Annotated in this window: 204 protein-coding genes, 2 tRNA genes, 6 pseudogenes and 1 other annotated feature (2 of these 213 only partly in view); of the genes and pseudogenes, 136 read left to right on the top strand and 76 right to left on the bottom strand. The window is 54.5% G+C overall.

Annotated features, from left to right (window positions below; all coding sequences use genetic code 11):
• From tssH (O1721_RS16775) to O1721_RS16730, 10 genes are all read left to right on the top strand, one after another.
• On the top strand, positions 1 to 1,310 hold the 3' portion of the coding sequence (tssH, locus tag O1721_RS16775; RefSeq protein ID WP_032648551.1) for a type VI secretion system ATPase TssH. Its footprint begins 1,306 nt before the window's first position; the window shows 1,310 of its 2,616 coding nt (coding positions 1,307-2,616); the start codon falls outside the window, past its left edge; its stop codon occupies positions 1,308 to 1,310.
• 24 nt (positions 1,311 to 1,334) lie between these two features.
• The gene (locus O1721_RS16770; RefSeq protein WP_032648549.1) at positions 1,335 to 2,768 is read left to right on the top strand and encodes a serine/threonine protein kinase; all 1,434 of its coding nucleotides are present in this window, start codon (positions 1,335 to 1,337) and stop codon (positions 2,766 to 2,768) included.
• 20 nt (positions 2,769 to 2,788) lie between these two features.
• The gene (locus O1721_RS16765; protein WP_045324994.1) at positions 2,789 to 3,592 is read left to right on the top strand and encodes a DUF8093 domain-containing protein; all 804 of its coding nucleotides are present in this window, start codon (positions 2,789 to 2,791) and stop codon (positions 3,590 to 3,592) included.
• Positions 3,576 to 4,028 (top strand): hypothetical protein, encoded by a 453-nt coding sequence (locus tag O1721_RS16760; RefSeq protein WP_032648547.1) that lies wholly within the window; start codon positions 3,576 to 3,578, stop codon positions 4,026 to 4,028. Before O1721_RS16765 ends, O1721_RS16760 begins: the two co-directional genes overlap by 17 nt.
• 71 nt (positions 4,029 to 4,099) lie before the next feature.
• Complete coding sequence (tssI, locus tag O1721_RS16755) at positions 4,100 to 6,661, top strand: type VI secretion system tip protein TssI/VgrG (protein ID WP_032648545.1); 2,562 nt, start codon at positions 4,100 to 4,102, stop codon at positions 6,659 to 6,661.
• The gene (locus tag O1721_RS16750; protein ID WP_032648543.1) at positions 6,661 to 7,359 is read left to right on the top strand and encodes a hypothetical protein; all 699 of its coding nucleotides are present in this window, start codon (positions 6,661 to 6,663) and stop codon (positions 7,357 to 7,359) included. The genes tssI and O1721_RS16750 overlap by 1 nt, the downstream gene beginning before the upstream one ends.
• 81 nt (positions 7,360 to 7,440) lie before the next feature.
• Positions 7,441 to 7,881, top strand: a complete 441-nt coding sequence (locus O1721_RS16745) for a DcrB-related protein (RefSeq protein WP_032648541.1) — start codon at positions 7,441 to 7,443, stop codon at positions 7,879 to 7,881.
• A gap of 3 nt (positions 7,882 to 7,884) precedes the next feature.
• Positions 7,885 to 12,309 carry an RHS repeat-associated core domain-containing protein gene (locus O1721_RS16740; RefSeq protein WP_479953228.1) on the top strand — a complete coding sequence of 1,475 codons (4,425 nt, stop codon included), beginning with the start codon at positions 7,885 to 7,887 and terminating at the stop codon, positions 12,307 to 12,309.
• 8 nt (positions 12,310 to 12,317) lie between these two features.
• Positions 12,318 to 12,881, top strand: a complete 564-nt coding sequence (locus tag O1721_RS16735; RefSeq protein ID WP_017384278.1) for a hypothetical protein — start codon at positions 12,318 to 12,320, stop codon at positions 12,879 to 12,881.
• Between the two features lie 949 nt (positions 12,882 to 13,830).
• Positions 13,831 to 14,349, top strand: a complete 519-nt coding sequence (locus O1721_RS16730) for a hypothetical protein (RefSeq protein ID WP_023296769.1) — start codon at positions 13,831 to 13,833, stop codon at positions 14,347 to 14,349.
• Between the two features lie 651 nt (positions 14,350 to 15,000).
• Here O1721_RS16730 and O1721_RS16725 read toward each other — a convergent pair.
• Positions 15,001 to 15,177: pseudogene (locus tag O1721_RS16725) on the bottom strand (hypothetical protein); the annotation flags it as partial.
• On the opposite strand from O1721_RS16725, the pseudogene O1721_RS16720 reads away from it, so the two are divergent.
• From O1721_RS16720 to O1721_RS16710, 3 genes and pseudogenes are all read left to right on the top strand, one after another.
• Positions 15,136 to 16,362 (top strand): annotated as a pseudogene (locus O1721_RS16720) (RHS repeat-associated core domain-containing protein); the annotation flags it as partial. The pseudogenes O1721_RS16725 and O1721_RS16720 overlap by 42 nt on opposite strands.
• A 10-nt stretch (positions 16,363 to 16,372) precedes the next feature.
• Positions 16,373 to 16,855: an SMI1/KNR4 family protein gene (locus O1721_RS16715; protein WP_017384273.1), complete on the top strand. Its 483-nt coding sequence runs from the start codon at positions 16,373 to 16,375 to the stop codon at positions 16,853 to 16,855.
• A gap of 172 nt (positions 16,856 to 17,027) precedes the next feature.
• Positions 17,028 to 17,501, top strand: a complete 474-nt coding sequence (locus O1721_RS16710) for a hypothetical protein (RefSeq protein ID WP_017384271.1) — start codon at positions 17,028 to 17,030, stop codon at positions 17,499 to 17,501.
• A 57-nt stretch (positions 17,502 to 17,558) separates the two neighbouring features.
• Here the strand turns inward: O1721_RS16710 and ychF are convergent, their stop codons facing one another.
• Both ychF and pth read right to left on the bottom strand, forming a co-directional pair.
• The gene (gene ychF, locus O1721_RS16705) at positions 17,559 to 18,653 is read right to left on the bottom strand and encodes a redox-regulated ATPase YchF (protein ID WP_003856650.1); all 1,095 of its coding nucleotides are present in this window, start codon (positions 18,651 to 18,653) and stop codon (positions 17,559 to 17,561) included.
• A 126-nt stretch (positions 18,654 to 18,779) separates the two neighbouring features.
• Complete coding sequence (gene pth, locus O1721_RS16700; RefSeq protein ID WP_032648534.1) at positions 18,780 to 19,364, bottom strand: aminoacyl-tRNA hydrolase; 585 nt, start codon at positions 19,362 to 19,364, stop codon at positions 18,780 to 18,782.
• 274 nt (positions 19,365 to 19,638) lie between these two features.
• Here pth and ychH point away from each other — a divergent pair, with 274 nt between their 5' ends.
• Both ychH and O1721_RS16690 read left to right on the top strand, forming a co-directional pair.
• Positions 19,639 to 19,914: a stress-induced protein YchH gene (gene ychH, locus O1721_RS16695; protein WP_003856655.1), complete on the top strand. Its 276-nt coding sequence runs from the start codon at positions 19,639 to 19,641 to the stop codon at positions 19,912 to 19,914.
• A 120-nt stretch (positions 19,915 to 20,034) separates the two neighbouring features.
• A complete protein-coding gene (locus O1721_RS16690) occupies positions 20,035 to 21,093 on the top strand; it encodes a MerR family transcriptional regulator (RefSeq protein ID WP_017384262.1) in 1,059 nt (352 codons plus the stop codon).
• Here O1721_RS16690 and dauA read toward each other — a convergent pair.
• The 4 genes from dauA to lolB all read right to left on the bottom strand — a co-directional run bounded on the left by dauA (position 21,079) and on the right by lolB (position 25,433).
• Entirely contained in the window at positions 21,079 to 22,758 is a 1,680-nt protein-coding gene (dauA, locus tag O1721_RS16685; protein WP_032648531.1) for a C4-dicarboxylic acid transporter DauA, read from the bottom strand. The two genes, O1721_RS16690 and dauA, sit on opposite strands and share 15 nt — an antisense overlap.
• 124 nt (positions 22,759 to 22,882) lie before the next feature.
• A complete protein-coding gene (prs, locus tag O1721_RS16680) occupies positions 22,883 to 23,830 on the bottom strand; it encodes a ribose-phosphate diphosphokinase (protein WP_003856663.1) in 948 nt (315 codons plus the stop codon).
• A gap of 125 nt (positions 23,831 to 23,955) precedes the next feature.
• On the bottom strand, positions 23,956 to 24,825 hold the full coding sequence (gene ispE / locus O1721_RS16675; RefSeq protein ID WP_017693293.1) for a 4-(cytidine 5'-diphospho)-2-C-methyl-D-erythritol kinase: 870 nt from the start codon (positions 24,823 to 24,825) through the stop codon (positions 23,956 to 23,958).
• Positions 24,822 to 25,433, bottom strand: a complete 612-nt coding sequence (gene lolB, locus O1721_RS16670) for a lipoprotein insertase outer membrane protein LolB (RefSeq protein ID WP_003856665.1) — start codon at positions 25,431 to 25,433, stop codon at positions 24,822 to 24,824. The genes ispE and lolB overlap by 4 nt, the downstream gene beginning before the upstream one ends.
• A 201-nt stretch (positions 25,434 to 25,634) precedes the next feature.
• On the opposite strand from lolB, the gene hemA reads away from it, so the two are divergent.
• From hemA to kdsA, 6 genes are read left to right on the top strand one after another with little or no spacing between them, the layout of a single operon-like run.
• Positions 25,635 to 26,891, top strand: coding sequence for a glutamyl-tRNA reductase (gene hemA, locus O1721_RS16665; RefSeq protein WP_003856666.1), 1,257 nt, complete (start codon positions 25,635 to 25,637; stop codon positions 26,889 to 26,891).
• A 41-nt stretch (positions 26,892 to 26,932) separates the two neighbouring features.
• A complete protein-coding gene (gene prfA / locus O1721_RS16660; RefSeq protein WP_023296764.1) occupies positions 26,933 to 28,015 on the top strand; it encodes a peptide chain release factor 1 in 1,083 nt (360 codons plus the stop codon).
• Positions 28,015 to 28,845, top strand: coding sequence for a peptide chain release factor N(5)-glutamine methyltransferase (gene prmC / locus O1721_RS16655; RefSeq protein WP_032648528.1), 831 nt, complete (start codon positions 28,015 to 28,017; stop codon positions 28,843 to 28,845). Before prfA ends, prmC begins: the two co-directional genes overlap by 1 nt.
• Positions 28,842 to 29,234 (top strand): invasion regulator SirB2, encoded by a 393-nt coding sequence (gene sirB2 / locus O1721_RS16650; RefSeq protein ID WP_023296762.1) that lies wholly within the window; start codon positions 28,842 to 28,844, stop codon positions 29,232 to 29,234. Before prmC ends, sirB2 begins: the two co-directional genes overlap by 4 nt.
• A 3-nt stretch (positions 29,235 to 29,237) precedes the next feature.
• Positions 29,238 to 30,047, top strand: coding sequence for an invasion regulator SirB1 (gene sirB1 / locus O1721_RS16645; protein ID WP_006810913.1), 810 nt, complete (start codon positions 29,238 to 29,240; stop codon positions 30,045 to 30,047).
• Between the two features lie 36 nt (positions 30,048 to 30,083).
• Entirely contained in the window at positions 30,084 to 30,938 is an 855-nt protein-coding gene (gene kdsA / locus O1721_RS16640; protein WP_003856671.1) for a 3-deoxy-8-phosphooctulonate synthase, read from the top strand.
• A 106-nt stretch (positions 30,939 to 31,044) separates the two neighbouring features.
• Here kdsA and chaA read toward each other — a convergent pair whose 3' ends face one another.
• Positions 31,045 to 32,145: a sodium-potassium/proton antiporter ChaA gene (gene chaA, locus O1721_RS16635; RefSeq protein WP_003856672.1), complete on the bottom strand. Its 1,101-nt coding sequence runs from the start codon at positions 32,143 to 32,145 to the stop codon at positions 31,045 to 31,047.
• A gap of 267 nt (positions 32,146 to 32,412) precedes the next feature.
• Here chaA and chaB point away from each other — a divergent pair, with 267 nt between their 5' ends.
• Both chaB and O1721_RS16625 read left to right on the top strand, forming a co-directional pair.
• Positions 32,413 to 32,643: a putative cation transport regulator ChaB gene (gene chaB, locus O1721_RS16630; RefSeq protein ID WP_003856674.1), complete on the top strand. Its 231-nt coding sequence runs from the start codon at positions 32,413 to 32,415 to the stop codon at positions 32,641 to 32,643.
• A gap of 177 nt (positions 32,644 to 32,820) precedes the next feature.
• The gene (locus O1721_RS16625; RefSeq protein WP_017384255.1) at positions 32,821 to 33,516 is read left to right on the top strand and encodes a gamma-glutamylcyclotransferase; all 696 of its coding nucleotides are present in this window, start codon (positions 32,821 to 32,823) and stop codon (positions 33,514 to 33,516) included.
• A gap of 30 nt (positions 33,517 to 33,546) precedes the next feature.
• Here the strand turns inward: O1721_RS16625 and O1721_RS16620 are convergent, their stop codons facing one another.
• The 3 genes from O1721_RS16620 to O1721_RS16610 form a co-directional block, all read right to left on the bottom strand.
• Positions 33,547 to 33,786, bottom strand: a complete 240-nt coding sequence (locus O1721_RS16620; protein WP_015570352.1) for a hypothetical protein — start codon at positions 33,784 to 33,786, stop codon at positions 33,547 to 33,549.
• A 194-nt stretch (positions 33,787 to 33,980) separates the two neighbouring features.
• Positions 33,981 to 35,765 carry a methyl-accepting chemotaxis protein gene (locus O1721_RS16615; RefSeq protein ID WP_032648526.1) on the bottom strand — a complete coding sequence of 595 codons (1,785 nt, stop codon included), beginning with the start codon at positions 35,763 to 35,765 and terminating at the stop codon, positions 33,981 to 33,983.
• A gap of 106 nt (positions 35,766 to 35,871) precedes the next feature.
• Entirely contained in the window at positions 35,872 to 36,225 is a 354-nt protein-coding gene (locus O1721_RS16610; RefSeq protein WP_015570354.1) for a DsrE/DsrF/TusD sulfur relay family protein, read from the bottom strand.
• 73 nt (positions 36,226 to 36,298) lie between these two features.
• Here O1721_RS16610 and nasR point away from each other — a divergent pair, with 73 nt between their 5' ends.
• From nasR to O1721_RS16575, 7 genes are all read left to right on the top strand, one after another.
• Positions 36,299 to 37,471 carry a nitrate regulatory protein NasR gene (gene nasR, locus O1721_RS16605; protein ID WP_032648524.1) on the top strand — a complete coding sequence of 391 codons (1,173 nt, stop codon included), beginning with the start codon at positions 36,299 to 36,301 and terminating at the stop codon, positions 37,469 to 37,471.
• 227 nt (positions 37,472 to 37,698) lie between these two features.
• A complete protein-coding gene (locus O1721_RS16600; RefSeq protein ID WP_032648522.1) occupies positions 37,699 to 38,946 on the top strand; it encodes a CmpA/NrtA family ABC transporter substrate-binding protein in 1,248 nt (415 codons plus the stop codon).
• Between the two features lie 2 nt (positions 38,947 to 38,948).
• Entirely contained in the window at positions 38,949 to 39,827 is an 879-nt protein-coding gene (gene ntrB / locus O1721_RS16595; RefSeq protein WP_032648518.1) for a nitrate ABC transporter permease, read from the top strand.
• A 9-nt stretch (positions 39,828 to 39,836) separates the two neighbouring features.
• Positions 39,837 to 40,625 carry an ABC transporter ATP-binding protein gene (locus O1721_RS16590; protein WP_032648515.1) on the top strand — a complete coding sequence of 263 codons (789 nt, stop codon included), beginning with the start codon at positions 39,837 to 39,839 and terminating at the stop codon, positions 40,623 to 40,625.
• Between the two features lie 12 nt (positions 40,626 to 40,637).
• Entirely contained in the window at positions 40,638 to 44,624 is a 3,987-nt protein-coding gene (gene nirB / locus O1721_RS16585) for a nitrite reductase large subunit NirB (RefSeq protein ID WP_072258086.1), read from the top strand.
• Positions 44,621 to 47,098 (top strand): nitrate reductase, encoded by a 2,478-nt coding sequence (locus O1721_RS16580; RefSeq protein WP_032648514.1) that lies wholly within the window; start codon positions 44,621 to 44,623, stop codon positions 47,096 to 47,098. Before nirB ends, O1721_RS16580 begins: the two co-directional genes overlap by 4 nt.
• Positions 47,099 to 47,272: 174 nt before the next feature.
• Positions 47,273 to 48,691 (top strand): YchO/YchP family invasin, encoded by a 1,419-nt coding sequence (locus O1721_RS16575; RefSeq protein ID WP_032668829.1) that lies wholly within the window; start codon positions 47,273 to 47,275, stop codon positions 48,689 to 48,691.
• A 1-nt stretch (position 48,692) separates the two neighbouring features.
• Here the strand turns inward: O1721_RS16575 and narL are convergent, their stop codons facing one another.
• Both narL and narX read right to left on the bottom strand, forming a co-directional pair.
• Positions 48,693 to 49,343, bottom strand: a complete 651-nt coding sequence (narL, locus tag O1721_RS16570) for a two-component system response regulator NarL (protein WP_003856701.1) — start codon at positions 49,341 to 49,343, stop codon at positions 48,693 to 48,695.
• Entirely contained in the window at positions 49,336 to 51,132 is a 1,797-nt protein-coding gene (gene narX / locus O1721_RS16565) for a nitrate/nitrite two-component system sensor histidine kinase NarX (RefSeq protein ID WP_017384246.1), read from the bottom strand. Before narX ends, narL begins: the two co-directional genes overlap by 8 nt.
• Before the next feature lie 309 nt (positions 51,133 to 51,441).
• Between narX and O1721_RS16560 the strand changes: the two genes are divergently transcribed.
• The 5 genes from O1721_RS16560 to narI all read left to right on the top strand — a co-directional run bounded on the left by O1721_RS16560 (position 51,442) and on the right by narI (position 59,880).
• Entirely contained in the window at positions 51,442 to 52,839 is a 1,398-nt protein-coding gene (locus O1721_RS16560; RefSeq protein ID WP_017693303.1) for a NarK family nitrate/nitrite MFS transporter, read from the top strand.
• 381 nt (positions 52,840 to 53,220) lie between these two features.
• A complete protein-coding gene (locus O1721_RS16555; RefSeq protein ID WP_017384244.1) occupies positions 53,221 to 56,964 on the top strand; it encodes a nitrate reductase subunit alpha in 3,744 nt (1,247 codons plus the stop codon).
• Positions 56,961 to 58,496: a nitrate reductase subunit beta gene (gene narH / locus O1721_RS16550; RefSeq protein WP_017384243.1), complete on the top strand. Its 1,536-nt coding sequence runs from the start codon at positions 56,961 to 56,963 to the stop codon at positions 58,494 to 58,496. Before O1721_RS16555 ends, narH begins: the two co-directional genes overlap by 4 nt.
• Entirely contained in the window at positions 58,493 to 59,203 is a 711-nt protein-coding gene (narJ, locus tag O1721_RS16545; RefSeq protein WP_017384242.1) for a nitrate reductase molybdenum cofactor assembly chaperone, read from the top strand. Before narH ends, narJ begins: the two co-directional genes overlap by 4 nt.
• Positions 59,203 to 59,880 (top strand): respiratory nitrate reductase subunit gamma, encoded by a 678-nt coding sequence (gene narI / locus O1721_RS16540; RefSeq protein ID WP_032648512.1) that lies wholly within the window; start codon positions 59,203 to 59,205, stop codon positions 59,878 to 59,880. Before narJ ends, narI begins: the two co-directional genes overlap by 1 nt.
• 225 nt (positions 59,881 to 60,105) lie before the next feature.
• Here narI and O1721_RS16535 read toward each other — a convergent pair.
• From O1721_RS16535 to O1721_RS16520, 4 genes are all read right to left on the bottom strand, one after another.
• Positions 60,106 to 60,190, bottom strand: a tRNA-Tyr gene (locus O1721_RS16535).
• A gap of 34 nt (positions 60,191 to 60,224) precedes the next feature.
• A tRNA-Tyr gene (locus O1721_RS16530) sits at positions 60,225 to 60,309 on the bottom strand.
• A 157-nt stretch (positions 60,310 to 60,466) separates the two neighbouring features.
• Entirely contained in the window at positions 60,467 to 61,309 is an 843-nt protein-coding gene (gene purU / locus O1721_RS16525) for a formyltetrahydrofolate deformylase (RefSeq protein ID WP_015570366.1), read from the bottom strand.
• A gap of 41 nt (positions 61,310 to 61,350) precedes the next feature.
• Positions 61,351 to 61,815 carry a YchJ family protein gene (locus O1721_RS16520; RefSeq protein ID WP_032648510.1) on the bottom strand — a complete coding sequence of 155 codons (465 nt, stop codon included), beginning with the start codon at positions 61,813 to 61,815 and terminating at the stop codon, positions 61,351 to 61,353.
• A 113-nt stretch (positions 61,816 to 61,928) separates the two neighbouring features.
• Between O1721_RS16520 and rssA the strand changes: the two genes are divergently transcribed.
• From rssA to galU, 3 genes are all read left to right on the top strand, one after another.
• Positions 61,929 to 62,831 (top strand): patatin-like phospholipase RssA, encoded by a 903-nt coding sequence (rssA, locus tag O1721_RS16515; protein WP_017384239.1) that lies wholly within the window; start codon positions 61,929 to 61,931, stop codon positions 62,829 to 62,831.
• An 89-nt stretch (positions 62,832 to 62,920) separates the two neighbouring features.
• Complete coding sequence (gene rssB / locus O1721_RS16510) at positions 62,921 to 63,934, top strand: two-component system response regulator RssB (RefSeq protein WP_003856721.1); 1,014 nt, start codon at positions 62,921 to 62,923, stop codon at positions 63,932 to 63,934.
• A 199-nt stretch (positions 63,935 to 64,133) separates the two neighbouring features.
• Complete coding sequence (galU, locus tag O1721_RS16505; RefSeq protein ID WP_003856723.1) at positions 64,134 to 65,039, top strand: UTP--glucose-1-phosphate uridylyltransferase GalU; 906 nt, start codon at positions 64,134 to 64,136, stop codon at positions 65,037 to 65,039.
• A 202-nt stretch (positions 65,040 to 65,241) separates the two neighbouring features.
• Here the strand turns inward: galU and hns are convergent, their stop codons facing one another.
• Positions 65,242 to 65,655, bottom strand: coding sequence for a histone-like nucleoid-structuring protein H-NS (gene hns, locus O1721_RS16500; RefSeq protein ID WP_003856724.1), 414 nt, complete (start codon positions 65,653 to 65,655; stop codon positions 65,242 to 65,244).
• Positions 65,656 to 65,975: 320 nt separating this feature from the next.
• Here hns and O1721_RS16495 point away from each other — a divergent pair, with 320 nt between their 5' ends.
• Both O1721_RS16495 and tdk read left to right on the top strand, forming a co-directional pair.
• Positions 65,976 to 66,164 (top strand): hypothetical protein, encoded by a 189-nt coding sequence (locus O1721_RS16495; RefSeq protein ID WP_123912598.1) that lies wholly within the window; start codon positions 65,976 to 65,978, stop codon positions 66,162 to 66,164.
• A 41-nt stretch (positions 66,165 to 66,205) separates the two neighbouring features.
• Positions 66,206 to 66,820, top strand: a complete 615-nt coding sequence (gene tdk, locus O1721_RS16490) for a thymidine kinase (protein ID WP_003856726.1) — start codon at positions 66,206 to 66,208, stop codon at positions 66,818 to 66,820.
• A 70-nt stretch (positions 66,821 to 66,890) separates the two neighbouring features.
• On the opposite strand, the gene adhE is transcribed toward tdk, so the two are convergent.
• Positions 66,891 to 69,572 carry a bifunctional acetaldehyde-CoA/alcohol dehydrogenase gene (adhE, locus tag O1721_RS16485; protein ID WP_032103375.1) on the bottom strand — a complete coding sequence of 894 codons (2,682 nt, stop codon included), beginning with the start codon at positions 69,570 to 69,572 and terminating at the stop codon, positions 66,891 to 66,893.
• Positions 69,573 to 70,052: 480 nt separating this feature from the next.
• Between adhE and O1721_RS16480 the strand changes: the two genes are divergently transcribed.
• The 7 genes and pseudogenes from O1721_RS16480 (at position 70,053) to O1721_RS16450 (ending at position 77,934) form a co-directional block, all read left to right on the top strand.
• Positions 70,053 to 70,700: a YchE family NAAT transporter gene (locus tag O1721_RS16480; RefSeq protein ID WP_017384236.1), complete on the top strand. Its 648-nt coding sequence runs from the start codon at positions 70,053 to 70,055 to the stop codon at positions 70,698 to 70,700.
• A gap of 770 nt (positions 70,701 to 71,470) precedes the next feature.
• Positions 71,471 to 73,102: an oligopeptide ABC transporter substrate-binding protein OppA gene (gene oppA, locus O1721_RS16475; protein ID WP_003856736.1), complete on the top strand. Its 1,632-nt coding sequence runs from the start codon at positions 71,471 to 71,473 to the stop codon at positions 73,100 to 73,102.
• 82 nt (positions 73,103 to 73,184) lie between these two features.
• The gene (gene oppB / locus O1721_RS16470) at positions 73,185 to 74,105 is read left to right on the top strand and encodes an oligopeptide ABC transporter permease OppB (protein WP_003856738.1); all 921 of its coding nucleotides are present in this window, start codon (positions 73,185 to 73,187) and stop codon (positions 74,103 to 74,105) included.
• A 12-nt stretch (positions 74,106 to 74,117) separates the two neighbouring features.
• Positions 74,118 to 75,026 (top strand): oligopeptide ABC transporter permease OppC, encoded by a 909-nt coding sequence (oppC, locus tag O1721_RS16465; RefSeq protein WP_015570372.1) that lies wholly within the window; start codon positions 74,118 to 74,120, stop codon positions 75,024 to 75,026.
• An 11-nt stretch (positions 75,027 to 75,037) separates the two neighbouring features.
• A complete protein-coding gene (oppD, locus tag O1721_RS16460) occupies positions 75,038 to 76,051 on the top strand; it encodes an ABC transporter ATP-binding protein (RefSeq protein ID WP_015570373.1) in 1,014 nt (337 codons plus the stop codon).
• Entirely contained in the window at positions 76,048 to 77,052 is a 1,005-nt protein-coding gene (gene oppF, locus O1721_RS16455) for a murein tripeptide/oligopeptide ABC transporter ATP-binding protein OppF (RefSeq protein WP_017384233.1), read from the top strand. The genes oppD and oppF overlap by 4 nt, the downstream gene beginning before the upstream one ends.
• A gap of 14 nt (positions 77,053 to 77,066) precedes the next feature.
• A pseudogene (locus O1721_RS16450) lies at positions 77,067 to 77,934 on the top strand (ion transporter).
• A 30-nt stretch (positions 77,935 to 77,964) separates the two neighbouring features.
• Here the strand turns inward: O1721_RS16450 and O1721_RS16445 are convergent.
• Complete coding sequence (locus O1721_RS16445) at positions 77,965 to 78,294, bottom strand: HI1450 family dsDNA-mimic protein (RefSeq protein WP_003856748.1); 330 nt, start codon at positions 78,292 to 78,294, stop codon at positions 77,965 to 77,967.
• Positions 78,295 to 78,327: 33 nt separating this feature from the next.
• Positions 78,328 to 79,788, bottom strand: a complete 1,461-nt coding sequence (gene cls, locus O1721_RS16440; RefSeq protein WP_003856750.1) for a cardiolipin synthase — start codon at positions 79,786 to 79,788, stop codon at positions 78,328 to 78,330.
• 143 nt (positions 79,789 to 79,931) lie between these two features.
• On the opposite strand from cls, the gene O1721_RS16435 reads away from it, so the two are divergent.
• From O1721_RS16435 to leuE, 3 genes are all read left to right on the top strand, one after another.
• A complete protein-coding gene (locus O1721_RS16435; protein ID WP_017384232.1) occupies positions 79,932 to 80,105 on the top strand; it encodes a YciY family protein in 174 nt (57 codons plus the stop codon).
• A gap of 254 nt (positions 80,106 to 80,359) precedes the next feature.
• Positions 80,360 to 80,770, top strand: a complete 411-nt coding sequence (locus tag O1721_RS16430) for an Exc2 family lipoprotein (protein WP_015570374.1) — start codon at positions 80,360 to 80,362, stop codon at positions 80,768 to 80,770.
• Between the two features lie 67 nt (positions 80,771 to 80,837).
• On the top strand, positions 80,838 to 81,473 hold the full coding sequence (gene leuE / locus O1721_RS16425; protein WP_006810877.1) for a leucine efflux protein LeuE: 636 nt from the start codon (positions 80,838 to 80,840) through the stop codon (positions 81,471 to 81,473).
• A gap of 33 nt (positions 81,474 to 81,506) precedes the next feature.
• Here the strand turns inward: leuE and O1721_RS16420 are convergent, their stop codons facing one another.
• Positions 81,507 to 81,803: a YciI family protein gene (locus O1721_RS16420; protein WP_003856755.1), complete on the bottom strand. Its 297-nt coding sequence runs from the start codon at positions 81,801 to 81,803 to the stop codon at positions 81,507 to 81,509.
• Positions 81,804 to 82,024: 221 nt separating this feature from the next.
• Here O1721_RS16420 and tonB point away from each other — a divergent pair, with 221 nt between their 5' ends.
• Positions 82,025 to 82,753 (top strand): TonB system transport protein TonB, encoded by a 729-nt coding sequence (gene tonB, locus O1721_RS16415; RefSeq protein ID WP_017384230.1) that lies wholly within the window; start codon positions 82,025 to 82,027, stop codon positions 82,751 to 82,753.
• Positions 82,754 to 82,791: 38 nt separating this feature from the next.
• Here tonB and yciA read toward each other — a convergent pair whose 3' ends face one another.
• From yciA to O1721_RS16390, 5 genes are all read right to left on the bottom strand, one after another.
• On the bottom strand, positions 82,792 to 83,187 hold the full coding sequence (gene yciA, locus O1721_RS16410; protein WP_032648507.1) for an acyl-CoA thioester hydrolase YciA: 396 nt from the start codon (positions 83,185 to 83,187) through the stop codon (positions 82,792 to 82,794).
• 98 nt (positions 83,188 to 83,285) lie between these two features.
• Positions 83,286 to 85,472 (bottom strand): TonB-dependent siderophore receptor, encoded by a 2,187-nt coding sequence (locus tag O1721_RS16405; protein WP_032648506.1) that lies wholly within the window; start codon positions 85,470 to 85,472, stop codon positions 83,286 to 83,288.
• 180 nt (positions 85,473 to 85,652) lie between these two features.
• On the bottom strand, positions 85,653 to 86,192 hold the full coding sequence (locus O1721_RS16400; RefSeq protein WP_003856762.1) for a septation protein A: 540 nt from the start codon (positions 86,190 to 86,192) through the stop codon (positions 85,653 to 85,655).
• Between the two features lie 13 nt (positions 86,193 to 86,205).
• Positions 86,206 to 86,949 (bottom strand): YciC family protein, encoded by a 744-nt coding sequence (locus O1721_RS16395; protein WP_015570376.1) that lies wholly within the window; start codon positions 86,947 to 86,949, stop codon positions 86,206 to 86,208.
• Between the two features lie 25 nt (positions 86,950 to 86,974).
• Positions 86,975 to 87,379, bottom strand: coding sequence for a YkgJ family cysteine cluster protein (locus tag O1721_RS16390; protein ID WP_017384228.1), 405 nt, complete (start codon positions 87,377 to 87,379; stop codon positions 86,975 to 86,977).
• A gap of 282 nt (positions 87,380 to 87,661) precedes the next feature.
• Between O1721_RS16390 and ompW the strand changes: the two genes are divergently transcribed.
• The gene (gene ompW, locus O1721_RS16385; protein WP_023303840.1) at positions 87,662 to 88,294 is read left to right on the top strand and encodes an outer membrane protein OmpW; all 633 of its coding nucleotides are present in this window, start codon (positions 87,662 to 87,664) and stop codon (positions 88,292 to 88,294) included.
• Positions 88,295 to 88,323: 29 nt separating this feature from the next.
• Positions 88,324 to 88,545 (top strand): cold shock small protein YmcF, encoded by a 222-nt coding sequence (gene ymcF / locus O1721_RS16380; RefSeq protein ID WP_463682615.1) that lies wholly within the window; start codon positions 88,324 to 88,326, stop codon positions 88,543 to 88,545.
• Between the two features lie 35 nt (positions 88,546 to 88,580).
• On the opposite strand, the gene yedF is transcribed toward ymcF (O1721_RS16380), so the two are convergent.
• From yedF to trpL, 8 genes are all read right to left on the bottom strand, one after another.
• A complete protein-coding gene (yedF, locus tag O1721_RS16375; protein ID WP_003856774.1) occupies positions 88,581 to 88,814 on the bottom strand; it encodes a sulfurtransferase-like selenium metabolism protein YedF in 234 nt (77 codons plus the stop codon).
• Positions 88,811 to 90,022 carry a selenium metabolism membrane protein YedE/FdhT gene (gene yedE, locus O1721_RS16370; RefSeq protein ID WP_023303839.1) on the bottom strand — a complete coding sequence of 404 codons (1,212 nt, stop codon included), beginning with the start codon at positions 90,020 to 90,022 and terminating at the stop codon, positions 88,811 to 88,813. The genes yedF and yedE overlap by 4 nt, the downstream gene beginning before the upstream one ends.
• Before the next feature lie 174 nt (positions 90,023 to 90,196).
• The gene (trpA, locus tag O1721_RS16365) at positions 90,197 to 91,006 is read right to left on the bottom strand and encodes a tryptophan synthase subunit alpha (protein WP_015570379.1); all 810 of its coding nucleotides are present in this window, start codon (positions 91,004 to 91,006) and stop codon (positions 90,197 to 90,199) included.
• A complete protein-coding gene (trpB, locus tag O1721_RS16360; RefSeq protein WP_003856780.1) occupies positions 91,006 to 92,199 on the bottom strand; it encodes a tryptophan synthase subunit beta in 1,194 nt (397 codons plus the stop codon). Before trpB ends, trpA begins: the two co-directional genes overlap by 1 nt.
• A 10-nt stretch (positions 92,200 to 92,209) precedes the next feature.
• On the bottom strand, positions 92,210 to 93,568 hold the full coding sequence (gene trpCF / locus O1721_RS16355; RefSeq protein WP_023303838.1) for a bifunctional indole-3-glycerol-phosphate synthase TrpC/phosphoribosylanthranilate isomerase TrpF: 1,359 nt from the start codon (positions 93,566 to 93,568) through the stop codon (positions 92,210 to 92,212).
• Positions 93,569 to 93,571: 3 nt separating this feature from the next.
• Positions 93,572 to 95,167: a bifunctional anthranilate synthase glutamate amidotransferase component TrpG/anthranilate phosphoribosyltransferase TrpD gene (gene trpD / locus O1721_RS16350; RefSeq protein WP_017384223.1), complete on the bottom strand. Its 1,596-nt coding sequence runs from the start codon at positions 95,165 to 95,167 to the stop codon at positions 93,572 to 93,574.
• The gene (locus O1721_RS16345) at positions 95,167 to 96,729 is read right to left on the bottom strand and encodes an anthranilate synthase component 1 (RefSeq protein ID WP_032648504.1); all 1,563 of its coding nucleotides are present in this window, start codon (positions 96,727 to 96,729) and stop codon (positions 95,167 to 95,169) included. Before O1721_RS16345 ends, trpD begins: the two co-directional genes overlap by 1 nt.
• Before the next feature lie 23 nt (positions 96,730 to 96,752).
• Positions 96,753 to 96,847 (bottom strand) — a sequence feature (Trp leader region).
• Complete coding sequence (gene trpL / locus O1721_RS16340) at positions 96,824 to 96,868, bottom strand: trp operon leader peptide (RefSeq protein WP_071524153.1); 45 nt, start codon at positions 96,866 to 96,868, stop codon at positions 96,824 to 96,826. It overlaps the preceding feature by 24 nt.
• Positions 96,869 to 96,995: 127 nt before the next feature.
• Between trpL and rnm the strand changes: the two genes are divergently transcribed.
• The 3 genes from rnm (at position 96,996) to rluB (ending at position 99,479) form a co-directional block, all read left to right on the top strand.
• Positions 96,996 to 97,889 carry an RNase RNM gene (gene rnm / locus O1721_RS16335; RefSeq protein ID WP_032668833.1) on the top strand — a complete coding sequence of 298 codons (894 nt, stop codon included), beginning with the start codon at positions 96,996 to 96,998 and terminating at the stop codon, positions 97,887 to 97,889.
• A complete protein-coding gene (locus O1721_RS16330) occupies positions 97,886 to 98,506 on the top strand; it encodes an L-threonylcarbamoyladenylate synthase (protein ID WP_003856793.1) in 621 nt (206 codons plus the stop codon). Before rnm ends, O1721_RS16330 begins: the two co-directional genes overlap by 4 nt.
• A 97-nt stretch (positions 98,507 to 98,603) precedes the next feature.
• A complete protein-coding gene (gene rluB, locus O1721_RS16325) occupies positions 98,604 to 99,479 on the top strand; it encodes a 23S rRNA pseudouridine(2605) synthase RluB (RefSeq protein WP_003856794.1) in 876 nt (291 codons plus the stop codon).
• 34 nt (positions 99,480 to 99,513) lie between these two features.
• Here the strand turns inward: rluB and cobO are convergent, their stop codons facing one another.
• The gene (gene cobO, locus O1721_RS16320) at positions 99,514 to 100,104 is read right to left on the bottom strand and encodes a cob(I)yrinic acid a,c-diamide adenosyltransferase (protein WP_015570385.1); all 591 of its coding nucleotides are present in this window, start codon (positions 100,102 to 100,104) and stop codon (positions 99,514 to 99,516) included.
• Positions 100,101 to 100,862 (bottom strand): YciK family oxidoreductase, encoded by a 762-nt coding sequence (locus tag O1721_RS16315; protein ID WP_017384219.1) that lies wholly within the window; start codon positions 100,860 to 100,862, stop codon positions 100,101 to 100,103. Before O1721_RS16315 ends, cobO begins: the two co-directional genes overlap by 4 nt.
• Before the next feature lie 252 nt (positions 100,863 to 101,114).
• Here O1721_RS16315 and sohB point away from each other — a divergent pair, with 252 nt between their 5' ends.
• On the top strand, positions 101,115 to 102,161 hold the full coding sequence (gene sohB, locus O1721_RS16310; protein WP_023296716.1) for a protease SohB: 1,047 nt from the start codon (positions 101,115 to 101,117) through the stop codon (positions 102,159 to 102,161).
• A gap of 35 nt (positions 102,162 to 102,196) precedes the next feature.
• Here the strand turns inward: sohB and O1721_RS16305 are convergent, their stop codons facing one another.
• Complete coding sequence (locus O1721_RS16305; RefSeq protein ID WP_003856804.1) at positions 102,197 to 102,448, bottom strand: YciN family protein; 252 nt, start codon at positions 102,446 to 102,448, stop codon at positions 102,197 to 102,199.
• 398 nt (positions 102,449 to 102,846) lie between these two features.
• On the opposite strand from O1721_RS16305, the gene topA reads away from it, so the two are divergent.
• From topA to acnA, 6 genes are all read left to right on the top strand, one after another.
• Positions 102,847 to 105,444 carry a type I DNA topoisomerase gene (topA, locus tag O1721_RS16300; protein ID WP_017384217.1) on the top strand — a complete coding sequence of 866 codons (2,598 nt, stop codon included), beginning with the start codon at positions 102,847 to 102,849 and terminating at the stop codon, positions 105,442 to 105,444.
• Between the two features lie 186 nt (positions 105,445 to 105,630).
• A complete protein-coding gene (cysB, locus tag O1721_RS16295; protein WP_006810844.1) occupies positions 105,631 to 106,605 on the top strand; it encodes an HTH-type transcriptional regulator CysB in 975 nt (324 codons plus the stop codon).
• 336 nt (positions 106,606 to 106,941) lie between these two features.
• Positions 106,942 to 107,082 carry a YmiA family putative membrane protein gene (locus O1721_RS16290; protein ID WP_213083754.1) on the top strand — a complete coding sequence of 47 codons (141 nt, stop codon included), beginning with the start codon at positions 106,942 to 106,944 and terminating at the stop codon, positions 107,080 to 107,082.
• Between the two features lie 2 nt (positions 107,083 to 107,084).
• Positions 107,085 to 107,255 carry a hypothetical protein gene (locus tag O1721_RS16285; RefSeq protein WP_006810843.1) on the top strand — a complete coding sequence of 57 codons (171 nt, stop codon included), beginning with the start codon at positions 107,085 to 107,087 and terminating at the stop codon, positions 107,253 to 107,255.
• A gap of 137 nt (positions 107,256 to 107,392) precedes the next feature.
• Positions 107,393 to 107,491, top strand: coding sequence for a small membrane protein YmiC (ymiC, locus tag O1721_RS16280; protein ID WP_032103392.1), 99 nt, complete (start codon positions 107,393 to 107,395; stop codon positions 107,489 to 107,491).
• A gap of 165 nt (positions 107,492 to 107,656) precedes the next feature.
• Entirely contained in the window at positions 107,657 to 110,332 is a 2,676-nt protein-coding gene (gene acnA / locus O1721_RS16275) for an aconitate hydratase AcnA (RefSeq protein WP_017693321.1), read from the top strand.
• A 37-nt stretch (positions 110,333 to 110,369) separates the two neighbouring features.
• Here acnA and ribA read toward each other — a convergent pair whose 3' ends face one another.
• Positions 110,370 to 110,960 (bottom strand): GTP cyclohydrolase II, encoded by a 591-nt coding sequence (gene ribA / locus O1721_RS16270; RefSeq protein ID WP_032648499.1) that lies wholly within the window; start codon positions 110,958 to 110,960, stop codon positions 110,370 to 110,372.
• 197 nt (positions 110,961 to 111,157) lie between these two features.
• Between ribA and pgpB the strand changes: the two genes are divergently transcribed.
• The 5 genes from pgpB (at position 111,158) to yciH (ending at position 114,806) form a co-directional block, all read left to right on the top strand.
• A complete protein-coding gene (gene pgpB / locus O1721_RS16265) occupies positions 111,158 to 111,925 on the top strand; it encodes a phosphatidylglycerophosphatase B (protein ID WP_003856815.1) in 768 nt (255 codons plus the stop codon).
• A 148-nt stretch (positions 111,926 to 112,073) separates the two neighbouring features.
• Complete coding sequence (locus O1721_RS16260; RefSeq protein WP_003856817.1) at positions 112,074 to 112,382, top strand: LapA family protein; 309 nt, start codon at positions 112,074 to 112,076, stop codon at positions 112,380 to 112,382.
• Positions 112,383 to 112,388: 6 nt separating this feature from the next.
• Positions 112,389 to 113,558: a lipopolysaccharide assembly protein LapB gene (lapB, locus tag O1721_RS16255; protein WP_003856819.1), complete on the top strand. Its 1,170-nt coding sequence runs from the start codon at positions 112,389 to 112,391 to the stop codon at positions 113,556 to 113,558.
• A gap of 184 nt (positions 113,559 to 113,742) precedes the next feature.
• Positions 113,743 to 114,480: an orotidine-5'-phosphate decarboxylase gene (gene pyrF / locus O1721_RS16250; RefSeq protein ID WP_032648497.1), complete on the top strand. Its 738-nt coding sequence runs from the start codon at positions 113,743 to 113,745 to the stop codon at positions 114,478 to 114,480.
• A complete protein-coding gene (yciH, locus tag O1721_RS16245) occupies positions 114,480 to 114,806 on the top strand; it encodes a stress response translation initiation inhibitor YciH (protein WP_015570389.1) in 327 nt (108 codons plus the stop codon). The genes pyrF and yciH overlap by 1 nt, the downstream gene beginning before the upstream one ends.
• Positions 114,807 to 114,910: 104 nt before the next feature.
• Here yciH and osmB read toward each other — a convergent pair whose 3' ends face one another.
• The 3 genes from osmB to O1721_RS16230 all read right to left on the bottom strand — a co-directional run bounded on the left by osmB (position 114,911) and on the right by O1721_RS16230 (position 116,364).
• Entirely contained in the window at positions 114,911 to 115,129 is a 219-nt protein-coding gene (osmB, locus tag O1721_RS16240; RefSeq protein ID WP_017384212.1) for an osmotically-inducible lipoprotein OsmB, read from the bottom strand.
• A 262-nt stretch (positions 115,130 to 115,391) separates the two neighbouring features.
• On the bottom strand, positions 115,392 to 116,144 hold the full coding sequence (yciT, locus tag O1721_RS16235; protein ID WP_017384211.1) for a DNA-binding transcriptional regulator YciT: 753 nt from the start codon (positions 116,142 to 116,144) through the stop codon (positions 115,392 to 115,394).
• Positions 116,145 to 116,181: 37 nt separating this feature from the next.
• Positions 116,182 to 116,364 (bottom strand): YciZ family protein, encoded by a 183-nt coding sequence (locus O1721_RS16230; RefSeq protein ID WP_003856825.1) that lies wholly within the window; start codon positions 116,362 to 116,364, stop codon positions 116,182 to 116,184.
• Positions 116,365 to 116,555: 191 nt separating this feature from the next.
• Between O1721_RS16230 and O1721_RS16225 the strand changes: the two genes are divergently transcribed.
• Positions 116,556 to 117,425 carry a crotonase/enoyl-CoA hydratase family protein gene (locus O1721_RS16225; RefSeq protein ID WP_017384209.1) on the top strand — a complete coding sequence of 290 codons (870 nt, stop codon included), beginning with the start codon at positions 116,556 to 116,558 and terminating at the stop codon, positions 117,423 to 117,425.
• Here the strand turns inward: O1721_RS16225 and pdeR are convergent.
• The 4 genes from pdeR to fabI all read right to left on the bottom strand — a co-directional run bounded on the left by pdeR (position 117,422) and on the right by fabI (position 123,568).
• A complete protein-coding gene (gene pdeR / locus O1721_RS16220; protein WP_032103394.1) occupies positions 117,422 to 119,413 on the bottom strand; it encodes a cyclic di-GMP phosphodiesterase in 1,992 nt (663 codons plus the stop codon). The two genes, O1721_RS16225 and pdeR, sit on opposite strands and share 4 nt — an antisense overlap.
• Before the next feature lie 204 nt (positions 119,414 to 119,617).
• The gene (locus tag O1721_RS16215) at positions 119,618 to 121,552 is read right to left on the bottom strand and encodes an exoribonuclease II (protein WP_032648494.1); all 1,935 of its coding nucleotides are present in this window, start codon (positions 121,550 to 121,552) and stop codon (positions 119,618 to 119,620) included.
• An 88-nt stretch (positions 121,553 to 121,640) separates the two neighbouring features.
• The gene (locus O1721_RS16210; RefSeq protein WP_032648492.1) at positions 121,641 to 122,627 is read right to left on the bottom strand and encodes a CMD domain-containing protein; all 987 of its coding nucleotides are present in this window, start codon (positions 122,625 to 122,627) and stop codon (positions 121,641 to 121,643) included.
• A 152-nt stretch (positions 122,628 to 122,779) separates the two neighbouring features.
• The gene (gene fabI, locus O1721_RS16205) at positions 122,780 to 123,568 is read right to left on the bottom strand and encodes an enoyl-ACP reductase FabI (protein WP_003856831.1); all 789 of its coding nucleotides are present in this window, start codon (positions 123,566 to 123,568) and stop codon (positions 122,780 to 122,782) included.
• 510 nt (positions 123,569 to 124,078) lie between these two features.
• On the opposite strand from fabI, the gene O1721_RS16200 reads away from it, so the two are divergent.
• Entirely contained in the window at positions 124,079 to 125,308 is a 1,230-nt protein-coding gene (locus O1721_RS16200; RefSeq protein WP_225990898.1) for a sensor domain-containing diguanylate cyclase, read from the top strand.
• A 2-nt stretch (positions 125,309 to 125,310) separates the two neighbouring features.
• Here the strand turns inward: O1721_RS16200 and O1721_RS16195 are convergent, their stop codons facing one another.
• Together O1721_RS16195 and O1721_RS16190 are read right to left on the bottom strand one after the other, a co-directional pair.
• A complete protein-coding gene (locus O1721_RS16195) occupies positions 125,311 to 126,132 on the bottom strand; it encodes a helix-turn-helix transcriptional regulator (RefSeq protein WP_032648490.1) in 822 nt (273 codons plus the stop codon).
• A gap of 29 nt (positions 126,133 to 126,161) precedes the next feature.
• Positions 126,162 to 126,581, bottom strand: a complete 420-nt coding sequence (locus O1721_RS16190; RefSeq protein WP_017693330.1) for a RidA family protein — start codon at positions 126,579 to 126,581, stop codon at positions 126,162 to 126,164.
• Positions 126,582 to 126,713: 132 nt separating this feature from the next.
• Here O1721_RS16190 and O1721_RS16185 point away from each other — a divergent pair, with 132 nt between their 5' ends.
• Positions 126,714 to 127,304 carry a TetR/AcrR family transcriptional regulator gene (locus tag O1721_RS16185; RefSeq protein ID WP_023296707.1) on the top strand — a complete coding sequence of 197 codons (591 nt, stop codon included), beginning with the start codon at positions 126,714 to 126,716 and terminating at the stop codon, positions 127,302 to 127,304.
• Here O1721_RS16185 and sapF read toward each other — a convergent pair.
• The 6 genes from sapF to pspF all read right to left on the bottom strand — a co-directional run bounded on the left by sapF (position 127,301) and on the right by pspF (position 133,661).
• Positions 127,301 to 128,107 (bottom strand): putrescine export ABC transporter ATP-binding protein SapF, encoded by an 807-nt coding sequence (gene sapF / locus O1721_RS16180; protein ID WP_003856838.1) that lies wholly within the window; start codon positions 128,105 to 128,107, stop codon positions 127,301 to 127,303. The genes O1721_RS16185 and sapF overlap by 4 nt on opposite strands.
• A 1-nt stretch (position 128,108) precedes the next feature.
• On the bottom strand, positions 128,109 to 129,101 hold the full coding sequence (gene sapD / locus O1721_RS16175; protein WP_003856840.1) for a putrescine export ABC transporter ATP-binding protein SapD: 993 nt from the start codon (positions 129,099 to 129,101) through the stop codon (positions 128,109 to 128,111).
• Positions 129,101 to 129,991 carry a putrescine export ABC transporter permease SapC gene (sapC, locus tag O1721_RS16170; RefSeq protein WP_003856843.1) on the bottom strand — a complete coding sequence of 297 codons (891 nt, stop codon included), beginning with the start codon at positions 129,989 to 129,991 and terminating at the stop codon, positions 129,101 to 129,103. Before sapC ends, sapD begins: the two co-directional genes overlap by 1 nt.
• On the bottom strand, positions 129,978 to 130,943 hold the full coding sequence (gene sapB / locus O1721_RS16165) for a putrescine export ABC transporter permease SapB (RefSeq protein WP_032648486.1): 966 nt from the start codon (positions 130,941 to 130,943) through the stop codon (positions 129,978 to 129,980). Before sapB ends, sapC begins: the two co-directional genes overlap by 14 nt.
• Positions 130,940 to 132,580, bottom strand: a complete 1,641-nt coding sequence (gene sapA / locus O1721_RS16160; protein ID WP_017383082.1) for an ABC transporter substrate-binding protein SapA — start codon at positions 132,578 to 132,580, stop codon at positions 130,940 to 130,942. The genes sapB and sapA overlap by 4 nt, the downstream gene beginning before the upstream one ends.
• A gap of 88 nt (positions 132,581 to 132,668) precedes the next feature.
• Positions 132,669 to 133,661 carry a phage shock protein operon transcriptional activator gene (gene pspF / locus O1721_RS16155; protein WP_161799647.1) on the bottom strand — a complete coding sequence of 331 codons (993 nt, stop codon included), beginning with the start codon at positions 133,659 to 133,661 and terminating at the stop codon, positions 132,669 to 132,671.
• 151 nt (positions 133,662 to 133,812) lie between these two features.
• Here pspF and pspA point away from each other — a divergent pair, with 151 nt between their 5' ends.
• The 13 genes from pspA to O1721_RS16090 all read left to right on the top strand — a co-directional run bounded on the left by pspA (position 133,813) and on the right by O1721_RS16090 (position 146,712).
• On the top strand, positions 133,813 to 134,481 hold the full coding sequence (pspA, locus tag O1721_RS16150) for a phage shock protein PspA (RefSeq protein WP_015570399.1): 669 nt from the start codon (positions 133,813 to 133,815) through the stop codon (positions 134,479 to 134,481).
• A 49-nt stretch (positions 134,482 to 134,530) separates the two neighbouring features.
• Entirely contained in the window at positions 134,531 to 134,755 is a 225-nt protein-coding gene (gene pspB / locus O1721_RS16145; protein WP_003856853.1) for an envelope stress response membrane protein PspB, read from the top strand.
• Positions 134,755 to 135,114, top strand: a complete 360-nt coding sequence (pspC, locus tag O1721_RS16140) for an envelope stress response membrane protein PspC (RefSeq protein WP_006810819.1) — start codon at positions 134,755 to 134,757, stop codon at positions 135,112 to 135,114. The genes pspB and pspC overlap by 1 nt, the downstream gene beginning before the upstream one ends.
• 12 nt (positions 135,115 to 135,126) lie before the next feature.
• Positions 135,127 to 135,351, top strand: coding sequence for a phage shock protein PspD (gene pspD / locus O1721_RS16135; RefSeq protein WP_003856857.1), 225 nt, complete (start codon positions 135,127 to 135,129; stop codon positions 135,349 to 135,351).
• Between the two features lie 195 nt (positions 135,352 to 135,546).
• Entirely contained in the window at positions 135,547 to 137,244 is a 1,698-nt protein-coding gene (locus tag O1721_RS16130) for a sugar phosphorylase (protein WP_032648484.1), read from the top strand.
• Positions 137,245 to 137,257: 13 nt separating this feature from the next.
• Positions 137,258 to 138,550 carry an ABC transporter substrate-binding protein gene (locus O1721_RS16125; RefSeq protein WP_032668838.1) on the top strand — a complete coding sequence of 431 codons (1,293 nt, stop codon included), beginning with the start codon at positions 137,258 to 137,260 and terminating at the stop codon, positions 138,548 to 138,550.
• A 21-nt stretch (positions 138,551 to 138,571) separates the two neighbouring features.
• Complete coding sequence (locus O1721_RS16120) at positions 138,572 to 139,453, top strand: carbohydrate ABC transporter permease (protein WP_003856862.1); 882 nt, start codon at positions 138,572 to 138,574, stop codon at positions 139,451 to 139,453.
• Positions 139,440 to 140,282 carry a carbohydrate ABC transporter permease gene (locus O1721_RS16115; RefSeq protein WP_015570402.1) on the top strand — a complete coding sequence of 281 codons (843 nt, stop codon included), beginning with the start codon at positions 139,440 to 139,442 and terminating at the stop codon, positions 140,280 to 140,282. Before O1721_RS16120 ends, O1721_RS16115 begins: the two co-directional genes overlap by 14 nt.
• 28 nt (positions 140,283 to 140,310) lie before the next feature.
• A complete protein-coding gene (gene ycjQ, locus O1721_RS16110) occupies positions 140,311 to 141,363 on the top strand; it encodes a D-guloside 3-dehydrogenase (RefSeq protein ID WP_032648479.1) in 1,053 nt (350 codons plus the stop codon).
• Positions 141,364 to 141,380: 17 nt separating this feature from the next.
• A complete protein-coding gene (locus tag O1721_RS16105; protein ID WP_045325007.1) occupies positions 141,381 to 143,981 on the top strand; it encodes a TIM barrel protein in 2,601 nt (866 codons plus the stop codon).
• Positions 143,971 to 144,636, top strand: a complete 666-nt coding sequence (pgmB, locus tag O1721_RS16100; protein WP_026080595.1) for a beta-phosphoglucomutase — start codon at positions 143,971 to 143,973, stop codon at positions 144,634 to 144,636. Before O1721_RS16105 ends, pgmB begins: the two co-directional genes overlap by 11 nt.
• A 13-nt stretch (positions 144,637 to 144,649) precedes the next feature.
• Positions 144,650 to 145,732: an ABC transporter ATP-binding protein gene (locus O1721_RS16095; RefSeq protein ID WP_032648477.1), complete on the top strand. Its 1,083-nt coding sequence runs from the start codon at positions 144,650 to 144,652 to the stop codon at positions 145,730 to 145,732.
• Between the two features lie 65 nt (positions 145,733 to 145,797).
• Positions 145,798 to 146,712, top strand: coding sequence for an OmpG family monomeric porin (locus O1721_RS16090; protein WP_023303821.1), 915 nt, complete (start codon positions 145,798 to 145,800; stop codon positions 146,710 to 146,712).
• A 33-nt stretch (positions 146,713 to 146,745) separates the two neighbouring features.
• On the opposite strand, the gene O1721_RS16085 is transcribed toward O1721_RS16090, so the two are convergent.
• The gene (locus O1721_RS16085) at positions 146,746 to 147,756 is read right to left on the bottom strand and encodes a LacI family DNA-binding transcriptional regulator (protein ID WP_023296696.1); all 1,011 of its coding nucleotides are present in this window, start codon (positions 147,754 to 147,756) and stop codon (positions 146,746 to 146,748) included.
• Positions 147,757 to 147,911: 155 nt separating this feature from the next.
• Here O1721_RS16085 and O1721_RS16080 point away from each other — a divergent pair, with 155 nt between their 5' ends.
• The 3 genes from O1721_RS16080 to tyrR all read left to right on the top strand — a co-directional run bounded on the left by O1721_RS16080 (position 147,912) and on the right by tyrR (position 152,011).
• The gene (locus O1721_RS16080) at positions 147,912 to 149,309 is read left to right on the top strand and encodes a YcjX family GTP-binding protein (protein WP_032648475.1); all 1,398 of its coding nucleotides are present in this window, start codon (positions 147,912 to 147,914) and stop codon (positions 149,307 to 149,309) included.
• On the top strand, positions 149,306 to 150,358 hold the full coding sequence (locus O1721_RS16075) for a YcjF family protein (RefSeq protein ID WP_032648473.1): 1,053 nt from the start codon (positions 149,306 to 149,308) through the stop codon (positions 150,356 to 150,358). Before O1721_RS16080 ends, O1721_RS16075 begins: the two co-directional genes overlap by 4 nt.
• A gap of 111 nt (positions 150,359 to 150,469) precedes the next feature.
• Positions 150,470 to 152,011, top strand: coding sequence for a transcriptional regulator TyrR (gene tyrR, locus O1721_RS16070; RefSeq protein ID WP_032648471.1), 1,542 nt, complete (start codon positions 150,470 to 150,472; stop codon positions 152,009 to 152,011).
• Between the two features lie 34 nt (positions 152,012 to 152,045).
• Here the strand turns inward: tyrR and tpx are convergent, their stop codons facing one another.
• Positions 152,046 to 152,552 (bottom strand): thiol peroxidase, encoded by a 507-nt coding sequence (gene tpx, locus O1721_RS16065; RefSeq protein ID WP_003856889.1) that lies wholly within the window; start codon positions 152,550 to 152,552, stop codon positions 152,046 to 152,048.
• A 106-nt stretch (positions 152,553 to 152,658) separates the two neighbouring features.
• On the opposite strand from tpx, the gene ycjG reads away from it, so the two are divergent.
• On the top strand, positions 152,659 to 153,624 hold the full coding sequence (gene ycjG, locus O1721_RS16060; RefSeq protein ID WP_032619607.1) for an L-Ala-D/L-Glu epimerase: 966 nt from the start codon (positions 152,659 to 152,661) through the stop codon (positions 153,622 to 153,624).
• Here the strand turns inward: ycjG and mpaA are convergent.
• The gene (mpaA, locus tag O1721_RS16055; RefSeq protein WP_032648470.1) at positions 153,621 to 154,328 is read right to left on the bottom strand and encodes a murein tripeptide amidase MpaA; all 708 of its coding nucleotides are present in this window, start codon (positions 154,326 to 154,328) and stop codon (positions 153,621 to 153,623) included. The genes ycjG and mpaA overlap by 4 nt on opposite strands.
• Positions 154,329 to 154,511: 183 nt before the next feature.
• On the opposite strand from mpaA, the gene O1721_RS16050 reads away from it, so the two are divergent.
• The 28 genes and pseudogenes from O1721_RS16050 (at position 154,512) to dbpA (ending at position 191,188) form a co-directional block, all read left to right on the top strand.
• Positions 154,512 to 156,128 carry a peptide ABC transporter substrate-binding protein gene (locus O1721_RS16050; protein WP_032648467.1) on the top strand — a complete coding sequence of 539 codons (1,617 nt, stop codon included), beginning with the start codon at positions 154,512 to 154,514 and terminating at the stop codon, positions 156,126 to 156,128.
• Between the two features lie 613 nt (positions 156,129 to 156,741).
• Positions 156,742 to 157,233 (top strand): type VI secretion system contractile sheath small subunit, encoded by a 492-nt coding sequence (gene tssB / locus O1721_RS16045; protein WP_003856899.1) that lies wholly within the window; start codon positions 156,742 to 156,744, stop codon positions 157,231 to 157,233.
• 40 nt (positions 157,234 to 157,273) lie between these two features.
• Entirely contained in the window at positions 157,274 to 158,809 is a 1,536-nt protein-coding gene (tssC, locus tag O1721_RS16040; RefSeq protein WP_023324775.1) for a type VI secretion system contractile sheath large subunit, read from the top strand.
• A gap of 15 nt (positions 158,810 to 158,824) precedes the next feature.
• Positions 158,825 to 160,165 (top strand): type VI secretion system baseplate subunit TssK, encoded by a 1,341-nt coding sequence (gene tssK, locus O1721_RS16035; protein ID WP_017693345.1) that lies wholly within the window; start codon positions 158,825 to 158,827, stop codon positions 160,163 to 160,165.
• Complete coding sequence (gene tssL, locus O1721_RS16030) at positions 160,162 to 160,851, top strand: type VI secretion system protein TssL, short form (protein WP_032648460.1); 690 nt, start codon at positions 160,162 to 160,164, stop codon at positions 160,849 to 160,851. The genes tssK and tssL overlap by 4 nt, the downstream gene beginning before the upstream one ends.
• The gene (locus tag O1721_RS16025; protein ID WP_479953193.1) at positions 160,848 to 162,554 is read left to right on the top strand and encodes an OmpA family protein; all 1,707 of its coding nucleotides are present in this window, start codon (positions 160,848 to 160,850) and stop codon (positions 162,552 to 162,554) included. The genes tssL and O1721_RS16025 overlap by 4 nt, the downstream gene beginning before the upstream one ends.
• Positions 162,555 to 162,559: 5 nt before the next feature.
• A complete protein-coding gene (hcp, locus tag O1721_RS16020) occupies positions 162,560 to 163,051 on the top strand; it encodes a type VI secretion system effector Hcp (protein ID WP_009653685.1) in 492 nt (163 codons plus the stop codon).
• Positions 163,052 to 163,224: 173 nt separating this feature from the next.
• Positions 163,225 to 165,870 carry a type VI secretion system ATPase TssH gene (gene tssH, locus O1721_RS16015; protein WP_032648457.1) on the top strand — a complete coding sequence of 882 codons (2,646 nt, stop codon included), beginning with the start codon at positions 163,225 to 163,227 and terminating at the stop codon, positions 165,868 to 165,870.
• Positions 165,867 to 168,359 (top strand): type VI secretion system Vgr family protein, encoded by a 2,493-nt coding sequence (locus O1721_RS16010; RefSeq protein WP_032648455.1) that lies wholly within the window; start codon positions 165,867 to 165,869, stop codon positions 168,357 to 168,359. Before tssH (O1721_RS16015) ends, O1721_RS16010 begins: the two co-directional genes overlap by 4 nt.
• A gap of 253 nt (positions 168,360 to 168,612) precedes the next feature.
• Entirely contained in the window at positions 168,613 to 170,544 is a 1,932-nt protein-coding gene (locus O1721_RS16005; protein ID WP_032648453.1) for a T6SS effector phospholipase Tle3 domain-containing protein, read from the top strand.
• On the top strand, positions 170,545 to 170,805 hold the full coding sequence (locus O1721_RS16000) for a PAAR domain-containing protein (protein WP_072026010.1): 261 nt from the start codon (positions 170,545 to 170,547) through the stop codon (positions 170,803 to 170,805).
• A pseudogene (locus O1721_RS15995) lies at positions 170,771 to 171,367 on the top strand (DUF2345 domain-containing protein); the annotation flags it as partial. The gene O1721_RS16000 and the pseudogene O1721_RS15995, both read left to right, overlap by 35 nt.
• 1 nt (position 171,368) lies before the next feature.
• Positions 171,369 to 172,418 (top strand): T6SS immunity protein Tli3 family protein, encoded by a 1,050-nt coding sequence (locus O1721_RS15990; protein WP_032648451.1) that lies wholly within the window; start codon positions 171,369 to 171,371, stop codon positions 172,416 to 172,418.
• Positions 172,408 to 174,342 carry a T6SS effector phospholipase Tle3 domain-containing protein gene (locus O1721_RS15985; RefSeq protein ID WP_032648449.1) on the top strand — a complete coding sequence of 645 codons (1,935 nt, stop codon included), beginning with the start codon at positions 172,408 to 172,410 and terminating at the stop codon, positions 174,340 to 174,342. The genes O1721_RS15990 and O1721_RS15985 overlap by 11 nt, the downstream gene beginning before the upstream one ends.
• A gap of 88 nt (positions 174,343 to 174,430) precedes the next feature.
• Complete coding sequence (locus O1721_RS15980; RefSeq protein ID WP_032648447.1) at positions 174,431 to 174,694, top strand: PAAR domain-containing protein; 264 nt, start codon at positions 174,431 to 174,433, stop codon at positions 174,692 to 174,694.
• Positions 174,694 to 176,124 (top strand): hypothetical protein, encoded by a 1,431-nt coding sequence (locus O1721_RS15975; RefSeq protein ID WP_032648445.1) that lies wholly within the window; start codon positions 174,694 to 174,696, stop codon positions 176,122 to 176,124. The genes O1721_RS15980 and O1721_RS15975 overlap by 1 nt, the downstream gene beginning before the upstream one ends.
• Positions 176,125 to 176,129: 5 nt before the next feature.
• Positions 176,130 to 179,528: an ImcF-related family protein gene (locus O1721_RS15970; protein WP_032648443.1), complete on the top strand. Its 3,399-nt coding sequence runs from the start codon at positions 176,130 to 176,132 to the stop codon at positions 179,526 to 179,528.
• The gene (tssA, locus tag O1721_RS15965) at positions 179,528 to 181,129 is read left to right on the top strand and encodes a type VI secretion system protein TssA (protein WP_032668852.1); all 1,602 of its coding nucleotides are present in this window, start codon (positions 179,528 to 179,530) and stop codon (positions 181,127 to 181,129) included. The genes O1721_RS15970 and tssA overlap by 1 nt, the downstream gene beginning before the upstream one ends.
• A 41-nt stretch (positions 181,130 to 181,170) precedes the next feature.
• A complete protein-coding gene (gene tssF / locus O1721_RS15960; RefSeq protein WP_032648439.1) occupies positions 181,171 to 182,925 on the top strand; it encodes a type VI secretion system baseplate subunit TssF in 1,755 nt (584 codons plus the stop codon).
• Positions 182,889 to 183,974: a type VI secretion system baseplate subunit TssG gene (gene tssG / locus O1721_RS15955; RefSeq protein ID WP_032648437.1), complete on the top strand. Its 1,086-nt coding sequence runs from the start codon at positions 182,889 to 182,891 to the stop codon at positions 183,972 to 183,974. Before tssF ends, tssG begins: the two co-directional genes overlap by 37 nt.
• Positions 183,952 to 184,497 (top strand): type VI secretion system lipoprotein TssJ, encoded by a 546-nt coding sequence (tssJ, locus tag O1721_RS15950; protein WP_032648436.1) that lies wholly within the window; start codon positions 183,952 to 183,954, stop codon positions 184,495 to 184,497. The genes tssG and tssJ overlap by 23 nt, the downstream gene beginning before the upstream one ends.
• Complete coding sequence (gene tssE, locus O1721_RS15945; protein WP_015570427.1) at positions 184,497 to 184,952, top strand: type VI secretion system baseplate subunit TssE; 456 nt, start codon at positions 184,497 to 184,499, stop codon at positions 184,950 to 184,952. Before tssJ ends, tssE begins: the two co-directional genes overlap by 1 nt.
• 23 nt (positions 184,953 to 184,975) lie before the next feature.
• A complete protein-coding gene (locus tag O1721_RS15940) occupies positions 184,976 to 186,292 on the top strand; it encodes a VasL domain-containing protein (protein ID WP_032648433.1) in 1,317 nt (438 codons plus the stop codon).
• 28 nt (positions 186,293 to 186,320) lie between these two features.
• Entirely contained in the window at positions 186,321 to 186,809 is a 489-nt protein-coding gene (locus tag O1721_RS15935; RefSeq protein ID WP_032648431.1) for a hypothetical protein, read from the top strand.
• A gap of 316 nt (positions 186,810 to 187,125) precedes the next feature.
• Positions 187,126 to 188,256, top strand: coding sequence for a methyl-accepting chemotaxis protein (locus tag O1721_RS15930; protein WP_080344888.1), 1,131 nt, complete (start codon positions 187,126 to 187,128; stop codon positions 188,254 to 188,256).
• Positions 188,257 to 188,346: 90 nt separating this feature from the next.
• A complete protein-coding gene (gene zntB, locus O1721_RS15925) occupies positions 188,347 to 189,330 on the top strand; it encodes a zinc transporter ZntB (protein WP_006810774.1) in 984 nt (327 codons plus the stop codon).
• A 274-nt stretch (positions 189,331 to 189,604) separates the two neighbouring features.
• Positions 189,605 to 189,757 carry a proline-rich small protein YnaL gene (ynaL, locus tag O1721_RS15920; protein WP_154815992.1) on the top strand — a complete coding sequence of 51 codons (153 nt, stop codon included), beginning with the start codon at positions 189,605 to 189,607 and terminating at the stop codon, positions 189,755 to 189,757.
• Between the two features lie 57 nt (positions 189,758 to 189,814).
• Positions 189,815 to 191,188, top strand: a complete 1,374-nt coding sequence (dbpA, locus tag O1721_RS15915; RefSeq protein WP_032648427.1) for an ATP-dependent RNA helicase DbpA — start codon at positions 189,815 to 189,817, stop codon at positions 191,186 to 191,188.
• A gap of 43 nt (positions 191,189 to 191,231) precedes the next feature.
• Here dbpA and ttcA read toward each other — a convergent pair whose 3' ends face one another.
• Both ttcA and O1721_RS15905 read right to left on the bottom strand, forming a co-directional pair.
• A complete protein-coding gene (gene ttcA, locus O1721_RS15910) occupies positions 191,232 to 192,167 on the bottom strand; it encodes a tRNA 2-thiocytidine(32) synthetase TtcA (RefSeq protein WP_001186974.1) in 936 nt (311 codons plus the stop codon).
• A gap of 49 nt (positions 192,168 to 192,216) precedes the next feature.
• A pseudogene (locus tag O1721_RS15905) lies at positions 192,217 to 192,414 on the bottom strand (tyrosine-type recombinase/integrase); the annotation flags it as partial.
• A gap of 10 nt (positions 192,415 to 192,424) precedes the next feature.
• On the opposite strand from O1721_RS15905, the gene O1721_RS15900 reads away from it, so the two are divergent.
• From O1721_RS15900 to O1721_RS15890, 3 genes are all read left to right on the top strand, one after another.
• On the top strand, positions 192,425 to 192,616 hold the full coding sequence (locus tag O1721_RS15900) for a hypothetical protein (protein WP_479953184.1): 192 nt from the start codon (positions 192,425 to 192,427) through the stop codon (positions 192,614 to 192,616).
• A 220-nt stretch (positions 192,617 to 192,836) separates the two neighbouring features.
• Positions 192,837 to 193,034 (top strand): hypothetical protein, encoded by a 198-nt coding sequence (locus O1721_RS15895; RefSeq protein WP_003856931.1) that lies wholly within the window; start codon positions 192,837 to 192,839, stop codon positions 193,032 to 193,034.
• A 3-nt stretch (positions 193,035 to 193,037) separates the two neighbouring features.
• Complete coding sequence (locus O1721_RS15890) at positions 193,038 to 193,460, top strand: GFA family protein (RefSeq protein ID WP_032648425.1); 423 nt, start codon at positions 193,038 to 193,040, stop codon at positions 193,458 to 193,460.
• A gap of 34 nt (positions 193,461 to 193,494) precedes the next feature.
• Here the strand turns inward: O1721_RS15890 and ompC are convergent, their stop codons facing one another.
• Both ompC and nifJ read right to left on the bottom strand, forming a co-directional pair.
• Complete coding sequence (gene ompC, locus O1721_RS15885; protein ID WP_032648423.1) at positions 193,495 to 194,613, bottom strand: porin OmpC; 1,119 nt, start codon at positions 194,611 to 194,613, stop codon at positions 193,495 to 193,497.
• Between the two features lie 387 nt (positions 194,614 to 195,000).
• Positions 195,001 to 198,525, bottom strand: a complete 3,525-nt coding sequence (nifJ, locus tag O1721_RS15880; protein WP_045325011.1) for a pyruvate:ferredoxin (flavodoxin) oxidoreductase — start codon at positions 198,523 to 198,525, stop codon at positions 195,001 to 195,003.
• A gap of 270 nt (positions 198,526 to 198,795) precedes the next feature.
• On the opposite strand from nifJ, the gene O1721_RS15875 reads away from it, so the two are divergent.
• The gene (locus O1721_RS15875; RefSeq protein WP_003856935.1) at positions 198,796 to 199,062 is read left to right on the top strand and encodes a putative hemolysin; all 267 of its coding nucleotides are present in this window, start codon (positions 198,796 to 198,798) and stop codon (positions 199,060 to 199,062) included.
• 1 nt (position 199,063) lies between these two features.
• On the opposite strand, the gene hslJ is transcribed toward O1721_RS15875, so the two are convergent.
• The 4 genes from hslJ to O1721_RS15855 form a co-directional block, all read right to left on the bottom strand.
• Positions 199,064 to 199,501, bottom strand: coding sequence for a heat shock protein HslJ (gene hslJ / locus O1721_RS15870; protein WP_015570436.1), 438 nt, complete (start codon positions 199,499 to 199,501; stop codon positions 199,064 to 199,066).
• 123 nt (positions 199,502 to 199,624) lie between these two features.
• The gene (locus O1721_RS15865) at positions 199,625 to 199,753 is read right to left on the bottom strand and encodes a DUF2474 domain-containing protein (RefSeq protein WP_017693358.1); all 129 of its coding nucleotides are present in this window, start codon (positions 199,751 to 199,753) and stop codon (positions 199,625 to 199,627) included.
• Positions 199,753 to 200,763, bottom strand: a complete 1,011-nt coding sequence (gene cydB, locus O1721_RS15860; RefSeq protein WP_015570437.1) for a cytochrome d ubiquinol oxidase subunit II — start codon at positions 200,761 to 200,763, stop codon at positions 199,753 to 199,755. The genes O1721_RS15865 and cydB overlap by 1 nt, the downstream gene beginning before the upstream one ends.
• Before the next feature lie 5 nt (positions 200,764 to 200,768).
• Positions 200,769 to 202,163 (bottom strand): cytochrome ubiquinol oxidase subunit I, encoded by a 1,395-nt coding sequence (locus tag O1721_RS15855; protein ID WP_015570438.1) that lies wholly within the window; start codon positions 202,161 to 202,163, stop codon positions 200,769 to 200,771.
• 393 nt (positions 202,164 to 202,556) lie between these two features.
• Here O1721_RS15855 and ymcF (O1721_RS15850) point away from each other — a divergent pair, with 393 nt between their 5' ends.
• The 3 genes from ymcF (O1721_RS15850) to patD all read left to right on the top strand — a co-directional run bounded on the left by ymcF (O1721_RS15850) (position 202,557) and on the right by patD (position 205,816).
• A complete protein-coding gene (ymcF, locus tag O1721_RS15850; RefSeq protein WP_017693360.1) occupies positions 202,557 to 202,745 on the top strand; it encodes a cold shock small protein YmcF in 189 nt (62 codons plus the stop codon).
• Between the two features lie 82 nt (positions 202,746 to 202,827).
• Positions 202,828 to 204,252, top strand: coding sequence for an aminotransferase-like domain-containing protein (locus O1721_RS15845; protein WP_015570440.1), 1,425 nt, complete (start codon positions 202,828 to 202,830; stop codon positions 204,250 to 204,252).
• Positions 204,253 to 204,391: 139 nt separating this feature from the next.
• Positions 204,392 to 205,816: an aminobutyraldehyde dehydrogenase gene (patD, locus tag O1721_RS15840; RefSeq protein WP_032668860.1), complete on the top strand. Its 1,425-nt coding sequence runs from the start codon at positions 204,392 to 204,394 to the stop codon at positions 205,814 to 205,816.
• Positions 205,817 to 205,851: 35 nt separating this feature from the next.
• On the opposite strand, the gene O1721_RS15835 is transcribed toward patD, so the two are convergent.
• Genes O1721_RS15835 through O1721_RS15825 form a run of 3 tightly spaced genes read right to left on the bottom strand, consistent with a single transcriptional unit; the run spans position 205,852 to position 206,745 of the window.
• The gene (locus O1721_RS15835) at positions 205,852 to 206,034 is read right to left on the bottom strand and encodes a DUF1869 domain-containing protein (RefSeq protein ID WP_003856955.1); all 183 of its coding nucleotides are present in this window, start codon (positions 206,032 to 206,034) and stop codon (positions 205,852 to 205,854) included.
• Positions 206,035 to 206,037: 3 nt separating this feature from the next.
• Positions 206,038 to 206,391: a TehB family protein gene (locus O1721_RS15830; protein ID WP_003856958.1), complete on the bottom strand. Its 354-nt coding sequence runs from the start codon at positions 206,389 to 206,391 to the stop codon at positions 206,038 to 206,040.
• 27 nt (positions 206,392 to 206,418) lie between these two features.
• The gene (locus tag O1721_RS15825) at positions 206,419 to 206,745 is read right to left on the bottom strand and encodes a TehB family protein (protein WP_015570441.1); all 327 of its coding nucleotides are present in this window, start codon (positions 206,743 to 206,745) and stop codon (positions 206,419 to 206,421) included.
• Between the two features lie 243 nt (positions 206,746 to 206,988).
• Between O1721_RS15825 and O1721_RS15820 the strand changes: the two genes are divergently transcribed.
• Together O1721_RS15820 and O1721_RS15815 are read left to right on the top strand one after the other, a co-directional pair.
• Positions 206,989 to 207,162 (top strand): GhoT/OrtT family toxin, encoded by a 174-nt coding sequence (locus O1721_RS15820; RefSeq protein WP_003856960.1) that lies wholly within the window; start codon positions 206,989 to 206,991, stop codon positions 207,160 to 207,162.
• An 86-nt stretch (positions 207,163 to 207,248) separates the two neighbouring features.
• Positions 207,249 to 208,007: an alpha/beta fold hydrolase gene (locus tag O1721_RS15815; RefSeq protein WP_032648420.1), complete on the top strand. Its 759-nt coding sequence runs from the start codon at positions 207,249 to 207,251 to the stop codon at positions 208,005 to 208,007.
• Between the two features lie 33 nt (positions 208,008 to 208,040).
• On the opposite strand, the gene O1721_RS15810 is transcribed toward O1721_RS15815, so the two are convergent.
• From O1721_RS15810 to O1721_RS15800, 3 genes are read right to left on the bottom strand one after another with little or no spacing between them, the layout of a single operon-like run.
• Positions 208,041 to 210,215, bottom strand: coding sequence for a virulence factor SrfC family protein (locus tag O1721_RS15810; RefSeq protein WP_032648418.1), 2,175 nt, complete (start codon positions 210,213 to 210,215; stop codon positions 208,041 to 208,043).
• Positions 210,212 to 213,193 (bottom strand): virulence factor SrfB, encoded by a 2,982-nt coding sequence (locus O1721_RS15805; protein WP_032619621.1) that lies wholly within the window; start codon positions 213,191 to 213,193, stop codon positions 210,212 to 210,214. The genes O1721_RS15810 and O1721_RS15805 overlap by 4 nt, the downstream gene beginning before the upstream one ends.
• Before the next feature lie 4 nt (positions 213,194 to 213,197).
• Positions 213,198 to 214,535, bottom strand: coding sequence for an SrfA family protein (locus O1721_RS15800; protein ID WP_032648417.1), 1,338 nt, complete (start codon positions 214,533 to 214,535; stop codon positions 213,198 to 213,200).
• A gap of 282 nt (positions 214,536 to 214,817) precedes the next feature.
• Between O1721_RS15800 and O1721_RS15795 the strand changes: the two genes are divergently transcribed.
• On the top strand, positions 214,818 to 216,416 hold the full coding sequence (locus tag O1721_RS15795) for an ABC transporter substrate-binding protein (protein ID WP_017382274.1): 1,599 nt from the start codon (positions 214,818 to 214,820) through the stop codon (positions 216,414 to 216,416).
• Positions 216,417 to 216,517: 101 nt separating this feature from the next.
• Positions 216,518 to 216,751, top strand: coding sequence for a YdcY family protein (locus O1721_RS15790; RefSeq protein WP_017382275.1), 234 nt, complete (start codon positions 216,518 to 216,520; stop codon positions 216,749 to 216,751).
• Positions 216,752 to 216,754: 3 nt separating this feature from the next.
• Here the strand turns inward: O1721_RS15790 and O1721_RS15785 are convergent, their stop codons facing one another.
• Positions 216,755 to 217,204 carry a DMT family transporter gene (locus O1721_RS15785; protein ID WP_032103594.1) on the bottom strand — a complete coding sequence of 150 codons (450 nt, stop codon included), beginning with the start codon at positions 217,202 to 217,204 and terminating at the stop codon, positions 216,755 to 216,757.
• A complete protein-coding gene (locus O1721_RS15780) occupies positions 217,201 to 217,719 on the bottom strand; it encodes a GNAT family N-acetyltransferase (RefSeq protein WP_015570449.1) in 519 nt (172 codons plus the stop codon). Before O1721_RS15780 ends, O1721_RS15785 begins: the two co-directional genes overlap by 4 nt.
• A 148-nt stretch (positions 217,720 to 217,867) precedes the next feature.
• Between O1721_RS15780 and O1721_RS15775 the strand changes: the two genes are divergently transcribed.
• From O1721_RS15775 to O1721_RS15765, 3 genes are all read left to right on the top strand, one after another.
• Positions 217,868 to 218,443, top strand: a complete 576-nt coding sequence (locus O1721_RS15775; protein ID WP_017382277.1) for a helix-turn-helix domain-containing protein — start codon at positions 217,868 to 217,870, stop codon at positions 218,441 to 218,443.
• Positions 218,444 to 218,509: 66 nt separating this feature from the next.
• A complete protein-coding gene (locus O1721_RS15770) occupies positions 218,510 to 219,544 on the top strand; it encodes an NADP-dependent oxidoreductase (RefSeq protein ID WP_032103593.1) in 1,035 nt (344 codons plus the stop codon).
• A 259-nt stretch (positions 219,545 to 219,803) separates the two neighbouring features.
• Entirely contained in the window at positions 219,804 to 220,472 is a 669-nt protein-coding gene (locus O1721_RS15765; RefSeq protein WP_003856981.1) for a GntR family transcriptional regulator, read from the top strand.
• Positions 220,473 to 220,594: 122 nt separating this feature from the next.
• Here the strand turns inward: O1721_RS15765 and pqqU are convergent, their stop codons facing one another.
• Positions 220,595 to 222,712 (bottom strand): TonB-dependent receptor PqqU, encoded by a 2,118-nt coding sequence (pqqU, locus tag O1721_RS15760; protein ID WP_032648413.1) that lies wholly within the window; start codon positions 222,710 to 222,712, stop codon positions 220,595 to 220,597.
• 246 nt (positions 222,713 to 222,958) lie between these two features.
• On the opposite strand from pqqU, the gene yncE reads away from it, so the two are divergent.
• Positions 222,959 to 224,020: a 7-bladed beta-propeller protein YncE gene (gene yncE / locus O1721_RS15755; RefSeq protein WP_023303790.1), complete on the top strand. Its 1,062-nt coding sequence runs from the start codon at positions 222,959 to 222,961 to the stop codon at positions 224,018 to 224,020.
• A 92-nt stretch (positions 224,021 to 224,112) separates the two neighbouring features.
• Here the strand turns inward: yncE and ansP are convergent, their stop codons facing one another.
• Positions 224,113 to 225,609, bottom strand: a complete 1,497-nt coding sequence (ansP, locus tag O1721_RS15750) for an L-asparagine permease (RefSeq protein ID WP_015570454.1) — start codon at positions 225,607 to 225,609, stop codon at positions 224,113 to 224,115.
• Between the two features lie 327 nt (positions 225,610 to 225,936).
• Positions 225,937 to 226,827 carry a LysR family transcriptional regulator gene (locus tag O1721_RS15745; RefSeq protein WP_032648411.1) on the bottom strand — a complete coding sequence of 297 codons (891 nt, stop codon included), beginning with the start codon at positions 226,825 to 226,827 and terminating at the stop codon, positions 225,937 to 225,939.
• A 112-nt stretch (positions 226,828 to 226,939) separates the two neighbouring features.
• Here O1721_RS15745 and O1721_RS15740 point away from each other — a divergent pair, with 112 nt between their 5' ends.
• From O1721_RS15740 to O1721_RS15720, 5 genes and pseudogenes are all read left to right on the top strand, one after another.
• Entirely contained in the window at positions 226,940 to 227,338 is a 399-nt protein-coding gene (locus O1721_RS15740) for a (R)-mandelonitrile lyase (protein ID WP_032648409.1), read from the top strand.
• Positions 227,339 to 227,409: 71 nt separating this feature from the next.
• The gene (locus O1721_RS15735; RefSeq protein ID WP_017693371.1) at positions 227,410 to 227,949 is read left to right on the top strand and encodes a shikimate kinase; all 540 of its coding nucleotides are present in this window, start codon (positions 227,410 to 227,412) and stop codon (positions 227,947 to 227,949) included.
• 109 nt (positions 227,950 to 228,058) lie between these two features.
• Positions 228,059 to 229,060 (top strand): LLM class flavin-dependent oxidoreductase, encoded by a 1,002-nt coding sequence (locus O1721_RS15730; protein WP_032648407.1) that lies wholly within the window; start codon positions 228,059 to 228,061, stop codon positions 229,058 to 229,060.
• The gene (locus O1721_RS15725) at positions 229,057 to 230,178 is read left to right on the top strand and encodes an amidohydrolase (RefSeq protein ID WP_015570457.1); all 1,122 of its coding nucleotides are present in this window, start codon (positions 229,057 to 229,059) and stop codon (positions 230,176 to 230,178) included. The genes O1721_RS15730 and O1721_RS15725 overlap by 4 nt, the downstream gene beginning before the upstream one ends.
• A 16-nt stretch (positions 230,179 to 230,194) precedes the next feature.
• Positions 230,195 to 230,686, top strand: a pseudogene (locus O1721_RS15720) (NtaA/DmoA family FMN-dependent monooxygenase) (it continues 1,772 nt past the right edge of the window).

Below are 230,686 nucleotides of genomic sequence, written 5' to 3'. Positions count from 1 at the left end.
TGCGTCACCTGGCGGCCCTGGACGTGGAGCTGGAGATTGCTGAACGCGAAGCGCGCGTGGGGGCGGGCGATCCGGCGCGTGTGGCGGCCTTAACCGCCGAACGTGACGCGTTCGAAACCCAGCGCGAAGCCCTGGCTCGTCGCTGGGAAGAAGAGCGCACGCGGGTGCAGGAGATTATCCGTCTGCGTGCCGCGCTGTTTGCGGCGGGTGATGAGGATACGGCTGAACTGCGCGGCCAGCTGGCAGAACAGCAGCAGGCGCTGAAGACCTTACAGGGTGACGAACCGCTGCTGTTTGCCGCGGTGGATGAGAACGTGGTGGCTGCGGTGGTCTCAGACTGGACCGGGATCCCGCTGGGCCGGATGGTGAAAAATGAGATCGACGCGGTGCTGAATCTGGCCGACACGCTGAACCAGCGGGTTATTGGTCAGCGTCACGGTCTGGATCTGATTGCCCGTCGGGTAAAAACCTCGCGGGCGAAGCTTGACGATCCGAACAAACCGGTCGGCGTATTCATGCTCTGCGGGCCATCCGGCGTGGGTAAAACCGAAACCGCGCTGGCGCTGGCGGAGTCGCTTTACGGCGGCGAGCAGAACGTCATTACCATCAACATGAGTGAATTCCAGGAAGCGCACACCGTTTCGACGTTAAAAGGTGCGCCTCCGGGCTATGTGGGCTATGGTGAAGGCGGCGTCTTAACCGAGGCCGTGCGCCGCCGTCCCTACAGCGTGGTGCTGCTGGACGAAATTGAAAAAGCGCACCCGGACGTGCACGAGATCTTCTTCCAGGTCTTCGACAAGGGCTGGATGGAGGACGGCGAAGGGCGCCACATTGATTTCCGTAACACCATTATTATTCTGACCTCAAATGTCGGCACCGACCTGATCGCAGCCATGTGCGCCGACCCGGAACTGATGCCGGAGCCTGACGCGTTAAGCGGCGCCCTGCGTCAGCCGCTGCTGGAGGTGTTCCCGCCAGCGCTGCTGGGCCGCCTGCTGGTGGTGCCGTATTACCCGCTGAGCGACGAGATGCTGGGGCAGATTGTGCGTCTTCAGCTCAGGCGCATTCAGCGTCGTCTGGAAGAGAATCACAACATTATTTCTGAATTTGACGACAGCGTGGTCGAACAGATTGTTCAGCGCTGTACCGAGGTTGAGTCGGGCGGGCGTATGGTGGATGCGATTCTGACCAATACGTTGCTGCCTCAGATGAGCCAGATTTTACTTACCGCCAGCCGCAGCGACGAGCAGTACCGACGTCTGCATGTCACCTGCGAGCAGGGCGAGTTCCACTGTCAGTTTGCCGCGTAATAATCATCAAGAGAACTGTAAAAGATGACGGATAATGATAACAATCGGACTGTCCCAAACGCGCTCCCGGTCGGGTACCGTTTCAATGAGTTTGAGATAAAAGAGGTGATTGGCGGCGGCGGATTCGGCATCGTCTATCGCGCCTGGGATCACCAGCTCGAACGCACTATCGCTATCAAAGAATTTATGCCTTCCTCCCTCGCCGTGCGCGGCGAGGATATGACGCTGGTGCTGCGCAGCGAGCGCTTCGGCAAAGCGTTTTCTGCCGGTCTGAACAGCTTCATCCAGGAAGCCCGCCTGCTGGCGCGCTTTAACCACCCGAACCTGCTGCACGTACTGCGTTTCTGGGTGCAAAACGACACGGCCTATATGGGGACGCTGTTTTACAGCGGTACCACGCTGTCGCGTCTGCGCGAAGAGAAACCGGAGCTGATTAACGAGGCGTGGATCCGCCGCATGCTGCCAATGCTCTTCGGCGCCATCAAAACGATCCACGACGAGGGTTATCTGCACCGCGACATCTCGCTGGATAACATTCAGATTCAGGATAACGGCCTGCCGGTGCTGCTCGATTTCGGATCGGCGCGCCGCACCATCGGTAATCTCTCGGATGAGACGGAAACCATGCTGCGTCCGGGCTTCGCGCCTATCGAGCAGTATACCGACGACAATGAAAGCGAGCAGGGGCCGTGGACGGATATCTACGCGCTCGGCGCCGTATTGCGTACCCTCATCGTAGGCTCTCCGCCACCGGTCAGCGTGGTACGCTCGATTCAGGACACCTGCAAACCGCTGGTGGAGCTGATGCCGCAGGGCTATTCCATCCCGCTGCTACAGGCCATCGACAAGGCGCTGGCGCTGCATATGGAAGACCGTCCGCAATCCATTGAGGAGTTCGCGGCGCTGATCGAGATGCCCGTCGCCGGTATCGACGAGGTGCTTACCGCGAAGAAGACCGGCACGATGCTGGTGCCGGTGGAAGAGGAGACATCTGCTTCCGCGCTGGACTGGCGACGTTACAAGCTTCCGGGGCTGGTGGCCGCGGGCGTGCTGGTTGGGGTGGTTGCCGGGGCGATGCTGTTCGGCGGCGACAGTCAGGAAACGCCAGAGCAGACGGCGCAAACGCCTGCCGTGAGCCCTCCGGCTGAGACCTCCGCCCCGGCGGAAACCAGACCGGCAACGGCAGACGTGAGCGAGCCGGTTGCGCCACCTGCTACGGCGCAGCAGAGTGCGCCGCCTGTCGACGCCAGCCCGGTCGCGCTGGTCTATATCCGCATGCTTGATGGCGAGACGCTGAAGGTGAACGGCGAGTCTAAAGCGCTGCGTCCGGGCAATAACGGTTACGCATCGCTGAAATTGCCTGCGGGCGAGACCCGCATTGAACTGGAAGGCAATGGAAGAACGCGTACCCAGACGCTGGATATTGCGAAGCCAGGCACCTGGCTGGTGAATCCGTAGGAGTTTAAACAGGAGATACTATGGAAGTGTACGATCTTCGAAGCCAAAGGCTTCGTCCAAAGGAATTCGAAAAGATTGTCTCTCCTGTCTATGCACGGAGCGACGTAGGGCGTGAGTTTGTTGTGGTGCGAGGCGTTTCAAATCCATTTCACAGCATTGATGGTTTAACGTTACGACATCGTTTCGAATTTAATCCTAATGCCGTTTTTGATCCCCTCTATGCGCAAAATCTTAATAAAATAGAGCGGTTAATTGACTCAGGGGAGGTGGTCTTAATAGATCACCGTCAACGGACAAAAGCCCTATATCCCTTTTTCATCTCTGAGTCAGGGGAGTTGTTTTGTGTTGATGAGACGATCTACAACTCAGCTTTTGTGAATTACGTCCTCGAACGTTACCGAAATAATGTCGCTCTATTTGGAAAACCAGCCCCAACGCGTGATTCATTCGTTCCCTCTACCAATAATTACGGACCGGGTTACTGGAAAACTGTTGAAGATGATTATCATGGCACAAAAAATGTTGTGATTATGGCGATTAATCGACTGACGAGCATGGGGGATGAGGGACGAGTATTTGGGTCGGACGGTAAAGATTACATGAATACGTCGCGCGATAAAATTCAGCGCTGGACAGCGCTACCCGGAGATCTGGACGGTGAATCGCGCGTGTTTATATCTGCGAAATCGGTCATCAGACGATACGGAGAACAACGATCCATTTATCAGAAATACCTTGAGAGCGATGATGCCTGGGCAGTAAGTGGTAAATCATGGCAATGGATACCTGGAGTCAGAGAAGAGGATTATGAATTTAAAAAGTAAATTATGGTATTTCTGGGGAAGCATGGATGTACTGGCTCTTTTGCTTTATTCTGTAAACTCACTTCGCCAGGACAGGATCCCCTTCATTTCAGATTTAATCGCGTTCACAGGAACCTCAGATGTAGTTTCAGGAGGCGGTTACTACTTTATCGTAACACTCTTTTTTATATTTGATTTGCTCTTATTACTTTCACTTTTTATTTCAGCTTGGTTGTTTTTTAAGAAAAAAGACGTTGCGATTAAATTTGCCCTTATTCAGGAAGTTTTCCGTCTAATTTCGTTCAGATGTTCGGTTTCTTTTTTCCCACTTCTGGTAAGTGTGTTTGGTATTTCAAGTGTCTGGGTAAATTTAGGATTGTTCGTTATCTCGGAACTGCTAAAAGTATATTCTCTTGTTTACTTAATGGGCAAAAGAAAAAGAACTCATTCACTTTAATATATAAATGACGCTGATGCGTAGATGCGAACCTCTTTTCTGAATCGCATAAGCTAGATGGAATAAAGATTATGCTCAACCGAATTACCGTTCAGCTCCCGGTTGAGGGGCTGCTCTTCTGGAAACTCTCCGGCCGCGAGGCGATGTCCGAGTCGTTCGCGCTGACGCTGACTCTGCTCGGCACGGATGCGCGCATCGACCGCAGCAGGCTGCTGGGCCAGCCGGTCACGGTGACCATCCCCACGCAGAGCCTGCTCACTCCCCGCTACATCAACGGCAAGATTACCCGCGTGGCGGTGAGCGCCGTGGAGCTGACGGGCACCCGCTACGCGGTGTACCAGCTGACGGTGGAGCCGGACCTGTGGCCGATGAAGCGCGACCGTAACCTGCGTATCTTCCAGGGCCAGACGGTACCGCAGATTGTCAAAACCCTGCTGGGTGAGCATCAGGTTAACCTCGAAGACAAACTCACCGGCAGTTACCGGGTGTGGGACTACTGCGTGCAGTATCAGGAATCGAGCCTGGACTTCATCAGCCGCCTGATGGAGCTGGAGGGGATTGCGTACTACTTCAGCCACGAGGCGGACAAGCATACCCTGGTACTGACCGACGCCGCGACACAGCACCAGCCGTTCAGCGGCTATGAGGTCATTCCTTACCATCAGACGCCGTCCGGCGGCAGTACGGATGAAGAGGGCATCAGCCAGTGGGCGCTGGAGGACAGCGTCACGCCGGGAATTTACAGCCTCGACGACTATGACTTCCGCAAGCCGAATGCGTGGCTGTTCCAGGCGCAGCAGAACCCGGCGTCACCGAAACCGGGCAGCATCGACGTGTACGACTGGCCGGGTCGCTTTGTGGAGACAGGCCATGCGGAGTTCTACGCCCGCATCCGTCAGGAGCGCTGGCAGGTTGAGCATCAGCAGATTCAGGCCACCGCCACGGCGGCGGGCATTGCGCCGGGCCACATCTTCACCCTGACCAACGCGCCGTTCTTCAGCGACAACGGCGAGTATCTGGTGACGGCGGCGGGCTACCACTTCGAGGAGAACCGCTACGCGAGCGGCGAGGGGGAAACCATTCACCGCACCGATTTCACCGTTATCCCGGCGTCGGTGTCGTACCGTCCGGCGCAGAGCACGGCGTGGCCGCGCACCTACGGCCCGCAGACCGCGAAAGTCGTGGGACCGCAGGGGGAAAGTATCTGGACGGATAAATATGGCCGCGTGAAGGTGAAGTTCCACTGGGACCGTCTGGCGAAGGGCGATGACACCAGCTCTTGCTGGGTGCGCGTGTCAAGCGCCTGGGCGGGCCAGGGCTACGGCGGGGTGCAGATCCCGCGCGTCGGCGATGAGGTGGTGGTGGACTTTATCAACGGCGACCCGGACCGTCCGATTATCACTGGTCGTGTCTATAACGAAGCAAGCATGCCGCCGTGGGCGCTGCCGGCTGCCGCGACGCAGATGGGCTTTATGAGCCGGACGAAGGACGGCTCCGTGGACAACGCCAACGCCCTGCGCTTTGAGGACAAGGCGGGCGCAGAGCAGGTGTGGATCCAGGCCGAACGCAACATGGACACCAGCGTTAAAAATGATGAAACGCACACCGTCGGCGGCGCGCGCAGTCATTACGTGAAGAAAAATGAGCTGCATCGTGTTGAAGCGAACCAGATCCAGGCGGTGAAAGGTGGGACCGAAATCCTGACGGGCAAAGGCAAGCTGGATGCGGCGGTGGAGCAGTATGTCATTGCTTCCGGGACGAAGCTGAGGCTGGTCTCAGGTGAGAGTGCTATTGAGCTTAACGCTAACGGCAAGATTAACCTGATCGGCAAAGAGTTTAACTTCTTCGTTGAGGGCGATGGGTATATCACCACGGGCGGTAAGCTGCATCTGAATACCTCTGGCACTAAACCTGGCACAACGGCACCGGGGTCGGGACATAAAGGGGATATTGATGCAGCTGTGCAGGAGAAGTTTTCGCCTGAACAAAGAAAGAAAGGGGCAGGAGCGTCTCCTGTGCCATCAGAGTCTGCAACGAAACCAGCACCTCAAGCTACAGCAAGTAATGCCACTTCAGCACCACCGACTCAAGGTGAGGACAAGTTTTCAAAGATCTCACCTATTATTTTCCAGAATGAAGGCGGATACGTTAATGACCCTAACGACTCCGGGGGAGCTACCAATAAAGGAATTGCGTGGAAAACATGGCAGAAATATGCCAAGGAAGATCTTGGCGTTGAACCCACATTGGATAACCTAAAAAATTTAACCAATGAACAAGCTGAGACAATTTACCGTAAACGTTACTGGGAGCCGTCTGGATTTAACAATCTTAATGATCCTAAACTCGCACTAATGTCTTATGATTGGACCATAACCTCCGGCGGAGCCGGTAAACAAATCCAAAAATTGCTGAACAATGAGTTTGGCCAGCAGTTGATTGCAGATGGGAAAATAGGGCCTAAGACAATAGAAGCAATGAACAGCGTAAGCGACTCAGCGAAACTTACGTCCAGAATAGCGGACATCCGTAAAGAGTATTATGAAAATCTTGTGGTAAATAATTCCAAAAATGCTAAGTTTTTGACAGGTTGGTTAAATCGAGTTGATCGGTGTGCACAGGTGGCTTTGTAATGAATATAAAATTAGTAATGTTATTGATGGTTGCAGGTTTTAATAGTGGTCATGCAATAGCTAAAGATATTTTTTCTGGTCAGTGGAGCGGAGAACAAAAAAATGAGTCAACACTCACTTTACGATTAACTCAAGCTGGTCAAAATGTGAATGGTAGTTATTGTTATGTTACGCAAAACGGTAACCGCATTGACTGTCCCCCAGATGATGAGAGTGATCTAAAGGGTGTTATTGCTGAAAATACAGCAAATGTGGAATTTAACTCTTCATTTGGTGGTGAAAAGGGACGTGCGAAACTGGAAGTGGTTGGTGATAAAATGATTTGGACTTTAATTACACCGCCACAGAAAGGTGAATATTCTGCTCCGCGGAATTATGAGCTAACAAGAGAGTTAAAGTCATCGGCGTCCGAAAAAAGAATTTTTGATACCGATAAATTCAATATTACTCTAGTAAATAAATGTGGTTCGTTTGAAAACGACTGCAATGATATGTTTTATCTTGGAATTAGAAAAAGTGATAATAGTACAATATCTTTAGATGGTAAGACTTTAAACGATGCGACAGGAAAAGTAATTGGTTCTTTATTTAAGAATGGCGAAATTACCTATACAGTTACCTATAACCCATTAAAATTGGTAGTCAGCAAAGGTGGTCATATTTTAGTTGATCAGCCAGGTCAATGGGTTAATAAGTAGAATCTATTACTAAAGGTCAGTATTCTCTGACCTTTATTTTTGCCTTAACTTTCCTTGATATTAATCATCCCGAGTTCACTTATGAAATACACCCTCCAGGAAGGTTCCTTTACCCTTTTTCCTGCCGCCTGGCAGGACAACAGCATGAACATCATTCGTGATGACGAGAGCGGATTATCCGTGGTAGTCAGCCGCGGCGTGATTCCCGATGGCAGCGACTACGAACAAGAGTTTCACCGCCAGTGGGACGTGCTGCGTCCTCAGATGGGTGAGATCGCCCAGAGCGAATTTCAGCACGTAAAAGCCGGGCCTGACGGAAAAATTAACGGGCTGGAAGTTGAGACCACCTTTGACCGTAACGGCCAGCGCCTGTGGCAAAAACAGCTGGCCGTGCAGACGCCAGGCAAACCGGTACTGATGATTTTTACCCTCTCGGCCTTAAAAGCCTTTACGGAAGAGGACGAGGCGCGCTGGAGCGCACTGAAGCAGAGTCTGACGCTAAACGACAACCGGAATGTGTAAGGCATGAGCGATAACAACGCGGCCCGTAAGGGCGACGAGATTATTCACTCCAGCATTTTTGCTGATATTACCAGCATTGTGGCGGAAGGCGCTGCCTATGCGGTGATTGGCGCGGCGGTGGGCGCGGCAGCGACCGTTGCGGCCCCACTGCTGGGAGCCGGGGCAGCAGCAGCAGGCGTGGCGGCAATTGGCTCCAGCTGTCTGTTGAGCGGCATTATTGGTGGGGTTCTGGCGAACGTCGCCGGGATCACCGACGATATCAGCAACGCCGCTGAAGGGCTGGGTAACGCGCTTTTCCCGCCGTCGCCCGCAGGCAAAATCACCACCGGTTCGAGCAATGTTCTGACAAATAAACTTCCCGCTGCGCGCGCCGCCGGGACGTTAACGCCTGCCGATACCCCGTCCCCTGAGCCGCAGTCGCCGGGCAGCTTTGCCGACTATGCGGGCATGCTGCTCTCCGCTGCCGGACAGTTCGGCAGCGAGATGTGGCAGCCCAGCGTCGCCTCTGCCGCCGCGGGGACCTCGCCGCTGGAAGAAGACAAGGTGGCGTGTGATAAACACTCCGGGCCGCAGTATCTGGCGGAAGGCTCGAAAAGCGTCTTCATCAACGGACAGCCTGCGGTGCGCGCAAAAGATCGCACCACCTGCGAGGGCACCGTTTCCGACGACGTCTCCCCGAACGTGATCATCGGCGGCGACACGCTCACGGTCCGCGATATCAAAAGCGGTAAAACGCCGGGTCTGGCGCTGGGGATGATTGCGCTCTCCCTGCTGCGCGGGCGGCCAGGCAAGATCCTGAAAAACATGCCCTGCGCGCTGGCTGCTGCCGGTGGCGGGATGCTGGCTGATATGGCCGTCAACGCCGTGTTCGGCTCCTCGCACCCGGTTCATGCCGCTACCGGCGTGAAGGTGCTGAATGACGACGACGAACTCGATTTCTCGCTGCCGGGGCGCTTTCCACTGCGCTGGCAGCGCAGCTACAACAGCCTGACCACCCGCGAAGGGCTGTTTGGTCTGGGCTGGGCTACCACCTTTGACAGCTATCTGACGCTGGAAGAAAACAACGCCACCTGGTTCGATGAAACCGGGCGCGAGCTGAGCTTCGAGCTGCCGCCGGTCGAACGCGCGTTTTACAGCATCAGCGAAGGCATTATCATCCGCCGCAATGAGAGCGGCGACGTGGCGATAGCCGACGATGACGGCGCGGTGTGGCGTCTGTATAAACCGACCCGCGCTAACCCCTCCATCCTGCGCCTGGTCTCCCTCAGCGACGAATACGGCAACGCGCTGCTGACTGAATGGGATGAGCACGGGCGGCTGGTCGGACTGCACGATGAGCCGCGGGCGATCGATGTCACCCTGCGCTATGACGATGAACGTTTCCCGCAGCGCGTTACCGCTGCCAGCCATTTTGACGGCAACCAGACATGGCCGCTGATGCAGTGGGGGTATGACGCGCGCGGCCAGCTGGCCAGCGCAACGGATGCCTCCGGCGTGGTTACCCGTGAATACCGTTATAACGATGATGGCCTGATGGTCTGGCACCGTCTGCCGGGCGGGCTGGAGAGCGAATACCGCTGGCAAAAATTCGACCACTGGCGCGTGGTGGAAAACCGCACCAGCACCGGCGACGGCTGTCGCTTTAGCTACGATTTAGCCGCCGGGCTGACGACCGTCGATCACTACGACGGTCAGACGCGAAAGCATTACTGGAACGCGCAAAACCTGATTGTTCGCTACGTTGACGAGCGCGGTGAGAACTGGCGCTACGAGTGGGATGACAACGAACTCCTCACGCGTCGCATCGATCCGCTGGGTAATGCCGTTACCTTCGTCTATGACGAGATGGGCAACCGGGTGCAGGAGATCGACGCCGACGGCAATACCCGCACCACCACCTGGCTGGAGCACCGTGCGCTTCCGGCGTCCATCATCGAAGCCGACGGTAGCGCCACCCGGTTCCGGTATGACGAACATCACGGGCTGAAACGCGTGGTGGATCCGATGGGGCAGACCTCGCTGCTGCGTCGGGACGAGTTTGGTCAGGTTGTGGAAGAAGTCGATGCCGCCGGGAACAGCCGTTACCAGGAGTACAACGAGGCCGGGCAGATGGTGCGTGCGACGGACTGTTCGGGCCGTGTGACACAATACCGTTATCATCCGCTGGGCTGGCTGGTGGCTGAGATAAGCGCCGACGGCGAAGAGACGCGTTACCGCTACGACGCCGCGGGGCGTCCGGTGCAGCTCGACCGACCAGAAGGCTGGACCGAGTCGCTCAAATGGAACGAACGTGGCCTGCCGGTGAAGCATGCGGGCGCCGACGGGAAAGAGAGCGAGTTCAGATACGACGAGGCAGGGCGCTTAACCGCCACCCGCAATACGCAGGGTGAAGAGGTGCGCCGCCGCTGGGACAGCCGCGGACGGCTGGTCGCCATGGAAAACGAAAACGGCGAAGCGTATCAGTTCCGCTGGGGCGCAGACTCGCTGCTGCTGGAAGAGGTGGGACTCGATGGCGTGGCCTCGCAGTATCGCTACGATGCCTGCGGGCGTACGATAGCGCGCACCTTTGCCGCCGGACATCCGGAGGCCATTACCCATGCCTTCGCCTGGAGCGCGAGCGGCCAGCTGGTCGCCCGCACCACGCCGGAAGGGCAGACCCGCTACCACTACACCCCGTCCGGACTTGTGAGCCGGATTGGGCTGCATCCCGCGCTTTCAGCCGATGCCTGGAGCGCCGAGGCCGAGCAGGAGCTTGTGTTTGAGTATGACGCGCTCGGGCGCGTCACGCGCGAAACGGACGAGCACGGGGAGCTGGCGTGGGAGTATGACGCGCTGGGTAACCGCACCTCCGTCACGCTGCCCGATGGCCGGGAGCTGAAACAGTTCTACTACGGCAGCGGACATCTGCTCAGCATCGCGCTTGATAAGCTCTCGGTCTCCGACTTTACCCGCGACGAACTTCACCGTGAAACCAGCCGTACGCAGGGGCTGCTAATCACACGCAGCGAATACGACCGCCTTGGCCGACTGCATCGCCGGGACGTCTTTACCGGCAATGCCCAGCGCCCGTCGCCGCGCCGCTGGTCCCGCCGCTGGGATTACGACTATCGCAATAACCTGGTGCGGGAAGAGCGGGACGATAACCCGTTCAGCTGGTACCGCTGGCAGTACGACAGCGCCGGACGTCTGCTGGTTCAGGACGGCACGCTGCCCGGCCAGGAGCAGTGGCGCTGGGATGCTGCCGGTAACCCGCGCGAAGGCTCTGCTGAGAAGGTCACGCACAACCGTCTGACGCACCTCAACGGCATTCGCTGGCGCTATGACATCCATGGCCGCACCGTGGAGAAGGATAACGGCCAGACCCGCTGGCACTACCGCTATGACGGCGAGCACCGCCTGACGGAGGTCATCAGCCAGCCGCGGGACCGCAACAGGCCGCAGACGCAGGTCAGCTTCCGCTACGATCCGCTCGGGCGACGCATCAGCAAAACGCGACGCCAGATGCTGTTTGGGCAGCCAACCGGTAAGCCAGTCACCACCCGGTTTGTCTGGGAAGGGTTCCGGCTGTTGCAGGAGGTGCACGGGGATGTGCCGCTCACCTACGTCTACAGCGATCAGGACAGCTACGATCCGCTGGCGCGTATTGACGGCGTTGATGCCCCGGAGATCTTCTGGTTCCACTGCCAGCCCAACGGCACGCCGGAGCGGATGACGGATATCGAAGGGCAGGTACGCTGGGAAGGGGTGAGCAGCGCCTGGGGCAAGCTGCTGCGGGAAAGCGAGACGCAGGTATCAGGATATTCCCAGAACCTGCGTATGCAGGGGCAATACCTGGACCGTGAGACAGGGCTGCACTACAATCTGTTCCGGTATTATGACCCGGACTGCGGACGATTTACGCAGCAGGACCCGATAGGGCTGGCGGGAGGGATTAACCTTTACCAGTATGCGCCGAATGCGCTGGGGTGGGCAGATCCGTGGGGGTTGACTCCTGACGATCTCATTCGTTACCGGCCACATGATTCTCTTTCTGCTCAAGGTGGAGCTAGAAGCTCTGCTATTTCTAGGGCATGGGTGCAAGAAAAAGCCTTATTGCAGGATGGTGGGGCTGGCACAAGAAATTGGACAGCGCAAGAGAGGGATTTAATTTTGAAGACTCCCAACAAGAGCCTAACCTCTGTGATGTCCCGGGCAGGCTATACCGGGCATCATATCAATTCGGTAGAAGGCAATGGTACACTTGGTTCCAAATGGCAAGGTGATCCGAGGAACATTGTATTCTTGAAAAATCATAACCATCCCGACAAGTTCAATGAGCATGTCCATGGTGATCAAGGACATAGAGGGAATACTAAGAACTCGACGCGTGGGCGCTTAATCGATAGAGAAAGAACATTAAAATCTAGACAACGATGTAAGCAATTATAGGTGGAAAGATGAACATAAAAAATGCAGTCCAAGATCTTGTGAACAAATTTAAAATGAATGAATTGAATATGGGAGAGATAGACTATACAGACGATGAAAATGAGACTTCTTTTCCCGTGAATTTAAATGGGGAGGTTGATTTTTTTTATCGTCATTTGATTTTAAATGACAGTCCAACATTTGATGGTACTTTTTATTTACAGATTATTGAACCTCAAGATCTCAACGAAATATTATCCGGTTGGCGAGTTCAAAATGATACGGCTTGGCGCGATGAATATATAATCTTTGCTGAAAGAAATGGTGACGTTCTTTTTTGTGACACCCAAAATCTAACATCTCCTGTTTATGGTAGCATTCAAAAACGAAACTTTATAATTTCTGGTTCCTTAGCTGACTTTTTGAATGCTTTTTGTTCTGCTATTGAGATGGAACAAAATAATTATGATGGTGATGCTACAGATGATGAATTTAATTTAAGAGAAGATTTTCTGGAAGATATCGATGTGATGCTTAAAACTAAACTAAAAGATGTTGAGGTTGAAGGGTTTAAGAAATTCTTTTTTGGTTAGTTTTTAAGTTTTTTAATAATAAAGATTTACTGTCTTAGATACCTCCTTGCTTCTAAAAGCATTTATTTCTTATTCCCCTTTTTATAGGTGAGGAGGTTTATTTGCTATTGCTAATGAATAAACACATGAATAATACTTACATCTCTTGTAGAAAAAGGAAACGAATTTCATGATAAAAAAATAAGCCGAGGCTTTAGAGCAATAACAAAATGTCCGGCAGGCTCTTCCTGAGCCGCAGATCGAATGGAAAATTGCCAACTGCAACTCTGCGTACATGTACAGTGCTTGCTTTGCTCTCAAGGAGAACGATGAGGCGAAAAAATGGGGGGAGAGGATACTTAGTACACGTGGATCGGATATAGAGACAGCGCCGTTAATCGACCTCGGCATGGTTTTTTATGAGTTGAATCAATTTGATGAAGCGTACAAATATTTTAATGATTCTTATAACTACGTCAAAGAACGAACGTTTCAAGACAGAGCTGAAAAATACCTTGAGTTCTATTTTCCTAAGAGTGCGCAAGTTCGTTTTTTTCATAAAAAACAAATCAAACTTTAAACAAGAAGTTCATCCCATCGCCATTTTTAACGATTTGATTTTTTGCTTTCTGCACGCAACTTCCCTTTTTCTTTACGTCATGCTCATTCTTTTAAGTGTAAAGTCTTTAGATATTAGACTCTGAGCCTTTAAAAGTCTTTTACCAGCTGTACGCAATAATGAAATTATGACAACTGCGATCGTCTGCTGGTAATCCACCTCGAACGACTTGCTGGAAAGGACACGCACAACCCCCTGACGCATGCTTAATCCGTTAAATCAAGGGGGATTGGCTCCTAAGCACGTTGATCCAACAACGCCAGGTAGATCGTATGTATTACCATCAGTATGGGCAGAATGGCTTGAAGAAGTAGCGATTCCAGGCTCCGGTAATGTAAAATAGGTTACTATATGAATATTAATAAAGATGATGATCTCCTTGTGATAGTAAAGAAAGAAGGAATATATTATTGGTTCGTGGCGTTCAAAGAAATGTGGATTTTAGATAGAATTAAATGGATAGAGGGTTTTGTGAAAAGTGGGGTGGAAATAAATCTACAGGATGTCCATAAGGAAAGATATGACATACCCGTAGTAAATGAAGAAAACGCGCAGATATTTATTGATGGGTTAATTAAAGATGGCTATTCATTCGATAAGGATGACATAGCTGATGAGTTTTTTAGTAGGCTTTCGCAAAAAACAACTTGGTGGGATATATATGATCTTATGCCGGATTTGCTTATAGATTTTGATAATAAAAGACTATATTCGGAGTATGTTGAAAGTATGCATTATCAAAAATATGTTCCTGATGGTTGGCAAGGTGAGCTTGTTGATTTCTGCGGTAATGGAACGTTACCTCAAGATGAAATGTTCTGGATAAAGAATGGAACAAATCATAGAAACGTTATCATTGCTGAAGGGTAAAAAAAATTTTCAGCATACCATTTTAGATTATGCAATTGTCTTACAACACGCGAGTTAGTTTTTGTGTTAACCGATAAAAAGCCATTATTAACCGTTGTAACCCTATTTGATGCTTAGGGCAAAAGCTTCTTTGCCTGCACTGCCACGAGGCACATTTTTCTATTACTTAAAAATCATCTGAACGAAGAAGGGGTTGTTGTCTTTAGCTATGTGGAAAACCAAAATGGCTGGCATGATTGGTTTTATTTAAATGGTATGAAGCGTAACGCGTTGTCTCGATCAGGCCCTGCTTATTATGATAAAATGCGATTCAAAACTTTTAACGATTCCCGCTCGCAAAAAAAAAGGATTTAGAAGATATATTATTGTCGACCGGCAGACCTCTCCTAAGAAACGGTGGTGTCAGCCTCGCTAAGTATTAGAGTCTGGCCTTACTTGTTGAGTGATTAATCGAGGTGCCTTTTCAGACGTTAAAGCTTGCGACTACACAAATCATTTCTTTGGAGGTGAGCAAGAAGTCAGATCTCTAAGATATTTTTTTGACTCCCTAATAAAAAATGTACGTGAAAGCGTGGATTTTTCCCGTTCATAAAAATTAAACGTAAACAAGAAGTTCATCACATCGCCATCTTCAACAATGTAGTCTTTTCCTTATGCACGCATCTTGCCTCCTTCTTTCGCGCCTGGCCCTTCCTGACCCAGCTCTTCCATAAACTCTTCACGGTCGGCATCGTCCAGTTCAGTATTATCGGATTCAACCGTGGCGCAAACTACTAACACTAACGAACCCGCAGCGAATATGACCGTCTTGGCCGCCTGCATCGCCGGGATATAGTTACCGGTAATTTTCAGTGCTTTTGGTTGCACCGCTGGGATACTACCGGTAACCCGCTCGAAGGATCTGCTGAGAAGGTCACGCACAACCGCCTGACGCAGCTGAACGGCATTCGCTGGCGCTATGACATCCATGGTCGCACCGTGGAGAAGGATAACGGCCAGACCCGCTGGCACTACCGCTACGACGGCGAGCACCGCCTGACGGAGGTCATCAGCCAGCCGCGGGACCGCAACAGGCCGCAGACGCAGGTCAGCTTCCGCTATGACCCACTCGGACGACGCATCAGCAAAACGCGTCGCCAGATGGTGGGCGGACAGCCAACCGGTAACCCAGTCACCACCCGGTTTGTCTGGGAAGGGTTCCGGCTGTTGCAGGAGGTGCACGGGGATGTGCCGCTGACCTACGTCTACAGCGATCAGGACAGCTACGATCCGCTGGCACGTATTGACGGCGTTGATGCCCCGGAAATCTTCTGGTTCCACTGTCAGCCCAACGGCACGCCGGAGCGGATGACGGATAGCGAAGGGCAGGTGCGCTGGGAAGGGGTGAACAGCGCCTGGGGCAAACTGCTGCGGGAAAGCGAGACGCAGGTATCAGGATATTCCCAGAACCTGCGCATGCAGGGACAATACCTGGACCGTGAGACAGGGCTGCACTACAATCTGTTCCGGTATTACGACCCGGACTGCGGGCGGTTTACGCAGCAGGACCCGATAGGGCTGGCGGGGGGGATAAACCTTTACCAGTATGCGCCGAGTGCGCTGGGTTGGGTGGATCCGTGGGGGTTGGCATTAAAGGGAGTCGACTTTACAGGAAGCCCAGATCTTTTCCCAATCAATGGAACAAAACAGAATATTGTATCTATTACAATGCAAGGAACTCGAGATAGAGATTTCACCGAGGCTTTCAAGGCAGCCGGTATTTCTAAAAGCGATGCAACTGGATATACATGGCATCATGTCGATGATTTTGACCCAGCCACAGGAAGGACAACAATGCAATTAGTAAAAACTTCTGCGCATGAAGCTACTTTCCCACATAAAGGCTCAGTCTCACAATTCGAGAAATATTTTGGTGTAAAATATGGTTCCCAAGAAGCCATTGCTGTTTCTCATTCTAAAGGCTGGTTGAAGGGGCGTGTCCCGAAAAAATTGCGTGCAAACTGTCATCAGTGAGGTATAACCTATGAACCATTTCAGTAACTGTGAAAAAAAGATTGGACGTGCAGATATTACTAAAACGGAAGAGAAATTATCTATTACTCTTCCGGATGATTTCGTTTCACATTATCTGCAATTTAATGGTGGCACTCCTGAGAAAAGTTGGTGGGACGGTGATGAAGATTTTGAGCCAGTAGAGGTGGCAGGGTTTAAACCGTTTGTTTATAATAGTCAGACAAATAATGACCCTAGATCTTTAATCGACGGTTGTTATATCAGCATGTTGGATAGGGAAGTGATTCCTAAAAACCTGCTTCCTTTCGCAAATGATTGGGGAGGGAATTTCTTCTGTCTAGATTTAGACAATTACTCAATAGTATATTTTGCTACAGATTCTTTTGATGAGGATTTGACTATGCAAGAGAATCACATAAAACTTCAAAGATATCTGACAAATTCATTTGCCAATTTTGTTAATGGATTAGTAGCAGAAGAAGATCTTTCTTAAAGAATATTTAAAAATTTAATCGATTTATTTACTTCGATTGCTGTTGTTTTGATATTCATATTTTTAATAAAGCTCTGTGACACAAACCATAGGGTTTTATTATAAAACAGCATGACAGGCTTGGTGGTATGAAAGCAGCTAGAATCCCATGTAGAATAAATCAGGTTAAAAAATGAAGATATCCCAGTTAGCAATACATAGGTTAAATAATATTAATTGGTTTGTTAATCTTGGTGTAGCAACGACACTCCCTGGTGTTATCCAGGCTCAGTCCCTTAGCTTATTTATAAAAGGCTTGAATAGCGATGAATGGGAAAGTGCCACCTTGGAGGCTGGTTATGAAATAACGGGCTATCTCGCAAAAAAACACACTAACAAATATCAATATTGGAACTCTTTGGTCAAAGAAGCTAAGAAAGTTGTGGAGAATGATATTATCCCAAAAATAATCTTCCCAGAGTCTGAGAAAGGATCAATGACTGAGAACTTAAAATGGGACCTTGTGAATTACTTGCTTGAAGATGCGTATAGTTCTTTACTACATGAGCCATTCGCTTTTGAAGGCTTAATTAATGTTTATGAAGCTGGGCATATGCCCTGTGGATGGTCAGGTACTTGGCCAGCGGGCAAACTAGTTATCTATTGATAGGACACGCGAAAAAAAATCCACGCCAAAGCGTGGATTTTTTTCATTCAAAACAAATCAAACGTTAAACAAAAAGTTCATCACGTCGCCATCTTTAACGATGTAATCTTTCCCTTCCGCACGCATCTTGCCTGCTTCTTTCGCGCCTTGCTCACCCTTGTAGGTGATGAAGTCTTCAAACGCGATAGTCTGCGCACGAATGAAGCCTTTCTCGAAGTCGGTGTGGATCTTACCAGCCGCCTGAGGCGCGGTCGCTCCCACAGGGATGGTCCACGCACGCACTTCTTTCACGCCAGCGGTGAAGTAGGTTTGCAGATTCAGCAGCTCATAGCCCGCGCGGATCACGCGGTTCAGGCCCGGCTCTTCCAGACCCAGCTCGGCCATGAACTCTTCACGGTCGGCGTCGTCCAGCTCAGCGATGTCGGATTCAACGGCAGCGCAAACCGCCACAACTACAGAACCTTCAGCCGCAGCGATTTCACGCACTTTGTCGAGGTACGGGTTGTTCTCGAAACCGTCTTCGTTGACGTTGGCGATGTACATGGTTGGCTTCAGGGTCAGGAAGCTCAGGTATTTGATCGCCGCTTTGTCTTCGTCAGTCAGGTTTTTCAGCGCGCGCAGCATGCCCGCGTTTTCCAGCTGTGGCAGACATTTTTCCAGCGCAGCCAGTTCCGCTTTCGCATCCTTGTCGCCGCCTTTGGCTTTCTTCTGCACGCGGTGAATGGCGCGCTCGCAGGTGTCAAGGTCAGAGAGGGCCAGCTCGGTGTTGATGACGTCGATGTCGTCAGCCGGATCCACTTTGTTGTTAACGTGGATAATGTTGTCGTTCTCGAAGCAGCGCACAACGTGGCCGATCGCTTCGGTTTCACGGATGTTGGTCAGGAACTGGTTGCCCAGGCCTTCACCTTTGGATGCGCCTTTTACCAGACCCGCGATGTCCACGAACTCCATGGTGGTTGGCAGAATGCGCTGTGGCTTCACGATTTCCGCGAGCTGGTCCAGACGCGGATCGGGCATAGGAACAACACCGGTGTTCGGCTCGATGGTACAGAACGGGAAGTTCGCCGCTTCAATACCTGCTTTGGTGAGCGCGTTGAACAGGGTGGATTTGCCAACGTTTGGCAGACCGACGATACCGCATTTGAATCCCATTTCTAAATCACCTTAATATCTTGATAATCAATCCGTTAACGATAACCGATTGAAGAAAAGTAAATAACTACGCCTATTATACACGTAACCCGCGCGACGCGCGGTAAAAAAGCCCCAGGGCGCCGTTTATTGCGCTTTGAAAGCGTGCAGTCGATTGGTGGCTTTCGTCAGGCCGTCCTGAAGCCAAATCTCGGTGCAGCGAGCCGCTTCGTCCACCGCTTCGTCAATCAACTTCTGCTCAGAAACCGGGGGTTTACCCAATACGAAACCAACAACTTTGTTTTTATCGCCCGGATGGCCGATTCCCACGCGCAAACGGTGGAAATTAGGGTTATTACCCAGTTTGCTGATGATGTCTTTCAGACCATTATGGCCGCCATGACCGCCGCCCAGTTTGAACTTCGCCACACCTGGCGGCAGGTCCATTTCGTCGTGGGCCACCAGGATCTCATCCGGATTGATGCGATAAAACGTTGCCATGGCCGCCACGGCTTTGCCGCTCAGGTTCATAAAGGTGGTTGGCACCAGCAACCGCACGTCAGCACCCGCAAGATTGATGCGTGAGGTATACCCGTAAAACTTGGGTTCTTCACGCAGGGGAGCGCGCAAACGCTCCGCCAGCAGATCAACATACCAGGCACCGGCGTTATGGCGGGTAGCGGCATACTCTGCGCCCGGATTGGCGAGGCCGACAATCAGTTTAATCGTCACGATTTACTTCCTAATGGGTTCCAGATCTGGCGCGTAGTTTACTGTCTGGCGCGCCGCTTGACAAAGTTCTGCCTGCGGTACACCGAAATGCGAATAATTTCCTCTTTGAACAATTAGAATTTCAAGCTGTTCAATGTCTTATTTGTAAATTTTTGTCCGGGAGTGATCTGTAAATGTGATCATTCACGCAACTCATATAAGAGGCGTTGTCTATACTTTACACACAAGGAGAAGGGGCTTTTCCCCTGACAACCCAAAGTTCCGGAGGTGACATATGAAACGCAAAAACGCTTCAATGCTCGGTAACGTGCTAATGGGGTTGGGACTGTTCGTGATGGTCGCCGGTGTCGGTTATTCAATCTTAAACCAATTACCGCAGCTTGACCTCCCACAATACTTTGCGCATGGCGCGGTGCTGAGTATCTTCCTAGGTGCGGTATTGTGGCTCGCCGGGGCGCGCGTGAGCGGACATGAGGAAGTCTGCGATAAATACTGGTGGGTGCGCCATTACGATAAACGATGCCGCCGCGACCAGCGCAAGCATAGCTAGTGCCCCATAAAGAACACCGAAACGACTTCATCTGAAGTCGTTTTTTTTTGCATGACGCATTGACCCTCACGTAACGTAAGGCTCCAGAGTAACGACACTGGCAGAACAAAAGGAGCCGTTATGTTGATACAGGTGGGTGAACTGGCGAAACGTGCCGGGATCACCGTGCGGACTTTGCATCACTACGAGCAAACAGGGCTGTTGTTACCTTCTGCCAGAAGCGCGGCAGGCTACCGGCTTTATAACCTGGCGGATGTGCAGCGTCTGCATATGATCCAGACGCTGGCAAAAGCCGGGCTGGAGCTTGCCGAAATCAGGGATTTTCTGGAACAGCGTTCGCTGTCATTAGCCGAATTACTCGACGGGCAAATCACTCTGCTGGACAAGCAACTGCGTAGTATCCATACGCTGCGCAACCGGCTGGTGGAGTTGCGTACCGGGCTGACCGACGATGCGACGCCGGATCTGGAATCCTGGCTACAGACTCTGGAGTTAATGAATATGTACGATCGCTGGTTTAGCAAAGAAGAGTTGCAGCAACTGCCGTTTGCGGTAGAGAAAGAGGCGCTGGCGGATATCTGGTCGGGGCTGGTGACGGAGGTTAAACACTTGCTGGAACAGAACGTCAGCGTCACGGACGCGCGGGCGACCGATTTGGCTTCACGGTGGATGGAACGCCTGGAGCAGGATACCGCAGGCAAACCGGAATTTTTGACCCGTCTGAACGAGATGCACAGCGTGGAGCCGCAGATGCAGGAGCAAACCGGCATTACGCCGGAGATAACTGATTACATCACGCGGGCGTTTGCCGAATCAAAGCTCAGCATCTGGGAGAAATATCTCACTGCCGAAGAGATGGCCTTTACCCGGTCGCACTACTTTGACCGGATGATGGAGTGGCCGCCGTTGGTGGCGAAGTTGCATCAGGCGCAGCGGGATAATCTCAGTCCCGCTTCTGACGATGCGCAAAAGCTGGCAGAAAACTGGCTGGTTTTATTCCAGTCCTATGCGGGAACAAACCCGCAGACCCAGCAAAAATTTCGTCTCGCCATGCAGCAGGAGCCGCATCTGATGAAGGGCACGTGGATGACGCCTGCCGTGCTTGAATGGCTCCAGCAGGCGATCGGGGTGATGATGCAAAGACGCGTCTCTGCATCAGATGACTCACAGATCCGCTAACGCAGCTTCACGGTTAGGGTAGAAGGACAATCGGCCAGGGATTGGCTGCACGCCCGCGCGCGCCATGGTGCGCAGGGGCTGGAATTCAAGGTTACTCACCCGCAGTTCACAGCCTTCCGGCAGACGCACAACAAAGCGCTGGAAGGCATCCAGACCGCCGGCATCCAGCACCGGGACGGCATCCCACTTCAGCACCACAATCCGTTTGCCCGCGATGCGGGATTCCAGATCGCTGAACAGACCTTCCGCCGCGGCGAAAAACAGCGGACCAATCACGCGCAGCACCAGCACATCGTCAGGCACCTCAACGTTAACCGGGGAGAGACGCGTCATCTGCGCGATGCGGCGCATAAACAGCAGCGAGGCCAGCACAATGCCGACGCTGATGGCGATAACCATATCGAACAGTACGGTCAACGACATGCAGATCAGCATCACGATAATGTCGTCTTTCGGCGCACGGCGCAGCAGGTTAACCACCTTATGCGCCTCACTCATGTTCCAGGCCACCATCAGCAGCAGCGCAGCCATGGCCGAGAGCGGAAGCCATGAAAGCAGCGGGGCAAGGATAAGCAGCGCCATGATCACCAGCAGGGAGTGAATGACCGCCGAAACCGGTGATGTCGCGCCCGCACGTACGTTCGCGGCGGAACGGGCAATCGCAGCCGTAGCGGTAATACCGCCGAAGAACGGTGCAACGATGTTCCCTAAGCCCTGGCCGACCAGCTCGCTGTTGGCTTTGTGCTTAGTGCCGGTCATGCCGTCGAGCACGACGGCGCAGAGCAGGGATTCAATCGCGCCCAGCATTGCCATGGAGAACGCGGCAGGCAGCAGAGCGCGAAGGGAATCCCAGCTTAGGGTGAAGCTTGAGCCCGGCATGTCCCACGGCAGAACCAGCTGCGGCAGCAGCTGCGGAATGCCGCTGCCCTGTGAGCCGTCCGCCAGAACATAGTGGAACTGGGAGCCAATGGTGGCGACCTGTCCACCGAGCAGGTTGACAACGCCCATCACCGCGCAGCCCAGCAGCAGAGCGGGCAGATGCCCCGGGAGACGAATGCCTAAGCGAGGCCAGACGATAAGTGTGCCGAGGGTAACGATGCCAATGGCTGCATCGCCCAGGTTGGCCGTCGGCAACGCCATAAACAGCGCGCCCACTTTCTGTAAATAGTGCTCCGGAACATGGGCCATTTGCAGGCCGAGGAAATCCTTAATCTGCATGGTCCCGATGGTAATCCCAATCCCCGAGGTGAACCCCAGCGTTACGGAAAGGGGAATATATTCAATCAGGCGACCAAAGCGGGCCAGACCAAACAGAATTAAAAAGATGCCGGACATCAGGGTGGCAACCAGCAGGCCTGCCAGACCAAACTGTTGGGAAACCGGGTAGAGGATCACCACAAAGGCGGCAGTCGGGCCGGAGACGCTGAAGCGGGACCCGCCCGTCAGCGCAATCACAATCCCCGCAACGGCCGAGGTGTACAGCCCGTACTGCGGCGCGACGCCGCTACCAATCGCCAGCGCCATCGCCAGCGGGATGGCAATAATCCCGACGGTGATCCCGGCTATCAGGTCACGAACAAAGCGTGACGATGTGTATTTCTCTTTCCAGCAGGCGTCGATGAGGGCGCGAAAGGGCAGAACATGTGAGGAGGTTACGTTTTTCACAATTATCTATCATCCGTGTGCGCATCATCTGTCATGTGAATGGCAGGTGAAGGAGGCATAAGTCATACAAATAAATACTATAAACAAAAAAACCCGCCGTAGCGGGTTTTTTGGCCGTGTTCGATCAGTGTTCGAACATTGCAGAGATGGATTCTTCGTTGCTGATACGACGAATCGCTTCGGCCAGCATCCCGGACAGAGTCAACGTACGCACGTTTGGCAGCGCTTTGATCTCGTCGCTCAGTGGAATGGTATCGCAGACCACAACTTCGTCAATGACGGAGTTACGGAGGTTGTTTACCGCATTGCCGGAGAAGATCGGGTGAGTGGCGTAAGCGAATACGCGTTTCGCACCACGCTCTTTCAGCGCTTCAGCGGCTTTACACAGCGTACCGCCGGTATCGATCATGTCGTCCACCAATACGCAGTCGCGGCCAGCCACGTCACCGATGATGTGCATCACCTGAGAAACGTTAGCGCGCGGACGGCGTTTGTCGATGATCGCCATGTCGGTATCGTTCAACAGCTTCGCGATAGCACGCGCACGTACCACGCCGCCGATGTCCGGAGAAACCACAATCGGGTTGTCCAGATTCAGTTGCAGCATGTCTTCCAGCAGGATTGGGCTGCCGAATACGTTATCAACCGGCACGTCGAAGAAGCCCTGGATCTGCTCTGCGTGCAGGTCAACCGTTAGTACGCGGTCAACGCCGACGCTGGACAGGAAGTCAGCGACAACTTTAGCGGTGATTGGCACACGCGCGGAACGGACGCGACGGTCCTGACGTGCATAGCCAAAGTAAGGAATAACAGCAGTGATACGGCCAGCAGAAGCACGACGCAGCGCGTCGACCATAACAACCAATTCCATCAGGTTGTCATTCGTTGGAGCACAGGTGGACTGGATGATGAAAATATCACCACCGCGTACATTTTCGTTAATTTGTACGCTGACTTCGCCGTCGCTAAAGCGACCTACAGCGGCGTCGCCGAGGGAAGTGTACAGGCGGTTGGCAATACGTTGTGCTAGTTCCGGGGTGGCGTTACCAGCAAAAAGCTTCATATCAGGCACGAGAAGAACCTCAGGCATGCGTCCAGTGGTGGATAGCGTTCGCCGCAAACTGCGGGGCCTAAGCAAACGCTATCCAGGCGGTGTATTAAAGAGCGCGATGCAACGTCTGGAACAGGGTGACGTTGTCACCGAAACTCAGTCTGCGCCAGAATGGCCTGCTGTAGGGGGGAGGTGTTCATCCCGCGTGCTACAAAACCATGCAGCCAAACCGGCGCTTGCTCAAGCACCTGACGGGCGGCGGTTTCGGTGTCAAATTCAGCAAAGACACAGGCCCCTGTACCGGTCAGGCGCGACGGCGCGTATTCTAACAGCCAGGAAAGCACCGCATCAACCTCGCGAAAACGTTTTCTTGCGATATCCTCGCAATCGTTGCTGAATTCACAATTTAATAACGTTTTTATTGACCGTGCCGGGGTATTTCTTTTCAGGTCAGGATCTTTAAAGATGACCGGGGTAGGAATGCTCACGCCGGGGTGAACGATCAGATACCATTTTTCCGGCGGATCGACCGGCGTGAGGATTTCACCGACACCTTCAGCGAACGCCGCGTGGCCGCGCACAAACACCGGTACATCGGCGCCCAGCGTCAACCCTAACGCTGCCAGTTCGTCCGTCGTCAGACCGCAGCCCCAGAGGTGGTTAAGCGCCACCAGTACAGTCGCGGCGTTTGATGAGCCGCCGCCAAGTCCGCCGCCCATCGGCAGGCGTTTGTCGATACGGATATCCGCACCGCTTCCCGCCGGCAGACGACCCGACGTCGACGCCGTTTTCATCAGCAGGCGGGCAGCGCGCACGATCAGGTTATCGTCATGCGCCACGCCGTCGACCGGCGTCAGCAGGCAAATCTGCCCGTCCTGACGCGGTTCGATGGAGATGGTGTCGCCGTAATCGACAAACTGAAACAGCGTTTGCAGGGTGTGATAGCCGTCAGCGCGCTGCCCGGTAATGTAGAGAAACAGGTTCAGTTTTGCGGGAGAGGGCCAGTGGGTCATCATTTAACGATCCAGTTGTCCATTTTCAGCTTGATACGCTGGCTACCCTGCGTCAGCTCCATATTGGACGGCAGCGACGGTTGCGTCTTGCTGTCATACGCGCTGTACACCACTTTCCAGGTTTTACCGCCCTGGGTGTAGTTCACCTGGCTCAGACGGTATTGATCGTCGAGCGTATAGTCGGTTGCGTCACCCGGCAGGCCGAGGATCCACTGGCGCAGACTATTGAGCGGAATCGGCATTCCGGTCAGCTTGCCAATCATCTCTTCGGCGTCGGTTGCCGTGTAGTGCTGGCCTTTGTTATCGGTGATCTGCGCTTCGCCAGGCTTCGCGTTAAGCTCCAGCTCGGTGCTGCCCAGCGGGTTCAGCAGCAGCAGGCGATAGTTGTCCTGACCCGTTTGCTGCCAGAAGAAGCGAGCGTAAACTTTTTGTTCGTCAGAGAGATAAGCAAATGCACCGCGGGTCTGGTACTGGCTTAATTTCAGCACGTCCTGCTGGTGCTGACGCCACTGCGGTGAGTCAGGGCTTTTGCCCGGGCCTTTCGGCTGATGAACGGAACAGGCGGTCAGAACCAGGGCCGCCAGAGGCAGCAGGCGAATCATTCGGGTCATAATGATGACAAATCCTTGAGATACGTTGCAGTTATAACTGTTAATGCTAGCGTTGAAGGGTGCCACCGTCTACGTTCAAATTATCTCAAAGCGTGGCGTAAGCTATTACTCCGAAAGGGGGCAGTCTCTTTTATTGATCTCGCGCATCCTGTATGATGCGTCCTGCTAACCTTATTAACGCTGGTACTACTCCCGCTCAACATGACCCTATTAGCACTCGGTATTAACCACAAAACGGCCCCGGTTTCACTGCGAGAACGCGTTACGTTTTCGCCGGATACGCTCGACCTGGCGCTGGACAGCCTGCTTGCACAGCCGATGGTGCAGGGTGGCGTGGTGCTGTCGACGTGCAACCGTACCGAGTTGTATTTGAGCGTAGAAGAGCAGGACAACCTGCACGAGGCGCTGATCCGCTGGCTGTGTGACTACCACAACCTCAACGAAGAAGAGCTGCGCAACAGCCTGTACTGGCATCAGGATAACGATGCGGTCAGCCATCTGATGCGCGTGGCCAGCGGTCTGGATTCGCTGGTGCTGGGCGAGCCGCAGATCCTCGGCCAGGTGAAAAAAGCTTTCGCGGATTCCCAGAAAGGACATCTGAAAGCCAGCGAACTGGAGCGAATGTTCCAGAAGTCATTCTCCGTGGCGAAGCGTGTGCGAACCGAAACCGACATTGGCGCCAGTGCGGTTTCGGTTGCTTTCGCGGCCTGTACCCTTGCCCGTCAAATTTTTGAATCCCTGTCGACCGTCACCGTACTGCTGGTGGGAGCGGGCGAAACCATCGAGCTGGTGGCGCGCCATCTTCGCGAACACAAGGTGAAGAAGATGATCATCGCCAACCGCACCCGCGAACGTGCGCAGGTGCTGGCAGATGAAGTGGGCGCTGAGGTGATTGCGCTGAGCGACATCGATGAACGTCTGAAAGAGGCGGACATTATTATCAGTTCTACCGCCAGCCCGCTGCCGATTATCGGGAAAGGGATGGTCGAGCGTGCGCTGAAATCCCGCCGCAATCAGCCGATGCTGCTGGTGGATATCGCCGTTCCGCGTGATGTCGAACCGGAAGTGGGCAAACTGGCGAACGCCTACCTGTACAGCGTGGATGACCTGCAAAGCATCATTTCGCACAACCTTGCCCAGCGTAAGGCGGCGGCTGTGCAGGCGGAAACCATCGTTGAACAGGAAACCAGCGAATTTATGGCCTGGCTGCGCGCGCAAAGCGTCAGCGAGACCATCCGCGAATACCGCGGTCAGGCGGAGCAGGTGCGTGATGACCTTACGGCCAAAGCGTTAGCGGCCCTTGAACAGGGCGGCGACGCGCAGGCGATTATGCAGGATTTAGCCTGGAAACTGACCAACCGCCTGATCCATGCCCCAACCAAATCTCTTCAGCAGGCTGCCCGTGACGGGGACGATGAACGCCTGACTATTCTGCGCAACAGCCTCGGGCTGGAATAGCGCCCTATACCCATTTTCTAAGACAAGGTGCATTTACGCCTATGAAGCCTTCTATCGTCGCTAAACTGGAAGCTCTGCACGAGCGCCATGAAGAAGTCCAGGCGCTGCTCGGTGATGCCGGGATCATTGCCGACCAGGAACGTTTTCGCGCGCTGTCGCGTGAATACGCGCAGTTAAGTGATGTTTCAAAATGCTTTACCGACTGGCGACAGGTCCAGGAAGATATCGAAACCGCGCAGATGATGCTCGACGATCCTGAGATGCGCGAGATGGCGCAGGAAGAGTTGCAGGACGCAAAAGCGCGTTCAGAAGAGATGGAGCAGCAGCTTCAGGTGCTTCTGCTGCCGAAAGATCCGGACGATGAGCGTAACGCCTTTGTGGAAGTCCGCGCCGGGACCGGCGGCGACGAAGCGGCGCTGTTCGCCGGGGATCTGTTCCGTATGTACAGCCGGTATGCCGAATCCCGTCGCTGGCGCGTGGAGATCATGAGCGCCAACGAAGGCGAGCATGGCGGCTACAAAGAGGTTATCGCCAAAATCAGCGGTGACGGCGTGTACGGTCGACTCAAGTTTGAATCCGGCGGTCACCGCGTGCAGCGCGTGCCTGCGACAGAATCTCAGGGACGCATTCATACGTCAGCCTGTACGGTGGCGGTGATGCCGGAGCTGCCGGAAGCGGAACTGCCGGATATCAACCCGGCGGATCTGCGCATCGACACCTTCCGCTCTTCAGGGGCAGGTGGTCAGCACGTTAACACCACCGACTCCGCTATCCGTATTACTCACCTGCCCACCGGGATTGTGGTTGAGTGTCAGGATGAACGTTCCCAGCACAAGAACAAAGCTAAAGCGTTATCCGTGCTGGGCGCCCGTATCCACGCGGCGGAAATGGCGAAACGCCAGCAGGCGGAAGCCTCTACCCGCCGTAACCTGCTGGGCAGCGGCGATCGTAGCGACCGTAACCGTACCTATAACTTCCCGCAGGGTCGCGTAACCGACCATCGCATCAACCTGACGCTCTACCGTCTGGATGAGGCGATGGAAGGCAAGCTCGATATGCTGATTGAGCCTATCGTGCAGGAATACCAGGCCGACCAGCTGGCGGCACTGTCCGAGCAGGATTAATGGATTTTCAGCGATGGTTACGCCATGCCGCCAGTGAGCTTTCTGCAAGTGAAAGCCCGAAGCGCGACGCCGAAATTCTGCTTGAGCATGTGACGGGTAAAGCCCGCACATATCTGCTGGCCTTCGGCGAAACCGCGCTGACCGCTGAACAGCAATCGCAGCTGGAGGCGCTGCTTGCCCGCCGTAAAACCGGCGAGCCGGTGGCGCATCTGGTTGGCGAGCGCGAGTTCTGGTCACTTCTGCTGTACGTTTCAGCGGCCACGCTGATCCCGCGCCCGGACACCGAGTGTCTGGTGGAGCAGGCGCTGGCGCGGTTACCGGCGCAGCCGTGTCTGATCCTAGATCTCGGTACTGGCACCGGCGCGATTGCGCTGGCGCTTGCCAGCGAGCGACCGGACTGCACCGTGACGGCGGTAGACGTGATGCCTGATGCGGTCGCCCTCGCGCGGCGCAACGTTGAACGGCTGGGGCTGAACAATGTTTCCGTTCTGCAAAGCAGCTGGTTTGCCGCGCTTGAAAGCCGTGTGTTCGAAATGATTGTCAGCAATCCGCCCTACATCGACGAAGACGATCCGCATCTCGCGCAGGGCGACGTGCGTTTTGAACCGTTGACCGCGCTGGTCGCTGCGAATCAGGGACTTGCGGATCTCGATCACATTGTGACAACGTCACGACAACATTTGCTTCCCGGTGGCTGGCTGCTGGTGGAACATGGCTGGACGCAGGGAGAGGCGGTGCGAGCGCTGTTTACGCGTGCCGGATACGCTGCCGTGGAAACCTGCCGGGATTACGGCGGCAATGAACGTCTGACGCTGGGGCAGTGGTCATGAGCCTGTTTACGCTGCTGATCTCCGTTCACCTGATTTCCGTTGCCCTGACCATCGGCTTTTTCATTGCCCGCTACTGGTGGCGCTACAGCAACAATCCGCTAATTAACGCCCGCTGGGTACGCATCGCCCCGCACTGTATCGACACGGTGCTGTTCCTTTCCGGAGCCGGGTTAATGTGGAAAACCGGCTATCTGCCATTTACTGATAAAGGCGCATGGCTGACTGAAAAGCTGTTTGGCGTTATCATCTACATCGTTTTGGGTTTTATCGCGCTTGGGCGTCATCGTCCGCGCAGCCAGCAGACAGGGTTTATCGCCTTTTTGCTGGGTCTGGTGGTGCTGTACATCATCATTAAACTCGCCACCACAAGAATACCGTTACTGGGGTAAGTCATGAGGTCCTTAGCCGATTTCGAATTTAACAAAGTGCCGCTCTGCGATGGTATGATCCTGATTTCAGAGATGATCCGCGACGATTTTACGTCACAGTACGTTTACGCTGAACTGGAGAATCTGGTCAGCCTGGCGCGCGAAGAGATCAATCAGGCACGTCCGCAGGACTGGCAATTAGAGAAGCTGATTGAGCTTTTCTACGGCGAATGGGGTTTCTGCGACACGCGAGGCGTGTACCGCCTGTCTGACGCACTGTGGCTGGACCAGGTGTTGAAAAATCGTCAGGGCAGCGCCGTCGCGCTGGGCGCCATTTTACTGTGGGTTGCGCACGAGCTGGATATTCCACTGGTGCCGGTCATTTTCCCGACGCAGATGATTTTGCGGGCGGAGTGGCTGGACGGTGAGATGTGGTTAATCAATCCGTTTAACGGCGACACGCTGGATGAGCATACGCTGGACGTCTGGCTGAAAGGCAACATCAGCCCGATAGCTGAGCTGTTCAATGAAGATCTCGATGAAGCCGATAACGCCGAAGTGATCCGCAAGCTCCTGGATACGCTGAAGTCTGCGCTGATGGAAGAGCGTCAGATGGAGCTGGCTCTGCGCGCAAGCGAAGTGCTGTTGCAGTTCAATCCGGAAGATCCGTACGAAATCCGCGACCGCGGCCTGATTTATGCGCAGCTCGACTGCGAGCACGTGGCGCTGAATGATTTGAATTATTTCGTCGAGCAATGTCCGGAAGACCCGATCAGCGAGATGATCCGCGCGCAGATTAACGCGATCGCGCATAAACACATTACACTGCATTAATCTTAATTCCGATTCACACCCGAATAAGGCGATCCTATGAAACAAAAAGTGGTTAGCATTGGTGATATCAACGTGGCAAACGATCTGCCGTTCGTGCTGTTTGGCGGTATGAACGTTCTGGAATCCCGCGATCTCGCTATGCGCATCTGCGAACACTACGTGACCGTGACCCAAAAGCTGGGCATCCCGTACGTGTTTAAAGCCTCTTTTGACAAAGCCAACCGCTCCTCCATTCACTCCTACCGTGGCCCGGGCCTGGAAGAGGGGATGAAGATTTTCCAGGAGCTGAAACAGACGTTTGGCGTGAAAGTGATCACCGACGTGCACGAAGCGTCTCAGGCACAGCCCGTGGCTGATGTGGTAGACGTGATTCAGCTTCCGGCGTTCCTTGCTCGCCAGACTGACCTGGTAGAAGCGATGGCGAAAACCGGTGCCGTGATTAACGTGAAAAAACCGCAGTTCGTGAGCCCTGGCCAGATGGGTAACATCGTCGACAAGTTTATCGAAGGCGGTAACGACCAGGTGATCCTCTGCGACCGTGGTTCAAACTTCGGTTATGACAACCTGGTTGTGGATATGCTGGGCTTCAGCGTGATGAAGAACGTCTCTAACCAGTCCCCGGTGATTTTCGACGTGACCCACTCCCTGCAATGCCGCGACCCGTTTGGCGCCGCGTCTGGCGGGCGTCGTGCGCAGGTGACCGAACTGGCGCGCGCCGGTATGGCAACCGGCCTGGCGGGTCTGTTCATTGAAGCGCACCCGGATCCGGCTAACGCGAAATGCGACGGTCCATCCGCGCTGCCGCTGGATAAGCTGGAGCCGTTCCTGAAACAGATCAAAGCGATTGACGATCTGGTGAAGAGCTTCGACGAGCTGGATACCAGCAACTAATAAAAAAACCCGCTTCGGCGGGTTTTTCTTTGCCCGGCGGCGCTACGCTTGCGCGGGCCTATGGGTTTTGTAGGCCGGGTAAGCGCAGCGCCACCCGGCAAAAAAATTACGCAAATATCGTCATCAGATACGCAATAAACAGCGCCATATGCGCCGCGCCGTTCAGCACATTGGTGCGGCCGGTGGAGAAGGATATCTGGCACAGCAGCAAGGATGCCACCATCACAATCATCTCTGGCGCACCCAGCGCAAACTGCAATTCATTTCCCGTCATAAAGGCAATCAACGTCACCACCGGAACGGTAAGGGAGATGGTCGCCAGAACGGAGCCGAAGAACAGATTCATCGCACGCTGTACCTGATTATTGAGCACCGCTTTCAGCGCTCCCAGGCCTTCTGGCGACAGGATCAACAGGGCCACCAGGAAACCGGTAAAGGCGACCGGCGCGTTCAGTTCAGTTAACAGCGCCTCCAGCGGGTTCGCATTCATCTTGGTGACAGCAATAACGGCAATCAGATGCACGATCAGCCAAACCGTATGCCACGCGCTGCTGTGCGCCGACGGCTTACCGTGATGCGGGTCATCGTCGTCTCCGTCGTCTTCATGCTCGTAAACAAACAGGCTCTGGTGCGTTTTGGTCTGGATCAGCAGGAACACGCCGTACATTGCCGCGGAAATCAGCGCCACCAGCAGCGCCTGGCCGGTGGTGAAATTTGCACCCGGCAGCGCCATCGGGAACACCAGCACAATAATCGCCAGCGGGAACAGGGCGATCAGGTACTGTTTAATGCCAAAGAGGTTCATGTACTGGGTGGCAAATTTGCGACCACCTAATAAAAGTGAAAAACCGACCAGGCCGCCGGTAACAATCATAATGATGGAGTAGAGCGTATCGCGCATTAGCGTTGGCGCGGCGTCGCCGGTGGCCATTAATGCGGAAATTAAACTGACTTCAAGAATCACAACCGAAAGGCTTAAAATTAATGACCCATACGGCTCTCCAAGACGGTGGGCTAACACATCCGCATGGCGTACCACGCTAAATGCACTGGTTAAAATACCCACCAGAGCCAGAATATTGATCCCCACAACCACTGGCAATGACTGACTGCTTCCCCAGAAGAGCAGCACAGCCAGTGCCAGAACCGGGAAAATGAGAGAGGTCTCCTTGTGGCGGGTTTTTACCGCCTCGTGTGTTGCTGTCATGTGTTTCTCCAACAATGCAGGTGCTTGTAATTATAGATAGATTTTAAAGGTATTAAATTAACAGAAATCTGTTAAATACCCTGTATTTTTTACTTAATTTTACCCTTTATTATAATTTTTATGTCTGAGGCTTATAATGCCTTATCTCTGTTAAATATTAGTTTAATAACAATGAATTGCATTTTTATATTGTTCATTTCTTTCTGTCGGGTGGCACCCTCGCGTTTCGTCGTCCACACTTATCTTTTAGCAAAAGAGAGGTTAACGATGCCATACAAATCGAAAAGCGAATTACCGGATAACGTGCAAAATGTATTGCCTGCCCACGCGCAGGATATCTACAAAGAAGCCTTTAACAGCGCCTGGGATCAGTACAAAGATAAAGAAGATCGCCGGGACGATGCCAGCCGTGAAGAGACGGCCCATAAGGTGGCTTGGGCCGCCGTGAAAAATGACTATGAGAAAGGGGACGATGATAAATGGCACAAAAAGAAATAGCCGCCAAATAACACGCTGCCTCCATTTTGACATTTCAGGCGGTTGATCTGCCGCTGTATTGCATCTGGCCCGCGAATTGCTTATCGTTGCTCAACTGCTGTTAAAATGAACAGCACAGAATGCCGGGAAGGCGAATTACAGATGTCGCAAGGAAGCATGCAGTGGCGGAGGTGGAATGTGTTAACGCGTGATTTCTTGATGAAGGCAGATTGTAAGACGGCATTTGGTGCTATTGAGGAATCGCTTCTGTGGTCGGCTGAACAACGTGCGGCGTCGCTTGCGGCAACGCTGGCCTGCCGCCCGGATGATGGCCCGGTCTGGATCTTTGGTTACGGCTCGCTGATGTGGAACCCGGCGCTCGAATTTGTTGAATCAGCAACCGGAACGCTGCCTGGGTGGCACCGCGCCTTTTGTTTGCGCCTGACCGCCGGACGCGGCAGCGCGTGCCAGCCAGGACGCATGCTTGCACTAAAAGAGGGCGGGCGCACCACGGGCGTGGCATACCGGCTGCCGGATACCACGCTGGAAGATGAGCTGACGCTGCTGTGGAAGCGCGAGATGATCACCGGCTGCTATATGCCCAGCTGGTGCAAGCTGGAACTGGATGACGGGCGCACCGTCAACGCGCTGGTGTTCATTATGGATCCGCGCCACCCGCTGTATGAAGCCGATACCCGAACCCAGGTGATTGCCCCGCTGATTGCCGCCGCCAGCGGACCGCTGGGCACTAACGCCCAGTACCTTTTCTCGCTCGATCAGGAGCTGACGCGTCTCGGCATGCAGGACGACTGTCTGAGTGAGCTGGTGGTGAAGGTAAAAGCGCTGCTGGAAGGGAACCCGCTCAGCAATACGCTGCGGCCGGGTTTTGCCTGATAATACGCCCGGCTGACCGGGCGTTTACGGTTATGCCGCCACGTAACTTACGGAATGTTCGAGCGACTGGCTGTGGCTGTCGATCAGCACATCCCAGGTGCCGGTGTAAGGCACCGTCAGCCAGGCCTTATCGTCCTGGACGGTAAGGATATCTGCCTGCGATTGCTTCTGTCCTTTTGTACTCATCAGATGGATGCGGCAACGCTCTGAGCAACGTACCACTACCGTATCCCCGCCAAACAGTTTCAGACTCGTTTTAACTCGTGCCATTTTATACCCCGTCGTTTTTGCCCATCCCGAGCGTGATGTTGTTCACAATTTACTCATTGCATAACACCAAAGGGGCAGGGGGGGGATGCTGATTTCGATCAAAAAATGGCGCAACGATTAAACAAAAATGACAAAATCCCTGAAACCTTTCAGCGGACGCGCGTTTACCCTGCTTAACGCGCGCCCGGGAAAAATTATATGCGGAAATGGCCAGCGGTCTCAGCAAGGTCGCCCGCCTGACTTTGCAGCGCGCTGGCCGCCGCAGCAGACTGTACAACAAGTTCGGCGTTCTGCTGCACCATGCGATCCAGGTGAGTCACCGCGTGGTTAATCTCATGGATCCCTTTCATCTGCTCGCGGGTGGCAATGGATATTTCACGCATAATGCCTGACACGCTCCCGACGCTGGCGCGGATCTCATCCATGCTGTCGCCCGCAAGGTGCACAAACCGGGAGCCGGTTGCAACGCTTTCGGTGGTGGAATCAATAAGGGATTTGATCTCCTTCGCCGCCTGAGCGCTGCGGCTGGCCAGGTTACGTACTTCCCCCGCAACGACCGCGAACCCACGGCCTTGCTCCCCGGCACGCGCCGCTTCCACCGAGGCGTTAAGCGCCAGAATATTGGTCTGGAAGGCGATGCCGTCAATGACGCTGGTGATATCGCCGATTTTCGCGGAAGCCAGTTCGATGGACTGCATGGTGCTGATGGCCTGAGCGACGACGTCGCCGCCGCGGGATGCGGCGGCAGAGGCCTTGATCGCCTGTTCGTTCGCTTCTGCTGCCGACTCGTTTGACTGCGTAACGGAGGCCGTGATCTCTTCCACGGCGCTGGCGGTTTCGCGAAGGCTTGATGCCGCCTGCTCGGTACGCCCGGAAAGATCCTGATTACCTGCCGCAATCTCACGCGCTGCGTTTTTCACTGAGGCGCTGGCATCACGCAGCTGGACCATCACCACAGAAAGCTTATCGCTGAAGGAGTTAAACGCCTGCGCGATTTGCGCCACTTCATCGCCCCCCTTATCCGGCAGACGCTGCGACAGATCGTTAGTACCGTTGGCAATGCTGTTCATCGCGTCACGGATACCGGACAGCCGCTTAAGCAGGCGAGCAATCAGGAGGTGCATGAGGGCTCCGCTCAGCAGGGCGAGGATCGCCAGAGACAGTGCAGATGCTTTTAGCAATGACCGCATCCCGGCGGTGGCATCGCCGTTATCGAGCGCCACAACCAGCAGCCAGTGCGTCCCCGGTACGGCGGTGGCCAGGAACGTTTTTTCGCGTCCGTTAAACGTTCCGTCAACCAGGTTGCCGCTTTTCAGGGTGGCAAAATCGGTCCCTTTGATCGTCTCCGTAAAAGGCTTAAGCGTCAGCGCAGGATCGCTGCCGGCAATAACGGTGCCGTTGCTGTCCAGAAGCAGTCCGCTGCTGGCCGGAGTCGGGTGAATACCGCGCACGTTAGCCACCACGCTGTCCATCGCCACATCGCCCGCCACCACTGCTTTCAGGGCGCCTTGCTCTTTAACCGGTACCGCGAACGTCACCACCAGTTTCCCGGTGCCCGCGTCTACATAAGGTGCAGTCACTACCGGACCATCAGCGCTGACGGCCTGCTGATACCACGGGCGAAGGGTGGGATCGTAATCAGCGGGTACCCCGGTTGGGTCAGAAAATTTAGCCGTTTTGCTGGCATAACCCACGTAGACGTTGGTGAATCCACCCGCCAGCGCAAGCTGTTTAAACACCGGAACCGGATCGTCGCTGAGCGCGACTGGTTGCGCCGAGGTGATGACGGTCATTTTGCTGTTCACCCAGTCGGCAATCGCCATGTTGTGGCTGGCGCTGGTGCTGGTCAGAATATCGCGCTGCGACTGCTGATTATCCTGGCGCGTGACCTGAAAGTTAATAATGGTATTAAGAAGAAGGGCGACGACCAGACAGCCTGTCGTCGCGGCAATGATGCGGGCGCGAATGGATCTGAACATAAGTGTAATACCTGCTGTGTTGTTTCCATGCCTATCGGCAACGGTGCAGGTAAACTTGATGCTGAAACCGCGTCCATAAGAAAATAATATTTTTTGCGGGTTATTATTAAAAAGTTAATACTTTATCGGCGGAAAGCGTCCATTCAGCCAGCTCCACCAGCGTGCCAATTTCCACGCCATCAATCAGCGGTAGCCCGGTAATGCCGCGCCCGTCGGTACAGGTTTTGCACAGTTTGACCGGAACGTTTTGCGCGGTCAGGATCTCCAGCATTTGTTGAATGTTGTAGCCCTCTGCGGGTTTCTGCCCCTTCAGCCCGGCCGTGACGGCATCGGACATCAAAAAGAGGCGCAGCTCCAGCTCACTCTCCTTATCGCGCAGCGCGATTGCCAGGCGCAGGCTGTTAAAAAGGGATTCACTGCCGTAGGCCGCACCGTTGGCGACGATCACAATCTTCTGCATGTTGACTCCTGTTCTTTGAAAAGGCACGAATATTGCTTCTCGTACCGAAGAATACGTATCGGGGAGAGAAACGATGACGATAGTGGCTGGCAGTTCCCCTGGCGCAACCGAATGGTTCCAGCGTGCGAGAATGTTGCGCGAGGAACAGCTCGGCAGACTGGCGCAGCTGGGCGCACTAGTGAACGGCATCAGTCGACTGGTGCATATGCTACAGTGCGAGCGCGGTGCGTCAAATGTCTGGCTCTGCTCGCAGGGCAAATTGTACGCGCCTGAATGCAAGGCCAGCAGGGCCCTGGTGGATGAAAACCTCGCCGCATTGCACCTTCAGTTTAACGAACCGCTGCCGGGCAGCGCCCTGTGCGAACGTATTGCCAGCGCACTGCACGGCCTTGAGACGCTAACGGCGCTGCGTGATGGCGTTACAGGTCAATGCGTCACCGCGCCGCAGGCGATGGAACATTACAGCCGCATACTGCGTCATTTGCTCAGTATCGTACCTCAACTCAGCGACAGCATTGACGATCCGCACATCGCGGGCCGATTTGTGGCCCTTTACAGCCTGATGCAGGGCAAAGAACTTGTGGGACAAGAGCGGGCGCTGGGGGCTATTGGTTTCACCCAGGGATTCTTTGACGATGAAACCCGCCAGCGGCTGGTGGATCGCATTGATGGCCAGCAGGCCTGCTTTGAGGTTTTTATCTCCCATTGCACTCCAGACGTGCAGGAGACGTTTATCCTCAACTGCCAGCCGGGTCTGGAGACTGAAAAACTCAGGCGTGAAGCGTGCACCCGCCAGCCTCCGGCAGATAACGGCGATACCGCCCTCAAATGGTTTGCCCTGCAAACCGCGCGCCTTGAGCACCTGCGCACGCTGGAGGAGGTGGCAATTGCCGATCTGATGACGGCAGTTGAGGAGCGTCGCTGTAGCGAAAACCTGCACGCAGACGATGAGCACGACGATATCCTGGCGCGATTTCCTGACAGACCGCTGCTGCCGCTGGTGCGCCAGCAGGCGCGTGAAATTGAGCAACTCTCCCGTCAGCTTGCTTCCCTGCGCGACACGCTGGAGGAGCGTAAGACCATCGACAAAGCCAAAAGCGTGCTGATGACGCACCAGAACATGAGCGAGGAGCAGGCGTGGACCGCCCTGCGCAAAATGGCGATGGATAAAAACCAACGCATGGTAGATATCGCCCGTGCGCTGCTTACGGTGAAAAATCTGTGGAAGATACCCCCTGGGGAGTAGTTGCACAGTCAGTGGGCATTTTATGCCTGATTGAGGTGCGTAAAACAGCGCTCTTCTTGCAGAAACCCCGTAACGCCGGGGATGAAAAGCTGGCATTACCTTTGCATTAACAGATTAACCATTTTCGACGATGCGCCAACGGCGGTGCATGCGTCTTCAGGATAAAGGCGTCCAGCGGTGCTTCAGCACCGTCGGGCGCTTTTTTTTGCCTTTTTTCAGGAGCAATTATGGCGGATTTGTCGAGACGGCGGTTATTGCAGGCCAGCATGCTGGCGAGTGGTGCGATGCTGTTGCCGGGTGTCATGCAGGCCGCATGGGCGGCGGGGTCAGATAAGCCGGAGCAGGATACCGTGCGTATCGGGTTTATACCTCTGACCGATTGCGCGCCCGTGGTTATCGCGGCCCTGAAGGGGTTCGATAAAAAGCATGGCATTACTATTGTGCCGACCAAAGAGGCGAGCTGGGCGGCGGTGCGCGACAAGCTGGTGGCGGGCGAACTGGACGCCGCACACATTCTTTACGGCCTGCTGTACGGTCTGGAGCTGGGGATCGCGGGCAAGCCACAGCAGATGGCGAACCTGATGACCCTCAATCAGAACGGACAGGCCATTACGCTCTCCAGCGATCTGGCGGAGAAGGGCGTTCGTGACCTCGACGGGCTGAAAAAGCTGATTGCGCAGCAGGCGCCGGGAACCTACACCTTCGCGCATACCTTCCCGACGGGAACGCACGCCATGTGGCTCTACTACTGGCTGGCCAGCGCGGGGATTAACCCATTTGACGACGTGCGCACCGTGGTGGTGCCGCCGCCGCAGATGGTGATGAACATGCGCATTGGCAACATGGTCGGGTTTTGCGTTGGCGAGCCTTGGAACGCGCGGGCGATTAACGACCGCATCGGATTTACCGCCGCCACGTCGCAGTCCATCTGGGCCGATCACCCGGAAAAGATCCTCGGCACCCGACGCGACTGGGTGGCGAAAAATCCGCACACCGCACGGGCGCTGGTGAGCGCCGTGATGGAAGCCACGCGCTGGATCGAGGCGTCAGCGGAAAACAAACGCGAAACCGCGCAGATCCTCTCGCGCCGCGCCTGGCTCAACTGCAAGGAACAGTATCTCACCGGACGTATGCTTGGCGAGTACGACAACGGGGTCGGTCAGCGCTGGCAGGATGCGCACCCGATCCGTTTCTTCAACGAGGGTGCCGTGAGCTACCCGTATCTCTCAGACGGGATGTGGTTCTTAACCCAGTTCCGCCGCTGGGGCTTGCTCAACGCCGCGCCGGATTACGCGGGCATTGCACAGCGCATTAACCAGACCGCGGTCTGGCAGGATGCAGCGACCGCCGTGGGCGGCATGTCCACTCCGTCATCACCGTATCGCAGCAGCACCCTGATGGACGGCACCGTCTGGAACGGCACCGATCCGGAAGGGTACGCCAACCGCTTCGCCATTCACCGTAAAGGGGCCTGAGTATGCAGCATCTGCAAAATACAAAACCACAAGAGACGTCAGAGAGCGGGGAAGTGATTGTCCTGCCTCCGCTACAGGTTCGCCGTCGTACGCCAGTGTTTACGCGTCGGATGAATGATTTTTTACAGAGCGTCATCCCGGCGCTGCTCGGTCTCGGCCTGCTGGTGGTGCTCTGGCAGCTGGCAGCGATAAACAGTAAAGGCTTTCCGACGCCGCTCAGCACGCTCGATTCGGCCATGACCCTGTTTGCCGATCCGTTTTATCGCGACGGGCCAAACGATATGGGCATTGGCTGGAACGTGCTGGCGTCGTTGCAGCGCGTCGCCATCGGCTTCGGTCTGGCAGCGATGGCGGGCATTCCGCTGGGCTTTTTGATTGGCCGCTTCACCTTTTTCTCGCGCATGTTCAACCCGCTGATCGCGCTCCTGCGTCCGGTCAGCCCGCTGGCCTGGCTGCCTATCGGCCTGCTGCTGTTCCAGAAAGCGGAGCCTGCATCGAGCTGGACCATTTTTATCTGCTCCATCTGGCCGATGGTGATCAACACCGCTGAAGGGGTACGCCGTATTCCGCAGGACTACCTCAACGTGGCCCGGGTGTTGCAACTCTCAGAGTGGACCATCATGCGCCGCATTCTTTTCCCCGCCGTGCTGCCTGCGGTGCTGACCGGGGTACGTCTTTCCATTGGCATTGCCTGGCTGGTGATTGTCGCCGCCGAGATGCTCACCGGAGGTTTAGGCATTGGATTCTGGATCTGGAATGAGTGGAACAACCTCAACGTCGAAAACATTCTCATCGCCATCGTCATCATTGGCGTGGTCGGGTTGCTGCTGGAGCAGGGGCTGATGCTGATCGCCCGTCGCTTTAGCTGGCAGGAAAAATAAGGAGTGAAGATGAAACCGTTAATTCAGGTCCAGGCCGTGAGCCAGCGTTTTTCCACCGCCAGCGGCGAGTTTCTGGCGCTGCACAACGTCTCTTTTGATATCCACGAGGGCGAAACCGTCAGTCTGATTGGTCACTCCGGCTGCGGCAAGTCGACGCTGTTAAACCTGATCGCCGGGATCACGCTGCCGACGGAAGGCGGGCTGATTTGCGACAACCGCGAAATCGCCGGGCCGGGGCCCGAGCGCGCGGTGGTGTTCCAGAACCATTCGCTGCTGCCGTGGCTGACCTGCTTCGACAACGTGGCGCTTGCGGTGGATCAGGTCTTCCGTCACACCATGAGTAAGGCCGAGCGCAAAGCGTGGATTGAGCACAACCTCGACCGCGTGCAGATGGGCCACGCGCTGCATAAGCGCCCCGGGGAGATCTCCGGCGGTATGAAGCAGCGCGTCGGGATTGCCCGGGCGCTGGCAATGAAGCCGAAAGTGCTGCTGATGGATGAGCCGTTTGGCGCGCTCGATGCGCTGACGCGTGCCCATCTTCAGGACTCGGTGATGCAGATCCAGCAGGCGCTGAACACCACCATCGTGCTCATCACCCACGATGTGGACGAGGCGGTACTGCTCTCTGACCGCGTACTGATGATGACCAACGGCCCGGCGGCCACCGTGGGTGAGATCCTGCGCGTCGATCTGCCGCGCCCGCGCAACAGGGTGCAGCTGGCGGATGACAGCCGCTATCACCACATGCGCCAGCAGATCCTCCATTTCCTCTACGAAAAACAGCCGAAAGCGGCGTAATGAGGGGGCACGATGCGACTGGTCATTATCGGTAATGGTATGGCGGCAACCCGGCTGATTGCGTCGCTCACCGGGCGTGTTCCCGGTCGTTTCGCTATCACCGTCATCGGTGACGAGCCTGAGCAGGCGTACAACCGCATCCAGCTTTCACCGGTGCTGGGTGGCGAAAAGCAGGCGGAGCACATCTGTCTGCACGATGAAGACTGGTACACGGCACGAGGCGTGACGGTGCTGCGAGGAGAAAAGGCGCTCGCAGTAGACGTCAACGCGCGTGAAGTGCATACCTCTGCTCGCACGCTGGGCTGGGATGCGCTGGTGTTTGCCACCGGGTCTACCCCTGTAGTGCCGCCGATCCCCGGCGGCGATGCACCGCATGTGTTCACCTTTCGCACCCTGGCAGAGACCCGCGCCATCCAGAATATCTCCGGACCGGCGGTAGTGCTGGGCGGCGGCGTACTCGGCGTGGAGGCCGCGGCAGCGCTGGCGCGCAACGGTGACAACGTCACGCTCGTGCATCGCGGTCCGTGGCTGATGGAACAGCAGCTGGATCAGCAGGCGGGACTGCTGCTTGACGAGGCGCTGGCGGCGCGGGGCGTACGCTGTGAACTCGCCTCCGGCATCACCGCCATCGCTGACGATGCCGTGACGTTGACCGACGGACGCCGCATCGCCGCCACGCGCGTGGTGCTGGCCACGGGCGTGCAGCCCAACGTCGCGCTGGCAAAAGCCAGCGGCATTCGCTGCGCGCGCGGCATCGTGGTGGATCCGCAGATGCAAACCTCCGTGCCGGATATCTACGCCATCGGCGAGTGCTGCGAAATTGACGGCCAGACGTTTGGCCTGGTCGCCCCCTGTCTGGCGCAGGCGGATATTCTTGCCGCGCGGCTGGCCGGGGAGGTCACCGCGCCGTTTACCCTGACCGACAACGGCGTGCGCCTTAAGGTGACCGGCGTGGCGCTGTTCAGCCTCGGACGCGCGACGGCGCAGGCGGACGATGTGGTCTGGAGTTCATGGGATCCGCTGACCCGTCACTATCGACGTTTACTGATCCATCAGGGGGCGCTGGCTGGCGTGCTGCTGATGGGTGACTGCCGCAGCGCGGCAACCTTTACCGATTTACTGGCAACGGCTGCGCCCGCCCACGCGGACTGGCTGTTCGATCGTTTCACAACGCAACCGCAGGTTGCAGGACAGAACGCTATGACAAAACCTACTCTGGTGGTGGTTGGGCACGGTATGGTCGGCCATCATTTCCTCGAAGACTGCGTTAACCGCAATTTGCATCAGCAGTATCAGATTATTGTTTTTGGCGAAGAGCGCTATGCCGCCTATGACCGCGTGCATCTGTCGGAATATTTTGGCGGACGCAGCGCGGACTCGCTCTCGCTGGTGGCGGGGGAGTTCTTTGCCGATAACGGCATTGAGCTGCGCCTCTCGCAGCAGATCGTCACTATCGATCGTGATGCACACGTAGTGCGTACCGCCAGTGGCCATGAGACTCACTGGGACAAGCTGGTGCTGGCGACCGGCTCGTACCCGTTCGTACCACCCGTTCCGGGCAACGATCTGCCGGGTTGTTTTGTCTACCGCACCCTCGACGATCTGGACAACATTGCGGCCCATGCGGCAGGCTCTCGCCGCGGTGTGGTGATTGGCGGCGGCCTGCTGGGGCTGGAGGCGGCGAATGCGCTTAAGCAGCTCGGGCTGGAAACTCACGTGGTGGAGTTTGCGCCGAACCTGATGGCGGTGCAGCTCGACAGCGACGGCGCGGCAATGCTGCGCAAGAAAATTGAGGCGCTGGGCGTAGGGGTGCACACCAGTAAATCGACGACGGAGATTGCCTCCGCAGACGACGGGCTGGTGCTGCGCTTTGCCGATGGCGAGCAGCTGGAAACGGACATGGTGGTCTTCTCTGCCGGTATTCGGCCGCAGGACGCGCTGGCGCGCAGCAGCGGGCTGGCTGTCGGCGAGCGCGGCGGGATCTGCATTGACGACGTCTGCCGGACTTCCGATCAGGACGTGCTTGCCATCGGGGAATGCGCGCTGTGGGAGGGGAAAATCTTTGGCCTGGTGGCCCCGGGCTACCAGATGGCGCGCGTGGCCGCCGCTGTGCTGGCGGGTGAGGAGAAGCGCTTCACCGGCGCGGATATGAGTACCAAACTCAAGTTGCTGGGGGTGGATGTGGCGTCGTTTGGCGATGCCCACGGGCGCACGCCGGGCGCGCTGAGCTACCAGTGGACGCACGGGCCGCAGCAAATCTACAAAAAAATTGTGGTCAGCCACGACAGCAAAACGCTGCTGGGCGGCGTGCTGGTGGGCGATGCCAGCGAATACGCCACGCTGGTGCAGATGATGCTCAACGGCATCAGCCTGCCAAAAGAGCCGGAAACGCTGATCTTACCCGCGTCGTCAGGCAGCGCGCCGAAAGCGCTGGGCGTGGCGGCGCTGCCGGAAAGCGCGCAGATCTGTTCGTGTCATAACGTCAGCAAAGGGGATATCTGCCAGGCGGTAAGCGCGGGTGCGACGGATATCGGCGCCATTAAGCAGTGCACCAAAGCCGCGACCGGCTGCGGAGGCTGTAGCGCGCTGGTGAAGCAGGTGATGGAGTTCCAGCTTGCGGAGCAGGGCGTGGAGGTGAAGAAAGATATCTGCGAACACTTCCCGTACTCGCGTCAGGAGATTTACCACCTGGTGCGCGTCAACCATATCCGCACCTTCGACCAGCTTATCAGCCGCTACGGTCAGGGGCACGGGTGCGAGATCTGTAAGCCGCTGGTGGGATCGGTATTGGCTTCCTGCTGGAACGAGTATCTGCTGAAACCGGCGCATCTGCCATTGCAGGACACCAACGACCGCTATTTCGCCAATATTCAGAAGGACGGAACCTACTCCATCGTCCCGCGGATGCCGGCGGGTGAAGTGACCGCCGACGGGCTGATCGCCATCGGCCAGATCGCGAAACGCTATAGCCTTTACAGCAAAATTACCGGCGGGCAGCGTATTGACCTGTTTGGCGCCACGCTCGAGCAGTTGCCGGAAATCTGGCAGGCGCTGGTGGAGGCCGGGTTTGAGACCGGACATGCTTACGGGAAATCCCTGCGCACGGTGAAATCCTGCGTCGGGTCGACCTGGTGTCGCTACGGCGTGCAGGATTCCACCGGCCTCGCGGTCAGGCTGGAGCACCGCTACAAGGGCCTGCGCGCGCCGCACAAAATCAAAATGGCGGTCTCCGGCTGTACCCGTGAGTGCGCAGAGGCGCAGAGCAAAGACGTGGGGGTGATTGCCACGGACAAAGGCTGGAACCTCTATCTGTGCGGCAACGGCGGGATGAAGCCGCGCCACGCGGATCTCTTCGCCAGCGATCTGGACGACGAAACGCTGATCCGCACCGTTGACCGTTTCCTGATGTTCTACATTCGCACGGCAGATCGTCTGCAACGCACCAGTACCTGGATGGATAACCTGGAAGGCGGCCTCGACTATCTGCGCGAGGTGATCCTCAACGACAGCCTGGGGATCGCCCACGAGCTGGAGCAGGAGATGGCCCGGGTGGTGGAGACCTACCAGTGCGAATGGCAAACCACCCTTAACGATCCTGACCGCCTGGCGCTGTTCCGCACCGCGGTGAACGTCCCCGCCGCGGAGGAGAACAAGCGCTGGCAGGAAATTTGTAATATCGACGAGATCCCGGAGCAGGCGGGCATTGGCGCGCATCTTGGGCGCAAACCGATTGCGCTGTTCCGCTTTGGCAAAACCGTTTATGCCCTCGACGATCGGGAGCCGGGCAGCCGCGCGAACGTGCTGTCACGCGGCATCCTCGGCGATGCGGCGGGGGAACCGGTGGTGATCTCGCCGCTCTACAAGCAACGTATTCGTCTGCGCGACGGGTGTCAGGCTGAGAGCGGGGCGCCTGCGGTGCGTGCCTGGCCGGTAAAAATTGAAAACGGCAAGGTGTGGGTTGGAAATGAAGAGCTGGTGATGCGCGCGGAGGCCTCATGACGGAAACCCGGACAACGTGCCCTTACTGCGGGGTGGGCTGCGGCGTGGTCGCCAGCGCAGACGGTGAAAAGGTGAGCATTCGGGGGGATGAAACTCATCCGGCGAATTTCGGTCGTCTGTGCGTAAAAGGATCTGCCCTTGGGGAAACCACGGGGCTACAGGGACGCCTGCTGCGCCCGGTTGTCGATGGCCGGGAGGTGGCATGGCCGCAGGCGCTGGGCGAAGCGGGCGAGCGGCTGCGGAACATCATCAACGAATGGGGGCCGCAGGCGGTGGCGTTTTATGCCTCCGGCCAGCTGTTGACCGAGGATTACTATGCCGCCAACAAGCTGATGAAAGGCTTTATCGGGGCGGCGAACATTGATACCAACTCGCGGCTGTGCATGTCATCGGCGGTGGTGGGCTACAAACGCGCCTTCGGTGAGGACGTGGTGCCGTGCAGCTATGAGGACGTGGAAAACAGCGATCTGGTGGTACTCGTTGGCTCGAACGCGGCCTGGACGCATCCGGTGCTGTATCAGCGGCTGGTGCTGGCAAAACACAACAATCCGCAGATGAAAGTGGTCGTGATCGATCCGCGTAAAACCGCCACCTGCGATATCGCCGATCTCCACCTCGCGCTCAGACCCGGCAGCGATGCCGGGCTCTTTGTGGGGTTGCTCAATCTGATTCAGGGGCGCGGCGAGTGGCCGATCCCTCGCGTGGCGGCGTTTTGCGATCTGCCTTCAGACGAGATTGGCACCTTCTACGACTGGTTTGTCACCGCGCCACGCGCGATCACGCTCTACACCATGGGGATCAACCAGTCCTCCAGCGGCAGCGACAAGTGCAACGCCATCATTAACGTGCATCTTGCCAGCGGAAAGTTCAACCGCCCTGGCTGCGGCCCGTTTTCGCTGACCGGACAGCCAAATGCCATGGGCGGGCGGGAAGTGGGGGGACTGGCGAACCAGCTGGCGGCGCACATGAACTTCGAGCCGGACGATCTCTCGCGCGTGGCGCGTTTCTGGGGAACGGAACGGCTGGCGCAGACCCCGGGCCTGATGGCGGTGGAACTGTTTGACGCCATTGCCCGCGGCGAGGTGAAGGCGGTGTGGATCATGGGCACCAACCCTGCCGTGTCACTTCCCGACAGCCACGCGGTGTGCCAGGCGCTGGCGGCCTGCCCGCTGGTCATGGTATCTGAGGTGATGCAGGAGACGGACACCAGCCGGTTTGCCCATATCCGTTTTCCCGCCCTGGGCTGGGGCGAGAAAAACGGCACGGTGACCAATTCAGAACGCCGTATCTCCCGCCAGCGCGCCTTTCTGCCTGCGCCGGGCGAGGCCAGACCGGACTGGTGGATCATCGCCCGGGTCGCAGACCAGCTCGGTTATGGCGATGCCTTCGCCTGGGAACACCCTCAGGAGATATTTTGTGAACATGCGGCACTGACGGCGTTTGAAAATAACGGCGAACGGGCGCTAAACCTGCGCGAACTGGCGTCGCTGTCGCGAGAGGCGTGGGACGAGCTGGCGCCGTATCAGTGGCATGCCGGTGATTTCCCGCAAAGAACGCTTGTTCCGGTTGACCCCTCCCCGCATGGGGCAGGCGTCGACGAATTGTACCCCTTGATACTGAATACCGGGCGGATCCGCGATCAGTGGCACACCATGACGCGCACGGGGTATGTTCCGCGTCTGATGCAGCATATCGATGAGCCTTTTGTTGAGATGAACGCAACCGATGCGGCGCGCGCCGGGCTGACTGACGGCCAGCTGGCGCGGGTAAGCTCCCCGCGCGGAGTGATGGTTGCCAGAGTACGTATCTCCACCGCGCAGCGTGCAGGCGAGCTGTTTGCGCCGATGCACTGGAACGCACAATTCGCCCGGCAGGGTAAGGTCAATGCGCTGGTGGAAGGGCGGGTTGATGCCGGGTCCGGCCAGCCGGAGAGTAAACAAACCGCGGTGAGGATCATGCCCTGGCTACCCGCCTGGCAGGGTGAACTGTATGCCCGCGAGCTGCCAGCGCTGCCGCCGTCGGTCTGCTGGTGGCGTAAAGCCTCACGTCTGACGGTGGCGGGGGAGCAGCCGTTGCTGTCGTGGATCATGGCGTACGCCAGCGGTCGGGGCTGGCAGTTACAGGTGGCACAGACGGGAGAACGCAGCAGCGTGCTCGCCTGGCATCACGGTAAGCTGATGCTGGGCTACTGGGAGGGCCATACGCTGCCGGCGCTGGCGCATGCGTTTATTGAAGAAGCCTTTGCTGCTGCGCCCGTCCAACTTGCTGAACGCCATGCGCTGCTGCACGGGCAACGGCCGGACGAAGATGCCGATCCCGGGCGAATTATCTGTAGCTGCTTCAGCGTGGGTGAAAATACGATACGTAAGGCAATAGCCGGAGGCTGTGATTCTGCCCCAGCGCTGGGCGTGAAGCTGCGCTGCGGCACGAACTGTGGTTCCTGCGTGCCGGAGCTGAAAGCGCTGTTGGGATAATAGTGTAAGGGCGTCGGGTGACGGCTTCGCACCGGTACGAATTTGTAGGTCGGGTAAGGCGAAGACGCCACCCGACAAATCTTTTCAGGATATTCCTGAAATTTCTGTTAAGACTGGTTTTCAGGGCTTATGGCGTTAACATAATAAGTGTTTGTTCATAAACACAGGTTCTGATTGACGACGTTGAAGGCTGTATCGTCCCGCATCCGTTTTTTGCTGTTACTCCCCCTTTTTACGGCTGGAGCCGTTCATGGTGCGCCGAAATCCTTCGTGCAGCAGGCGCAAAATCCGTTTGATAACAACGGCGATAGTCTGCCGGATCTCGGCATGGCGCAACCGACCAGCGAAGGCGAAAAGCATCTGGCTGAAATGGCTAAGGCATTCGGTGAAGCCAGTATGACCGATAACGGCCTGACGTCCGGGCAGCAGGCGCGACAGTTCGCGTTTGGCAAGGTGCGGGATGCCGTGAGCGGGGAAGTCAACGAGCAGATTGAATCCTGGCTTTCACCCTGGGGAAACGCCAACGTCAATGTGCTGGTGGATGACGACGGCAACTTTAACGGCAGCAGCGGAAGCTGGTTTATCCCCTGGAACGACAACACCCGCTATCTGAGCTGGAGCCAGCTTGGGCTGACGCAGCAGACAGACGGGCTGGTGAGTAACGTCGGGGCAGGTCAGCGCTGGGTTGCCGGAAACTGGCTGCTGGGCTACAACACTTTTTACGACAACCTGCTGGAAGACAACCTGCAACGTGCCGGGCTGGGCGCAGAGGCGTGGGGTGAAAACCTGCGCCTGTCGGCCAATTACTACCAGCCGTTCGCTGGCTGGCAGCCGCGTTCCGACATCCGCGAGCAGCGCATGGCGCGCGGATACGACGTAACGGCCAAAGCCTGGCTTCCCTGGTTTCACCACCTGAACACCAGCGTCAGCTTTGAACAGTATTTTGGCGATAACGTCGATCTGTTTAACAGCGGTACGGGGTATCACAACCCGGTTGCGGTCAACCTGGGGCTGAACTATACCCCCGTACCGCTGGTCACCCTGACGGCTGCCCATAAGCAGGGGGAGAGCGGCGTTAGCCAGAATAACCTCGGGCTGAAGCTCAACTATCGTTTTGGCGTGCCGCTGGCGAAACAGCTTTCCGCCGGGGAAGTGGCGGCGACGCGATCGCTGCGGGGGAGCCGCTATGATTCACCCGATCGCGATAATCTGCCCGTGATGGAATTCCGTCAGCGCAAAACCCTCTCGGTATATCTGGCCACGCCGCCGTGGGATCTTAAGCCAGGCGAAACGGTGATGCTGAAGCTGCAAATTCGCAGCACGCACGGTATCCGGCAGATCCACTGGCTGGGTGATACCCAGGCGCTCAGCCTGACCTCACCGGCAAACGGCAACAGCAGCGATGGCTGGAGTGTGATCATGCCTGCATGGGATGATTCGGAAGGGGCGAAAAATACATGGCGGCTTACGGCCGTGGTGGAAGATAAGGATGGGCAGCGTGTCTCCTCCAATGAGATCACGCTTTCCGTGGTGCAACCGCTCGTCGCAATGCCTGCCGACGATCCACGGTGGAAGTTGCTGCCGGATGAGTAAGTTAAAAAATGCGCTCCTGATGCACCCAGACGGCGGCTTCGACGCGGGATTTTAACTTCATTTTTTTCAGCATGTGTTTGACATGCACTTTGACCGTGCTCTCGGTGATGTCCAGACGGCGGGCGATCATTTTGTTCGGCAGCCCCTGGGCAATCAGCTTCAGAATGTCACGCTCGCGCGGGGTCAACTGGCTGACGTCACGATCAGACGTGGCGCGGTTCGCACGCAGGCTGGCGGCCAGTACCGGCGTTAACGCTTCACTCAGCACCATCTCGCCTGCGGCAGCCTGTTGCAGCGCCTTAAGCAGATCTTCCGGCTCCATATCTTTCAGCAGATAGCCGTCTGCCCCTCGCTTGAGGGCGGTGACCACGTCTTCTTCATGGTTTGAGACGCTGAAGACCACCACCCGGCCAGAGAGGGATTTCTCCCGCAGCTTGTCGAGGGTTTCCAGGCCATTCATGCCCGGCATGTTGAGATCGAGCAAGATCAAATCAGGATCGAGCGATTCGGCAAGTTCAATACCCTGTTCGCCGTTACTGGCTTCCCCGACGACGGTGATATCTGGCGCCATGCTGACAAGCTGTTTAACGCCAGTGCGCAGCATCGGATGATCGTCAATCAACAGGATAGATGCCGGTTCCTGATTAGTCATGGTTTTCTCCTTGAGCAGTTATGAGGGGCTTTTCGGGTATAAAGGTGACCACAACTTCGGTGCCACCTGACTCTCCCCGGCGAACCTGGCAATCACCGCGCAGGCTTTGCGCGCGGTCTCGCATGATAATTAAACCATAGTGGTTCGTTCGTTCGGCATTTTCCGGCACGCCGCGGCCGTTATCCTGAACCCTGAGCTTCACCTGATTATCCTGGCAGCTGACGGTGACCGTGGCGGCCGTCGCCTCGGCATGCTTGAGCACGTTGCTCAGGGCTTCGCGGGCAATTTGCAGCAAGTGGATCGCCTGGTGAGAGGGGACAAAACGCGGTGGCAGCTGGTAATCCAGCTTCACCGGGAAGCCCAGCCGGGCGCTAAACTCCTGACAGCTGGATTCCAGCGCAGGGCGCAGCCCCGGCTCGGTGAGCTGCAAACGGAAGGTGGTCAGCAGCTCGCGAAGCTGAATCCACGAGGTGTTAAGCTCGTTGCGGATCTGGCTGAGCAGCTGTTTGCTGCTCTCGGGCATGCCTTCATCCTGCATTTGCAGGCAGCTCACCTGCATCTTCATGCAGGAGAGGGACTGGGCGATGGAGTCGTGAAGCTCGCGGGCGATGGTGGCACGCTCCTCCATCACGATCAGCTGCTGCTGTTTCTCCTGGTGGCGGTCGAGCGCCAGCGTGGCCGTGAGCTGCTCAACAAGCGTATCGACCAGCTGCTGCTGGTCGTGGCTCAGGTGACGTCCGGCGGGCAGGGTGGCCAGCAAAATACCGTACTGGGTATGGCTGTCCATCAGCCGCCACTTGAGGGTCGTGCCGCTGGTGGTAAGTGGCGGCAAGCCGCGCGGGCACAGATGACACCCTTTATCGTCGCAGGAGATGTCCGACTGACAGGTAAATTCCTGATGGTTTTCCTCATCTTCAACGTCGTAAACCCGAAGCTCAAGATCGCGGAGCAGAGTCAGATTTTGCAGGCCGTTCAGTACCGGCGAGAGACGTTCGCAAAGCGGGACCTGCATATGCAGGCGACGGTTCGCCTGCCAGAGGAAAGAGAGGATCTCGTTTTTCTGCTCAAGCCCGGCGGTTTTCTCCTGGACGCGTTGTTCCAGTACCGCGTAGCTTTCTGATAGCTCTGCCGACATGGTGTTGAGCGCCTCGCCGAGCATCGCCATTTCGTTGCGCCCGCTGATGTGCGTGCGCTGGGTAAAATCGCGCTGTGTGACGGCGCGGGCCATCGCCAGGAGCTGTTTCCAGGGGTTAAGCAACCGCGCGCGCAGCCAGATAACCGTGAAAATTAGCAGCAAACCCATAAACAGCGCCATTGCGCGGTGAACCATCACCACACGGTCAATGCGTAACTCTGTGGTGCGATCGAATGAGGAGACAAGATGATCGATGCGTGACACAAACCCGGCGACATCCCGGGCGACCGTTTCCCGGTCTTCCGCCCGCTTTAACCCAGGCTCCAGCTGGGTATGCCAGTAGCCCTGAAGCGCCTTAAGCTGAGATTGCTGACCGTCACGGATGGCGGCTCTTTCCAGTTCAGGGCTGAATGCGGTACGCTCCATTTCGTCGATAAGCGGTTGGTCAGCCTGCGTCAGCGGCACCGACGCCAGCAGCCGGTAACTCTGCATACGTAGCGAGCCTGCCTCGTTGATGGCATGCGCGTTACCCTGTACACCCTGTACCAGCCAGCCAGAAATAGCCATGCCGGTCACGCCGATAGCGGTGGACAGCAGAACAATAAGCGCCAGCTGGTTAACCAGCGTCAGCGGAGATAAACATCTTTTTAACATAGAGTTGCCGGGCTCCTGACGTGACCTGATTGCAGGAATGGCGCTATTCTGGTGCATACCCTGGAGTATACCCATACCAATAAAGGATTACCTCTAAATTGCCAGAGGGGTAACGGTTAGTGGGTGGACGAAGCAGGGATGCGTCAGCACCGTGAAAAACCACACCTTTTTTACGTTTTGCATCTACTCATTAAGAGTGATGGCTTTTTTTTCGCCGCAAAACCTCCCACTTTTCCTTTGATTTATATCAACTTACCGCCGCTCTAAAGCCCTAATGTTTGCAGCATCATTCGAGAATCAGAGGTGTCTATGAGTCACTCTTCCGCTCCCGAAAGGGAAACTGGTGCCGTTATTACAGACTGGCGTCCAGAGGATCCGGCGTTCTGGCAACAGCGCGGCCACCGTGTAGCAAGTCGTAATCTGTGGATTTCCGTTCCATGTCTGTTACTGGCGTTTTGCGTCTGGATGTTGTTTAGTGCGGTTGCGGTTAACCTGCCAAAAGTGGGCTTTACCTTTACCACCGATCAGCTGTTTATGTTGACCGCGTTGCCGTCGCTTTCAGGCGCACTGCTGCGCGTTCCTTACGCGTTTATGGTGCCGGTCTTTGGCGGTCGTCGCTGGACGGCTTTCAGTACCGGGATCATGATCGTGCCGTGCGTGTGGCTCGGTTTTGCGGTGCAGGATACCTCCACACCGTTTAGCGTATTCGTGATTATCTCTCTGCTGTGCGGTTTTGCGGGGGCGAACTTTGCGTCCAGTATGGCAAACATCAGCTTCTTCTTCCCGAAAGCGAAGCAGGGTGGTGCGCTGGGCATTAACGGCGGCCTCGGTAATATGGGCGTGAGCGTGATGCAGCTGATTGCCCCGCTGGCGATCTCTGTCTCCATCTTTGCGGCCTTTGGCGGCGGCGGTGTGACGCAGCCCGACGGTTCCGTGCTGTTCCTGCAAAACGCCTCCTGGATTTGGGTACCGTTCCTGGTGGTCTTTACCCTGGCGGCGTGGTTCTTCATGAACGATCTGTCCGCGTCCAAAGCGTCACTGAGCGAGCAGCTGCCGGTGCTGAAGCGTGGCCACCTGTGGGTGATGGCGCTGCTGTATCTGGCGACCTTCGGCTCGTTCATCGGTTTCTCAGCAGGCTTTGCCATGCTGTCTAAAACCCAGTTCCCGGACGTGCAGATCCTTCAGTTTGCCTTCTTCGGTCCGTTTATCGGCGCGCTGGCACGTTCGCTGGGCGGGATGATCTCCGACCGTCTGGGGGGAACGCGCGTTACGCTGGTGAACTTTGTTGTGATGGCCATCTTCTGTGCGCTGCTGTTCCTGACGCTGCCTGCGGGTGGTGAGGGAGGTAACTTCTTTGCCTTCTTCGGCGTATTCATGGTGCTGTTCCTGACCGCCGGGCTGGGCAGTGCGTCTACTTTCCAGATGATCTCTGTCATCTTCCGCAAACTGACCATGGACCGCGTCAAAGCGCAGGGTGGGAGCGACGAGCAGGCAATGCGTGAAGCCGCCACCGATACCGCTGCGGCGCTTGGGTTTATCTCTGCGATTGGCGCGATTGGCGGCTTCTTTATTCCAAAAGCGTTCGGCATCTCACTGGATCTGACCGGCTCTCCGGCGGGTGCGATGAAAATATTCCTCGTCTTCTATATCGCCTGCGTGGTCATCACCTGGCTGGTATATGGCCGTAATACCAAGAAAAACAAGTAAGCTTGATTATCCGTTTGCGCGGCCTGAGTGCCGCGCTTTTTTTAAACACTGAATAGTTACAACATACTATCGACGTTACCCGTGATCACCCGCAGGTAACGCTGTGATCGCCATCGCTTTACAGGTGTGTCTACCCCTTAATACCTAAGATGTTAAATTTTGCCTCGACTATTGTACGATAAATAAAATATATCTATATAAATCATAAAGTTAAAAAATATTAACGGCTACCGCTTTGGTGGTATTTGATCTAATACCCCCCTTCAGAGACCCCCTTCGTCTTGATCGTTATCAATTCTCACCATCTTTCATAGCGTTACCTTCGCTGCAAATCAGCAATGTCGATTTAGAGAGCCACAGGCTCCACACAGGAGATACCCGATGAGCAAATTTTTGGACCGGTTTCGCTACTTCAAACAGAAGGGTGAAACTTTTGCCGATGGGCACGGCCAGGTTCTGGATACCAACCGGGACTGGGAAGATGGTTACCGTCAACGCTGGCAGCATGACAAAGTTGTCCGTTCTACCCACGGCGTAAACTGCACTGGCTCATGTAGCTGGAAGATTTTCGTTAAAAACGGTCTGGTGACCTGGGAAATGCAGCAGACCGATTATCCGCGTACCCGTCCGGATATGCCGAACCACGAGCCGCGCGGCTGCCCGCGTGGGGCCAGCTACTCCTGGTATCTCTACAGCGCCAACCGTCTGAAATACCCGCTGATGCGTAAACGCCTGATGAAAATGTGGCGTGAAGCGAAAGTGCAGCACAGCGATCCGGTTGATGCCTGGGCCTCCATTATTGAAGATGCCGACAAAGCGAAAAGCTTCAAACAGGCGCGTGGTCGCGGTGGTTTCGTTCGTTCTTCCTGGAAAGAGGTGAACGAGCTGATTGCGGCTTCTAACGTCTACACCGTGAAAACCTACGGTCCTGACCGTGTGGCAGGCTTCTCGCCAATCCCGGCGATGTCGATGGTCTCTTACGCCTCCGGCGCGCGCTACCTGTCACTCATCGGCGGTACCTGCCTGAGCTTCTACGACTGGTACTGCGACCTGCCGCCAGCGTCGCCTCAGACCTGGGGCGAGCAGACCGACGTGCCGGAGTCCGCTGACTGGTACAACTCCAGCTATATCATCGCCTGGGGCTCTAACGTTCCGCAGACCCGTACCCCGGATGCGCACTTCTTTACCGAAGTACGTTACAAAGGGACCAAAACCGTCGCCGTGACCCCGGACTACGCCGAAATCGCCAAACTGTGCGACCTGTGGCTGGCGCCGAAACAGGGTACCGATGCCGCAATGGCGCTGGCGATGGGCCACGTCATGCTGCGTGAATTCCACCTCGACAAGCCAAGCCAGTATTTCACCGATTACGTGCGTCGCTATACCGACATGCCAATGCTGGTGATGCTCGAAGAGCGTGACGGCTATTACGCCGCAGGCCGTATGCTGCGTGCCGCGGATCTGGTGGATGCGCTGGGTCAGGAAAACAACCCGGAGTGGAAAACGGTCGCCTGCAACAGCAACGGCGAGCTGGTGGCGCCAAACGGTTCTATCGGCTTCCGCTGGGGCGAAAAAGGCAAATGGAACCTGGAGCAGCGTAACGGCACCACGGGTGAAGAGACGGAGCTGCGTCTCAGCATGCTGGGCAGCCAGGATGAGATCGCCGATGTCGGCTTCCCGTACTTTGGTGGTGAAGGTTCCGAGCACTTCAACAAGGTTGAGTTGCAAAACGTTCTGATGCACAAGCTGCCGGTGAAGCGCCTGCAACTGGCGGACGGTTCTACTGCTCTGGTCACTACCGTCTACGATCTGACCATGGCGAACTACGGCCTGGAGCGCGGCCTGAACGACGAAAACTGCGCGACCAGCTATGATGACGTGAAGGCTTATACCCCAGCCTGGGCGGAGCAGATCACCGGTGTGCCACGCGCCCAGATCACCCGTATCGCCCGCGAATTTGCGGAAAACGCCGACAAAACCCACGGTCGCTCCATGATCATCGTCGGTGCCGGTCTGAACCACTGGTATCACCTCGATATGAACTATCGCGGCCTGATCAACATGCTGATCTTCTGCGGCTGCGTCGGGCAGAGCGGCGGCGGCTGGGCGCACTACGTGGGCCAGGAAAAACTGCGTCCGCAGACCGGCTGGCAACCGCTGGCGTTTGCCCTTGACTGGCAGCGTCCGGCTCGTCACATGAACAGCACCTCCTACTTCTATAACCACTCCAGCCAGTGGCGCTACGAGACGGTTACCGCCCAGGAACTGCTGTCGCCGATGGCGGATAAATCCCGCTACAGCGGCCACCTGATTGACTTCAACGTGCGCGCTGAGCGTATGGGCTGGCTGCCGTCTGCGCCGCAGCTGGGTACGAACCCGCTGCGTATTGCGGAAGCGGCGAAGAAAGCGGACATGTCACCGGTGGACTACACCGTTAAATCCCTCAAAGACGGCTCAATCCGCTTCGCGGCAGAACAGCCGGAGAACGGTAAAAACCATCCGCGTAACCTGTTCATCTGGCGCTCTAACCTGCTGGGTTCTTCCGGTAAAGGCCACGAGTACATGCTGAAATACCTGCTCGGTACCGAAAACGGTATTCAGGGTAAAGATCTCGGCAAGCAGGGCGGCGTAAAGCCGGAAGAGGTGGAGTGGAAAGACAACGGTCTCGACGGCAAGTTGGATCTGGTGGTGACGCTGGACTTCCGTCTGTCCAGTACCTGCCTGTACTCCGACATCGTGCTGCCTACTGCCACCTGGTACGAAAAAGACGATATGAATACGTCGGATATGCATCCGTTTATTCATCCGCTGTCTGCGGCCGTTGACCCGGCATGGGAATCAAAAAGCGACTGGGAAATCTACAAAGACATCGCGAAGAAATTCTCTGAAGTCTGTGTAGGGCACCTGGGCAAAGAGACCGACGTGGTGACGCTGCCAATCCAGCACGACTCCGCTGCCGAACTGGCGCAGCCGCTGGACGTGAAGGACTGGAAAAAAGGCGAGTGCGACCTGATCCCGGGCGTGACCGCGCCGCACATTATTCCGGTTGAACGCGATTACCCGGCAACCTACGAGCGCTTTACCTCTATCGGCCCGCTGATGGAGAAGATCGGTAACGGCGGTAAAGGCATCGCCTGGAACACCCAGAGCGAAATGGACCTGCTGCGCAAGCTCAATTACACCAAAGCAGACGGCCCGGCGAAAGGCCAGCCGATGCTGAACACGGCAATTGATGCGGCAGAGATGATCCTGACCCTGGCCCCGGAAACCAACGGCCACGTGGCGGTGAAAGCGTGGGCGGCCCTGAGCGAGTTTACCGGTCGTGACCACACGCACCTGGCGAAGAATAAAGAGGAAGAGAAAATCCGCTTCCGCGATATTCAGGCCCAGCCGCGCAAGATTATCTCCAGCCCGACCTGGTCTGGCCTCGAAGATGAACATGTGTCCTATAACGCCGGATACACCAACGTTCACGAGCTGATCCCATGGCGCACGCTTTCTGGCCGTCAGTCTCTGTATCAGGATCACCAGTGGATGCGTGACTTCGGTGAAAGCCTGCTGGTTTACCGTCCGCCAATCGACACCCGCTCCGTGAAAGCGGTGATGGGCGCGAAATCGAACGGTAACCCTGAGAAGGCGCTGAACTTCCTGACGCCGCACCAGAAGTGGGGTATCCACTCCACCTACAGCGACAACCTGCTGATGCTGACGCTGTCGCGCGGGGGGCCAATCGTCTGGATGAGCGAAGCGGACGCCAAAGATCTGGGTATCGAAGATAACGACTGGATCGAAGTGTTCAACAGCAACGGCGCCCTGACGGCACGTGCGGTGGTGAGCCAGCGTGTACCGGCCGGGATGACCATGATGTACCACGCGCAGGAACGTATCGTTAACCTGCCGGGGTCTGAGATCACCGAGCAGCGCGGCGGTATTCACAACTCCGTGACCCGTATTACGCCGAAGCCGACCCACATGATCGGTGGTTATGCCCAGCTGGCCTACGGCTTTAACTACTACGGCACCGTAGGATCGAACCGCGATGAGTTCGTGGTGGTACGTAAGATGAAGAATATTAACTGGTTAGATGGCGAAGGTAATGACCAGGTACAGGAGAGCGTAAAATGAAAATTCGTTCACAAGTCGGCATGGTGCTGAATCTGGATAAATGCATCGGCTGTCATACCTGCTCAGTCACCTGTAAAAACGTCTGGACCAGCCGTGAAGGTATGGAGTACGCCTGGTTCAACAACGTGGAAAGTAAGCCGGGCACCGGCTTCCCGACCGACTGGGAAAACCAGGAGAAGTGGAAGGGCGGCTGGATCCGTAAAATCAACGGCAAACTGCAACCGCGCATGGGTAACCGTGCCATGCTGCTGGGTAAAATCTTCGCTAACCCGCATCTGCCGGGCATTGATGATTACTACGAGCCGTTTGATTACGACTACCAGAACCTGCACAACGCGCCGGAAAGCAAACACCAGCCGATCGCCCGTCCTCGCTCGCTGATCACCGGCCAGCGCATGGACAAAATTACCAGCGGTCCAAACTGGGAAGAGATTCTGGGCGGCGAGTTCGAAAAACGCGCCAAAGACCAGAACTTCGAGAACATGCAGAAGGCGATGTACGGCCAGTTCGAAAACACCTTCATGATGTACCTGCCGCGCCTGTGCGAACACTGCCTTAACCCGGCGTGCGTGGCGACCTGCCCAAGCGGCGCCATCTACAAGCGTGAAGAAGATGGCATTGTGCTGATCGACCAGGACAAGTGCCGCGGCTGGCGTATGTGCATCACCGGCTGCCCGTACAAAAAAATCTACTTCAACTGGAAGAGCGGTAAGTCTGAGAAGTGCATCTTCTGCTACCCGCGTATCGAAGCCGGTATGCCGACCGTCTGCTCAGAGAGCTGCGTAGGTCGTATCCGCTACCTCGGCGTGCTGCTGTACGACGCGGACGCGATTGAAAATGCCGCAAGCACCGAGAACGAGAAAGATCTGTATCAGCGTCAGCTGGACGTCTTCCTCGATCCAAACGATCCGAAGGTTATTGAGCAGGCGCTGAAAGACGGTATTCCGCAGAGCGTGATTGACGCCGCACAGCAGTCTCCGGTGTACAAAATGGCGATGGACTGGAAGCTGGCCCTGCCGCTGCACCCGGAATACCGCACGCTGCCGATGGTCTGGTACGTGCCGCCGCTGTCTCCGATTCAGTCTGCGGCGGACGCGGGTGAACTGGGTAGCAACGGCATTCTGCCGGACGTGGAAAGCCTGCGTATTCCGGTTCAGTATCTGGCCAACCTGCTCACCGCAGGGGATACCCAGCCGGTACTGCTGGCGCTGAAACGTATGCTGGCGATGCGTCACTTCAAACGTGCGGAAACCGTTGACGGCGTTAACGATACCCGCGCGCTGGAGGAGGTCGGCCTGACCGAGGCGCAGGCGCAGGAGATGTACCGCTATCTGGCAATCGCTAACTACGAAGATCGTTTCGTGGTGCCGAGCAGCCACCGTGAACTGGCTCGCGAGGCCTTCCCGGAGAAAAGTGGGTGTGGCTTTACCTTTGGCGACGGTTGCCACGGGTCAGACAGCAAATTCAACCTGTTCAACAGCCGCCGCATTGACGCGATGGATGTGACCAGCAAAACGGAGCCGCACCAATGATTGAACTCGTCATTGTTTCGCGTCTGCTCGAGTACCCTGATGCTGCGCTTGTGCAGCATCAACAGGAACTCTTTGATGCACTCGCGTCATCTGAAAACCTGGATAAAGAGGATGCCCAGAAGCTGGGCGTTTTCCTCCGCGATCTGCTGGCACGCGATCTTCTTGATGCGCAGGCGGACTACAGCCAGCTGTTTGACCGGGGCCGTGCCACGTCTCTGCTGCTGTTCGAACACGTTCACGGTGAATCCCGCGACCGTGGTCAGGCGATGGTGGATCTGATGGGCCAGTACGAGCAGCACGGTTTGCAACTCGACAGCCGCGAGCTGCCGGATCACCTGCCGCTGTATCTGGAATATCTGGCGCAGTTGCCGAAAGAGGAAGCGCTGGGCGGGTTGCAGGACATTGCTCCCATTCTGGCGTTGCTCGGCGCGCGTCTCCAGCAACGTGAGAGCAGCTATGCAGTCCTGTTCGATCTGCTGGTGAAACTGGCTAACGCCTCGGTTGACAGTCAAAAAGTGGCGGAAAAAATTGCGGATGAAGCCCGTGACGATACCCCACAAGCACTGGATGCCGTCTGGGAAGAAGAGCAGGTGAAATTCTTTGCTGACCAGAGCTGTGGCGAATCTGAAATCTCCGCGCATCAGCGTCGTTTTGCCGGAGCGGTGGCTCCGCAATATTTGAATATCTCTAACGGGGGACAGCACTAATGCACTTCCTGAATATGTTCTTCTTTGACATTTACCCGTATATCGCGGGCACCGTGTTCCTGGTGGGAAGCTGGCTGCGTTATGACTATGGCCAGTACACCTGGCGTGCTGCCTCCAGCCAGATGCTGGATCGTAAAGGGATGAACCTGGCGTCAAACCTGTTCCACATCGGGATTTTGGGAATTTTCGCCGGCCACTTCCTGGGGATGCTGACCCCGCACTGGATGTACGAAGCGTGGCTGCCGATTGAAGTGAAGCAGAAGATGGCGATGATTGCCGGCGGCGCCTGTGGCGTGATGACCCTGGTGGGTGGTCTGTTGCTGCTGAAACGACGTCTGTTCAGCCCACGCGTGCGGGCTACCACGACCGGAGCGGACATCCTGATCCTCTCCCTGCTGATGGTGCAGTGTGCGCTTGGTCTGCTGACCATTCTATTCTCTGCGCAGCATATGGACGGCAGCGAGATGATGAAGCTGGTTGGATGGGCGCAGTCTGTCGTGACCTTCCGCGGGGGCGCTTCTGAGCATCTGGACGGCGTGGCGTTTATCTTCCGCGTTCACCTGGTGCTGGGTATGACCCTGTTTGTGCTGTTCCCGTTCTCTCGCCTGGTGCACATCTGGAGTGCGCCGGTGGAGTACCTGACGCGCAAATATCAGGTTGTGCGTGCTCGTCGCTGATTCGCTGTATTAATACAACCCCGCATTTGCGGGGTTTTTTTTGTCCCCGATCCAGGGGGGCGTGCGGATGCCGGGTGGCGGCTGCGCCTTACCCGGCCTACAGACCCTATTCGTAGCCCCGGTAAGCGAAGCGCCACCGGGGAAAACAGGCAGGGAAGGATTACTCCCGGCATCGAGAAATATGGAGCATTGTGCTTGAGTGAGTGCTTAAGAATCTGGAAGTGATGGTGGTGGGGGAAGGATTCGAACCTTCGAAGTCGATGACGGCAGATTTACAGTCTGCTCCCTTTGGCCGCTCGGGAACCCCACCAGGGGTAATTCATATTTTGAGGTAAAGCTGGAGATGGTGGTGGGGGAAGGATTCGAACCTTCGAAGTCGATGACGGCAGATTTACAGTCTGCTCCCTTTGGCCGCTCGGGAACCCCACCACGGGGTAATACTTTTAACTGGCCTGCTTCCTGTTGGAAGCGGGGCGCATCATATCAAATGAGACGCCCCTGTAAAGCATTCCTTTAGGAAAATGAAGCTGTTTGCCTGCTTTTTATCCGTAAAGGCGTAAAGCTAATCAATTCATTTTCCGAGGGATTAAAGAATAATCGTTCTGTTGCCGTACACAAAGACGCGCTGAGCAAGTACCTGATACAGCGCACGGCTCAGTACGTTCTTCTCAACGTCACGGCCAGCACGCATCATATCTTCTGCCGTATAGGTGTGATCCACGTGGATCACGTCCTGCATGATGATTGGACCTTCGTCCAGATTGTCATTCACGTAGTGCGCGGTTGCGCCAATGATCTTCACCCCACGCTCGTATGCCTGGTGATACGGACGCGCGCCAATAAAGGCTGGCAGGAAGGAGTGGTGGATGTTGATAATTTTGTTCGGGAAGCGCGCCACGAAGGATGGCGTCAGCACGCGCATATATTTCGCCAGCACCACGTAGTCCGGGTTATGCGCTTCAATCGCAGCTGCCATCAGGTTGTCGTGCTCTTCACGGGTATAGCCTTCGTGACTGACCAGCTCAAACGGAATGTCAAAACGTTCAACCAGCGTACGCAGCGTCTCATGGTTGCCAATGACGGCGGCAATTTCGACGTCCAGGCCACCGTAGTTGGCTTTCATCAGCAGATCGCCCAGGCAGTGCGCCTCTTTGGTGACCAGAATGACAATGCGGCGACGGCCCGCCGGGTTAAGCTCGCGCACCGAGCCTTCCGGCAGGGCGCTGTCCAGATCGGCAAGCAGGGTTGTGTCGTTGAAAATGCCTTCCAGTTCGGTACGCATAAAGAAGCGACCGGTACGGTGGTCAACGAACTCGTTGTTCTGCACGATATTCAGTTCATGCTTGTAGCAAATGTTGGTAATTCGTGCGATCAGCCCTTTTTGATCGGGACAGATAGTGCGCAGAACTTTACGTTGTAATGATTGCATCGCCGGGAAATCCTGTTTATGTATTTGCGAAGTCTGAGTTGTCAGGCATTACTGCCGCAACACTTTTTAAATTTTTTTCCTGAACCACAGGGGCAGGGATCGTTACGACCGAATTGCGGACGTGTGCCGTCAATATAATACCATTGCCCGCTGTCCTTTAAGAACCGTGAGCGCTCAATGATGGCGCCGGGTTTGTTTTGTTCGCTAAAGCGGGCGACAAAACTGACATAGCCCTCGTTGGCATCGCGGCCGGGAGCGGCTTCAAAGACGGTGAGGCCCAGCCAGACGGTGTTGGCAAATCCGGCTTCAATCTCTTGGCGAAAATCGGCAGCATGGCAGGACGGATGCCAGGTTCTAATCAGGTAGTCTGCGTTTTTGATCACAAAAGCAGTATACCGCGAGCGCATAAGGTGTGACGGCACTGGTGCAACCTGCTCGCCAGAAAGATATCGCTGGCAACATAGGCTATACTCCAGAGCGCTACCACAGGGGCAGAGTTGAGACACGATTCTCTTCCTGGAACAAAAAATAAGGCGTTAAACGCTTAAGGTAGCAATATGTTAACTGAGCAGGTGCGTTGACGCTATGTCGGGAATCCAGGGGAAGTAAAACAGGGCTAATGAGAAAGGTAAAAATTGGACTGGCGTTGGGCTCAGGTGCAGCCCGGGGTTGGTCACATATTGGCGTTATCAATACCTTAAACCAGATGGGGATTGACGTTGATATTGTCGCAGGATGTTCTATCGGGTCGCTGGTCGGATCCGCGTACGCCTGCGGTAAGCTCCCGGAGCTTGAAAGCTGGGTGCGCTCCTTCAGTTACTGGGATGTGCTGCGCCTGATGGATCTCTCCTGGCAGCGTGGCGGCCTGCTGCGCGGCGAACGCGTGTTCAATCAGTTTCGTAAGATAATGCCCCTCGCTGACTTCAGCCACTGCCAAATGCCTTTCGGTGCCGTTGCAACCAACCTCAGTACGGGCAGGGAGTTATGGCTCACTGAAGGGGATATTCATCTTGCCGTTCGCGCATCCTGTAGCATGCCGGGGTTAATGGCGCCTGTGCCTCACAACGGCTACTGGCTCGTTGATGGGGGCGTAGTGAATCCTGTACCCATCTCTCTGACCCGCGCCATGGGGGCGGATATCGTTATTGCCGTGGATTTACAGCACGACGCACACCTTATGCAGCAAGATTTGATGCCGGTTAATCTTCAGAGCGATGATGCGGAAGAAGAGAAACTTGCCTGGCATGCGCGATTACGCGGCAGAATAGGGCGCCTGACCGCCCGTCGCGCGGTGACCGCGCCGAACGCCATTGAAATCATGACGACCTCTATTCAAATCCTTGAGAATCGCCTGAAGCGAAACCGTATGGCTGGCGATCCTCCGGATATTCTTATTCAACCCTATTGTCCACAAATCTCTACCCTTGATTTCCACCGGGCTGAGGCCGCCATAGCAGCGGGCTCGTTAGCCGTCGAAAAGAAAATAGATGAACTGTTGCCTTTTGTGCGTACAGCACGTTGAGCACTTTTTTGATTACTTCAGCAAAATCTGACAGGCGATAGTACCAATAGCATGCCACTATTGAGTAACTGTCAGCCAGGGGAGGAACCATGACACAGCCATTGGCCGGAAAACATATTTTGATAGTAGAAGACGAGCCCGTTTTCCGATCGCTACTGGATTCGTGGTTATCCTCACTGGGTGCAACCACGTCCCTTGCCGAAGATGGCGTCGAGGCACTGGAAAAAATGGCCAGCATGGCGCCTGATCTGATGATCTGCGACCTTGAGATGCCGCGCATGGACGGATTAATGCTGGTGGAAAACCTGCGTAATGAAGGTTATCAGACACCGATACTGGTGATCTCGGCAACCGAAAATATGGCGGATATTGCTAAGGCGTTGCGTTTAGGTGTGCAGGATATTCTGCTCAAACCGGTTAAAGATTTGAACCGTCTGCGTGAAACGGTGTTGGCCTGCCTGTATCCCAATATGTTTAATTCCCGGGTGGAAGAAGAAGAACGTCTTTTCCAGGACTGGGATGCTTTAGTCAGTAATCCGCTCGCGGCCGCGAAGCTGCTTCAGGAACTTCAGCCGCCGGTGCAGCAAAATATCTCTCATTGCAGAGTAAATTATCGCCAGCTGGTAGCGGCTGACCAGCCTGGACTGGTGCTGGATATTGCGCCGCTATCAGATTCTGACCTCGCTTTTTATTGCCTGGATGTTACCCGGGCGGGAGATAACGGCGTTCTGGCGGCCTTATTACTCCGTGCGCTGTTTAATGGATTGCTACAGGAACAATTATCCCATCAGGGGCAACGACTTCCTGAGTTAGGCAGTTTACTAAAACAGGTCAACCAACTTTTTCGCCAGGCCAATTTGCCGGGGCAGTTCCCGCTTCTGGTTGGCTATTATCACAGCGGGTTGAATAACCTTATTCTGGTCTCTGCGGGTTTAAATGCCACGCTGAATACTGGCGAACACCATATTCAGGTGAGCAACGGCGTGCCGTTGGGTACGCTGGGAAATACTTACCTTAATCAAATTAGCCATCGCTGCACCTCCTGGCAGTGCCAAATTTGGGGTGCCGGAGGGCGGTTACGCTTAATGTTGTCCACGGAGTAAGCAGTCAGATTTTATTTTTCAGATTGCTTTACCTGTGTTTTTGCTGGCAGTGCTACTATCGCTGCAAGTTTCATGCGTATTTGTCTTAATTGATCGGCAACGCGTTCTTTTCAGACCCGTATTAGTGGCTGAGACGGTATACTCAACGCGTTATTCAATGCATAAAAGTTCAAAACTTGAACAGTTCAGGAGAATTTCAATGGCTGCCCTTAATTCGAAAGTCAGAAAGGCCGTTATCCCGGTGGCGGGATTGGGTACCAGGATGTTGCCAGCGACGAAGGCAATCCCAAAAGAGATGCTGCCTCTGGTTGATAAGCCATTAATCCAGTATGTCGTGAATGAATGTATTGCAGCAGGTATCACCGAAATTGTGCTGGTGACGCATTCATCTAAAAACTCTATCGAAAACCATTTCGATACCAGTTTCGAACTCGAAGCAATGCTGGAAAAACGCGTTAAGCGCCAGTTGCTGGAGGAAGTGCAGTCTATTTGCCCTCCACACGTTACCATTATGCAGGTTCGTCAGGGCCTGGCGAAAGGCCTGGGGCACGCAGTATTGTGTGCACACCCGGTAGTGGGTGATGAGCCGGTCGCGGTTATTCTGCCTGACGTGATTCTTGATGAGTACGAGTCCGATCTTTCCCAGGAAAACCTGGCGGAAATGATTAAACGCTTCGACGAAACCGGCAGCAGCCAGATTATGGTTGAGCCAGTCGACGACGTGACCGCTTACGGCGTGGTTGACTGCAAAGGCGTTGACCTGCAACCTGGCGAAAGCGTACCGATGGTTGGCGTTGTTGAAAAACCTAAAGCGGACGTCGCGCCGTCTAACCTTGCTGTCGTTGGTCGTTACGTACTGAGTGCTGAAATTTGGGCTCTGTTGGCGAAAACGCCTCCGGGTGCGGGCGATGAAATCCAGCTGACGGATGCTATCGATATGCTGATCGAGAAAGAGACCGTGGAAGCCTACCATATGAAAGGTAAGAGCCATGACTGCGGGAATAAGCTCGGTTATATGCAGGCATTCGTCGAATATGGTATTCGCCATAACAGCCTGGGTGAAGAATTTAAAGCCTGGCTCAAAGGTAGCGTGGGTATTAAGTAATAAACTCACAGCCCAGTGAACAAGACCGGTGGAGCGATGCCCACCGGTTTTTTTATGCCTGTCGCTCCGTAATTGGCGGGGGATTGTCAAGGACGTTAAATAGGGAGCCTCACAATATGACAGAATGTAAGGAGATGTTCGGGCGAATATTACAGGCATAAAAAATCCCGCATTAAGCGGGATTTTTCAGAATCTTTCCAGATTAATCCTTGATCAGGAAGTCATCCAGTTGTTTACCTTGTTCGTCCATTGCTTTCTTGATTACAGCAGGAGTACGGCCCTGGCCGGTCCAGGTTTTCTCTTCGCCGTTCTCATCGATGTAGCTATATTTAGCAGGACGTGCCGCGCGTTTTGCTTTGGTACCGGTTTTAGCCGCAGCCATGCTGTTCAGCAATTCGTTTGGATCGATACCATCGGCAATCAGCATTTCACGATACTGTTGCAGTTTACGTGTACGTTCTTCGATTTCAGCCGCAGCAGCGCTTTCTTCTTCACGACGTTCGTTAACTACAACTTCTAATTTTTCGAGCATTTCTTCAAGCGTCTCAAGGGTACATTCTCTTGCCTGCGCACGAAGAGTACGGATGTTGTTCAGAATTTTAAGTGCTTCGCTCATTGTAGTAATCTCAAACTTATAATGGGGGTGGGTTTGTTGTCCTAATAATAGAGCCTTAATTTCACTTGTGCAATAGGTGGGAATGTAAGGAATTCAAAAAATACAAAATAAACGACGCTATTATTAATTACGCTAACTTAAATTTCATTGTTTGTTGGGTCTGTGAGATATCGTTTCAAACGGCAAAAGCGCGTCATTTGCGTGTATGTTTTGTGACTTTTACCTCAGGAATTATAGTTGCGATTGATAAATATCAGCCTTTTGTATTACCCCGAGTAAGCGCAGCGAAGACAAGAATAGTTAATAAATAGTGAATTTTAATGAACGAAGAAGACACTATAAAAAGAAGTGTTATCTCTGGTTGCGGACTCACCTTATTGTCAGTGTTTAATGCCTTTACTGCCTGTTTTAACGCATTATTTTGCGCCATTCGCGAAGGATTTACTGATGCATGGCAGGCTGGAGAGCGCAGCCCGCCGCTGATGACGGTACAAAATATGGTACAATGATCCATCGGGAATATTACACATTGATTAGGGTTCTTCGGCCAATGGCACAACTTTATTTCTACTATTCGGCAATGAATGCAGGGAAATCGACGGCGTTACTGCAATCCTCATACAATTATCAGGAGCGGGGGATGCGTACCGTTGTTTATACCGCCGAAATCGACGATCGCTTTGGGGCAGGGAAGGTGAGCTCAAGAATAGGGCTCTCGTCGCCTGCAAGGCTGTTTAACCCTGAAACGGACCTGCTGGAGGACATTCGTGCCGAGCATGCCTCTAAGCCTGTCCATTGCGTGCTGGTAGATGAAAGCCAGTTCCTGACCCGAGAGCAGGTCCATGCGCTTTCAGAGGTCGTTGATGAGCTGGATATTCCCGTTCTTTGCTATGGATTACGTACCGATTTTCGTGGGGAGTTATTTGCCGGCAGTCAGTATCTGCTCGCCTGGTCGGATAAGCTGGTTGAGCTGAAAACAATCTGCTTTTGTGGCCGCAAGGCAAGTATGGTTCTTCGCCTGGACCAGTCGGGTAAACCCTATGCTGATGGCGAGCAGGTGGTGATAGGAGGCAATGAACGTTATGTCTCGGTCTGCCGCAAGCATTATAAAGAGGCGCTGGCTGTAGGCTCGCTGACGGCGTTACAGGGCGACAATCGAAAATAATAAGAATGTTTTACGGATCCTCAGATATAAAAAAACCCGCCAGCGGCGGGTTTTTTTATCATACTGTCAATCAAGCATTTTTCTTCGCTTTCTTGTCAGCCTTTACAACTGCGGGGATTTCAACTTTTACGGCAGCGACATCGCTTTCAGTGAAGTTACGACCGTAATAAGTATCCAGCAGGATCTGTTTCAGTTCGGAAATCAGTGGGTAGCGCGGGTTAGCACCAGTACACTGGTCATCGAATGCATCTTCAGACAGCTTATCTACGTGAGCGAGGAAGTCAGCTTCCTGAACGCCTGCTTCGCGGATAGATTTAGGAATACCCAGTTCAGCCTTCAGGCTCTCCAGCCATGCCAGCAGTTTCTCGATCTTCGCGGCAGTACGGTCGCCCGGTGCGCTCAGACCGAGGTGATCTGCGATTTCAGCATAACGACGGCGCGCCTGTGGGCGGTCGTACTGGCTGAATGCAGTCTGCTTGGTTGGGTTGTCGTTGGCGTTATAGCGGATAACGTTGCTGATCAACAGGGCGTTCGCCAGACCGTGAGGAATGTGGAACTGTGAACCCAGCTTGTGCGCCATGGAGTGACAGACACCCAGGAAGGCGTTAGCAAACGCAATGCCCGCGATGGTTGCCGCACTGTGTACACGTTCACGCGCAACAGGGTTTTTCGAACCTTCGTTGTAAGAAGCTGGCAGGTTTTCTTTCAGCAGTTTCAGCGCCTGCAAAGCCTGACCGTCAGAGAACTCAGAAGCCAGTACGGAAACGTAAGCTTCCAGAGCGTGAGTTACCGCATCCAGACCACCGAACGCACACAGTGATTTCGGCATTTCCATGACCAGGTTGGCGTCAACGATAGCCATATCTGGCGTCAGTGCGTAGTCAGCCAGCGGGTATTTCTGACCAGTTGCGTCATCAGTCACAACGGCAAATGGCGTCACTTCTGAACCAGTACCGGAAGTGGTGGTGACGGCGATCATTTTCGCTTTCACGCCCATTTTCGGGAACTTGTAGATACGTTTACGGATATCCATAAAGCGCAGCGCCAGTTCTTCGAAGTGAGTTTCCGGATGTTCGTACATCACCCACATAATTTTCGCGGCGTCCATTGGGGAACCGCCACCCAGCGCGATGATCACATCAGGTTTGAAGGAGTTCGCCAGTTCAGCGCCTTTACGTACAACGCTCAGGGTTGGGTCAGCTTCAACTTCAAAGAAGACTTCAGTTTCGACGCCAGCCGCTTTCAGAACAGAGGTGATCTGGTCTGCATAGCCATTGTTGAACAGGAAACGGTCGGTCACGATGAGCGCACGTTTGTGGCCATCAGTAATCACTTCATCCAGCGCGATTGGCAGAGAGCCGCGGCGGAAGTAGATAGATTTCGGAAGTTTGTGCCACAACATGTTTTCAGCTCGCTTAGCAACGGTTTTCTTGTTGATCAGGTGTTTTGGACCAACGTTTTCAGAGATGGAGTTACCACCCCAGGAACCACAACCCAGAGTCAGGGAAGGTGCGAGTTTGAAGTTGTACAGGTCACCGATACCACCCTGAGAAGCAGGGGTGTTGATCAGGATACGTGCCGTCTTCATCTTCTGACCGAAGTAAGCAACACGCTCAGGCTGGTTATCCTGGTCGGTGTACAGGCAAGAGGTGTGGCCGATACCGCCCATCGCCACCAGCTTCTCTGCTTTATCTACCGCGTCATCGAAATCTTTCGCACGGTACATTGCCAGCGTCGGGGAGAGTTTCTCGTGAGCAAACGGCTCACTTTCATCAACGACTTTCACTTCACCAATCAGAATCTTGGTGGTAGCAGGGACGCTAAAGCCAGCGAGCTCAGCGATTTTATACGCAGGCTGACCTACGATAGCCGCGTTCAGCGCACCATTTTTCAGAATCACGTCCTGAACGGCTTTCAGTTCTTTACCTTGCAACAGGTAGCCGCCGTGGCTGGCGAAACGTTCACGAACGGCGTCGTATACCGAATCAACCACGACAACAGACTGTTCAGATGCACAGATAACGCCGTTATCGAAGGTTTTAGACATCAGCACAGAGGCAACAGCACGCTTGATATCAGCCGTTTCGTCGATCACCACAGGGGTATTACCTGCGCCTACGCCGATGGCTGGTTTACCGGAGCTGTACGCTGCTTTAACCATACCAGGACCACCGGTCGCCAGAATCAGGTTAATGTCAGGGTGATGCATCAGGGCGTTGGACAGTTCAACAGAAGGTTGGTCGATCCAGCCGATGAGATCTTTTGGTGCACCCGCCGCAATGGCAGCCTGAAGCACGATATCTGCTGCTTTGTTGGTGGCGTCCTTCGCACGTGGATGCGGGGAGAAAATGATTGCGTTACGTGTCTTCAGACTGATGAGAGATTTGAAGATGGCGGTAGAGGTTGGGTTAGTGGTTGGAACGATACCGCAAATGATGCCGATCGGTTCTGCGATGGTGATGGTGCCGAAAGTATCGTCTTCTGACAGCACACCGCAGGTTTTCTCATCTTTATAGGCGTTGTAGATATACTCTGAAGCAAAGTGGTTTTTGATCACTTTATCTTCAACGATACCCATGCCGGATTCGGCAACGGCCATTTTAGCGAGAGGGATTCGAGCATCAGCAGCAGCCAGAGCGGCCGCGCGGAAGATTTTATCAACCTGTTCTTGGGTGAAATTGGCATATTCACGCTGGGCTTTTTTTACGCGCTCGACGAGGGCGTTCAGTTCAGCGATATTGGTAACAGCCATAATGCTCTCCTGATAATGTTTAAACTCTTTTAGTAAACCAGCGCTCGATACGTCTGACAGTATAGTCAGAGCCGATCCCACTTGCGTAACACACAGTAAAACAAAGGATTACTCACTGCTCCAGCTCACTAATTTACTAAAAGAGCCTTACCTTAGCATCATACCTTTTTGATAGGTGATCTCCCTGGCGGCGTAACCAAGATTACTCACTTCTGAGTACGAAAATTATGATCGAGATCAATTTTGTCCTAAGCTGATACCTTTCAGCAGGGTTATTTTGTGCTAATTATTCTACTGTTAAATAATTAAGTAACTATTGGAAGCAGCGATATCATTGATTACACAAATGTTTAACATCATGAATTGATAACGTTTAAGAACAGATTTCTGGTGAAGTATGCGGCTAAAAAGCGTATCTTCAGCGCGGATTTATCATGACACGCAGTTTCTCCCTGGCCATGCTCAATTGCGGAGCTTAATGTGATTCAAACGCTCTTTGATTTCCCTACATATTTCAAGTTTTTTATCGGCTTGTTTGCTCTGGTTAACCCGGTAGGGATCATCCCTGTCTTCATTAGTATGACCAGCTATCAGACGGCTGCGGCACGAAATAAAACCAACCTGACGGCAAACCTGTCGGTGGCGATCATCCTACTTACCTCTCTTTATCTCGGAGACGCCATTCTTCAGGTCTTCGGCATCTCAATTGATTCGTTCCGTATAGCAGGCGGGATCCTGGTGGTGACGATTGCCATGTCGATGATCAGCGGCAAGCTGGGGGAGGATAAACAGAACAAGCAGGAAAAATCAGAGACAGCTATCCGCGAGAGCATCGGGGTTGTGCCACTGGCGCTGCCGCTGATGGCGGGCCCGGGGGCGATCAGTTCCACTATTGTCTGGGGAACGCGCTACCACAGCCTGATGCACCTGATTGGCTTTTCTGTTGCCATTGCGCTGTTCGCGCTGTGCTGCTGGGGCGTATTTCGTATGGCGCCATGGCTGGTTCGCTTGCTGGGACAAACGGGCATCAACGTGATTACCCGTATCATGGGTCTGTTGTTAATGGCGTTGGGCATCGAATTTATCGTTACCGGTATAAAAAGTATATTCCCCGGGTTAGTACACTGACTTTCATTTGAAAGAGCGGAGCCAGCGGCTCCGTTTTTTTTACGTGATTATCTGCAAATCATATAAATAAAGTTGAAATAGGCGCCAGTCATAATAAGTTCTACTAATAATCCTCTTTTGTTGTTTTTCAAGGGGTTGTTTATTTTCATTTCCCCTTGCCGCGCATAAATCCCTCAAACCCTCTGTTATTTTACTCACATGATACTCTGGGGCTTGCTGACAGATAACCGAAATGATATTAGTAATTTCGACGCTGGCTCAGACGAATGTGCTAAATAATAATCAATTGTTAAATTATCGTGAAAAATCGTTCAGCCAAGCTTTGTCGTCGCGTTTGTAGCAACAAAATTTCTTATCTGTATGAATTACTTCTCTTTTTGTTGATTTCGGCGTAAGCCAGGGTTGGCACCACAGTTATGCCAGCCATCGTAAAAGAGAAATGCTTAACAAATTTGCAAAATGTATTGGCGAGAGTTGGCACCATTTGGTACTTTCCGGCCTTATATTTTGCAGCATTAAACAAGTTGATGAGAACTATTTTCATATAGCCCTCACATAAGATATCCAACGCATCTCTCTGACAGGGGAGAGGTGTAAAGAATCGACGCAAGACCGCCGTACGAGCGGTCAGTAATAATGAAGTCGGTGATAGCAAGAAGTAAAAAAAGAACCTGACAGTAGCAAAAAAAACTCCTGCGCTGTACAGGCCCCAACAGGGGATTACACAACTGGCGAAGGCCGGTCATTATAATGAGTGGAGTATCAACACAATGTCCATCATCACAAAAAAAAGTCTGGTAGCGGCGGGGATTTTAACTGCGCTAATCGCGGGCAACGCTGCAATGGCTGCGGACGTTCCTGCTGGTGTTCAGCTGGCTGAGAAGCAAACGCTGGTACGTAATAACGGTGCGGAAGTGCAGTCTCTTGATCCGCACAAAATTGAAGGTGTTCCAGAGTCTAACGTTAACCGCGATCTGTTTGAAGGTCTGCTGGTGACTGACGTAGACGGCCACCCGGCTCCGGGCGTGGCGGAAAAATGGGACAACAAAGATTTTAAAGTCTGGACCTTCCATCTGCGTAAAGATGCGAAATGGTCCGACGGTACGCCGGTTACCGCCGAAGATTTCGTCTATAGCTGGCAGCGTCTGGCGGATCCGAATACCGCCTCCCCGTATGCGAGTTACCTCCAGTATGGCCATATTGCCAATATCGATGACATCATCACGGGTAAAAAGCCAGTAACCGACCTGGGCGTAAAAGCCATCGATGCCAACACCTTTGAAGTGACGTTGAGCGAACCTGTTCCGTACTTCTATAAGCTGCTGGTTCACCCGTCCGTCTCCCCGGTACCAAAATCCGCAGTAGAAAAATTTGGTGAAAAATGGACGCAGCCTGCGAATATTGTGACCAACGGTGCATATAAGCTGAAGGACTGGGTCGTTAACGAACGTATGGTGCTGGAGCGCAACCCGCAGTATTGGGATAATGCGAAGACCGTTATCAATCAGGTCACCTACCTGCCAATCTCTTCTGAAGTGACGGACGTAAACCGCTACCGCAGCGGTGAAATCGACATGACCTATAACAATATGCCGATTGAACTGTTCCAGAAGCTGAAAAAAGAGATCCCTAAAGAAGTTCACGTCGATCCGTATCTGTGCACCTACTATTACGAAATTAACAACCAGAAAGCACCGTTCACCGACGTACGTGTTCGTACCGCACTGAAGCTGGCTCTGGATCGCGACATTATCGTGAATAAAGTGAAGAATCAGGGCGACCTGCCGGCTTACAGCTACACCCCGCCTTACACCGACGGTATGAAGCTGGTTGAACCTGAATGGTTCAAATGGTCCCAGGAAAAACGTAACGAAGAAGCGAAAAAACTGCTGGCTGAAGCTGGCTATACCGCCGACAAGCCGCTGACCTTTAGCCTGCTGTACAACACCTCCGATCTGCATAAAAAACTGGCTATTGCCGTCGCGTCAATCTGGAAGAAAAACCTCGGCGTGAACGTGAAGCTGGAAAACCAGGAATGGAAAACCTTCCTCGATACGCGCCACCAGGGAACCTTTGACGTGGCACGTGCAGGATGGTGTGCGGACTATAACGAACCGACCTCATTCCTGAACACCATGCTGAGCGACAGTTCGAACAATACCGCACACTATAAGAGCCCGGCGTTTGATAAGCTGATTGGCGAAACCCTGAAGGTGGCAGATGACGCCCAGCGCGCCGATCTGTACGCGAAATCAGAACAACAGCTCGATAAAGACTCTGCGATCGTTCCGGTTTACTACTACGTTAACGCCCGCCTGGTGAAACCATGGGTAGGGGGTTATACCGGTAAAGACCCGTTGGATAATATTTCCGTTAAGAATCTTTATATTATCAAGCATTAATGGCAATACGTGGGGCGAGCGAGCTTGCCCCACTGTGTCTATTTTGTAACATTCATCAGGCACACGCCAGAAGGTACGGGCAATGTTGAAATTTATCCTGCGTCGCTGTCTTGAAGCGATTCCAACGTTATTTATTCTAATTACAATTTCCTTCTTCATGATGCGTCTTGCACCGGGCAGTCCTTTTACCGGTGAACGCACGCTTCCGCCAGAAGTTATGGCCAACATCGAAGCGAAATACCATTTAAACGATCCTATCACCACGCAGTACTTCAACTATCTGAAGCAGCTTGCACACGGTGATTTTGGTCCGTCATTTAAATATAAAGACTATTCCGTTAACGACCTGGTGGCGTCAAGCTTCCCGGTATCGGCTAAATTAGGGGCTGCTGCATTTATCCTGGCCGTTGTTCTCGGTGTCACTGCGGGCGTTATCGCTGCGCTAAAACAAAATACCCGATGGGATTACGCCGTAATGGGGGTCGCAATGACCGGGGTGGTTATCCCCAGCTTCGTTGTCGCGCCGTTGCTGGTCATGATATTCGCCATAACCCTGAAATGGCTTCCCGGGGGCGGCTGGAACGGCGGGGCGCTGAAGTTCATGATATTGCCGATGGTGGCATTATCTCTGGCCTACATCGCCAGCATCGCCCGTATTACCCGCGGTTCAATGATTGAAGTCCTGCACTCGAACTTCATCCGTACCGCCCGTGCGAAAGGGCTGCCGATGCGCCGGATTATTTTCCGTCATGCCCTCAAGCCTGCACTGTTACCGGTACTCTCCTATATGGGTCCGGCTTTTGTCGGCATTATCACGGGTTCAATGGTGATTGAAACCATTTATGGCCTGCCGGGCATCGGGCAGCTGTTTGTTAACGGGGCGCTTAACCGTGACTATTCGCTGGTGCTGAGCCTGACGATCCTCGTGGGCGCGCTGACCATTCTGTTTAATGCCGTTGTCGATGTGCTGTATGCCGTTATCGACCCGAAAATCCGTTACTAACTGGAGCACGCCATGATGTTGAGTAAGAAAAACAGCGAGGCGCTGGAAAACTTCAGTGAAAAGCTGGAGGTCGAAGGTCGTAGCCTTTGGCAGGACGCCCGCCGTCGTTTTATGCATAACCGTGCCGCCGTTGCCAGCCTGGTCGTGCTGGTGCTTATCGCGCTGTTCGTAACCCTGGCACCAATGCTCTCTCAGTTCACCTATTTCGATACGGATTGGGGCATGATGTCCAGCGCGCCGGATATGGAATCCGGGCACTATTTCGGCACCGACTCCTCCGGGCGTGATTTGCTGGTGCGTGTGGCGATTGGCGGCCGTATCTCCCTGATGGTTGGCATCGCGGCGGCGCTGGTGGCGGTGATTGTCGGCACGCTTTACGGCTCGCTTTCCGGTTACCTCGGCGGGAAAGTGGACTCCGTGATGATGCGTATGCTTGAAATTCTGAACTCCTTCCCGTTCATGTTCTTCGTCATTCTGCTGGTGACCTTCTTTGGTCAAAATATCCTGCTGATCTTCGTGGCGATCGGGATGGTGTCCTGGCTGGATATGGCGCGTATTGTGCGCGGCCAGACGCTGAGCCTCAAACGTAAGGAGTTTATCGAAGCCGCACAGGTTGGCGGCGTTTCTACCGCCAATATTGTGGTGCGTCATATCGTTCCTAACGTGCTGGGCGTGGTGGTGGTGTACGCCTCCCTGCTGGTGCCAAGTATGATCCTGTTTGAATCTTTCCTGAGCTTCCTGGGATTAGGTACGCAAGAGCCGTTGAGTAGCTGGGGCGCTCTGTTAAGTGATGGCGCAAACTCCATGGAAGTGTCACCGTGGTTACTGCTGTATCCGGCGGGCTTCCTGGTCGTCACCCTGTTCTGTTTCAACTTTATCGGCGATGGCCTGCGTGATGCCCTCGACCCGAAAGACCGTTAAGGAGCGCCGTCATGACCATTATTGAAACGGCAACCGCGCCACAGGCGCAACAGTGGACCAGCGCACTGCTGGACGTTAAAGACCTCCGCGTGACGTTTAAAACCCCTGACGGTGATGTTACTGCCGTTAACGATCTCAACTTCGACCTGCGTGCCGGTGAAACGCTGGGCATTGTGGGCGAATCCGGTTCCGGTAAATCCCAGACCGCATTCGCGCTGATGGGCCTGCTGGCGTCAAACGGCGTGATCGGCGGTTCGGCGACGTTTAACGGGAAAGAGATCCTGAATTTGCCGGAACATGAGCTGAACAAGCTGCGCGCCGAGCAGATTTCAATGATTTTCCAGGATCCGATGACGTCCCTGAACCCCTATATGCGGGTGGGTGAACAGCTGATGGAAGTGCTGATGCTCCACAAGGGGCTGGGCAAAGCCGAAGCGTTTGAAGAGTCCGTCAAAATGCTGGATGCGGTGAAAATGCCTGAAGCACGCAAGCGCATGCGCATGTATCCGCACGAGTTTTCCGGCGGTATGCGTCAGCGCGTTATGATCGCGATGGCATTGCTTTGCCGGCCAAAACTGCTGATCGCTGATGAACCGACCACCGCCCTGGACGTGACCGTTCAGGCGCAGATCATGACGTTGCTGAATGAGCTGAAGCGCGAGTTCAACACCGCCATCATCATGATTACCCACGATTTAGGCGTCGTTGCCGGGATCTGCGACAAAGTGTTAGTCATGTATGCAGGCCGCACGATGGAATACGGTAATGCTCGCGATGTGTTCTACCAGCCAGCCCATCCGTACTCTATCGGGCTGTTGAATGCCGTTCCGCGTCTTGATGCGGAAGGGGAGTCGCTGCTGACTATCCCGGGTAACCCGCCAAACCTGCTGCGTCTGCCAAAAGGCTGCCCGTTCCAGCCGCGTTGTCCGCATGCGATGGAAATCTGTAACAGCGCACCGCCGCTGGAAGCGTTTGCCCCAGGCCGTCTGCGCGCCTGCTTTAAGCCGCTGGAGGAGCTGGTATGAACGCGATCGACGAAAAAAGAAATGTGCTGCTCGAAATCGCTGACCTGAAGGTCCATTTCGATATCAAAGACGGTAAACAGTGGTTCTGGCAGCCTGCCAAAACCCTGAAAGCGGTGGATGGCGTCACGCTACGCCTGTACGAAGGCGAGACCCTGGGCGTGGTAGGCGAATCCGGCTGCGGCAAATCGACGTTTGCGCGTGCGATCATCGGCCTGGTGAAGGCCACCGACGGGAAAGTGGCCTGGCTTGGCAAAGATCTGCTGGGGATGAAGCCGGATGAATGGCGCGACGTGCGCAGCGACATCCAGATGATTTTCCAGGATCCACTTGCGTCCCTGAACCCGCGTATGACCATTGGCGAAATCATTGCCGAGCCGCTGCGCACCTATCATCCGAAGATGCCGCGCCAGGAAATTCGCGATCGGGTGAAAGCGATGATGCTCAAGGTGGGTCTGCTGCCTAACCTCATCAACCGCTACCCACACGAGTTTTCCGGCGGTCAGTGCCAGCGTATCGGTATCGCACGCGCGTTGATCCTTGAACCAAAACTGATTATCTGTGATGAGCCGGTTTCGGCGCTGGACGTTTCCATCCAGGCCCAGGTGGTTAACCTGCTACAGAAACTGCAACGGGAAATGGGGCTGTCGCTGATCTTCATCGCCCACGATCTGGCGGTGGTAAAACACATTTCGGACCGTGTGTTGGTCATGTATCTGGGCCACGCCGTGGAGCTGGGCACGTATGATGAGGTGTACCACAATCCTCTGCACCCTTATACCAAAGCGCTGATGTCTGCGGTTCCCGTTCCGGACCCCGATCTGGAAAAAAATAAAACCATTCAGCTTCTGGAAGGTGAACTGCCTTCGCCAATCAACCCGCCTTCAGGCTGCGTATTCCGTACGCGATGCCCAATAGCCGGGCCGGAATGTGCAAAAACACGGCCGGTTCTGGAGGGCAGTTTCCGACATGCGGTTTCCTGCCTGAAAGTAGACCCGTTATAATCGCAAGGGCTGACATGATGTCAGCCCTTATTTTTCGAGGTTAATGTGTCGCGATTATTCACGTCGGCCCGTCAGCGGCTGTATCACCTTTTATTTGATCCTGAAACGGTTTCCGGTCGCCGCTTCGAAGGTCTGTGTGGTTTATTTGCGCTGATTAGCGTCATTATTATCTTTATCGAATCCGGCGCCGGAACGCAGTACCACATGACGTATGAGGAGTGGCACGTTTTCGTCTGGCTGGAATTGATTGTCACGCTGGTGTTTACTGCGGAATATGTGCTGAGGGTCATTAGCTGGCCAAATCCGGCGAAATACGTTTTCAGCTTCTGGGGATTTATTGATTTAGCCACCATCCTGCCGCTGTATGTCATGTGGCTGTGGCCTGAGATCAGCTTGAATTATGTGTTTGCCTGGCGTGCAATGCGGGCGATTCGTGTGTTACGGATTCTCAAACTGCTGCGCTTTATGCCGTCGCTGCGGGTTTTTTGGGTTGCCATTGTCAGCGCCCGCCACCAGCTGATTCTCTTCTATTCGTTTATTGCTATCGTGATGATCGTTTTTGGCTCCCTGATGTATTTAATCGAAGGGCCGAAATACGGGTTTACCACGCTTAATGCGTCTGTTTACTGGGCTATCGTCACGGTGACCACCGTGGGCTATGGCGATATTACCCCGCATACGCCGCTCGGACGTATTGTGGCATCGGTTCTTATCCTGATCGGCTATTCGGTGATAGCGATTCCGACGGGGTTAATTACCACCCATATGAGCAGCGCCTTCCAGAACAGCAAGCAGCAACGCAAATGTCCGAATTGTCAGCAGGGGAATCATGAACCCGGCGCGCGGTTTTGTCACCGCTGTGGAAATGCCTTACCGGATTAAATAAAAAGGCTGCGCGGGCAGCCTTTTTTATTATTCGCGCCAGAGGATATGGCACAGTTTGTGATCTTTCTCGCGGCACAGCAGGACGCGGGCAAAGATGTCGTTAATTTCTCCGCCGTCTTCATCTGCAAGGCCAATCACCACCTCGGCGAAGAAGTCCGGGTTGAGATCAAAATCGACATGTTCGGCCCAGTCTTCAGCCGGATCGAACAGCTCAGCACCGCCACGCTCTTCGAATTGCAGGTTGAAAAGAATGACGTCAGCAGGGTCGAGATTATCGACCGCCAGCTCGAGAAAAATATCGTAGGCCTGTTCGAGCGTTTCGTCTTCGGTCAGGCGATTGTTCAGATCCATTTCCATGATGACTACCTGTTAAACATCGTTGGGCACGTTTTACAGCAACGGACTAAAGAAGTAAAACAGTCGTTCGGCAATTCGCTGCCACAGCGGACGTTTCGCCCACAGTCTGGCGTCCAGCAGGCGTGAGCGGGAGATATAATCGTCCTGAACCGCTGCCAGATCGCCACCGAACCCGGCGTCATCAATGACCAGCGTAATTTCAAAATTCAGCCACAGACTGCGCATATCGAGGTTGACGGTACCCACCAGGCTCAGCTCTCCGTCCACCAGCACGCTCTTGGTGTGTAACAGGCCGCCTTCGAACTGATAAATTTTAACGCCTGCGGCCAGCAGCTCACTAAAGAACGCGCGGCTTGCCCATCCCACCAGCAGCGAATCGTTCTTGCGCGGCATAATAATGCTCACATCCACTCCGCGCTGTGCCGCTGTACAGATGGCATGCAGAAGGTCGTCGCTGGGAACGAAATAGGGCGTGGTCATGATCAGATATTCCCGCGCGGAGTACGCGGCGGTCAGCAGTGCCTGATGGATCAGATCTTCCGGGAAGCCAGGACCGGAGGCGATAGTGTGGATAGTGTGCCCGCTGGCTTCCTCAAACGGCATGATATTGCCATCCGGCGGCGGGGGAAGAATGCGTTTACCGGTTTCAATTTCCCAGTCGCAGGAGTAGACGATGCCCATTGAGGTCGCGATCGGTCCCTCCATCCGCGCCATCAGATCGATCCATTGCCCCACGCCGGAATCCTGCTTGAAGAAGCGGGGGTCAACCATGTTCATGCTGCCGGTGTAGGCGATGTAGTTATCGATCAGAACCATTTTCCGGTGCTGGCGGAGATCCATGCGGCGCAGAAAGACGCGGAAAAGATTCACTTTTAGCGCCTCGACCACCTCGATACCGGCGTTGCGCATCATACCTGCCCACGGGCTACGGAAAAAGGCCACGCTGCCGGCGGAGTCCAGCATCAGGCGGCAGTGGATACCGCGACGTGCAGCGGCCATTAGCGATTCGGCGACCTGGTCCGCCATGCCGCCCGGCTGCCAGATATAAAACACCATCTCGATATTATGCCGGGCGAGCTGGATATCACGGATCAGCGCCTGCATCACATCATCAGAAGAGGTCATCAGTTGCAGCTGATTGCCTTTTACCCCAGCAATCCCCTGGCGGCGTTCGCACAGCTTGAACAGAGATGCGGCCACGCTACTGTTCTCTTCAGCGAAGATATGCTTGCAGGCTTTAAGGTCGGCAAGCCATTTCGCCGTGGAGGGCCACATGGCGCGGGCGCGTTCGGCGCGGCGTTTACCCAGATGAAGTTCACCGAAAGAGAGATAGGCGATGATGCCCACCAGCGGCAGAATGTAGATAATCAGAAGCCAGGCCATGGCGGAAGGTACCGCTCTGCGTTTCATCAGAATGCGCAACGTCACCCCGGCAATTAACAGCCAGTATCCTAAAATGACCAGCCAACTCACCACGGTGTAGAAGGTTGTCATAAATAAAAAATCCTTTTGAAAGCGTATTGTTATGAGTTTACGCATCAGGATTCATCTGGCAAATAAAAACGGCAGATAAAAGCGCTGGTTTGCCGCCTGCTTAGGCATATAATGGCATCTCTGTTAGAGAAAGAGTTGTAGACATGAAGCGCAGTAGAACTGAAGTTGGGCGCTGGCGCATGTTGCGACAGGTGAGTCGTCGTAAGGCTCGTTGGCTGGAAGCACAATCCCGCCGCAATATGCGTATCCACGCCATCAGAAAATGTGGCCTGAACAGACACCGTAACGCGCTGTTGTTCGCGGTCCAGGACATCTGAAAAGCATGAAGGGCACCGTAAAGGTGCCCATTAAACATCCAGGCTATCAATTTTTGCAGTCTCTTCCCATCTGCTTCCGCGATATACTAACTTCCCATAACGTCATGATATTAAAAGATGAATCCTTATCTCTGGATTTTTATTGTACTTTTGGCGCTGGATGCGCTCAGGGAAGATTTAGGACTTTCGTCATTTTCCTCATTGGCAGATTATGTTTTCGCATGGGGAATACATTTTTATTAAAGGAAAAAAGGATGAACGGAAAAGTAATGGCAGCACTCTTTGGGATTGCGATATTAAGCGGTTGTGCCAGCAGCAAAACCTCACCCGAACGGCACGCGTTTTATTTCGTGTCGCATCAGTCCAGCTTTACTGGCGGCAATTACACCTCCAGCGTGCAGAAAAATTATCAGCTGAACGTGGCGCAGTTCCGCGAGCTTTATGCCCGGGGCAAAGCTGACCGCGCGGAAGGGCGGACTGAGGCTGAAGCCAGTGAATACGCGCAAAGCATTCGCGATCAGCTAAAAGAAAATGCGAAGTCGCAGGAATTGTTCGCAGGCAACGCGAAGGATAAATGGTCTTCGGACATGGACAGTAAAGACGCCCTATTATTTGGTAACGAACTGGCCGCGACTTATCTTGATGGCTATAACGGCGTACAATAGCGCAACTGATTCAGGGGATACCGTAATTACCGGTATCCCCGCTGTTTTTGAGCGAAAGGAGTGAGACGTGTTTGCGGAGTTTGGTGTACTGAATTTCTGGACCTATGTTGTCGGCGCATTTTTTATCGTGCTGGTTCCAGGACCGAACACCTTGTTTGTGCTGAAAACAGGGATTGGCCACGGCGTTAAGAAAGGCTATCTGGCAGCCACCGGTGTGTTTATTGGTGATGCCGTGCTGATGTTTCTGGCCTGGGCGGGCGTCGCCGCGTTGATCCAGACCACTCCGGTTTTATTTAATATTGTCCGCTATCTGGGCGCGTTTTATCTGCTGTGGCTGGGCGGAAAAATGCTCTGGTCCGTTATGACGCGTCAAAAAAATGCGCACGAAAGTAGCGCCGAACCGGCAAGCGCAATCCTTAAGCGTTCGCTGGTGCTGAGCCTGACGAACCCGAAAGCGATTCTCTTTTACGTGTCGTTCTTCGTGCAGTTCATTGATGTCAATGCGAAGAATACCGGCACGTCGTTCCTGATCCTCGCCACAACGCTTGAGCTGATCAGCTTCATGTACATGAGCTTCCTGATTTTCTCAGGCGCGTTTGTCACGCGTTACCTCAAAACCAAAAAGAAACTGGCGAAGCTGGGGAACGGGCTGATAGGTCTGCTGTTTGTCGGATTTGCGGCGAGGCTGGCGTCGCTGCACTGAATGAAGAAAAGGCTCCCGAGGGAGCCTTTCGTTTCAGAATACTTTTTTATACGGACGAACCGTGACTTTCTCGTACACGCCGGCTGCGACGTACGGGTCTGCTTCTGCCCAGGCCTGCGCGGCTTCCAGAGATTCAAACTCGGCAATCACCGTGGAGCCGGTAAAACCCGCCGCGCCCGGATCGTTGCTGTCAACGGCAGGCATCGGGCCTGCGGTCAGCAACCGACCTTCATCCTGTAGCAACTGTAAACGCGCCAGATGAGCAGGGCGAACGGAAAGACGTTTTTCCAGAGAATCAGGTACATCTTCAGCGTAAATCACGTAAAGCACGGCAAAGCTCCTTAACCGGTAAAAGTGACAATTACGTTATGTGAAAGCACAAATGACTGCAATGTAAAGATAATAACAATGTTAAAACCCTGATCTGGATGCCCCTTTTTTGCCCTCATGTACGCTTAAATTGCGCCAGGACAAAGTGTCTTATTGAATATGATTGCTATTTGCATTTAAAATCGAGGTTCGGTTTTTTAACGTTGATGATTATGACTTCGATGACCCTTGATTTACCTCGCCGCTTTCCATGGCCGACGCTGCTTTCCGTCGTTATTCACGGTGCTGTCGTGGCGGGTCTGCTCTATACCTCGGTTCATCAGGTTATTGAAATGCCGGCGCCAGCGCAGCCAATTTCTGTGACCATGGTATCGCCTGCGGATCTTGAGCCGCCGCAGGTTGCGCCGCCGCCGCCACAGCCCGTTGTTGAACCCGAGCCGGAGCCAGAGCCCGAGCCGGTTCCTGAACCGCCGAAAGAAGCGCCGGTAGTGATCCATAAGCCGGAGCCGAAACCTAAGCCGAAGCCAAAACCCAAGCCGGTCAAAAAGGTGGAAGAGCGTCCGAAACGCGAAGTGCGTCCGGTTGAGCCACGCGCCACGCAGCCGGTTGAAAATGCCGCCCCGTCACGTCCGCTGATGAATAACACCACGACCGCGACAAAACCGACGGTAACGGCGCCCGCGGGCCCGCGCGCGCTGAGCCGTAACCAGCCGCAGTACCCGGCACGTGCCCAGGCGTTACGTATTGAAGGGCGTGTACGGGTGAAATTCGACGTTACGGCCGATGGACGTGTCGATAACGTGGAAATCCTGTCCGCACAGCCGGCGAATATGTTTGAACGCGAAGTTAAATCGGCCATGCGCAGGTGGCGCTATGAAGCCGGTAAACCCGGCAATGGGTTGATTGTGAACATTGTCTTCCGCCTGAACGGCGGGGCACAGATGGAATAAAAGAAGCCTCCGCAAGGAGGCTTTTTTTTACCTGAGGATCAGCTCCGTGGGAGCTGGCGGGGCTTACCGTCGCTATCCACCGCCACATAGATGAATAATGCCTCCGTCGCCTTATAGCGCTGACCAATCGGTTCAGAAGAGACTTTTTTCACCCATACTTCAATGTTGATGGAGACAGACGTATTGCCGCGTTTTACGCAGCGTGCGTAACAGCACACCACGTCCCCCACCGCGACAGGGCGCAGGAAGGTCATGCCATCGACCCGGATTGTCACCACGCGCCCGTGTGCAATCTCTTTTGCCAGGATTGCACCGCCCATATCCATCTGCGACATCAACCAGCCGCCAAAAATATCGCCATTGGCATTCGTATCCGCAGGCATTGCCAGTGTGCGTAAAACCAGTTCGCCCTGTGGGGCGTCATTTGTTGTCATTGTTTTTAAACTCGTAACTGAAGACTTCAGGCGGGATGCTACTATGATTTCTGGCTGGAGAGAATAGGGTTAGCGCCCGCAGAGCAGGCGCCTTAGGGTCAGAAGGACAGTGTCACGCCGGCGTAATACGCACGGCCTGGTTCGTTATAGGTCGATGCACCGTCATTTTCTCGGTAAATCTGCTTATCAAAGAGGTTGCTGATCCCGGCATTCAGGCGGAGATCTTTTGTCAGTTGATAGTTACTACCGATCCCAACGATGGAATAGGCGCCAATCTCTTTATCTGACATCGCATTCTGCTCTTTGCGGATTTCAGCATTTTCTCTTGGCTTCTGGCGACCATACATCGTCCAGCCAATGTTCGCTGAAAGTTTGCTGTTAACCTGCCAGTCGAGCATCGTGTTGACGGTATATTTTGGGATAATCGACAGAGGGTTGCCGGTGTCCTTACTTTCAGACTGAATCATATACGTCGCATTGGTGCGCCAGGTTAGCGTGTCGCGGATAACCGGGACGGTGAGGTTGCCTTCCAGCCCCTCAACAACAGCCTTTCCTCCGTTCTGCCACTGAAGGATATTTGCGCCGCTGCTTGTCTGGCCCAGCACGTCCGTTCCCGAAACAATCTTGTTTTTGTAATCGTTGCGGAACCAGGTTATGCCAGCCTCGTAGCCTTCCAGCGCAAAGGCCAGGCCAATCTCTTTGTTCACGCTGATTTCAGGATCCAGATCCGGGTTACCTAACAGGTAACAGCTTCCTTCGGAAACGTTATTCGGGCAGCCATTGCCGCGGGTGGAAAGCAGATAGCCTTCGCTGGATTGATACAGGTTTGGCGCTTTAAATACCCGAGCGATACCCGCTTTAACCTTGAACATGTCACCCAAATCCTGAGAGAGGTTCAGGCTAGGACTCCAGTTGCTGCCAAACTGATTGTGATAATCAAAGCGGAGCCCTGGGATCAGGTTGGTGCCCTGGCGCGCTTCAATATTGTCCTCAAGATAGATGCCAGTGAGGTCAGCGCTGTTTTTGCTGTTGCGCTCAGAAGCCGTACCGGGAACGCCGTTAATCACTTCTCCCGACACATTTGTCGCCTGCATTGAGGCCGGATCGTTCAGTTCATCACGGTTCCATTCTGCACCGACGGTTAGCGTCTGTTCGACCAGCCAGAAGAAAGGCATGTTCAGTTCACCCGTTGAACGGTATGACTCCAGCCGGCTGGTATCGTATTTATCGCTATTGATCATCCCCTCAACTTTGCCCGTAGAGCCTTCTTCCAGGCGGGTGTTGTTGGTCTTTTCATAATAAACACCGAACTTTGACTGACCCCAGTCCCAGATGCCGTTGTGCGTAATGCCATAAGACTGGCGGTACATTCGGTTCGTTTCGTGTCCATACAGGGACGACACCAGACCTTCAGGGCTGACGTTGCTGTTGCTGTATTGAGTATCACCCGCGTAGATATTGCCCTGGCGGCTGTAGCTGTAGTCGAAATCGATAATCTGCTGTGGCGTGAGTTTCCAGGAGAACAGGGCATTAATGTCCTTGTTGCGCACGCCTTCACGTCCGGCGGCGTAAGAACCGTTTTGCGCGGTGTTGATGTCCTGAGCATCTGCGTCAGTTTTGTTGATATTCCCGTACAGGCGCATCGTTAACGCATCGCCCGCAAGGGGGCCGCTCAGATCAAAATTAGCGCGTTTCGTCGCTCCCTCTTTATCATTTTCAGGCTGGTTAGTGTACAGGGAGAGCGAGCCGTGCCAGTCGTTGGTCGGGCGTTTGGTAATGATGTTGACGACGCCGCCGGCCGCCCCCGAACCATAGCGGGCGGCAGCAGGTCCCCGGAGCACTTCAATGCGCTCAACCATCTCTGGCGGAACCCAGTTGGTATCCCCGCGGGTGTCGCGCTCCCCGCGCCAGCTGTAGCGCACCGAGTTACGTGACGTCACCGGCACACCGTCAATCAGAATCAGCGTGTTCTCCGGCCCCATACCGCGGATGTCGATCTGGCGGTTGTTACCGCGGCTGCCTGTCGCGCTGTTTCCGGTGAGGTTAACCCCGGGCATTTTGCGAATAATTTCTGAAAGATCGTTAACCGGTGGATCCTTTTCTATGTCCTTTGCCGTGATGATGGAAACCCCCGGCTGTTGCTTCAGCGCCTCTTCAGCGGTGGCCTGAACAACCATTGTTTCACCATCGGCGAGAGGATCTTCCGCTGCGTGTGCGCTCTGATAAAGCGTTGAAAGAATGGCGAGCGTAAATGTAGCCGGGGCAAATCTTATTATGTTATTCATCAACTCATTTCCATTTGTTAAAAATGCGATGACGAATATTAATGATAGTCATTCTCATTACAATAAAGTGACAGCAATCTCCATAAAATCTTCATGATTCAGACATTTTCGCAGGGAGGATGTAGAGAAAAGAGAAGGCGGGAAAAGAGGCCAGACCGCGCGGCGATCTGGCCAGAAGGATCAGTGCTTGTCATCCTGCGGCATGTGGCGATAAATATAAACGCCGCTGAGCAGGGTGAAGATAAGAGTCAGCGCCGTCAGACCAAACACCTTGAAGTTGACCCAGATATTCTGCGGCAACCAGAATGCGATATAGATATTCGCCAGACCACACAGAATAAAAAATAGCGCCCAGGCGATATTCAGACGCCCCCACACAGCCTGCGGCAGGGTCAGTTCTTTCCCCAGCATGCGCTGGATCAGCGGCTTCTTCATCACCCACTGGCTGATGAGGAGTGCGCCCGCAAACAGGCCGTAAATCACCGTGACCTTCCATTTGATAAATTCATCATTGTGGAAGAACAACGTCAGACCTCCAAACACCGCCACCATCAGGAAGGTGATGAGCGCCATCTTTTCAACTTTGCGATAGCGAACCCAGCTGTAAATCAGCACCACAGCCGTTGCCACAATCAGCGCCAGCGTACCGGCATAAATGTCGTACAGCTTATAAAAAGCGAAAAATACGATCAGCGGTAAAAAATCAAGAAACTGCTTCATTCTGCGATCCCAGTTACTGACGAATTAACATGTACAGGCGGAACAAATAGACCAGCAGCACGGCTGAAATCAGATTGCTCAGCGTATTGGCGACAACCGCTCCGACGTTTGGCGTTAACACCGCAAAATTCGGCGCAAACAGCAACAGCAGAGTTTTGGCCAGCAGCCAGCTGATAACGGCCGGGGCGACCAGTCGCATATTGGCCCATGCGAGCCTGATGCTGCTGCGCATGGCGGTGAAAATGCCCATTTTGTCCTGCACAACCATTACTGGCGCGAATGAAAGCACGATAGCCAGCAGCACGCCCGGAACGACAACCAACATTATCCCCATCTGGACCAGCAGCGTGGTAAGGAAGATGAGGATAAACAGTTTTGGCAGCACCGGAGCGCTGGCCCCGATTGCACGTAACGCGCTGACGCGTTGGCCGGCAGACACCAGTTGGATCATCAGCAACACGCCACCCGCCAGAATGGCGTTGCCAATCAGGCCCGAGAAGGTAGATGCCGCAGATGCGCGCAGCAAGATTTGCTGTTGCTCTGGCGTCATATTCTGCACAAGGTCAAACAACCCTGCGCTGCCTGCAAGATTTTCCCCCTGGCTCAGCGTGGCAATCTGTTCATCACTGGGTGAGAACGCATGACCCAGCACCACCGTAATAAAGGCGCACAACAACGCGATCAGTAAAAAGGTAATGAACTGATTGCGGAAAAAATTTCCCGTGTCACGGTAGACAGACTTCGCCGTGATAGACATGCACTCTCCTTGAGTATTGCAGGTGTTAATTAGCCGGCAATTGTACACCGGATAACACGCTGGTGGCAGCATCAAGGCTTGTATGGAAAAGCATATCTTTGTAAAGCGGCGGTAATCCATAGCGGGCGCGGGCGCGATTGCATGCCTCATTGACCTGCCCATCCTCTCCCGACATCGCGAAAGTGCGACACGGGCTGGGGCGATCCGCGTAAATGGAACAGCGGGTGGATACCCCAGGCTCACCTTGCAGTGCCACACAGCGGCTCTGTTTTTGGTTGGTGCCGCGCATACAGCGCAGAAAAGGGGTTAAGGGTTCAGTGAGATCAACCGGAACGGTGCCGCCGCCATCGCTGGCTTCAGCCCAGTAGAAAGAGACTCGGAAATACGCACAACAGGCTCCGCACGTCATGCACGGGTTATGATCACTCATGGCACACCTGCAAAAGTAGAACGCATCAAATCACATTGTGAGAGCGATAAATTATCCAGCCGCTACAGGAAGCGCAAGAGAGGGAAAACAGAAAATTTTGTAACCATGAGATGCCAAAAATTGACGCGGTAACAACTTATTGCTTTATGAGGCGTCACCAAAAATTAACCTAGATCAATGAATGTTAACTTACTGGTTTTAATGTGATCTGTGTTAGATCACTTATTACTCATTTGTGAGTATATTCTCCTCCGCAATTAAAACCACAACGATGGAGCGGATATGAAAAAATTAGCGGTGGCAGCCCTTATCTTAAGCAGTCTCTCTGGCGGCGCGTACGCGCATGAAGCAGGCGAATTCTTTATTCGTGCCGGTTCGGCAACGGTACGTCCAACGGAAGGGTCCGATAATGTACTGGGTATGGGCGGGTTTAACGTCAGCAATAACACCCAGTTAGGCCTGACGTTTACGTATATGGCAACGGATAACGTTGGCGTCGAGCTTTTAGCCGCCACGCCATTCCGTCACCGCGTCGGTTTAGGACCGACCGGGGACATTGCCACGGTTCACCATTTGCCACCAACGCTGATGGCGCAGTGGTACTTCGGCGATTCCAGCAGCAAGGTGCGCCCTTATATTGGTGCAGGGGTTAACTACACCACCTTCTTTGATGAGAAATTTAACGATACCGGTAAAAAGGCCGGGCTCTCCGATCTCAGCCTGAAAGACTCGTGGGGTATGGCGGGGCAGGTTGGTCTGGATTATCTGATTAACCGTGACTGGCTGATCAACGCCTCGGTCTGGTATATGGACATTGATACGGACGTGCGCTTTAAAGCTGGCGGGCAGCAGCAAAGTATCAATACCCGACTGGATCCGTGGGTATTTATGTTCTCAGCAGGCTATCGTTTCTGACAGAAGATATATCCCCTGTCAGCCGGTGATTGCTGTATGGTGGTTGTTCCATACACCTGGCTGGAGGGGATATCCCCAACATCAAATTTGAGTGTCCGGTTTGTGCAGGTAAACAGTTTCAGTTCACGACGTTCAGCCCAGCACATAGCCTACCTCACGGTGCTATCTGTTCCGTTTGCGGAACACGTCTCACCATTCATTCATGCCTGCCGAAGCTCAGACGACGACGGTGGCCAAAGCCAGTAAACTAGAAAAGGCCTCTGAGAGGCCTTTTTAGATCGTGAAGTCACTTCTGAATTAAATAACGAATGGTTGGTCCGTCCTGCTGGATATCCAGCACGGTATAGCCGTGATTTTTGGCATCAAGAGGAATGTTATTGATCGACTGGGGGCAATCGCTCACCACTTCCAGAATTTCACCTTTCTTTAGCTGCGGTAGCGCTTCAAGCGTGGCGACGGCCGGGTAAGGGCAAGGTTCACCCACCATATCGAGACGATAATCAGGCACGATCTCTTTCATGCGGCATTCTCCTGAGTTTCAGTTTTGGCGGTGGCGCGTCGGAAGAAGCGCTTCTCTTGTGCAACAACCAGTAAGAAGGCGATAAGCAGCAGGGCGTAGGTCACCAGGAGTCCTCCGAGTGGACCAAAGGTTTTCAGCAGGTTGACCTTGTCCCAGTTTGTTGCCAGTACCGGAGAGACGTCATCCCAGTAGTAGGCCAGAATGGTAGCGCCAATCACGTTACCCAGACCCACCCACCAGTAATGCACCTGGCCTTCCACAGCGCGATACATCCAGCCGGTTTCACACCCGCCCGCCAGCACGATGCCAAAACCAAACAGCAGCCCGCCAATGACGGCATTTGGGCCCGCCCACATGATTTTCGGTTCCACGCCGAGCTGAACGTAGCTGAAGATGCCGATCGCGCTCACGGCCATACCGGCAATGATCGCCTTCGCCATCATGGTGCGTCCGGTGATCCACATATCGCGAAACGCGGAGGTAAAGCAGATCTGCGCGCGTTCAATCAGCAGACCAAAACCGACGCCGAACAGCATGGCCAGGCCAAGTTTTGGCTGATTCATCGCCGTGCAAATCGCCCAGGCAACCATGGCAAAAAAGACCAGCATACCGAGGCGGAAGCGACGACGCGCCTGATCGGGTTTTTGCGTTAACGGAGAGGCAGCGCTAACTTTCGTCATTTTCACCGGAATGCGGAACAGCGGCAGCAGGGTGAATTTAGCACCGAAGTAGGAGCCGATGGCGGTGGCGACGGCAAAGAACCAGGCATGCAGCGAGAACTGCGGAATACCGGTAAAGAACGCGGCCAGATTACAGCCCATCGCCAGGCGGGCGCCAAACCCGGCAATGATGCCGCCGACCACGGCCTGCATAATGCGGATGCGGCTTTTCGGCATGCGCAACTTAACGTTGTTGGCCCACAGCGCGGCCGCAAAACAGCCGCCGAACATGCCAATGATCATCATCCCGTCGATGCGGGTCAGCGGTGTGCCATCAAGATGGATCAGTTTGAAGTAGCCCCACTCTTCGGCATGGACACCTGCCAGCTGTAATAGCTGCCCACCCCAGCGGGTAAACTCGCCCGTAACAGCCCAGAAGGTGCCGGTAATACCGAAATAATAAGTAGAGAGAATGCCTGCCGCGATAACGGCCGGAACAGGTGACCAGAACTTAACCAGGTAAGTCTGTTTGAAGGAATGCCATGACATGAATAACCTCTGAACTCAGAAGGGTAACGCTAAAAAGAGCCCAGATCATACGCTTACGCGAAAGTTTGGAAAGTCATTCACACCGAAAATATCGACAGGATCAATTTTGACCTGCTTCTTTCAGGAAGAGAGAAGGGAAAACCGCCTGACGCCGGGGCCAGACGGTGTTAACGGTTACGCCTTGCGCGTGGCCGCTTTCATGGATGTGACGAATGCGTGTAACTCAGCCAGCATCTGCTCTGGCTTATCCACGTTCTTCTCGATGATTTTCACGATAGCCGAACCGGAAATGGCTCCGGCGGCTTTCGCGTCAATTGCCGCAGTAACCTGATCCGGTGAGGAAATGCCAAAGCCCTGAAGCGGCGGTGCAGCATGGTATTCTGCCAGCTTCTCCACCAGATGATGCAGCGGCAGCGCGGCTTTGTTTTCCGCACCGGTGACGCCCGCACGGGAGAGCAGGTAGGTGTAACCTCGTCCGTAAGAGGCAATCTGGCGCAACAGATCGTCATCGGCATTCGGTGGACAGATGAAAATCGGCGCGACGTTGTGGCGCATTGCCGCCTGACGGAATGGCGCAGACTCTTCAACGGGCACGTCAGCCACCAGCACGGAGTCAACGCCCACGCGGGCGCACTCTGCGTAAAACGCATCAATACCGCGGCTGAACACCAGATTGGCGTACATCAGCAGGCCGATCGGAATGGTCGGGTGCTTCTGACGGATCGCCGCCAGCATTTCAAAGCACTGGCTCGGCGTCACGCCCGCGGCAAACGCGCGTAGCGTTGCGTTCTGAATGGTCGGGCCATCCGCCAGCGGATCGGAGAACGGAATACCGAGCTCCAGCGCGTCGGCACCGGCATCAATCAGGGTGTCGATAATCTTCAGCGACTGCTCCGGGCCGGGGTCGCCCAGCGTCACGAAGGGAACGAAGGCGCCTTCCTGGCGAGCTTTCAGTTGTGCAAATGCGTTGTCGTAGCGTTCCATCAGATTTCCCCTCGTGCTTTCAGAATATCGTGAACGGTGAAGATATCTTTGTCACCGCGACCGGAAAGGTTTACCACCAGCAGCTGCTCTTTTTCCGGGTTTTCCTTCATCATTTTCAGCGCGTGCGCCAGCGCGTGGGAAGACTCCAGCGCCGGGATGATCCCTTCATTGCGGCACAGCGTTTTGAAGGCCTCCAGCGCTTCGTCATCGGTGATGGAGACATAATCCGCGCGGCCGGTGCTGTTCAGGAACGCGTGCTGCGGCCCTACGGACGGGAAATCCAGCCCGGCAGAGATCGAGTAAGACTCCTCAATCTGCCCTTCATCGGTCTGCATCATCGGGGCCTTCATGCCGAAGTAGATCCCCACGCGGCCATGCTTCAGCGGCGCACCATGCTCGCCCGTTTCAATACCGTGGCCGGCAGGCTCAACGCCAATCAGCCCAACGCTGGTTTCGTCGATAAAATCGGCAAACATGCCGATGGCGTTAGATCCGCCGCCAACGCAGGCGATCACCGCATCCGGCAGGCGACCCTCTTTTTCGAGGATCTGCGCTTTAGTCTCTTCGCCGATCATGCGCTGGAATTCACGCACGATGGTCGGGAACGGGTGCGGGCCCGCGGCGGTACCGAGCATGTAGTGGGCGGTTTCGTAGCTGCCAGACCAGTCGCGAAGCGCTTCATTACAGGCATCTTTCAGCGTGGCAGAACCGCTGTGCACCGGGATCACTTCCGCCCCCATAAGACGCATACGGAACACGTTTGGCGACTGGCGCTCAACGTCCTTCGCCCCCATGTAAATGCGGCATTTCAGACCGAGCAGGGCGCTGGCGAGCGCTGAGGCCACACCGTGCTGTCCCGCGCCGGTTTCGGCGATGATTTCGGTTTTACCCATCCGCTTCGCGAGCAGCGCCTGGCCAAGCACCTGGTTAGTTTTATGCGCGCCACCGTGCAGCAGATCTTCACGCTTAAGATACAGCGTAGTTTTAGTGCCTTCGGTCAGGTTGCGGCACTTTGTCAGCGCCGTCGGACGACCGGCGTAGTTTTTCAGCAGGTCGGTAAACTCCGCCTGAAACGCCGGATCTTTCTGTGCGCTCACGAACGCTTCTTCCAGCTGGCGCAGCGCGGGCATCAGGATTTGTGGGACATACATCCCACCGAACTCACCAAAATACGGGTTAAGTAATGTCGTCATCTTCTCTTCCTTAATATGCACGCAGAGTTTTAAATACCGATGCCAGCTTGCTGGCGTCTTTAATGCCCGGTTGGGACTCTACGCCTGAATTGAAATCGAGGCCTGCGCAGCCGGTTTTGGCCGCTTCCACACAGTTATCGGGGCTTAATCCCCCCGCCAGCAGGACATTGTCCAGCACTTCGCCACGCAGCAGTGACCAGTCAAAACGCTGCCCCGTGCCGCCCTGGCCGTTGTCGAGCACGTATTTATCAACATGCTTCAGGTTACGCGCGGGCAGGGTGGCGCCAACGCTTTGCGCTTTCCAGATCTGAACCTGAGGCGCCAGAACATGTCGCAGAGCATCGATGTACGCCTGATCTTCATCGCCGTGCAGCTGGATCGCGCTCAGGGATAACGCGTCCGCTTTTGCCGCAACTTCGTTAATATCCGCATTGCGGAACACGCCCACGTAGCTCAGTGGCGCAGCCGCCATCACCTTGCGCGCCTGTTCTTCATTTGCTGCGCGAGGAGAGGACTCAACAAAGATCAGACCACCATAGATTGCGCCCGCTTCATATGCGGCCTGCGCATCCTGTTCACGGGTCAGGCCGCAGACTTTGTTCTCACCCAACAGCACGCGGCGCACGGCCGCATTAAGGTCTTCGTGTTCCATCATTGCGGAACCTATCAGGAAACCGTTGGCAAAGTGGCTGAGTTCGCGCACCTGAGCGTAGCTGTTAATCCCGGATTCGCTGATCACCGTGACGCCCGCGCCCAGACGCGGCGCAAGCTGGCGCGTACGGTTGAGGTCAATCGACAGGTCGCGCAGGTCGCGGTTGTTAATGCCGACCACTTTGGCTTCCAGCGCGATGGCGCGCTCCAGCTCCTCTTCGTTGCTCACTTCGGTCAGTACGCCCATATTCAGGCTGTGCGCGACGGCGGAGAGCTGGCGATACTGCTCGTCATCCAGAACGGAGAGCATCAGCAGGCAGGCATCTGCCTGGTAAAAGCGCGCCAGCCAGATCTGATACGGGTCGATAATAAAGTCTTTGCACAGAATCGGCTGCGGCGCGATGCCGCTGACAACGGGCAGAAAATCGAAGCTGCCCTGGAAATATTTCTCATCCGTCAGCACAGAAATGGCAGACGCATGATGCTTGTAGATACCGGCAATACGCGCCGGGTCGAAATCGTCGCGGATCACGCCTTTGGACGGAGACGCTTTTTTACACTCCAGAATAAACGCGGTACGCGCGCCCTGGAGCGCATCATAAAAACGACGGCTGCTCGGAACGACGTCATTCTGAAAACTGGCGAGCGGCTGCTGTTGCTTACGGGCTTCCACCCAGATGGCCTTATCGGCGACGATTTTCGCTAAAACGGTCTGCATTATTTACCCTCTTGCCGCAAGTGCGGTAACGCGATCGTAAGCTGCACCGGAGCGCAGTACGTCCAGAACTTTTTGGGCGTTGGCTTTCAGATCTTCCTCGCCATGTAAACGCATCAGCATGGCTACGTTGGCCGCCACGGCGGCCTCATGGGCGGCCTCACCTTTACCTTGTAATAAGCGCGTGAGAATGTCACGGTTTTCTTCCGGCGTGCCGCCCGCCAGGGCGTCCTGATGGTACGGGGTCAACCCGAAGTCAGCGGCCTCAAGCTGATAGTTCAGCACTTCGCCGTTATTCAGTTCCGCCACCAGCGTGGGCGCATGCAGGGAAACTTCATCCATCCCGCCGCTGTGTACCACGGCGGCGCGTTGGTAACCGAGGACGCGCAGCGTCTCCGCAATCGGCAGGACCAGTTCCGGGCTGTAAACGCCAATCAGCGCCAGCGGCGGGTGCGCCGGGTTAATGAGTGGACCGAGCACGTTAAACAGCGTACGGGTTTTGAGCTGCTGGCGAACCGGCATCGCGTGGCGGAAACCGGTGTGATACTTCGGCGCGAACAGGAAACAGACGCCCAGGTCATCCAGCGCTTCACGGGAACGCTCGGCGTTCATGTCCAGGTTGATACCGAAAGCCGCCAGCAGGTCGGACGATCCTGAACGGCTGGACACGCTGCGGTTGCCGTGTTTCGCCACCTTCAGACCGCATGCCGCGGCCACAAAGGCGCTGGCGGTGGAAATATTGATACTGTTACTGCCGTCGCCACCGGTCCCGACAATATCGGCAAACGGATAGTCCGGGCGCGGGAACGGGGCGGCATTTTCCAGCAGCGCGGTTGCCGCGCCGGCGATCTCCTGCGGGCTTTCGCCACGTACCTTCATGCTCACCAGCGCAGCGGCCAGCTGCTCAGGCTTCAGCTCGCCGCGCACGACGGCGGAGAACAGCTGATGGCTCTCCTGCTGGCTCAGGGTCTGAGCCTGATACAGTTTTTCCAGAATCGGTTGCAGGGTGTTGGTCTGCTCCAGCTTTTGTAGCGCCCAGTCGAGCGTTTGCTCCAGCAGACGCGCGCCGTTGGACGTCAGGATAGATTCCGGGTGGAACTGCATCCCGCAGACGCGATCCGCATCGTGACGCACCGCCATCACCATCCCTTCAAACGAGGCGTTAATGGTCAGCCCGGCCGGAATGTTGCTGCCGACCAGCGAGTGGTAACGCGCTACCGGAAGCGGGTTCGGCAGACCGGCAAACATCGCCTGACCGTCATGTTCAATACTTGACGCTTTACCATGGAGGATCTCCCCCGCCTGACCCACGTAACCGCCGTAGGCTTCGACAATCGCCTGGTGGCCGAGGCAGATGCCGATAATCGGCAGCTTGCCGCGCATACGGGTCAACAGCTCAGGCATACAGCCTGCTTCGCTCGGTGCGCCTGGGCCCGGGGAGAGCATCAGCACCGGGTTTTGCATGGTCGCCAGACGGTCAATTAGCGTCTGGGCCGGAACGTGGTTGCGATAGATAACGACATTGTGACCATTCGCACGCAGCTGATCTGCCAGGTTGTAGGTAAAGGAGTCGATATTATCGAGCAGCAGAATGTCAGCCATCAGAAAATCTCCTGTGCATGGTGTGCGGTAGCAATGGCGCGCAGTACCGCGCGCGCTTTACTGCGGGTTTCGTCGGCTTCCGACTGCGGAACAGAATCCAGCACAATTCCGGCCCCGGCCTGGACGGTGGCAATGCCGTCCTCAACGTAGGCGGAGCGGATCACGATGCAGGTATCAAGGTCACCGTGAGCGGTGAAATAGCCCACGGCACCACCGTAGCTGCCGCGACGGCGTCCTTCCGCTTCGGCGATCAGCTGCATGGCGCGGACTTTCGGCGCGCCGCTCAGGGTGCCCATGTTCATGCAGGCGCGGTAGGCATGCAGAACGTCGAGGTCGTGGCGCAGTTCACCCACCACGCGGGATACCAGGTGCATGACGAAGGAGTAGCGGTCGACTTTGGTCAGGTCCGCCACGTAGCGGCTGCCTGAGGTGCAAATACGTGCCAGATCGTTACGCGCCAGGTCAACCAGCATCAGGTGTTCGGAGAGCTCTTTATGGTCGGTACGCATTTCCAGTTCGATGCGGCTGTCGAGATCGCGGTCCAGGGAGCCATCGGCACGACGGCCGCGTGGACGGGTTCCCGCTATCGGGTAGATCTCAATCTGGCGGCTGGTGGCGTCGTACTTGAGGGAGCTTTCCGGCGACGCGCCAAACAGGGTGAAATCATTGTCCTGCATAAAGAACATGTACGGGCTTGGGTTGCTCTTTTTCAGCACATCGTAAGCCGCCAGCGGCGACGGGCAGGGCAGTGTGAAGCGACGGGACGGCACTACCTGGAAAATCTCCCCGGCACGAATCGCTTTTTGCATCTGACGTACCACCGCGCCGTACTGATCGTCGGTCTGACTCACCTCGCAGGTCATCTTTTCAACACGCTGCACCGGGAGCGCGGGCGGTGCTTCTGACATCTGCTGTTGCAGTTGGGCGATGCGCTGCGCGAGGCGATTTTTCTCAGACTCAGACGGAGTGAAGAGGCTGGCCTGGATGCGAGTATATTTTTTCTGATGGTCGATCACCAGCAGGGTTTCGGCCAGGTAGAAACAGTAGTCCGGGCAGCGGTTTCCCTGCTCGGTTTCCGGTAAATCTTCAAAGCCAGCAACCAGGTCGTAAGCAAACAGCCCGCCAAAAAACATTGCTTCGCGCTCAACTTCCGGCACGGCCACCAGATTTTGCAGCAGGCGAAAGGCGTCAAAAACGGAGAGCGAGCAGAGGCGGGCATCCTCATCCAGCAGCTGGCTCACCGGCGGGAAATGCAGAATACGCAGGTCCGGGTGGCGTTCATTTTCAATGCCTGAAGGCAGCGCCGCATCCAGCAGCGGCAGGAGCGACGCGCCATTGTCAGACAACGCCCTGATAGTGACGGTGTCACCTAACGCGGTAATGCGCAGCGCGCTGTCAACCAGCAGCAGGCTTTTGAGGTCGTCCTTACTGTCGATATCAGCTGACTCCAGCAGCAGCGTCGCGGGACGTGCGCCGCACACCTGATGAAACAGCGCGGTAGGGTTATGGCGATAGGCCGCCTCGCAGGTCAGCAGTTCGAGGTGGGGTTTGGCTGTTTGCATGTTGTTGTTCTCATATTCTGTTCAAAAAAAAGCCCGCTTGGGAGCGGGCCGGGTATCTGTTTGCTTATCGCAGACGTGTGACACTGCCCGAAGATCAGGAAGTACGCCACCAACCGTGCAGAGCGAAATGTGCTGTCATTTTCAGATACCTTTCTCGTGTGAACTTGCGTACTAGTTAACTAGTTCGTTGGCGTGTTGTCAACCCCTGATTTCAGTATTTCACGGTTAGTCGGTATCATAGGGGCTTCGGATGTCTCCAACCTGTTATGGGAAGTGCTTTGAGCGATACCACCTACGCCGTAATTTATGATTTACATAGCCATACGCAGGCTTCAGATGGCCTGCTGACACCCGAAGCTCTGGTCCATCGCGCCGTTGAAATGCGTGTCGGCACGCTGGCAATAACCGATCACGATACCACTGACGGCATTCCCGCCGCGCGCGCCGAGATTGCCCGCAGCGGACTGGCGCTGGATCTGGTGGCCGGGGTTGAGATCTCGACGGTCTGGGAAAACCACGAAATTCATATCGTTGGCCTGAATATCGATACAGAACATCCGGCCATGCGTGCTTTTTTGCAAGAACAAAAAACACGCCGCAATCAACGCGCGGAGATGATTGGCGAACGTCTGCAAAAAGCGCATATTCCCGGTGCGCTGGAAGGCGCGCGAACGCTGGCGAACGGTGGGGCGGTGACGCGTGGCCATTTCGCCCGTTTTCTTGTGGATGCCGGTAAGGCGACGACCATGGCAAATGTCTTTAAAAAGTATCTGGCGCGCGGGAAAACCGGATACGTTCCCCCACAGTGGTGTACAATAAAACAAGCTATTGATGTGATTCATCATTCTGGCGGTAAGGCCGTGCTGGCCCATCCGGGGCGGTATAATCTTTCTGCTAAATGGCTGAAAAGACTGCTGGCACACTTTGCCGAATGCGGCGGTGAGGCGATGGAAGTTGCCCAGTGTCAGCAGGCACCCAATGAGCGTTCGCAGCTCGCGACCTACGCCCGTCAGTTTGGTCTGCTTGGGTCACAGGGTTCAGATTTCCATCAGCCCTGCGCGTGGATTGAATTGGGGCGCAAGCTCTGGTTACCCGCGGGCGTTGAGCCTGTCTGGCAGCTCTGGGAACAGCCACAGCAAATTGAAGAGAGGGAAGTATGAGTCAGTTTTTCTATATCCATCCGGATAACCCCCAGCCACGTCTGATTAATCAGGCCGTGGAGATCGTCCGCAAAGGCGGCGTTATTGTCTACCCAACCGATTCTGGCTACGCGCTGGGCTGTAAAATTGAGGATAAAGGGGCGATGGAGCGCATCTGTCGCATCCGCCAGCTGCCGGATGGCCACAACTTCACCCTGATGTGTCGCGATCTCTCTGAGCTGTCGACCTATGCTTATGTTGATAACGTGGCCTTTCGTCTGATTAAAAACAACACGCCGGGTAACTACACCTTCATTCTGAAGGGGACAAAAGAGGTGCCGCGTCGTCTGTTGCAGGAAAAACGTAAAACCATCGGCATGCGCGTGCCGTCGAACCCGATTGCCCAGGCGCTACTGGAAACCCTCGGCGAGCCGATGCTCTCCACATCGCTGATGCTGCCGGGCAGTGAGTTTACCGAGTCCGACCCGGAAGAGATCAAAGATCGTCTGGAGAAGGTGGTGGAGCTGATTATTCATGGCGGCTATCTTGGCCAGCAGCCGACCACCGTGGTGGATCTCACCGAAGACGCGCCAGAAGTGATTCGTGAAGGCGTGGGCGATGTTAAGCCTTTCTTGTAAGGGTGTAAGCAGATATACTACGCGGCCATCAAAGCAGGGCGCCGCCCTGTTTTTGACCTGATTCGACGCCTGTGAAGGCGACACCTGAGGAAGCTCAATGAGCGAGAAGTTACAGAAAGTGCTGGCGCGCGCCGGCCACGGTTCGCGCCGTGAAATCGAAGCCATTATTGAAGCAGGCCGCGTGAGTGTGGACGGTAAAATCGCCACGCTCGGTGACCGCGTTGAAATCGTACCGGGGCTGAAGATCCGCATTGACGGCCATCTTATCTCCGTGAAAGAGTCTGCTGAACAGATCTGCCGCGTACTGGCTTACTACAAGCCGGAAGGCGAACTGTGTACCCGCAACGACCCGGAAGGTCGCCCGACGGTGTTTGACCGTCTGCCAAAATTGCGTGGCGCCCGCTGGATTGCCGTAGGGCGTCTGGATGTGAACACCTGCGGCCTGCTGCTGTTCACCACCGATGGTGAACTGGCAAACCGTCTGATGCACCCGAGTCGTGAAGTGGAACGTGAATACGCCGTTCGTGTTTTCGGCCAGGTTGATGAGAACAAACTGCGCGATCTGTCGCGTGGTGTTCAGCTGGAGGACGGCCCTGCGGCGTTCAAAACCATCAAGTTTACCGGTGGTGAAGGCATTAACCAGTGGTACAACGTTACCCTGACAGAGGGACGTAACCGCGAGGTGCGTCGACTGTGGGAAGCGGTCGGTGTCCAGGTGAGTCGCTTGATTCGCGTCCGCTATGGCGACATTCTGCTGCCGAAAGGCCTGCCACGTGGCGGCTATACCGAACTGGATCTGACGCAAACCAACTACCTGCGCGATCTGGTTGGCCTGACGCCAGAAACCACGTCGAAAGTGGCGGTAGAGAAAGATCGTCGTCGCATGAAGGCGAATCAAATCCGCCGTGCGGTGAAACGTCATAGCCAGGTCAGCAGCAATCGCCGCTCTGGCAGCCGTAATAACAACGGTTAATTGAAAAGCCCGGTGAATATACCGGGCTTTTTTTTCAGTAATCAATCCCAATTTGCGCTTTGATACCCGCATCGAACGCATGCTTAACCGGACGCAGCTCGCTGACGGTATCGGCTAGCTCCAGAATGTCCCGATGACACCCGCGCCCCGTGACGATCGCCGTCTGGTGTGCAGGGCGGTTCCTGAGGGCCTCCAGCACGGCTTCCAGCGGCAGGTAGTCATACGCCACCATATAGGTGATCTCATCCAGCAACACCATGTTCAGCGACGGGTCTGAAAGCATTCTTTTGGCATGCTCCCAGACGGCGAGGCAGGCTGCGGTATCGGTTTCCCGGTTCTGGGTATCCCAGGTAAAACCGGTTGCCATTACCTGAAACTCAACGCCATGCGGCTCGAGCAGATTACGCTCGCCGTTGGGCCATTCACCCTTGATAAACTGGATCACGCCCACTTTCTGCCCATGCCCGACTGCGCGGGTGGCGGTCCCAAATGCGGCGGTGGTTTTACCTTTGCCGTTGCCGGTGAACACGATTAGGATACCGCGCTCGTCCTGAGCGGCCGCCACGCGTGCATCAACCTGTTCTTTCAGACGCTGCTGGCGCTGCTGATGACGATCATCACTCATTGCGATATCCCCGGTTTGCGGCCTGGCTGGGCATCGAAGGTCATTCCGGTTTTGCGACGGCTGTCGTCACCCATCAGCCACAGGTAAAGGGGCATGATATCGGCCGGGGTTTTAAGCTTCTGCGGATCTTCTGTCGGGAAGGCGCTGGCGCGCATTTTGGTGCGCGTACCGCCTGGATTAATACAGTTAACCCGCAGGTGGCGGCTTTGGTACTCTTCGGCCAGCACCTGCATCATTCCTTCGGTGGCAAATTTTGAGACGGCGTAAGCCCCCCAGTTCGCACGCCCCTGACGCCCCACGCTGGAGGAGGTAAATACCAGCGAGCCGGAATCGGAGTTGAGTAATAAAGGAAGCAAGGCCTGGGTCAGGAAAAACGTCCCGTTGACGTTAACCTGCATCACCTGCTGCCAAATTTCCGGATCCTGTTCATCCATCGGGCGCACTTCGCCCAGTAACCCCGCGTTGTGCAGTACGCCGTCCAGACGCGGATAATGTGTGCTGATCCGCTGGGCAAGGGCCTGACATGACGCTGGCGTGCAGGTCAGCAGATCGAGCGTATACCAGGGCGTGGGGGTACCGCCGGCGTTTTCGATTTCACGGGCGACGGCCTTGAGCTTTTCTTCATTACGTCCCAGCAGAATAAGGCTCGCACCGTATTCAGAATAGGTCAGCGCCGCTTCGCGACCAATCCCGTCGCTGGCACCGGTAACCAGAATGATGCGGTTCTGTAGAAGGTTTTTTTGTGGCTGATAATGCACGGTGGCTCCTCAGGCGCATTGGGCGTGACTTGCACCTTTATTTATGACTTTTCGGCTTTATGCCCGAAACAGCGTCAGAATTCAATCAGTCTACAGGACAGAACGCTGGGAAATTAACAATTTGCAAAGATTTAAACCAGAAGCGGGGGATTCCTGAAGCCGCCTCGCAGAGGTAATGTCCAGAGCGAGACGCCTGCGCAGGGCTGTTGTACACTGGCGTGAAAGATTCGTGGTTAAATCAAGGTGGAACGCGTGGAATTACTTTCTCAGTATGGGTTGTTTTTGGCCAAAATCGCGACGGTGGTTATTGCTGTCGCGGTGATTGCCGTCCTGATTGTCAACCTGACGCAGCGTAAGCGTCAGCGTGGTGAGTTACGCATTACCCGCCTGAGCGAGCAGTATAAAGAGATGCAGGAGGAGATGTCTCTGGCGCTGCTTGACGATCATCAACAGAAGCTGTGGCTAAAAGCCCAGAAGAAAAAACATAAGCAGGACGCCAAAGCCGCGAAGGCGAAAGCTAAGCTCGCCACGCCACAGGCTGACGCAAAACCGCGCGTCTATGTGCTCGATTTTAAAGGTAGCATGGATGCGCATGAAGTCTCCTCTCTGCGTGAAGAAGTGACGGCGGTGCTGGCCGTGGCGACAGCCCAGGATCAGGTGGTGGTACGCCTTGAAAGCCCGGGCGGCGTAGTGCATGGGTATGGACTGGCGGCTTCGCAGTTACAACGTCTGCGGGATAAACAGATCCCACTCACCGTTGCGGTAGATAAGGTCGCGGCGAGTGGCGGCTATATGATGGCGTGCGTGGCGGATAAAATCGTCGCGGCACCGTTCTCCATTATCGGCTCGATTGGGGTGGTCGCGCAGATCCCTAACTTCAATCGTTTCCTGAAAAATAAAGAGATCGACATCGAACTGCATACGGCGGGTCAGTACAAACGTACGCTGACGCTGCTCGGCGAAAATACCGAAGAGGGACGGCAGAAATTCCGGGAAGATCTGAACGAAACCCACCATCTGTTCAAAGATTTCGTGCACCGCATGCGCCCAACGCTGGACATTGAGCAGGTGGCTACGGGCGAACACTGGTACGGCACGCAGGCGCAGGAGAAAGGGCTGGTGGATGAAGTGGGTACCAGCGATGACCTCCTGCTCAACCTGATGGAAGGCCGTGAGCTGGTGGGGGTGCGCTTCACCCGACGCAAGCGCCTGCTCGACCGTTTTACCAATAGCGCGGCAGAAAGCGCGGATCGCCTGCTGCTACGCTGGTTGCAGCGCGGACAAAAGCCGCTGCTGTAAAGAAAAACGCGAGGCAGATGCCTCGCGTTTTCGTTTTAATCGACCAGGTGGTACTTCTCTGAGAGGGTATGCGCCAGGTATTTAAACATGTTAAACACGGCGGTGCTTTTCGGGGTGGGTAGCCCTTGTTCATCAAGGAAGTATTCACCGCTGAACACCAGCACGCCATTACGTTGTTCCACGCCAGTCGCTTCAATTCCCGCCAGGGTGTCTTCATGGTCGCGAATGAGTTTGTTTGCTTCGATAAGCAATGAAGCTCGGTCAATGGGTTGGGTCGTATTCTGCATATTCCACTCCTTAAACAGTGACAATAGTCTACGCCTGGGTCGCTTCGGGGGCAAATTTTCCCTGTTATCCGAGGGGATAAGAAACAGGGGCTGGCTGGCGGGATTTGCTTTTGCATGCTAATAAAGTTGCGTAACGAATTTTATCAGGTACAGTGTGCGCTTTCGTCATTCTGGCAACAGAATTGCTTGACATTCGACCGGGAATTCGTCACGAATGAACTTTGATGTGAGAAAAATACCCGAAAACTCAATGACCTGGATGTCGCCATTCTGACGTTCGGTAACACATAGGGGTTGATATCCCCTGACGATGTCGCAATATCAATGGCTCGTCGTCAGCGGAAGGGAAATCAACGTGCGGCGTATTCCTGGAAGAATTAAATTAGGTAAAGGTGAATATGGGTAAAGCTCTCGTCATCGTTGAGTCCCCGGCAAAAGCCAAAACGATCAATAAATATCTGGGCAATGACTACGTGGTTAAGTCCAGCGTTGGTCACATTCGCGATTTGCCGACCAGTGGCTCAGCCAGCAAAAAGAGCGCAGACTCTACCTCCACCAAAGGGGCTAAAAAGCCTAAAAAGGATGAACGTAGCGCGCTTGTCAACCGCATGGGTGTTAACCCATGGCACAACTGGGATGCACATTACGAAGTGCTGCCAGGCAAAGAAAAAGTCGTTAACGAGCTGAAACAGCTTGCTGAAAAAGCAGACCACATTTATCTCGCAACCGACCTTGACCGCGAAGGGGAGGCCATCGCATGGCACCTGCGGGAAGTGATCGGGGGTGATGACAAACGCTACAGCCGTGTAGTGTTCAACGAAATTACAAAGAATGCGATTCGTCAGGCGTTTGAAAAGCCGGGTGAACTGAATATCGACCGTGTTAACGCTCAGCAGGCGCGTCGCTTTATGGACCGCGTTGTAGGCTACATGGTCTCGCCGTTGCTGTGGAAAAAGGTCGCTCGCGGCCTGTCTGCGGGGCGTGTGCAGTCTGTGGCTGTTCGTCTTGTTGTTGAGCGTGAACGCGAGATCAAAGCGTTCGTCCCGGAAGAGTTCTGGGAAGTGGATGCGAATGTCACCACGCCGGGCGGCGATGCGCTGCCGTTGCAGGTGAGCCATCACAACGACAAACCGTTCCGTCCTGAAAATCGCGATCAGACCATGGCCGCCGTGGCGCTGCTGGAAAAAGCGCGTTATCAGGTTCTGGATCGTGAAGATAAACCAACCAGCAGCAAGCCTGGCGCACCGTTTATCACGTCAACTCTCCAGCAGGCGGCAAGTACCCGTCTGGGTTACGGCGTGAAGAAAACCATGATGATGGCCCAGCGCTTGTATGAAGCGGGTTACATCACCTACATGCGTACTGACTCCACCAACCTGAGCCAGGACGCTGTCAACATGGTGCGTGGCTATATCGAGGACAACTTCGGTAAGAAATACCTGCCGGACGGGCCTAATCAGTACGCCAGCAAAGAGAATTCTCAGGAAGCGCACGAAGCGATTCGTCCTTCTGACGTTTCTGTTCTGGCTGAATCGCTGAAAGATATGGAAGCGGACGCCCAGAAGCTGTATCAGCTGATCTGGCGCCAGTTCGTAGCTTGCCAGATGACGCCAGCGAAATACGACTCCACCACGCTGACGGTCGGCGCGGGTGATTTCCGCCTGAAAGCGCGCGGCCGCATTCTGCGCTTCGACGGCTGGACAAAAGTGATGCCAGCGCTGCGTAAAGGCGATGAAGACAGAACGCTGCCTTCAGTCAACAAAGGTGACGAGCTGTCGCTGGTTGATCTGGTCCCGGCTCAGCACTTCACCAAGCCACCTGCGCGCTTCAGCGAAGCATCGCTGGTGAAAGAGCTGGAAAAACGCGGCATCGGTCGCCCGTCCACCTATGCGTCAATCATTTCGACCATTCAGGATCGTGGATACGTTCGCGTCGAGAACCGTCGTTTCTATGCTGAAAAAATGGGTGAGATTGTCACCGACCGTCTGGAAGCGAACTTCCGCGAGTTGATGAACTATGACTTCACCGCGCAGATGGAAGACAGCCTCGATGAGGTTGCCAGCCATAAGGCAGAGTGGAAGAAAGTTCTCGACAGCTTCTTCAGCGATTTTACCAATCAGCTTGAGAAAGCCGAGAAAGATCCTGAAGAGGGCGGCATGCTGCCTAACCAGATGGTACTGACGAGCATCGACTGCCCAACCTGCGGCCGTAAAATGGGGATCCGTACCGCGACCACGGGCGTGTTCCTCGGTTGCTCTGGCTATGCGCTGTCGCCGAAAGAGCGTTGCAAAACCACCATCAACCTCGTGCCGGAGAACGAAGTTCTCAACGTGCTGGAAGGTGACGATGCGGAGACCAACGCACTGCGCGCCAAACGCCGCTGTAAGAAATGCGGCACGGCGATGGACAGCTACCTGATCGATCCCAAACGCAAATTGCACGTTTGTGGCAATAACCCGACCTGCGATGGTTATGAGATCGAAGAAGGTGAGTTCCGCATTAAGGGCTATGACGGTCCAATCGTTGAGTGTGAGAAATGTGGTTCCGAAATGCACCTGAAAATGGGACGCTTCGGTAAGTACATGGCATGCACCAACGACGACTGTAAAAACACGCGTAAGATCCTGCGTAACGGTGAAGTTGCGCCGCCAAAGGAAGATCCGGTTCCGCTTCCTGAGCTGCCGTGCGAGAAGTCAGACGCGTATTTCGTGCTGCGTGACGGCGCTGCCGGGGTATTCCTGGCGGCCAACACCTTCCCGAAATCGCGCGAAACCCGTGCGCCGCTGGTAGAAGAACTGTACCGCTTCCGCGACCGTCTGCCGGAGAAACTGCGTTACCTGGCCGATGCGCCACAGCAGGATCCGGAAGGCAACAAAACCGTGGTGCGCTTCAGCCGTAAAACGAAGCAGCAGTACGTGGCGGCAGAGAAAGAGGGCAAAGCGACCGGATGGTCAGCCTTCTTTGTCGACGGGAAATGGGTTGAAGGCAAGAAATAATCTTCCCTTACCGTAACTTACCTGTAAAAGGGCCGGACTTCCGGCCCTTTTTTATTACGTAGTTATTATTTTTTGTTCCGTACTATACAGCCTGGCTATAAATGATATAGTGGTTATAGTTAACCCGTTTCTTATTATCAAATCGTCTTAAGCGATTGACGCATGCGCTAAATCGGATGGTCTGGCATGAAATTACAGCAGCTTCGCTATATCGTTGAGGTCGTCAATCATAACCTCAATGTCTCTTCCACCGCAGAAGGTCTTTATACCTCTCAGCCCGGCATCAGTAAGCAGGTGCGTATGCTGGAGGATGAGTTAGGTATACAGATATTTGCCCGCAGCGGTAAGCACCTGACTCAGGTCACCCCGGCAGGACAGGAAATCATACGCATCGCACGGGAAGTGCTCTCCAAAGTCGACGCCATTAAATCCGTCGCCGGGGAACATACCTGGCCGGATAAAGGCTCTCTGTATATTGCCACCACGCATACACAGGCGCGTTATGCGCTTCCCGGGGTGATCAAAGGCTTCATAGAACGCTATCCCCGCGTTTCCCTGCATATGCATCAGGGCTCACCGACGCAAATCGCAGAGGCCGTGTCTAAAGGCAATGCAGACTTCGCTATCGCGACGGAAGCGCTCCATCTGTACGATGATTTGGTCATGCTCCCGTGCTACCACTGGAACCGCTCTATTGTCGTGACCCCGGATCACCCGCTGGCGGGGAAGGGCGAAGTGACAATCGAAGAACTGGCGCAATACCCGCTGGTGACCTATACGTTCGGCTTTACGGGCCGGTCTGAACTGGACACCGCGTTTAACCGCGCCGGATTAACGCCACGGATTGTCTTTACGGCGACGGATGCGGACGTCATAAAAACGTATGTGCGTCTGGGCCTGGGCGTTGGGGTTATTGCCAGCATGGCGGTGGATCCTGTCTCAGACCCGGATCTGGTGCGTCTGGATGCGCATGATATTTTCAGTCACAGCACCACCAAGATAGGTTTTCGTCGCAGCACGTTCCTGCGCAGCTATATGTATGATTTTATTCAACGCTTTGCGCCACATTTAACGCGCGATGTGGTGGATACAGCTGTGGCGTTACGCTCCAATGAAGACATCGAAGAGATGTTTAAAGACATTAAACTTCCCGCCAAATAATCACTCCCGGTATCTTTCTCTTGCGGAAAGATACCGTCATTCCGCTTTAAACCTGAATTAGAATTATCATCATCTACGCCCACTGTCATATATCGTCATAACCCATTTGATGACTATGGTTTTACTGTCGCAAATTTGCGACAAAAGTAGAAACTAATTTACAGCTGTGCAAATTATTCTTTTCAATTATTTATTTCGGGTCAAAAGATTGAATTTTCCCGGGCTCGGATACGTAAATTCACTGGCTTTTCGGCTAAAGTTTCTTTAGGATTTATCTCATCAGATGATTACTTGTGCCAATTGTTTGGTCTCTAAATGATAAGCGATATCGATTGTATGAGGTTAGCAATGCCGTCAGGAAGTGAAGAACCGCAAAGGGATCCCGCGCTTAAGCGTAAAGCCTGGCTGGCGGTCTTTCTTGGCTCTGCCCTGTTCTGGGTGGTGGTTGCTCTTCTTGTCTGGAATTACTGGGGTTGATTATGGTCATGACGGTGCGTACAGAAGCGAGAAAAGAGATGTGTCAGCTTCGTGACAATGCTCACAAAGCCCGTAAGGCGCCAGCAACCAGCGTGCCAGCTTCCTGGAAACTGACGCCGCAGCAGCAGGCCTTTATTGATGTGTTCGCGGAAGACGAACCCAAAAAACAATAATTTTGATTTTTGCGTAATGATGCAAATAGTCTGAATATAGACCGTGCACTTTTGTACTCCTTAATAAATACACATCAGCAATATAGAACGAGGGCAGACCTCGCAACCTTAAATAATTAAAGTCTGGTGTCCCTATGATGAATAACATGACAACCGTAAAATACTGGTCATGGCTCGGCGTATTCTCAGCGTCGATCCTCTTCTGGTGTCAGCTCCTCTGGCTGGCCTTGCACTAAATCGTAAAACCTCGCCACGGCGGGGTTTTTTGTTTTATCCCTCGCGTTAGACCATTCCTAAATTTATCAATTTGGGTTGTTATCAAAACGTTACGACATCTTTGTGTTATCTTTAATTACAGCCCTGATGATTGTCAGGACATCCCTGTTTTTAAGGAGGAGCTTATGTCGTTAACCCTACGCGAAGCCAGTAAGGACACATTACAGGCGGAAAATAAAACCTGGCGCTACTACAGCTTACCGCTGGCTGCCAGAACGCTTGGGGACATTTCGCGGTTACCCAAGTCGTTGAAAGTCTTACTGGAAAACCTCTTGCGCTGGCAGGATGGCGACTCGGTTACCGAGGAGGATATCCAGGCTCTGGCAGGGTGGCTGAAAAATGCTCATGCAGACAGAGAAATTGCCTATCGCCCGGCCAGAGTGCTGATGCAGGATTTCACCGGCGTGCCAGCGGTGGTGGATTTAGCTGCCATGCGTGAAGCCGTTAAGCGTCTTGGGGGCGATACTGCTAAGGTTAACCCCTTGTCCCCGGTAGACCTCGTCATTGACCACTCCGTCACCGTCGATCACTTTGGTGACGACGATGCTTTCGGCGAAAACGTCCGTCTGGAGATGGAACGTAACCATGAACGCTACGTTTTTCTGAAATGGGGTCAGCAGGCGTTCAGCCGCTTCAGCGTTGTTCCACCGGGCACCGGCATTTGTCACCAGGTCAACCTGGAATATCTCGGCAAAGCCGTCTGGAGTGAATTGCAGGATAAAGAGTGGGTGGCTTACCCTGATACGCTGGTGGGCACAGATTCACACACCACCATGATTAACGGCCTTGGCGTTCTGGGCTGGGGCGTCGGTGGTATTGAAGCGGAAGCGGCCATGCTCGGCCAGCCGGTATCAATGCTCATTCCCGATGTGGTGGGCTTTAAGCTGACCGGTAAGTTATCCGAAGGCATTACCGCCACGGATCTGGTTCTGACGGTCACCCAGATGCTGCGTAAGCATGGCGTGGTGGGTAAATTCGTTGAATTTTATGGCGATGGTCTGGATTCACTGCCGCTGGCGGACCGGGCCACCATCGCCAACATGGCGCCGGAATATGGCGCGACCTGCGGCTTTTTCCCGATTGATAGCGTTACGCTGGAGTATATGCGCCTCAGTGGTCGCAGCGAGGAGCAGGTGGCTCTCGTTGAGGCCTACACCAAAGCGCAGGGCATGTGGCGTAACCCGGGTGACGAGCCGGTATTTACCAGTACGCTGGAGCTGGATATGGGCACCGTTGAGGCAAGCCTCGCAGGGCCAAAACGTCCGCAGGACCGCGTCGCCCTGAGCAACGTTCCGAAAGCCTTTGCTGCCAGCAATGAGCTGGAAGTTAACGCCGCACAAAAAGATCACCGTCCGGTGGACTATGTTCTGAACGGGCATCAGTATCAGCTCCCTGACGGCGCCGTGGTGATCGCCGCTATCACTTCCTGTACCAACACGTCCAACCCGAGTGTGTTAATGGCTGCCGGGCTGCTGGCAAAAAAAGCGGTAGAGCTGGGGCTCAAGCCACAGCCTTGGGTTAAAGCCTCCCTGGCGCCTGGTTCGAAAGTGGTATCCGATTACCTGGCACAGGCCAGACTCACGCCTTACCTCGACGAGCTGGGCTTTAACCTGGTGGGCTACGGCTGTACGACCTGCATCGGTAACTCTGGTCCACTGCCTGAACCTATTGAAATGGCGATCAAGCAGGGGGATTTGACCGTTGGCGCGGTACTTTCCGGTAACCGAAACTTTGAAGGGCGTATTCATCCGCTGGTGAAAACCAACTGGCTGGCCTCGCCGCCGCTGGTTGTAGCCTATGCGCTGGCCGGAAACATGAACATTAACCTGGCGACCGATCCGATTGGTCACGATCGCAAAAATGAACCGGTCTATCTGAAAGACATCTGGCCATCATCGCGCGAAATTGCGCGCGCGGTAGAGAAAGTTTCCACCGAGATGTTCCGCAAAGAGTATGCGGAAGTGTTCGAAGGCACAGCGGAGTGGAAAGCGATCGACGTAGTGGGTTCCGATACCTATGACTGGCAGGATGATTCCACCTATATTCGCCTGTCGCCATTCTTCGACGAAATGCTGGCGGAGCCTGCACCGCTGAAAGATATTCACGGCGCGCGCATTCTGGCGATGCTGGGCGATTCCGTCACCACCGACCATATCTCCCCTGCGGGTAGCATCAAGGCGGACAGTCCGGCAGGTCGGTATCTGCAAAGTCGTGGCGTGGAACGTCGCGATTTCAACTCCTACGGTTCGCGCCGCGGTAACCACGAAGTGATGATGCGCGGGACCTTTGCCAACATCCGCATTCGCAATGAAATGGTCCCAGGCGTGGAAGGGGGTATGACGCGCCACCTGCCGGATACAGAGGTCATTTCAATTTATGACGCAGCCATGAAGTATCAGCAGCAGGGTACGCCGCTGGCCGTTATTGCCGGTAAAGAGTACGGCTCCGGTTCCAGTCGCGACTGGGCGGCAAAAGGTCCGCGTCTGCTCGGGGTTCGCGTGGTGATTGCCGAATCCTTTGAACGTATCCACCGCTCAAACCTGATCGGGATGGGGATCCTGCCGCTGGAGTTCCCGCAGGGCGTAACGCGTAAAACGCTGGGTTTGACCGGGGAAGAGCAGATTGATATCAGCGGTCTGCAAAATCTGCAACCGGGTAAAACCGTTCCGGTGAAGTTAACGCGCGCAGATGGAACGACAGAAGTGCTGGATTGCCGGTGTCGTATTGATACGGCAACAGAGCTGACCTATTACCAGAACGACGGCATTTTACATTATGTGATTCGTAAGATGCTGGACTGATCAAACTCGCCCGGCACATGTGCCGGGCGTTTTGCATTTACTCGCTCAGCAGATGCCCCATTTTGGAAGCTTTGGTATCGAGGTAGTGCGCGTTTTTCGGGTTGCGGCCGACAATCAGCGGTACGCGTTCCACAATATTGATGCCCGCTTCAGTGAGGATTTCCACTTTTTTCGGGTTATTGGTCAACAGACGCACTTCGTCCACGCCCAGCAGCTTGAACATATCCGCGCACAGGGTGAAATCTCGCTCGTCAGCAGCAAAGCCGAGCTGATGGTTCGCTTCGACGGTATCGTAGCCCTGATCCTGCAACGCGTAGGCGCGGATTTTATTCAGCAGGCCGATATTGCGTCCTTCCTGACGGTGATACAGCAGAACGCCACGTCCTTCCTCTGCGATATGAGAAAGGGCGGCTTCAAGCTGAAAACCGCAGTCGCACCGCAGACTGAACAGCGCGTCACCGGTCAGACACTCTGAATGAACGCGGGACAGCACCGGCGTTTGCCCCGAAATGTCGCCGAATACCAGGGCGACGTGATCTTGCCCGGTTGCCAGTTCTTCAAAACCCACCATCAGGAAATCGCCCCATGGGGTTGGCAGTTTGGCTTCTGCCACACGTTTAAGCTGCATGTGATTCTCCAGACCAGGCTGACACGTTTCGTGCCTTTGCCCCATTATGCTTTCTGTATTGGACTATTTTGCCACAAGCCCGGCAACTTCACCTAATCACCACCACGCTTTACAAACGTTAAACGCACAATCCGACATATCCACCTGAATGATGAAATTCAGTTATGATTGTGGTGCTTAGTGAAAAAGGAGAGGACATGCTTTCAATTGCCAGACGAACGGCCGCAGGCGCCGCCGTATTGCTCGTTATCCCCCTGGTCGTTTGGTTCTCCGGCTGGATGTGGCAGCCCGGACAAAACGAGACGTGGCTGAAAGCCTTATACTGGATAACCGAGACGGTCACCCAGCCGTGGGGGATTATTACGCACGTGCTGCTCTGTGGCTGGTTCCTGTGGTGCCTGCGCTTTCGCCTTCGCGCGGCGCTGGTACTGTTTGCCATTCTCGGCGGGGCCATACTTATCGGGCAGGGGGTGAAGTCGTGGGTGAAAGATCGCGTGCAGGAACCCCGTCCTTTCGTCGTCTGGCTGGAAAAAACGCACCATGTTCCGGTGGATGAGTTCTACAATTTAAAGCGTAAAGATCGCGGTGCGCTGGTAAAGGAGCAGCTTGCGGAACAGCAGGATATCCCGACCTTTTTACGCAAACACTGGCAAAAAGAGACCGGCTTTGCGTTTCCTTCCGGGCATACGATGTTTGCTGCCAGCTGGGCGCTACTTGGCGTGGGACTGCTGTGGCCGCGTCGGCGTACCCTCACGATTGCGATTTTGCTGGTCTGGGCGACAGGCGTAATGGGCAGCCGGATGCTGCTGGGGATGCACTGGCCGCGTGATTTGGTGGTGGCAACGCTGATCTCGTGGGTACTGGTGACGCTGGCGACCTGGCTTGCACAACGTTTTTGTGGACCATTGACGCCGCCGCCGGAAGAGAAGGAAGAAATAGCCGAAAGGGAGTCTGGCGGAACCTGAAGGTTGATATTCCGCATTTTGACCATAAATCCATGTAGGGCGCGTTACTTTTTCCATTTCGCGCCCGCCACTAAAATGGTAGCTTATAAGGCTGATTGCAGTGAGTTGAACACGCTTTATACGCTCGAACCACATAACGGGAAGTCATGTGAAATATTTACTCATTTTCTTACTGGTGTTGGCGATTTTTGTCATTTCAGTCACATTGGGCGCGCAAAACGATCAACAGGTAAGTTTTAACTATCTGCTGGCGCAGGGCGAGTACCGGGTGTCGAGCCTGCTGGCGGTGTTATTCGCGGCGGGTTTTGTCATCGGCTGGCTTGTATGCGGCCTGTTCTGGCTTAAGGTTCGTGTTTCTCTTGTTCGCGCTGAACGTAAAATTAAACGACTTGAACATCAACTTACGCCTGCGTCTGACATTCCGGCGAGCTCTGGTGTGCCGGTAGTCAAGGAATAATCGAATATGCTGGAGTTGTTGTTTCTGCTTTTGCCTGTCGCCGCAGCCTATGGCTGGTATATGGGCCGCAGAAGCGCGCAACAAACAAAACAGGATGAAGCAAACCGACTCTCCCGTGACTACGTTGCGGGGGTGAACTTCCTGCTGAGCAATCAGCAGGATAAAGCGGTGGATCTGTTCCTCGACATGCTTAAAGAGGATACCGGCACCGTAGAGGCGCATCTCACCCTGGGAAACCTGTTCCGCTCGCGCGGAGAGGTTGACCGTGCCATTCGTATCCACCAGACCCTGATGGAAAGCGCTTCGTTGACCTATGAGCAACGGTTGCTGGCCGTGCAGCAGCTTGGGCGGGATTACATGGCCGCGGGGCTTTACGATCGCGCCGAGGATATGTTCTCTCAGCTGGTGGATGAGACGGACTTCCGTATCGGTGCGCTTCAGCAGCTTCTGCAAATCTATCAGGCCACCAGCGACTGGCAAAAAGCGATTGATACCGCTGAACGGCTGGTCAAACTCGGCAAAGACAAACAGCGCGTCGAAATTGCCCACTTCTATTGCGAGCTGGCTCTCCAGCAGATGGGTAGCGATGACATGGATAAAGCCATGGCATTGTTAAAGAAAGGCGCTGCGGCCGATCGCAACAGCGCGCGCATCTCGATCATGATGGGGCGGGTCTTTATGGCTAACGGTGATTATGCCAAAGCCGTGGAGAGCCTGCTTCGCGTTATCGATCAGGACAAAGAGCTGGTCAGCGAAACGCTGGAAATGCTGCAAACCTGCTATCAGCAGTTAGGTAAGCAGGACGAGTGGGTTGCGTTTCTGCGTCGCTGCGTTGAAGAAAACACCGGTGCCACAGCCGAGCTGATGCTGTCCGACGTCGTTGAAGAGCACGAAGGGAGTGATACCGCCCAGGTATACATTACCCGTCAGTTGCAGCGTCATCCTACCATGCGGGTATTCCATAAGCTGATGGATTACCACCTTAATGACGCAGAAGAAGGGCGCGCTAAAGAGAGCCTGATGGTGCTGCGAGACATGGTGGGTGAACAGGTGCGGAGCAAACCGCGCTATCGCTGCCAGAAATGCGGCTTCACCGCCTATTCGCTTTACTGGCATTGCCCTTCCTGCCGGGCGTGGTCCACCATTAAGCCAATCCGAGGTCTGGACGGGCAGTGATTTTTTAAAACTCCGCATTTTAGTTACAACATACTAATGGTTACAGTGATTTCGTCAGCACCGTGCGGTCTGGGGTTCGGCAGGAAAATCATTCGATTCTGTTCATTTACCCCGAGGGCAGGTAGAATGCACGCCGTTTATCTGTTCCGCGCCGCTGCGCGCCCATAGACGAAAAGGGCTGGTCATGACGTCTGTTACATCCTCCACTTCCCGCGTAGTTACCGATTCTCCCGTAGTTGTTGCTCTGGATTACAATAACCGTGACGCCGCACTGGCCTTTGTTGATGGCATTGATCCCCGCGATTGCCGTCTGAAAGTAGGCAAAGAGATGTTTACGCTGTTCGGCCCACAAATCGTCCGCGATCTGCACCAGCGTGGCTTCGACGTTTTCCTCGACCTGAAATTCCATGATATTCCAAATACCACTGCGCACGCCGTAGCTGCGGCGGCTGAACTGGGCGTGTGGATGGTTAACGTTCATGCATCCGGCGGGGCACGCATGATGACGGCTGCGCGCGAAGCGCTGGTGCCGTTTGGTAATGACGCTCCGCTTCTGATCGCCGTCACCGTGCTGACCAGTATGGATGAATCCGACCTGCGCGATCTGGGTGTGACGTTGTCACCTGCCGAACACGCGGAGCGTCTGGCGCGCCTCACGCAACAGTGTGGTCTCGATGGCGTGGTCTGTTCGGCTCAGGAGGCGGTTCGCTTCAAATCTGTGCTAGGCCGCGACTTTAAACTGGTAACGCCAGGTATCCGTCCGGCAGGCACCGAGTCTGGGGATCAGCGACGCATCATGACGCCAGAGCAGGCGCTGAGCGCGGGTGTAGACTATATGGTGATTGGTCGCCCGGTGACGCAATCCGCTCATCCGGCAGAGACCCTGAAAGCGATTAATGCATCACTGAAAAAGGGGGCATAATGCGTGACGCCAACAGTCGTCTGGTCTATTCAACGGATACCGGGCGCATTGAAGAGCCAAAAGAGAAAGCTGAACGTCCAAAAGGCGATGGCATCGTGCGAATTCAGCGCCAGACCAGCGGCAGGAAAGGTAAAGGGGTTTGCCTTGTCACTGGCATTGATCTGGATGATGCAGACCTGGTAAAGCTCGCCGCTGAACTTAAAAAGAAGTGCGGATGCGGTGGGGCAGTAAAAGACGGCATTATTGAGATTCAGGGTGATAAACGGGATTTAATTAAAGCGCTGCTGGAAGCCAAAGGAATGAAAGTCAAACTGGCGGGCGGCTAAAATAAATGAGCCACGGACATTGCCGTGGCTCTTTTTTTTACGTGCGTAAGTCAGACCTGAAAATACAAAATATATTATTATACCGGTGAGAGCCGTTATGGTGATTATTTGCCCACCTGGTGACCGATAACACCACCTACGGCAGCACCACCCAATGTACCCAGCGTACTACCATCCGTTAATACTGCACCACCAAGCGCACCAGCACCGGCACCAATCGCGGTGTTACGGTCACGTTTAGACCAGTTAGAGCAAGCGCTCAGGGACATTGCTACAGTGATTGCCAGAACAGCGGCGGCTAATTTTTTGCTGGTAAAGGTCATAATACTTTCTCCTGAATTATCGATTCACGGAAAGGAATGCACTTTAAGTATAGACAATATCCATACTTAAATTCTGTTCCCGTGAAAGCTGGTCGCGCAGGCGTTTCATCATCACGCAGGTGATAGTCACTTCCTGTTATATCGCTAATATTAATTTTACGTGTTTAGAACGGTTTCAACAGGTAAAAACTCTTAAAGGCAGGGTCGGAATACTCTCAGAGAAAGGTTTAAGTGCGCCCATTATTCGGGCGCAGCAGGATAATCAGGCCGTTTTTTTCACAATATCGACAGTCAGGCCGTCTTGTTCTAATTGCTGGCGATATTCATCGCGCAAACGCTCATCCGTAATCACACGGCTGAAGCGTGAAGCCGGACCCATCGTATAAGGGTGTACGGCGCCAAACTTAGAGCTGTCGGTCAGCACAATCGCTTCACACTCTTTGGCGAGTACGGCGTTAACCACGTCTGAACGCATCATGTCGCGACCAGTAAAGCCGGTGTCGGGCTGCCAGCCGTCAATACCAATGAATGCCTTACTGAAGTGAACCTGCTGAACATATTGACGCGTTAATGGCCCCACCATGCTTTCGCTTTTCTTCTGGTAAATGCCGCCCAGCAGTATCACCTCGCACTGAGTTTCCTTCAACAGATGGGCGATATAGCTGCTTACGGTGATGATGGTAACGTCTTTTTGATCGGCGAGCGTGCGCGCCAGAAGAGCGTTACTGCTGCCATTTTCAATAAAGACGGTCTCACCGTTATTCACTAAGGATGCAGCAAACTCCGCCAGCTCCCGCTTGAGCGCATAATTGTTCATCATGCGGGTTTCGACGTCGTCGCTGTCCAGTGGAACGGCATATCCGTGCGCACGCCGCAGGTAGCTCTGTTTTTCCAGCAGATTCAGATCCTGACGAATGGTGACTTCAGAAACGCCGGTGGCTTTAGCGAGATCGACCACGCTTACGCGTCCCTGATCGATCACCATCTGCAAAATGATTTGTTGTCGGGAATTCATAGCATCCATTTAAAAGGCAAGGGCGGAAACGACGTGGCTACACTTCCCACGGGGCTTTAGGTTGAGTGGATTCTGGAGCGTTATCAGCGCCGTTCTCAGCCAGCAGTTCAGACTTGAGGATTTCAAGGTTACGGATAGCAGAGTGATAATCGCCTGCGACAAGAATATCCAGCACAGTATCAATACGCTGTGCCACGGCTGTTGCATCAATGTTAGACATAAGCTCACCCTGAAGCGAAAAGTTAATATTATCAATGATGCAGAAAATTGATTCAAAAGAGAAGGTAAAAAATGCAATAACCAAAGTTCATAAATGAAAGTGATAAATTTGGCCCCCGTATGCTGCGGGTTGTAGGGGTGGATTAGTCTAAAACTGCGCGCAACGCGCTTTTTTATAAGAGGAATTCGACTATGACAGTTATCAACCAGACAACCTGCACATTGTTTACTGATGCTGAACGATTCACTCAACTGGCGGCTTATTATGAGGCCGAACGGCGTACGGTGTGGATGATGTTACGTGCCACGCCACGGCCTTGCTTCAATCATGCGCTGATCGAGGAGATCATGAATCTCTCCTGGCTGGTTCGACAGTCCGGATTTGTCGTTGATTTTTGGGTCACCGGATCGCTGGTCCCCGACATCTACAATACCGGCGGTGATTTACAGTTCTTCGTTGAGTGCATCAAAAACAACCGACGCGAAGCGTTACGCGCCTATGCCCGGGCTTGTGTGGACTGCGTTCATGCCGCCTCGCGAGGGTTTGATACCGGTGCTGTCACGCTGGCTATGGTGGAAGGAAGCGCGTTAGGGGGCGGGTTTGAAGCCGCGCTGGCGCATCATTTCATTCTGGCCCAGCGCGATGCCCGATTAGGCTTTCCGGAAATCGCGTTCAATCTGTTCCCGGGCATGGGCGGCTATTCACTGGTGGCGCGTCGCGCCGGCATGAAAATGGCGGAGGCGCTGATCTACAAAGGTGAGACGCATACGGCGGAATGGTATGAGCAGTATGGTCTTGTGGATCTCTTATTCGAGCCGTTACAGAGCTATGTTTCGGTGCGGACGTTTATCGACACGCTACAGCCGAAGCTCAACGGCGTAAGGGCCATGCTGCGTGCGCGTACGCGCGTGCTGCCACTTCCGCGAAGCGAGCTGATGGACATTACTGAGGATTGGGTTGATGCCGCCTTCTGCCTTGAACCGAAGGATATCGCCTACATGGAGCGGCTGGTTATGCTGCAAAATCGCCATCAGGCGACGGGCTTACGCAAAGCCAGCTAACGGACATTTCTGGCCTGATAGCGCTTTAGCCATCGCTCGAATGCGGCAGCGGGCATGGGCTTAGCAAAAAGATAACCCTGCCGTTCGTTGACGCCATTCTTCGTCAGAAAGGCGTCTTCTTTTGCACTTTCCACCCCTTCAGCAATGACCTGCAAATTTAACGCCTGCGCCACGGCGACTATCGCACGCACCAGCGACTGTGAAATGGACTGCTTATGGATGTCCCGCACGAAAGCCTGGTCAAGCTTAATGGCATCGATAGGGAAGCGCGCCAGCTGCGACAGGGAAGAGTACCCCGTACCAAAGTCATCCAGGTGAATTTGCGCTCCCAGGCGGCTAAACTGCTGGATCACTGACAGGGCCAGCTCTTCATTTTCAATGAGACAGCTTTCGGTCAATTCCACGTCAATCGGGCAGTATTCAAAACTCAGGTCTTTCAGCGCCTGCTTCAGGTCGCTGAAGATGGTCTGGTCCGCCAGCTGACGGGCGGAGACGTTGACCGCGACGCGAAGGTTGATCCCCTTGTCGCGCCATTTCGCCACCTGGCGCACCACATCAAGCATAACCCAGCGGCCCAGGGGCACAATCAGCCCTGACTCCTCAGCATAGGAGATAAATTCCATCGGCGGGATCAGGCCACGCTCTGGCGACTGCCAGCGCACCAGCGCCTCCAGACTTCTGACTTCGCCGCGCCAGGTTATTTTGGGCTGGTAGTGGATTAACAGCTGATCGTTATCCAGCGCTTTACGCAGGTTGGTATCCAGCCACAGGTATTCAAATACGCGCTGGTTCATCTCTGGCGAGAAGACGCAGAATTTGCCCCGGCCATTTTCTTTGGCGGTGTACATGGCGGTGTCGGCATTACGAATGACGCTTTCGCGATCGTTACCGTGCTGGGGCGCAAGCGCGATGCCCAGCGAGCAGCCGGTGTAAACCTCTATCAGCCCGATGCGGAAAGGCTGACGAAGTCGGGTCAGTATGCGCGATGCCATGGCTTCCAGCGCGCCCTGCGAGGTATCGGTGGCCAGCACGATAAACTCATCCCCACCCAGGCGCGCCAGGGTTTGTCCTTCGTCCAGGCAGCTCAGGATCGCCAGCGCAACGGCCTGTAGCAGCTGGTCGCCAAACATATGCCCATAGGCATCGTTCACTTTTTTAAAGTTATCCAGATCGAGATAAACCACGCCTACCTGGGTGTCACCCCGAGCGGTGATGGCATCAGAGATCAGCTCATGGATGGCGTTTCGGTTAGGCAAACCGGTAATCGTATCCGTATTGGCGAGTACGCGCAGGCGCTCCTGGGCCCGACGCTCTTCGGTTATATCGGTACCTGAACAGATGAGGAAGATTTCATTTTTCCCGCTGCCGCTGTGAACAAATTTATTTCTGAAGAGAAACAGGCGCTGCCCTTTGCGGGTCTTGATCCAGCGTTCAACTTCGTACGAGCTGCCGTTACGAAAAAAACCGGTGATGTTGCGTTTGGAGGCCGCGGCTTCGCTACGACTCATAAACAGTTTGAACACGTTTTGCCCGATAACTTCCTGTTCCTTCAGGCCCGTATATTCTTCACTTAAACGGTTGAAGCGCTGAATATTCCCGTTCTGGTCGAGGATCACAATCACGGAGTTAGCCTCGGACACTACCTGTTCGGCGAAGGAGAGCCCCTGCGCCAGGTCCCGCGCCACGGAAGGAGTATCGTTCCAGGCTGATGCCGTTCCTGCCCACTCATTTTTGTTAATTTTACGGCCGACAAGATGAACGGGAACGTCCACACCGTACAAGGGCAGGGTCATGGCAATGCTGGAGGTTATCACGGTGAGCTGGCGGATCAGCGCGGCCTGCTCATCATCCAGCGCAACCACCTGAATGATGTCAGCGCTTTCACTGGCAGCAAGATGCAGAGCATTGCTGTCTGCTGTCAGTCGCCACCAGGGGCTATGCGTACCCATGTAACGAAACAGCAAATTCTGCTCCAGATCGTCCATCACGTTTTCTCCCGCGGCTGCTGAGTAGCGCACAAATTATTCATTTGCAGTCGACAATGACGGCTCTCTTTTACTGTAGATAATTCTGGCGAAATGTGGCGATGGGAAACAGAAAAGTGTGAGAAAAAACGATGATTTTGCGGGAGATAATTCAGGTGAGAACTCCCGGCCACCCCTTAACGGAACGGCCGGAAGTTTACGCGGTTATCAGGCGGCAGGGCGCGCGATAATACTGCGGGTTTCCATGCGCACTTCAGCGATGGTGACATCAATCACGTCAGTGACCTTGTAAACCGTTTCGCCTTTAATTTGCACGGTCCCGTTTTCCTGGCTACAAACCAGTTCGTCGCGAACGGCATGCAGGAACGGGGCAGGAATAAAGGCAACGGCGCCATTATCCACCAGACGAACGCGCATACCGCCGCGGCTGATGTCAATGATTTCAGCCGGGAAACGGGTGTCAGTCCCTGCCTTATCATTCAGGAAGCGCGCGTACAACCAGTCGCCGACATCACGCTCCGCCATACGGTTGAGACGGCGACGTTCTGCCATCTGCAATGTCGTATCATCCTGTGGGCGGGCAACTGATTCCCCTTTGATGATCGCTTTCAGCAGACGATGGTTAACCATGTCGCCGTACTTACGGATCGGGGAGGTCCAGGTCGCGTAAGCCTCGAGGCCAAGGCCGAAGTGCGGGCCTGGCTCGGTGCTGATTTCCGCAAAGGACTGGAAGCGGCGAATACGGCTGTCGAGGAACCCTGACGGCTGTGCGTCCAGCTCGCGGCGCAGTTTGCAGAAACCTTGCAGGGTCAGCACTTCCTCAGGATCGACGTGTACGTCATGGGTTTTCAGCAGGGCAGCCAGCGCTTCAGTGTTCGCCGGATCAAACCCGGTGTGCACGTTGTAAATGCCAAAGCCTAATTTGTCGCGCAGCACGCGTGCAGCACAAATGTTGGCGGAAATCATCGCTTCTTCAACGATGCGGTTGGCAATACGGCGCGGCTCAGCGACGATATTCACTACTTCACCTTTTTCACCCAGCACAAAACGGTAGTCCGGACGATCTTTGAAGACCAGCGCGTGAGTTTGACGCCATTCGCTGCGGCTCAGGCAGACGCGGTGCAGCAGACGAATTTGTGCGGCAATGTTGTCGGACTCGGGTTTCCAGCTGCCCGTGTTCTCCAGCCAGTCGGACACGTCGTCATAGGCCAGCTTGGCTTTGGATTCGATGGTGGCGGCGAAGAATTCAATATCTTCTTCAATGGTACCGTCAGCCGCAATGGTCATCCGACAGGCTAGCACCGGACGCACTTCATGCGCACGCAGCGAGCAAAGATCGTCGGAGAGTTCACGCGGCAGCATCGGAATGTTAAAGCCCGGCAGGTAGTTGGTGAACGAACGCACTTTGGCCATCTCGTCCAGCTTGCTGCCTTCGACAATCCATGCGGTAGGGTCGGCAATGGCGACGGTCAGATGCAGTTTGCCATCGGCTGTCTCTTCGGCATACAGCGCATCGTCCATATCCTCGGTGCTGGCGCTGTCAATGGTGACAAAGTCCAGCGCCGTCAGATCGCGACGTTCCAGACCTTCGTCCTGCATTTCAGTCGCCACGCCCTCAGGCGCTTCTTTTTCGAGGTTGTGGCGCGCCAGCGTCACCCACCATGGGACGAAATGGTCGTCGCCGAAGGTAATGTATTGGGTAAGCTCGGCGTAAAAACCGCGATCGCCTTTTAAAGGATGACGGCGCATCTCAGCAACCGCCCAGTCACCCTCAACAAAATCATGCTCAACGCCACGCGCGGCGCGGCACGGAATAGCATCTTTCAGGAGAGGATGGTCCGGCACGACAGAAAGACGATCGTCTTTTTTATGCACTTTCCCGACAAAGCGGGTCAGGAAAGGTTCGATCAGTGCTTCCGGCTCGGCAGATTCTCGTTCCTTTTCGGTATGAATAACGGCCGAAATGCGGTCGCCATGCATCACTTTCTTCATCTGAGGAGGCGGAATGAAGTAGCTCTTCTGCCCGTCAACTTCAAGAAAGCCAAAGCCCTTTTCCGTGGCTTTTACGACCCCTTCTGCACGCGGCGTCTGGGAATGCAGTTGCTGTTTAAGCTGCGCTAGCAGCGGGTTGTCCTGAAACATAATGTTCTATTTTCGTAGCCATTGAGCGGCTGACAGTTTTACGCGAATCTCACTGCTACAGCAAGCGCTCTTTAGGTAAAGAGTATGGTTATTCCTCTTTGCCGAGCGCCACGCGCAGACGGTCCAGCCAGCCATAAAATGCATCTCGGGTAAGCAGGTTGATGGCCTTCTCTGGCGAGAGACCTGACCCGGTCAGGGGCGTTAACTGGGCGGCGCTAAAGCGATCCGGAGAGGCGACAAGCAGCGCACGAGCGGCTGAGAGCATCGAAGACGCGGGACCTTCACTTCGCGGATGGTTAAGCAGAATTTCGCCCGTCAGATCAAGCAGCATCGGCTCATGGCACAGTACAGGGGTGAGCGCTTCAAGCGCCGGTTCCGCCTGCCAGCGTGAGAGCGCCTCAAGCTGAAGCGCACTGGCATATTTTAGCTCAACCACGGGTAGCGTGGCGGTCCATCTGCTGAAGCTGAGCGGCAGCGTATGGGGCTGAATGTGGTGCCCGGGCAGCCAGCGTACCGGATGGCCAAGCAATGCCTGAAATACCGCGACCACTCGCGCCTGAAAACCGACAAAGCCGATGATCTGGTTGATGAGCACAATGTCATACGTTGTGAGTCCAACCTCATCAAGCTGGTTTTGGGCTTTATCATCGATGACATCGGGTGAGCTGGCTAACTGGCGGGCATACTGGGTAATTTCTGCAAGGCGTCGATTGCTTTCCCGGGAGGAGTCCGGCCCTGGAAGAGGGGCGAGCAGAGCAGCGTAGTGGTTACAGAGCCGCTGAACGCCACACGCCTGGGCAACCGTTAATGCCGTGCTCAGCCTGTCGTAGGCGCTGAGCGTATGCAGACGGTTCACGGGAGTATCAAGTGGGAACAAAAGATGACAGAGGGTTCGGGCATGCGTAAGCCAACCAGCACAGCTTGCGAGAATGTCATCGGGCAGGGCTAGATCGAGCAAAAAACGGTCGTCGACGTTAGCGGCTTCGGGCACCAGCGGCAGAACGTCCGTCTGCGAATGATTCGACTGGGTTTCATGATACCAGTGGCCTTTGCCGGAAAAACGGCGTTGTTCCATGGGCGTTCCTTGATCTCAAAATGGCGATCAATATCCTGGCGTAAGGCGGATGAGGGGAAAAATATTGTTAGGTGATAACAAATAGCTGAACGGAATAACGAGGGGCGGGGCGGGAGGAAACTCTCTTCCCTGGCGGGAAGAGAGTGACAAGCTTATTTGATTTCCAGCTCGTTCATTGCAGCGATGTTGAAGCCGCCGTCAACGTGAACCACTTCGCCGGAGATGCCCGCGGAAAGGTCAGAGCACAGGAATGCCGCAGAGTTACCCACATCTTCGATGGTAACGGTACGACGAATCGGGGTAACCGCTTCGCAGTGTGCCAGCATTTTACGGAAATCTTTGATACCGGAAGCGGCCAGGGTACGGATTGGACCCGCAGAAATAGCGTTAACACGCACGCCTTCAGGACCCATCGCGTTCGCCATGTAGCGCACGTTGGCTTCCAGAGACGCTTTCGCCAGACCCATAACGTTGTAGTTAGGGATAGCACGTTCTGCGCCGAGGTAGGACAGTGTCAGCAGGGCTGCGCCCGGGTTCAGCATCGCGCGGCAGGATTTTGCCATTGCAACGAAGCTGTAGGAGCTGATGTCGTGGGCGATTTTGAAGCCATCACGGGTAACCGCGTTCACGTAGTCGCCGTCCAGCTGGTCGCCAGGAGCGAAGCCGATGGAGTGAACAAAACCGTCGAATTTCGGCCATGCTTTTGCCAGTTCAGCAAACATGCCATCAATGCTTTCGTCTTGTGCAACGTCACATTCCAGAACAATGCTGGAACCCAGCTGCGCGGCAAATTCTTCAACACGGCCTTTCAGCTTGTCGTTCTGGTAGGTGAACGCCAGCTCAGCGCCTTCGCGATGCATTGCCTGTGCGATGCCGTATGCGATGGACAGTTTGCTGGCAACGCCAGTCACCAGAATGCGCTTACCGGAAAGAAAACCCATAGCTTTAATCCTTATATTCATTGCTTATTTTGCCTTGTAATTCATAGCGTTACAGGCAGTATTTCAAAATCATTCGAAATTAGCTCGAAATTATAGCCCACTCACAGCCCCTTGTGTCACGATATTTCTCGCTCCTGCGCCGTGAATGGGCTCACGGAAGAGGTCGAACTGTCTCTTCATCAGGCTGTTTCGTGTGTATCCCAGCAGTATATCACCGCACGCGGGGTTCGCCTCATCCAACCAGCGGGCACCGTGACGCCGCCCTCATGCTGATGTGTCCAGCGCCTTTTGCGCAAAATGATCCGTTTAGCCCTTTAAACGCTTTAAAATTGCGCGAGGGTTGATAACGGCTATGCCATTTTGCGTCTTTATCTGTGTGCGGTAAGAAGGAAGATGAAAAATATTACGTTGGCCGAAAAACTGATCATGCTGTCAGGTGCGGTGCTTTTCGCACTAATGATCGCGGTGAACTCCTTTTGCGTGAATGATAATCCTGGTTTCAGGGTGCCTATGACCACCTATTTGATCGTCATGATTGCGCTGTTCTTTCTGGATACCATTATCTTTATTTTTATCCAGATGCTGTATGCCTCCGACCGAACGCGTTTTTCATTATTCATTCTGAGCCTGGCATTTCTTAGTGGGCTGGTTTATTTTATTGAGACGATCATTGTTATTCAGCTTCCGGAGCATGCTGGTTTTACCCAGGCGGCAAAAACCAACGATACGGCGGTATTCTATTTTTTCCGGCAGCTGAGCTTTATCGTATTACTGGCGCTGGCGGTCCGTGTGGAGAAAATCACGATACGATCTACGCTCAGATTCCGAAATAAGATCAGCATGACGTTAGCATTAATGATGTCACTGGTTATGTTTCCGATGCTGGCCCATTATCTCAGCAGCTACCATCCGGCCTGGACATTAACGATTGCAGCATACGAAGATGAACATCATCATCCTGTCTGGGATATCAGGTACGTAAACGTTCTGATCCTGCTCTGGTCGGCTTTACTTTGTTATATGATTTCAGTGACACGCCTGGCGTCCGGGATCTGGAACAGTATTATTGTGGTCTGCCTTTCCGCCATCGTTTACAATTTTTTCCTCTTACTGCTTGATACCTACAATCTGTCGCTCTGGTATATCAGCCGGGCAGTAGAGGTCCTCAGTAAATTATTTGTGATTTGTACCTTAATGTTCCATGTCTTTAACCTGTTGAAAATTTTCGGCGATCGGGTTGATCGCGATCCGCTTACTCAGATCTACAACCGTAAATATTTTTACGAGGCACTTCCGCGGATCCGCTCGCTCAGGACAGAAAAGGGGGCCAGCATCATGATGCTGGACATCGACAACTTTAAGTCGATTAACGATAACTGGGGCCATCTTGTGGGGGATCGCGTGATTCTGGCGGTCGTGGATATTATCAAAGACAGCATTCGCGATAACGACATCTTTGCCCGACTGGGAGGCGAGGAATTTGGTCTTCTGCTGCCGGATACCGATGGTAAGCAGGCTATTGCCGTCGCGGAACGTATTCGCCAGAACGTTCAACAGCGCACCGGGCCGGGCTACCATTATGCTCTCCCTGTAAAGGTCACATTAAGTATCGGCGTGTGCTCAGCCATTCAGAATAACGTCAACAGCAATGATATTATGCGTGACGTGGACGAGGCGTTGTATGAGGCTAAGCACAACGGTAAAAACAGAATCGTTACCAGACAGGCGGAATGCAGCTGAGGTTACAGGATGGGGATGAAAACATCAAAATCGACACGCTCATCGCTGTACGCATTAATTTTCATCAGGTAAATACCGTCGCGCAACGTCAGGCGTTTATTTACCATCGCCTTAACGAAGCCAATCTTGTTAAACGCGCTGTAGCTTTCCCAGCTACCACTAAAGGGCATTCTTGCGTATCTCCCACGCACAACGCGGGATTTTTTATTTGTCACCGTGTCGCTTTGTAAAGCGTACGATATTAATACCTCGACCAGATACGATCGGCTTTTGCCTAACTCGGGGCGGCGGGGCATCAGAATAATTTTATCGATATCATGGCGGTTTTCTGTCAGGAGCTTTTTGATTTTTTTAGTAATATCATGCACCGAGGTATCAAAAAGATGATCGTGCTCGATAATTTCATGCGTATAGACAAACGTTTCATCTAGAAAGCAGACCTCGAGCTCAGGCGTTTCCAGTTCGCTTAATAAAAAAGAGGGCTGTAAGATGTCAAAATTCCACCCTCTGGCACATCTGTACTCAGAGGGTGTCAGCCCCATCATTTTTTTAAAGGCTCTGGAGAATCCCTGGCTGCTCTGGTAATGGAATAAATACGCAATATCCGTCACCGGAATCGACGTCATTCTCAACATAATGGCGGCACGGCTTAACCTCCGTCGGAGAATATACTCACCTAGAGAGAGCCGATACTTCTCTTTAAACCATGTTTCGATGGTTCTTCTGCTGTATCCAATATCTGCAACCAAAGCATCAATGTGTAAAATAGTAAAGTTATTTTCTTCTACCCAGGAGAGAATATAGTTACTGATGCTGTCTTTCATTTGTGCGTCAGTGATAGTTTAACGGTAAATCAGTTTGCTGCCTGATATTGATTCGCGGGCGTAGGGATCCTGGCAATAACCTTAATTTCGAAATCAAAACCCGCAAGCCAGTTAACGCCTATTGCTGTCCAGTTTGGGTAAGGAGCGTGCGGAAATGCCAGTTTTTTCGCCGCCATGATAACGGGGAACTGGTTTTCAGGATCGGTATGAAACGTCGTGACATCAATCAGATCGTCAAAAGTACATCCCGCGGCTGCCAGGATCGCCCGTAAATTATCGAACGCCAGCTGCACCTGAGCGGGAAAGTCGGGTTCAGGTGTGCCATCGCTGCGGCTGCCAACCTGACCGGAAACAAATAACAGATCGCCAGAGCGGATTGCAGCTGAATAGCCATGCTCTTCATAGAGGGCATGTCGGTTAGCCGGGAAGACGGGATCACGTGAAGGCATGGCTTTTCCTTTTCTGTCAGGGGTATTGTTGTGGTTGCGCAGTAGAAGTAACATACGCGATGTATGTCAAAAATGTAATCCACATACGCAGCGTATGTCAAATAATAATTACCGCTTAATGAAGGAAGTCCCATGGCTACAAAACGTCGCGCTGAAACGGCCCAGGAAAATCGCGAGAAAATGATTCAGGCGGCGCGAAAGGCGTTTGCTGAAAAAGGCTATGCCGCAGCGTCGATGGATGAACTCACGGCAAGCGTGGGGTTAACACGCGGCGCGCTATATCATAATTTCAACGATAAGAAGGGATTACTGGCGGCGGTGGTCGCGCAGATAGACAGCGAAATGGCAGCAAACGCAAAAGCGATTGCCGCCGCCGCCGAAGATGACTGGGAGCGACTGCTGGCGGAGGGCATCGCCTATATCAAAATGGCGCTCGTTCCGGAAGTTCAGCGTATCGTCCTCCTTGACGGCCCGGCTGTTCTGGGCGACCCGGCGCAATGGCCCAGCCAGAACAGCTGCCTTGAGTCGACCCGTCAGACCATCGAAAAAATGATGGAGTGCAACGTAATCAAAAAGATGGATGCCAGAGTCGCAGCCCATCTGCTGAATGGCGCTGCTCTGAATGCGGCTCTGCTGATTGCCGCGAGTGAAGAACCGCAGAAGACCCTCCCGCATGCCATAGAGGTGTTTACTCTGCTGGCAAGCGGGTTACGCAGCGGCTAACGATCTTTACGCCACGCGTCCGCCGTCAACGCTTCACCAAAGTGTCCGGCAATCAGGCGTTTCGTCAGGTCATGGAGCGGGGAGGCCAGTACGTCAGCGGTACTGCCGCGCTCGACAACTTCTCCCTGGTGCATCACCAGCACCTGGTCGCTGATGTGCTTCATCATGCCCAGGTGCTGAGTCACGTAAATATACGAGATCCCCTGCTTTTCCTGTAATTCCAGCATCAGGTTAATGAGCTGCGAACGCATCGACATATCCAGCGACGCCAGCGCTTCGTCGGCGATGATGACCTTCGGGCGCAGGATCAGCGCGCGGGCCAGACCGAGACGCTGTTTTTGGCCAGGGGCCAGCATGTGCGGGTAATAGCTGACATGGTCGGGCAGGAGGCCTACCAGACGCAGGGTTTCGACAATCCGTTTGCGACGCGCTTCCGGCTCCAGGTCGGTATTCAACCGCAGCGGGAAATCCAGGATCTGGGAAATACGCTGGCGCGGGTTCAGGGACGTCGACGGATCCTGAAAAATCATCCGGATGCGCTGACTGCGAAAAGAGTAGTCCCCAAATTCCAGAGGATGATCGTCAATCAGTATTTCACCGCCGCTCGGCTCGACCATACCCGCGAGCATTTTTGCCAGGGTCGATTTGCCCGAGCCGTTTTCACCGATAATCGCCAGCGTCTGCTTTTCGCGCAGCGTAAAGCTCAGCGGTTTAACAGCCTCGACGGTCTGACGGTGAAACAGGCCGGTGCGATAGCGAAAGGTCTTACTCAGGTTACGTACTTCCAGTAAGGTTTCGACCATTTCACTCTCTCTCCATGTTCAGCGGGAAATGACAGGCAAACAGATGATTTTTCGGCCCTGTCAGGCGCGGTGTTTCGATGCATTTGCGCTGAGCATACGGGCAACGCGGACCCAGACGGCAGCCAATGGGCAGCGATTCCAGCAGCGGTATCGCGCCAGGCAGCGTATTCAGACGGCTTTTGTGCGGCATCGCGCTGCCAAAGTCCGGGATCGCCCTGATCAGCGCCTGCGTGTAGGGATGATGCGGCGTCGTCACCAGGTCTTCGCTTGGCGCGGTTTCTACCGTCTGGCCGCAATACATTACGTCAATTTTATCCGCCCACTTGCTCAGCATTTGCAGGTCGTGGCTGATCAGCAAAATGGTGGTGTTGTTATTCTGGTTCAGACGCGTGAGCAGGCGGAAAATCTGGGCCTGGGTGGTTGGCTCCATCGCGTTCGTTGGTTCGTCCGCAATCAGCAGACGCGGCTGATTCGCCAGGGCGATGGCAATCATCACTTTCTGGCATTCACCGTCGGTCAGTTCGTAGGGGAAACTGCGCATCGCGTCTTTATGGTCTTTGATCCCGACACGGTGCAACAGCTCAATGGCACGGCGTTTACGCCAGCCGAAACGCTGCCACCAGCGGCCTTTATAGGTCCACCCGGGGATGTTCTGCATCAGCTGTTTCCCGACGCGCTCGGACGGATCGAGACAGGATTGCGGCTCCTGGAAAATCATCGAGACGTTATGGCCCACCAGTTTACGGCGTTCGCGCGGGGAGAGACGCAACAGATCGATGTCGTCGAAGCGCATACGATCGGCGGTCACCCGCCAGTTGTCCTTCGCCACGCCGCAAATGGCCTTGGCGATCAGACTTTTCCCCGAACCCGATTCGCCCACCAGCCCGCGGATTTCGCCCTCTGCGAGCGTAATACTGATGCGATCCACGGCCTTGACCCAGCCTTCGCCCGTTTTAATTTCGATCGTGAGGTTGCGGATATCGAGTAACGGCATTATTGCACCCCCGCATTGATTGCGCGGCGGATCCCGTCGCCCAGCAGGTTAACGAGCAGCACGCTCACCATGATGGCCGCGCCCGGCAGCATGACCGTCCACGGCGCAACGTAAATCAGCTCCAGCGCATCGCCAAGCATGGCGCCCCATTCCGGGGAGGGGAGCTGCGCGCCAAGGTCCAGGAAGCCCAGCGCTGCGATATCCAGAATCGCCATCGACAGGGCGCGGGTGATCTCCGTCACCAGCCCGGCGGCAATGTTAGGCAGCACGGCAAACCACAAAATATTAAACGTGGTGGCGCCATCCAGACGGGCGGCGACGACATACTCTTTCTCCAGCTCGTCGTGAACCAGGCTGTAAACCGAGCGCACCATGCGCGGCAGAATGGCCAGCCAGACGGCGAACATCGCATGGGTGAGGTGCGGCCCCGCGAAAGCCACGACGATAATCGCCAGCAGCAGCGAAGGAATAGAGAGCAGGGTATCAAGAATATGGTTAAGCACGGCCGACCGCAGCCCGTGGGTTGAGCCGGCAAAAATGCCCAGCGCCAGGCCGCAGATTGCGGCAGCCAGGGTGACCACGAACGCGCCGCCTACCGTCGGTGCGGCGCCGCTCAGCAAACGACTTAACACGTCGCGTCCGAGATCGTCAGTCCCCAGGAAGAACGAAACCTCCCCGTAACGCGACCACGACGGCGGTAAAAGCTGATAGCCAAGGAACTGCTGATCGATGCCATACGGTGCAAACCACGAACCCAAAACGCACAGCAACACGAGGCCAATGCAGCCGTAAAAGCCGATCATCGCCGTGGTGTCGCCGTAAAAATTACGCCACACGGTGCGTAGCGCACCGGGCGTGCGCTTTTCGCTGTAGACGTTATCGTAAGGCATACCATTCCTTATGCTTCAATGGGTTGGCCATGGCACCCAAAATATCGGAAACAACGTTAACAATAATGACCAGGGAGCCAATCACCATCACGCCGGCGGAGATCGCCGCGTAATCCTGCTGGCGAATGGCGTTGATCATCCAGCGCCCAAGGCCCGGCCAGCTGAAAACCATCTCGGTGATCATTGCCAGCGTCAGCATGGTTGAGAATTGCAGCCCAAGACGTGGGATTACGGGGGGCAACGCATTGTGCAGCACATGGCGACGTAAAATCGTCAGGCGAGACAGTCCGCGCGTGGCGGCGGCTTTCACATAGTTTTGATCGAAGACGTCGATAGTGCTGATGCGCATCAGGCGGATCACTTCGGTCGTCGGCGCGACGGCCAGCGTAAGCACCGGCAGCACCATGTGGCGCAGCGCACTCACGATCATTTCGTCGCGCCAGACTGAATCAGAAAGCCAGGCGTCAACGATGGCGAAGCCGCTCACCGTTTGCACGTTATACAGCAGGTCAAAACGGCCAGATACCGGCAGCCAGCCTAACGTCAGTGAGAAGAAGAGGGTAAGCAGCAGCGCCAGCCAGAAAACAGGGATGGAAAAGCCAATTAAGGCAAGCGCACTAATAAATTTATCCTGCCATTTATTACGATAAATTCCCGCCAGCATTCCCACCGGGATCCCCACCATGAGGGCAAAGCCAAAGGCGAGTATACACAGCTCCATGGTGGCCGGGAAAACCACTTTCAGCTGTTCGGAGATGAGCTGTCCGTTGATGCTGGACACGCCAAAATCCCAGTGCAGCAGGCCATTAAACCAGAACAGCCAGGCGTCCCAGAGAGATGAGCCCTGAAGCGGGGCGTGCGGCGTAAAGTAGCTCAGGCTAAAGCCGACAAAGGTCAGGAAGAACAGGGTCACCAGCAGTAACAGCAGCCGACGCAAGGTAAATATAATCATGGTTTTTTCACCTCTTGTTCTTTCTCACGGGTCACGCCCGCGAAGGAGGCGTTACCAAACGGGCTGAGTACCAGCCCTTTAATATCGTAACGGTAGGCCTGGAGGCGCAGGGAAGAGGCAAGCGGCAACACGGGAAGTTCTCTGGCCAGAATATTTTGCGCTTCATCGTAGGCCTCAATGCGTGAGGCAAGCTGTTGAGACGCGAGCGCTTTTTGCAGCACGGCATCAAATTCCCGGTTACACCAGTGGGCGTAGTTGGTCTGGGAGTTGATTGCCGCACAGCTCAGCAGCGGACGGAAAAAGCTGTCCGGGTCGTTACTGTCGGTGGACCAGCCAGCCAGCGTTAAGTCGTGATTCATGTCCATCAGACGCGCCTCCTGGAAACGGCCTTCGACAGGCACGATGATCACCTTAACGCCCACCTGCGCCATATCAGCCTGCAACAGCTCAGCCGTTTTCAGCGGGCTGGGGTTCCACGCCTGAGAGCTGGTGGGCACCCACAGCTGTAGCGTCAGGTTTTCTGCCCCCAGCGCTTTAAGCTGTTCGCGCGCTTTCGCCGGATTATATTCCGTAATCTTCGCCTCGCCGTCATAGGCCCAGGAGGCGCGCGGAAGAATAGAGGCGGCGGTTTCCGCGGTACCGTAGTAAATCGACTGCATCAGACGCTGGTTGTTGATCGCTAACGCCAGCGCATGGCGCACGGCCGGATTATTCAGCGGCGGCTTATCGGTGTTAAACGCCAGATAAGCGATGTTCATGCCCGGGCGCAGGGTCAGGCGCAGGCGTGGGTCGTCGCGCAAAATGGTCAACTGGCTGGCCGCAGGCCAGGCAAGCACGTCGCACTCGCCGGTCAGCAGTTTGGAGAGTCGGCCTGTTCCACCTGAACCCAGATCAACAATAACCTGCGGCATCAGCGGCTTGCCGCGCCAGAAACGATCGTGTCGTTGCAGGCGAATGTATTGTCCGGCGCGGTACTCTGCTAACTGGAACGGACCGGTGCCTACAGGCTCACGATCGAGACGTTCCTGACGATCCTTTTTCGTCAGCTGATCCGCGTATTCGGCTGACATGACCGAGGCGTAGTGCGTCGCCAGATGCCAGAGGAAGGAGGCATCCGGGCGATTCAGACGAAACTCAACCGTACGGTTATCCAGTTTGCGAACGCTTTTGACCGAGTCCGCGAATTGCAGACTGTCGAAATAGGGGAAGTTCCCGCCATTAACGTTATGCCACGGATGATTGCGGTTGAATATGCGCTGGAAGGTGAAAACCACGTCATCCGCGTTGAGCTTACGGGTTGGGGTAAACCACGGGGTGTGCTGAAATGCGACATCATCGCGTAGACGAAAGCGGTATGTGGCGCCGTTATCAAGCACTTCCCAACTTTCAGCAAGCTCCGGAACCAGCCGATAGGTATAAGGATCGACGTCGAGCAGGCGATCGTAGAGCTGTGCGGCCAGCGTATCGACAATCAGGCCGCTCCCCGCTTTTTGCGGATTAAAAATATCAACTTGACCGCTGACGCAGTAGACGAAACCACTATCACGGATATCAGGAGGCACAGCGCGATCGGGCGCAGCAAAGGCCAGATTGCTGAACAAACCGAGTGCAAACAGGGACGATAAAACCAGGCGCATAGTTTTTAAGGTTTTTAGATTCGATCTGCAAAGTGTATCGCACTTACGCCTGCTTCGTAAAAATGTCTGGGGGTAAGTGCTGATAATGTCAGCGCATTTGATGTTTTTTGAGCAATGCCCTTAACTGATGGTAGGTCAGGCCCAGCAGTTCAGCCGCCCGTTTCTGATTATATTTCGCCTCTTTCAGGCTCTGCTCAAGCAGCTGTTGCTCCTGCTGATGCTGGAACTGGCGTAAATCGAGCGGCAACGCCGGAGCCTGCTGGCGCGTCGCCGGAGCCGGGGGCTGTTTATCCTCACGCCGAAACGGATCGAGAATAATGTTGTCCAGTTCGGTCTCGCTGCTGCCATGCCGGTAAACGGACCGTTCCACCACGTTTTTCAGTTCACGAATATTGCCCGGCCAGTGGTAACCGAGCAGGGTCCCGGTGGCCCGTTCGCTGAAGCCCGGAAAGAGAGGCAGACCCAGTTCCCGGCACATCTGAATGGCAAATTGATCGGCCAGCAGCATGATATCGCTGCGCCGCTCCCGCAGCGGCGGCAGCTGAACGACATCGAAAGCCAGCCTGTCCAGCAGGTCGGCGCGGAATTTGTCCTCAGCCACCATCGCGGGCAGGTCGGCGTTGGTGGCGCACACCAGGCGAACGTTGACCTGGAGCGGCTGACTGCCGCCAACGCGTTCCAGTTCACCGTACTCAATGACGCGCAGCAGCTTTTCCTGCACCAGCATCGGCGCGGTCGCCAGCTCGTCGAGAAAGAGCGTTCCGCCATCGGCGCGCTCAAAGCGTCCGGGATGCCGTTTTTGTGCGCCGGTAAAGGCGCCAGCTTCATGACCAAACAGCTCGGTGTCGAGCAGGTTTTCATTCAGCGCCGCGCAGTTAAGCGAAATAAAAGGGCCGTCCCAGCGGCCAGAAAGAAAGTGCAGGCGGTTAGCGATAAGTTCTTTACCTGTTCCGCGCTCACCGATAATCAGCACCGGTTTATTCAGTGGCGCGAGGCGCGATACCTGTTCAAGCACTTCCAGGAAGCTGTTGGCCTCGCCAAGCAAATTATCTTTATATTCAGCCATGATGAAATTAACCACTCCTTAGTGATATTCACCAGGTGAGAATAGCCGCTGGCTGGATAAATATCAATCACACTCAGTAAAATCAATAAGATAAAAAGTTGGCATGGGATTTGTATTAACTACTCAGCAGGGCATCGCCCGATAACCGAACTATGAGGATTGAATTATGGGTATTTTTTCTCGTTTTGCCGACATCGTGAACGCCAACATCAACTCGCTGCTAGAGAAAGCGGAAGATCCGCAGAAGCTGGTGCGCCTGATGATTCAGGAGATGGAAGACACGCTGGTTGAAGTACGCTCCACCTCCGCCCGCGCGCTGGCAGAGAAAAAGCAGTTAACGCGTCGTATCGAGCAGGCAACTGCCCAGCTTAACGAGTGGCAGGAAAAAGCGGAACTGGCGCTGCGTAAAGATAAAGAAGATCTGGCTCGCGCTGCGCTGATTGAGAAGCAGAAGCTGACCGACATGGTGGCCACGCTGGAACACGAAGTGACGCTGGTGGATGATACTCTGGCGCGTATGAAGAAAGAGATTGGTGAGCTTGAAAACAAACTCAGCGAAACCCGTGCACGTCAACAGGCGCTGGCGCTGCGCCACCAGGCTGCAAGCTCGTCCCGCGACGTGCGTCGCCAGCTGGACAGCGGCAAGCTGGATGAAGCGATGGCCCGTTTCGAATCGTTTGAACGTCGTATCGACCACATGGAAGCGGAAGCCGAAAGCCACAGCATCGGTAAGCAGAAAACCCTCGATCAGCAGTTTGCTGACCTGAAGGCCGATGATGAAATTAGCGAGCAACTGGCTGCGCTGAAAGCCAAAATGAAACAAGACAACCAATAATAATTCCTGCGGCACCTGAGCGTGCCGCATCGTAAGACAAGGAGTACACATGAGCGCGCTTTTTCTGGCTATACCCCTGACCATTTTCGTGCTGTTTGTTCTGCCCATCTGGTTATGGCTGCACTACAGCAACCGCTCTTCACGCGGTGAGCTGTCGCAGAGTGAACAACAGCGGCTGGCGCAGCTCTCTGCCGAGGCAAATAAAATGCGCGAACGTATTCAGGCGCTGGAAGCGATCCTGGACGCGGAACACCCGAACTGGAGGGAACGGTAATGGCTGGACTGAATCTGAATAAAAAACTGTGGCGGATCCCACAGCAGGGCATGGTTCGGGGCGTTTGCGCCGGGCTGGCGCACTATCTGGATGTTCCGGTAAAACTGGTGCGTGTGGTCACTGTATTGTCGATTTTCTTCGGCCTGGCCTTTATTACACTGGTGGCATACATCATTCTGTCGTTTGTACTCGATCCTATGCCGGAAGGTGAGCTGGATGCGGAGAACACGCCAACCAGCAGCGATCTCCTGAACGCGGTGGATGAACAGCTGAGCGCAGGGGAGAAGCGATTGCGCGAGATGGAACGTTATGTCACCTCCGATACCTTTACGCTGAGAAGTCGTTTTCGTCAGCTTTAAGAGAGAACTTACATGAAACAAAACTGGCAACAGGCCGGTCAAAAGGTAAAACCCGGCCTGAAAATCGCAGGTAAACTGGTTCTGATGACGGCGTTACGTTATGGTCCGGCCGGTGTGGCGGGTTGGGCGATCAAGTCTGTTGCCCGCAAGCCGGTCAGAATGATGCTGGCGGTCGCTCTGGAGCCGCTGTTACAGAAGCTGGCAAAACGCGTTTCCCGGCGCTACCTGTCACGCTAGTTCCTCCCGCATAAGCCCTTTCTCGCCCAGAGAAGGGGCATGACTTTCCCTTCTGCGTTTCTTCTGCTTTTCTGCTTTCTTTGCGGCAGCTCACAATAATGCGTTGCGCTGCGCTGAGATTGCCGCTTTCTGCCCCCGGGTCCGTTGACAGATATTTTACATGGGAGTAGATTGCCAATCCGTGGGACCGCTACCATGGAAAATAATGTGAACGCAAAAATTAAAAAACTTATCAATCATATTTACGGTGAATCATTTTCAGATGCACACCTTAACGTGTTATTAACTAAGCTTGAAAAGGCGGCGGTTAATATTACGGAAAAGCGTAAGTCAGGCTGGGATGAAAAAGACGTTGTGCTGATTACCTATGCCGATCAGTTTTCCGCGAAAGGGGAGAAAGCGTTGCCGGTATTTACCCGTTTCTATAATGAATGGCTTTCTCGCACGTTTTCTCATGTCCATCTGTTACCGTTTTATCCGTGGTCGTCGGATGATGGATTTTCCGTTATTGATTATCACGAAGTTGCACCTGAAACCGGAACCTGGCGAGATGTCGCGGAATTAAAACAGTCTGCCAGCTTAATGTTTGACTTCGTTTGCAACCATATGTCAGCGAAAAGCGAATGGTTTGCTAATTATCTGGCGCAGAAGCCGGGCTACGAAGATTTCTTTATTTCTGTCGATCCCGAAACCGATTTATCGGCGGTGACGCGTCCCCGCGCATTACCGCTGCTGACGCCGTTCACGCTTAATGATGGCAGCGTTCGTCATCTGTGGACCACATTCAGCGATGACCAGATCGATCTCAATTTCGCCTCGCCGCAGGTGCTGATTGCCATGGTTGACGTTCTGCTCCATTACCTCATGGAAGGGGCGCGTTATATCCGTCTGGATGCGGTCGGGTTTATGTGGAAGATCCCGGGAACCACCTGTATCCATCTGGAACAAACCCATTGCCTTATCCAGCTGTTCCGCGCCATTACGGACGCCGTGGCGCCTGGAACGGTGATCATCACTGAGACAAATGTTCCCCACAAAGACAATATCTCTTACTTCGGTGATGGTGAAAATGAAGCCCAGATGGTCTATCAGTTTTCCTTACCACCGCTGGTGCTGCACGCCGTTCATCGTCAGGATGTTAAAGCCCTGTGCCGGTGGGCGGGCTCGCTGGCGCTGCCTTCAACTCATACCACCTGGTTTAATTTCCTGGCTTCACATGATGGTATCGGATTGAACCCATTACGCGGCATCCTTCCGGAATCAGAGATCCTTTCGCTGGTCGAAAAGCTTCAGCAGGAAGGCGCGCTGGTCAACTGGAAAAATAATCCTGACGGAACGCGAAGCCCCTATGAAATTAATGTCACCTATCTTGATGCGTTGAGTTTACGAGACAGCTCAGATGATGAGCGCATTGCGCGGTTCATCCTGGCGCATGCTGTGTTGTTAAGTTTTCCTGGCGTACCGGCTGTATATATTCAAAGCATTCTTGGTTCGCGTAACGATTATGAAGGTGTCGAACGTCTCGGATATAATCGCGCGATAAACAGGAAGAAATACACCGCAGGTCAGGTTGATCGGGAGCTTAATAATAATAAGAGTATACGTTATCAGATTTATTCTCGTTTGAGTGAGCTTATTGCTATTCGTCGCGGCGAGCGTGCGTTCCATCCGGATAGTCAGGCTATTTTTGACGCAATCGGTGAACATATTCTTAAAATTGTTCGTGTTGCTGAAAATGGCGAGCGAATGACAGCATTATTTAATTTTAGCAATAAAATGCAGACCGTTTATGGACAAACGCTCTTTGGTAGGGAATTACTCTCAGGACAAGATATTAGCGGTACGGAACTGACCCTCAATCCATGGCAGGTAATGTGGATTAAAGAAAACTAAAAAGGACCCTAAAATGAAAATGCCCAAAATTGTGCTGTTATCAGCACTGGTTTCGTGCGCCCTGTTATCAGGCTGTAAGGACGATAAAGCATCTCAGGTCACCATTGAGTTTATGCACTCGTCGGTAGAACAGGAGCGTCAGGCAGTTATTACGAAACTGATCGAAAAATTCGAGAAAGAAAACCCGACTATTACGGTGAAACAGGTCCCCGTTGAGGAAGATGCCTATAACACCAAGGTCATTACGTTGGCCCGTACCGGCGCGCTGCCGGAAGTGATTGAAGTCAGCCATGACTACGCCAAAGTCATGGATAAAGAGCAACTGCTGGACCGTGACGCGATCGGCAACGCTATTAACGCCGCCGGTGAAGATACCTTTTACGACGGTATTTTACGCGTTGTTCGCACCGAAGACGGCAAGGCATGGACGGGGGTGCCGGTTAGCGCGTGGCTGTCCGGCGTCTGGTATCACAAAGATGCGCTCGCGTCAGCGGGAATCGAAGAACCGCACAACTGGGAGCAACTGCTGAAAGCCAGTCAGGCGCTCAACGATCCGGCGAAAAAACATTACGGTATCGCGCTTCCAACCGCAGAAAGCGTCATGACGGAGCAGGCCTTCTCGCAGTTTGCTTTGTCAGGCGGAGCCAACGTCTTTGATGCAAACGGCAACGTGAAAATCGATACCCCTGAAATGTCGAAAGCGCTGGCGTTTTATCGGGCACTGGCCGCGAACACCATGCCGGGCTCCAATGATGTCATGGAGATCAAAGACGCCTTCATGAACGGCTCTGCGCCTATGGCCGTTTACTCCACCTATATCCTGCCCGCGGTCTACAAAGATGGCAATCCGGCCAACCTGGGGTTCGTAGTCCCGACGGAAAAATCATCAGCCGTGTACGGCATGATCACCTCGTTGACGATCACGACCGGCCAGACCGAAGAGGAAACGCAGGCGGCAGAAAAATTTGTGACCTGGATGGAGCAGGCTCAAAACGCGTCTGACTGGGTGATGATGTCCCCTGGCGCGGCGCTGCCGGTGAACAAACTCGTGGTGGGCACTGAGAGCTGGAAAAACAACGACGTGATCAAAGCCTTTGGTCAGCTGCCTTACGAGCTGATTGCGCAGTTCCCGAACGTCCAGGTATTTGGCGCCGTAGGCGACAAAAACTTTACCCGCATGGGAGATGTTACCGGGTCCGGCATTATCAGTTCCATGGTGCATAACGTGACGGTGGGACGAAAAGATCTCAATGCGACGTTAAGCAACAGCCAGAAGAAACTGACTGACCTGATATCACAACGATAGGAGCGCTTTGCGAAGGGAATTATGAAGACGTTGTTTTCTGGTCGTTCAGATATGCCTTTCGCCATGCTGCTGTTGGCCCCCAGCCTAATTTTGCTGGGGGGCCTGGTGGCCTGGCCAATGATTTCCAACATTGAAATCAGTTTTTTACGTTTACCGCTGAACCCGCGTATTGATGCGGTGTTCGTCGGCCTGGATAACTACATTCGCATTCTGGGCGATGCTGCGTTCTGGCACTCCCTGTGGATGACGTTCTGGTATACGGCGCTGGTCGTGCTCGGCAGCACCGGGCTGGGACTGGCCGTAGCGATCTTCTTTAACCGTGAATTCCGCATGCGGAAAACGGCACGTTCACTGGTGATTCTGTCCTACGTGACGCCGTCTATTTCACTGGTATTTGCCTGGAAATACATGTTCAACAACGGCTACGGGATTGTGAACTATCTGGGCGTTGATCTGCTGCATCTCTACGATCAGGCGCCGCTGTGGTTCGATAATCCTGGCAGCAGTTTTGTGCTGGTTGTGCTGTTCGCCATCTGGCGTTACTTCCCGTACGCCTTTATCTCGTTCCTCGCGATTTTACAGACCATTGATAAATCATTGTACGAAGCGGCAGAGATGGACGGAGCAAATGCCTGGCAGCGTTTTCGTATCGTGACGTTGCCCGCCATCATGCCGGTGCTGGCCACGGTGGTCACGTTGCGAACCATCTGGATGTTCTACATGTTTGCGGATGTGTATCTGCTCACCACCAAGGTCGACATTCTGGGCGTATATCTCTACAAAACCGCCTTTGCGTTCAATGACCTGGGTAAAGCAGCCGCCATTTCCGTTGTGCTGTTTGTGATCATCTTCGCTGTCATTCTGCTGACCAGAAAAAGGGTAAACCTCAATGGCAACAAATAAACGCGTTCTGGGCCGTATCGGTTTTTATCTGGGACTGGCGCTATTTCTGATTATCACGCTGTTTCCATTTTTTGTGATGTTGATGACGTCGTTCAAAAGCGCGAAAGAGGCGATCTCGCTGCACCCGACCATTCTGCCGCAGGAGTGGACGCTACAGCACTACATCGACATCTTTAACCCGCTGATTTTCCCGTTTGTGGATTACTTTCGTAACAGCATGGTGGTGTCGCTGACCTCCTCGGTCATTGCGGTGTTTCTCGGCACGCTGGGCGCGTATGCGTTATCCAAACTGCGCTTTAAAGGGCGCACGACGATCAATGCGAGCTTCTACACCGTCTATATGTTCTCCGGGATCCTGCTGGTGGTGCCGCTGTTCAAAATCATCACCGCGCTCGGCATTTATGACACCGAACTGGCGCTGATCATCACCATGGTGACGCAGACATTGCCTACCGCGGTCTTTATGCTGCGCAGCTATTTCGACACGATCCCGGACGAAATCGAAGAAGCCGCGATGATGGACGGCCTGAACCGCCTGCAAATCATCTTCCGCATCACCGTGCCGCTGGCGATCTCGGGTCTGGTGTCGGTCTTTGTCTACTGCTTCATGGTGGCGTGGAATGACTATCTGTTCGCCTCCATTTTCCTGTCCAGCGCCAGCAACTTCACGTTGCCGGTCGGGCTGAACACGCTCTTCAGTACGCCAGATTACATCTGGGGTCGCATGATGGCTGCATCGCTGGTAACGGCACTTCCGGTCGTCATTATGTATGCCCTGTCTGAACGTTTCATTAAAAGTGGTTTGACCGCCGGCGGCGTGAAGGGCTGAGGCGGCCGATTTTAACAAGGAGTCAGTCATGAAAAAATTAGTTGCGACAGCGCCCCGTGTAGCGGCGCTGGTGGAATACGAAGATCGTCCTGTTGCAGCACATGAGGTGAAGATTCGTGCCCGTTATGGCGCCCCGAAACACGGTACTGAAGTCGTGGATTTCCGCGCGGCAAGCCCGTTCATCAATGAAGAGTTCAACGCGGAGTGGCAGATGTTTACCCCGCGTGAAGAAGGTGCAGCGCGCGGTATCGAATTTGGTAAATTCCAGCTGGGGAACATGATCGTCGGCGACATCATCGAATGTGGTGCGGACGTGACCGAATACCAGATCGGCGACAGCGTCTGCTGCTACGGCCCGTTGCAGGAAACGGTCATTGTAAACGCGGTGAACAACTATAAGCTGCGCAAAATGCCGCAGGGCGCATCCTGGAAAAATGCCGTTTGTTACGATCCGGCGCAGTTCGCCATGAGCGGCGTGCGTGATGCTAACGTCCGCGTAGGGGATTTCGTCGTGGTTGTGGGGCTGGGCGCGATTGGCCAGATTGCGATTCAGCTGGCGAAAAAAGCCGGCGCGTCAGTGGTTATTGGTGTCGATCCTATCGAACATCGCTGTGAGATCGCCCGCCGTCACGGTGCAGACCACTGCCTGAACCCAATCGGTACCGATGTCGGTCTGGAAATTAAGAAACTGACCGGCAAGCAGGGCGCGGATGTGATCATCGAAACCAGCGGATTTGCAGATGCGCTGCAATCTGCGCTGCGCGGTCTCGCCTACGGAGGAACAATCTCCTACGTGGCCTTCGCCAAGCCGTTTGCGGCGGGCTTCAACCTTGGTCGCGAGGCACACTTCAACAACGCCAAAATTGTCTTCTCCCGCGCATGCAGTGAACCCAACCCGGATTATCCGCGCTGGAGCCGCAAGCGTATTGAAGAGACCTGCTGGGAATTGCTGATGAACGGTTATCTCAATTGCGAAGATCTGATCGACCCGGTCGTCACCTTCACCACCAGCCCGGAAAGCTATATGAAGTATGTCGATCAGCACCCGGAACTCAGTATCAAAATGGGCGTCACTTTTTAAGCTAAGGACAGTAAATCATGAAAATCGCAACACAAAACCAGGCCTTTTTCCCGACCGCTATCATGGAAAAATTCGAATACATCAAAGCGATGGGATTTGATGGCTACGAAATTGATGGCCGGCTGCTGGTGGAAAACCTCGACGAAGTAAAAGCGGCTATCAAAGCCACCGGCCTGCCGGTCACGACGGCCTGTGGCGGATACGATGGCTGGATCGGGGATTTTATCGAAGAACGCCGCCTGAACGGTCTACAGCAGATTGAACGCATTCTTGAAGCGCTGGCAGAAGTGGGCGGCAAGGGGATTATCGTTCCGGCTGCCTGGGGGATGTTTACCTTCCGTCTGCCGCCAATGACTTCGCCACGTAGCCTGGACGGCGATCGCAAAGCGGTCAGCGCTTCCCTGCGCTGGCTGGATGAGGTGGCAGCGCGCACCGGTACTACCGTCTACCTGGAGCCGCTGAACCGCTATCAGGATCATATGATCAACACCCTGGCCGACGCGCGTCGTTATATCGAAGAGAACGGCCTGAAGCACGTGCTGCCGGATGTCACCGGGATTGAAGTTGAGCTGGACGGCGTCAATTTCACGCTCCTTTCAGGCGAAATTCTTGAGTGGCAACGCGAGCTGGCCTTTGCTAACGGCGAACTGCATCGTAACGTTGTCTGGCGTTCGCCGGACGGAAAACGCTATCGCCTCGAGAGCCGTCGTTTTGTTTCGCTGGACCAGTTGCCCTTAGTGGCAATGCAGCTCTCGATCACACCGCTTGACGGCGCCGCTCAGGCCGTGCTGAAAACCGGCATAGATGCGACACAAACGAACAGCGGCAGGCAGCATCTGGATGAAATCTCGGTCAGGGTCTTTGACCAGAACTACATGCAGGGTGTGTATGAAACGCAGGACCGGGCGTCTGAAGTTGTTGTTTCGGCGTTTTGTCAGCTCTCCGCTAAGAGCGACAGTTGTTTCACCGCCAAAAATCGTCGCCTCAGCGTTCATCATTCTCTGACCATTACGCAAGGTGACACTGTCACACTTGAGAAGATCGTCTGGCTGACGCATCGCAGCGATAAAGCGCTCTCGCAGGAGTCTTTCGCCCGCAACGCGCTGGCCGATCTCAAAGTCTGCGCGGCAAGAGGCTACGATACGTTGCTTGAGAGCTCAGCGTTCGCCTGGGAAGCGGTCTGGCGTGATGCTCGGGTGGAAGTGACTTGTGCAGAACAGCAGGATCAGCTGGCGCTGGATTACGCCGTCTGGCATCTGACGACAATGACGCCTGCTCATGATGAGCGAAGCAGTATTGCGGCGAAAGGGCTGACGGGTGAGGGGTATAAGGGACACGTCTTCTGGGATACCGAAATTTTCCTGCTGCCGTTCCATCTGTTTACCCGTCCACAGATTGCCCGCAGTCTGCTGCGCTATCGCTGGCTCAATCTTTCGGGCGCGCGTGAAAAAGCACGCCGTAACGGTTGGCCGGGCGCGTTGTTCCCGTGGGAAAGCGCCGCCAGCGGACAGGAAGAGACGCCAGAATTCGCAGCCATTAACATCCGCACCGGGGTTCGCCAGAAGGTTGCTTCCGCACTCGCTGAACATCACATCGTGGCAGATATTGCCTGGGCCGTAGTCGCTTACTGGCAGGCAACACACGACGATGCCTTTATGCGCAATGAAGGCCTGACGCTGCTGATGGAAACCGCTTCGTTCTGGATGGGACGCGCGACGGAAATTAATGGTCGTCTTGAGATCCTTGACGTGATCGGACCGGATGAATACACCGAGCATGTCAACAACAACGCCTACACCAACTATCTGGCCTGGCACAACGTTGCCTGCGCGCGTCAGTTTATGGCGATGTTTGGGCGTGAAGATGCGCGTTTTACGGAGAATGCCGGGAAGTTCCTGGCGCGCCTGTGGCTGCCAGAGGCCGACGCAGACGGTGTGATCCCGCAGGACGATACCTTCATGGCGAAACCTGCCATCGATCTGAGCCGCTATAAAGCCAAAGCGGGTAAGCAAACCATTCTGCTTGATTACTCTCGCGCGGAAGTGAACGAGATGCAGATCCTGAAGCAGGCCGACGTGGTGATGCTTAACTACCTGCTGCCGGAACGGTTTACGCCGCAGCAATGTGCCGCCAATCTGGCGTTCTACGAACCACGCACGATCCATGATTCCTCCCTGAGTAAAGCCATTCACGGCATTGTGCTCGCACGCTGCGGTGACACCGACGGGGCGTATGCCTTCTGGCGTGATGGGATTGCCATCGACCTGGGGGACGACCCGCACAGCAGTGATGACGGTATTCATGCCGCCGCCACCGGTGCGATCTGGTTGGGCGCCATTCAGGGATTTGCTGGCCTGCACATTAGCGAAGGGGAGCTGCATCTTGCGCCGAAGCTGCCTGCTCACTGGCAGAAACTCGCCTTTCCGCTGCGGTGGCGGGACGCAACGATGCACATTACCTGTGAAGATGACCAGTTAACCATTGAAACCACCGCACCTGTCACGTTGACGCTGTGGGGTAAAACGCTGCACGTATCAGGGCGAAAGGTCTGCGCGCGTAAGGACTTTCTTGCATCTGTTAATGGGACCGCTACCACGGAGGGGCGCCATGACGCTTAACGCTGTTGTATTCGATCTGGACGGGGTGATCACCGATACCGCGCATCTTCACTTTCTGGCCTGGCGCGCCGTGGCGGAGGAGATTGGTATCACCTTCGACGAAGTATTTAACGAACAGCTGAAGGGAATAAGCCGTATGGACTCCCTACAGCGCATTCTGATACATGGCGGAAAAGAAGGGATGTTCAGTGACGAGCAGCGCCTGGCGCTGGCGACGAAAAAAAACGCGCTTTACGTCCAGTCGCTGGCATCACTGACGCAGGATTCGCTGCTGCCGGGTATTCGCGACGTGCTGGCGGATATTCGCGCCGCGAAGGTCAAAATTGGCCTGGCATCCGTATCGCTTAATGCCCCTGGAATTTTGCACGCGTTGGGTATTCATCAGGCTTTCGATTTTTGCGCCGATGCGTCGCGCATTTGCCGCTCAAAGCCGGACCCGGAAATCTTCCTTGCGGCCTGTAAAGGACTGAACGTACGTCCTGAAGAGGCCATTGGTATCGAAGATGCCGCCGCAGGGGTAGATGCGATCAACGCCGCAGGAATGCTGTCGGTCGGGATTGGGCCTGGCCTGAACCATGCGGGATTACAACTTCATTCAACGCAGGAACTGACCTGGGAACGCCTGACGGCGTTCTGGGCATCCCGGGCGTATTGATAAGGAATTAATAATGGCTCAACTGTCTCTGAAACACATTCAGAAAATCTATGATAACCAGGTCCACGTGGTTAAAGATTTCAACCTCGAAATTGAAGACAAAGAATTTATCGTCTTCGTCGGTCCATCGGGCTGTGGGAAATCCACGACGCTGCGAATGATTGCCGGCCTCGAGGAGATCAGCGCGGGTGAACTGATTATTGACGGGGTTTGCATGAATGATGTTCCCGCCAAGTCCCGTGATATTGCGATGGTCTTCCAGAACTATGCGCTCTATCCGCATATGACGGTCTACGACAACATGGCGTTTGGCCTGAAAATGCAAAAAATTGCGCCCTCCGTCATTGAAGAACGCGTTAGCTGGGCGGCACAGATCCTGGGCTTGCGCGACTATCTCCAGCGTAAACCTGGTGCGTTGTCCGGCGGTCAGCGCCAGCGCGTGGCGTTAGGCAGGGCGATAGTGCGCGAAGCGGGGGTCTTCCTGATGGATGAGCCTTTATCCAACCTTGATGCCAAACTTCGTGTGCAGATGCGCGCTGAAATCAGCAAGCTGCACCAGAAGCTTAACACCACCATGATTTACGTGACGCACGATCAGACGGAAGCCATGACGATGGCGACACGCATCGTGATTTTAAAGGACGGCATCATTCAGCAGGTGGGCGCGCCGAAGCAGGTATACAACGAGCCGGCGAATATGTTCGTTGCAGGGTTTATTGGCTCACCGGCGATGAACTTCATTCGTGGCGCGATCGACGGCCGCTACTTTGTGACCGAAACGCTGCATCTGGAGATCCCGGAGGACAAGCTGGCCGTGCTGAATGCGCAAGGTTACCAGCGTAAAGCGGTTGTCTTTGGGATCCGTCCGGAAGACATTCTCACCGTACAGCGAAGCGGTGAAAACATCACGGCGAAGATCAGCGTTGCTGAGCTGACCGGGGCTGAATTTATGCTTTATGCCTCCGTGGGTGGGCATGAACTGGTTGTCCGTGCGGGAGCGGCGGATGATTACGTTGCCGGAGAGAATATCGGCATCCAGTTCGATATGAATAAGTGCCATTTCTTCGATGCTGATACTGAAACAGCTATTAGATAAGAAAGGTGTTCGCCGGAAATGAAAGTTTCCGGTTTTTTGTGTGTTAATTATAAAGGAATATTTTAATGAGTACTCTACTAAGAAGTGCTGCGCTCGTCCTGTGCGCAGGGGTGAGCTGCGCGCAAGCAACAGAATCAGCCAAACAGTGGGAATTTAATATTGGCGCCATGTATGAAATTGAAAACGTCGAAGGTCAGGCCGACGATAAAGATGGATTATATGAACCCTCCGTGTGGTTTAATGCCACATGGGATGCCTGGACCATTTCGCTGGCTATGTATCAGGAAGGGCCGGTCGATTACAGTAGCATGACGCGCGGCACCTATTTCGATCGTCCTGAAGTAGAATTACGCTATCGTTTTATCGGCACCGATGATTTTACGTTCGGCCTGACCGGTGGCTTCCGTAATTATGGCTATCACTTTAAGGATGAGCATGGTGCTAAAGACGGTAGTGCTAATATGCAGCGCTATAAAGTTCAGCCTGACTGGGATATTAAACTAACCGACGACTGGCGTTTTGGCGGCTGGTTTGCCATGTATCAGTTTGCCAACGATCTGGAAAAAACCGGCTATTCTGACAGCCGCGTCGAGACCGAAACCGGTTTTACCTGGACAATTAACGAAACGGTCTCGGCAAAAGTCAATTACTATTTAGAGCGCGGTTTTAATATGGACGGCTCACGAAATAACGGTGAATTCTCCACTCAGGAAATTCGCGCCTATCTGCCGATTTCATTGGGTCAGACGACGCTAACGCCTTATACCCGTCTGGGACTCGATCGCTGGTCAAACTGGGACTGGCAAGACGATCCTGAGCGTGAAGGACATGATTTCAACCGTTTGGGTATGCTGTACGCCTATGATTTTAACAATGGTTTATCCATGACGCTGGAATATGCCTACGAATGGGAAAACCATGACGAAGGGGAAAGTGACCGCTTCCACTATGCCGGTATCGGCGTGAATTACGCGTTTTGATAACACTTCACCAGGGGCGTTTGCCCCTGGTTTTTAGCGTAATGAAGCCGCATCTGAAAAATGCGTTTCAACCAATATCTTATGCGGGGCAGGTTTACCCGCTATGCACCTGAACAACACATCGCAGCTCTCTTCGCCCAGCTTTCTGGTGGGGATATCAAAGCCGCCAGGCGCAGGGGTTAAAATGAGAGATAGCATTGGGTCGCTGTATCCTGCCATTGCGACCTGTTCCGGGATCGTCAGGTTTAGCGCATCCGCGGCACGATAAAGACTCAGCAATTTCATACTGTCTGTCGCAAAAACCGCATCGGGCGGGTTGTCTGAAGAGAGTAGCTGACAGGCCGCCTGAAGCGCGCTTTCATGGGTATACCCGCCATCAATAACCCAGTCCGGGTTAATCGCAATACCCTGCTTCTCAAGGCTCGATTTATAGCCCGCCAGGCGATCGATAGAAACGTGATAATCGAGCGGGGCATGCAGGCAGGCAATTTTAGTTCGACCATGTTTGATAAATGAGTCGGTTAATATGGCGCTGTCGCGGAAATTATCCGTGTCGACAGAATAGATATTCTGGTAATTACCTTCCACTTTACCAATAACGACCACGGGCACGCCATATTCGTCCAGCGTCGCGAAAAAAGACTCGTTCGCCGGCGAGCTTAGCATGATGATCCCCTTGATCATCTTCTGCTTTATTTTACCCACGCATTTTTGCAGATCATCTTCGCTGCTTTTGGACGTTTGTAAAATAACATCAAAACCCTCTTCTTCTGCTTTTGCCGTAATGGCATGTAGTACATCAGAGAAAAACGGATTGCCTGCGGTGGTTTTGGTTGAACGGGTCGAAATAACCATAATGGCGTCGAAGCCAGAAGAGGTGAGTGCGCGGGCAAGTTTATTCGGTTGATAATTTAATTCTTCTATCGCCTTCAACACCTTTTCGCGCGCTTCAGGAGAAATATTCGTTTGTTTATTCAGAACGCGCGACACGGTTGATTTCGAAACGCCAGCAACGCGGGCAATATCATAGATGGTGGGTGACATACACCTTACTCACTCCAGACGGACAGCAATTGCGCCCATCTTACTGGAGAGAAAACGGCAATAGCAATAATTAAGAATTGATAATCAACGATCTGCCCCAATTTACTGTATTCTGAAGTGACTTTTTTCAGGGTTCCAGGCAATGAAGGACGGCGATGAAGCGACTTAAAAACGAATTCAATTCTCTGGTGAACCGTGGCGTTGATCGCCATCTGCGTCTTGCCGTGACGGGGCTGAGCCGCAGCGGTAAGACAGCATTCATTACGGCGATGGTCAATCAGCTGTTGAACCTGCATGCAGGGGCGCGCCTGCCACTGCTTAGCGCAGTGCGCGAGGAGCGGTTGCTTGGGGTGAAACGTGTACCGCAACGTGATTTTGGCATACCCCGTTTCACCTATGATGAAGGTCTGGCGCAGTTATACGGGGAGCCTCCCGCCTGGCCCACCCCGACGCGTGGCGTGAGCGAAATCCGTCTTGCGCTTCGTTTCCGCTCGAATGAATCCCTGATGCGTCACTTCAAAGAAACGTCCACGCTCTATCTCGAAATTGTGGATTACCCGGGAGAATGGCTGCTCGATTTACCGATGCTGGCGCAGGATTACCTGAGCTGGTCCCGACAGATGACCGGTCTGTTGCAGGGGCAGCGGGCAGAGTGGTCGACCAAATGGCGCCAGCTTTGCGAAGGACTGGATCCGCTGGCACCGGCGGATGAAAACCGTCTGGCCGTCATAGCCGAAGCCTGGACGGATTACCTGCATCAGTGCAAGCAGGAGGGGTTGCATTTTATTCAGCCGGGCCGCTTTGTTCTGCCGGGTGATTTAGCCGGTGCTCCCGCGCTACAGTTTTTCCCGTGGCCGGACGTTGACAGCATCGGTGAATCGAAACTGGCGCAGGCGGACAAGACCACCAACGCCGGTATGCTCCGCGAGCGATACAATTATTACTGTGAGAAGGTGGTTAAGGGCTTTTATAAAAATCACTTTTTACGCTTTGACCGCCAGATCGTACTGGTGGACTGCCTGCAACCGCTCAACAGCGGGCCGCAGGCGTTCAATGATATGCGGCTGGCGCTGACGCAGCTGATGCAAAGCTTTCATTATGGCCAGCGTACGCTGTTTCGCCGTTTGTTCTCGCCGGTCATCGACAAGCTGCTGTTTGCCGCCACAAAAGCTGACCATATGACGGTCGATCAGCACGCCAACATGGTATCCCTGCTGCAACAGCTGGTGCAGGATGCCTGGCAGAATGCGGCCTTCGAAGGGATCAGCATGGATTGTCTGGGGCTGGCGTCCGTACAGGCTACGCAGAGTGGGTTGATTGATCTGAATGGCGAGAAAATTCCGGCCCTGCGGGGCAACCGTCTCAGCGACGGTGAGCCGCTCACGGTCTATCCGGGGGAAGTTCCGGCGCGTCTGCCGGGCCAGGTTTTCTGGCAAAGCCAGGGTTTTCAGTTCGAAGCCTTCCGTCCGCAGAGTATGAACGTTGACCAGCCATTGCCGCATATCCGTCTGGATGCCGCGCTGGAGTTTTTAATTGGAGATAAATTGCGATGACGGAACCGTTAAAACCACGCATTGATTTTACCGGCCAGCTTGAGCAGTCCCCGCATGAGGCGTTTAAAACGGCGCAAACCTTCAGCGGCCCGCAGGCCGACAACTTTGCTCCCGTGCTGGCAGACGAGCCGTTGGCTGAAGAGGGGCAGGCGGAAGCGGTGGTTGATGCGGCACTGCGACCGAAACGCAGCCTGTGGCGCAAGATGGTGACCGCCGGGTTAGCCCTTTTTGGTGTGAGCGTAATCGGCCAGGGCGTGCAGTGGGGCGTCAATGCCTGGCAAACGCAGGACTGGGTGGCGCTGGGGGGATGCGCCGCCGGGGCGTTGATTGTTGGTGCGGGCGTTGGCTCGGTCGTTACCGAGTGGCGTCGCCTATGGCGTTTGCGTCAGCGTGCCCACGAACGCGATGAAGCGCGGGATCTGCTGCACAGTCACGGCACAGGAAAAGGGCGTGCTTTTTGTGAAAAGCTTGCGGCTCAGGCCGGGATTGATCACTCTCACCCGGCGCTTCAGCGCTGGTATGCGGCGATCCACGAAACCCAGAATGACCAGGAAGTGGTCACGCTCTATGCCCACATTGTTCAGCCAGTGCTGGATGCGCAGGCTCGTCGTGAGATCAGCCGCTCGGCGGCGGAATCTACCCTGATGATCGCCGTCAGTCCGCTGGCGATGGTGGACATGGCCTTTATCGCCTGGCGCAACCTGCGCCTGATCAACCGCATCGCCAGACTGTATGGCATTGAGCTTGGCTATTACAGTCGGCTGCGCCTGTTCAAACTGGTATTGCTGAATATCGCCTTCGCCGGGGCAAGCGAACTGGTGCGGGAGGTCGGGATGGACTGGATGTCGCAGGATCTTGCGGCCCGTCTCTCTGCCCGGGCGGCGCAGGGGATTGGTGCCGGTCTGCTTACGGCACGCCTGGGCATCAAAGCGATGGAGGTTTGTCGTCCACTCCCCTGGATCGATGGCGATAAGCCGCAGCTGGGGGATTTCCGTCGCGAATTGATTGGCCAGCTTAAAGAGACGCTCAATAAAAAACCTGCTCAGTGAGGTTTTGTTTACTAATCGTGCGGGCTGTCAATATTTGTTGACAGCCACCTTCCCGAATACCGTGATCTGACATATCATTTTACTGTTATTGGCTTAAACGGTGAATTTCCCATGCGTCTGGAAGTCTTTTGTGAGGACCGTCTCGGTCTGACCCGCGAGTTACTCGATCTTCTTGTTTTACGTAGCATTGATTTACGTGGCATAGAGATCGACCCTGTCGGGCGAATTTACCTCAATTTTGCCGAAATTGAATTTAATACCTTCAGTAGCCTGATGGCGGAAATCCGCCGTATCGCTGGCGTTACGGATGTACGCACCATCCCCTGGATGCCGTCCGAGCGGGAACATCTTGCGCTGAGCGCGCTGCTGGAAGCAATGCCGGAGCCGTTTCTCTCTCTCGATCTGAAAAATAAAGTCGAGCGCGTTAACCAGGCCAGCTGCCAGCTGTTTGCGCAGACTCAGGAAAAACTTATCGGGCACCACGCCACGCAACTGATTACCGGTTTTAATTTCCAGCGCTGGCTGGACAGCAACCCGCAAAATACCCATAGCGAGCATGTCGTTATCAACGGACAGAATTTCCTGATGGAGATCACGCCGGTCTACCTGAAAGGGGAAAATGCCGCGCGGGTGCTCACCGGCGCGGTGATCATGCTGCGCTCCACGGTGCGCATGGGACGCCAGTTACAGAATCTTTCCAGCCAGGACGTCGGCGCATTCAGCCAGATTATTGCGGTGAGCCCGAAGATGCGTCATGTAATCGACCAGGCGCGCAAGCTGGCAAATCTTACGGCGCCGCTGCTGATTACCGGGGATACCGGTACGGGGAAAGATCTGCTGGCGCATGCTGTGCACATGGCCAGCCCGCGTGCGGCAAAACCGTATCTGGCGCTGAACTGCGCCTCTATTCCTGAAGATGCGGTGGAAAGTGAGCTGTTCGGGCATGCGCCGGAAGGCAAAAAAGGCTTCTTTGAGCAGGCGAACGGCGGCTCGGTGCTGCTGGACGAGATTGGCGAAATGTCGCCACGCATGCAGGCGAAACTGCTGCGTTTTCTCAATGACGGCACGTTCCGCCGTGTAGGGGAAGATCATGAAGTGCACGTGGACGTGCGCGTCATCTGCGCCACCCAGAAAAACCTGGTGGAGCTGGTGCAGAAAGGGGTATTCCGCGAAGATCTCTACTATCGTCTCAACGTTCTGACGCTTAATATACCGCCGCTGCGTGATTGCCCGCAGGACATCATGCCGTTGACAGAACTGTTCGTGGCCCGTTTTGCCGACGAGCAGGGCGTGCCGCGTCCGAAGCTCGCTGCCGACCTGGGCACCGTGCTGACGCGTTACGGCTGGCCGGGCAATATTCGTCAGCTTAAAAATGCGGTCTATCGCGCATTAACTCAGCTTGAAGGGTATGAACTGCGCCCTCAGGATATTCTGTTGCCGGATTACGATGCCGGGACGGTCTCGGTAGGCGAAGAGGCAATGGAAGGCTCGCTGGATGACATCACCAGCCGTTTCGAGCGTTCGGTGTTAACGCAGCTTTATCGCAGCTATCCGAGCACGCGCAAGCTGGCTAAACGTCTTGGGGTGTCACATACCGCAATTGCGAATAAGCTGCGCGAGTATGGGTTAAATCAGAAGAAGGGTGACGAATAAATAAAAAAGCCTCTTTGCAGAGGCTTTTTTACGTTTAGGCTTTAAGCGCCTCAAGTGCAGCGGTGTAATCCGGTTCGGTAGTGATTTCGTTAACCAGCTCACTGAAAACAACGTTGTCGTTTTCGTCGATCACCAGCACCGCACGAGCAGCCAGACCTTTCAGCGCGCCTTCGGAAATGGCAACACCGTATTTTTCCAGGAAATCCGGGCTGCGCAGAGTGGAAAGGGTGATGACGTTGCTCAGGCCTTCAGCGCCGCAGAAGCGGGACTGGGCAAACGGCAGGTCAGCAGAAATGCACAGCACTACGGTGTTGTCCATTTCGGTCGCCAGCTGGTTGAATTTACGCACTGATGCAGCACAAACGCCAGTATCGATGCTTGGGAAAATGTTCAGGACTTTACGTTTGCCAGCAAACTGGCTCAGCGTGACGTCAGACAGATCTTTAGCCACCAGAGTAAAAGGCTGTGCTTTGCTGCCAGACTGTGGGATGGAACCTGCAACAGCAACCGGGTTGCCCTGGAAATGAACGAGTTGTGACATAGATATCTTCCTGTTTACAAATAGTTAACGTCGTGGCTAGTGTATGTCATCCGCAGTTAGCACGGCAAACCAATTTTCTGCCTTTCCGGCCTGCAAGGAGTCAGTGATGAGAAGCGTTAAGGTCTATGAAGAAGCCTGGCCATTGCACACCCCGTTTGTGATCTCGCGTGGCAGCCGTAATGAGGCCTGTGTGGTCGTGGTTGAATGTGAAGAGGACGGCGTAAAAGGCGTCGGGGAATGTACCCCTTATCCTCGCTACGGAGAAAGCCTGGCGTCAGTCATGGCGCAAATTATGACGGTGGTGCCCGAGTTGCAGGCGGGTCTGACGCGCGAGGCTCTTCAGCTTCGGTTGCCGGCCGGCGCGGCACGCAACGCGATTGACTGCGCACTCTGGAGTCTGGAAGCGGCGAAACAACAAAAACCGCTGCCTGCGCTGCTGGACGTTACGCTGCCGCAATCGATCGTCACCGCGCAAACGGTGGTCATCGGTGAACCAGAGCAAATGGCCGCCAGCGCTCAGGCGTTGTATGCCACCGGTGCAACATTATTAAAGGTGAAGCTCGACGATCGTCTGATTAGCGAACGCATGGTCGCCATTCGTGCGGCGGTGCCTGATGCCACTCTTATCGTCGATGCGAACGAATCATGGCATAGCGAAGGGCTCGCAGCCCGTTGTCAGCTGCTTGCCGATCTGGGCGTCGCCATGCTGGAGCAACCCCTCCCGGCAGAAGACGATGCCGCGCTGGCGAATTTTATTCATCCGCTTCCCGTCTGTGCAGACGAAAGCTGTCATACCCGTGAGAGCCTGTCAGCTCTCGAGGGACGCTACGAAATGGTGAACATTAAGCTGGATAAAACAGGTGGATTAACCGAGGCCCTGGCACTGGCACAAGATGCGCAGGCGCAAGGCTTTGCTCTGATGCTGGGCTGCATGTTGTGCACGTCCAGAGCGATCGGCGCTGCGCTCCCGCTGGTGAACAGCGTGCGTTTTGCCGATCTTGACGGCCCAACCTGGCTGGCGGTTGACGTATCACCCGCCCTGAATTTTACCTCCGGTGTGCTTCATCTTTAAGGCTGCCAGCGCAGGAGATCTGTCATCGCCCGCAGGTATTTTTCGCTCGCTTCATCCGAGGAGATTGGCGGAAACTCTGCGGTGATACAGTGAAGGCTAAGGTCCGCGCACCAGCTGCCAAACGACCCGGGTGTTTCATAGCCAACGCTGCTCACCAGAGGTAGAGCAAACGCATCCGCCAGCCACTGCCCGAGCGCCGTATTACGAGGATCTTCAATACAGGCGAGGGGATCGTGGAAAGAGACAACCCAGGCCGGGTGGATCTTATGAATAAGCTGGCACAAGGCCTGAGTCTCCGGTTCGGAACCGGGTTTTTCTCCCGTGAGCAGGACAACATCTCGCTCCTGCGCCGAACTGTTCCAGCGATACACCGTTTCACCGGCGCGCCAGTTTGCCGCCGGGAAGTTCCTGTTCAGGTCAACGCCGCGTGCATTCGCCCGTAATCCAAGCTGACAACCGTCCGGGTTGACGGTCAAAATCACATGATGACGTCGTAAATCGGGGGCCAGCGTACGTAGCGCGCACGAGAGCGTCACGACAGACGAGTTTTCATCGCCATGCGTGCCCGCAATGATTAAGCCGCTATTGCGATCGGCCTCGGGTGCCGGAAACCAGATCAGCGGCGCGCCTAAAAACGAGCGTCCATAATGTTCAGTCCCGGGCGGGAAGGCGCCGCGTTCCGTTCTTGGTCGGGTAGTTGCCATAGTAAACCCTGATCATAAAGTCACTTCTGGCAGTGTTGTGCAAAAGCCGCGCTTAATCAAATAGTTTCCGTGTGTGTGGAAAATTGCCTGACATCAACTTTCCGGAGGAAGCATTTGCATTTCTCCGTTTCGAAACAAATAATTACGCATCTGCCTGTTACCTGACATCATTAAGGGGATCGTATGAAGCATCCTGTTTCGCTTCTTTGTACTGCGCTGTGGCTGTGCGGGCTTTCTTCACTTTCATATGCCGCGGAGGTTCCCGAAGGAACGGTTCTGGCGCAAAAGCAGGAGCTGGTTCGACATATCAAAGATGAGCCCGCTTCGCTCGATCCGGCAAAAGCGGTGGGATTGCCCGAGATACAGGTGATCCGCGACCTCTATGAAGGGCTGGTGAATCAGAACGAAAAAGGGGAGTTAGTTCCCGGCGTGGCGACGCGCTGGCAGAGCAATGATAACCGCGTCTGGACATTCACGCTGCGGGATAACGCTAAGTGGTCCGACGGTACTCCGGTAACGGCACACGATTTTGTCTATAGCTGGCGTCGTCTGGTTGATCCTAAAACAACGTCACCTTTCGCCTGGTTTGCGGCGCTGGCGGGCATTAACAATGCCCAGTCCATCATCGACGGCAAAGCTGCTCCGGATACGCTCGGCGTGACGGCGGTCGATGCTAAAACGCTGCGCGTGCAGCTGGACAAACCGCTACCCTGGTTCAGTAATCTGACGGCTAACTTCGCGTTTTATCCTGTTCAAAAGGCCAATGTGGAGAGCGGTAAGGAATGGACGCGCCCTGGCGCGCTCATTGGCAACGGTGCTTATGTGCTGAAAGATCGCGTGGTGAATGAAAAACTGGTGGTTGAGCCGAACTCTCATTACTGGGATAACGCCAGGACGGTGCTTAAAAAAGTCACCTTTGTGCCGATCAACCAGGAGTCCTCAGCGACCAAACGCTATCTGGCGGGCGATATCGATATTACAGAATCGTTTCCGAAAAACATGTACCAGAAGCTGCTTAAAGATATTCCGGGACAGGTATACACACCGCCACAGCTTGGGACCTATTACTACGCGTTTAATACGCAAAAAGGCCCAACCGCGGATGCCCGCGTACGTCTCGCGCTCAGCATGACTATCGACAGACGTATTATGGCGGAAAAAGTCCTGGGGACCGGCGAGAAACCGGCCTGGCATTTTACTCCCGATGTCACTGCGGGTTTTACGCCGGAAACCTCGCCATTTGAGCAGATGTCGCAACAGGAGCTAAATGCGCAGGCGAAAACGTTGTTGCAGGCGGCAGGCTATGGCCCTCAGCGCCCGCTTAAATTAACGCTGCTGTACAACACGTCTGAAAACCATCAGAAAATTGCGATTGCCGTTGCATCCATGTGGAAGAAAAATCTGGGTGTTGACGTTAAGTTGCAGAATCAGGAGTGGAAAACCTACATCGACAGCCGCAATACCGGGAATTTTGACGTCATCCGTGCATCGTGGGTAGGGGACTACAATGAGCCGTCAACATTCCTGTCGCTGCTGACATCCTCCCATAGCGGGAATATCTCACGATTCAACGATCCTGCTTACGATAAGATTATTCATCAGGCGACGCTCGAAACTACTGAAAAAGCGCGTAATGCCGACTACAACATGGCCGAGAAGATCCTCACCGAGAAAGCACCGATTGCCCCTATTTATCAGTACACCAATGGCCGTCTCATCAAGCCATGGGTTAAAGGTTATCCGATAAATAACCCAGAGGATGTTGCGTACAGCCGTACAATGTATATTGAAAAGCACTAAAAAGAGCTCAGGGCGCTACGTGATTATGGTTAACATCCATTAACCGCATAAGCGCCCGCTCTCAGGGTTGATTGTTTTACAGCCTGGTTATTTCCGAATATTCCCTTCATATCAGCCCATCACTCATTGTCATGATGAATATCTTCAGAGAGATTCTTCCTCCCGTTTATCGAAAAACGCGTAGTCATTTATTCGCCATTCCAGTAGCAGTGTAGTCATTACTTTTTTTAAGATTAAATTTGTCCGATACAGGATTTTTCATATTCAGGCCATTTATTGAATTAAAACCTTATTTCTCTGCACTGTTAAGGGACGCGTTAATAAATGCATTGATGTAAATCAATTATTCAACCTCATGGAGCAATAAGTTCAATATTTCCAATCAAAGCAGTCATTTCTGCCAAATTAATGTGAATAAATAGTTAATTTTTACTGTGTGTCATGTATCTATGGCATTTATGAGTACAATAATTTAGTGGAATATTCTTAAGAAAAGTCTAATGGTAGATCTTTGATTTGAGAAGTTGATTTTAAATGGGCTTTTGCTCTAATATGGTTTTGTAAAGAAACGTCACTCACTTAACATTTATTTCTTTTAAAGAAAGGGACTGCTATGGCCGATTCATTCCAGAATGAGGTGCCCAAGGCACGCATAAACTTAAAGCTGGCTCTGCATACAGGTGGCGCGCAGAAGAAAATCGAACTGCCGCTTAAACTCCTCACCGTCGGTGATTTCAGTAATGGAAAAGAGAATCGCCCATTATCGGAAAGGGAGAAAATTAACGTCAATAAAAATAACTTCAACAGCGTACTTTCGGAATTTAACCCGGAAGTGAATCTGACGGTTCCTAACACAATGGCCGGGGATGGTTCGGAGGAAAGCATAAAACTGAATTTCTCCGATATTAAGGATTTCGAACCTGAACAGGTTGCCCGCCAGATCCCCCAGCTCCGCGCCATGCTGGCCATGCGTAATTTATTACGCGACCTCAAATCCAATCTCCTTGATAACGCCACTTTCAGAAAAGAACTCGAGAAAATTCTTAAAGACCCGGCGCTGTCTCAGGAATTACGCGACGAAATGAGTGCACTGGCCCCGAAATAAGCGGCATGTGTAATTTAATGGATTAACCGGGAATATGCTGATGTCTGTGAATACTGAAACCGCCTCCGCGCAGGGGCAGACCACCGTACTGGAAAAAGAGGGCGTTTACGCCTCCCTGTTTGAAAAAATCAACCTGACCCCGGCCTCCAGCCTGGGGGATATCAATGCGTTTCTGGATGACGCCGCGCTTTCTGACGCTCCGGCGGGTGAACGCCTGACGGCGGCGATGCAGGTGTTTATGGACTGCATCCGCAAATCCGGTCAGCCGGTGGAGAAGCTCGACAAAACGCTGATTGACCACCATATCGCTGAGCTGGATTTCCAGATTAGCCGTCAGCTGGATGCCGTAATGCATCACCAGGAGTTCCAGAAGGTGGAGTCCCTGTGGCGCGGCCTGAAGCAGCTGGTGGACAGCACCGACTACCGCCAGAACGTGAAAACCGAAATTCTGGATGTGTCGAAAGAAGATCTGCGTCAGGACTTTGAAGACGCGCCGGAACTTATCCAGAGCGGCCTCTACTGGCACACCTATACCGCCGAATACGACACCCCGGGCGGAGAGCCGATTGGCTCCGTGATTTCATCCTATGAATTTGACGCCAGCCCGCAGGATGTGGCGCTGCTGCGCAACATCTCTAAAGTGTCAGCTGCCGCACATATGCCGTTTATTGGCTCTGTCGGTCCGAAATTCTTCCTGAAAGACTCCATGGAAGAGGTCGCTGCAATTAAGGATATCGGCAACTACTTCGACCGCGCCGAGTACATTAAGTGGAAATCCTTCCGCGACACCGACGACGCCCGCTACATCGGCCTCGTGATGCCGCGCGTGCTGGGGCGTCTGCCGTATGGCCCGGACACCGTACCTGTACGCAGCTTTAACTACGTTGAGCAGGTGAAAGGCCCGGATCACGAGAAATACCTGTGGACCAGCGCGTCGTTCTCCTTTGCGTCAAACATGGTGAAGAGCTTCATCAATAACGGCTGGTGCGTGCAGATCCGTGGCCCGCAGGCGGGCGGGGCGGTGAAAGACCTGCCTATTCATCTGTACGATCTGGGTACCGGCAACCAGGTGAAAATCCCGTCTGAGGTGATGATCCCGGAGACCCGCGAGTTTGAGTTCGCCAACCTCGGCTTTATCCCGCTCTCGTATTACAAAAACCGCGACTATGCCTGCTTCTTTTCGGCGAACTCCGCGCAGAAACCGGCGCTGTACGACACCGCAGATGCCACGGCCAACAGCCGCATCAACGCACGTCTGCCGTACATCTTCCTGCTGTCGCGTATTGCGCACTACCTGAAGCTCATCCAGCGCGAGAACATCGGCACCACCAAGGACCGCCGCCTGCTGGAACTGGAGCTGAATACCTGGGTGCGTAGTCTGGTGACGGAAATGACCGATCCGGGCGATGAGTTGCAGGCTTCTCATCCGCTGCGTGACGCGAAGGTGGTGGTGGAAGATATCGAAGACAACCCGGGTTTCTTCCGCGTGAAGCTGTTTGCGGTGCCGCACTTCCAGGTGGAAGGCATGGATGTGAACCTGTCTCTGGTGAGCCAGATGCCGAAAGCGAAAGCGTAACGTAAGGCAGGAAGCATGAAAACGGAACAACCGTTATGGGGCAGGGGCCAGATGGTCTCTCCCCAGCACTTCCAGCAACAGGCCGCCTATGCGGCCTGGTCTGCGGAATGTATCGCCCGACTGGGTCTCTCCCATCCCTGGGGGGTGATTAATGCCACTTTCGAACCGGATGTACTGAAGTTGGGCCGTCTACAGGCCCGTCATCTGCACCTCCGGTTCCCTGACGGGACATTAATCGATACGGATAATGCTGACGACCTGCCACCGGTGCTGGCGCTTGAGAGTGAAACACAGGACGTGGTGGTGGTTCTGGCTCTTCCGCTCCTGCGCGCGAATGGTGGCAACTGCCTTAAGCCCGATGAGGTGGCCGCGCGTCCTGTTCGCTATCGCCAGCGCTGGCGGGATGTCCGCAACCTTTTTGGCGATGACACCCGCCAGATTGCAGTGATGCGGCCAGAGCTGACGTTGCGATTTGCCCATCAGAACAACAGCGATTACCTGACCTGTCCGGTTGCCCGCCTGCAACAAGATTCGCAGGGGAACTGGGCACTTGATGAGACATACCTTCCGCCGCTGCTGGCGTTGCTGGGCAGCCGCTGGCTGATGACCCAGCTGGGGCAACTGTTGACGCAACTGCGCGCCCGTCTGGGCCGCCTGATGGACATGCGCCGGGAAAGTAATGAGCGCATGGCGGATTTTGCCGTAGCCGATGTTTCATTGTTCTGGCTGCTCAATGCCCTGAACAGTGCTGAGCCCGTGCTGGGTCAGTTTCAGCGCCACCCGCAAAGCCCGCCTGAGCGTCTCTATCCGGAGCTGGCAAGGCTTGCAGGCAGCCTGTTGACATTCTCGCTGGAGCATCAGGTCAGTGCGATCCCGGCATGGCAGCATGAGCAACTGAATAACGTCTTCCCGCCGCTGTTTGATTTACTTGGCGATCTTCTGGAAGCCAGCCTGCCATCGCGGGTGGTGGCGATTGAGCTTGAGCATGATGACCGGCTTCACTTCTGGCAGGCCCGTCTGCATGATCCACGTCTGCGCGAAGGCGCTGATTATTACCTCTCCGTGCGTTCACCGATGCCGGTGGCACAATTGCAGGAGCAGTTCCCGCGCCAGTGCAAGGTCGGCAGTCCCGATCATGTCAGGAGTATCGTCAATTCATCGCGGGTGGGCGTCCCTCTGATGCCGCTGCGCCATGTGCCGGCAGCCATTCCACTACGTCTGGAAAATCAGTATTTCAGCCTTGATGTCTCTCATCCCCTGGCCATCGAAATGTTCCAGAGCGGCACCTGTATGTTTTACGTTCCGGGAATGCTCGCCGAGCCTGAACTTGAACTCTTTGCGGTACTGAGAACATGAATGATCGTAAACGCGCTACTGCCGCGTTCATTGATATTGATGCCCTGTTACAGGACACCTGGCTACAGGTGATCAGTCTGCGTCACGGCCCGACATTCCAGGACGGGGAAGGTCGTACGCTTTGGGAGCGCTGCATTGATGATGTCGGGCGTGTGCAGCGAAAACTGAAAGCGAGCGAACTCGATGAAGCCAGCTGCCAGCATATTCTTACGGCACAGTGTGCGCTGCTTGATGAGGCGGTCAAAGGTCGCGGTGTGGAGGATGATGCCTGTATACAGTGGTATGACATTCCCTTACAGGGATACTTCCTTGGCACCATGGACGCCGGTGACACGTTATGCGATCGGATGCGTGATGTGCTGCGTGAACCGGCTCCTGACCACGCCGTTGTGACCTGCTTCCAGCGAGTCATGATGCTCGGATTCCTCGGCAACTTCCGCTCCCTGAACGATCCTGAGCGGCAGAAACTCATGAATGCACTGAATGAATATGTTGCGCCGTTCAGCTATTCACAACCCCATCCCGTTCTGGCGGAAAGCCATGCCGGACGGGGGATAGGGGGGTGGCTGGCATCATGGCCTATGCGCATTGGCCTGAGTGTGGTGGTGGTCACCGCATTATGGTGGGGACTGGATTGCTGGCTGGATCAGACACTGCTTACCCTGCTGCCGGGAGCCGTGAAATGAGCCCTGCACAACAGCGCGGGCTTGCGCTCTGGGCTGCCCTGCTGAGTGCAGTGGTCTGCCTGTGGTTTCTGCCAGCATCCCGTCTGGTTTCCATTCTCGTCCTGCTGGTGGTACTGGGACTCATCATAGCGTTCTGGGCTGTCGCCTGCCGTCGCGTGCAGCACGATTTCACCCTGTGTCTGGAGGACCTGCCTGAAGCCAATTATTGTCAGCCCGTGGTACTGGTCTGTGGCGATCTGCCGCTTGCCTGGCCGCATCAGTCACCTGTGCTTACTGTCACGCAGGGCTGCTGGATCCGTGTGGAGGATCATCTGGAACTGGAGCAGGCCGCCCGTCAGGTACTGTGGTTGCGCCCCGACTGGGGACGTCAGCTGTCAGTGATGGTCAGTGTTTGTCCGCAGCAGCACCCTGACAGTGAGCGCCTTACCAGTCGTTTGCTTGCCCTGCGCTGGCAGATTAGCCGGTTGCGTAAAGCAACCGGCCATTCTGTGCCACTGGTTCTGAATGGACAGGTCGGCAGTGCGATGATGAATGACATGCTCTGGCAGACGGCGATCCTGGGGGAAGGGGTAAAGGTCTGGAGTGGGACTTCAGCGCCTGGCTCAGTTGCTGAATGGGTTAATACTGGCGGAACGCCTGCGATGCAGCAACAGGTGCTGATGAACAGCCTGATGAGCTGGTTCCAACAGCACGTCCAGGCTGTCCTTATGGATGAAAACCCCGATATTCCTGTCATTGAACCTGTTGCGGTTCTGTGGGGATTGGGTCCGATCCTGACCGGAAGCATGGCCACCTCTGTCTGGACAGCGTGGTTGTCCCGCCATACTGCGATGCAGCAGGTGTCTGGCTGGCAGCCGGCGGGAACGGACAGTACGGTTATTTCCCTGTTCCCGAATTTTGTCCTCCCTTTACTGCCAGAAGGACGAGGCCTGACACCGCATGGTCGAACCTGGCGCGGTGCGCTCGGAATCTTCACGCTGGCGACCATTGCTGCGCTACTCAGCAGTGGCTGGAATAATCGCCAGCTGTTGCAACGCGTGAGCTTCGATATTGCACGCTATGAACGTATACCGATGAATGACTTCGGGCCGAAAGCTGACGCCGTTGCCGTGCTGCGCGAGGATGCGGCATTGCTGGACGACCATGCACGTAACGGTGTACCGGCCCGGCTGAGTCTGGGTCTGTATCAGGGCGGACGTCTGCGTATGCCAGTGCTGAATGCGATTCGCTCTTATGTGCCTCCGCCTCCGCCGCCTGAACCGGAACTCAAACCGGCACCGAAAATCATCCGCCTCGACAGCATGTCGCTGTTCCATACCGGAAAGTGGGCGCTTAAACCCGCCTCAACAAAGCTGCTGGTGAACTCACTGGTGGGGATCAAGGCGAAGCCCGGCTGGCTGATTGTGGTGGCGGGCCATACCGACAGCACCGGGGATGACCAGTCCAACCAGGTGCTGTCGCTTAAGCGCGCGGAGTCGGTGCGCGACTGGATGCGGGATACCGGCGACGTGCCGGAGAGCTGTTTTGCGGTGCAGGGCTATGGTGAAAGCCGTCCTGTCGCCACCAACGACACGGCTGAAGGCCGGGCGCTGAACCGCCGTGTCGAAATCAGTCTGGTACCGCAGGCGAATGCCTGTCAGGCGCCGGGCAAGACCCATGCGTCATCGCAGGATGATGGCGCTGATAACAATGTAACGGAGTAATTAACATGGCAATTCCAGTCTATCTGTGGCTGAAGGACGACGGCGGCGCGGACATCAAAGGGTCTGTGGACGTTCAGGATCGTGAAGGCAGTATCGAAGTGGTGGCCCAGGAGCACAACCTGTACATCCCGACCGATAACAATACCGGCAAGCTGACCGGTACCCGTATCCACACCCCGTTCCTGTTCACCAAGGAAATCGACTCCTCCAGCCCGTACCTGTACAAGGCGGTGACGACCGGCCAGACCCTGAAATCGGCCGAGTTCAAATGGTACAGAATCAATGACGCAGGCCAGGAAGTGGAGTACTTCAACACGAAGCTTGAGAACGTGAAGCTGGTGAAAGTGAATCCGAAGATGCATGACATCAAGGATCCTGCTTTCGAGAAGCACAACCACCTCGAGCAGATTGAACTGCGCTACGAAAAAATCACCTGGACCTACAAGGACGGCAACATCATTCATTCCGATTCCTGGAACGAACGCGCCACTGCGTAAGAGCCCTGAGCAGACGGTCAGCCGTCTGCTTTTTTTGCTGAGCGCCTGTACTGACGGGTGGTCAGCAAAGAAAAACACAATCTGCCTGCCCGACCTGATGCGCTTTGGGTTCCTGAATAACAGGGAACAGCGACGGGCGGTAGCGTGTCCGGAACTGATAAAGAGAGAGTCTCATGGAAAATCCAGCCATCCTGTTACGCCGTCTTAACCCTTACTGTGCCCGCGCGATGGAAGGGGCCGCTTCCCTGTGCCAGACCCGCGCCCATGCGGAAATCCTGCCTGAGCACTGGCTGCTGAAACTGCTGGAACAGGGTGAGGGCGACCTGACGGTGCTGGCGCGGCGCTACGAATGGGATATGGATACGATATGGCAGGATATGCTGGGTTTTCTGGACAGCCTGCCACGGTCAGTGCGCAGCCGTCCGCAGCTTTCGGAGGGCGTGCAGTCACTGATGCAGGACGCCTGGCTGCACGCCTCGCTGGCGGGGGAAGAGCATATCCGCAGCATTCACCTCCTGATGGCTCTGGTGGAAAAACCGAAACTGCTGCGCTGCGACGGCCTGTGGCCGCTGCTGACGCTGGCGCAGAGCCAGCTTGAGCGCCTGCGTGCACTTCTGGATGCGCAGTCGGATGAACGCCCGGAGGTGCAGCAGGAAGCGGAGCTTACGCAGAGGGATGAGGTGGAGTTTGTCGGCCGTCCGGTGAATGCGGATATAAAAGGAGAGCTGAATCCGGCGTTGCAGAATGCGCTGGACAGGTTCACCCTCGACGTCACCGCCCGCGCCCGTGAGGGCAGAATCGACCCGGTCTATGGCCGCGACAATGAAATCCGCCAGATGGTGGACATTCTTTCCCGGCGCCGCAAGAACAACCCGATTCTGGTCGGCGAACCGGGAGTCGGCAAGACCGCGCTCGTGGAGGGACTGGCGCTGCGCATTCATGAGGGCAATGTGCCGGACGCGCTGAAGCCGGTCTCGGTACGCACCCTTGACCTCGGCCTGTTACAGGCAGGGGCGGGTGTGAAGGGGGAATTCGAGCAGCGCCTGAAAAACATCATCGACGCGGTGCAGCAGTCACCCCAGCCGGTTCTGCTCTTCATTGACGAGGCGCACACCATTATCGGCGCGGGCAACCAGGCGGGCGGCGCCGATGCGGCCAACCTGCTGAAACCGGCGCTCGCCCGCGGTGAGCTCAGAACCATCGCCGCCACCACCTGGAGTGAGTACAAACAGTACTTTGAGCGCGACGCCGCGCTGGAGCGTCGTTTCCAGATGGTTAAAGTTGATGAGCCGGACGACGACACCGCCTGCCTGATGCTGCGCGGACTCAAGTCACGCTACGCGGAGCACCATGGCGTACACATTACGGATGAGGCGGTTAAAGCTGCCGTCACGTTGTCCAGACGCTATCTGACCGGACGCCAGCTTCCTGACAAGGCGGTGGATTTGCTGGATACTGCCTCTGCCCGTGTCCGTATGAGCCTGGATACGGTGCCGGAGCCGCTGACCCGCATGAAGGCGCAGCTCACGGCCCTTGCTATGGAGAAGCAGGCGCTGCTGGAGGATATCGTGGTGGGTAATACCGCTCACGGCGAACGTCTGGCCGCCATCGGAGAGGAAGAGGTCGCCATCATTTTGCAGCTCGACGAACGGGAAGCCCAGTACGGCCAGGAGCTGAAACTGACGGAAGAACTGCTTGCCTGCCGCACGGATATCTCCCGTCAGGGGGAGATTGCGGACCTTCAGATGCAGCTTACTGCCGTGCAGCAGAATACCCCGCTGCTGGGGCTGGATGTGGACGCGCGTACCGTCGCCACCGTTATCGCCGACTGGACGGGCGTACCGCTCTCTTCCCTGATGAAGGACGAGCAGACGGAACTGCTGAGCCTTGAGCACAGTCTGGCGAAACGCGTTGTCGGTCAGGACAGTGCACTGAATGCCATTGCGCAGCGCCTGCGCGCCAGCAAAACCGGTCTGGCGCCGGAGAACGGCCCGCAGGGCGTGTTCCTGCTTGTGGGGCCGAGCGGCACCGGCAAGACCGAAACCGCCCTGGCGCTGGCCGATGAACTGTTCGGCGGCGAGAAGTCCCTTATCACCATCAACCTTTCGGAATACCAGGAGCCACACACCGTTTCGCAGCTCAAGGGCTCACCTCCGGGCTACGTGGGTTACGGTCAGGGCGGCATTCTGACCGAAGCCGTCCGTAAGCGCCCGTACAGCGTGGTGCTGCTGGATGAAGTGGAAAAGGCGCACCGGGACGTGATGAACCTGTTCTACCAGGTGTTTGACCGGGGCGTCATGCGCGACGGCGAGGGGCGGGAAATTGACTTCCGCAACACGGTGATTCTGATGACCTCCAATCTCGGCAGCGACCTTATCATGCAGCTGCTGGATGAACAGCCGGAGGCGACAGAGCCGGACCTGCATGAACTGCTGCGTCCTGTCCTGCGGGACCACTTCCAGCCCGCGCTGCTGGCGCGCTTCCAGACGGTGATTTACCGTCCGTTGGCAAAGGCAGCGATGCGTACCATTGTGGAGATGAAGCTGGCGCAGGTCAGTAAACGCCTCAACCGTCACTACGGTATGACTACCCATATCAGCGAAAGCCTGTACGACGCACTGACTGCCGCCTGCCTGCTGCCGGATACCGGTGCGCGCAATATCGACAGCCTGCTGAACCAGCAGATTCTGCCGGTGCTGAGCCAGCAGTTGCTGAGCCATATGGCAGCGGGGCAGAAGCCGCATACCCTGACGCTGGGCTGGGATGAGGAAGAGGGCATAGTGCTCGAGTTTGACCGGACAGAAGGTGAGCATGCATGAGCAGTAATCTTCCCTTACGATTCAGCCACAGCCATCACCTGCTGTCGGTGAAGGGCTGCGATGCAGAGCTTGATGTACTGGCGTTTGAGGGTGATGAAGCCCTGAGCACACCGTTCAGCTACCGTACTGAATTCACCAGCGCGGACCATGCCATCAGCAAAGAGATGATGCTGATGAAAGCGGCTTCCCTGACGCTTCAGGCCCCGGTTGACCAGGGTTACGGCATCAAAATACAGCAGCCGGTGCGGGTGATTCAGGGCGTGGTCACGGGTTTTGAACGTCTGGGTACCTCAAAGGATGAAACCCGTTACGCAGTGACGCTTGAGCCGCGTCTGGCCCTGCTCAGCCGCTCGCACCAGAACGCCATCTACCAGGACATGTCCGTCCCGCAGATTGTGGAGAAAATCCTGCGCGAGCGCCACGGCATGCGCGGCCAGGACTTCCTGTTCTCACTGAGTAAAGAGTATCCACGCCGTGAGCAGGTGATGCAGTACGCTGAGGACGACCTGCACTTTATCACCCGCCTGCTGGGTGAGGTCGGTATCTGGTTCCGCTTCACCACCGACACGCGCCTCAACATCGACGTGGTGGAGTTTTACGACAGCCGGCAGGGGTATGAGAAAGGCCTGACGCTGCCGTCGGTGCCGCCGTCCGGGCAGCACTCACAGGGGGTGGACTCGGTGTGGGATATGGAGAGCCGTCATAAGGTGGTCCAGAAGGCGGTCAGCACCCGCGACTACAACTACCGTCAGGCCACGCAGGACATGAACACCCGGGTTGACGCAACCGGCGGGGATACCACCACCTACGGTGAGGCCTATCACTGGGCGGATAACTACCTGACGCCGGGCAGCGCGTATGACCGCAACCCGGCAGCGGAGTCCGGGGCGTTTTACGCCCGCATCCGTCACGAACGCTACCTGAATGACCAGACGCAGACCGTTGCCTTCACCAGTTGTCCGGAGCTCTCTCCGAGTATGCTGCTGAAAGTCACCGGCGGGTACGAAGTGGCAGACGTGTTTGCGCAGGGCGTGGTTGTCACGGCGATGCACAGCCATGCGCAGCGTGATGCGGACTTTTGCGTCAGGTTTGACGGTATCCCGGACAGCACTGATTTCAGTTTTCGCCCGGAACCTGGTTCACGTCCGGTGATGGCCGGTACCTTACCGGCCCGCGTCACGAGCACCACCGAAAATGACACCTACGGGCATATCGATAAGGACGGCCGCTACCGCGTCAACATGCTGTTTGACCGTGAGAACTGGGAGACCGGGTTCGAGAGCCTGTGGGTCCGTCAGTCCCGCCCGTATGCGGGTGACACCTACGGCCTGCACCTGCCGCTGCTGGCGGGTACCGAGGTGGCGATTGGTTTTGAGGACGGCAACCCGGACCGGCCGTACATTGCCGGTGTGCTGCACGACTCGGCCCACGGCGACCACGTCACCATCCGCAACTACAGACGTAACGTGCTGCGCACGCCGGCGAACAATAAAATCCGCCTCGACGACGAGCGCGGGAAAGAGCATATCAAGGTCAGTACGGAGTACGGCGGCAAGAGCCAGCTCAATCTCGGCCACCTGGTCGACAGCGAGAAACAGCAGCGCGGTGAGGGGTTTGAGCTCAGGACGGACAGCTGGGGCGCCATCCGGGCGCAGAAAGGGATTTTTATCAGTGCTGACGGCCAGGCGAAGGCGCAGGGCCAGGTCCTTGATATGGAGCCTGCACTCGCACGGCTTTCAGCAGCATTAGTGGCAATGGAATCCCTTGCTGCCTGCGCACAGCAGGCTCAGGCTCTGGCTGCCGATGTTGGCCGTCAGCAAAAACTCCTGAAGCAGAAAATTGAACAACTGCATGAAGAGGTGATTCTGGGCAGTGCGCCAAAAGGCATGGCACTGGTGAGCGGCGAAGATATGCAGCTATCAGCCAGTGATAATATGACACTGACAGCGGGTAAACAGCTGGATGTTGGTGCGCAGAAGGACTTTACGCTGGCGGCCGGTAAGCAACTCAGCCTGTACAGCCGTGAAGGGGCAAAACTGTTCAGCTCGCAAAACGACATTGATATTCAGGCGCAGGGCGGAAACATCACCACGTGGTCCACGCAGGATACGCATGTTTCAAGCGGCAGGAAAATGGTCATTACAGCACAGGACGAGCTGACGCTGATTTGTGGTGGTGGCTATATCAAAATCAACGGCGGAAATGTTGAGATTGGTGGTCCGGGTAAACTGCTGATTAAGAACACGGGCATCAGGAAAGCGGGCACGGGCAGTATGCAGGGGGTGATGAAGTCGTTTGAACCATCTACGTTTGATGAGAAATTTGTTATCAGAAATGCATTAACCCAAGAGCCGCTTCCAGGAAAAGCCTATAAAATAACTATGCCAAACGGGTCAGTTGTCACTGGTATAACAGACGCGCAGGGGGCAACGACGCTTAATTCTTCGGATTTGATAGATGATATGATAATAACACTTACTGGTCGTTAAATAATATTAATGGAATACATATGTTAGGATTAATACTCTTTATAATGTGTTTATATTCTCTTGTAATTGGTAGCATCTTATATATTTTTATTGGCTTTTTGCATAAACCTATTGATGGTGGGTGGAAAAAAGCAGGCAAGTGGTGTATGTGTGTGGTTTTATCATATTTAATTATATATATCCTCCAATCACATGGTGTCCCAGTAATAAGATAAGTGGCGGCTTGTCTAATAGATAAAAAAGGATGCTTCTAATGAGTGAAAAAACAGATACAACCAGGACTTTAGAGTTAAAGTATGACGACAATGGAAAACCTTCATGGCGTTCATGCCCTTCTCATAAAAATATAAAGGTCCGCGGAGGATGTGATTTACCTCCTCATCTCCCTGGTTTGATAATACTCGTCCATGGGGTTAACTCAACAGGTGAATGGTATCAAAATGCGGAAGAGTCTCTCTGCAACGGATTAAATGACAGGTTAGGGCTCAATGGTTCTCAATTTGAATTGAAGCCGAACAAATATAGTACAGATTGTGAGAAGGAGGAAGGGAAAAGTAACTCGTCACCTTCACCTTTAGCTCGTAGAAAACTTATTGAAAATTCTGAGCGCTCTCCAATCATTCGATTCTATTGGGGGTATTCTTCTGTGAGGGGGGAAGAGGATAAATATGTTATCCCGTTAGCTAATGCGGATGGTGAAGATTATCATGAAATGAAAAGAACAGGTATAAAACAAGATGACATTCAAAAAAAAGGGCCATATATATGGGGAGGTGGCCCATTCCAAAATGGCACGAATAACTTACACTCGCTTTGGAGTGACTATGGATTCGATGAGAATCTGGCGGGAATCTCTGGAGCAAAACTTCAGTATCTCAATGAAGATAAAGATAGACTTTTAACAAATGCTCCACCAAGAAAATACTATTCACATGCAGCTAAGAGATTAGCAGATCTTTTAGACCTTATCCGGGATAAATATCCAAATGATACGGTTAGTATTATCTCTCATAGCCAAGGGACAATGATTTCGCTAGCCGCAGTCGCATTAGCAAAAAAAGGGCCAGATGCTCTTTTTATATTAAACTCCCCTTATGCAATGCATAATAGCCAGCTTAATGAGCTTTCAATTCCTCAGAAAGAGAGAATTTCTCCAAGCGGACGCGAAAATACATTATCATCAATAATTGAAAAAATTGCAAAGCAATCCACGCATCTGTCCTCTGTGGGTTATAAAGGGTTATGTGTAGGCAAGTTTACTGATAAAACGAATTGGAAGCCTGAAGGTGAGAATGTAATACGGGCTGGAAAAATACAAGAGCGTGATAATCATGGCAGAACGTATATTTATTTTTGCCCTCATGACCGAGTTATGGGGTCATTACCGCTTCGCTCGATAGGGTGGCAAGGGCTACCTAATGATAAAAATGGTAATCCACATCCATTAATTGTGAAATTTAAAAATAATTTGTACCAGAGGATGTTGGCCAGGAATACGCCATGCGGTTCTTATCCTGATAAGCAGACACCATTTGGTACTTTACCTGATGGAAAACCATTTTGGGATGATGATGGTGATAAATATCAAAGTAGTAGCATTACATATCCTGACCCTCCAAAATGGCAAACAGTGTTTGTAAATGCAGAGAAAGTCCCTGAGCCTATTAATCCCAGTGAGCTGGCCGAATTTGACGAAACCAGAGTAGGTAAAGAGCATGGCTCAAAACAACAGGATGGGTGGGGTGAGATAGCCCCTAAAACTGGAAAGAAAAATGACAATACATATGATAACTATGTCAATTTATATCCAAACCAAGATGTTGTAATCGGCTATAAGGAACTTCCAAGTGGTTATGTGCAAGAGATAACAAGGAAGGAAACTTTCGAAGAAAAAGATAAAAGGTTACGAACTTATGTTTCTCAACCAACAGATCACAGCACACTGCCCGGAAACAAGGAATTTATGACCAGAGTAGTAGCTTATGATTTACCGATAGGTTACTGCGATGCTACATGGGATAAAGAATTTCTTTCAACGCTCCGATATCTTGCTGATTGGACCACTGGCGCAGACCCTTATATGAACACTGGGGTTGTTGAAAGAATTAATGAACCTTCAATGATAAGTCGGGAAACGGGTATCGAGGAAATTATTCGAGAAAAGGCAAAGGAGTATGGTTATTAAATGAGTAGATACGTCGTTGTTTTAGGGGATGCCACTACGCATGATGGTAAAGTTACATCAGCCTCATCCAGTTTCGATATAGCCGGTAAAAATGCCGCACTTTTGAATGATACCGTCAGTTGCCCGGAACACGGTATGAATAAAATTATTGAATGCGATGTTTCTGCGTATGAAGAAAACGGGCGTGGAATTATATTGCATGGCTGCAAGACGCAGTGTGGTGCGAGTGTCATTGCAAGTTATGCAGCTATCAGTCAGTGATAATCTTACGCTGACAGCGGGTAAACAGCTGGATGTTGGTGCGCAGAAGGACTTTACGCTGGCGGCCGGTAAACAACTCAGCCTGTACAGCCGTGAAGGGGCAAAACTGTTCAGCTCGCAAAACGATATTGATATTCAGGCGCAGGGCGGAAACATCACCACATGGTCCACGCAGGATACGCATGTTTCAAGCGGCAGGAAAATGGTTGTCACGGCACAGGACGAGCTGACGCTGATTTGTGGTGGTGGCTACATCAAAATCAACGGCGGAAATGTTGAGATTGGTGGTCCGGGTAAACTGCTGATTAAGAACACGGGCATCAGGAAAGCGGGCACGGGCAGTATGCAGGGGGTGATGAAGTCGTTTGAACCTTCTACGTTTGATGAGAAATTTGTCATCAGAAATGCGCTGACAAAAGAACCTATACCAGGTAAAGCGTACAAAATCACCATGCCAGATGGTTCTGTTGTTTCCGGTATTACAGATGCTTCTGGAGCAACGTCACTCAATTCTTCTGATGTTATCGACAATATGATTATCAGCTTAGTTAAGGCGAATTAAGATGAGATGGAATCAGTCAGACAGGAAAGTCCTCACAATTATAGCCATTATTGGTGTACTCCTGTATGCCATTTATAAAGGCTTACAGTTCCTGGCAGGAGCCAGTATGGGAGCCAGTTTTGGGGTGGGTCTGGGAGGAATGAGCGGTTCTCAGAAGGTAGAAGAGTCACGAAAAGTTGAAACAAATGCTCCGGCTCAAATTATTTATCGCATAGATAAAAATCGATACCTGACGCTGGAAAACTACATATCCTGTGATAAGGGTGGACAGGTTTATTACAATGACTCTCTGCGGGGAATAAAAACACACCTGGGATGGGATAACGATTTTTATGATTTCTCATATCGCCGGGGAAATAATATTGCGGCTTATCAAGGCTCTATTATTAATGGGGCGGATAATGGTTATCTGGCATTCCCTGGCGCATCTACCAGACAATATTGTGGTAGTGGAAGGTCAGAAACAGGTTGCCCTGTGTTTTTCTTCTTTTCAGCAGATCATGGGAACACATTTATATATAAAATTGTAGCTATGGAATACAGCACCCCAGAACGTTTTAGTCAGCTTAAAGTAGTAGTGGCTAATGATGGTGTTTATCTAAGGGATGAGTCTAAAACGGAGGATAGCTATTCTCGCCCTACAGGTCTCAATGACCTTAGCTCAGTGAATAAATTAAGGTTTTCTGACGGCAATTTAATCAGTGTTTATGATGACTGGCAGAAAAAAATTGATGAGTTAGTGAAAGAAGAACTGATAAGAAAAAAAATGCCCTATGCAAACGAGTATGGACCTAGATTTCATATATTCGACTATCTCAGAACATTAACGCCACCGAAAACACATGAGGAAAGGAATTTAATGGCAAACGAATTGTCTGAAATCCAGATTAGGATTGAAGATGAAGTTTATAAAGATGGAATTAAATTTCCGAAGCTTTCAACGTCAAGTATTGATGTTAAATATCAATGTAATAAAAATATTAAAGCTAAAGCCATCACATATACTAATGAGTCAAATGGGAAAAAGGAGGTGGTGAAAAATGAACAATAATTATGAACCTGTTCGGGAACTTGAATGTAAGTTTGATGATAATGGGCATCCTTCCTGGCGTTCATTTCCCTCTCATAAAAATTGCCAAATCAGAGGTGGGTGTGATTTACCTCCACATTTGCCTGGAATTATTATTCTTGTACATGGTGTTAACTCGACAGGAGAATGGTTTTCAATTGCTGAGGACAAAATTTGTGAAGGCCTGAATAAGAGACTTGGATTAAAAGGGACTGATTATAAACTGGTGGCTAATAAATATTTTTCTGATGAAAAAATAGAGATTGAACCTCTTATAGAAAGAGATTTGCCTGCGCCTAAGAAGGAAACCTCTCCAGTCATTCGCTTTTACTGGGGGTATGCTTCACCTAAAGGTAATGAAGATAAATATGTTATACCGTTAGCCAATAGGAAAGGCGTTGATTACCATCACTTAAAAAGGCAAGGCATGCCTCATGAAAATATTATTGCTCAGGGGCCATTTTTCTGGGGCGGCGGGCCATTCCAGAACGGTACAAATAATCTGCACTCTTTATGGAGTGAGACAGGGTTTAAAGAGAGAGTAGCAGGTATCAAAGTCCAGTGGTTTAATGAAGACAAAGATCGCCTGTTAACCAATGCGCCACCGCGAAAATACTACGCGCATGCTGCAAAACGCCTTGCAGACCTGGTTGACAGTATTCGTAATAAATATCCCAAAGATACAGTAACCATTATTTCTCACAGCCAGGGAACCATGGTTGCAATGGCTGCGGTAGCGATAGCCAGGAATGTACCTGATGCATTATTTGTACTTAATTCTCCTTATGCACTGGATCATAACGATCTTAATGGGGCGTCACTTCCGGCAGATGAGTGCATTTCGCCAGAAGGGCGGCAGAATACGTTATCTGCCATCATTGATAAGGTGGCTTCCAGAAAAAATCATTTATCATCACTGGGCTATGAAGGGCTTTGTGTCGGACAGACGGCAGATAAAAAGAACTGGCGACCAGATGTCGCTCTTGCCAGTGAAAGTGGCAGCAGTCTTGCCGAACGAGATAACCACGGACGCACTTATATTTACTTCTGTCCTCATGATCGAGTTATGGGGTCACGTCCGCTACGCTCAATTGGCTGGCAGGGATTACCCAATAATTCTCAGGGGCAGCCTCATCCTCTGCTGAAAAAGCATCAGGGAAATTTATTTCAGCGCATGCTGGCTCGCAGTACTCCATGTGGCGAAGCGCCAAATCCCGCAACACCTTTTGCAAAATTGCCGGATGGTAAACCGTTCTGGGATGATAAAGGCGACAAGTATCAAAGCAGTAGTTTCACCTATCCAGATCCTCCGGAATGGCAAACGGTTTTTATTAATGCCGAAAAGGTACCTGAACCTATAGATGCTGCAAAATTAGCTAATTTTGATGTATCACGTGTTGGAGCTGAACACGATGACAGACAGATAGATGGCTGGGGGGAAATTAATCCGGATAAAAATCTAAAAAACGACAATACCTATGACAATTACATCAATTTATACCCCAATCAGGATATTGTGATTGGATTTAAAAATGTGGGAACTGAATCTGAGCCCCGAATGGTGCCTGTGACCCGTAAGGAGACATTTGAAGAAAAGGATCTTCGCATAAGAACCTATGTTTCTCAGCCCACGGATCATAGTACTCTTCCTATGCGTGCTGATTTCATGTCTCAGGTGGTGGCATATGATTTACCGATTGGGTATTGCGATGCAACCTGGGATAAAGAATTTATGGCAGATTTACGGCGAAAAGCGGACTGGACGCAGGGAGAGGATCCTTATCTCTCCAGTGGAGAGCCAGACAAAGTACCTGAACCTGATTTAATTAGTCAGGACACTGTTGTTGATGAATTTTATAAAGAGCAAAGTAAGCTGCCAGCATATAGAGCTGTAAATAAAGCATAAACACACTTCGGTAGGTTGTTGTTCAGTGAGTTTGCTAAAATTCAACGCTATATAGTCAGTTGTTTTCTTCGAATTAAAGGATTAGCAAATGGGGAAATTTGTCGTCGTTTTAGGGGATGCCACTACGCATGGTGGCAAAGTCACATCAGCCTCATCCAGTTTCGATATATCCGGTAAAAATGCCGCACTTTTGAATGATACCGTCAGTTGCCCGGAACACGGTATGAATAAAATTATTGAATGCGATGTTTCTGCGTATGAAGAAAACGGGCGTGGAATTGTATTGCATGGCTGCAAGACGCAGTGTGGTTCGAGTGTCATCGCAAGTATGCCGGATATGGAGGTTGGCTGATGGGATGGTCTCTTCCGGAAGTGCCTGAAAAAGAGCAGGCACCATCCTGGTCACCGTGGAACTGTCTGTTGATTATTATTCTCGGACTTTTCACCGGGCTGCTTGTTGCTGTACTGAAATCTCCGGCGACAGGGTTACTTTCATTGAGCAGTGGGGCCTGGTTGCCACTGACGGCCTGGACATTTGCGGGCATTTCGGCAGCCATCGCGGTCTACACTTTCAGGCAGGAAATGCTGGCAGTTCGTGTCTGGAACTGGAATGAGTGGTGCCGGAACATGCGTCTGAAGTGGCGCTTACGTGCACAACAGCATCTTGTCATTCTCAGCCATGTTTTCATTACTGCCGATACGGGACTGTTAGATCGTCTCGCACATACGCAGGAAGAGGAAAGTGCAGACACATCGCCTCTCACGATGTTGCCAGACGAACCGCTTACACCCGGTATTTCACGTTTTGAGCAGCTGCTTCGTCATCTCATTGCTCAGATAATGCCCTCGATTCGGCGGCGATATTCTTCCGGCCCACTCCAGATTATTGTTCAGACCAACGGTAGCGACAAAGACCGTGAATCTCAGTCATTCTATCGTATCTGGTCAGCAGGTTCCCCTCCCTGGAAAGCTGAGATTCATTTTCAGGACGCAGACTCATCCTTTGATGGCTGGAATCAGTTTGTGGCGTCAACAAAGCGGCCCGTATTGGTACTGGCAATGCACTATCGTTTGCCCAATGATGTTCTGCCGGAATTTGCCAGCGCGTTATTTTTGATGCCACCATCGATGCTGAATCCGGGTGAGCAAAAAAATGCATTACGGCTTTTCCGGGCGATGCCGCTCAACACCCGTATGCTTGCAACGGAACTCACTGAATTACGGGATATGGCCCTCACGTCTGCCAGCAAGAAACACCTTGTCTGGCACAGTGGGCTCTCAGATGCGCCAAGACAGTCAGTGAGCAGGGTGCTGAATGATCTTTCGGTTCCTTTGTACGATAGCATTGGCACTGGCGGTGTCATTGACTATGACACCGCCAGTGTCCGGTATGGCGGTCTTGCTGGCTGGGCAATGACTGGCGCTGCGGCTGAGATGGCTGCTTATGGCCCCACCAGCCAGTGGCTTCTTCTCGAAGGTGAAGACGATGCCTGGGCTGTGTCGCTCGGAAACGCCGCTCCTGCAGTCGGGCATGATCATTTCGTGATTCAGCCTCCCTTTCCCGGGGGATCTGTTCTTATGGCATTACTGCTTAATGCTGGGCTGTACAGTCTGATGATCCGCTATTTCCCTTCAACTGCATTCTCCTGGGCAGGGATCTCTCTTCTTCTGCTGTCAATGATTGTGACATTGCCTGGGCTGGCCATTTTGCTGAGACGAATTACAGCCCGTCTTCAGCGCCCGGAATTTATCAGGGTTGCACGACACTCCGGAAAGGAATAACCGGCATGAAAAAGGTTTCAAAGCCACTGGGAGCAGGACTACTTATCGTGGCAGTTCTGCTGATGATACTCTTTATTTTTGCACAGACAGCGCAGTTACCGTCCGGTAGCGGTGACGATAATTTCTGGTATGTGCTGGCAGGTTGCATCATTCTGACCGCCACATTATGCACCCTGGTGTTCTTTACGTTGTCCAGGCAACAAAATCCCTCTCCCGTTACGCCTGATGGTGAAAACAATCCCAACGAAGAAAGCGCGTCGGATCAATATGATTTTTCAGCACTGAGCAGGAATCGCAGAAGGCGGCACTCGTTCTTCTGGCGGCGTAAAGTCCGCCTGCTGCTGATCACCGGCGATGAAGCCGCGATTGAGCAACTGGTACCCGGCCTGCAACAGCAGCAGTGGCTTGAAGGCAACCGCACCGTGCTGATTTATGGCGGCAGCCTGGCATCGGAGCCTGACCGCGAAAAATACACAGCGCTGCGTAAACTACGCCGCGGGTGCCCGCTGGACGGGATTATCCGTGTACTGCCCGAGTCGCTTAAGCTGACCCCACATATCAGCGACAGCGATTTACGCGGCCTGGAAAAAATCAGCGAACTGCTGCGTTATTCCGCTCCGGTCTGGCTGTGGCAACTGTGCAGCAGTCACTGGTCGCAGGGTACGCGTCCTGAGCAGGCGGTAGGCGCAAGCTTTCCACCACGCGCAAAAGAAGACGATGTGATCCGCCAGCTGGAACTGATGCTGCCGGCCCTGCGGACGCAGGGGATGAGTCAGGTCGCGGAAAACAGCAGCCACGACTTCCTGCTGCGCCTGAGCCAGCACCTGAACGACGGTGCTATTGCCCGCTGGGCTCAGCAGTTGCAGCCATGGCTCTTTGTTTCTCAGCAGCGCGTCCCGCTGCGTGGTCTGATGTTCAGCCTGTCGGAGAAGAAACCTGCCGGAATGTCAGCGGGAACAGCCGACGCTGAGAATTATGGATCACAGCGTCATGCCCTGACTCTGCCAGCAACCTGGCAGGGGATTGTCGACGACTGCACCCGCGTACATGGCCGTCGTGTCGGTATGCGGTGGGAACGGGCGATGGCCTGGACACTGATGGCCATCATCAGTGTCTGGGGGGGAGGGACGCTGCTGTCGTTTGCGGTCAACCGGTCACAAATAGTTTCTGTTGCACAGCAGGCTCATGCTCTGGTGGAGCACCCTTCTGTATCGGATTACCAGCTGACGGCCCTGCATGCTTTGCGTAATGATGCCGGTCGCCTGCTGCACCATATTCAGGACGGCGCGCCATGGTATCAGCGCTTTGGTCTGGACCATGATCAGCAGTTGCTTGACGCAATGCTGCCCTGGTACGGGGTGGCGAACAACCGTCTGATACGTGACCCGGCAAATGAAGCGCTTAAGCAGAAGCTCATTGCGCTGGTCAATTCGGCACCCAACAGCGACCAGCGGACACAGATGGCGAAACCGGGTTATGATCAGCTGAAAGCCTGGCTGATGATGTCCCGTCCGGATAAAGCTGATGGTGCATTCTACGCGCAAACCATGAAAACCGTGCAGCCGACGCGTTTAGGCATCTCAGCTGGCCTGTGGCAAAGCCTGTCACCAGATTTGTGGGCTTTCTACATCACCGAACTGCCAGCGCAGCCACAGTGGAAAACCACACCGGATGCGCAACTGGTCAGCCAGAGCCGCCAGGTGCTGTTGCAGCAAATTGGACGGCGCAACGCGGAAAGTACGCTGTACGAGAACATGCTCAAATCCGTGCGTCGTAACTTCGCCGATGTGTCTCTGGAGGACATGACCGGCGGTACCGATGCCCGTCGCCTGTTTACCACCGATGAGGTGGTGCCGGGCATGTTCACCCGTCAGGCCTGGGAGGGAGGTATTCAGCAGGCCATTGAGAAAGCGGCGAACTCCCGCCGCGATGAAATTGACTGGGTGCTGAGCGACAGCCGGAAAGCCGTCTCCTCAGACCTGTCGCCGGAAGCACTGAAAGCACGTCTGACGGAACGCTACTTCACCGACTTTGCCGGTAGCTGGCTGAGCTTCCTCAACAGCCTGCAACTTAATCCGGCAAACAATATTGCAGACGTCACCGACCAGCTGACGCTGATGAGTGATGTTCGCCAGTCACCGCTGATTGCCCTGATGAACACCCTCGCCTGGCAGGGGCAGACCGGCCAGAAGAGTGAAGGCCTGTCGGACTCCATCATCAAATCGGCTAAAGACCTGGTAGGCGGGAAGGACAAACCGGTAATTGACCAGTCAGCCTCAGGCCCGCAGGGCCCACTGGATGAAACCTTTGGACCGTTGCTGGCACTTATGGGTAAAAACAAAGGCAGCAACGTTATGTCGGCTGACAACTCACTGAGCCTGCAAACGTATCTTACCCGTATCACCCGTGTGCGTCTGCGTCTGCAACAGGTCGCCAGCGCCTCTGACCCTCAGGAAATGATGCAGAGCCTGGCGCAGACCGTGTTCCAGGGCAAAAGCGTGGACCTGACCGACACCCAGCAGTACGGCAGCCTGATTGCTGCAAGCCTGGGCGAAGAGTGGAGTGGTTTTGGCAGCACCATGTTTGTGCAGCCACTGACCCAGGCCTGGGAAACTGTGCTTCAGCCATCGGCAGCGAGCCTGAATGACAAATGGAGTCGCTCCGTGGTGGCGAACTGGCACACGGCATTTGACGGACGTTTCCCATTCGCTATCAGCAAGAGTGATTCCTCTCTGCCAATGCTGGCTGAGTTTGTGCGTAAGGACAGCGGACGCATTGAGCGCTTCCTGACCACGGAACTCGGCGGTGTGCTGCATAAGGAGGGCAGCCAGTGGGTGCCGGATAAGGTTAATAGCCAGGGGCTGAGCTTTAATCCAGCCTTCCTGCGGGCGATTAATCAGCTCAGCCAGCTATCGGATATCTTATTTACCGACGGCAGTCAGGGCATCAGCTTTGAGCTACAGGCGCGTCCGGTACCGCAGGTGGTAGAAACGCAACTGACTATTGATGGACAAAAGCTGCACTACTTCAACCAGATGGCAGACTGGCAGAGCTTCCGTTGGCCTGGTGACACCTACAAGCCCGGAACCATGCTGACATGGACCACCGTCAATGCGGGCGCACGTCTGTTTGGTGATTACAGCGGAACCTGGGGCTTTATTCGCTGGCTGGATGAAAGTAAGAGAGAGCAGCTAGACCGCAGTCAGTGGATGATGAGTTTTACCGCCCCGGATGGTCGGACCCTACAGTGGGTACTGCGTTCACAACTGGGCAGTGGGCCGCTGGCGTTACTGGCACTCCGGGGTTTTACGCTGCCAGATCAAATATTCAGCGTCGACAGCGCGGCTATGGCGCAGGCGCTGATGACCAACACAGAAAACAGTGACATGGACGGAGTCGAATAATGGACGCTTTGCAGAATCTGGTTGTTGCCTGCCAGGCGGATGAAACCTTGCTGCGACAGCAGGCGCAGTCACGTATGGAAAGCTGGCAGCGCTGGCTTACCCCTATCAGTGAGATCAATCCTACAGGAGAAGACCCGGGTTATGACGATGATTTCCAGCGTATCCGGGAGGAGGTCAATAAACTTTCCGGCATTGATACCGGGCTGATTTGCCAGCTGGCTGAAAAGGTGCTGACCACAGAGGCCAAAGATGTCCGGGTTGCTACTTACTATTGTTGGGCGCGCTTGCACCAGGACGGTGAAACCGGGTTTGCTGAAGGGCTTGAGTTACTGGCGGGATTACTAACCCAGTATGGAACACAGCTCCATCCTCAGCGCGAGCGAAGCCGTAAACCGGCGCTGGAGTGGCTCGCAGGCTCTCGTCTACTTGACAGCCTGTTACTCTGGCCAGAAGTGGTACGCGACGATGCCCAGCGTACGACCGGTGCGTTGCTGCTCATCCGAGACAGTCTTGAAACTGAGCCTGAAGCGTCACGTCCAGATCTGAGTGCCCTGTACAGCGCGCTGGGAGCCCGCCTGATGAAAGCCGGTGGCGTGGATGCGGTAATACCCCAGAACGCCAGCAGTAAAACACGCGAGCATCCAGCATTTCATACGGCAGAACAGGACGCGCCAGTGCTGAGCCGCATCACATCCGGTCAGGATTTGCTGGCTCAGGCCCGAACCCTGACGGGATATTTGCGTGAGCAACCTGATGGCTGGCTTGCCGCACACCGGCTGATGAAAAGTCTGCGTCACGACACGCTGAGAGCGATCCCGGCACCGGATGGCGAAGGGAAAACGCGCATCGAACCGCCGCGGGCTGACCAGCGTGCAATGCTTAAACGGCTGTATTTGCAACAGAGCTGGCTGGAGATACTGGAACAAGCGGACAGCACTTTCTCGCGTGGCGCCAATCATCTCTGGCTGGATTTGCAGTGGTACATCCATCAGGCCCTGATTAAATCAGGCCAGGATGTGCTGGCCGATATCATTACCGCTGACCTGAAAGGGCTGCTGCGGCGCCTTCCTGGACTTGAAACGCTGGCCTTCAATGACGGCACACCCTTTGCTGATGAGGTCACGCTGAACTGGATAAACCAGAGCGTGCTCGACGAGATGTCCAACTGGCGGGATGAACCTGTCAATGCCGTGAGTGAAACTGGCAACGATATTCTGGCCCTTGAACCGGAAGCACTGGAGAAAGCTGACACGGATGGTCTGGATGCCACACTCCACTGGCTGCAAACGCGCCCGGGCACCGACACCACAAAAGACAAATGGTTGGTGCGCCTGCTGATGGCACGTGTGGCGGAGCAGAAGGGTAGGAATGAACTGGCCCTGCATCTGCTGGGTGAACTTGACGGTGCAGCACAGGCCATCACCCTCACTCAGTGGACACCGGCGCTGTTGTTTGAAGTGAAATCGCGCCGCCTCAGGCTGCTGCGCATGAAAGCCGCCCGCAGTGAAACCGACAAGTCACGGCTTCAGCCAGAGATGGACCAGCTTCTGGCGGGTCTGATTGCGCTTGACCCGGCAGGCAGTGCGGTGCTTTGCGGGTAAAGCGACTGACATACCTTTAAAACACACTTATTCAGGTTCTTATGGACGACTTAACCCTGCGTTACTACGACGCTGAAATGCGCTATCTGCTGGAAGCCGGCGAAGAATTTGCCCGCGCTCACCCGGAGCAGGCAGCAATGCTCAATCTCGATAAAGCGGGCGCGCGCGACCCATACGTGGAGCGCCTGTTCGAGGGCTTTGCCTTCCTGATGGGCCGCCTGCGTGAGAAGCTTGATGACGACCTGCCTGAACTGACTGAAGGGCTGGTCAGTCTGCTGTGGCCGCATTACCTGCGCACCATTCCCTCGATGTCGGTGGTGGAGTTCACTCCTGTCTGGCGTGAGATGAAAGAACCGATGCGTATTGCCAGAGGTTTCGAGGTCAATTCGCGGCCGATCGGTGAAAAAGGCACGCGTTGTCGCTACACCACAACTAAAGAGATAACCCTTCAGCCACTGGCGTTGGATCATGCCCGCCTGTCGACTGATCCTGACGGGCGCTCTGTCATCAGCCTGCGCTTCAGTTGTAGCCATCTTGCTGACTGGAGCCGTGTCGATCTCAGCCAGATCCCGTTCTATTTCAACGCTGACGCGCCGCTGGCCTGCGCCATGCATGAAGCCTTTACCATGAATACTGCGCGCCTGTGGCTACGTATGCCGGGTGACACGGACAGAAGGCCGATGGACGGGTATTTCACCGCACTGGGGTTTGGTGATGATGACAGACTGTGGCCGAAGGGGGACAGTAGTTTCAGCGGTTACCAGTTGCTGCTGGAGTACTTCACCTTTCGCGAGAAATTCATGTTTACGGGGCTGCGCGGGCTGGAGAGCGTGGTCTTTCCGGCTGAGATCCCGTGGTTTGAAATCGACGTGGTGCTGGCGGAACGCTGGGAGCATGACTTCAGCTTTACCGAAAAGCACCTGCGCCTGAATTGTGTGCCGGTCATTAACCTGTTCCCGCTGGAATCCGATCCGCTGACGCTCAATTCTCTGCAAACCGAATACATGCTGCGCCCGATGCGCGTGCAGGATGGCCATACCGAGATCTATACCGTGGATTCGGTGATGTCATCGAGCCAGCATACCTACGTGCCGTTTTCGAGCTTCCGTCATAAGGGAGGAATGATGCGTCATGAAGCACCAGAATATTACTACCACACCCGCGTGCGCCGCGGTCCGTCCGGCCTGCATAACACCTGGCTCATCCTTGGCGGCGAAGCATTTGATAATCATACCGTCCCGGAAGACGAAAGCCTGTCGCTGACGCTCACCGGCACCAATGGTCAACTGCCACGACGTGCGCTGCAAAGCACCGTGCTTGATACGGTGATGAAAACCACTTCGGTCAGCATTGCCGTGCGCAACCTGTGTGCGCCGACGCTGCCTTGTTACCCACCGGCGCAGGACCGTTTCCACTGGCGCGTGCTGAGTCACCTTGGCAGCGGATTTCTGTCGATGATGGATAATGCCGACGTGCTGCGCGGTACCCTGGCGCTGTATGAATGGACCGACAGCGAGATGAACCGTCGCCGCCTGGAAGCCATCCTCGAGGTGAAGCACAGTGAAACGGAGCGCTTTGAACAGGGCTACCTGGTCCGTGGCGTGCAGATTGAAGTCACGCTGGACAGCAATGGCTTTGCCGGACGCGGCGACATCTGCCTGTTTGGCGAGATGCTGAGCCGATTCTTTGCGCTATACACTGACATCTATTTGTTTAACCGCCTGATTATCATTCTGCAACCGACCGGAGAACGCCTGGAATGGGAAGAGAAGCACAACCGCCGCATTCCCGGCTGAGCCCACGGCTGGAAGCCGATCTGCATCGTATTAACTTTTACCGTTTATGCCAGTTGCTGGAGAAGCGTAACCCGGACAGGCCGCTGATGGGCTCGACCAGTCACCCGGGCGATGACCCGGTACGCTTTGCCCCACATCCAGGGATGGGATTTCCGGCCAGTGAGCTGAAGGCCGTGGAGTATGATGAGGATGATGACAGCCGGCCACCACTCATCCGCACGACCTTTATGGGAATGTACGGTGTCGACTCACCCTTGCCGATGGCGTATCTCGATGACATCGCTCAGCGTCGGGAAGGGCATGACGCACTACAGGGTTTTCTGGATATCTTCAGCCATCGCATTCTGACGCAGTTTTACCGTATCTGGCGTAAATACTCTTATCCGGCAACCTTTGAACCCGGTGGTACGGACAGCATCTCGCAGTCACTGCTGGGCCTGGTGGGATTGGGTATTCCCGGCACAGCAGACCACATCGCCACACCGGTATCCCGTTTTCTGGCTCTGCTGGGTGTTCTACAGCAACCAGGCAAAACTCAGGAGGGAATGCAGGCGCTGGTGACGTTGCTGGCCCCGGATACCACCGTGAGGGTCAGTCCATACTGCCTGCGGCCGGTGGAAATTGGTCAGCCGCTGGGCTTTTACGGTGATGACGATTTTCTGCTGGACGGCAACACGCCACTGGGTGACGAAGCGATGGATGCGGGTAGCCAACTGCTGGTTGCGCTTACAACGGATAATGAACAGGAGGCACAGGGCTGGAAGCCGGACGGTCTGCTGTATCAGGATTTTCTGGTCATGCTGCGGGTATATCTTGGCTGGCGTTTTAAGGCGAAGATCACCCTGACCACCCGGACCCGACTGCTGGCTGTTCCGCCACTTGGCGAAGGCCCTCTCTGGCTCGGGATGAACGGCGTGCTGGGGGCTGATGAGGGGGAACTTAAAGACGATATCCCACCGACCTTTACGACGGAACTGGGCTATTACACCGGCCTGAAGCTGGCAATACCACAACAAGGAAACCGACGTGTTACGTACAAGTTTGATTAAATCCGCAGGCTGGTTGCCTGCACTGCTGGTGTTCAGCCTGACGGGGTGCGGGATGACGCAGGGTATCACCGATGGCACCAAATCGGCATTTAACGCCGTGTTCTACAAAAAAATTAAGATGCTGCACCTGGATTTCACGGCGCGTGAAGCGCTAAACACCGATTCCCGCGAAAGTAACTCACTCTCCGAGCCGGTGGTAGTTCGTGTCTATCAGCTGAAAGACCGTAAAATCTTCGATAAAACGGTTTACCAGCAACTACTGAACGATGGCGAAACTATTCTGAAAACCGACCTGATGGCGACCCGCGATGTGGTCGTAAAACCGGGCGGTGATACAAATCTTGATATGCCAATGGAAGAAGAAACGCAGTTTGTCGCGGTAGTCGGCCTGTTTCGTCACCCGGACCTGGTAAACAATACCTGGAAGCAGGTTCTAAAACGTGAAGATCTCGATCCGGATAAGCCGCGCATTCTGGAGGCCGGGAATAACCACCTGACGTTACAGCCATTGAAGGATGACTGATGCCTAAGGGACATAATACGCCATCGCTGTATGAAATGCTGAGCGGCAATTTCTCAGGTGGCCTGAGCCTCAACCAGGTCAGCGAACAGAATCAGGTGATTTTATCAGTACTCGATAACATGCAGCGCATCCTCAACTGCCGCGCCGGTACGCTGGCTCACTTGCCGGACTACGGCCTGCCGGATATGACAAAAATCCTCCAGGGAATGCCCGGTACCGCCCATCAGCTGATTACCACACTGTCGGCCATATTGCTGAAATATGAGCCGCGCCTGAGCCGGATTAACGTGGTGATGCAGGAACAGATTCAGCCCGGTGAACTCCGCTACGCCATTGATGCGGAGCTGAAGGGGGTCGGGCTGGTGCGCTACGGCACGGAATTTATGCCCGAGGGCAGGGTATTAATCCGTCATCTGAAACAACAGCAATACCTCGATGCACGAGCCGCCATCTAGTTATTACTCAGGTTAAAACAGTTATGACAATAAATTCTGAACGCCAACTTAAAACCGGCGGGGATCCGCGCACGCTTGCGGATTACGCTGCCTTGCGCGAAGAAATGAACAAGCTCACCCATCCGGCACGCCCGGATGTTAACTGGCAACACGCGGAAACGCTCTGTCTGTCACTGTTCGAGCATAACGGTGTGGAGCTACAAACGGCTGCCTGGTATACGCTCGCCCGCACGCATCTCGCCGGACTCTACGGCATGAATGAAGGGCTGGGGCTACTGGCTGCACTGGTCGTCCGTCAGTGGGGTAGCCTCTGGCCACAGCCTGTCCATGCGCGAGTTGAAATCCTCAGCGCACTGAGCAAACGCCTGCGACAGGTGGTGAGAACGCTGACGTTGACGTATGCCGATTTAGGGCAGCTTTATCAGGCTGAGGAGAATCTGAACGCTCTGAGTGACATGTTGCAGCGCCTCGAACTTAAGCATGCTGCTCAGCTTGATGCCCTGCGCACGATGATGCAGAACGCAGCAGTGCGTCTGGAAAACAGTGATAATACGGGCGTGAGTCTGCCGGGTAACACGATGGGGGCCGCGGAACTTGATCTCACCGAACCGACAGAGCGTTGTAAATGGGTTTATGTGGTTCAGCCCGAGCCGTTGCCGAATAAAGAGCCTCCTGTACCCGTGAAACAGTGGAAGCCATTTGCTGCGGGTATGTTGTCCATGCTGATGGCTGCCAGTGTTGTCGTAGTGGGATGGCAGATGATGCATGCGCAAGATTCGGCGCAAATGCAGCTGGCTGCGACTCTGGCTCCTTTACCTGAAGGACTCTCTACAGCACAGTTGCAGGCGCTGCAACAAACGTCACCGCTACCTGAACCGGGGATCAGCAAGACACAGCAGCTGTTAGCGCAGCTTTTACAGCTGAAACCAGACTGGGCAGTAAGCTACGGCGGCCGTCTGGTGCAGCAGGCGCTGACGCTGTGGCCAGAAGAGGCCAAACCCCTGGCACAACAGTGGCACAAGCAAATTAGCGTTGCCGGACTTGCAGAGTCAGATCTGAATGGCTGGCATCAGGGGATGACGCAGTTACAGCAGTTGACGAACAGGCTAAACGCGCTGGATGAACAGAAGGGGAAGTACATGACGGTGAGTGAACTGAAATCAGCCGTGTTTGCCATGTCGCAGTCCTTCAGCCATACCGTTCCGCTTGAGGAGCGGCTTCGTCTGCTTTCCATTTTACCTGCCGGGCAACCCCTGTCAGCAGCGCAGCTAAACCAGACCGAACAGCATCTTCAGCAGTTGATTGCCAGCTATGCTCTGCTGAAGCACCAAAAAGAATAATGAGACTGGCGAAAAACACGGAGTTGACATGTCAGCAAGAGAGCGTTTTTTTAAGAAAGTGCAACAGAGCATCGGGGACAAACCGATCTATGTTAATACGGCTGAGGCCGAAGTTAGGGCGTTTTGTGAGCGGATGGAGGATCTTGCGCAGCAAATCATTACATGGTTTGAAGGTTCTGGTATTGAAATATTTTTATCTAAAAAACATATCACCGATTTAAGTACGGTTGGCTACAGCCTCAGTAGCGGTATATGTCGTTATGCCATTACGACGATCATTTTGCAAAATGGGGATCGCAGCGTCACCATTATGCCAGAACAGGTGATCAGGGGGCCGGAGAAGGGGTGTGTGACGATGAGTATTAATGTCCCCGATAGTCTGTCGGGGGCGAGGATATTCCATTTAAGCATGGCGCCTGAAACAGGCTGGTATATTCGTCGCGGGCATCAAAGTGCAAAAGAGAATATCCTCATGACTGAGGACTGTTTTTTCCAGGCTATCGACTGTCTGGCCTGAACGTAAGTCACCCTAAAGGAAGGAGCGCGCATTAACGTAGTTAATATATATTAACTACGTTAACTTATTAAGCACCACTACACACCGGCGGCCTACAGTACCCCTCCTTAAATATATAATTGCCATTTTTGAAGGGGTATCAGTAACCCAACGACAAGCCAAATATTTAGCGTAAAACATGCTTTTTATCCGCCTTAAGTAAAACTGCGCAAATCAAACTGCAAAACAATAAACCAGCGACGAACGTGAGGACAAATTCGTATGGCAATGCTATAACCCTTAATGCCAACCAAAATATAATGTCCCAGGAAAACGTATGCTAAGAAATATTAGTGTCAGAACGTTCATTGTCTATTTCCTTTTATGTGTATTTTTGGTAAGTGATGGAGTTATAGCGCTATTTTCACGGAATTCTTCGCTTTTTATTGCAGTCATAATTGTACAATTCATCGCCTTATTTTTACTCTGGGCGTACATGACCAAATATCTTGTGACGCCGATCAATACTGTGAAAAAAAGTATTGAAGAAGTAACGTCAGGCAAACTTGGCGTGTTGATACCTGAATTTGGCAACAACTGTGCGGGACGACTGATCCCCGGGATTAATAGTCTCTCCAGCAACATTGCAACGCTGGTCCGTGAGATCCGCGCCTCCTCGCAAACCGCGATGACCCTGTCAGATCAACTCTCTTCACGCAGCGCGCAGCTTTCCGTCAAAACAGAACAGCAGTCAGCTTCGCTGGTGCAAACGGCAGCCAGCATGGAAGAGATGGCTGCAAGTACAAAAAATAATGCCGACAATACCCGTTTAGCCAGCGAACAGGCGAATCTCGCGACGTTGCAGGCGCGTAAAGGCGGAGAGTTAATGGGGCAGGTCGCGAACAATATGCAGTCGATTACCGACTGCGCCCAGCAAATGACAGAGATTATCTCGCTGATTGACGGTATCGCTTTTCAGACCAATATTCTGGCGCTTAACGCCGCCGTTGAAGCGGCAAGAGCGGGCGACCATGGTAAAGGGTTTTCTGTGGTCGCGGGTGAGGTGAGAAGCCTGGCGCATCGTAGCGCCGAAGCGGCAAAAAATATTAAGTCACTGATTGAAGTTACCAGCCATAACGTGACGCAGGGCGTTAACGTGGTCTCTGAAGCCGAAAAAAACATGCATGACATTGTTACCGGTTCGGGCAATGTGAGCAGACTGATGGATGAAATCTCCGCCTCAACATCAGAACAGGAAAAAGGTATTTCACAAATTACGCAGGCATTGTCAGAGCTTGAACGCGTAACGCAGAGCAACGTGTCGATGGTTGAAGAACTCAATGGATCGTCAGATGTGCTGCGCAATCAGGTGATTGAGCTCCAGACACGAACACGCAATTTCCGTCTGGAAAATGAGTTCCAGGCTGATAATGCGTTAAAAAGCCGCGAATGGGCGGTGAATTCCTGAACGTATTCAGGACGATGCCTCACATAATTATTGCTTAACCCTCGGCGAAAGCTAGACTGACACCGAAAGAGATAAAACGGTGGAGGCGCTGTGGAGAGCATTAAAGGGTCTGAGGTTAACGTACCTGACGCAGTTTTTGCATGGGTGTTTGATGGACGTGGCGGCGCAAGGCCGCTTGAAGATCAGGATCACATCGACAGCGAACATCCATGCTGGCTGCACCTCAACTACACGCACCCGGACAGCGCCGAGTGGCTCGCGTCCACGCCGCTATTGCCCAACAACGTTCGGGATGCGCTGGCGGGAGAAAGTCTCAGACCCCGCGTCAGCCGGATGGGTGAGGGGACGTTAATTACGCTGCGTTGTATAAACGGCAGTACGGATGAGCGTCCGGATCAGTTGGTGGCAATGCGTGTTTATATGGATGAACGGCTGATTGTTTCCACCCGCCAGAGAAAAGTGCTGGCGCTGGATGACGTCATTAACGATCTGAAAGAGGGCACCGGACCTACGGATTGCGGCAGCTGGCTGGTGGATGTGTGTGATGCGCTGACCGATCATGCCAGCGAGTTTATAGAAGAACTTCACGATAAAATCATCGATCTGGAAGATAACCTGCTCGATCAGCAAATCCCCCCACGTGGTTTTCTGGCGCTGCTGCGTAAGCAGCTCATCGTGATGCGCCGCTATATGACCCCTCAGCGCGACGTTTATGCGCGGCTGGCCAGCGAACGCATGAGCTGGATGAACGACGATCAACGCCGCAGAATGCAGGATATCGCTGACCGGCTCGGACGTGGACTGGACGAGATTGACTCATGTATTGCCAGAACGGCAGTCATGGCGGATGAGATAGCCCAGGTGATGCAGGAGTCGTTAGCCAGGAGAACGTACACCATGTCGCTGATGGCGATGGTCTTTTTACCGAGTACCTTCCTGACGGGGTTGTTTGGCGTAAACCTCGGAGGGATCCCCGGCGGTGAATATCACTATGGCTTCACCACGTTTTGCGTCATGTTAGTGGTTTTGATTGGGGGTGTTGCATGGTGGTTGCATCGTAGTAAATGGCTGTAAATTTACGCTTTTCTGAGGCAGAGTCGGCTTCAAAACGACATTTTAATTGAGCGAAGTCAATAAACTCCGACCATGTTCGGTGCAATATTACTCCCGCAGGTGAATGCAACGTCAAGCGATGGGCGTTGCGCTCCATATTGTCTTACTTCCTTTTTTTGAATTACTGCATAGCACAATTGATTCGTACGACGCCGACTTCATAGTCGGCTTTTTTTTTGCCTCCTGTTTATCTGCGTCTACCCTTTAGGGGTCAGCACCCTAATCTGGAGGAAAGATGACTATGCTACTTGCCCTGCAACGCCTCAACACCTGGCAGTCCGATCCGGTGCCCACCGATCCGACGCCGATACCCGATCCTGTCCCACGTCCGCAGCCGATGCCGGATCCGCCGCCCGATGAAGAACCGATTAAATTGTCGCATCGTTAGCGCAGATCTGCGAGGATACGCGCCATCTGACTGCAATCATTACCACGAGAGTATATTGTGACCGCTTTTTCCACGCTGAACGTTCTGCCTGAAGCCCAACTGACTAACCTGAATGAGTTGGGCTACCTCACTATGACCCCTGTCCAGGCCGCCGCGCTGCCGGCTATCCTTGAAGGCCGTGACGTGCGCGTGCAGGCGAAAACCGGCAGTGGAAAAACGGCTGCATTCGGGCTAGGCCTGTTACAACACATTGATGCAACCTTGTTTCAGACCCAGTCCCTGATACTCTGCCCGACGCGCGAGCTGGCCGACCAGGTCGCGGGCGAGCTGCGTCGTCTGGCGCGTTTTTTGCCTAACACTAAAATTTTAACGCTCTGCGGGGGGCAACCGTTCGGTGCGCAGCGCGATTCCCTTCAGCACGCGCCGCATATCATTGTGGCTACGCCGGGCCGTCTGCTCGATCACCTGCAAAAAGGCACCGTTTCACTCGATGCACTGCAAACGCTGGTGATGGATGAAGCTGACCGCATGCTGGATATGGGCTTCAGCGATGCGATTGACGAAGTGATCCGCTTTGCCCCAGCCACACGCCAGACGCTGCTCTTTTCTGCCACCTGGCCCGAGGCGATTGCAGCGATCAGCGGGCGCGTGCAGAAGAACCCGCTGACCATTGAAATCGATACTGTCGATGCGTTACCGGCGATTGAGCAGCAGTTCTTCGAGACATCGCAGCACGGCAAAATTCCACTGCTACAAAAATTGCTGAGCCAACACCAGCCAGCGTCCTGCGTGGTGTTCTGTAATACCAAAAAAGATTGTCAGGCGGTGTGCGATGCTCTGAATGATGCCGAACAGAGCGCATTATCGCTGCATGGCGATCTGGAACAGCGCGATCGCGATCAGACTCTGGTGCGTTTCGCTAACGGCAGCGCACGCGTGCTGGTTGCAACGGATGTTGCGGCCCGTGGCCTGGATATTAAATCGCTTGAGCTGGTGGTGAATTTCGAACTGGCATGGGATCCGGAAGTGCATGTCCACCGCATCGGGCGTACCGCGCGCGCAGGTAACAGTGGTCTCGCCATCAGCTTCTGCGCACCTGAAGAGGCGCAGCGCGCCAATATTCTTGCGGAAATGCTGCAACTGAAACTCAACTGGGTGAATACCCCTGGTAATATCAGCATCGCTCCGCTGGCGGCGGAAATGGCCACCTTGTGCATCGACGGCGGTAAAAAGGCCAAAATGCGTCCCGGTGACGTTCTGGGGGCGTTAACTGGGGATATCGGTCTCGACGGGGCAGATATTGGCAAGATCACGGTCCATCCTGCGCATGTCTACGTAGCGGTTCGCCAGTCGGTTGCGCATAAGGCCTGGAAACAGTTGCAGGGCGGGAAGATTAAAGGGAAGACCTGCCGCGTTCGACTGCTGAAATAAGCTTAAAACGCGTCTCAGAAATGATATCTGAGACGCTGCCAGGTTACTTGACTTCTACCACGTTCAGGCGCAGTTCATCGAATTGCGCATCCTCTTCCTCTGGCTGCCAGCCAGCAGGCTGCATCGGGATCTCTTCGCGGTCAAACGCCAGATCCCCGCCATTCACCACCTCTGAACCGTGGTTAATCCCTTTGAAATCGAACAGTTCAACGTCGGCCAGGTGCGAAGGCACCACGTTCTGCATGGCGCTGAACATGGTTTCGATGCGGCCCGGATAGCGTTTATCCCAGTCACGCAGCATGTCGCCAATGACCTGACGTTGCAGGTTCGGCTGTGAGCCGCACAGATTGCACGGAATGATAGGGAAGGCTTTGGCCTGGGAGAAACGCTCAATGTCTTTCTCGCGGCAGTAGGCGAGTGGGCGGATCACGATGTGTTTGCCGTCGTCGCTCATCAGCTTCGGTGGCATTCCCTTCATTTTGCCGCCATAGAACATATTCAGAAACAGCGTTTGCAGAATGTCGTCCCGGTGATGACCAAGCGCAATCTTGGTGGCGCCCAGTTCGGTTGCGGTGCGGTACAGAATGCCGCGACGCAAACGTGAGCAGAGCGAGCAGGTCGTTTTGCCCTCTGGGATCTTCTCTTTAACAATGCCGTAGGTATTCTCTTCTACGATTTTGTACTCAACGCCCAGGTTCTCAAGGTACTCCGGCAGGATATGTTCCGGGAAGCCGGGCTGTTTCTGATCGAGGTTAACCGCGACCAGGGAAAAGTTCACCGGTGCGCTTTGCTGTAGATTGCGCAGGATCTCCAGCATGGTGTAGCTGTCTTTACCGCCCGACAGGCAGACCATGATGCGATCGCCTTCTTCAATCATGTTGAAGTCTGCAATGGCTTCGCCCACGTTACGGCGCAGTCGCTTTTGCAGTTTATTCAGGTTGTACTGTTCTTTCTTGTTAATTTCTTGATTTTGTTGCATCTATTCGTTACTCAGATCTCAAATGGGGCACAGGGTGAGGAAAACGATTTCAAAGCGTCAGCTTCGTGTTCATCTCTTCTATCCATGTAGCATAGATTTCATACACCATCTGCGCATGTACGTGCCCCATCTGGTTAGCGATAAAAGACGGGTTTGCGGCTACCGGTAAAAACCAGCATGCGAAAGTGTGTCGTGTATGGTACGGATTGCAGCGCCGAATGCCAGCACGATTTACAAATGAGCTCCACAGGAGAAGTTTGGTTAAGACTGAAGGGTTGTCTACACTTACAGCTTACGCAGTAAAAACGGAGGTGAAAATGACTGACCGTCCCGTTCATGGTGACCATCCTGATTATAATCCCAGCCCGGATAACCCGGAAAAGGATGGAGGAAAACCGAAAGATGATCCTGGCTCAGCGCCTGAATCAGGCGATAAAGATCCAGAGTGATGACCAGCCGCCTTTACGAAGGCGGTTTTAACATCCATTACGGCCTCTCTACGCGCACCGCTGTCCACGTTATCCTCATCAACGTTGTCTGATAACCGCTCAGAATCCCTCCTGTTTTGCCGGACGAACAGCTGAGATAAAGCACGGATCTCATTCCCGCGTACCAGCGCGTTTTACAGTTCTCCTGCTACGCTTTTGAGGGGGACAAGGGAGCGCTTCTATGAAAAATAAAGACGAACAGACAGGATTAGTTGGGCTGGCGATTGGTGCCGCCGTTATTGGGCTGGTTTCATCCCAGAAGATCATCAACCGTGAAAGTATTGTCGATGAGCTGGTAAGGCTCGGCAGGCAGAAGGGGGATGGTGTTGAAGATGAGGTCTTTTTAAAAGCGGCTGAGTTAGTGAGAAAAGGGGTATAAGCGATGGCTGACATTCGTCATGCACAGTGTCATTGTGGGGCGGTGAAATTTACGGTTGAGCTGACGGACGGCCTGAATACCGCGCGTCGATGTAGCTGCTCGTTTTGCAGGATGCGTGGGGCGGTCGTGGTTTCCGCACCTTTGACGGGCATTAAGGTGACGCAGGGCGCGGACACGCTCACAGAGTACCGTTTCAACACCGGCACGGCGCGCCATTTCTTCTGTTCTATTTGCGGTATTTACACGTTCCACCAACGACGTTCCAATCCCAATGAATATGGTGTGAATGTCGCTTGTCTGGAAAATGTCACGCCATTCGACTTCCCGGAAGTGGTGGTAATGGATGGAGTAAATCATCCTATGGATGGCGACAGCGGGGTATTTGGTTATCTCTCTTTCCGTAAAGAACAGGCGAAACAGCGGTAAAAATTAGCCCGCAGATCGTTGCGGGCTAACGGGATTAGAACTGGTAAACCAGACCTAACGCTACGATGTCATCCGTACCGATGCCATTGTTTTTGTAGAATGAATCATCTTCATCCAGCAGGTTGATTTTATAATCAACATAGGTGGACATATTTTTGTTGAAATAATAGGTAGCACCGACGTCAGCATATTTCACCAGGTCTTTATCGTCCTGGCCATTGCCCAGGTCTTTACCTTTAGACTGCAAATAGGAAATAGCTGGACGCAGACCGAAATCGAACTGATATTGTGCGGTCACTTCGAAGTTTTGGGTTTTGTTTGCCACGGTGTTTTCGTCATGAGCATCACCGTATGGCGTCATATTACGTGTTTCGGAATACATCGCCGCCAGATAGATGTTGTTTGCATCGTATTTCAGGCCAGCAGTCCATGCATCCGCTTTATCACCACCCGCAGTGGTATGCATTTCCTGATCGTTGGTACGGTCAGATGACGCATATGCCGCGCCCGCGCTGAAGCCCATGCCGAAATCATAAGTCGCGGAGAGACCATAACCGTCGCCATTCTCATGACGTACATCGCGGCCGTTGTTAGTGCCTTCCTGATTGTTGCTGGCATCTTCATTATTACCCTGATACTGCACCGCGAAGTTCAGACCCTGCACCAGACCAAAGAAGTCGGTGTTACGGTAGGTCGCCACGCCGTTTGCACGACCAGTCATAAAGTTATCGGCATTAGTATAAGAGTCGCCACCAAATTCTGGCAGCATATCGGTCCAGCCTTCCACGTCGTACAGGACGCCATAGTTACGGCCGTAATCGAAGGAGCCGTAGTCGCCTACCTTCACACCCGCGAAGGCCAGACGCGTCCAGGACTGGTTGGCGTCAGACCCTTCGGTGTTGTTTGCCTGAATGTTGTATTCCCACTGCGCGTAACCGGTCATCATGTCGTTGATTTGGGTTTCACCTTTAAAACCCAGTCGCATATAGGTTTGATCGCCATCTTTAGACGCGTCGTCAGAGAAATAATGCAGACCATCTACTTTGCCATACAGATCCAGTTTATTGCCGTCTTTATTATAAATTTCAGCTGCGTGTGCGGCGCCAGCCATTAACAAAGCGGGGATCATCAGTGCCAGTACTTTTCTTTGCATTTTGATTATTCCTTTGCAGTTATTTTTTTATTACTTCGTGAACTTTCCGGGCTGGAAAGCTGTCCCATGCTAAATCACTCTGGCGGCGGATGAATAAAATATAATTGTTACGGGTTAAGTAAAATCTAAACTAAATGATGCGGTTGAAATAACGATAGATGTCATGAATGAATTATTGCTATTAATACAAAATAAAAATTATTAATTACGTGGAAAACAAGGTAATCTCCACGCCGTTATATGCCTTTAAGATTTTTTCATCCATAATTCACGTGAATATTGTTCAGAACGTTGAGACAATTTTCACCGATCTTCTGGATTCGCCCGGTGCACATGCATCGGGCTTTTTTATGGCAAAAAAATGCCCGGACAAGCCGGGCATACAGGTTATTCACTGGTCGACTTTTCGGCTTTCCCTGCCAGTTGCGCCAGGAAGTCATAACGCTTCTGAAGATCCGCTGCCGCATCCTTCCATAGCTGCCCTGCTACTTCAGGCTGTTGGGCGTTCAGCCTGCGGAAACGCTGCTCCTGAAGTAAGGTTTCGGCAAGGGCGTCTGACGGCGGACGCGAATCCAGCGCCAGCGGCAATTTCCCTTCATCGGCACGGCGCGGGTCAAAGCGGTACAGTGGCCAGAAGCCGGTTGCGGTGAGCTGACGCATCTGGTCGTGGCTGAGCGCCAGATCGTAGCCATGCTCCTCACACGGACTGTAGGCGATGATCAGCGACGGCCCTGGATACGCTTCCGCTTCCTGGATGGCTTTCACCGTCTGGTTGAGCTGTGCGCCCAGCGAAATCTGCGCGACGTAGACGTGTCCATACATCATCATGCTGACGCCCAAATCTTTACGCGCCTTGCGCTTGCCGTGCTCACCAAATTTGGTGACCGCCCCCAATGGCGTTGCTTTCGAGGCCTGTCCGCCGGTGTTGGAATAGCACTGAGTATCAAGCACCAGAATATTGACGTTTTCGGTCAGGCTCAGGACATGATCAAGACCGCCGAAACCAATATCGTAGGCCCACCCGTCGCCGCCGATCAGCCAGACAGATTTTTCAACCAGCGCGTCAGCATCAGTCAGGAGTTGTTCAGCCCCTTCAACACCCTGAAGCGCGTTGCGCAGTTCAGCAACCTGCGCGCGACGAACGTCAGGTGTGGCCTCCGCATGCAGGGCATCATTCAGTTCTGCCGGGATCTTATCGGCAAACTGTGCCAGCAGACGCATTACGCGGGCGCGGTGCTGATCGACCGTCAGACGGAATCCCAGACCAAATTCTGCGTTGTCCTCGAAAAGCGAGTTTGCCCACGCCGGGCCGCGACCGTTCGCGTCGGTGGTGTATGGCGTAGACGGCAGGTTACCCCCATAGATTGACGAGCAGCCCGTCGCGTTGGCAATCAGCATTCGGTCACCGTAAAGCTGAGTGAGCAGTTTGATATACGGTGTTTCGCCGCAGCCGGAGCACGCCCCGGAGTACTCGAAGAGTGGGGTGATGAGCTGCGAGGTACGAATGTCAATGCGTTCCAGCTTGTTGCGATCGATTTCAGGCAGGTCGAGGAAGAAATCATAATTCACTTTCTCTTCTTCAACATGTTCAAGACGCGACATCATATTGATGGCTTTGATTGACGGGTCCTGACGATCTTTCGCCGGGCACACCTCGACGCACAGGTTACAGCCGGTACAGTCTTCCGGCGCCACCTGTAGGACATATTTCTGACCACGCATATCGCGGGATTTTACATCCAGCGAGTGCAAACTTTCCGGCGCGCCATCTAACGCTTCTGGCGACACCACTTTGGCGCGAATGGCCGAGTGAGGGCAGGCCGCCACGCAGTGGTTGCATTGGGTGCACAGCTCTTCTTTCCAGATAGGGATCGCTTCGGCAATGTTGCGTTTTTCCCAGCGGGTCGTGCCCATCGGCCAGGTTCCGTCAGGCGGAAGCGCAGAGACGGGAAGGGTGTCGCCCAGTCCGGCAAGCATCGCCGCCGTGACGGTTTTGACGAAATCCGGGGCGGCGTCAGACACCACTGACGGCCGGTTCGGACTGCTGGCATTGACCGGCTGCAACGGCACCGCGAACAGCGATTCGCGGGCCAGCGCCAGCGCCTGCCAGTTGCGTTCAACCAGCTCCTGACCTTTGCTGCTGTAGCTTTTGGCGATCGCCCCCTGGAGTTCCATCAGCGCGCTGTCGCCCGGCAGAATATTAGTCAGGTGGAAGAACGCCATCTGCATAACCGTATTGATACGCGCCGCCAGGCCGCATTCGCGGGCGATCTTCGCGGCGTTAATGACATACAGGCGCGCCTGTTTCTGGTTAAGCACTGCCTGGACTTCCTGGGGCAGGCGTGCCCAGACCTCGTCGGCGCTGTAAGGGGTGTTGATCAGGAAAATACCGCCGGGCTTCAGGCGCTCGGCCATCTGATATTTATCAATGAACTGGAGCTGGTGACAGCCAACAAAATCCGCCTGAGAAATCAGGTATGCCGAGCGGATCGGGTGTTCGCTGACGCGCAGATGGGAAACGGTCAGTCCGCCCGCTTTTTTGGAGTCGTAGACGAAATACCCTTGCGCATACCACGGCGTAGAGTTGCCGATAATTTTGATGTTGTTCTTGGTTGCCGAGACGCTGCCGTCGCTACCCAGACCGTAGAACAGCGCTTCCAGTTTCGCAGTCGAGGGCAGGGTTTTTTCCGGCAAGGGCAGAGAAAGGTTAGTCACGTCATCATAAATGCCGACCGTAAAGCGCGGCTTCGGTTTTGCCTCGCGGAGTTCAGCAAATACCGCCAGGACGCACTCCGGTCCGAACTCTTTGGAAGACAATCCATAACGCCCGCCAATGACGCGCGGCAGCGTTTCGCGCTCACCGCGGTTAAACGCCTCAGCCAGAGCGGTCATCACATCCAGATAAAGTGGCTCAGCCTGTGCGCCAGGCTCTTTGGTGCGGTCCAGTACCGCCACTGCACGCGCGCTATCCGGCAGGGCTGCGAGCAGGTGTTTCGCTGAGAAGGGACGGTAGAGGCGAACTTTGAGCACGCCAACTTTTTCACCACGCGTCAATAGCTCATCAACCACCTCTTCACAGGTGCCAATGGCGGAGCCCATCAGGACGATCACGCGCTCGGCCTGCGGATGACCGTAATATTCAAACGGCTTATATTCGCGGCCCGTCGCAGCGGAAAAATCGTCCATCGCCTGTTCAACGTGCTCATAGACCGCGTTGTACCACGGGTTTGTCGCCTCGCGGGACTGGAAATAGGTATCCGGGTTCGCAGAGGTACCCCGGATCACCGGATGTTCCGGATTGAGGGCGCGAGCGCGATGCGCATCGATGTCAGCCTGCGGCAGCAGATTAAGAATAGTGTCGTCCGGTAGCGGAACGATTTTATTGATCTCGTGGGACGTACGGAAACCATCGAAGAAATGAATAAATGGCACTCGGCTTTTCAGCGTGGCGATATGCGAAATCAGCGCGAAGTCCTGCGCTTCCTGCACGCTGCTGGCGCAGAGCATAGCGCAGCCGGTCTGACGCACGGCCATCACATCTGAGTGGTCGCCAAAAATAGAGAGAGCGTGAGTGGCTACGGTGCGTGCGGCAACGTGCAACACAAACGGCGTTAATTGCCCTGCCAGCTTGTAAAGCGTGGGGATCATCAACAGCAGCCCCTGAGACGACGTGAACGAGGTCGACAGGGCACCGGTCTGCAACGCACCATGCACGGTGGCAATGGCACCGGCTTCGGACTGCATCTCTACAACTCGCGGGACATCGCCCCAGACGTTTTTTATCCCATTACCAGCCCAGGCGTCAGCCTGTTCAGCCATCGTGGAGCTGGGAGTGATGGGGTAGATGGCGATCACTTCGCTGGTACGAAACGCAACAGACGCGACTGCACCATTGCCGTCAATAGTTTGCATAGGACAACACCCTTACATTGCGCAAAAAGAGGGGCCTGAAAAACGACGACAGACCCTGAATATTATCTGTGTATTTTAGCAAAGCTCAGGTTTTACGATTTTCGCTTTTGTGTCCTTGGTATGCGCTGTATCAATGACTCGATGGCTACTCGCGTTAAAAAATTGCGAGAAATTGTTACCAGGGCGCATAAATACGCACATCCGCTCTCGACGATGCGGCGCGTGATGCCTATTATGCATAGGTTTCGCGTTAATTATGGGGAGGAAGGTATGCGTTCAGCATTTTGGGTCGGATGTGCCGCGTTACTGTTGTCGGCATGCAGCAATGAACCTGTACAGCAGGCGACAGCGGCACACGTTACGCCAGGTATGCGGGCGGCGATGTCCAGTTCAGGTCAGGCCAACTGCGCAATGATCGGCGGTTCACTCTCCGTTGCCCGTCAGCTCGATGGCTCCGCCATCGGCATGTGCGCATTGCCAAATGGCAAACGCTGTAGTGAGCAGTCGCTTGCCGTAGGTTCGTGCGGAAGCTACTGAGTTATTCAACTCGCTTAAACATCAATGTTTTATTGGCTGTCGCCAGGGTTAACTGGTCTTCGGTCAGGTCTACCTGTGCGCCTGTGCGTAGCATATCGGCGATGGTCTGATCCAGTTCATTTAGCTGCGGCTCGGTGCAGAGTTTCCGCGTCATTGCCAGCGTTTTGACCGTCAACTCTCCTTCGGACAGTTTCCCCTGGCCGTTGAAGCCGTTGCACATTGTGCCGGAGACGACAATGTTGTTAATCAGGCTGATATTGGGTTGCGCACTGAAGCGAATTTCAGGCTGGGTTTTCCCGCCTTTAACCGCTTTGCCATCCACATTTTCCAGAACGAAACGATGATTCTCTAGCTGTTCGGTCTGAACGGAGGCTTTACCAGGATTAACGCATCCAGCCAGTGCGAGGCTGATTAAACTTACTGCCGCGAGCTTTTTCATTTTTTTTCTCAAACTATCAATACCGTAAATATTTTTTCAGTGTAACCATACCCTCCTGGGTGTTAATGGGGTTTATCTGAAAGTGCGGGAAGGGACCGGGCGGCGGCGCACCCGGTCAGTGAGTTAGTGCGATTTAAATCCGGCTGCGGCCATCAGCATTTTAAAGAGCATACTTACGCAGGCCAGCGCCAGAACGCTGCCGCCCCAGATGATGGCAAGCCACATCAAACGTTTCCATACAGGTTGTTGCATCAGTGATAACCCTCCCCATGCTGTACTTTTCCGCGAAAAACGTAATAACTCCAGAAGGTGTAGACCAGAATCACGGGAATGATCAACAGTGCACCCACTAACATAAAGCCCTGGCTTTGGACTGGCGCAGCGGCCTGCCACAGGGTAATGTCCGGCGGGATAATATGCGGCCAGATGCTGATCCCAAGCCCGCTAAAGCCAAGAAAAACCAGCCCTAATGTCATAATAAACGGCAGAGTATGGCTCGCAGGATCATTCAGGCAGCGCCACTGGCACAGACTCAGGATCGCAACCAGCGCAGGCACGGGCAGCAGATAAAACAGATTCGGCAGCGTAAACCAGCGCGCAGCAATAGCTGGTTGGGCGAGAGGGGTCCAGATACTGATTACTGCAATGAATACCAGAAGCAGGAGCAGAAGCACTTTCGATACCTGACGCATCCGCTGTTGCAGGGCATTTTCGCTTTTCATTACCAGCCACGTTGAACCTAGCAGCGCGTAAGCCACTACAAGACCCGCACCGCAGAAAAAATTGAACGCGGTAAACCAGTCAAACGGACCACCGCTGTAAGCGCGACCAGTGACGCTGAACCCATGGATGACCGCGCCGACGGTGATGCCCTGGCTGAAGGTCGCCACAATTGATCCGCCAATAAAGGCCTTATCCCAGAACGGGCGGTGCGCCGGAGTGGCCTTGAAGCGAAATTCGAAGGCGACGCCACGAAATATAAGCCCGATCAGCATTATTGTCAGTGGAATGGTTAGCGCGTCGATGATAACCGCATAGGCGAGAGGAAAGGCGCCAAACAGGGCCGCACCGCCAAGCACCAGCCAGGTTTCGTTGCCATCCCAGACGGGAGCCACGCTATTGACCATCACGTCGCGGTCGTCCGCATTCGGCGTTGCCGGAAACAGGATGCCTATCCCCAGATCAAAACCGTCCATCACGATATACATCAACGTGGCGAAAACGATAATCACGAACCAGATAATGGAAAGATCGATACCCATTACGGTTACTCCTTAAATTCAGTGGTGACGGCAGAAAGCGGACGAGCAGGGCGGCCATCGGATTCAGTCGCGAAGGATTCATGGGGCTGCGGCCCTTTTTTAATCAGACGCACCATATAGCTGTAACCCACGCCGAATACAGCGGTATAAACCACGAAGAAGGCCAGCAAACTGACGCTCATGTGCAGATCGCCATGCGCGGAAACCGCATCCTTTGTACGCTGTAGACCATAGACGACCCAGGGCTGGCGGCCGACCTCCGTTGTTACCCATCCGGCGAGGATCGCGATCAGCCCGGACGGCCCCATCAGCAGGGCAAACCACAGGAAGGAACGTGAGGTATAAAGGCGCTGTTTATAACGCAGCCAGATTGCCGTCACGCCCAGGAGCAGCATCAACATTCCCAGGCCGGCCATGATGCGGAAAGACCAGAAGACAATGGTGGCGTTCGGGCGATCTTCTTTTGGGAACTCCTTCAATGCCGGAACCTGTTTATCGAGACTGTGGGTCAGGATCAGGCTGCCGAGAGCGGGAATTTCCAGGCCAAAACGGGTCCGTTCCTGCTCCATATCCGGCCAGCCAAATAGCAGCAGTGGGGTAGGCTCACCCGGCGGATTCTCCCAGTGGCCTTCTATGGCGGCTATTTTCGCTGGCTGGTGTTTTAAGGTGTTAAGCCCGTGCATATCCCCCACCAGCGCCTGGACTGGGGCCACGATCAACGTCATCCACAACGCCATGGAAAACATGGTGCGAATAGCGGGCGTATTGTTTCCGCGCAGCAAATGCCAGGCCGCGGAAGCACCGACAAACAGCGCGCTGCTGAGAAATGCCGCTATCGACATGTGCAGCAGGCGGTAAGGGAAGGAGGGGTTAAACACCACGGCAAACCAGTCCACCGGAACGACCTGACCGTTGATGATTTCATACCCTTGCGGTGTCTGCATCCAGCTGTTTGACGAGAGGATCCAGAACGTAGACATGAGGGTCCCCAGTGCGACCATGCAGGTCGAAAAGAAGTGCAGCCCCGGCCCGACCTTATTCCAGCCAAACAACATTACTCCGAGAAACCCCGCCTCAAGGAAGAACGCGGTAAGCACTTCATAGGTCAACAGGGGGCCGGTAATACTGCCCGCGAACTGGGAAAACCCACTCCAGTTAGTGCCAAACTGATAAGCCATCACCAGGCCAGAGACCACGCCCATCCCAAAGTTGACGGCGAAGATCTTCGACCAGAAATGGTACAGCGAGCGCCAGACGGGATTTTTTGTTTTCAGCCACAGCCCTTCCAGCACGGCGAGATAGCTCGCCAGGCCAATGGTTATCGCCGGAAAAATAATATGAAAGGATACGGTAAAGGCGAACTGTATTCGCGCAAGATGAAACGCATCTAAACCAAACATGCACTGCCTCAATGTTAAACGGTGTACTGTTATGATAGAGAGGCGGCAAATGAGATATCAGAAGCAGAATTTGATAAATTTTCTATAACAGTTGTGGGAAAAGCTGAATTTTATCTGGCTGATATAGTTAACAAGGAAGAATAAAAAATTTCTTTTTATGATTTTTACGCATTAAACAGCTTGCTTTGTCGCCAGCAACATGCGTTAATGGATTTCTGGTTTTGAATCCAAATAAATATCTGACGTAGTTTTATAAAGCAGTTCTCATCACGTTGTGCCTCTCCGCAGCCTCTCTTGGGTCTTTATCTACATTCCGATTAGTTTTGTATCGAACCATTTTTTGCCTGATCGGCTCATGAGTAATTTACGTTTTTACGTTCAAAGGAGAATCCTATGACTTCTTATATCCATTTCCGCTGCCCATGCTGTCATGGCTCGCAGTACCGCACCTCAGCTTTTGATGTGTCTGACAAAAATCCGTTCGGCGCGAAATGCATTTTCTGCAAATCGTCGATGATCACGCTCGACCACCTGGCCGCAGCGCGTTCTGCTCAGAATCACATTACAGAGTACCGCAAGTAATCTGCCGCGTTTCCTATAACAGTTAGCAAAATCTTCTCTTTTTCTCCTGCTGATATACACTGTCAGCAATAAGGAGAATCTGATGAAAAAATACCAGCGTCTGGCGCAACAAATTATCTCGCAGATTGAGCTTGGCGTATGGTTGCCGGGCGATAAGCTGCCTTCTCTGCGAGAGCAGGTGGCAAGCAGCGGCATGAGTTTTATGACCGTGGGCCACGCGTATCAGATGCTGGAAAGTCAGGGGCGCATTGTTGCCAGACCGCAGTCAGGCTATTACGTTGCCGCCCGCCCGATCACACACCAGCCTGCACCGCCCGCGCAGGTGATGCGCGATGAAGTGGTCGACATCAACACCTATATTTTCGACGTGCTACAGGCCAGCCGCGACCCCTCCGTTGTCCCTTTTGCCTCGGCGTTTCCCGATCCGCGCCTTTTCCCGCTTCAGCAACTCAACCGATCGCTGGCTAACGTCAGCAAAACGGCTACCGCCATGAGCGTGATCGAAAACCTGCCGCCGGGTAACGTCGACTTACGTCATGCCATTGCCCGTCGCTACGCTCAGCAGGGAATGAATATCTCCCCGGATGAAATTGTGATCACCGCGGGCGCGCTTGAGGCGCTTAACCTCAGTTTGCAGGCTGTGACTGAACCAGGGGACTGGGTTATCGTTGAAAACCCCTGTTTTTATGGCGCACTCCAGGCGCTTGAACGTCTGAAACTGAAAGCGCTGTCGGTTGCCACTGATGTGCGTGAGGGCATCGATCTCAGTGCCCTTGAGCAGGCGTTAAATGATTATCCGGTGAAAGCCTGCTGGCTGATGACCAACAGTCAGAACCCGCTCGGCTTCACGCTGAGTGCAGAGAAGAAAGCTCAGCTGGTTGCCTTACTCACCCGGCATAACGTCACGCTGATTGAAGACGATGTTTACAGCGAACTCTACTTTGGCCGTGAAAAGCCGCTTCCGGCAAAGGCCTGGGATAAGCAGGATATGACGTTGCACTGCTCCTCATTCTCCAAGTGTCTGGTGGCCGGTTTCCGTATTGGCTGGGTGGCGGCGGGAAAACATGCGCGCCGTATTCAGCAGTTGCAGCTGATGAGTACGTTATCCACCAGCTCTCCCATGCAGCTGGCGCTGGTGGATTACCTGGCGACCAAACGTTACGACGCCCACCTTCGTCGCCTGCGACGCACGCTTGCTGAACGCAAACAGCAGGCCTGGCAATCGCTTTTGCGTCATATGCCTGCCGGCGTCAAAATCCATCATAACGACAGCGGCTACTTTTTATGGCTGGAACTGCCTGAACAGCTGGATGCGGGGCGGTTGAGTGAGAAGGCGTTAACCCATCAAATCAGCATTGCGCCCGGCAAGATGTTTTCCACCTCCAATATCTGGACACCGTTTTTCCGTTTCAATACCTCATGGGGCTGGGGCGAGCGGGAGGAGCAGGCGGTCGTCCAGCTGGCGGGGTTAATCCGCGAAATGATGCTGCACCCAGTCACACCTTGATGAAAATTCCTGAAGCGACATGACGCGCGGTCTACCTTTAGTAAGGGAGCGCGGATTGGTAACGTGACGTTGTCACGTTTCTGCCCGCCAGAACGTGTGCTGACAGCGAAAACAATGTCGATTTCAACAGGACGATGCTATGCAAAATCTATTGCTGATTAATGGTGAACTGGTGACCGGCGAAGGTGAGAAGCAGGCGGTTTATAATCCTGCCACGGGTGAAGTGCTGCTGGAGATTGCTGAAGCGTCGGCAGCACAGGTGGACGCTGCCGTCCAGGCTGCCGATCGCGCGTTCACAGAGTGGGGACAAACGACGCCGAAAACGCGCGCCGAATGTCTGTTGAAACTGGCTGATGTGATAGAAGCCAACGCTGACGCGTTCGCAAAAGTGGAGTCCCTTAACTGCGGGAAACCGCTGCACTGTGTTCAGGGAGATGAGATCCCGGCCGTGGTCGATGTGTTTCGCTTCTTTGCCGGGGCCGCCCGCTGCCTGAACGGGCTGGCTGCCGGAGAATACCTCGAAGGACATACCTCAATGATCCGCCGCGACCCGGTTGGCGTTGTCGCCTCGATTGCGCCCTGGAACTACCCTCTGATGATGGCGGCGTGGAAGCTGGCGCCCGCGCTGGCGGCGGGAAACTGTGTCGTCATCAAGCCGTCTGAAATTACCCCGTTGACGGCGATGAAGCTGGCGGAACTGGCGAAAGATATCTTCCCGCCAGGCGTGCTGAACGTGCTGTTTGGTCGCGGAAAAACCGTAGGAGATCCGCTGACCGGCCACGAAAAAGTCCGTATGGTTTCTCTCACCGGCTCTATTGCTACCGGAGAACATATTATCGGGCATACCGCATCTTCAGTTAAACGTACCCATATGGAATTGGGCGGAAAAGCCCCGGTCATTGTCTTTGACGATGCAGATTTGGATGCCGTGGTTGAAGGCGTGCGTACGTTTGGTTTCTACAATGCTGGTCAGGATTGTACCGCAGCCTGTCGTATCTATGCCCAGAGGGGGATTTACCCCGCGCTGGTCGAAAAGCTGGGCGCAGCCGTTGCCAGCCTGAAAATGGGCGCGCCGGACGATGCGTCAACCGAGCTGGGACCGCTCAGCTCCGCAGCGCATCTTTCCCGCGTTTGTGCTGCCGTGGACGAAGCCAAAACCCTTGGACATATCCGCGTCGTCACCGGTGGCAGTAAAAGAGAGGGGGCAGGATATTACTTCCAGCCAACGCTGCTGGCCGGGGCGAAGCAGGAAGATGCGATCGTCCAGCGAGAAGTGTTTGGCCCGGTGGTCAGTGTGACAGAATTTGAGGATGAAGCGCAGGTGCTGAACTGGGCCAACGATTCGCAATACGGCCTGGCCTCGTCCGTCTGGACAAAAGACGTCGGACGCGCCCATCGCCTCAGCGCACGGTTGCAGTATGGCTGCACCTGGGTCAATACCCATTTTATGCTGGTGAGCGAAATGCCGCACGGCGGGATGAAGTTATCCGGTTATGGCAAAGATATGTCGGTCTACGGACTTGAGGATTACACGGTAGTCCGGCATGTAATGATCAAACACTAAACCCTCATGCCCGGCGCAGTGCCGGGCGATTCAGCTTACCAGCCACAGACCTCGTGTTCATTTTCCGTATCGTAGGCGCGAACGGTGTTCACCAGATCCTTCACGACATCTGCCGCGACGTCCGGGATCAACAGCTCCATTGGCGCTTCTGTTTCATAATCCACCGACACGCCGTTGCTGTTGTTGGTGACGGTCACGGTATAGGTAGCCTTACCCATTATTTACTCCTTATGCGTGTTGACCACTTTACCGATGCCCGCACCGCTGAGCGTGACGGCAGGATCCGCGAAAAAGTCGATATTAAAATAGGTGTCGTCGGTCAGTAGCTCAATGCGGTGCCATTTTTGGGGTGGGGAGATGCCAAAAGAACCGGCCTCAATGACCACTTCCAGATCGGGTTCGGTGGCGTCGCCATCGGCAAAGCCAAAGTAACGCACTGCACCCTGCATGACGGATAACCGACCGTACACGCCGGCTTTGGTGTTGTGATGGGTAAAAAGCGCTTTTGGGGCGGTCTCTTTATTCCAGAACGGCGTCGAGCGGGTATGAACAAAGTTTTCAGGAATACGTAACATCATAGTTTCCTTCATGTTGGCGGGCGCTTAAAGGGATTTAAGCACCTCAGGTTCAACAAAGAATTCAATATTGAACAGGGTGTCGTCGGTCATCACCTCAATGTGGTGCCATCTCTCTGGCGGGAAAACGCCGAAACGACCCGCTTCAATGACGAGCTCGCTGTCAGGCTCAGGTGTAAATTCATCAGCATAGCCCAGATAACGCACTGCGCCACGCATCACCGACAGGCGAGGGTAAACGCCCGGGCGCGTGCCCGTATCAAGGTGACGTTTAAAAATGCCGGCGGGGGCCGTTTCTTTGTTCCAGAAAGGCGTGGAACGGGTGTGAATGCAACTCTGCGGAATGCGTAGCATGTTTCCTCCCTTAAAAGCCTGCTGTTATTAAACTGCTTTCTGCGGGGATGAATTTATCAATAAGTGCATTTAATATGCATCTTATCAATAATAACCGTTTTGCTTTACCCGGCGTTGTTACACAAGGTACTCAGTTGTTATTATCCTTATTATTTAAGTGGTTATGATGTAACGAAAAAACTTGATCTGTGTCAACATATGACGCATATTGCGTGCGGTTATTTTTCGGCTCAGGTAAACAGAATGACGTTGTATCAAAAGATGTTGGTGTTCTACGCAATCATGGCCTCCATCTGCGCATTAATCACCTGGTTCCTTTCTAAAGATCGTAAACGTATTCGCCTGTTGAGCGCATTCCTGGTGGGTTCCACCTGGCCGATGAGCTTTCCTGTTGCCCTGTTGATCTCTCTTTTCTGAAGCACGCTTCCAGAATCGGCATCCAGCCATAGCATTCCGTACATTTAGGCTGTATAAATATACAGTCCGTCATACATGGAGTGCTTATGAACAGTTTCTATTCGCAGCAAGCAGGCTGCACTGTGCGCTGGCAGGATCTTCCCGGTTTCGGTGACCCGGTTGTGTTTATCCACGGGTTGGGCTGTGCATCGTCGTATGAATATCCTCGTATTGTCTGTGATACCCGTTTCGGGGGGCGCAGAGCCATTCTGATCGATCTTCCCGGTAGCGGTTACAGTGACAAACCTGACAACTACCGTTATCGCACGAGCGAACAGGCGCAGGTGGTGGTTGAACTGTTAAACCATCTCGGCCTGGATAGTCTATGGCTGTATGGTCATAGCATGGGGGGGAGTATCGCGATCGAAACGGCAGCACTGTTAACGTCGAGCGTTAAGGGCCTGATAGTATCTGAACCCAATTTTCATGCGGGTGGCGGGATGTTCAGCCGAGCAATTGCGGCCCAAACGGAACAACATTTTCTGGAACAGGGCTATGATGACATGCTGCGGGCGGAAACGTCGCCGTGGGCTGGAAGCCTTCAAAGCAATGCCCCCTGGGCCATCTGGCGCGGCGCAACAAGCATGGTCGAGGGCGTTAAACCTGACTGGGCACACCTGTTCTTGTCATTGAGCTGCCCGGTAATGTTAGTTTTTGGTGAGCGATCCCTGCCTGATGACGATTTTAATCGCCTGCAACAAAACGGTGTTGCTGTAAAAATTATCCCTGATGCGGGCCATTCAATGTCTTGGGAAAACCCGTCAGCGTTGGCTCAGGCTTTATCTGGCTTCATAAACGGCTCATGAAGGGGTAGCCCGCATTGCTGCGGGCTGCAATGATTAAGACAGCAGGGCAGACAAGGCTTTCCGCGCAGCAGGCTGAACGTCATACGGGCACTGATAATCCACGTTTTCAATCGCGCGGGTGTAGAGCGCAACCAGCCAGTCATAAACATAGGCTGTCGCCGCATGGACAGGCTGCTCGCCAAGTCGGGTAAGACGGAGTGAAGCGCTGCTCACAACTGGCGTCACAAAAATTGGCTGACCTTTGCGGATCCGGCTTGCAGGCCGTTCAGAAACGGGCGTCATTTCATAGCCAAGCCAGCTAATGAAATTGCCTGTCGCGGCATGCAGCTGCGCGGCGCTGCTTTTATCTTTTTCTGCAATGCGTTGCAGTTGCAGCGGCAGATCCAGCCGGTAGCTGGTAACGATCAGCACATCCGCAATCTGCTGTAATACCTCTGCGTCCAGGCCCAGACGGGCAGCCGCCGCGTCGTTGCGACTCCACTGACGAAGATGGTTAACCCACACGTTATGGGCCAGCCGCGCCTTATCCTTGGTCTGCAACGCGCCTGGATTTTCCTGCGTCTCTTCCGCAAACAGATCGATAACATCGTTAAACAGGCCGTTGACCTGTTCCTCACGAGGCTGGTGAACGGTCAGCAGCGTCTCAAACGCGTTTAACGGCGGCAGAAGCCCCTCAAGCAATTCACCATGACGAGCGGCACTGCCTTGCAGCGTTCGGACCATTTTTTCGGCCTGTGCCCGCCCTGCGCCTGGTTCCTGGGTGAGAGGGGCGACATATGGGCGCATCAGCGTCGACAGTGACTCTTGTAACAGCCTTTTCAGCGCGCGAAGACGCTTCTGGCGCTGTGCCGGCAGGGTAGCCTGCGACAGCCACTCAATCACCCGCTGCATGCTGTGGGTATCGAGCGCCTGAAGCGTGCCCCAGCGCAGACCCGGCTGGCCCAGCAATTGCTGCACCGCTTCGTCCAGATTCTGCTTTGTGGTAAACCGCGCATCATGAGGGGTAATGGCCCAGACCAGCCCCGGCAATGCGGATTCTTCAACCGGCTGAGTCTCTTTGATCCAGTTTTGCAGGAGCCTGGCCGTTTTTGCGGTCTGCTGGTGGTGCGCCGTCGCATTACAGATAACCAGGACATCCGGCTGAATGTGCTGCCGATAATGCTCCAGCAACCACAGACATTTTGCCTGCATCATCAGCGGCGTGTTTTCCTCAGAAATGGCAGGAATATCAATGACGTCAACGTTATCCAGCACGCAGTTCTCAACGGGCAGCACCACTTCGCGGGTCAGAGATGCCAGTACATCGACCGGCAGGCTAATGGCGTTAAGCAGCTCGCCGTTTTTTACCGGATGAAGCAGTGTTTCCTGTGCTTCCGGCACGGTAAACGCCCCGTGAGTAAGGAAGCCTTCGCAGGGCAGACCAAAGCTGTCAACCAGCAGACTCAACGGCGCCGCAAGCGCGCTGGCATGGCTGGTTTGATGCAGCACCTGGGCGAATTTAAGCCACTGCTGGGTTAACTCCTGCTGCTCACCCCACAGCAGAGACCAGACGCTGGCGCGGGTGCTGAGATCAAGTGACGGAACCAGCAGGGCAAACTGGTGCCACAGGGCATCATCAATATGCTGCTTAGCGCCGGGTACTACGCTTTGCCAGAACCGGGCAATGGTCGCGACTTCCCGTGCCGTCATTCCCGGCACGCTCTGCGGTTGACGCAGTGCCCGCCACTTCTCAAGCCGGGCTTCAATCACCAATTTATCCACCGCGCGGATCTGCGGATCCAGCGTGGTGCGCGCGATGAACAGCTGCACCAGCTCGGCCTCCGTTACCAGGCGCAGGCGTAAGGGAAACGCGTCGTCTGCGACCTCGCGGGACGCTCTGCTGAAACGCACGGCCATGTTGGTCGGTGCATGCCCGGGGTTAATATGCGAGAAGTAATCAAACGTGCGTTGACCCGGCGTAACGTTCAGCCGTTCGTCCCCGCTGCCGCAAAGAGCAGCCAGCAGGTGCGCTTTCGCGGCCTGCGAGTGGCCATATAAGCCGATACTGCCCTGGCTGACAAGGGCGCGATCGAGCGCCTCTTCACGCGCACTTACTGCGTTAAGGCGGGCAAGCAGGGCGTCGGCTTCGTTATCCAGCATCGGGGCGTGCTGTCGCGTCTCGTTGATCCACCCGATTAAGGCCTGAGTGGTGGCAGTCGTCGCAGTCATTTGAGGTATACGCTCCCGCTGTCGATCCAGTAGTGGCTGCCGCTGTGTCGGCGATCGGCCAGAGTATTCAGTTTAAAGGTCAGGGCATCCGGCGGCACTGGCGTGCCGTCCTGTAGCCAGGCATCACTCAGCTCGAAAGATTCCGGGCCTTCCTGCTTAGTGCCGCCACGCAGCTTCAGGCGCACGTTCAGTACGCCGTCGCCCGCAATGGCTTTCGCCAGCTCGGCTGAGTTGATGCTCAGGGTATAGAGCGGCGTAGCGGGCCAGCGGGCATTGGCCAACTGCCGGAAGCCGAGCGTAACGTTGCCGCGCAGCGGGAAGTGCAGACGGGCGTCCAGTTTCGCGCCGGGTTTATCGAGGTCGATATCGTGATACCAGACGTTCTCGTCCCGCAGGGTATTGATCGTGTTATCCAGCACGCCCAGATAGCGCACCGTAGAGTACGCGCCGATATCCGCTGCTTTAAAGTTAAATCGCGGCAGACGAAGATCCAGCGCCAGGCTACAGAGCATCGCTCCCACCGCAGCGGTGGATTTCGGGTTGCCGATCCGTCCCTGCTGGCTGAACGGATACCATTCATGAACCTGGTATTTATCCAGCCAGACGATGCGGTTGACGGGCACCGGTTGCAGGTGGCGAATCAAGGCCTGAACGCCCGGCAGACAGCCCGGCCGTCCCGTGATAAGCAGGATATCGCAGCTGTAATGAGAGATCGCCTCACATACCGCATGAAGCGGGGCGGCAAGCGTGAACTGACCCGCCAGCATGGCGTCCCGCATCTCCCGGAAGCTGACGTGCAGCGGTACGCTGAACAGATCAAAGTGTTCTGAGCCGGCAGGCAACGCATGGTCGATCGCCTGCTGGAGATAATTCATCACGTTGCGCGTCGGTTTTTGCGCAAGCAGATCGCCAAAGGTGGCATGCAGCCCGGCCAGCGGATCGTCAACATCGCTCGATTCCCACGCCGCCAGGATCGCGTGACCGATCGGCATAAAAAGCTGAAGCGCCGTCTGCTGGCGCAGGACCGCCTGGGTATCGATCCGCCCGGAGTCACCGAACAGGGATGCCATCAGCTGGGAGGCATCGGCTATGCCGGATTTCTGAAGCTGGGTTTGCAGGGCGGGCAGAACGTAGCGCTGGATCACGTCCAGCAGCGTGTCGTCGCCAGCGACCTTGAACCCTTCGCGGAACAGCAGCTGCGGGGTGATTTTGACGTTATTCCCGGAACCATCATCTAACTGATAGTGCGTGATGGCCATATCCGTCGTGCCGCCGCCGATATCAATCGAGGCCACGCGCAGCGCACGCCCCGGCTGGACGCCAGGCTCAGGCGCGCGATCCGGACGGGCGAGGGAGGCGAAAAAGGCCTCGGTCTGGCCACCAAAATGGGAAATGGCTTCGTTATACAGCCACACCAGCTGGCCGCAGCTGGCCTCGTCCCACTCCATCTGGATTTCAGGAACCGGCACCACGCTTTTTTCCTGCTGCTTGCGGCTGGCAAAATCTTCATCCTGCGGGTGCCAGCCCATCGCCTTCCAGACGATGGCGATGGCTTCGAACATGCGGCGACGGAAAATCTCGCGCTCCTGTTTCGGCATTGCCGAAGGCAGGGTGAGGATCAGCGTCCGCAGCTGGCGGGGAGAGGCCGGGAAGCCGAGCCGCAGGCGGGTGGCCACGCTGTTAATCTGGCCAAGCGCCTGAGCCAGCAGCTCGCAGAGCATGTGCGTCATCAGGGTGCTGCGGCTGTACTGCGGAGAGAACACCGGCAGGCGCTCATCCTGCGGCAGCGTAAAGAGCGGTTCCCCGTCGTCGTTCATCAGGTTCATCAGCGGAAACGCAGTTGCCAGCGGTTCGCGCTGGGTTTTGCTGTTCATCTGGCTAAAGCGCCAGTCCTGCACCACCGGCGTCTCGTCCCACAGATAGCGACGCGGGCTGGAGATGCCGCTGTTGCCTTCCGTGCCCAGACGCTGCATCGCCAGCTTACGCGCTTCATCACCCACGCGGACAATCGACGGCCAGACGAACGCATCCTCCCGGCCGCTTTCCACGGAGAAGTGCTGTTTGCCAAAACGCGCTTCAGAAAACTCAAGTCGGCTGGTAAACAGCGGCTCATTCAGGAACTGCGGCTCACTCAGAGATCGTACCTGAAGTTCAGCCGTCTGGCGCAGGCCGTCGTTGGCATCACCATGATCTTCAATAATCACGCCGCAGGTATGGGTGTTGCCTACGTCAAGGATCAAATCGACAGGAATAGCAGGGGTGCTCAGGGTATGGGTGACAAACTTCACTTCCGGCACGGTGAGTTGTTCACCGAGCATGGAGAGCAGGTTGAGCCAGTGCGCCTGATATTCAAAGCTGCGCATGGCCTGATGCAGCTCGCGCTCGGAGCGTTTTTCAACCCCGTCGGCAAACTGCGTGAAGGCTTCGCGCAGCCAGCCGTCAATCCAGGTCTGGTCGAGGAAACTCTCAACCTCACTGTCGCGCCAGGCGAGCGCGAAACGCGTGCCGTTCAGGATATCGTTTTCAACCGGCGACAGGGCAGACGTCGCATGCTCTGCAATCTGGCTGTCGAGCGCGACGGTGACCCGGTGCGTATTGCCAGCTGCGTCGGGCGTGGAAAGCTTTCGTACCTGGACGCGCGCCCAGTTATCCGGGCCTTCAACAAACGTCCGCGGCGGGTTAAAGCGCAGGAAAGGGATCGGCAGCCAGACGCCGTCCAGCACGGTCAGGGAGTCATGCAGTGGAATGGTGCTTTCAGGCTTGACCACTTCCGGCTGCCCGCCATCGGTGGCAGGGAGCGTGTACCGGCCGTTAACCAGGTCAAAATCCAGACGCAGCAGCGGGCCATTTGCTGTTTTACGCACGAAACGCCCGTTGCTGGCGGTGTCCTGCGGAGTCAGGCCAAAATCGAGAAACTGCACGCCGCTGTTAGCAATCAGCGTCACGCTCTGTTTATAGTCGCAAAGATTAACCAGCATAGGATCAGACACCTGCTTTCTTGAACGTCAGAGGAACGACGGTGTTGGCATCGTAACGTGCGGTGCATTCCGCCACATCGCTGGCACCTGCCTTACAGGTTACTTCCGGCATCGGATAGCGTGAACCGTCGGTGCAACGCGCGTTTCCGCGCGTTTTGATCAACAGCTCGCCGTTGCTGTGTAATCCGGAAAAGACGTCTACCCGGCAGACAATGTTGTCGCCATGCACGACCCGGGCGAAACCTTTATTGTTCTGGATCTGGTAGCGCAGCGACGGCGGTTTGCCGGTGAGCGGATCCTGCACATCGAGAAACGCGCGCCAGGTGCCGTTCAGGAAGCGCGTTAACCCCGCTTTGACCTGGTTTGCCTCCATCACCATCGCATCTTTCGGTATCGCGGTAATGACCACCGGTTCGGCTGCCGGGGCAGGCGTTTTCACCTTCGGCTCTACCACTTCGGCCTGGTGCAGCGGGAGTTTCAGTTCAAGCGGCTCAACCGTCTTTATGGGGGCCGGAGCAATGGCGACGGGTACTGGCGCTGGTGTGGCAACAGGCGCTGCGATCGGGGCCTGTTTTGGCCAGAGCAGCGGGGTGGCGATGGCTGCAATAATGACGGCGGCAACCGGCAGTAACCACAGGGGGGAGCGACGTTTTTTCTGTAAGGCCGCCGGTGCGGGCTCTGGCGGCGCGGCGTTCATGCGCACCGGCTCTGGCGTATACAGCTCATCGTCGGTGATACGGACGGTAGCCGCAGGCGTAATAAGCGGCGCGTCGGCCTGCTCAAAAGTCACCACCGGGGCCGGTTCTGGCTCCGGTTCAGGTTCAGGTTCGTTAATCATCTCGGGTGCAGGTTCAGGGATCAACGATTCACGCAGGCAGTCCAGCACGTCGTCGCGCGCGTTTTCGTTAAGGTTGACGAAGCCCCAGAAGCAGATCACCGGCTTGCCATCCACGAGGAAAACAAAGTTTTCACCGGGAAACTGAAAGGCTTTTGAGAGCAGAGAGCCAAACAGTTGCTGCGCCGTTTTCGGTGACTGAAGGCATTTTTTACTCAGCGACTCCACGCTGGCGAGCGTGTTTTCCAGATAGCGCAGGGCGCGATAACGATCATCTTCATCCGCCGCCTTCCAGCTGGAGACGGTTCCCTCAACCGGGGAGTACCAGTCAACGCGATCGCCGCCGTCGTTGACCTGAGGAATGGCCAGGCAATCAACAATAGCCTGCTGTTTGCGCAACCGAAGCGCTTCGCGGATTTGCAGCGCTGATTCAAAAACGGCCTGTCCGCCGCCGCCAACGGCCTGAAAATCATCCAGATTACCGCTGCGTAAAAGTGTTTTTGCCACGATTTGGTCCTGTAGACTTCTTCACGCCATTACTGTAACGAAACAGGTAAGCAAGCAAACGGCGGAGGAGACGACAAAAGGGACGATTTCTTGCGGCATTGATCGTGACGGTTGTGCTTGACGAATAATGAACCTTAAGGCAAATCGGTTTCTGCGGGCTGATGCTAAAACCAGCGAAATGTACGGCTTTAGAATAACCTGATAGTGATTCGTTATTTGTCAGGCCAAAACGTCTGTGCTGTTATTACTGTTCACTATAATAAAACCGAAAGGGTAATAACCATGTCTACAGGGAAAACCGTGCTCGCCCTCGCGCTGAGCGCGCTGCTACCGGCAAGCGCCGCATGGGCGGCAAACAAAGACACCATTATCTACTGCTCCGAGGCATCGCCGGAGTCGTTTAACCCGCAGATCGCCAGCTCTGGCCCCTCGTTTGTCGCCAGCTCGCAAACGCTGTATAACCGTCTGATTAACTTCGACCCGGTAAAAAACACGCCGGTGCCTTCTCTGGCCGAGTCGTGGACCATTTCGCCAGACGGCAAAACATACACGTTTACCCTGCGTAAAGGGGTAAAATTCAACAGCAATAAATACTTCAAACCGACCCGTGATTTTAACGCTGATGACGTTATTTTCTCCGTTATGCGTCAGAAAGACCCTAAGCATCCCTATCACAATGTTTCCCAGGGCAATTACGAATACTTTAATGACGTGGGCCTCGACAAGCTCATTCAGGATGTGAAAAAAATCGACGATTATCACGTCCAGTTCACGCTGAGCGAACCCAACGCGGCGTTCCTGGCCGACTGGGGAATGGACTTCGCCTCGATCCTCTCTGCCGAGTACGCGGACGCGATGCTGAAAAAGGGGACACCTGAAAATGTGGATACCTGGCCAATCGGCACCGGGCCGTATGTGCTTCAGCAGTACAAGGTGGATTCGCTGATCCGCTACGTCGCCAACCCGAACTACTGGGAGGGAGAGGTGCCGACCAAACACCTGATCTTCTCCATCACGCCAAATGTTGAGACGCGTCTGGCTAAGCTGCAAACGAACGAGTGTCAGATCATTCCTGCGCCGTCGCCGGTGCAGTTTGAAGCGATCAAGAAAAACAAAGACCTGACCCTGCACTCGGTGGATGCGCTGAACGTGGGGTACCTGGCGTTCAACACGGAGAAAAAACCGTTTGATAACGTGCTGGTGCGCCAGGCTCTGAATTACGCAACGGACAAAAAGGCCATTGTTAACGCGGTCTTTATGGGGTCTGGTACGGTCGCTAAATCACCGATCCCGCCGAACATGCTCGGCTTTAACAAAGACCTGAAGGATTACGGCTACGATCCGGAAAAAGCAAAAGCGCTGCTGAAGCAGGCGGGTCTGGATAAGGGCGCGGAAGTGACCCTCTGGTCCATGCCGGTTCAGCGTCCGTACAACCCGAACTCGCGACGCATTGCGGAGATGATCCAGGCTGACTGGGCGAAAGTGGGCGTGAAGGCGAAAATCGTCTCATACGAGTGGGGGGAATATCTCTCCGGCATGCGTAAAGGCGAGCATGATTCCGCGCTGTTCGGCTGGATGTCTGATAACGGCGATCCGGACAACTTCGCCGATGTGCTGCTGGGTTGTAACAGCATCAAAACCGGATCTAACGCCGCGCGCTGGTGTGATAAGGGGTATGATGAGCTGGTGCAAAAGGCCAAACTGACCAGCAACCCGGACGAACGTGCGAAGCTGTATGGCCAGGCACAGGAGATTTTCTACCAGCAGGCACCGTGGATTGCGTTAGCTAACGGCAAAACGTTCTACGCGACCCGCAGCAACGTGACCGGGTACAGCGTGAGTCTGATGGGCAGTGACTTCTCGAAAGCGAAGCTGAACTGATCGTATTCTTGCCGGGTGGCGGCTATGCCTTACCCGGCCTACAGTTACCACCCGTAGGCCCGGTAAGCGTAGCGCCACCGGGCATTTGGAAAGGAGTGACAATGTCACATTTAAACGATGTTATCGCCCGCGTCGATGCCGCCATCGAAGAGAGCATAATTACCCACATGAACGAACTGCTGATCGAATTAAGCGACGATGCAGAGCTCAGCCGTGAAGATCGCTATACCCAGCAGCAGCGCCTGCGTACCGCGATTGCGCATCATGGTAAGCAGCATAAAGAAGAGGCGGAGGCGCGCCATGCCCACCTCACGCAGGGTGGGACTATCCTGTAAGGGTTAAAACTGGCGCCGTGCCACCAGCCAGGCGCCGACCACCAGCATCGCTGCGCCGCAGACCGGGCCAACCAGCGCCCTCAGGGGGACACCGTTGCTCTTGAGGATGTCCATCACCAGGCCGCCAATCAGCTGGCTTGCTACCAGCACGGCAATGGTCGTTGCCGCGCCCACATTCTGATACCCGCTAATACTGGCAAAGACAAAAAATGACCCCAGCAGGCCAGGGATCAACGTCCACCAGCGCACCGTTGACGCCAGTTCGCTAAACCCCGCCAGGCCATTTTTCACCAGCAAAATGCTGACAAACAGCACAATTCCCACCAGCGAGTTCAGCAGCATGGCGATAAGAATAGTGGAAGAGGATTGCGTAATGCGCACCATCAGGGTGTTTTGCACCACCAGCCCAATCCCGGCGGCCACCAGAAACGCTAACGTCAACGATTGATTCATGGCAGAGCATCCGGATCGCTGCGCTCATCGAGCTGGAGTTGCATAAAGGTTAAATCCAGCCAGCGACCGAATTTGGTTCCCACCTGCGGCATATTACCGGTGGTAACAAAGCCCAGGGTTTCGTGCAGATGAATCGACGCCTGATTCTGCGCCTCGATACCGGCAACCATCACATGTTTACCAATCTGGCGGGCTTCCTTGATTAATTCCGTCATCAGCAGCCGACCGATGCCTTTGCCCTGATGATCGGGATGAACGTAAACCGAGTGCTCCACCGTATGGCGAAAACCGTCGAACGCTCGCCAGTCGCCAAATGAGGCGTATCCCGTCACAACACCTTCTTCTTCACTGACCAGCACCGGATAACCCAACAGCGTGCGCGCCTCAAACCATGCAATACGGTTATCGGTGTCGACAGTTGTATCGTTCCAGATGGCGGCGGTGTGCAGCACCGCATGGTTATAAATTTCACCGATAGCGGCACAATCTTCTTTGCAGGCATGACGAACGATCATGGTAAACCTCTGGCTGTGTTGTTTACTATAGTAGTACGATTCACTCACAATATTACACAGTTCTTGTGTTGCATCGCTACGACAAAATCCCTATTTTTTTGTCACCAAACTGCCCCGAAAAACCATCCGTACACTATAGTATGACGTCATGAACACAATGACAGACAATATGAATCAACGCATTAGCGCCCGCATACGCCTTGAACGCGAGTCGCGGGGCTGGTCATTAAGCGAACTGGCCGAACGGGCAGGTATTTCACGCGCCATGATCCATAAGATTGAACGGGGGGACAGTAGTCCAACGGCGACGCTGCTTGCCCGGTTATCCGGTGCCTTCGGTATTAGCATGTCTACGCTCATTGCGCGCGCGGAAATGCAGGAGGGCAAACTGTTACGTCTGGCGAACCAGCCCGTCTGGCGCGATCCGCAAACCCACTATTTACGTCGTCATGTGTCGCCGCGCAGCGATATGCCTATTGACCTCGTCCAGGTGGAACTGCCCGCGGGCAGCGATGTGCCGATGCCCGCCTCCTCTTATGCGCTGGCGCGACAGCTGATTTGGTTGCAGGCAGGTGAACTGGTCTTTCTGGAGGGGGACACCCGCCATGAAATGAAGGCCGGAGATTGTCTGGAACTCGGGCCGCCGAACGACTGCCGGTTTATTAACGAAACGGATGAATCGTGCCTTTATCTGGTCGTGCGGCTTAATCAGTCCGGCTCATAATGCAAAGGCGATCCGCTGGATAACGTGCCAGACTTGAATGACATTTTCAGCTGTAAGGAGCGATGAATGAGTCAATCAACTACGCAAAACCGACGCTGGGTACTGGCTTCCCGTCCACACGGCGCACCGGTTGCCGAAAATTTCCGCCTGGAAGAGCAGCCGATCCCCACGCCCGCAGAGGGGCAGGTGTTATTACGCACCGTATGGCTCTCGCTTGATCCGTACATGCGGGGCCGTATGAGCGATGCCCCATCCTATTCACCTCCTGTCGAGATTGGCGCGGTGATGGTGGGCGGCACGGTAAGCCGCGTCGAGACCTCCCGCCATCCGGATTATAAAGAGGGCGAGTGGGTTCTGGGCTACAGCGGCTGGCAGGAGTATGAACTTTCCGACGGGAAAGGACTGGTCAGGCTGGGCGAAAACCCGTCGCACCCTTCATGGGCACTCGGCGTGCTGGGAATGCCGGGCTTCACCGCGTATATGGGGCTGCTTGATATCGGCCAGCCTCAGGCGGGGGAAACGCTTGTCGTGGCGGCAGCCACGGGGCCGGTCGGCGCAACGGTGGGGCAGATCGGTAAAATCAAGGGGTGCCGGGTTATCGGCGTGGCCGGCGGGGAGGAGAAATGCCGCCATGCGGTCGACGTGCTCGGTTTCGACGCCTGTCTGGATCACCATGCGGATGATTTTTCCGAACAGCTGGCGAAAGCCTGCCCGCAGGGCATTGACGTGTATTATGAAAACGTCGGCGGTAAAGTCTTTGACGCCGTACTGCCGCTCCTGAATACCTCCGCGCGCGTACCTGTTTGCGGACTGGTCAGCGGCTACAACGCGACCAACCTGCCGGATGGTCCGGATCGCTTGCCGCTGCTGATGGGGACCATCCTCAAAAAACGCATCCGCATGCAGGGCTTTATCATCGCTCAGGACTATGGTCATCGTATCGACGAGTTCCAGCAGGAAATGGGACGTTGGGTGAAGGAAGGCAAAATTCACTATCGCGAGCAGGTCACCGAAGGGCTGGACGCGGCGCCGGAGGCGCTGATTGGGCTGCTGGAAGGGAAAAACTTCGGCAAGGTCGTGATCCGCGTGGCGGCGGACTAAACAGAGCATCGGTTATGGCGGGCAAAGTCCGCCATAATTATTTGTGAAGATACGATATATTGTCTTTAATTAATCCATAAGCATTGCGCGCCATCGGCCCAGCTGAGCCAGAAGTGGTAAACGTAATATTAATTGAACAATTTTTATTTTAACGCGCGCCCTTCATACCAGGCATGACGATACAGGATATATCAAACCGGCGATGTTTTTTTAAACAGTCGCTGAAAATGGCATTTTGTTTTGGCTACGGGAATTAAACATGCTTGATTTGGAAAACCTGGAAAAAGCACAAAGAATCAGTCTGACGATGCAAGTTGAGAACAGTTTAAAGGGAGCGTTAATTACGGGCTCATTAAAACCTGGGGCTCGACTCATCACGAAAGAGATTGCGGATAAATTAGGCACCAGCATCACACCGGTGCGCGAAGCCCTGCTGCGCCTGGTGTCGGCAGGCGCATTACAGGCCACGCCTGCTCAGGCGTTTTTGGTGCCAGAGGTTACGCTGGAGCGTTATAACGAAATTAACGCCATTCGAAAACAGCTTGAGCCGATGGCCGTTGCGGCGGCGTGTCAGAATATGACCGAGACCAAACTGGATGCATTACGCGCGCTGTCAGATAACTTCAGCACCGCCATGCATCAGGGCGACGTGCAGAAGGCGATCCATGCCAACCGCGTGTTCCGGTTTACGCTTTATCAGTATGCCGAAATGCCGACCCTGAACTCGCTGATTGAGCAGCTCTGGGTACGGATTGGTCCGTGTATCAACTACCTGCACGAAGAGATGAAAGATATCCCTGCAACGACTTACCATTATGCCGATCTGCTTTCTGCGCTTGAGCAAAGGGACGTGACGGCCAGTCGGGAAGCGATCGACCGAGCCATTGATGAAGCTAATATCCTCCTGCAACGGCAATACTACAGTTAAGGATCGCACTGGCGCACTTATTTTTTTATTCGTTTTAAACTTCCCTGAGTATATTCCCGGCGCTTAAGGCTACCGGGAATGATGTTATTTTTTACCGGCAACGTGCGCTGCCGGAAAATGTTTTACTCAAAGCGATAAGAGACCGACAGGCCCACGCCATAGTTACGGCCAGGGGCGGGTTCGTAATAGCGATTGTAGCCGGCGTTTACAATCTCTGAACCGACGTACTCTTTATCAAACAGGTTATCGACGCGACCAAAGATGTCCATTCCCCATTTGCCGTAATTGAGTTTATACCCGGTATTCAGACCGACCACGGTATAAGAGGGCGCTTTGGCGGTATTGGTGTCGTTTGCCATCACGTCGCTCATGTAGCGGGCATCTGCCCCCGCGTACCAGCCTTCCTCAGGCTCCCAGCCAAACGACGCATACCCCATGTTACGGGCAATCCCCGGCATCCGGTTGCCGCTACAGTCTGCATTGCTACAGACGTTGGTACGGTAGGTCGCATCGAGATAGGTCCACGCCATTTTCAGCTTCCAGTTTTCGGCAAACTGCTGGTCGAGCGCAATTTCCACACCCTGACGGCGCGTTTTCCCCGCATTTTTGTAGGTAGTGCGACCATTTTTGTTTTCGTCCACCACGATCTCGTTGTCGGTATCCGTGCGGAACAGCGCCGCCGTCAGGATGCCATTGCCGATGCGGGTTTTGCTGCCAATCTCATAGGTGTTGTTGGTTGACGGTTGCAGATTAATATTGAGGCCGCCTTTGCCATCAGAACGGTAGGAGAGTTCGTTGATGGTCGGGGTCTCAAATCCACGTCCCGCCGCGGCATAAAGGTTCCAGGCGTCGGTCACGGCGTATTTCACCGCACCAGCCGGGAGCCATTTATGGTAGCTGGCGTCACCGCTGTCATCGCCGTTTTGCGGGGTAATGTAATGATCGTTGGAGTCAAACCAGACGGAGCTGTAACGCACGCCCGCCTCAACGGACAGCTTTTGCGTGAGCTGCCACTGGGTTTGCAGGTAGGGATCAAGGTTCCACATCAGGTTACGTTCGTCACGGCGTTTGTTACCCTTCACGCCAAAATCCGGCACGCCGTTGTTCATCACGAAGTTTTCATAACCGCGGCGATTTTCACTCATATTTTCGTAGTTAAGGCCGGTGGTAAACGTTACCGGCACCAGCAGCTCGCCGCGGTGGGTCCAGCGGGTATCAATACCCTGATAGTGGCGCTGCATATCAATTACGCCGCCCGAATGCGCTGGATTTTCAGTCTGCGTGGTATCCGGAATGGACTGGTACTGGGTCATTTCACGCTCACCGGCGTACATCATCACGCTGAGGTCGTCCTGTTCGCTCAGCTGACGGTCGTAGCGGATCCCAGCCTGGGTCTGCTTAATGGTTTTACGCGTATTGTACTGATCGCCACGGGGTGACTGGCGCGGGTTGTTCTGCCACTCCTGATAACTCAGTCCGCCCGGATCGTTGGCTTTCATGTCCACGCTGTTAAAAATCAGCGTTAGCTTGCTGACATCATCAATGCGCACGCCCAGTTTCGCGTTGGCGAGGTTTTTCCGTGCGCCGCTGTGGTCACGATAGCCATGTGTGGTGAAACGGGTGGTGGATACCGCATAGTCCACATCCCCCGCCTGAGTCCCGTCGCCCACCGCACCGGTGGCCTTCATGCCGTAACGCCAGGTGCCGTAGCTGCCGTAATAGCTGCTGGCTTCAATTGTGGCTGGCTGTTGTCCGGTCTGGGTGTTGATGTTGATCACGCCGCCGGAGGCATTGCCGTACAGGGCAGAGAAGGGGCCGCGCAGCACGTCGACGCTCTCAATGCTGTTGAGGTCAATGTTTGACGTCTGCCCCTGGCCGTCGGGCATGGTTGCCGGAATGCCGTCCACGTACATGCGGATCCCGCGTACGCCGAAGGTCGAACGCGCGCCGAATCCGCGAACGGAAAGTTGCAGATCCTGAGCATAGTTCTGGCGGTTCTGGATTTGCAGGCCTGGTACGCTCCCAAGGGATTCAGAAAGGTTGATGCGCGGTGTGGCATGTCGCATATCCTCGCCGCTCACCACGCTGACTGCGGCCGGGGTGTCCAGTTCGGAGACGGTTTGCGGCGTGGCGCTGACGATTAGGGTCTGTTCATCCGCGGCCATCGCACTCAGCGGGCCAAAAATGACGGGAACGAAGAGCAGTGGTAGTGATGCCTTACGGGCAGTAATAATTTTCATGGAGTAAACCGGTTAAGAAAAATTCGAACCAAATCAACTGGAACCTGTGTATATATGTTAAATCCTTTGTAAATGTTATGAAAACTATAACCGCACATTTCGTGAATGTAAGGTTTTGAAGGAAAGAAATACTCCACATTCAACTCATTAATGATTACTATTCTCATTAAAATAACGGCAAAGCGATGACTTTGCCCACCGGAAGTGATGTCAGCGGTAAATCTCCTCATTTAAAAAGGAATTGTTATGTCTTTACGTCATCTGTGCTCGCCGCGCCTGCGTGGGTCTCTGCTGTTGGGCTCTTTACTGTTTGCCGGTACGTTCCAGGTTCATGCCGCTGAAGAGATGCTGCGCAAAGCGGTCGGCAAGGGCGCGTATGAAATGGCCGTCAGCCAGCAGGAAAACGCGCTGTGGGTTGCGACGTCACAAAGCCGCAAAACCGATAAGGGCGGCGTGGTCTATCGTCTGGATCCGGTCACGCTGGAAGTGACGCAGGCGATTCATAACGATCTCAAGCCGTTTGGCGCCACGATCGATAACGCCACCCAGACGCTGTGGTTCGGTAACACCGTCAACAGCACCGTGACGGCGATTGACGCCAAAACGAGCGAGGTGAAAGGGCGCCTGGTGCTGGACGATCGCAAGCGTAGCGACACGGTGAAGCCGCTTCAGCCGCGCCAGCTGGTGGCCGATGACACGACCAATACGGTGTACATTACCGGTATCGGCAAGGAGAGCGTGATCTGGGTTGTTGATGGCGCAACGCTGAAGCTGAAGGACACCATCACCAACACCGGCACGTTCAGCACCGGTCTGGCCCTGGATGCGAAGGCAAAACGCCTGTATACCACCAATGCGGACGGCGAGCTGGTGACCATTGATACGGCAACCAACAAAATCCTCAGTCGTAAAAAAGTGCAGGATGACGGAAAAGAGCACTTCTACCTGAACCTGAGCCTGGACACTGCCGGCCAGCGTGCGTTTGTGACGGATTCAAAACAGCCAGAAGTGCTGGTGGTGAATCTGAAAGATGGCAGCGTGATGCAGAAAATCGCCGCGCCAGCATCGCTGGCCGTACTGTTTAACCCGGCGCGTAACGAAGCCTATGTGACGCACCGCGAGGCGGGCAAGGTGAGCGTGATTGACGCCAAAACCTACAAAGTGACCAGGACCTACGATACCCCGGTTTACCCGAACAGCCTGGCGCTGTCTGCGGACGGTAAAACGCTGTACGTAACGGTGAAACAGAAATCAACCCGTCAGCAGGAAGCGACCCAGCCTGACGATGTGATTCGTATCGCGCTGTGATGGTGGAATTGCCCGGTGGCGCTGCGCTTACCGGGCCTACAAAACCATGAGATGTAGGCCGGGTAAGGCGAAGCCGCCACCCGGCTTTTTTATTAACGCGAGGTTTCTTCTACCAGCGGTGCGTCGTGCTTTTCATCGTCGTGATGAAGCGGCGCGGTGCTGTGGATCTCGTGAACGCGCTTACGCACGCCGAACCAGCCAGCAATCAGCAGAACCGCCAGCAGCGGGATCGTCGCGATGGTGTAGGTACCGTTCGGGTAGTCGAAGGCCATCAGCACCAGCACGCTGAACAGGAACAGCAGGGTGAGCCAGGAGGTCACCGGTGCGCCCGGCATCTTGAAGCACACATCAGCCGCTTTGCCTTCTTTGATCGCTTTGCGCAGACGCATCTGGCAGACCACAATAAAGGCCCAGGAGGCGATAATCCCCAGTGCAGCCACGTTCAGAACGATCTCAAATACGCGGGACGGCACCAGATAGTTCAGGAACACGCCAAAGACGTAAACCACCAGCGTGGCCAGAATCCCAGCATAAGGAACCTGCTGCCTGCTCATCTTCGACATAAACTTCGGCGCAGAGCCTCCCATCGACATGGAGCGCAGGATACGGCCCGTCGAATAGAGCCCGGAGTTCAGGCTGGAGAGCGCGGCGGTCAGTACCACTATGTTCATGATGCTGCCCACGTACGGCACGCCCAGCTTAGAGAAGAAGGTTACAAACGGGCTTTGCCCCGCCTGGTATGCATTCCACGGCAGCAGCAGCACCAGCAGCACCACGGAACCCACATAGAACAGACCGATACGCCAGATCACGCTGTTGATGGCTTTTGGCACCATCGTCTGCGGATCTTTACATTCGCCTGCCGCCGTACCGACCAGTTCGATGGAAGCAAAGGCGAACACCACCCCCTGCACCAGCACCAGCGCAGGCAGCAGGCCGTGCGGGAAGAAACCACCGTTATCGGTAATCAGGTGGAAGCCGGTTGCGTTACCGTCCAGTGGTTTACCAGTACCGAGGAATACGGTTCCGACCACCAGGAAGATCACAATGGCCAGCACCTTCACCAGTGCGAACCAGAACTCCATCTCGGCGAACCATTTCACGCCTATCATGTTCATGGTCCCGACAATTGCCAGCGCCCCAAGGGCGAACACCCACTGCGGCACATCGCCAAACGCGCCCCAGTAGTGCATGTACAGCGCAACGGCGGTGATATCGACGATACCGGTCATCGCCCAGTTAACGAAGTACATCCAGCCCGCGACATACGCGGCTTTTTCACCAAGAAACTCGCGGGCGTAAGAGACAAAGCTGCCGCTGGAAGGGCGGTGGAGTACCAGTTCGCCGAGGGCGCGAAGGATGAAGAAAGAGAAGATCCCGCACACCAGATAGACCAGGGCGAGAGCGGGGCCAGCCATTTGCAGACGTGCGCCTGCACCTAAAAACAGACCTGTACCGATAGCGCCGCCGATGGCGATCATCTGCACCTGACGGTTGCCCATCGCCTTGTGATAGCCCTCTTCATGAGAGTTCAACCAGCGACGTTTCGCAGCATGATGATCGGCTGCGCTTTTATTGCTTGTTTTCATTGAGTTACCTGTTTGCCTGTCTGAACCATTAACGTGATAGTCCTGCCTGGCAGAAGCCGAAACAAACGATTGCTTCTGCGCAGACACATGCCGCCTTTCCAGTCATTCTGTGTATGGATAAGGCAAAACATGGCGAGGCATCCTACCCGCAATTGTTAAGTGACGCAAAATATAACCGTGTCGAAAGTGATGCTCGTCGAAGGAAATCGTGTGGTCAGAGCAGACGGCGATCACAACGCGCTGAATCGTGACGTTTTTTTAGGCAAAAAGGTCTGCGAATGCTGATTTAATCATCAGGTTTACTTAATAGTTACTTATAGGTAGAGCTTATGAATGCCGCAGGGCTGCAATAAGTAATGCAAACGCGGTAGTGTGCTGGCGGCGGCTCGGATAGTACAGATGGTATCCCGTAAAAGCCGGGCACCAGGCTTCAAGCACACGCACTAACCGGCTCTCAGCAAGGGCGTCCTGAACCGCTTCTTCCGGGACGTACGCCAGCCCCAGACCGTTTTCGGCGGCATCGATGCGTTGCGGCAGGCTGTTGAGGATCAGCTGGCCGTCAACCCGCACGCGCAGCTCACGTCCGTCCCGTTCAAATTCCCAGGCATATAATCCGCCGCGTGTGGGCAGGCGCATATTAATGCAGCGGTGCTGATCAAGCTGCTCCGGCGTTTCCGGTACGCCGAAACGTTGCAAATACTCTGCCGACCCGACGACCGCCATGCGCATGTCCGGCGCAATACGAACGGCAATCATATCTTTCGCCACCTGCTCACCCAGACGCACCCCCGCGTCAAAGCGGCCATCGACAATATCAGTCAGCCCATTGTCCACCGTGACTTCAACGTTGATATCAGGATACTGCGCCATAAAGGGTTTAAGCACAGGCCACAGCACCGCAGACATGGCGTGCTCCCCGGCGGTAAGGCGAATATTCCCGGCAGGTCTGTCGCGGGTATCACGCAGCGCGGTGAGTTCCTGCTCGATCTCCAGCAGATGGGGGCTTAAGCGCATGAAGAGTTGCTCGCCGGCCTCGGTAGGGGCCACGCTACGGGTGGTGCGGGTTAACAGACGGACTTCCAGCCTCGTTTCCAGATTGCGCATTGCGTGGCTGAGCGCCGACTGAGATACCCCAAGCTGCGCCGCGGCGCGGGTAAAGCTGCGCTCCCGGGCGACGACCATAAAGGAAAGCAGATCGTTGAAGTTGTCTTTTAACATGGCGGTTTACTCGATTTATGAAATGAATTCATGGTTCCTTTCTGATTATGCACTCTAATGCTCCCCATGGCTTTACGCTACTGTTAACGCAACAGCAAACGAGGAGTTAATCATGAAAATTATCCGTAGCGGTTCGTTACCTTCCGTTCAGGGGCCAGAGGTCTGGTTTACCGGCTGCGTGCGCATTGACGCGCCTTTCCAGGCGACTGAACCGGCAAAAGTCGGCGGCGCGACCGTCACCTTTGAACCCGGCGCACGTACCGCCTGGCATACGCATCCTCTTGGACAAACGCTGATCGTGACGCAGGGGCGCGGCTGGTTACAGGAGTGGGGGAAAGAGGCGGAACCGCTGAATCAGGGTGATATCGCCTGGATCCCACCCGGCGTGAAGCACTGGCACGGCGCAAGCGCGCAGACGGCCATGACCCATATCGCCATCGCAGAAACTGTCGACGGGAGCCCGGTGGCATGGCTGGAGAAGGTCACCGACGAGCAGTATCCGAACGAGTAGTCTGGCGTTTCGTAAACAAATTATTAACGTTATGATTCGATCCGTTTTCTTCAGCATGTGCAGGCGGAACGGTGAAAATCAATATCATTGGCACCAGCGGAAGTGGGAAAAGCACGTTTGGCAGGCGAATCGCGGAGGCGCTGGCTATCCCTTACATTGAGATGGACAGGCTTTACTGGCGAGCGAACTGGCAGGGAACACCGGATGATGAGTTTCTTGCAACCCTGGAAAAAGCGCTCGCCGCCTCGCCTGACTGGGTCCTGGACGGGAATTACAACCGCACACGCGACGTTAAGTGGCGCGACGTCGATCTGGTGGTGTGGATAGATCGTGGGTTTATCCGCACGCTCTGGCAGGCGGTGACGCGGGCCTCCAGACGCGCCTGGCACAAACAGGAGCTCTGGCCCGGCACGGGGAACCGCGAAAGCTTTCGTCGGTCGTTCCTTAGCAAGGACTCTATTATCATCTGGACGATCAAAACCTGGCGCAGCAACCGCAAACGATATGAGGCGGATATGCAAAACCCGCAGTACGCACACATTCGCTTTCTCCGCATTACCCGACGGCAGGATGCGGAAAGACTCATTACATCGCTCAAATCACGCCGATGACAGACTCTCTATTGCCGTTTTCCGGCAATCCAAATGTAAATTAATTGTTTCTCAGAGGTGAAATCCACCTTTAATAATGACGACATGTTAAGTCAAACGAGAACGCAACATGTCATGGCGAATCAGCATTCTGGATAAAAGCCCCGTCGCAGAACACGAAACAGCCGCCGATGCGCTGGCGCGAACCTTAGCACTGGCGCAACAGGCAGAAACGCTGGGTTATCACCGCTTCTGGATTGCCGAACACCACAATACCCCGCAGCTTGCCAGCCCCTCGCCGGAGCTGCTGATTGCCTGGATCCTCGGGCAAACAAAACGTATTCGCGTGGGCTCAGGCGGCGTCATGCTGCAACATTACAGCCCCTATAAAGTCGCCGAAAATTTTAACGTACTGGCCGCCATTGCGCCGGGCCGGGTTGATCTGGGCGTTGGCAAAGCGCCCGGCGGTCTGCCGCTCTCTACCCGCGCCTTGCAGCACGGCCTTAATCCGCAGGAAAAAGGCAGCTTTGCTGAACAACTGACGCAGCTCGATCGCTGGATCCGCCCTGAAAATCAGTCAGCGGAGGAGGACGTTCGCGCCACGCCGCTGCCGCCGGTGCCTGCCCGGGGGTTTCTGCTGGGCGCCAGCACAGAAAGCGCGCTGCTGGCGGCCTCCCTCGACTGGCATTTTGTCTTTGCCGCCCATCTGAACGGTGATCCTGAGCTGCTGCGCGAGGTCGTCACAGCCTGGCGTCAACACAGCGTCCGGGAGGTGATTGTGGCCGTGCAGACCATTGTTGCCCCAACCCAGGCTGAGGCCGATGCGCTGGCGCAGAAGGTTGAAGTGTGGGGCGTGGAGCTGGCAAACGGACAGCGCGTCACCGTCGCCAGCGAAGAACAGGCCTACGCCTTTGCGCGGCAGGCGGGGAGTGAACCGGTGCGCATCGCGCGTCGGGCGCAGTCTCTGCTGGCCGGAACGGCGGCGTCGGTGCTTGAACAGCTCAACGCGCTGCATCAGCAGTGGGGGATTGACGAATTTATCATCGACACGCCAGTTGCTGATGGCGCAACGCGCGTGCAGTCCCTGCGATTGCTGGCCGAGGCGCGTCTTAACAGGGAGGTGACCGTATGAGCTTTAGCGAACAACTGATTGCCTGGCGCCGTGAGCTGCACCAGAACCCTGAACTCTCCGGTCAGGAGGTCGAAACAACGGCGCGCCTGCGCGAGTGGCTGACGGCCGCCGGGATTGCCCCGCTGGATTACGATCTCCAGACCGGGCTGGTTGCGGAGATCGGCACGGGCAACGCACTGGTTGCGCTGCGCGCCGATATCGACGCGTTACCCATCGACGAGCGCAGCGGGGTGCCGTTTAGCTCCCGGCGTGCCGGGGTGATGCATGCCTGCGGACACGACATCCACACCAGCGTGATCCTCGGCGCCGCGTTAAAGCTGAAGGAGCGGGAAGCCTCGCTCAACGGTCGCGTGCGGCTCCTGTTCCAGCCTGCGGAAGAGAATTTCGGCGGAGCAAAAAGCATGGTGCGGGCCGGGGCGTTACGCGACGTACGCGCGATTTTCGGAATGCATAACGAGCCGTCACTGCCGGTCGGCGAGTTTGCCACGCGCGGCGGCCCGTTCTATGCCAACGTCGATCGCTTCGTTATTCACGTGACCGGCAAAGGCGCGCATGCCGCACGTCCCCATGAAGGCAACGACGCCATCGTGCTGGCAAGCCAGCTGGTAACCGCGCTGCAAAGCGTAGCCAGCCGTAACGTCAACACGCTGGATTCGGTTGTTCTGAGCGTGACGCGCATCGCCGGGGGGAATACCTGGAACGTGCTGCCGGAAAGCGTTGAGCTGGAGGGCACGCTGCGCACGCACCGCACGGAAGTGCAGCAGAACGTGAAAGCGCGCGTCGGTGAAATCGCCGCCGGATTTGCCAGCGCCTTTAGCGCGCAAATCAACATCACCTGGTACGCCGGGCCCACCGCGCTGGTGAACGATGAGCACTGGGCCGGGTTTGCCACCTCGGTCGCGCGCGAAGCGGGATATGAAACCCGGCATGCGGAACTGCACATGGGCGGGGAGGATTTCGCGGTCTATCTGCAAAACATACCCGGCGCATTTGTCAGCATTGGCAGCAACAGTCCGTTTGGGTTACATCACCCGGCATTTAACCCGGACGAAGCATTAATCGAACCCGCTGCCCGCTATTTTGCTCAGCTCGCGGAAAAAGCCCTGCAACACGTTTAATTAATTTGAGGTGAATATGTCTGCACATCGTCAATTGCGGCTGGGGACCATTTTGCATGGTGCATCCGGAAATATGTCTGCCTGGCGCCATCCGGCGGCGGTCGCGGATGCCAGCATTAATTTTGATTTCGTTAAAGAAACGGCTTTAAAAGCAGAAGAGGGCAAGCTCGACTTTATATTTGTGGCCGACGGCCTTTATATTAACGAGAAATCCATTCCGCATTTTTTAAACCGCTTTGAGCCGCTGACGGTGTTGTCCGCGCTGGCGAGTATCACCTCGCGCCTGGGGCTGGTCGGCACGTTATCCACCTCGTACAGCGAGCCTTTCACCGTTGCACGCCAGTTCGCCAGCCTCGATCACCTGAGCAACGGACGCGCGGGCTGGAACGTGGTGACGTCACCGCTGGAAGGGTCAGCCAGGAACTTCTCCCGCGAAAAACACCCGGAGCATGCGCTGCGCTACCGCATTGCCGATGAGTATCTCGACGTGGTGAAGGGGCTGTGGGAT

The sequence above is a fragment of the Enterobacter cloacae complex sp. HYC033_NIDB genome (assembly GCF_056673335.1).
This window is presented reverse-complemented; position numbering and strand designations above follow the sequence as displayed.

What these genes read in the sequence shown, in the direction of transcription:
- O1721_RS15725 (WP_015570457.1), top strand. Translation starts at nt 229,057, where the DNA reads ATGAGCTTTAGCGAACAACTGATTGCCTGGCGCCGTGAGCTGCACCAG.
- nirB (WP_072258086.1), top strand. Translation starts at nt 40,638, where the DNA reads ATGCGACTGGTCATTATCGGTAATGGTATGGCGGCAACCCGGCTGATT.
- tssC (WP_023324775.1), top strand. Translation starts at nt 157,274, where the DNA reads ATGTCTGTGAATACTGAAACCGCCTCCGCGCAGGGGCAGACCACCGTA.
- cls (WP_003856750.1), bottom strand. Translation starts at nt 79,788, where the DNA reads ATGACAACCTTCTACACCGTGGTGAGTTGGCTGGTCATTTTAGGATAC.
- O1721_RS16760 (WP_032648547.1), top strand. Translation starts at nt 3,576, where the DNA reads ATGAATTTAAAAAGTAAATTATGGTATTTCTGGGGAAGCATGGATGTA.
- ynaL (WP_154815992.1), top strand. Translation starts at nt 189,605, where the DNA reads ATGACTATGCTACTTGCCCTGCAACGCCTCAACACCTGGCAGTCCGAT.
- tssL (WP_032648460.1), top strand. Translation starts at nt 160,162, where the DNA reads ATGAATGATCGTAAACGCGCTACTGCCGCGTTCATTGATATTGATGCC.
- narJ (WP_017384242.1), top strand. Translation starts at nt 58,493, where the DNA reads ATGATTGAACTCGTCATTGTTTCGCGTCTGCTCGAGTACCCTGATGCT.
- O1721_RS16745 (WP_032648541.1), top strand. Translation starts at nt 7,441, where the DNA reads ATGAAATACACCCTCCAGGAAGGTTCCTTTACCCTTTTTCCTGCCGCC.
- O1721_RS16390 (WP_017384228.1), bottom strand. Translation starts at nt 87,379, where the DNA reads ATGAGTGATCATAACCCGTGCATGACGTGCGGAGCCTGTTGTGCGTAT.
- O1721_RS15745 (WP_032648411.1), bottom strand. Translation starts at nt 226,827, where the DNA reads ATGTTAAAAGACAACTTCAACGATCTGCTTTCCTTTATGGTCGTCGCC.
- pgpB (WP_003856815.1), top strand. Translation starts at nt 111,158, where the DNA reads ATGCTTTCAATTGCCAGACGAACGGCCGCAGGCGCCGCCGTATTGCTC.
- mpaA (WP_032648470.1), bottom strand. Translation starts at nt 154,328, where the DNA reads ATGGCAACTACCCGACCAAGAACGGAACGCGGCGCCTTCCCGCCCGGG.
- tssF (WP_032648439.1), top strand. Translation starts at nt 181,171, where the DNA reads ATGGACGACTTAACCCTGCGTTACTACGACGCTGAAATGCGCTATCTG.
- O1721_RS15795 (WP_017382274.1), top strand. Translation starts at nt 214,818, where the DNA reads ATGTCTACAGGGAAAACCGTGCTCGCCCTCGCGCTGAGCGCGCTGCTA.
- O1721_RS15980 (WP_032648447.1), top strand. Translation starts at nt 174,431, where the DNA reads ATGGGGAAATTTGTCGTCGTTTTAGGGGATGCCACTACGCATGGTGGC.
- trpB (WP_003856780.1), bottom strand. Translation starts at nt 92,199, where the DNA reads ATGACGACATTACTTAACCCGTATTTTGGTGAGTTCGGTGGGATGTAT.
- O1721_RS15895 (WP_003856931.1), top strand. Translation starts at nt 192,837, where the DNA reads ATGAAAAATAAAGACGAACAGACAGGATTAGTTGGGCTGGCGATTGGT.
- cydB (WP_015570437.1), bottom strand. Translation starts at nt 200,763, where the DNA reads ATGGGTATCGATCTTTCCATTATCTGGTTCGTGATTATCGTTTTCGCC.
- O1721_RS16615 (WP_032648526.1), bottom strand. Translation starts at nt 35,765, where the DNA reads ATGTTCAGATCCATTCGCGCCCGCATCATTGCCGCGACGACAGGCTGT.
- O1721_RS15890 (WP_032648425.1), top strand. Translation starts at nt 193,038, where the DNA reads ATGGCTGACATTCGTCATGCACAGTGTCATTGTGGGGCGGTGAAATTT.
- adhE (WP_032103375.1), bottom strand. Translation starts at nt 69,572, where the DNA reads ATGGCTGTTACCAATATCGCTGAACTGAACGCCCTCGTCGAGCGCGTA.
- O1721_RS15730 (WP_032648407.1), top strand. Translation starts at nt 228,059, where the DNA reads ATGTCATGGCGAATCAGCATTCTGGATAAAAGCCCCGTCGCAGAACAC.
- O1721_RS15810 (WP_032648418.1), bottom strand. Translation starts at nt 210,215, where the DNA reads ATGACTGCGACGACTGCCACCACTCAGGCCTTAATCGGGTGGATCAAC.
- sapA (WP_017383082.1), bottom strand. Translation starts at nt 132,580, where the DNA reads ATGCGCCTGGTTTTATCGTCCCTGTTTGCACTCGGTTTGTTCAGCAAT.
- O1721_RS15765 (WP_003856981.1), top strand. Translation starts at nt 219,804, where the DNA reads ATGCTTGATTTGGAAAACCTGGAAAAAGCACAAAGAATCAGTCTGACG.
- O1721_RS16095 (WP_032648477.1), top strand. Translation starts at nt 144,650, where the DNA reads ATGGCTCAACTGTCTCTGAAACACATTCAGAAAATCTATGATAACCAG.
- O1721_RS16200 (WP_225990898.1), top strand. Translation starts at nt 124,079, where the DNA reads ATGACCACCTATTTGATCGTCATGATTGCGCTGTTCTTTCTGGATACC.
- hcp (WP_009653685.1), top strand. Translation starts at nt 162,560, where the DNA reads ATGGCAATTCCAGTCTATCTGTGGCTGAAGGACGACGGCGGCGCGGAC.
- O1721_RS16345 (WP_032648504.1), bottom strand. Translation starts at nt 96,729, where the DNA reads ATGCAAACAGCCAAACCCCACCTCGAACTGCTGACCTGCGAGGCGGCC.
- ompW (WP_023303840.1), top strand. Translation starts at nt 87,662, where the DNA reads ATGAAAAAATTAGCGGTGGCAGCCCTTATCTTAAGCAGTCTCTCTGGC.
- O1721_RS16580 (WP_032648514.1), top strand. Translation starts at nt 44,621, where the DNA reads ATGACGGAAACCCGGACAACGTGCCCTTACTGCGGGGTGGGCTGCGGC.
- ycjG (WP_032619607.1), top strand. Translation starts at nt 152,659, where the DNA reads ATGAGAAGCGTTAAGGTCTATGAAGAAGCCTGGCCATTGCACACCCCG.
- O1721_RS16600 (WP_032648522.1), top strand. Translation starts at nt 37,699, where the DNA reads ATGGCGGATTTGTCGAGACGGCGGTTATTGCAGGCCAGCATGCTGGCG.
- ansP (WP_015570454.1), bottom strand. Translation starts at nt 225,609, where the DNA reads ATGAAAACAAGCAATAAAAGCGCAGCCGATCATCATGCTGCGAAACGT.
- O1721_RS16405 (WP_032648506.1), bottom strand. Translation starts at nt 85,472, where the DNA reads ATGAATAACATAATAAGATTTGCCCCGGCTACATTTACGCTCGCCATT.
- O1721_RS15855 (WP_015570438.1), bottom strand. Translation starts at nt 202,163, where the DNA reads ATGTTTGGTTTAGATGCGTTTCATCTTGCGCGAATACAGTTCGCCTTT.
- O1721_RS15790 (WP_017382275.1), top strand. Translation starts at nt 216,518, where the DNA reads ATGTCACATTTAAACGATGTTATCGCCCGCGTCGATGCCGCCATCGAA.
- cysB (WP_006810844.1), top strand. Translation starts at nt 105,631, where the DNA reads ATGAAATTACAGCAGCTTCGCTATATCGTTGAGGTCGTCAATCATAAC.
- sirB1 (WP_006810913.1), top strand. Translation starts at nt 29,238, where the DNA reads ATGAGGTCCTTAGCCGATTTCGAATTTAACAAAGTGCCGCTCTGCGAT.
- O1721_RS16715 (WP_017384273.1), top strand. Translation starts at nt 16,373, where the DNA reads ATGAACCATTTCAGTAACTGTGAAAAAAAGATTGGACGTGCAGATATT.
- O1721_RS16395 (WP_015570376.1), bottom strand. Translation starts at nt 86,949, where the DNA reads ATGTCTATCACGGCGAAGTCTGTCTACCGTGACACGGGAAATTTTTTC.
- O1721_RS16120 (WP_003856862.1), top strand. Translation starts at nt 138,572, where the DNA reads ATGAAGACGTTGTTTTCTGGTCGTTCAGATATGCCTTTCGCCATGCTG.
- O1721_RS16010 (WP_032648455.1), top strand. Translation starts at nt 165,867, where the DNA reads ATGAGCAGTAATCTTCCCTTACGATTCAGCCACAGCCATCACCTGCTG.
- fabI (WP_003856831.1), bottom strand. Translation starts at nt 123,568, where the DNA reads ATGGGTTTTCTTTCCGGTAAGCGCATTCTGGTGACTGGCGTTGCCAGC.
- sapB (WP_032648486.1), bottom strand. Translation starts at nt 130,943, where the DNA reads ATGATTATATTTACCTTGCGTCGGCTGCTGTTACTGCTGGTGACCCTG.
- O1721_RS15970 (WP_032648443.1), top strand. Translation starts at nt 176,130, where the DNA reads ATGAAAAAGGTTTCAAAGCCACTGGGAGCAGGACTACTTATCGTGGCA.
- prmC (WP_032648528.1), top strand. Translation starts at nt 28,015, where the DNA reads ATGGATTTTCAGCGATGGTTACGCCATGCCGCCAGTGAGCTTTCTGCA.
- hemA (WP_003856666.1), top strand. Translation starts at nt 25,635, where the DNA reads ATGACCCTATTAGCACTCGGTATTAACCACAAAACGGCCCCGGTTTCA.
- O1721_RS15775 (WP_017382277.1), top strand. Translation starts at nt 217,868, where the DNA reads ATGAACACAATGACAGACAATATGAATCAACGCATTAGCGCCCGCATA.
- O1721_RS16690 (WP_017384262.1), top strand. Translation starts at nt 20,035, where the DNA reads ATGTTGATACAGGTGGGTGAACTGGCGAAACGTGCCGGGATCACCGTG.
- yciA (WP_032648507.1), bottom strand. Translation starts at nt 83,187, where the DNA reads ATGACAACAAATGACGCCCCACAGGGCGAACTGGTTTTACGCACACTG.
- nifJ (WP_045325011.1), bottom strand. Translation starts at nt 198,525, where the DNA reads ATGCAAACTATTGACGGCAATGGTGCAGTCGCGTCTGTTGCGTTTCGT.
- O1721_RS16765 (WP_045324994.1), top strand. Translation starts at nt 2,789, where the DNA reads ATGGAAGTGTACGATCTTCGAAGCCAAAGGCTTCGTCCAAAGGAATTC.
- O1721_RS16025 (WP_479953193.1), top strand. Translation starts at nt 160,848, where the DNA reads ATGAGCCCTGCACAACAGCGCGGGCTTGCGCTCTGGGCTGCCCTGCTG.
- tssH (WP_032648457.1), top strand. Translation starts at nt 163,225, where the DNA reads ATGGAAAATCCAGCCATCCTGTTACGCCGTCTTAACCCTTACTGTGCC.
- O1721_RS15780 (WP_015570449.1), bottom strand. Translation starts at nt 217,719, where the DNA reads ATGATCGTTCGTCATGCCTGCAAAGAAGATTGTGCCGCTATCGGTGAA.
- tdk (WP_003856726.1), top strand. Translation starts at nt 66,206, where the DNA reads ATGGCACAACTTTATTTCTACTATTCGGCAATGAATGCAGGGAAATCG.
- yedF (WP_003856774.1), bottom strand. Translation starts at nt 88,814, where the DNA reads ATGAAAGAGATCGTGCCTGATTATCGTCTCGATATGGTGGGTGAACCT.
- O1721_RS15815 (WP_032648420.1), top strand. Translation starts at nt 207,249, where the DNA reads ATGAACAGTTTCTATTCGCAGCAAGCAGGCTGCACTGTGCGCTGGCAG.
- O1721_RS16750 (WP_032648543.1), top strand. Translation starts at nt 6,661, where the DNA reads ATGAATATAAAATTAGTAATGTTATTGATGGTTGCAGGTTTTAATAGT.
- O1721_RS15805 (WP_032619621.1), bottom strand. Translation starts at nt 213,193, where the DNA reads ATGCTGGTTAATCTTTGCGACTATAAACAGAGCGTGACGCTGATTGCT.
- O1721_RS16305 (WP_003856804.1), bottom strand. Translation starts at nt 102,448, where the DNA reads ATGCAGAATACGACCCAACCCATTGACCGAGCTTCATTGCTTATCGAA.
- narX (WP_017384246.1), bottom strand. Translation starts at nt 51,132, where the DNA reads ATGTTAAAAAGATGTTTATCTCCGCTGACGCTGGTTAACCAGCTGGCG.
- O1721_RS15785 (WP_032103594.1), bottom strand. Translation starts at nt 217,204, where the DNA reads ATGAATCAATCGTTGACGTTAGCGTTTCTGGTGGCCGCCGGGATTGGG.
- prfA (WP_023296764.1), top strand. Translation starts at nt 26,933, where the DNA reads ATGAAGCCTTCTATCGTCGCTAAACTGGAAGCTCTGCACGAGCGCCAT.
- O1721_RS15975 (WP_032648445.1), top strand. Translation starts at nt 174,694, where the DNA reads ATGGGATGGTCTCTTCCGGAAGTGCCTGAAAAAGAGCAGGCACCATCC.
- narI (WP_032648512.1), top strand. Translation starts at nt 59,203, where the DNA reads ATGCACTTCCTGAATATGTTCTTCTTTGACATTTACCCGTATATCGCG.
- oppF (WP_017384233.1), top strand. Translation starts at nt 76,048, where the DNA reads ATGAACGCGATCGACGAAAAAAGAAATGTGCTGCTCGAAATCGCTGAC.
- tssE (WP_015570427.1), top strand. Translation starts at nt 184,497, where the DNA reads ATGCCTAAGGGACATAATACGCCATCGCTGTATGAAATGCTGAGCGGC.
- hns (WP_003856724.1), bottom strand. Translation starts at nt 65,655, where the DNA reads ATGAGCGAAGCACTTAAAATTCTGAACAACATCCGTACTCTTCGTGCG.
- O1721_RS16445 (WP_003856748.1), bottom strand. Translation starts at nt 78,294, where the DNA reads ATGGAAATGGATCTGAACAATCGCCTGACCGAAGACGAAACGCTCGAA.
- sapF (WP_003856838.1), bottom strand. Translation starts at nt 128,107, where the DNA reads ATGGTCGAAACCTTACTGGAAGTACGTAACCTGAGTAAGACCTTTCGC.
- osmB (WP_017384212.1), bottom strand. Translation starts at nt 115,129, where the DNA reads ATGACCTTTACCAGCAAAAAATTAGCCGCCGCTGTTCTGGCAATCACT.
- ymiC (WP_032103392.1), top strand. Translation starts at nt 107,393, where the DNA reads ATGAATAACATGACAACCGTAAAATACTGGTCATGGCTCGGCGTATTC.
- O1721_RS16560 (WP_017693303.1), top strand. Translation starts at nt 51,442, where the DNA reads ATGAGTCACTCTTCCGCTCCCGAAAGGGAAACTGGTGCCGTTATTACA.
- O1721_RS16075 (WP_032648473.1), top strand. Translation starts at nt 149,306, where the DNA reads ATGACGGAACCGTTAAAACCACGCATTGATTTTACCGGCCAGCTTGAG.
- ompC (WP_032648423.1), bottom strand. Translation starts at nt 194,613, where the DNA reads ATGCAAAGAAAAGTACTGGCACTGATGATCCCCGCTTTGTTAATGGCT.
- patD (WP_032668860.1), top strand. Translation starts at nt 204,392, where the DNA reads ATGCAAAATCTATTGCTGATTAATGGTGAACTGGTGACCGGCGAAGGT.
- O1721_RS16230 (WP_003856825.1), bottom strand. Translation starts at nt 116,364, where the DNA reads ATGTCTAACATTGATGCAACAGCCGTGGCACAGCGTATTGATACTGTG.
- tssG (WP_032648437.1), top strand. Translation starts at nt 182,889, where the DNA reads ATGGGAAGAGAAGCACAACCGCCGCATTCCCGGCTGAGCCCACGGCTG.
- ntrB (WP_032648518.1), top strand. Translation starts at nt 38,949, where the DNA reads ATGCAGCATCTGCAAAATACAAAACCACAAGAGACGTCAGAGAGCGGG.
- chaA (WP_003856672.1), bottom strand. Translation starts at nt 32,145, where the DNA reads ATGACAGCAACACACGAGGCGGTAAAAACCCGCCACAAGGAGACCTCT.
- O1721_RS15935 (WP_032648431.1), top strand. Translation starts at nt 186,321, where the DNA reads ATGTCAGCAAGAGAGCGTTTTTTTAAGAAAGTGCAACAGAGCATCGGG.
- O1721_RS16000 (WP_072026010.1), top strand. Translation starts at nt 170,545, where the DNA reads ATGAGTAGATACGTCGTTGTTTTAGGGGATGCCACTACGCATGATGGT.
- tyrR (WP_032648471.1), top strand. Translation starts at nt 150,470, where the DNA reads ATGCGTCTGGAAGTCTTTTGTGAGGACCGTCTCGGTCTGACCCGCGAG.
- ribA (WP_032648499.1), bottom strand. Translation starts at nt 110,960, where the DNA reads ATGCAGCTTAAACGTGTGGCAGAAGCCAAACTGCCAACCCCATGGGGC.
- sapC (WP_003856843.1), bottom strand. Translation starts at nt 129,991, where the DNA reads ATGCCTTACGATAACGTCTACAGCGAAAAGCGCACGCCCGGTGCGCTA.
- O1721_RS16215 (WP_032648494.1), bottom strand. Translation starts at nt 121,552, where the DNA reads ATGTTTCAGGACAACCCGCTGCTAGCGCAGCTTAAACAGCAACTGCAT.
- O1721_RS16430 (WP_015570374.1), top strand. Translation starts at nt 80,360, where the DNA reads ATGAACGGAAAAGTAATGGCAGCACTCTTTGGGATTGCGATATTAAGC.
- O1721_RS15985 (WP_032648449.1), top strand. Translation starts at nt 172,408, where the DNA reads ATGAACAATAATTATGAACCTGTTCGGGAACTTGAATGTAAGTTTGAT.
- pqqU (WP_032648413.1), bottom strand. Translation starts at nt 222,712, where the DNA reads ATGAAAATTATTACTGCCCGTAAGGCATCACTACCACTGCTCTTCGTT.
- oppA (WP_003856736.1), top strand. Translation starts at nt 71,471, where the DNA reads ATGTCCATCATCACAAAAAAAAGTCTGGTAGCGGCGGGGATTTTAACT.
- O1721_RS16210 (WP_032648492.1), bottom strand. Translation starts at nt 122,627, where the DNA reads ATGGAACAACGCCGTTTTTCCGGCAAAGGCCACTGGTATCATGAAACC.
- rssB (WP_003856721.1), top strand. Translation starts at nt 62,921, where the DNA reads ATGACACAGCCATTGGCCGGAAAACATATTTTGATAGTAGAAGACGAG.
- O1721_RS16495 (WP_123912598.1), top strand. Translation starts at nt 65,976, where the DNA reads ATGAACGAAGAAGACACTATAAAAAGAAGTGTTATCTCTGGTTGCGGA.
- O1721_RS16770 (WP_032648549.1), top strand. Translation starts at nt 1,335, where the DNA reads ATGACGGATAATGATAACAATCGGACTGTCCCAAACGCGCTCCCGGTC.
- O1721_RS16590 (WP_032648515.1), top strand. Translation starts at nt 39,837, where the DNA reads ATGAAACCGTTAATTCAGGTCCAGGCCGTGAGCCAGCGTTTTTCCACC.
- O1721_RS16330 (WP_003856793.1), top strand. Translation starts at nt 97,886, where the DNA reads ATGAGTCAGTTTTTCTATATCCATCCGGATAACCCCCAGCCACGTCTG.
- O1721_RS16050 (WP_032648467.1), top strand. Translation starts at nt 154,512, where the DNA reads ATGAAGCATCCTGTTTCGCTTCTTTGTACTGCGCTGTGGCTGTGCGGG.
- trpA (WP_015570379.1), bottom strand. Translation starts at nt 91,006, where the DNA reads ATGGAACGCTACGACAACGCATTTGCACAACTGAAAGCTCGCCAGGAA.
- tpx (WP_003856889.1), bottom strand. Translation starts at nt 152,552, where the DNA reads ATGTCACAACTCGTTCATTTCCAGGGCAACCCGGTTGCTGTTGCAGGT.
- O1721_RS16285 (WP_006810843.1), top strand. Translation starts at nt 107,085, where the DNA reads ATGGTCATGACGGTGCGTACAGAAGCGAGAAAAGAGATGTGTCAGCTT.
- trpD (WP_017384223.1), bottom strand. Translation starts at nt 95,167, where the DNA reads ATGGCTGACATTCTGCTGCTCGATAATATCGACTCCTTTACCTACAAC.
- trpCF (WP_023303838.1), bottom strand. Translation starts at nt 93,568, where the DNA reads ATGCAGACCGTTTTAGCGAAAATCGTCGCCGATAAGGCCATCTGGGTG.
- O1721_RS15990 (WP_032648451.1), top strand. Translation starts at nt 171,369, where the DNA reads ATGAGATGGAATCAGTCAGACAGGAAAGTCCTCACAATTATAGCCATT.
- oppB (WP_003856738.1), top strand. Translation starts at nt 73,185, where the DNA reads ATGTTGAAATTTATCCTGCGTCGCTGTCTTGAAGCGATTCCAACGTTA.
- O1721_RS16555 (WP_017384244.1), top strand. Translation starts at nt 53,221, where the DNA reads ATGAGCAAATTTTTGGACCGGTTTCGCTACTTCAAACAGAAGGGTGAA.
- pspB (WP_003856853.1), top strand. Translation starts at nt 134,531, where the DNA reads ATGAGCGCGCTTTTTCTGGCTATACCCCTGACCATTTTCGTGCTGTTT.
- galU (WP_003856723.1), top strand. Translation starts at nt 64,134, where the DNA reads ATGGCTGCCCTTAATTCGAAAGTCAGAAAGGCCGTTATCCCGGTGGCG.
- O1721_RS16105 (WP_045325007.1), top strand. Translation starts at nt 141,381, where the DNA reads ATGAAAATCGCAACACAAAACCAGGCCTTTTTCCCGACCGCTATCATG.
- O1721_RS16435 (WP_017384232.1), top strand. Translation starts at nt 79,932, where the DNA reads ATGAAGCGCAGTAGAACTGAAGTTGGGCGCTGGCGCATGTTGCGACAG.
- O1721_RS16125 (WP_032668838.1), top strand. Translation starts at nt 137,258, where the DNA reads ATGAAAATGCCCAAAATTGTGCTGTTATCAGCACTGGTTTCGTGCGCC.
- tssA (WP_032668852.1), top strand. Translation starts at nt 179,528, where the DNA reads ATGGACGCTTTGCAGAATCTGGTTGTTGCCTGCCAGGCGGATGAAACC.
- pspA (WP_015570399.1), top strand. Translation starts at nt 133,813, where the DNA reads ATGGGTATTTTTTCTCGTTTTGCCGACATCGTGAACGCCAACATCAAC.
- O1721_RS16190 (WP_017693330.1), bottom strand. Translation starts at nt 126,581, where the DNA reads ATGCCTTCACGTGATCCCGTCTTCCCGGCTAACCGACATGCCCTCTAT.
- ycjQ (WP_032648479.1), top strand. Translation starts at nt 140,311, where the DNA reads ATGAAAAAATTAGTTGCGACAGCGCCCCGTGTAGCGGCGCTGGTGGAA.
- narL (WP_003856701.1), bottom strand. Translation starts at nt 49,343, where the DNA reads ATGACTAATCAGGAACCGGCATCTATCCTGTTGATTGACGATCATCCG.
- rluB (WP_003856794.1), top strand. Translation starts at nt 98,604, where the DNA reads ATGAGCGAGAAGTTACAGAAAGTGCTGGCGCGCGCCGGCCACGGTTCG.
- pyrF (WP_032648497.1), top strand. Translation starts at nt 113,743, where the DNA reads ATGACGTCTGTTACATCCTCCACTTCCCGCGTAGTTACCGATTCTCCC.
- O1721_RS16185 (WP_023296707.1), top strand. Translation starts at nt 126,714, where the DNA reads ATGGCTACAAAACGTCGCGCTGAAACGGCCCAGGAAAATCGCGAGAAA.
- cobO (WP_015570385.1), bottom strand. Translation starts at nt 100,104, where the DNA reads ATGAGTGATGATCGTCATCAGCAGCGCCAGCAGCGTCTGAAAGAACAG.
- O1721_RS16085 (WP_023296696.1), bottom strand. Translation starts at nt 147,756, where the DNA reads ATGTCACCCACCATCTATGATATTGCCCGCGTTGCTGGCGTTTCGAAA.
- nasR (WP_032648524.1), top strand. Translation starts at nt 36,299, where the DNA reads ATGACGATAGTGGCTGGCAGTTCCCCTGGCGCAACCGAATGGTTCCAG.
- tssB (WP_003856899.1), top strand. Translation starts at nt 156,742, where the DNA reads ATGGCCGATTCATTCCAGAATGAGGTGCCCAAGGCACGCATAAACTTA.
- O1721_RS16400 (WP_003856762.1), bottom strand. Translation starts at nt 86,192, where the DNA reads ATGAAGCAGTTTCTTGATTTTTTACCGCTGATCGTATTTTTCGCTTTT.
- pspD (WP_003856857.1), top strand. Translation starts at nt 135,127, where the DNA reads ATGAAACAAAACTGGCAACAGGCCGGTCAAAAGGTAAAACCCGGCCTG.
- O1721_RS15740 (WP_032648409.1), top strand. Translation starts at nt 226,940, where the DNA reads ATGAAAATTATCCGTAGCGGTTCGTTACCTTCCGTTCAGGGGCCAGAG.
- O1721_RS16710 (WP_017384271.1), top strand. Translation starts at nt 17,028, where the DNA reads ATGAAGATATCCCAGTTAGCAATACATAGGTTAAATAATATTAATTGG.
- oppC (WP_015570372.1), top strand. Translation starts at nt 74,118, where the DNA reads ATGATGTTGAGTAAGAAAAACAGCGAGGCGCTGGAAAACTTCAGTGAA.
- O1721_RS16080 (WP_032648475.1), top strand. Translation starts at nt 147,912, where the DNA reads ATGAAGCGACTTAAAAACGAATTCAATTCTCTGGTGAACCGTGGCGTT.
- O1721_RS16195 (WP_032648490.1), bottom strand. Translation starts at nt 126,132, where the DNA reads ATGAAAGACAGCATCAGTAACTATATTCTCTCCTGGGTAGAAGAAAAT.
- O1721_RS16115 (WP_015570402.1), top strand. Translation starts at nt 139,440, where the DNA reads ATGGCAACAAATAAACGCGTTCTGGGCCGTATCGGTTTTTATCTGGGA.
- tssK (WP_017693345.1), top strand. Translation starts at nt 158,825, where the DNA reads ATGAAAACGGAACAACCGTTATGGGGCAGGGGCCAGATGGTCTCTCCC.
- kdsA (WP_003856671.1), top strand. Translation starts at nt 30,084, where the DNA reads ATGAAACAAAAAGTGGTTAGCATTGGTGATATCAACGTGGCAAACGAT.
- yciH (WP_015570389.1), top strand. Translation starts at nt 114,480, where the DNA reads ATGCGTGACGCCAACAGTCGTCTGGTCTATTCAACGGATACCGGGCGC.
- O1721_RS15835 (WP_003856955.1), bottom strand. Translation starts at nt 206,034, where the DNA reads ATGGGTAAGGCTACCTATACCGTGACCGTCACCAACAACAGCAACGGC.
- yciT (WP_017384211.1), bottom strand. Translation starts at nt 116,144, where the DNA reads ATGAATTCCCGACAACAAATCATTTTGCAGATGGTGATCGATCAGGGA.
- ychF (WP_003856650.1), bottom strand. Translation starts at nt 18,653, where the DNA reads ATGGGATTCAAATGCGGTATCGTCGGTCTGCCAAACGTTGGCAAATCC.
- lapB (WP_003856819.1), top strand. Translation starts at nt 112,389, where the DNA reads ATGCTGGAGTTGTTGTTTCTGCTTTTGCCTGTCGCCGCAGCCTATGGC.
- ispE (WP_017693293.1), bottom strand. Translation starts at nt 24,825, where the DNA reads ATGATGACCCACTGGCCCTCTCCCGCAAAACTGAACCTGTTTCTCTAC.
- yedE (WP_023303839.1), bottom strand. Translation starts at nt 90,022, where the DNA reads ATGTCATGGCATTCCTTCAAACAGACTTACCTGGTTAAGTTCTGGTCA.
- ychH (WP_003856655.1), top strand. Translation starts at nt 19,639, where the DNA reads ATGAAACGCAAAAACGCTTCAATGCTCGGTAACGTGCTAATGGGGTTG.
- topA (WP_017384217.1), top strand. Translation starts at nt 102,847, where the DNA reads ATGGGTAAAGCTCTCGTCATCGTTGAGTCCCCGGCAAAAGCCAAAACG.
- O1721_RS16090 (WP_023303821.1), top strand. Translation starts at nt 145,798, where the DNA reads ATGAGTACTCTACTAAGAAGTGCTGCGCTCGTCCTGTGCGCAGGGGTG.
- O1721_RS15930 (WP_080344888.1), top strand. Translation starts at nt 187,126, where the DNA reads ATGCTAAGAAATATTAGTGTCAGAACGTTCATTGTCTATTTCCTTTTA.
- O1721_RS15875 (WP_003856935.1), top strand. Translation starts at nt 198,796, where the DNA reads ATGCGTTCAGCATTTTGGGTCGGATGTGCCGCGTTACTGTTGTCGGCA.
- sirB2 (WP_023296762.1), top strand. Translation starts at nt 28,842, where the DNA reads ATGAGCCTGTTTACGCTGCTGATCTCCGTTCACCTGATTTCCGTTGCC.
- pspC (WP_006810819.1), top strand. Translation starts at nt 134,755, where the DNA reads ATGGCTGGACTGAATCTGAATAAAAAACTGTGGCGGATCCCACAGCAG.
- O1721_RS16290 (WP_213083754.1), top strand. Translation starts at nt 106,942, where the DNA reads ATGAGGTTAGCAATGCCGTCAGGAAGTGAAGAACCGCAAAGGGATCCC.
- sapD (WP_003856840.1), bottom strand. Translation starts at nt 129,101, where the DNA reads ATGCCGTTACTCGATATCCGCAACCTCACGATCGAAATTAAAACGGGC.
- O1721_RS15865 (WP_017693358.1), bottom strand. Translation starts at nt 199,753, where the DNA reads ATGCAACAACCTGTATGGAAACGTTTGATGTGGCTTGCCATCATCTGG.
- chaB (WP_003856674.1), top strand. Translation starts at nt 32,413, where the DNA reads ATGCCATACAAATCGAAAAGCGAATTACCGGATAACGTGCAAAATGTA.
- narH (WP_017384243.1), top strand. Translation starts at nt 56,961, where the DNA reads ATGAAAATTCGTTCACAAGTCGGCATGGTGCTGAATCTGGATAAATGC.
- pgmB (WP_026080595.1), top strand. Translation starts at nt 143,971, where the DNA reads ATGACGCTTAACGCTGTTGTATTCGATCTGGACGGGGTGATCACCGAT.
- acnA (WP_017693321.1), top strand. Translation starts at nt 107,657, where the DNA reads ATGTCGTTAACCCTACGCGAAGCCAGTAAGGACACATTACAGGCGGAA.
- tssI (WP_032648545.1), top strand. Translation starts at nt 4,100, where the DNA reads ATGCTCAACCGAATTACCGTTCAGCTCCCGGTTGAGGGGCTGCTCTTC.
- hslJ (WP_015570436.1), bottom strand. Translation starts at nt 199,501, where the DNA reads ATGAAAAAGCTCGCGGCAGTAAGTTTAATCAGCCTCGCACTGGCTGGA.
- O1721_RS16740 (WP_479953228.1), top strand. Translation starts at nt 7,885, where the DNA reads ATGAGCGATAACAACGCGGCCCGTAAGGGCGACGAGATTATTCACTCC.
- O1721_RS16005 (WP_032648453.1), top strand. Translation starts at nt 168,613, where the DNA reads ATGAGTGAAAAAACAGATACAACCAGGACTTTAGAGTTAAAGTATGAC.
- O1721_RS15845 (WP_015570440.1), top strand. Translation starts at nt 202,828, where the DNA reads ATGAAAAAATACCAGCGTCTGGCGCAACAAATTATCTCGCAGATTGAG.
- O1721_RS16730 (WP_023296769.1), top strand. Translation starts at nt 13,831, where the DNA reads ATGAATATTAATAAAGATGATGATCTCCTTGTGATAGTAAAGAAAGAA.
- O1721_RS16130 (WP_032648484.1), top strand. Translation starts at nt 135,547, where the DNA reads ATGGAAAATAATGTGAACGCAAAAATTAAAAAACTTATCAATCATATT.
- O1721_RS16620 (WP_015570352.1), bottom strand. Translation starts at nt 33,786, where the DNA reads ATGGCACGAGTTAAAACGAGTCTGAAACTGTTTGGCGGGGATACGGTA.
- O1721_RS16225 (WP_017384209.1), top strand. Translation starts at nt 116,556, where the DNA reads ATGACAGTTATCAACCAGACAACCTGCACATTGTTTACTGATGCTGAA.
- oppD (WP_015570373.1), top strand. Translation starts at nt 75,038, where the DNA reads ATGACCATTATTGAAACGGCAACCGCGCCACAGGCGCAACAGTGGACC.
- O1721_RS15770 (WP_032103593.1), top strand. Translation starts at nt 218,510, where the DNA reads ATGAGTCAATCAACTACGCAAAACCGACGCTGGGTACTGGCTTCCCGT.
- O1721_RS15940 (WP_032648433.1), top strand. Translation starts at nt 184,976, where the DNA reads ATGACAATAAATTCTGAACGCCAACTTAAAACCGGCGGGGATCCGCGC.
- O1721_RS16735 (WP_017384278.1), top strand. Translation starts at nt 12,318, where the DNA reads ATGAACATAAAAAATGCAGTCCAAGATCTTGTGAACAAATTTAAAATG.
- O1721_RS15825 (WP_015570441.1), bottom strand. Translation starts at nt 206,745, where the DNA reads ATGCTACGCATTCCGCAGAGTTGCATTCACACCCGTTCCACGCCTTTC.
- ymcF (WP_017693360.1), top strand. Translation starts at nt 202,557, where the DNA reads ATGACTTCTTATATCCATTTCCGCTGCCCATGCTGTCATGGCTCGCAG.
- tonB (WP_017384230.1), top strand. Translation starts at nt 82,025, where the DNA reads ATGACCCTTGATTTACCTCGCCGCTTTCCATGGCCGACGCTGCTTTCC.
- O1721_RS16610 (WP_015570354.1), bottom strand. Translation starts at nt 36,225, where the DNA reads ATGCAGAAGATTGTGATCGTCGCCAACGGTGCGGCCTACGGCAGTGAA.
- lolB (WP_003856665.1), bottom strand. Translation starts at nt 25,433, where the DNA reads ATGACCCGAATGATTCGCCTGCTGCCTCTGGCGGCCCTGGTTCTGACC.
- rssA (WP_017384239.1), top strand. Translation starts at nt 61,929, where the DNA reads ATGAGAAAGGTAAAAATTGGACTGGCGTTGGGCTCAGGTGCAGCCCGG.
- O1721_RS15820 (WP_003856960.1), top strand. Translation starts at nt 206,989, where the DNA reads ATGACGTTGTATCAAAAGATGTTGGTGTTCTACGCAATCATGGCCTCC.
- purU (WP_015570366.1), bottom strand. Translation starts at nt 61,309, where the DNA reads ATGCAATCATTACAACGTAAAGTTCTGCGCACTATCTGTCCCGATCAA.
- yncE (WP_023303790.1), top strand. Translation starts at nt 222,959, where the DNA reads ATGTCTTTACGTCATCTGTGCTCGCCGCGCCTGCGTGGGTCTCTGCTG.
- ttcA (WP_001186974.1), bottom strand. Translation starts at nt 192,167, where the DNA reads ATGCAACAAAATCAAGAAATTAACAAGAAAGAACAGTACAACCTGAAT.
- O1721_RS15830 (WP_003856958.1), bottom strand. Translation starts at nt 206,391, where the DNA reads ATGTTACGTATTCCTGAAAACTTTGTTCATACCCGCTCGACGCCGTTC.
- rnm (WP_032668833.1), top strand. Translation starts at nt 96,996, where the DNA reads ATGGGAAGTGCTTTGAGCGATACCACCTACGCCGTAATTTATGATTTA.